Raw genomic sequence first — 230686 nt, forward strand, 5'->3', positions numbered from 1 at the left:
GCGCGACAAGGTGAGCTGGAAGGAGGCCAAGGCGTTTGCGCAAGGCGTTTGCCAGTGGATGGCCAATGACGATCCCGAACGCTATCTGCTCAACATGTCCAAGAAATTGCGCAAGGGAAAGATCTTCCTGGACTATTTGCGCAACGACCGTATGTCGACGGCGATTGCCCCGCTGTCGCCGCGCGCGCGCGCCGGTGCCACGGTGTCGATGCCGCTGACTTGGGCGCAGGTGAAGAGCGATCTCGATCCGAAGCGCTATACGATGCGCACCGTGCCGGGCCTGCTGGCGCGATCGAAAGCGTGGGAAGGTTATGATGATGCCGCCGCGTCGATCAAGACGGCCATGAAGAAGCTGGCGTCGAAAAAGTAGGGTGGGTTAGCCGAAGGCGTAACCCACCAATTTCGTTCAATATTCGCAGAAGCGTGGTGGGTTACGCTTCGCTAACCCACCCTAGGTGCCTATATCCGTCCCATCAGGAGCAGGATCAGCAGGATGACGATGACGAGTCCGAGGCCGCCGCCGCCGTAATAGCCGGTGCCGTAAAACGGCCCGCCGCCAATGCCGCTGAAGCCGCCGAGCAGGGCGATGACCAAGATGATCAGAATGATCGTGCCGATAGACATGCGAGTCTCCTCCAGCCCTTTGTTGAAAGGGTCGTTGCACCTGTCCCGTCGTGCGGGGCAACTTGCCGCAGGTTTTAAAGTTCCGGCTTCGCAAATGGGCCCCAACTCCGGCATGCATGGAACTTTTGCCGTTTCATGCGGCATGATCAGGTGAGGGGCAGTCAGCAGGGCCACGGCCATGTCAGAACCGCTCGTCGTTTCAATTCCGCATCGTCTCGGCCGCGATGAGGCGGTGCGCCGGCTCAAGACGGGGCTTGGCCGCGCCGCAGCAAGCATTCCCGTGTTGCAAGTCGAAGAGGAGCGCTGGAGCGGCGACAGCATGAATTTCCGCATCCGCGCGCTCGGGCAGATCGCGACCGGCCAGGTCGACGTCACCGAAGATCACGTCCGGGTCGAGGTGGTGCTGCCCTGGCTGTTGCAGCGCTTTGCCGAGATGGCCCAGGCCGCGATCAGGAAGCGCGGACAGTTGCTGCTGACCAAGGACGGCGGCAAGTAGCCTCAGGCGCGCACGCGCTGCCGCATCGGCTTCGCTGCACTGGCGGTGCGCGCCGCGATGATTGTCGCGGGAAGATCGCGCAGAGCCTGCGCAAGCGGCAGTTCGTTGCTCGCAAGATCCGTCGCGGCATAGCCGGTGATGTCGACGGTGGCACCTAAGCCCTCCAGCGCGGGCCATTCCCGGCCCGCTTGCGTGAACGGCGCGAAGTGACGCCCGACCACGACGATCGCGGCCGCGCGGCCATGGCGGCGGGCGAAGGCGATGACGTGGTCAGCATGCCCGCCGCTTACCTCGAGCGGCTGATAGTCGCCCCGGACGAAGATGTCGGGAAGCCGGTTGCGCAGTTTGAGGAGATGACGCGTCCAGGCCAGCTTGAGCTGGCCGTCCGGCCAGGCCTTGATCAGGCCACGCCAATCCGGCTTGTCCAATGAGCTCAGCGCTGCACGGCAGGCGACAAAGTCCACCGGACGGCGGTTGTCGGGATCGACCAGCGACAGGTCCCAGAATTCTGTGCCTTGGTAGAAGTCTGGCACGCCCGGCAGTGTTGCCTTGAGTGTGAGCTGGCTCAGCGAGTTCAACATGCCGAGCAGTGCGACGCGGCGGGCCAGGGTCTGCAGCGCCTCCAGGAATTCTGCGGACTGAGCGGGGTCGAGGATCCTGCTGATGAAGCTCTTGACGCCGTTTTCATACGCTTCATGCGGATTGAGCCAGCTCGTCTCCTCCTTGCCTTCACGCGCGGCCTTGAGGGCATAGGCCTGGATGCGCTCGATGAAGCCGGCATCCGGTCCCTGGAGCGGCCAGGCCCCCAGCAGGGTCTGGTAGAGCATGTACTCGAAGGTCGCCGACGGCGCGCGGAAACTGCCGTGGTGTGTGAGATGCGGCGCGTTCAACACCTTCCAGCGCGCCACCGCGCTGGTCCATTCGCCGGGAATCTCGCTGAGCGCAGCAATACGCGCGCGGGCATCCTCGCCGCGCTTGGTGTCGTGGGTGGCCGTCGCGGTCATGCCGTGCGGCCATTCCTTGGCGCGCGCCTGCATCGCCTGATGGAAAGCGGGAAGGGTAAGGCCGATGCTCGCGGGGTCGCCGCCGACCTCGTTCAGCGCAAGCAGCCGGTGGAATTGATAGAACGCGGTGTCCTCCAGCGACTTCGCCATCATCGGTCCGGTGAATTGCTGCACCTTCAGCGCGAAGCGGCGCACGCGCGGGGCGCTGTGCGGGGACGGCCGGGCTTGAGCAGGTCCATGGTCAGGGCGTCGCGCAGGAAGTCGAAGATGCCGTCATCTGCGGCGAACCATTCTGCGCGCGCCCGCGCGATGGTCTCCTCGATCAGCTTGCGATCGTGCGCGGTCGGCGCGCTCGTCGTGAGGTAGGTGCGGTAGACCGGGAAATGCAGCACATAGAGTTCGAGCGCCTGGCGCAGGCTGTCGGCGGAGAAGTCGCGCGTCGAGTAATGCCCGTTGGCGATGCGCGCCAAAAGCCGCGTCAGCACGGTGAACTCGCTCGTGAGCAGCGTCTCCAGCACCCGCCGCTTGGCGTCCTTGACGTAAGGCGCAAGCCGTGGCGGCCGGTTGCTGATCTGCCGCCAGGTCTCGTCCAGCGCCGCCAGCCCCTTGCCGTCGACCAGGACCTGGGTGATGACGTTCATCCATTCATAGCCGGTGGTGCCCTGGACGCCGGCGAAGTGCGGCAGGCGTTCGTGCTCGCACAGGATCTTCTCGATCAGGGTATAAAAGGGCTTCGTCGTACCCTGCGCATCGCGGACCAGCCGGCGCAGTCGCTGGCAATATTGCGCGGGATCGCGCAGGCCGTCGATGTGATCGAGGCGGATGCCTTGCAATCTGCCGTCGGCGATGAGTTGCTTGACCAGCCGGTGCGTGGCGGCAAACGTGCCGGGATCCTCGACGCGCAAGCCCGCAAGCCCGTTGACGTCGAAGAAGCGGCGATAGTTGATGTCACTGGAGGCGAGCCGCCAATGCCCGAGCTTGTAGTGCTGGCGCTCGAGCAGATGATGCAGCGCCAGCGTGTGCGCGGGACGGTCCTTGGCGGCGCGATAGGCGGCAAGACCTCGCGCGATGATGTCGGCAGCACCCGCAATGTTCTTGAGTTCTGCCTTGAAGGCGGGAGCTTCCTTGCGATTGGGACGGCGCAGTCCGGTGTAGCGCGCCGCGAGCGCGAGCAGGCGCTTGCCGGGCTCCGTTTCCGCCGCGTCCGCTTCCTTGACGATCATCCGCAGCACTTCGCCATAGCGCTCCGGCGCAACAGGTAAGCGATGCTCGAAATACCAGGCGGAAAGACTTCCCTCATCCGGATCGTAGCGCAGCTCGATCTCGCCCCGCTCCAGCGCCTCGCCATAGGACACGCCGAGAATCGGCAGCAGCACGCCGCCGCGGGCGCGGAAGGCCAGTTGATCCCAGTCGATGTCGAAGGAGACCGCATGCGGTGAAGCCTGGCCCCACTCCAGCACGTCGAGCCACCAGGGATTGTCGGCGAAATGCACGCCGACATGATTGGGCACGAAGTCAATGATCAGGCCGAGATCGTGCTGCTGAAGCGTCTCGCTCAGCCGTGCGAAGCCGGCCTCGCCGCCGAGTTCGGGACTGAGCTGGCTATGATCGACGGTGTCGTAGCCGTGGGTCGAGCCCTTGCGCGCCTTCATCACCGGCGAGGCGTAGAGATGCGTGATCCCCAGCGCCTTGAGATAGGGCACGACCGCGGCGGCCTTGTCGAAGTCGAAATCCGCGGTGAGCTGGAGCCGGTAGGTCGCGAGCGGAATGGCGGGAGGCATGCTAACCTCCGAGATGCCAAACCACCGACCAGGGCGGAAGCCGCTCGCCGGCCTCGCCGCCCCAGATCGGCGTGCCCGCATTGCTGTTGGAATACGCGACATCCTTGTCCGAGAGATTCGCGGTCAGGTGGAGCGCCGCGCCGTCCCCCATGCGCCAATGTGCCGTGAGCAAGCCGGTATCTGCTGCCTCGGCATCGCCGAACCTCGCTCCTTTCAGCCGCGGCATGATCTCCTTGCGCCGGAGCGCGAGCAGCTCGCGCACCAGCGCAAGCCGCGCGTCCTGCTCGGGCGTGCGGCCGTTCCAGTCGAGCACGGCCAATTGCAGCGTTGCCGGATCGAGCGGATCAGGCACCTCGTCGCCGTATTTCTCATAGGCCCAGGCATATTCCTGCTTGCGCCCCTTGCGCACGGCATCGGCCAATCCGTCGTGGAAGTCGCAGAAGAACGGGAAGGGCACCGTGGAGCCCCATTCCTCGCCCTGAAACAGCATCGGCACCATCGGCGCGAGCAGGGTGACCGCGAGCGCGGCCTCGATCTGCTTGGGTGAAGCCAGGCTCTCGAGCCGGTCGCCGAGTGGGCGGTTGCCGATCTGGTCGTGGTTTTGCAGGAAGTTGACGAAGGTCGACGGCGGCAGCTCGCCGCTCGGCTCGCCGCGCGGCTTCTTGCCCAGAATTCCGATATCTCGCCCTGGTAGACGAAGCCGGAGGCGAGCGCGCGCGCAAGATCCATGCGCGGCGTCTGGTAGTCCGCGTAGTAGCCGGCGAGCTCGCCGGTCAGCATCACGTGCCAGACGTGGTGATAGTCGTCGTTCCACTGTCCGCGATATTTGCCGTTCGGCGGCTCCTGCGCGGCATCGAGCAGGCTCGCGCGGTTGTCACCGTTCTCGAGCACCAGATGGATGTGCCGTCCCGTGGCTTTGGCGAGCTCGCCGGCAGCGACGCTGAGGTCTTGCAGCATGGACTGCTCGCCGGGCACCGCCATGATGTGGTTGGCGGCATCCAGCCGCAGGCCATCGAAACGGTAGTCGCTGAGCCAGGACAGCGCGTTCTCGACCGCGAACGCGCGCACCTGCGGCACGCGATAGTCGATTGTGCTGCCCCAGGGCGTGTGCGCGTCGGTAAAGAAGGTCGGCGCATAGCGGCCGAGGTAATTCCCCTCGGGGCCGAAGTGATTGTAGACGACGTCGAGGAACACCATGAGCCCGCGCAAATGCGCCTCGTCGATCAGCGTCTTCAGGTCTTCAGGGCGGCCATAGGCGCTGTCGGGCGCATACCACAGTACGCCGTCATAGCCCCAGCCGCGGCGGCCGGCGAAATCGGCCAGCGGCATCAATTCCAGTGCGGTGATGCCGCTCGCTGTGAGATGATCGAGCTTGTCGATCATGGCGCGGTAGGTGCCCTCTGGCGTGAAGGTGCCGACATGGGTCTCGATCAGCACCGTCTCTTCCCAGGGACGGCCGCGCCAATCGCGCGCGCCCCACACAAAGGCGTCGTGATCGATCACCTCGCTCGGGCCGAACACATCTTCGGGCTGGAATGCCGAGGCCGGATCGGGCACGTCGATCTCGTCGTCGATCCGGAATTTGTAATTGCTACCGGCGCGCAGGCCGGCAATGTCGGCCACGTACCAGCCATCCTGCCGGCGCTGCATCGCGTGCCTTCTGTCGAGCAGGAGATCGACGCGGCGCGCGCCGGGCGCCCACAGCCGGAACGACGCGCCGTCCTTGGTCGGCCTCGCCCCGAAGGATGGCCTCATAGCGCCCCCGCGAAGGCGAGCACGGATCGCGGCGGCGCCTTGCTGTCGCTTCCGGGCAGGAAGTCGATCGAGTTCAGCCTGGCCTCGGTCGTGTTGAGGATCTGCTGCCAGCTCTTGTATTCGGTCATTTTGGGCAATTTGAATGCGATCTCTTCGGGAGCGGCGTTCAGAACGATAAAGATCGCGGCGCTGCCCGGTTCCATCGGCCCCATCACATAGGAGAGAAAGCGCCCTTCCGGGAATTTCCAGTCGTTCTCCGTCATCTCGTCCCCGGCGGGCGTCAGCCACAGCGCGCCGTAGGAGATGCCGTCCTTGGTGCGGCCGTCGAGCCAGCGATGGCTGCGGAGTTGCGAGAATCGGCGGCGGATGTCGGCGAGATGGGCGACGAAATCGACCATGTCGTCGCCCTCCCTGCCGAGATTGTCCCAGCCGACCCAGCCGACCTCGTTGTCCTGGCAATAGGCGTTGTTGTTGCCGGATTGAGAATTGCCGACCTCGTCGCCGGCGAGGATCAGCGGAACGCCTTGCGCCAGTATCAGGCAGGCCAGCACGTTCTTGCGAAGCTGCCGGCGCAGGCTGAGGATTTGGGGATCGTCGGTCGGGCCCTCGACGCCGCAATTGTTGCTGTGGTTGTCGTTGGAGCCGTCGCGATTGTCCTCGCCGTTGGCCTCGTTGTGCTTCTCGTTGTAGCTGAAGAGGTCGGCGAGCGTGAAGCCGTCATGCACGGTGATGTGGTTGATGCCGGCGCGCGGCCGCCTTCCGTCATGGTTGAACAGGTCTGATGACGCCGTCATGCGGCTGGAGATGTCGCCGATCAGGCTGCCTTCGCCGCTCCAGTAGCGGCGCATGGCGCTGCGATAGCGATCGTTCCACTCCGACCATTGCGAGGGGAAGGCGCCGACCTGATAGCCGCCGAGCCCGAGATCCCACGGTTCGGCGACGAGCTTGACGGTCGCCAGCACCGGATCCTGCCGGACCGCGGTCAGGAACGAGATGCCGCGATCAAAGCCGTTCGGGCCGCGCGCCAGGGTGGTGGCGAGGTCGAAACGGAAGCCGTCGACATGGCAGACCTCGACCCAGTAGCGAAGCGAATCCATCACCATCTGGAGCACGCGCGGATGGGTGAGATTCACCGACGAGCCGCAGCCGGTGAAGTCGTCGTAATAGCGCGGGTTCTCGCGGTTCAGCCAGTAATAGGAGGCGTTGTCGATGCCGCGATAGCACAGCGTCGGGCCGAGGTGATTGCCCTCGGCGGTGTGGTTGTAGACAACGTCCAGCATCACCTCGATGCCGGCATCGTGCAGCCGCGCGACCGTGGTACGGAAGGAATTGAGCGCGTTGTCCTGGGCGTAGCGCGGCTCGGGCGCGAAGAAGGACAACGTGTTGTAACCCCAGTAATTGGCGAGCTTCTTTTCCACCAGGATGCGGTCGTCGACGAAGCTGTGGATCGGGAGAAGCTCGATCGTGGTGACGCCGAGCCTCTTCAGATGCTCGATCATCGCCGGCGATGACAGGCCACCATAGGTGCCGCGCAGATTCGGCGGCACGTCGTCGCGCTTCTGCGTCAGGCCCTTGACGTGGGCCTCGTAGATGATGGTGTCTTCCCAGGGGATGTCGGGACGGATCTCGCGCCGGCCCCAGTTGAAGGTTTCGTCGACGACGACGGCCTTGGGCATGCCGCGCGCATTGTCGCGCCGATCGAACGACAGGTCCTCGCGCGGCGAGCCGGTGCGGTAGGCGAAATGCGCATCGCTCCAGACCAGCCGTCCGGCCAGCCGCTTGGCATAGGGATCGAGTAGCAGCTTGTTGGCGTTGAAGCGGTGGCCGTGCTCGGGCTCGTAGGGGCCGTGCACACGATAGCCGTAGAGCTGGCCGGGCGAGACGTCGTTGAGATAGCCATGCCAGACGTCTTCGGTCCGTTCCGGCAACTCGATGCGTTCGAGCTCGCGGCGGCCTTGCGTGTCGAACAGGCAGAGCTCGACCTTCTGTGCGTTGGCGGAGAACAGCGCGAAATTGGTGCCGCGTCCGTCCCAGCTTGCGCCGAGGCGTGCGGGCGATCCAGCAGTCAAGCGCATGTGTCAGCTTTCTGGAACGAGGAAGATCGCGGCAAGTGGCGGAATTGTGAGGCGGAGCTCGCCGCCCTCGGCATGGACTTCGCCGATGTTGCCGACGTTGCTGCCGCCATAGTGGGCGGAATCCGAGTTGAGCACTTCCTTCCACTTGCCGCCAAAGGGCACGCGAACGCGATAGTTCTGGTAGACGTTCGGCGAGAAGTTGATGATCACCAGGCACCGCGCTTGCTCGTCGAAGCCTCTGCGCAGCCAGGCGAACACGTTGCGGTTGGCGTCGTCGGTGACCAGCCATTCGAAGCCGGCCTGGTCGCAATCCATCTGGTGCAGCGCCGGCACGGCGCGATAGAGCCGGTTGAGGTCGCGGATCAGCGCCTGGATGCCGGAATGGTACTTGTATTCGAGCAGGCGCCAGTCGAGCGACTGGTCATGGTTCCATTCGCGGCTCTGCGCGATCTCCGCGCCCATGAACAACAGCTTCTTGCCGGGATGGCCGAACATGAAGCTGTAATAGGCGCGCAAGTTCGCGAATCGTTGCCATTCGTCGCCGGGCATCCGGCCGAGGATCGAGCGCTTGCCATGCACGACCTCGTCATGCGACAGCGGCAGGATGAAGTTTTCCGAGAATGCATAGTGCAGGCCGAACAGGATCTCGCCGTGGTGGTGCTTGCGGTAGATTGGATCCTTGCTGATGTAGCTCAGCGTGTCGTGCATCCAGCCCATGTTCCACTTGTAGCCGAAGCCGAGCCCGCCGAATTCGACCGGGCGTGAGACCTGAGGCCAGGCGGTGGACTCCTCAGCCGCCGTGGTCGCCTGCGGGAAGCGGGCGAAGACTTCCGTGTTGAAGCGGCGCAGGAAGTTGATCGCCTCGATGTTCTCCCGCCCGCCATACTGGTTCGGAATCCACGCGCCGGGCGGCCGGCTGTAATCGAGATAGAGCATCGATGCCACGGCATCGACGCGCAGGCCGTCGATCGCATAGCGCTCCAGCCAGAACAGCGCGTTCGACACCAGGAAGTTCGTCACTTCGGTGCGGCCGTAATTGTAGATCAGCGTGCCCCAGTCGAGGTGGCGGCCCTGGAGCGGGTTGGCGTGCTCGTAGAGCGAGGTGCCGTCGAAATGACCTAGCCCGTGCGGATCGTCCGGGAAGTGGCCGGGCACCCAGTCGAGCAGCACGCCGACGCCTTCGCGGTGGCAGGCATCGACGAGAACGGCAAAATCCTCCGGCGTGCCGAAGCGGCTGGTCGGGCCATAGAGGCCGGTCGGCTGGTAACCCCAGGAGCCGTCGAACGGATGCTCGCTCACCGGGAGAAATTCGAGATGGGTGAAGCCCATGTCGCGGGCATAGGCCGGCAGCTGCTCGGCCAGTTCGCGATAGGTTAGCCATTCATTGCCGTTCTTGCGCCGCCACGAGCCGAGATGGACCTCGTAGATCGACATCGGCGCCGACAGCGCGTTGATGCCGTCGGGCGCCGGCCGCGGCCGCGGCAGGCGCGCCTCGTCGAACACGATCGACGCTGTCTTGGGCCGCACCTCGCTCGCAAAGGCCAGCGGATCGGATTTCAACGGAAGCATATGGCCATGCGGGCCGATGACTTCGAACTTGTAGTGATCGCCAATCTTCGCATGCGGGATGAACAGCTCCCAATAGCCGCTGCCGCGTACCCTCATGGGATGGCGCCGCCCGTCCCAGAAATTGAAATCGCCGACCACGGACACGCGCCGCGCATTCGGCGCCAGCACCACGAAGCCGATGCCGTCGACACCTTCGTGCCGCATCGGATGGGCGCCGAGCTTGTCGTAGAGGCGCTGGTGGGTGCCTTCGCCGAGCAGATAAAGGTCGAAATCGGTCAGGATCGGCGGAAAGCGGTAGGCGTCCTCGAACTCGACGACGTTGCCGCCGAATTTCGCGCGCAGCTGGTAATGCTTCGAGCCGTTGGGCAGGGCCCCGATGAACAGGCCGGAATCGTGCACGCGGTCGAGCGGGGCGACTTCGCCATGCTCGCCGACCGCCTCGACATTCGAGGCTTCGGGGAGAAAGGCGCGCACCACGCTTCTACCGCCCTCGGGATGCAGCCCGAGATAGTGGAAGGGATCGGAGTGGCGGCCTTCGATGATCGCGTAGGCCTCAGCAGGCAGTTTAGGCATGGGCTTCGCTCTCGGCACTGGACAGAATGCGAAGCAGTCCGGTCAGCGGCGCATTGAGCCCCTCAGGCCGGTGGGACAGCTCGTACTCTACTTCGTTGAACGCTTGATCAAGCAGGAAGAAGTTTATCAGGCCTTCCGCGGATTGCGGATCTTGCGGCCAAATCCGCCGATCGGTCATGGTTTCGCGATAGGCGGACAAGAAGGTTGCGGTAGCGCGCTCGCGCCATTCGTCGAGCGCGGCTGCGAGCCGGCCCTGCTCGTCGGAAGCGCCCGTCAGCGCGCGACTGAGGGCCGCGTTGACCGAAACATCAATCGAGTGGATCATGCCCGCGACGTCGCGCGCGGCCGGCGCCTTGCGCCGCTTGTCGGCCAATGGCACACGCGGATCGCCGTCGAAGTCGATGATGAAGATATCGTCCTTCACGATCAGAGTTTGTCCGAGACGGAAGTCGCCATGATGACGGATGTTCAACCCGCCGATCCCGGAAGGCAATAGCGCATTCAGGCGGTCGGGCAGGGTCGCGCGGGCCTCCGTGAGCTGATCGATCAGCGGCCGATCCGCCTCCCGCAGGCCGTCGCGGCTGTTGGCCAGCCGTTCGAAGACCCGCTCGGCGCGCGCCTTGAGGTCGGAGACGAGGCGCGTGATGTACGAGGAGCCGATCGGCTCCGGAGCGAGCTCGTCCGGCTTTGCCGCGGCCAGCGCGACATGCAGCTCGCCGAGCCGCCGGCCGATCTGCGCGATGAAGTGCAGATAAGGCGCCTGCTCCTGGGTTTCGCGGAGCGTTTCGCCCGCCGGCAACACGCGCTGCTCGTCGATATAGCGATCGAGGTAGCCCGTTGTCACAGTCCAGCCGTCGCCCTGGTTCTCGACATAGGCATGCAGCACGCCGAGCGCGCTGCGCTGCTCGCCCTCGACCAGCTCGACGCTACCCAGCAGCGCCGGCGTGTTGGCAAAGCGGGCGATCTCGGTGAGATAGTGGCCGATCTCGATCTCGGGACTGATGCCGGTTTCGAGCCGACGGTAGATCTTGGCGACGTATTGATTGTCGATCAGCGCGGTGCTGTTCGACTGCTCGATCGCGCGGATGCGTTCGGGCTCCTTGATGATGTAATCGGCAAACCGGCTGGTCGCCTTGAATTCCAGCCGCAAATTGTTCTCTTCCACTGCCAGGTTCTGCGACAAATTGCGCAGGAACAGGCCGATGAAGATCTGCTCGGTCGCGACATCGAGCAGCGTGCCTTCGCGCGCGCCCTGACGCACTGCGGCGAGCGCCTTCGGGTTGAAGCGTTCGCGATCGAAGCGCACCCACTCGATCTGCAACGGCAGCACGTAGCGTGTCGTCTCGTTCCCCTGCTTGGTCTCGAAGAACGCGATCCAGGGCCGGTTGTCGCCAATGTCGCAGAACGGCGCCGCCGAGGTCAGCGTGGTCTTGATGTGCTTGGCATTGTGCTCGGGATACCATCGCGTCCGCGACAGGAATCCCGGCAGCACGTCGCGCTCGAACACGCCGCGCTCGCGGGCGAGCGACACCCAATTCGAGTTCACCGGCACCACCAGCGTCTCGAACTCCGGCACCGCGCGCGGCGTCACCGGCTCGGACTTGTCGCGCTCCTGAAGCTGGAACCAGTAGAAACCGTAGGGCCCCAGCGTGATCATGTAGGGCAGCTCGCCGATCGCGGGGAAGCGCGTGCGGCCGAGCATTTCCTGCGGGATGCGGTCCTTCCAAGGCGACAGGTCAAGCTCGGTCGCCTGCGCGGCGCGCGACAAATTGGCCACGCAGAGGATCACCTCGTCGCGGTATTGCCGGACATAAGCCAGCACGGCGCGGTTGGCCGGGCGGATGAAGGTCATGGTGCCGCGGCCGAAGGCAAGCGTCGACTTGCGCACCGAGATCAGCCGCTTGGTGGCGCTGAGCAGCGAGGACAGGCTGCGCGACTGCGCCTCCACGTTCACCGACTCGTAGCCGTAGACCGGATCCATGATCAGCGGCGCGTAAAGGCGGGCCGGGTCGCAGCGTGAGAAGCCGCCGTTGCGGTCCGGGCTCCACTGCATCGGCGTGCGCACGCCGTTGCGGTCGCCGAGATAGATGTTGTCGCCCATGCCAATCTCGTCGCCGTAGTAGACGATCGGCGTGCCGGGGAAGGACAGCAGCAGCGAGTTCATCAGCTCGATCTTGCGGCGGTCATTGTCCATCAGCGGCGCAAGGCGCCGGCGGATGCCGACATTGATGCGCGCGCGCGGGTCGTTGGCGTAGGTGGTCCAGAGATAGTCGCGCTCGACGTCGGTGACCATCTCCAGCGTCAATTCGTCATGATTGCGCAGGAACAGCGCCCATTGGCAGCTCGCCGGGATGTCCGGGGTCTGGCGCAGGATGTCGGTGATCGGGAAACGGTCCTCCTGCGCGATCGCCATGTAGATCCGCGGCATCAGCGGGAAATGATAGGCCATGTGGCACTCGTCGCCACGGCCGAGAATCTCTTGCACGTCCTCCGGCCATTGATTGGCCTCGGCCAGCAGCAGCTTGCCCTTGGAGTAGGCGTCGAGCTCCTGGCGCAGGCGCTTGATGATCGCATGCGTCTCGGGCAGGTTCTCGTTCGAGGTGCCTTCGCGCTCGCACAGATAGGGAATGGCATCCAGCCGGAAGCCGTCGACACCGGCATCGAGCCAGCGCTTCATCACCTGGATGAGTGCGCTGACGACGCGTGGATTGTCGAAATTCAGGTCCGGCTGGTGCGAGAAGAAGCGGTGCCAGTAGAAGGCGCCGGCCTCGGGGTCCCAGGTCCAGTTCGACTTCTCCGTGTCGGTGAAGATGATGCGCGTGCCCTGGTATTTCTGATCGGTGTCGCTCCAGACATACCAGTTGCGGGCGCTCGAGCCCGGATGGCTGCGGCGCGCCCGCTTGAACCACTTGTGTTGGTCCGAGGTGTGATTGACGACCAGCTCGGTGATGACGCGCAGGCCCCGCTTCTGCGCCTCCTGGATGAAGCGCTTGAAATCCTTCATCGTCCCGAAATCGGGATTGACCGCGCCGTAATCGGCGATGTCGTAACCGTCGTCGCGGCCGGGCGAGGGGTAGAACGGCGAGCAGCCACAGCGCGGTGACGCCGAGTTCCTGGAGATAGGGCAGCTTCTCGGTCAGCCCGGCGAAGTCGCCGATCCCGTCATTGTTGCTGTCGGCAAACGCCTTGACGTGGAGCTGGTAGATGATGGCGTCCTTGTACCAGAGCTCGTCCACGATCTCGGCAGCCTCGGCTTTCTTGGTGTCGACGGAAGACAGAACATTCATGGCGTGAACCCTTACGCCAGGCCGCGGAACAAGAGCGCCGGATCGCGCTCGGGATCGATACGCAGCCTGACCCCGCCCCATTCGATGCGGGACTTTTCGCCGGTGAGGAGGTTTTCGAGTGCCGTCACATGGTGTCGCTGCCCGCCGGCGTCAACGGTGACGTCACCGAGCGGCAGCCAGAATTCGCGCACATGGCGCGACAGCGCGATCACGACGATGACGGTGTTGGCTGTCTCGGCTGCCTCCTTGGCGAAGGCGATGGTTTCGCCGTCCTCGACGCCGAGGAAGCGCAAATTGGCCGTCTGCCGGAGCGCCGCATTCTCGTTGCGGACGCGATTGAGCGCGGTGATGTAGGGCTTGATGTTGCCGGGCTTGTCCCAGTCGCGCTGCTTGATCTGGTATTTCTCGGAATCCAGATATTCTTCACGGCCGGGAATCGCCTCGTGCTCCAAGAGCTCGAATCCGCCAAAGATGCCGTAATTGCCCGACAGCGTCGCGGCCAGCGCGAGGCGCGACTTGAACGCCCAGGCTTCGCCGCTCTGGAGGTGATAGGGCAGCAGGTCGGCCGTGTTGACGAACAGGTTCGGTCGATAGAAGTCGCGTTCGGGATAGCGCGTCAGCTCGCCGAGATATTGCTCCAGCTCCCACCGCGAGGTGCGCCAGGGGAAATAGGTGAAGGACTGCGCAAAGCCGAGCTTGGCGAGGCCCTTCATCAGCTTCGGCCGCGCGAATGTCTTGGAGAACAGGATCACCTCGGGGTGGCGGCGGCGGATGTCGCGGATCAGCCATTCCCAGAACGGAAGCGGCGCGGTGTCGTGATTGTCGATGGCGAAGATGGTCACGCCATGGTCGATCCAGAACAGCAGAGCATCCCGAAACGCGTTCCACAGTCCAGGCCTGTCGACGGAGTTGAAATCTGGGATGACGATGTCCGAATAGGGGCCATCCGCCGTCCGCACCGAGCGATCCGGCCGCCACTTGAACCATTCCGGATGCTGCGTCAGCCAGGGATGGTCCGGCGAGCATTGCACGGCGAAATCGAGCGCGAGCTCGAGGCCGTATTCCAGGCAGGTCGCAACCAATGCGCGGAAATCCTCGATCGTGCCGAGCTCGGGATGCAGCGCATCGTGTCCGCCTTCCGTCGTGCCGATCGCATAGGGCGAGCCTGGATCGCCTGCACTCGCAACCTGCGCATTGTTGTTGCGGCCCTTGCGGCGGGTGTGGCCGATCGGGTGGATCGGCGTGAAGTAGAGCACGTCAAAACCCATCGCGGCGATGTCGGGCACGCGGGCGATGCAATCGCGAAGCGTGCCATGCTGGCCGGGGATCCGGCTCTGGCTGCGCGGCATCATCTGGTACCAGGCGCCGAAGCGTGCCTTGTCGCGGTCGACGATCAGCGGAAAAAGGGCCGAGCGGGTGAGGTCGGGCCGCGACTGGCTCTCGGCCATGGCTTCGCCGAGCTCGGTTGCGAGCAGCGGGCCGACGTCGCCGCTCTGCAGATAGTCCTCGCACTGCCTGATGATGACCACTGCTGCGTCTTGCCGTGCGCCATGCGCCTTGGTCAAGAGGCCGGCGCCCTCGATCGCGTCGAGAGTGACGTCCGCACCGGAGCGTTGCTTGCGTGCGACGCCGTGGGACCAGGTGGCGAACTCGTCGGTCCAGGCTTCGATGGCGTAGATGTATTGACCGGCCGCGGTCGGGACGAAGGCGCCCGACCAGCGGTCATTGCCATGATGGCTCATCGGCTCACGCTGCCATTCGCGGTCCTGCTCGCGGCGCCACAGCAGCGCGGCGCCGATCACGGCATCGCCGTCGCGATAGATGTCGGCCCAGACCTCGACCCGGTCGCCCGCGATCCGCTTCACGGCGAAGCGGCCGCCATCGATCAAGGGATAGACGTCTTCGATGAGGAAAGCGCTGCCGGCTGCGGCACTTTCGACAGTTTGAATTGTCTTGTTCACGGTGATGCCATTGACAAGAAAGCAGGGGCCCGTTTCCCTTGTCGGGAACCTACGCTTGATACCTATATAAAAAGCCGCTTGTGTGTCATTAGTTCCGGCGGGGAACGGCAGGCGCGGTTTGTGAGTTAAGCCCGACTAACGTCTTTCGCTGCCTCGTTAAATCGATGCCCCCCGGCAAAAGGGTGGCTTGCAAGCTGCGTGCCGAATGGATCTCATAACTCAAGCCCGGATCAAGGGCGTCCAGTCCGAATTCATCGATGCCCTGGGTAAGCTGCGGGTCACCGATCCCGTGGCCCTCAAATCCATCCTCGACGCCCTGCCCGAGAAGCGGGTCTACCGCTTCGTCGGCGGGCCGGTCGTGGTGCGCGCCTTGGGGCATCCGCGGACGGAATTGGCGGCCGTCGGTGCGCCGCCGCTGCAATGGAAATTGGCCGCAAACGGCAAGTCGATCGCGCAAGGCGAGACGCGCGAGCCCGTGATCGCCTGGCCGGCCGGCCTGCCGCTCGGCTATCACCGTTTGACGCTGACCGATGCCGAAGGTGTGACGGAAGAGGTGCCGATGATCGTGGCGCCCGAGCGCGCCTTCGGCGGCGAGTTCGACCGCGGCTGGCTGCTCGCCGTGCAGCTGTACAGCGTCCGCTCCAACCGCAATTGGGGTATCGGTGACTTCACGGACTTGGCCGACCTCGTCCGGCTTGCCAAGCAATTGGGGGCCGACGGTGTCGGGCTCAATCCGCTGCATGTGCTGTTCGACGACCACCCCGCCGATTGCAGCCCCTATTCGCCGAACAGCCGGCTGTTTCTCAATCCGCTCTATATCGATGTCGCGGCGATCCCGGAATTTGCGCCCGACCTCGTGCCGGATGCCGCCGCGACCGCAGCACGGCTGCGCGAGGGTGACCGTGTGCCGTACGCGGACATGGCGGCGTTGAAATGGCTGGGGCTGCGCGCTGCCTTCAACAGTTTCGTGACGAGCGCGAGCGAAGCGCGCCGCCGGGAGTTTGACGCCTTCCGCGCTGCCCGCGGCCCGCTGTTGTCCCGCTTTGCCTGCTTCGAAGTGCTGCGTCATCGCTTCACCGCGCCATGGTGGGAATGGCCGGTGGAATGGCAAAAGCCCGACGATGCGAAATGCGCTGCGCTGCGCAATGGGTCCGACAAGCGCGACGTCGAGTTCGTCGAATTCGTGCAATGGACGGCTGACAGCCAGTTGCATGCGGCGAAGGAGCTGGCCAGCCAGCTCGGCATGCCGGTCGGGCTCTATCTCGACGTTGCCGTCGGCGTGCAGTCCAATGGTTTCGATGCCTGGAACGAGCAGATGGCGATTTCGCGCCATCTCGCCGTCGGCGCGCCGCCCGATGTGCTCAATACCGTCGGCCAGGACTGGGGCCTCGCCGGCTTCAACGCCGGCGGCCTGGAGGCCCAATCCTTCGTGCCGTTCGCCGACATGCTCGCGGCCTCGATGCGCCATGCAGGTGCCATCAGGCTCGATCACGTGCTCGGCTTGAAACGGCTTTATCTGGTGCCGCGCGGTTTCAAGCCCGACAACGGTGCCTATGTGCAGATGCCGTTCGAAGCGCTGCTGGCGGCGGTGGCGTGCGAGAGCGCGGCTCATAAATGCATCGTGATCGGCGAGGACCTCGGCACCGTGCCGGAAGGCTTCCGCGAGACGATGCAGGATTTCGGCATCTGGTCCTACCTCGTCATGATGTTCGAGCGCGACGATGCCGGCCACTTCCGCAATGTTGACCACTACCGGCCCAACGCACTCGTCACGCTGAATACGCACGACCTGTCGACCTATGCTGGCTGGCGCTCCTTCAGCGACCTCAAGATGAAGCTTTCGCTCGGGATCGATCCCGGCGAAAGCGAGCAGGCGCGCTGGGACGCGCTCGGCAGGCTCGACGAGATTTTGCGCCAGAACGGCATCAACACCAACGATCTTTATTCCGTGCTCGCCTTTCTGTCGCGCACGCCATCGCGGCTGCTCGCGGTGTCGCTGGAGGATCTGCTCGGCGTGATCGACCAGCCCAACATCCCCGGCACGATCGACGAGCATCCGAACTGGCGCCAGCGGCTTCCTGTTATACTCGACAAGATCGCCACCAAGGTCGATCTCGCGGCTTTGAAGGCCGCGACGCGGGAACGTTCATTGACCGTCGGGAGTTGAACAGCCGGGGCTTCTCAGGCTCGAACGACATTGTCTCAGAGGATCGAGGACTATGCGCTGATAGGCGACTGCGAGACCGCGGCGCTGGTCGGGCGCAACGGCTCGATCGATTGGTTGTGCTGGCCGGCCTTCGATTCCGACGCCTGCTTTGCCGCGATCCTCGGCACGCACAAGAATGGTCGCTGGCTGATCGCACCGAGCGTGGATGTCACCGCTACGTCCCGCCGTTATCTCGGCAATACCCTCATCCTCGAAACCCGCATCGAGACGAAGAGCGGCACCGTCGCGCTGATCGACTTCATGCCGCCACGCGGCAAGGCATCCGACATCGTGCGGCTGGTCCGCGGTATCAGCGGCGCGGTGAAGATGCGGATGCAGCTCGTCATCCGTTTTGGCTTCGGTGCGGCTATCCCATGGGTGCGGCGGATCGACCATTCTCTGATGGCAATCGCCGGCCCGGACATGATTGTGCTGCGCACGCCTGTCGAGACCCGCGGCGAAGATCTGACCACGGTTTCTGACTTCGAGGTGACGTCCGGCCAGACCATACCCTTCGTGCTGACCTACGGGCCCTCGCACATCGAGCCGCCGGCGCCGATCGACCCGGAGATCGCGCTCCAGGAGACCGAAAGATTCTGGCACGACTGGTGCAGCCATTGCACCCGCGACGGCGGCTATCACGATCTCATCGTACGCTCGCTGATCACGCTGAAAGCGCTGACCTTCGCCCCGACCGGCGGCATCGTGGCGGCACCCACCACCTCATTGCCGGAAAAGCTCGGGGGCAGCAGGAACTGGGACTATCGCTTCTGCTGGCTGCGCGACGCGACCTTCACGCTGCTTGCGCTGATGAACTCGGGCTATACCGAGGAAGCCTTGGCCTGGCATAATTGGCTCTTGCGCGCCGCCGCCGGCTCGCCCTCGAACATGCAGATCATGTACGGCATCTGGGGCCATCGGCGGCTCTTGGAATGGGAGGCGGGCTGGCTCGACGGCTATGGGGGCGCCCGGCCGGTGCGCGTCGGCAATGCCGCGCATGCGCAGCTCCAGCTCGACGTCTATGGCGAGCTGATCGATGTATTTCATCAATCGCGCATGGCCAAGCTCAAGCTCGACGACGAGACCTGGGCGCTGGAATGCGCGGTGCTCGATCATCTCGCCGAGGTCTGGGACCGGCCCGATCACGGCATCTGGGAGCGCCGCGGCCAGCCCAAACACTACGTCTTCTCCAAAGTCATGACCTGGGTCGCCTTCGACCGCGGCATCAAGAGTGCGGAGACTTTCGGCTTCAAGGCGCCGCTGCTGCACTGGCGGGCCTTGCGCGAGGCCATTCATCGCGACGTCTGCAACAACGGTTTCGACGCGGACGAAAACACGTTCGTCGAGTCCTACGGCACGAAGCTGCTCGATGCCAGCGTGCTGCTGCTGCCGGCGGTCGGTTTCCTGCCGGCGGCCGATCCGCGCATCTGCGGCACCATCGCTGCTGTCGAGAAATGCCTGATGCGCGACGGCTTCGTGCTGCGACACGATTCGCGCGAGCTGCTTGCCGGTCAGCCGCCGCTCGAAGGCGCGTTCCTGGCATGCACGCTGTGGCTGGCCGATGCCCATGTGCTGTCGGGTAATATCGACAAGGCGCAAGTCTTGTTCGATCGCGTGGTGGGCATCGCGAACGATGTCGGGCTGCTGGCGGAGGAATACGATTCCGTGGCGCGGCGCCAGACCGGCAATTTCCCGCAGGCGCTGACCCACATCGCGCTGATCAACACCGCGCATAATCTGTCGGCGGCCAGGCGGGAGAGCGAGAAGCCGGCCGTGCAGCGGTCGCAGTAGCGGGCACATCAAAATGGCGGCGCGAGTCCTTCACCTCTCCCGTAGGGAGAGGTCGGATCGCATCGAAAGATGCGATCCGGGTGAGGAGTTACAGTCTCACCGAACGCCGCGGCCCCTCACCCGGATTGCACTGGACGATGCTTCGCATCGCCAGGCGCAATCCGACCTCTCCCCGTTGGGGAGAGGTGCACACCGAGCGGCAGGCGATGGCGGTGGCCCATCAAGCTCTAACCAACCCCATTCAGCTTCAAGATCATCTCCATCGCCTCGGCAAAACCATCCTGCTCGTTGGTCGCGGTGACGTGGGTGGCGTGGTCCTTGACGTTGTCGGTGGCATTGCCCATGGCAATCGAGACGCCGCTGACACGGAACATCGCGAGGTCGTTCTGCATGTCGCCGATGGTGGCGACGGCCTCGGTCGCAATGCCCACGCGCTTGGCCATGGCCTGCACGAAGGTGCCTTTGTTGAAGCCGGGCGGGGTGATGTCGAGATAGTAGGTTTGCGAGCGCACCGCGGTGACCTCGTTGCCGAGCGCCTCCTGCATCGCCTTCTCGCAACGCTCGAGGCCGACGGCATCGGCACTGGCGCCGACGATCTTGCAGGCGCTCGCAAGGTACGGCGAAAAATCCGTCACGATGGTCGGATCGGCGCGGATCGTGCGCTGCTCATGCGCGACATAGCTGCCCTCGGGATTGTCGATCAGCCATTTGTCGGTGGTGAAGAGCCACGCGTCGGCGCCGAATTCGCGCAGGATCCGCAACGACCGCTCGGCCGCGCCCGCTGGGATGAGGTGCTGCTCGACCGGCCTCATCTCGGGATCGACGATCGAGGAGCCGTTGAACGGCCCGACCGGCAGCCAGAGCGCCAGCGGCTCGATCAGGAAGCGCATGCCGATCGCGGGGCGGCTGGAGGTGATGGTGAAGCCGATGCCCGCCTGGTGCAGCCGCTGCACGGCAGACCTCGCACGCTCCGTCAGCGTCTTGTCCTTGGTCAGCAGCGTGCCGTCGACGTCGGAGACGACCAGTGAGATCTTCGTCATGGCAGGACCTTAAGGTTCAGGTTTCTTGAAGGTTCAGCTTCTTGGCCTCAGCGCTTCGCCCCGCCCAACCTCAATTGCCGCACCACGCCGTCCACGATCGCCTCGACGGATTCGTCGATCGAGACGGTGATGGCGTGCTCGCCGGCCTCCGGCGGCTCCAGCGTGTTGAACTGGCTGGTCAGCAGCTCGGGCGGCATGAAATGACCCTTGCGGTGCGCGAGCCGCTCGGCGATCAGCTCCTTGGTGCCCTTCAGGAAGACGAAGCGGACGTCGTCGCGACCACGCAGCAGCACGTCACGATAGGCGTGTTTCAGCGCCGAGCAGGCGATGATGACGTGCTCGCCGCGCCCGCAGACCCGTGCGATCTCGTCGGCGATGGCGTTGAGCCAGGGCCAGCGGTCTTCGTCGGTGAGCGGATGGCCCGCCTTCATCTTCTCGACATTGCTGGCGGGATGAAAGCTGTCGCCGTCCTCGAAGCGCCAGCCAAGGCGCTGGCCGAGCGCTTCCGCGATCGTGCTCTTGCCCGAGCCAGACACGCCCATCACGATCAATGCACAAGGTGCTTCAACGCCCGCCACGAATTCCCTCCGGAAGCGCGGCCTGGTCGACCAGCCAGACGGTCTCACCATTCGAGCGCGCGCGTAACGCCGGCAGAGTCTCGCCATTGAGGAGGCGCGTCAAGATCGCCTGCTTGTCGTGCCCGGCAATCTCGAACAGCATTTCGCGGCAGGAGGCCAGAACGGGCAAGGTGAGCGAGACCCGCGGTACGAAAGGCGCGACATTGGCCTTGGGCACCCCGATGACCCAGCGTTCGGTCTCCTCGATTTCGGGATAGCCGGGAAACAGCGAGGCGGTGTGGCCGTCCGGCCCCGCGCCCATCAGGATCATGTCGAACAGCGGCCGCGCCGAATTGAGCCGGTCAGCGCCGTAGAAGGCTTGCAGCTCGTGCGCATAGGCCTCGGCGGCGCGATCGGGATTTTCGGTCGTGGTCGGGATCGGGTGGATATGGCCTGAGGGGGCACTGCGGTCAAGAAATGTCGCGCGGGCCACCGCCATGTTGTTGAGGGAATCGCTTTCCGGCACGAAACGCTCGTCGCCGATGAACCAGTGCACGCGCTCCCACGGAATTTTTTCGCGCCAGGCATCGCTGCCAAGCAGTTGATGGAGCTTCTTCGGGCTGGAGCCGCCGGTGAGGCAGATTGCGATGCGCGAGGGGTTGGCGGCGATCCGCGCCATCACCCGTTCGACCGCGGTCTGCGCCAGCGCCTCGGCGTCGGCCGCGACGATCAGCTTCGGCTGCTCGGCCGCCATCACGAGTACTTCCGCCAGCTTCGTCCGTCGCGCCGGAGCAGCTCGTCCGCGCAGGCCGGGCCATCGCTGCCGGCTTGATAGGTCTCGATGCCGTTGGTGCCCGCACTTTTCCAGGCGTCCAGGAACGGCTGCACCGCCTGCCATCCGGCCTCGATACCGTCGGCGCGCTGGAACAGGATGTTGTCGCCGATCATGCAGTCGTAGAGCAGCGTCTCGTAGCCGGTCGAGGGATCGGCGCGGAAATAGTCACCATAGCGGAACTTCATTTCGACGCCGTCGATGGTGACGCTCGGTCCCGGGATCTTGGCGTTGAACTGGAGCTCGATGGTCTCGGTTGGCGCGATGCCGATGGTGAGGAAGTTCTGCGACAGGCGGTCGACTGTCGTGCCTGAGAACATCGACAGCGGCGCCTGCTTGAACTTGATCGCGACCTCCGTGCGCTTGTGGCCCAGCGCCTTGCCGGTGCGCAAATAGAACGGCACGCCGGCCCAGCGCCAATTGTCGATCATCAGCTTCAGCGCGACAAAGGTCTCGGTGGTGCTGCCGGGCTTGACGTCCGCCGTGGTGCGATAGTCCGGAATCTCCTCGTCGCCGACGCGGCCCGCGAGATACTGCGCGCGCACCGAGCTCTTCAGCGCTTCTTCTTCGCTCGGCCGCTGGATCGCGGTGAGCACTTCGGCCTTCTCGGAGCGGACCGAATGCGCGTCGAAGCGGCTCGGTGGCTCCATCGCCACCAACGACATCAGCTGGAACAGATGGTTCGGCACCATGTCGCGCAGCGCACCGGTGGCATCGTAGAAGCCGCCGCGGTGGCCGACGCCGAGCTTCTCCTCCACCGTGATCTGGACGTGGTCGATATGGTTGCGATTCCAGATCGGCTCGAACATGCCGTTGGCGAAGCGCAGCACCAGGATGTTCTGCACCGTCTCCTTGCCGAGATAATGATCGATCCGGTAGATCTGGTGCTCGTCCATGATCTTCAGCAGTTCGGCATTCAGCGCGCGCGCCGAGGCGAGATCGGTGCCGAACGGCTTCTCGATCACCAGCCGCCGCCAAGCGCCGTTCTGCTTCGTCAAGCCGGTGCGTCCGAGCTCGCGCGCGGTCGGCGCGAAAGCCGCGGGCGGGGTCGCGAGGTAGAACAGCCGGTTGCCGCCGGTGCCTCGCGCGCATTCCAGCGAATCCAGATGCTCGCGCAAGCGATCGAAGGAGGGCGGATCCTTCGCATCGGCCTCGACGAAAGTCACGCATTGCAGCAGCTGTTTTGCGACGTCGTCGTCGACCGGGCGGGTTGCAAACTCGCGCAGGCCCTTCATCAGGCTGTCGCGTAGCTCGCCATCCGATTGAGCCTTGCGGCCAACGCCGACGACGCAGAATTTCTCCGGCAAAAGGTCCTCGGCGGCGAGATTGTAGAGCGATGGCATCACCAGCCGATGGGTCAGGTCGCCGGTCACGCCAAAGATGACGAAGGCGCAATTTTCCGGCTTGCGCTTTGGCTGCGGGTCTTTTGTCACGAATTATCGGCCTTCGCTTGAGTAGGTTTTACTTCGGCTTCGGCGCTCCGGGCTGCTTCGGCTCCTTGTGACCGCCGAACCCTGCGCGCATCGCGGAGAGAATTTTCTCGGCAAAGGTGTGTTCCTTGCGGGAACGGAAACGTGTGTAGAGTGCCGCGGTCAGGACCTCGGCGGGCACCGCCTCGTCGATCGCCGCATTCACGGTCCAGCGTCCTTCGCCGGAATCCTCGACGAAGCCGGAATATTCCGACAATGCCGGGCTGTCGGCGAGCGCCGTCGAGGTGAGGTCGAGCAGCCAGGACGGGATCACGCTGCCGCGCCGCCACACCTCGGCAATGTCGGCGAGATCGAAATCGTAGCGATGGTCCGCCGGCAGCGCCTCGATATTGGCGTTCTTGAGGATGTCAAAACCTTCGGCATAGGCCTGCATCAGGCCGTATTCGATGCCGTTATGGATCATCTTGACGAAATGGCCGGCCCCGACGGGGCCTGCATGGATGTAGCCCTGCTCGATGCGGGGATCGCGGCCCTCGCGCCCCGGCGTGCGCGGAATGTCGCCGCCACCGGGCGCGAGCGCGGCGAAGATCGGATCGAGCCGGTCGACCACCGGTTTCTCGCCGCCGATCATCATGCAATAGCCGCGGTCGAGCCCCCAGACGCCGCCTGACGTGCCGACGTCGACATAGTGGATGCCGCGCTCCTTCAGCGCCTTGCCGCGGCGGACGTCGTCCTGCCAGAAGGTGTTGCCGCCGTCGATGATGACATCGCCAGCCTGCATCACGCCCGCGATCGTGTCGATCGTGGTCTCGGTGATGCGCCCAGCCGGTAGCATCACCCAGGCCGTGCGCGGCCGCTCCAGTTTCGAGATGAAATCCTCAAGCGTCGCGGAACCGACTGCGCCGTCTGCGGCCAGGCCGGCGACGGCCTTGGCGTCCTTGTCGTAGACCACGGTCGAATGGCCGTGACGCATCAGGCGGCGAACGATGTTGCCGCCCATCCGGCCGAGGCCGATCATGCCGAGTTGCATGTGAAAGCTTCCTTTAGTTCAGTGCATCGTTAAGCGCCGCATTGAGCGCCACGAGACCTTTCTTGAGCCCGCCCTTGAGGTGGACGCGCAGCGCGCGCCGGCCGCGTTCGGTAAGCACGTCGAAATCGCCGCGCGCCTGTGCTGCCTTGATCACGCCAAAGCTCGCCTTCTGGCCCGGCACCGGAAGGTCCTTGCCGTCGTCTGCCGTGATCTGGAGGAACACGCCGCTGTCCGGTCCGCCCTTGTAGGCCTGCCCCGTGGAGTGCAAGAAGCGCGGCCCGAACTCGGCGCAGGTCGCGACATGCCGCTTCTCGCGCACTTCGAGCCGCATGGCCTGGAGCGCGTCGATGGTCGCCTTGTCCCGCGCGATGTAGCCGAGCAGGGCGACATAGTCGCCATGACCCGAGCGCGACAGATGCGCCTTCAGCCACGAGGTGAGGTCGCCATTGGCGCCGGCGGCACGCAGCGCCGTGGCGTTGGCCTCATCGGTGTAGAGGTCGGCTTCATCGGTGCTGACCACCGGCTCCTCGGCCGGCAGCGCGCCGGTCTTCTCGAACTCTGAAGTGAGCTCGCGGGTCTTGATCTTGGCCGCTTCCACGTCCGGCTGGTCGAACGGGTTGATGCCGAGAATGCTGCCGGCCACGGCCGTCGCCATCTCGAAGCGGAAGAACTCCTGGCCGAGATGGTCGATCGACTTCATGACGATGCGCGCCACGGGATGGCCGGCCGCCTCGATCGCGGCAAGCTTGGAATCATGGGCGGCGTCCGCCTCACCGTCGATGCGGATGTCGATGAAGAACCGGTCGTTGCCGTAGATTGCGGGTTCGCCCAGCGGCTCGCCTTCGATCGGGATCAGGCCCTTGCCCTCCTTGCCGGTCGATTCCGCGATCAGCTGCTCGGCCCAGGCGCCGAAATCGGCGATCTTCTTCGATGACAAGATCGTCACCTTGTCGCGGCCTTCGAGGCCGGCGAGGCCCATGGCAAGGCCGAGCTGTACGCCCGGGTTCTCGGATGGCGGCACGTCCGGCCCGCAGGAGCGGGCCATCGCGAGCGCATGCTTGACGAAGGTCTTGACGTCGATGCCCGCGGTCGCCGCCGGCACCAGGCCGAACGGCGAGAGCACCGAATAGCGGCCGCCGATCGTGGGCTCGCCATGGAAGATGCGGGCGTAGTTCAGCTTCTTCGCCGCCTTCTCCAGCGACGAGCCGGGATCGGTGACCGCGATGAAGCGATGGCCGGTCTTCACCTTCGGCCCGACCGCCTTGGCAACCTGCTCATGGAAATAGTCCTTCATCGCGTTCGGCTCGGTGGTGCCGCCGGACTTGCTGGAGACGATGAAGACGGTGTTTGCGATGTCGATCTTCGCCTCCATCGCCCGCACCTGCGCCGGATCGGTGGAATCCAGCACATGCAGTTTCGGGAAGCCGGGCTTTTTCCCAAAGGTCTCGGCCAGCACCTCCGGCCCGAGGCTCGATCCGCCCATGCCGAGCACGACGGCGTCCGAGAATTTTTGGCCCTTCACGCGGCCCGCATAGTCCTCATAGTCGGCGATATCGGCCTTGGCGGCGCTGTCGAGCCAGCCGAGCCATTTGTCCTCATCGGTGCCGGTCCAGACCGACTTGTCGCGCTGCCACAGCCTGCGGATTTTGGCGGATGCGCGCCATTCCTCGGTGCTCTTGGCCACGGCCTTGCCGAGCCCGTCACCGAGCGAGAGAAGCTGGCGGTCGAGCGCGGGCCCGAGCACGACGGCGCGCTTATGGGCGACGGCGCCATAGAGCTTGTCGGCGGCGTCGGCGAACAGCTTGACGCCGTCCTTGACGAGTTCCTCGGTGATCGCATCGAGCGAGATGCCGGAGCGCTCCAGTTCCTCCAGCACGCGCCTTGCGTCGTCGACATTCTCCTCCAGGGAGTCGCGCAGCTTGCCATGGTCGCGGAACGCCTCCAGCGTCGCCGGCGGCATCGTATTGATGGTGTCGGGGCCGATCAGCTCCTCGACATAGAGGACGTCGCTATAGTCCTTGTTCTTGGTGCCGGTGGAGGCCCACAGCATGCGCTGCGGCTTGGCGCCCTTGGCGGCGAGCTTCTCCCAGCGCGGGCCGGAGAACAGGCGCTTGTAGTCCTGGTAGGCGAGCTTGGCATTGGCGATCGCGACCCTGCCCTTCAGCGCTGCGAGGCGCTCCTTTTCGCTGGGGTCGTTGGCGCGGGCGATCTTCTCGTCGAGCTGCTTGTCGACCAAGGTGTCGATCCGGCTGACGAAGAAGCTCGCGACGCTCGCCACATGCGACGGATCGCCGCCGCCTGCGACGTATTTTTCCAGACCGGCGAGGTAGGCCTCGGCGACATCAAGATAGACCTCCTTTGAGAACAGCAGCGTGATGTTGATGCTGATGCCCTCGCCAATGAGCTGCTCGATCGCCGGCAGGCCCTCCGGCGTCGCCGGCACCTTCACCATCAGGTTCTTGCGATCGACGTCCTTCCAGAGCCGTCGCGCCTCGGCGACCGTGCCGGCCGTATCCATCGCCAGATAGGGCGAGACCTCCAGGCTGACATAGCCGTCGCGTCCCTCGAGCCGGTTGTAGACCGGGCGCAGCACGTCGGCGGCGTTCTGGATGTCCTCGACCGCGACGGCCTCGAACAGGTCGGCCACGGTCCGGTCGCCGCGTTTCAGCGCCTTGCCGATCGAGGCGTCATATTCGTCCGAGCTGCCGATCGCCTTCTCGAAAATCGAGGGATTGGAGGTGACGCCCTTGACGCCGTCGGTGTCGATCAGTCGCTTCAGGTCGCCCTTGGCGATGAAGCCACGGGCCAGGAAGTCCAGCCAGACGGCTTGTCCGTGCTTTTCCAGTTCTTTGACGGGATTCATGATGTTTATTTATCTCCAAGCCTGCGGGCGAGGGGTTTCCCGCGCCGGTCCTGACGCGCTATCCTCTAGCCTACATGCTCCCGGGAGGGAACCAATCAAGAGGATAAGCGTCATACCCTCGGGTGTAACTCCGTCGCGATCATGGCGATCCAGGCGGCCGTAGGTGTGTTGGGTAAAGGGTGTCGGCTGGGCCTCGCCAGTCAGCGGTTGTGTGGCGTGCGATCGACAGATTCCGGGGCGTCGGTGGATTTGTCGCGAACGGCCATGCGGGGGAAGCATGCACGCACATCATGGTGGTGCCCGCTGTCACTGACAGCCTCCGCATCGGCAATGAATTTCTGCCGTCGGATTTGATTGCAGAGATCTCTGCTGAAGAATGTCGCGACCACAAGATGATCGTGCTGACGCCCACGCTGGCCTTGCGGCCGATTTTGTTACACTGATGCGGTCTTGCCGCGACGGTCACGCAGCCGACGGTCCATGCACTGCGTTGCAGCAGGAAGATGAACGCGGCGCTCAAGGCTTCGCCGTACAAGGGTCATAAGATCGCCGCTGGCAGATCGCTATGCTGCAGCGCCGGATGGTCCAATCCCCGGTAATGCCCGGATGTTGCGACCAAGTGACATTTCCTGGAAATGAGCCAATATGGATGTAGATTCGCTCAAATTACAGGCATGTGCCTGTTCGTAACTCAACGAGTGCCTACGTTGTGCATTGCGTCGAGTCGTTACCCGGGTGTCCAATGATCGTCATGTGCTCACGCTGATTCGAAACGGCCTGAGGAACGGTCCGGTAACTGCTTTCGTTTCAGCTTGTAGCGGAACTCACGCGGAGAGGGATCATGTACAACAATTCTCTATTCAACGCTTTCGCTCGGTCGTTCGAGGCGAGAAGCCAGCACGACATGTCGATGGCGGAATATCTGGAATCGTGTCGAAGCGATCCCATGAAATACGCGAATGCGGCCGAACGACTACTAGCGGCGATTGGTGAGCCCCAGACGATTGACACGGCCAAGGACCCACGCCTTGGCCGCATTTTTTTGAACCGCACGATCCGCACCTATCCGGCCTTCGCCGGCTTCTACGGCATGGAAGAAACCATCGAGCGCATCGTCGGCTTCTTCCGTCACGCCGCGCAAGGCCTCGAAGAGCGCAAGCAGATCCTCTATTTGCTCGGCCCTGTCGGCGGCGGCAAATCATCGCTCGCCGAGCGGTTGAAGTCGCTGATGGAAGTGCAGCCCATCTACGTGCTGAAGGCCGGCGACGAGCTCTCGCCCGTGTTCGAGAGCCCGCTCAGCCTGTTCGATCCCGATCAGCTCGGGCCGATGCTGGAGGAGAAGTACGGCATTCCGCGCCGCCGCCTCACCGGCCTGATGAGCCCGTGGTGCTACAAGCGGCTGGAATCCTTCGGCGGCGACATCTCGCAATTCCGCGTTGCCAAGATCCAGCCGTCGCGGCTGCGCCAGATCGCGGTCGCCAAGACCGAGCCCGGTGACGAGAACAACCAGGACATCTCCTCGCTGGTCGGCAAGGTCGACATCCGTAAGCTCGAGACCTACGCGCAGAACGATCCCGACGCCTACAGCTATTCCGGCGGCCTCAACCGCGCCAACCAGGGCATCCTCGAATTCGTCGAGATGTTCAAGGCGCCGATCAAGATGCTGCATCCGCTGCTGACCGCGACGCAGGAAGGCAACTACATCGGCACCGAGAATATCGGCGCGATCCCCTTCACCGGCATCATCCTCGCGCACTCCAATGAAGCCGAGTGGTCGAGCTTCAAGGCCAACAAGAACAACGAGGCGTTCATCGACCGCATCTGCGTCATCAAGGTGCCGTACTGCCTCAGGGTCACCGAAGAGCAGAAGATCTACGAGAAGCTGATCCAGGGTTCCGAGCTCGCCTCGGCTCCTTGTGCGCCTTCGACGCTGGAGACGCTGGCGCGGTTCTCGGTGATGTCGCGCCTGCGCAAGCACGAGAACTCCACCCTGTTCGGCAAGATGCGGGTCTATGACGGCGAGAGCCTGAAAGAGTCCGATCCGAAGGCGCGCAGCGTCCAGGAATATCGCGATGCCGCCGGCGTCGACGAGGGCATGGACGGGGCCTCCACCCGCTTCGCCTTCAAGGTGCTGGCTGCGACCTTCAACCACGACCCGCAGGAGGTCGCCGCCGACGCCGTGCACCTGATGTACGCGCTGGAGCAGGCGATCCGCCGCGAGCAGCTTCCGGAGGAAACCGAGAAACGTTATCTCGAATTCATCAAGGCGGAGCTCGCACCGCGCTATGCCGAGTTCATCGGCAACGAGATCCAGAAGGCCTACCTCGAATCCTACTCCGATTACGGCCAGAATCTGTTCGACCGCTATGTCGACTATGCCGACGCCTGGATCGAGGATCAGGACTTCAAGGATCCCGACACCGGCCAGCTGCTGGATCGCGAGTTGTTGAACCAGGAACTGACGAAAATCGAGAAACCGGCGGGCATTGCCAACCCGAAGGACTTCCGCAACGAGGTCGTCAAATTCTCGTTACGCTCGCGGGCCCAGAACGCTGGCAAGAATCCGACCTGGACCTCCTACGAGAAGATTCGCGACGTGATCGAAAAGCGGATATTCTCCCAGGTCGAGGACCTGCTTCCGGTCATCTCCTTCGGGTCGAAGAAGGACGGCGAGACGGAGAAGAAGCACGGCGAGTTCGTCGCACGCATGGTGGAGCGCGGCTACACCGAGCGTCAGGTTCGCCGGCTCGTCGAATGGTACATGCGCGTGAAGCAGGCCGGTTAAGGCGGATGGGACAGTGGCCATTCACATTATTGACAGGCGCCTGAATCCAGGCGGCAAGAGTCTTGAGAACCGGCAGCGGTTCTTGCGTCGGGCCAAATCCCTGGTGCAGGGCGCCGTCAAGAAGACCTCGCAGGAACGCGACATCAAGGATGTCCTGGAGGGTGGCGAGGTCACGATCCCGCTCGACGGCATGCACGAGCCGCGTTTCCGCCGCGAGGGCGGCACGCGCGACATGGTGCTGCCCGGAAACAAGAAGTTCGTCGAGGGCGACTATCTCCAGCGCTCCGGCCAGGGCAGCGCCAAGGATTCCGGTCCCGGCGAAGGCGACAGCGAGGACGCGTTCCGCTTCGTGCTGAGCCGCGACGAGTTCGTCGACCTCTTCCTCGACGACCTCGAGCTGCCGGATCTTGCCAAGCGCAAGATCGCGCAGACCGAGAGCGAGGGCATCCAGCGCGCCGGCTACACCACCTCGGGCTCGCCCGCCAACATCTCGGTGAGCCGGACGGTGCAGCTCGCGCTCGCCCGCCGCATCGCGCTCCGGCGTCCCCGCAAGAGCGAGATCGATGAGCTGGAAGCCGAGATCGCCGCCTGCACCGACGAGGACGTGCGCGCCGAGCTGCTGGCCAAGCTCGAAAAGCTCAAGGCGAAGTCCAAGCGCATCCCCTTCATCGATCCGCTCGACATCCGCTATCGCCGCTTCGAGACGGTGCCGCGGCCGGTAGCGCAGGCCGTGATGTTCTGCCTGATGGACGTGTCGGGCTCGATGTCCGAGCACATGAAGGATCTGGCCAAGCGCTTCTATATGCTGCTCTACGTGTTCCTGAAGCGCCGCTACAAGCACGTCGAGATCGTCTTCATCCGCCACACCGACCGCGCCGAGGAGGTCGACGAGCAGACCTTCTTCTACGGCCCGGCCTCGGGCGGCACGCTGGTCTCCAGCGCGCTCCAGGCGATGCACGAGATCGTGCGCGAGCGCTTCAATCCGGCGGACTGGAACATCTACGCCGCGCAAGCCTCCGACGGCGACAATTCCTATTCCGACGGCGAGCTCACGGGCCTGCTGCTGACCGACAAGATCCTGCCGGTCTGCCAGTTCTTTGCCTATCTCGAGGTCGGCGAGTCCGGGGGGAGCGCCTTCGATCTCTCTGACTCCTCACTCTGGACCCTCTATGAGCGCCTGCGCGGCAGCGGCGCACCGCTCTCGATGCGCAAGGTGTCGGAACGCAGCGAGATCTTTCCGGTGTTCCACGACCTGTTCCAGCGCCGCGAAACCAGCCAGGAGAAGGCCGCTCCATGACGGAACGCTTGTTCGAAGGCGCGGATTGGGATTTTCGCACCTTGCAGCGCATCACCGATGCCTGCGAGGAGGTCGCGTTGAAGGATCTCGGCCTCGACGTCTATCCGAACCAGATCGAGGTCATCACCGCCGAGCAGATGCTGGATGCGTACTCGTCGGTCGGCATGCCCTTGTTCTACAAGCACTGGTCGTTCGGCAAGCATTTTGCGTTTCACGAGGCCTCCTATCGCAAGGGCCTGATGGGCCTTGCCTATGAGATCGTGATCAACTCCTCGCCCTGCATCTCCTACCTGATGGAGGAGAACACGGCGACGATGCAGACGCTGGTGATCGCGCATGCCGCCTTCGGCCACAACCACTTCTTCAAGAACAACTATCTGTTCAAGCAGTGGACCGATGCCGACGGCATCCTGGATTATCTCGACTTCGCCAAGAATTATGTCGCAAGCTGCGAAGAGCGCTACGGCCGCATCGAGGTCGAGCGCACGCTCGACGCTGCACACGCGCTGATGTCGCACGGCATCGACCGCTATCCCGGCAAGAAGAAGCTCGATTTGCGCGCCGAAGAGAAGCGGGCAGGGCGGCGCCGTCAGCATGAGGAGGAGGTCTTCAACGACCTCTGGCGCACAGTCCCGAAGGGCGCCGCCAAGAGCCGGTCCGCGCTCAGCATCGAACGCCGCCGCAAGCTGCTCGGCCTGCCGCAGGAGAATTTGCTCTATTTCCTGGAGAAGAGCGCACCGCGGCTGGCGCCGTGGCAGCGCGAGCTGCTGCGCATCGTGCGCCACATCGCGCAATATTTCTATCCGCAGAGCCAGACCAAGGTCATGAACGAGGGGACGGCGACCTACGTCCACTACCGCATCATGACCATGCTGCACGAGCGAGGCCGCATCACCGACGGCAACTTCCTCGAATTCCTGGGATCGCACACCAACGTGGTGTTCCAGCCCGAGTTCGACGATCCACGCTTCTCCGGCTTCAATCCCTATGCGCTCGGTTTTGCCGTGATGCAGGACATCGAGCGCATCGTCACCAAACCGGAAGACGAGGACCGTGAATGGTTCCCGGACATCGCCGGCAGGGGCGACGTGATGGGCGTGCTGCGCGACGTCTGGGCCAATTACCGCGATGAAAGTTTTATCGGCCAGTTCCTAAGCCCCAGGCTGATGCGGCACTTCCGCATGTTCCACCTGCATGACGATCCCGAGGAGCGCGCGGGAATCCGGGTCGATGCCATCCACGACGAGCGCGGCTTTCGCCGCGTCCGCCGCGAGCTGGCGCGGCAGCACGACGTCGGCTTCATCGACGCCAATATCGAGGTGGTCGACGTCGATCTCTCCGGCGACCGCCGGCTGATCCTGCATCACCATGTCATCAAGGGCTCGCAGCTCAACGAGACCGACGCCAAGCGCGTGCTTCAGCACCTGGCCGATCTCTGGACCTACGACGTCTCGCTGATCGAGGTCGACGCCAACGACAAGGTCCTGCGCGAATACGTCGTAAGCCCGCGCCCGATCCCGGCGGCGGTAGCCTGAGGCGGCCGTCCACGTGGAGCATAACGCGAGATGCGCGTTAAATGTGCCCTCTCCCCATGTGGGAGAGGGCGGCGAAGCCGGTAGATACAAGCTCAATGGGGTGAGGGGTATCTCTCCACACCTTCCCTGCCGATCGAGCCCCCTCATCCGGCGCCATAGCCGAAGCTTCGCTTCGGCGTTCTCGAGAACGGCGGCCGGCGGCCGCCTATGCCACCTTCTCCCACAAGGGGAGAAGGAAAGACGTTCGTTGCTGCATCGCTATGCGGAGCGTTTCGCCGGCTTCTTCTTCGACGCATTCAACTCCACCGCCGCGCGAATGAGCGCCTTCAACGCCTTCTCGTTGATCTTCTCGCCCTCGCGAATATCGATCGAGCGCCGCACGTTGCCGTCGAGGCTGGAATTGAACAGCCGCGCGGGATCCTCCAGCGCCGCGCCCTTGGCAAAGGTCATCTTCACCACTTCCTTGTAGGTCTCGCCGGTGCAGATGATGCCGTCGTGCTCCCACACGGGAACGCCGCGCCATTTCCATTCCTCGACGATATCAGGGTCGGCTTCCTTGATCAGGCCACGGATCCGCCCCAGCATCTCGCCGCGCCAGTCGCCGAGCTCCTTGATCCTGCCGTCGATCAGCTTGGAGGGGGAAGCCCCATTCGCTTCCTTCGCGCCAGCCTTCTTCGCCGTCACAGTCTTCTTCATCATCTCGCCTCGTTACGCGTTGCTGCGGCTGACATAGGGCCGCGCGAACAGATATAACCCGGTCGCGAGCAACGGAATGAGTGGGACGAGCGCCAGGAAGCCGATCCAGACGGCCTGGATCTGAATGATCATCGCCACGATGTTGGCGATGACGGCGAGCGTGAAAGCCATCGACAGCCAGCGATGAATCTGCCGAATCCACATCTGCGTGCTCATTGGGACCTCCTTCTACATTGATCGGAATGGACGGCCGGCGGAGCTAGCCTGTCCGCGCCAGCAGGTCATCAAGCTTGGCAAAGAACTGCTTCCAGCCGGCATGCGCGCCGCCATAGGCCTGCTTCTGCGTCGGGCTGAAGCCCGCTTGCTCGACGCGCAGATGCGTGCCGGCGCCGGTCGGCGTCAGCGTGAAGGTCACGATGCTTTTCAGGTCGAACGCCGCATCCTCATGCGAGAAATTCCAGGTGTAGGCGAGCGTCTTTTGCGGCTCGATGGTGAGCACCTCGCAGTCGAGCACGCCGCCCCATTCGCCGCGCAGATTGAAGCGATGGCCGACGACCGGCTTGAAGTCGTTCTTCATCAGCCATTCCTCGATCAGATGCGGCTGCGTCAGCGCGCGCCAGAGCCGCTCCGCCGGAAAGGCAAATTCGCGTTCGACGACTACGGAGCGTGTTTCGTTCATTGGTCCATCCTCTTCAGGAGATCGTCGAGCGCGTCGAGCCGGTTCTGCCAGAAGCCGGCCATCTGGCTGGTCCAGTCGATCAGCGGATTGAGCGCACCGGGCTGCGCGCTGTAATGAGTCTGGCGTCCTTCATGGCGGTCGCGCACGAGGCCGGCCTGCTTCAAGGCGCCGAGATGCTTCGAGACCGCCGGCTGGGACACGCCCGACCGCGCCGTCAGTGCCCCGACCGTCTGCTCGCCGTCCCGGCACAGCCGCTCGAAGATCGCCCGCCGGGTCGGATCGGCGAGTGTCCTGAACAGGAGGTCGTGAGTGGCGGACATACGAGATCCATAACCGGTAAGTTATGGATTAACTCATAACTGTGGAGTTATGGATAAGTCAAGTGCGAGGATGTGGCTCTCGCTCGCGCAACGCCGTCATTGCGAGCGTAGCGAAGCAATCCAGAATTCCTCCTCAGAGACAGCCTGGATTGCTTCGTCGCAAGGGCTCCTCGCAATGACGGAAAACGTGGCGGCGCCGCGCAGCCTTACGGCCGCAAATACAAATACCCCTGCGCCTGCAGCTCAGCCAAACGGACCACGCCGCCTTTCTCCGCGCTGACGAAGCCCGGCAACAACTCCTTCAGTGAGACGTTTTGCGCTTTCATCGTGTTGCCGCAGGCGGCGAGCTCGACGCCGTCCTTGGAGAAGTCACCGACACGCTTGCTGACGTCGGGGTTGGCCTGCGCCGCGTGAAACGCCTTCAGCGCCGGTCCGTGGATCACCAGCGCGATCGTGACATGGTCGGGACCACCGACGCCGTCGATGTGGTTCTGGATGTTGCCGAGCACGAAATTGACCTTCTCGGCGTCGCTGAGGTGATAGGCCACCTTGAGCTTGTTGCCCGCGCTTGCCTCAGTGGCGGCTTGTGCACGCGAGGCGCCAAACGCCGCGCCCAAAGCGGAGACGGCGCTCCACAACATGTTCCGGCGATTCATGGCGATCTCCCTCGACCAAGACTTTGCCGGACACATATCATTTGTGACGCAGCGCGGCGAGCTCCTTGCGGTCGGTCACGAGCGAAGCGCACTCGCTGGTGTCGGTGCGGTCGAGGCGGAAGATCTTGTCGTCGGCGCCGGCGACCAGCGATTGCTCCGCCTCGTCATCCGGCTTGTTGTTCTGCCAGACCCTGACCTGTTCGAGCCGGATGATCGCGGACTTGTTGTCCTTGGAGAGCGCCACCTCGATCCCGCCGCCCTCGCAGTCGACGCCGCAGCCCATGCGGACCTCGTCCCCCTGACTGAGAAGCACCGCATGACTGCCGCACGAGCCGCTGGAGTCGAAATCGCCCGAGCGATGGCGATAGCGAAAACCGAGGCGGAAGGAATTGTGCAGCTGCTTGTCCTCCTTGTCGGTTTCCGCCGAGATCAGCAGTTTCATGGAAGCGACTTTCTGCTTGGGATGCCGCGCCAGATGCTCGGCATCGTAGCGGCGGACGAAGCAGGCATAGGCCTTGTCAGCAGGCGCTCCCGCATAGAGCCGCGCATTGAAGGCGTCGGCGGCGACGCTGGTTAGCACAGCCAAAATGAGGGCAGCAAAGATGGAGAGCTTCATGATGACCTCGAGCGCGTGACAACCTTGCCGCAGCAGGACAGAACTCCTGTCTGTTAGACGCAGGCGAGGTGCATCGCGTTCAAGCTTCAGAAGTCGCTTCGTGCGAGCATCGCGGCGCCGACTTGGGCCAGTGGTTTCGCGCCGGGCCTTAGTCATTGATGGGATCAAGAAGGTTCAAGCGGTGCCGCGCCCTGATGCTGCGGAACCCGATGCCGGCGATTGCTGCGACATTGTCTTGGTTCGTCAATGTGATAGCTTTCACAGACGACCGCCTTTGGCAGTCGTAAGCTGGGACTGCCTTGTAAGCTGTGGAGTTCCCCGCATGGGCGAAATTCGCAACTTCAGATCCGGCAACCAGGATGAGCCGCCTCCACACGGCCCCATGCCTCGCCGTCTTGCGGCGATCATCGTCGGTGACATCGCTTCCTACAGCCGCATCATGCAGGCCGACGAGGAGGGGACGCATGTCCGCGTCAAGCGCATCGAGCGCGATATCATCCAGCCCACCATCATCGAGCACCATGGAAGTCTGGTGAAGACGACGGGCGATGGCTTCATCGCCATTTTCGATAGCCCTGTTGAGGCCGTTCGCTGCAGTATCGTCATCCAGCAGAACCTCATCGGCCGCAACGCCTCGCTTCCGAAGCATTCGCGCCTCGAATACCGGATTGGCGTCAATCTCGGCGATGTGATCGTAGAGCCGGACGACGTCTATGGCGACGGCGTCAACATCGCCACGCGCATTGAGGGCATTGCCGAGCCCGGCCAGGTCTATATCTCGGGCGCGATTTACGAGCAGATCAAGCACAAGGTGGTGTGCGGCTATGAATCGCTCGGGGATCGCAAGGTCAAGAACATCACGGATCCGGTGCGGATCTATCGCGTGCTGCCGGATGCCGATGCGGTCGGCAGGACGCGAAGCCGGCGCGAGAGCGTCCTGCTATTTCTTCTGATCACGGCATTGCTGGTGATTGCCGGCTACGTGCTTTGGTACGTGCTGACGCAGCCCGGCAGGATGGGCGAGCAGGCCGCCACGCCAACCGCTTCCCCAGCCGCGACACCGATCCCGCAGCCGTCGCCGCGCGAGGCGGCGACGCAGGCGACACCGCAACCGTCTCCGTCATTGGCTTCTGCCCCTCCGTCGTCGTCACCGGTGCCCAGCCCATCGGCGACGCCACCTCGCGAACCCGAGATGATCGGCATTCGCGGCGGCAGCTTCGCGATGGGAAGCAATGACGATCCGACCGAGCGGCCTGTCCACCAGGTCACGATCAAGCCGTTCTCGATCGGAAAATATCCGGTGACGGTGCAGGAATGGAACGAGTGCGCCGCCGCCAAGGCGTGCGGATTCACCGCCACCGGCAAGGACGATTCCCCGTCAGCAATGTGAGCTGGACCGACGCGCAGCAATATGCAGCCTGGCTCGCGCAGGCGACGAAGAAGCCCTACCGGCTTCCGAGCGAAGCCGAATGGGAATATGCGGCGCGCAGTGGAACGCAGACCAAATATTGGTGGGGCGACAAGCTTCAGCCGGGCATGGCCGGATGCAAGGATTGCGGTGATCTTGCGGCCGAGCAGCCGGCCAAGGTCGGCAGCTTCAAGCCCAATCCATTCGGACTCTACGACATGGGCGGCGGCATCGATCAGTGGGTCGAGGACTGCTGGCACAGGACCTATCAGGGCGCGCCGAGCGACGGCTCGGCGTGGAGCAGCGCGGACTGCAGCTCTCATGTTCTGCGGTCGGGCTCCTGGAAGAACGATTCAAGATATGTCCGGCCGTCAAACCGCGATGGTTACGACACCAATGTTCGTTACCCCACGCATGGATTCCGTGTCGCGCTCAGTCCATAAGTGCTGGAGTAGATTTGATGAAGATCATTTCCTGTGTCGCGCTCGCGGCCGCGATCGCATTGCTCCCGGGCGCGGCCTACTCGCAGGGCAAGAGCGCGCACAAGGACGCCAAACTCTATTTCATCACGCCGCATGACGGGCAGAAAGTTCGCGGTGGATTCTGGGTCCGGTTCGGCTTACGCAACATGGGCGTGACGCATGCCGGCGATGACTACCAGAACGCCGGTCATCACCATCTACTGGTCGACGTCAACGATCCCATCGATCCCAAGGAGCCGATCCCGCAAGACAAGTCGCACCTGCACTTCGGTGCAGGGCAGACCGAAACCATGCTGGACCTTCCGCCGGGCACCCACACGCTGCAGCTGGTGCTCGGCGACGCCAAGCACTATCCGTTCGTGCCGCCGGTCGTGTCGGAGAAGATTACGATACGCGTCAGGCCGCTTGCTTCAGCGCGGAGTAAATGATCACCGCAGGCTCGCGTTGATCTTGTCCAGCACCGCCGAGCCCGGGCACAGCGCATCCGCCTCCAGCGTGTTGAGCGGCGTCTCGACCGTGTTGAGATGCTCGTGCAGGTCTTCCGCGTCGGGGTCGACATAGAGCAGGCCGGTGACGATCTGCCCCTTGGCGGCGTGCTTTTGCAGGAAGGTCATCGCGCCCAAGCGGTCATGCGGATCGTAGTCGGCGTCGATCTTGCGCAGCGCGACCTTGCTGCCGTCGTGCTGTTCCACCACTTGCACCGTGCCCGGCGCATAGTCCACCGCGATCGGATCGCGGTCGACCAGGACGTCGAGCCGGTTCACCGCGTCATTGTGCTCGCGGACATAGTCGAAGCTCTTGGTCGAGCCGGCATGGTTGTTGAAGGCGATGCAGGGGCTGATGACGTCGATGAACGACGCGCCCTTGTGGCGGATTGCGGCCGCGATCAGCGGCACGAGCTGGGTCTTGTCGCCGGAGAAGCTGCGCGCGACGAAGGTGGCACCGAGTTGCAGCGCGATCGCGACGAGGTCGATGGCGTTGTCGGTGTTGGTGACGCCCTTCTTGCTCTTCGAGCCGCGGTCAGCGGTGGCCGAGAACTGGCCTTTGGTCAGGCCGTAGACGCCGTTGTTCTCGACGATATAGGTCATGTTGACGGCACGCCGGATCGAATGCGCGAACTGGCCGAAGCCGATCGAGGCGGAATCGCCGTCGCCGGAGACGCCGAGATAGATCAAATCGCGGTTGGCGAGGTTGGCGCCTGTCAGCACGCTGGGCATGCGGCCATGCACGGAGTTGAAGCCGTGTGAGTTGCCGAGGAAATAGTCCGGCGTCTTTGACGAGCAGCCGATGCCGGAGATCTTTGCGACCCGATGCGGCTCGATCGAGAGCTCATAGCAGGCCTCGATGATCGACGCCGTGATCGAAATCGTGGCCGCAGCCGGCGCACAGCGTCGAGATCTTGCCCTCGTAGTCGCGCCTTGTATAGCCGAGCTCGTTCTTCTTCAGCCCGGGATGATGGAATTTAGGCTTTGCGATGTAGGTCATGACAGTCTCTCTCTGCTCCCTCTCCCCGCTCTTCGCGGGGAGAGGGTTGGGGTGAGGGGCTCTTTCGACGAGTTCGACTCGTGGAGAGTCCCCCTCACCCGGATTGCTGCGCAATCCGACCTCTCCCCGCACGCGGGGAGAGGTGATTGCATCCAATTCCTGCGCTCTATCATCATGACACGGCCTTGCGGAGCGGGGTCACCTTGAGGTGATCCTGATGGTCGCCAATGGCTTTTGCGATGAAGCGGGCGGTGATCGGGGTGCCGTCGTAATGCACGATCGGCACGAGGCGGACGGGATCGATGCCGTTCTCGTTGACGATGAGCTGGCGGAGTTGGCTGTCGCGGTTCTGCTCGACCACGTAGACGAAGTCGTGCTCGGCGAGGAAGCTCGCCACGCTGGAGTGGAACGGGAAGGCGCGAATGCGCAGACGGTCGAGCTGGTGCCCGCGCGCCTCGAGCAGCCCGACCGCCTCGTCCATCGCCGGCGAGGTCGAGCCGAAATAGATCACGCCATATTTGGTCGGCCGTTCCGCATTGGCCTGCAGCGGCCGCGGTACGAGGTCCTGCGCGGTCTCGAACTTGCGCACCAGGCGCTGCATGTTGTCGGCGTAGACCGTGCCTTCCTCGGAGTAGCGCGCATAGCGGTCGCGCGAGGTGCCGCGGGTGAAGTAGGAGCCCTTGGTCGGATGTGTCCCGGGATAGGTCCGGTAGGGGATGCCGTCGCCATCGACGTCGAGATAGCGGCCGAAGTCGCGGCCTTCCTCCAGCATCTCCGCCGTCATGATCTTGCCGCGGTCATATTGCCGGGCATCGTCCCATTTCAGTGGGCGGCAGAGCCGATGGTTCATGCCGATGTCGAGGTCGAGCATCAGGAAGATGGTGGTCTGCAGCCGTTCGGCGAGGTCGAACGCGGCGGCGGCGAACTCGAACGCTTCGGCGGGATCTTCCGGGAACAGCAGCACATGCTTGGTGTCGCCGTGCGAGGCATAGGCGCAGGCGATGATGTCGCACTGCTGGGTGCGCGTCGGCATGCCCGTCGAGGGGCCGGCGCGCTGGATGTTCATGATCACGGCCGGAATCTCGGCAAAGTATGAGAGGCCGATGAACTCGGTCATCAAGGAGATGCCGGGGCCCGAGGTCGCGGTGAAGGCGCGGGCGCCGTTCCAGGAGGCACCAATGACGATACCGATCGAAGCCAGCTCGTCCTCGCCCTGCACGATCGCGTATTTCGCCTTGCCGGTTTCGGGATCGTGGCGGTACTTCTTGCAGTGGGCGGTGAAGGCCTCCGCCACCGACGAGGACGGCGTGATCGGATACCAGGCGCACACGGTGGCGCCGCCATAGACCGCGCCGAGCGCGGCGGCGCTATTGCCCTCGATGAAGATGCGATCGCCGACCTTGTCGGACTTCTTCACCCTGAGCCCGATCGGGCATTTCAGGTTTTGCAGCGCCCAGTCGCGGCCGAGATGCAGCGCGTGGACGTTGGAGGAGAGCAGCTTCTCTTTGCCCTTGTACTGCTCGCCGATTAGCTGCTCGATCAGCTTCGGATCCATATCGAGCAGCGCACTGAGGCTACCTAGATAAATGATGTTCTTGAACAGCTGGCGCTGGCGCGGATCGGTATAGGTCGAATTGGTGATCGCGGTGAGCGGCACGCCGATCACGGTGATGTCGTCGCGGAACTTGGTCGACGGCATCGGCTTGGTGGAATCGTAGAACAGGTAGCCGCCGGGCTCGATGCCGGCGACGTCCTTGTCCCAGGTCTGCGGATTCATCGCCACCATCATGTCGACGCCGCCGCGGGCGCCGAGATGGCCGTCCTCCGTCACCCGCACCTCGTACCAGGTCGGCAAGCCCTGGATGTTGGAGGGGAAGATGTTGCGTGGGGAGACCGGAACGCCATGGCGCAGGATCGCGCGCGCGAACATCTCGTTGGCGCTGGCCGAGCCCGAGCCGTTGACGTTGGCGAAGCGGACGACGAAGTCGTTTACGCTGCTGAGCGGCTTTTTGTCGGGCATGTCGAACCTGCGTGGGTCATCTCGATGAAATATTTCTGCATGTCCCAGGCGCCGGTGGGACAACGCTCCGCGCACAGCCCGCAATGCAGGCAGACGTCCTCGTCCTTCACCATCACGCGCCCGGTCTTGAGATCCGAAGAGACGTAGAGATCCTGGTCCGGATGCGGTGCGGGCGCCTTCAGGCGATGGCGCAGGTCGTTTTCCTCGCCGTTATCGGTGAAGGTGATGCAATCCATCGGGCAGATGTCGGCGCAAGCATCGCACTCGATGCAGAGCGAGGTCGAGAACACGGTCTGCACGTCGCAGTTCAGGCAGCGATGCGCCTCGCCGAGCGCGAGCTTGACGTCGTAGCCGAGCTCGACCTCGGCGCGGATGTCCTTCAGCGCGACGACCTTGTCGCGATGCGGCACCTTGAAGCGCTTGTCGATCGAGATGTCGTTGTCATAGCTCCATTCGTGGATGCCCATCTTCTGCGAGGAGATTTGCACCTCCGGCAGCGGGCGTTCGCTGACATCCTCGCCCGAGAGCAGTTTGTGGATCGACAGCGCGGCGTCATGGCCGTGCGCGACCGCCCAGATGATGTTCTTGGGGCCGAACGCAGCGTCACCGCCGAAGAACACCTTTGGATTGGTCGAGACGAAGGTCTCCGGATCGACCTTGGGCATATGCCATTTGTCGAACTCGATGCCGCAATCCTGCTCGATCCACGGAAAGGCGTTCTCCTGGCCGACCGCGACCAGCACGTCGTCGCATTCGAAGGTCTGGTCGGGCTCGCCTGATGGAACGAGATTGCGGCGGCCCTTGGCGTCGTATTCGGCCTTCACCTTCTGGAAAGTGATGCCGGTGAGCTTGCCATTGTCGTGGATGAAGGCGACGGGGACGAGGAAGTTGAGGATCGGGATGTCCTCGTGGATCGCGTCTTCCTTTTCCCAGGGCGAGGCCTTCATCTCCTCGAAGCCGGAGCGCACGACGACCTTGACGTCTTCGCCGCCGAGCCGGCGCGCGGTGCGGCAGCAATCCATCGCGGTGTTGCCGCCGCCGAGCACGATCACGCGCTTGCCTATTCTGTCGGTATGGCCGAACGACACCGAGGCCAGCCATTCGATGCCGATATGGATGTTGGCGGCGGCTTCCTTGCGGCCGGGAATGTCGAGCTCGCGGCCGCGCGGCGCGCCGGAGCCGACGAAGATCGCGTCGTATTTCTCCGCGAGCAGCGCCTTCATGCTGTCGATGCGGTGGCCGCCCTTGAAGTCGACGCCGAGACCCAGGATGTAGCCGGTCTCCTCGTCGATCACCGAGTTGGGCAGGCGGAATTTCGGGATCTGCGTCCGCATCATGCCGCCGGCTTCGGGATCGGCGTCGAACACGGTGCAGTGATAGCCGAGCGGCGCGAGATCGCGCGCCACCGTCAGCGAGGCCGGGCCGCCGCCGACCAGCGCAACGCGCTTGCCGTTCTTCGCGGCTGGGCGCGGCAGGCGCTGCCTGATGTCGTCCTTGAAGTCGGCGGCGACGCGCTTGAGGCGGCAGATCGCGACCGGATTGTCCTCGACGCGCCCGCGCCGGCACGCCGGCTCGCACGGACGATCGCAGGTGCGTCCCAAAATTCCAGGGAACACGTTCGATTTCCAATTGATCATGTAGGCGTCGCTGTAGCGGCCTTGGGCGATCAGTCGGATATATTCGGGAACCGGGGTGTGCGCAGGACAGGCCCACTGGCAATCGACCACTTTGTGAAAGTAGTCGGGGGCCGCAATATCGGTCGGTTTCATTCCTACCCTGTCCGCGCAGGCCCCAAAGACCCCGCGGCCTTTTCTTGAGCTTGGCGAGCGCTTAATGCGCTTCGATCTGGTTTCTGAATGACGTCATTGGGTTAGCTTATTAGAACGGCTCCGAAGTACAACGGCAAATTTGCGCGATCACCGCCTTTCATGGGAGCTACGCGCGCACAGCATTAACGGCCGCGCGTGATGTGCGTGCGGTGCAGCATATTGCGATGCCTGTGAGTGTGCTAAAATTGGATGAGAGCCGATGGTTCACCTCTCCCGCAGGGAGAGGTGAAGCCCCGCCAACCGATCGAGTCTCACTTCATCATGCTCTAACCGCGCGGGATGTCGCTCTTGGCCAAATCCCACATCAGGCAATAGGTGCCGACGGAAACGGGAGGCGGCAGGGGCGAGGCGGCGGGGCCGGTGAAGCGCTCGGCGATGACGGCCGAGACGGCGCCGACATGCGTGCCGTCGATCAGCACGAACCAGTCGTGCGCGCCTTCATTGCGCACCGCCGGAATGTCCGCCGTTGCACCCGACAATGCGGGCTCGCTCTCCAGAAGATGCATGGAGATGATGCCGTCGCGCTGGTCCGGCGCCAGCTTGACGTGCAGAGCATCACGCCATCGCGTTGCGTTGTCGGGTGTCGGCCGCAGCCGCACCACGCCGAGCGCGGCGCCACGTCCGGTGCCGTTGCTGATGGTGACGCGCGCGACGACGCGGAGCATATCCTTGAAACGTGCCATGCATTGCCGCGACCAGTCGGTCGGGCTCGCGAGCCGCGCGCGGTAGGCGGGGCTATCGAGCACGTCGAGTGTGGCGGTCGAATACAGGCAGAGATATTTCGGATTGGCGGCATGCGCGACATAGCGCCGCGCCTCCAGGAATCCGTCGATCGCGACGCGTTCTTCCAGATGCTCGCGATCGTACCAGCGGTTGAAATCGGCCTCATCGGCCGCGTCGATGTTCATCGACGTCAGCAGCATGCCTTTCCCGGCGAGCGGCATTCTTCTTATCCTGTTATCGCGCGGTCTTCGACGCGAGGTCCGCGATCGACTTCATGACCGCGTCCCGCACGCCGGCATCATAGAGCGAATGTCCGGCTTCTTCCACGATGCGAAGCTCGGAATTCGGCCAAACCTTCGCGAGTGCCTGCGACGTCTCGGGCGGGCACAACAGATCGTAGCGGCCCTGGACGATGATGCCGGGGATGCCGGCGAGCCGCCCCGCATTGCGCAACAGCTGGCTCTCGGTCATGAAGCTGTCGTTGACGAAATAGTGCGCCTCCATGAACGGCGTCGCGGGCAGCGTGCGCCACACGTTCAACGAGGCCAGGTCCAGCCGCGTCTTGGCGGGCTTGTGCTCGGACAAGGTGCGCTCGGTGTCGTGCCAGGCCCGCGCGGCGGGACCGTGCACGGTGGGATCGGCATCGAGGATGCGGCGCCAATAGGCCTCCACCGGCCGCGCGCGCTCTTCGAGCGGTAGCACGCTGAGAAAATCCTCGTACAGCGCGGGATAGAATTGCGACAGGCGCGAGGTGAACGCCGTCTCGACCTCCGCCCGCGTGCCAAGGAACGTCGCCCGCAGCGCGATGCCACAGACGCGCTCGGGATGCGCCTCTGCATAAGCGAGCGCCAGCGTCGCGCCCCAGGAGCCGCCGACCACCATCCAGCGTTGGAAGCCAAACTTCTCGCGGATCTTCTCCATGTCCGCGATCAGATGCACTGTGGTGTTGTACTCGCGCGATCCCTTCGGACGGCTGCGGCCGCAGCCGCGCTGGTCGAACAACACGGCGCAGAAGCGATCAGGATCGAACAGGCGGCGATGGTCGGGCTGGCAGCCGCTGCCAGGCCCGCCATGCAGATAGATCGCGGGGATGCCGTCGGCGCGGCCGATGCTCTCGACATAGAGCTCAAAGCCGTCGCCGACATCGAGCATGTCGGAGGTCAGCGGCGCAAACGGATCGGCCCGCCTGATCGAGCTGGCCGCGTCGGCGTCAGGTCCCATTCTCGGATTCCAGAGTGCCGCCGGCGAAGTTGCGATAGAGGAAGCGGTTGGTCTCGCCCTCGGCCTCGCGCTCGGCCTGCTTGAAGATGGTCTCGTGCAGCGGCGACAGCGCGCAGGCCGGATCGGTGTTGGCGGCATCGCCCGTCAGCGCGAAGGCCTGGCAGCGGCAGCCGCCGAAATCGATCTCGCGGAATTCGCAAGACTTGCACGGCTCCTTCATCCAGCCGGTGCCGCGATAGCGGTTGAAGGCGTCGGAATTCTGCCAGATCCAGGCGATCGAGTGATTGGAGCGCACGGATTCGAACTCGAGCCCGGTGATGCTCTCGGCGGCGTGACAGGGCAGCACCTTGCCGGCGGGCGAGATGTTGAAGAACTGCCGGCCCCACCCGCCCATGCATTTCTTCGGCCGCAGCGCGTAATAGTCGGGAACGACGTAGTCGATCGCAAGCGTCCCCTTGAGCCGCTCGCGCGCCTCCTCGACGAGGCGGGTGCATTCGTCGAGCTGCGCCACCGTCGGCATCAGCGCGGCCCGGTTCTTCAGCGCCCAGCCGTAATATTGCACGTTGGCGACCTCGAGCCGATCGGCATCGAGATCGACCGCCATCTGGATGATGTCGGGGAGCTGGTGCAGGTTCTGCCGATGCATCACCGCATTCACGGTGAGCGGCAGATCGAGCTCGCGCGTCCATCTGGCGACTTCGAGCTTCTTGCGGTGACCGTTTTTGTAACCGGCGACGCGATCGGCAAGGCCCTCTTCAACGCCCTGGAAACTGATCTGGACGTGGCAGAGCCCGGCATCCGCAAGATCGCTCAGCCGCTCGCGCGTCAGCAGCACGGCCGAGGTGATCAGGTTGGTATAGAGCCCGGCGTCGCTGGCATGCTTGACCAGCTCGACCAGGTCCTTCCGCGCCGTCGGCTCGCCGCCGGAGAAATGCACCTGAAGCACGCCGATTTCGGCGAGCTCGCTCAATACCTTCTTCCATTCCTCTGTCGTCAGCTCCTTGCTCGAGCGGTCGAGCTCGACCGGGTTGGAGCAATAGGGGCATTGCAGCGGGCAGCGATGGGTGATTTCGAGCAGCACGGCGAGCGGAATGCCGAACGTCTCCGCCGTCGAGCGCTGCTTCTCCAGCACCGCGAGGCTGTCGCTAACATCTGGCGGGATGGTGGGATTGCCGAGCACATCGCTCATGACGTCTTCTCCCGGGCCTCCGTGAGAAAGCCCTTGTCGGCGAGATCCTGCAGCATGACGATGACGTCAGTGAGGATCGCCTCGCGCGGCGCGGCGTATTTCGCGGCCAGCTGATCGGCGACGTCGCCGACATTGCGCTGGCCGTCGCAGAGCTGCAAGACCTCGACTGCGATCTCGTCCGGGGCCAACACCCGTTCCGGCGCCAGGATCACCCAGACCTTTCGCGTCTCGTCATACTTCAGCTTGGCATGCCGCGGCAGCACGGGGCGGCTTGCCTCGCTGACGCTGATGTTCCGCGGCCCGGCCATTGCTGCTCCTTTTTAGCCCGCTTTGGGCACGAACGCGCCCGGCGGAATGTGGCCCTCGACATAGGCGTGATAGAGCGCATCCAGTTGCACCCACAGCACGTTGGTCTTGAAGATCAGCGCGTTGCACACCTGCGCGCGTTGCTCCGGGGTCGTGGCATGCGCCTTGACATAGTCGAGCGCAAAGCCGGCATCGCGTGGCGCCTGGGTCAGGCGTCGCTTGAAGTAGCTCATGATGTCGGGGTTGACGAAGTCGTAATGCGCCAGCATGCCGGAGATGCGCTCTTCGTGCAGGTTCGGCGCGAACAATTCGGTGAGCGAGGAGGCGATCGCCTCCAGCGGGCTCTTCTCGCGGCAATAGTGGACATAGGCCTCGACCGCGAAGCGCGTCGCCGGCAGGATGCCCTCGGTCGATTCCACGTAAGCCGTGTCGAGGCCCAGGCCCTCGGTCAGCTTCAGCCAGCGCTCGATGCCGCCCTCGCTGCCGACGTCGCCGTCATGGTCCTCGATGCGGTGGCGCCATTCCAGACGCGTGGCGCGGTCGCGGAAGCGCGAGATGACGACCGCGTCCTTGATCGGGATCGTGCTCTGGTAATAGTAGCGGTTCAGCGCCCAGGCCTGCACCTGACCCTTGTTCAGCTTGCCGCCATGCAGCAGCTTATGGAACGGATGCAGGCTGTGATAGCGCGTCGCCCCGATATGGCGCAGCGTCGCCTCGAGCTCCTCGGCCGAGTTGAGCTTGATGTCCTTGCCGATCGAGAGCGCGGTCATTCCTGTCAGTGACGCGGCATTCACAGCACAATCTCCGTTCCATCCGCGGGTATCTGCCAGCCCGCCTCTTCAGTGGCTTTCCGCTCGGGTGAAGCGGGCAGCAGCGCCGGATTCGAGTTATTGATATGCAGAAAAATCTTCCTGTCGATAGCGAGGTCGGCCAGCCGCGCGATCGCGCCGTCGCCGCCGGACATCGCGACATGGCCCATGCTCTTGCCGGTCTTGTGGCCGAGCCCGGCCCTGATCATCTCGTCGTCGCGCCAGACCGTGCCGTCGAAGAACACCAGCGCGGCGCCGTCGATCTCGGCCTTGAGCGCGTCGGTGACCTCGGCGCACGCGGCGATGAAATAGAAGCACTTGCCGCTGGTCTTGTCGGTAATTTTCAGGCCCAGCGTATCGCCATCGCCGGTCTCCCCGCCCGGATGCGCCTTGCCTTCCAGATACCAGGCGGATTTGCCCGGCACCGCGAACGGCAGCACCTCGATCCCTGAACGCGCGCCATCCGGCAGTCGCGGCTCGAACGGCTCGCCGATGTCGATCGGCTGACGCCGTACGTTCTTCTCGTTCAGCACGTTGAAGATGCTGTTGCTCTCCAGGATCGCCAGCACCTTCTCATGCGCGTAAATCGTGAAGGGCGAGCCCTCGCGCATCGACAGCAGGCCTGCGACCGCGTCCACTTCGCCGTTGGTCAGGATCACGCCGGCAATCGGCGTATGGCGCAACGCGCCCGTCTTCGGGTGCAACTGCGGCGTGGCGTTCAATTGCTGGCGAAGGTCGGGGGAGGCGTTGATCAGGAACCAGTGCTCGCCGTCGCCGCTGAAGGCCACCGACGCCTGGGTTCTCAAGAGGTCATGGCCGCTGGCACGGGCCGCTCGGCAGCCCTCGCAGCCGCAATTCCATTGCGGCACTCCGCCGCCGGCTGCGGCGCCCAGGACGACGACGCGAAGCATGATCCGTCTCCTGGAGGGAACGCTGCGAGGTGGATCTCGGGTCGACACGGAGTGCCGACAAAGATCATGTCTTCCGGCAACCTATTGTGATCGAAAGATCCACCTGCGCTGAACGCAGACCGCCCGCCGCTTACTTGCGGGTGGCGCTCACATACATGTTGATTTCCATGCCGCAGGGCACTTCGACGATCTTCGGGGCTTTCCAGGCCATTTGGCTCTCCATTTTATTTTCGCGAAACCGGACGTATCCGCCCGCGCTTAAGTTAATGCGGGCGGAAAAGTTCGCCAGTGAAATTTTCCCGACCAAGGTAGTAGGCCGGCGGAATTGTTGCACCGCAAAGAGAGCGCATTACGGCCGTAAAGATGAGCGAATGGCATGCGCAAAAACGCCGATAGGTCGTGATCCCTGTCGGGATAAACGAGTTGTGAGTATAGAACGGCTTCCAATCGGCTACAGCGACCCCATTGGATCAGGCATGCCCAGATATTTCTTCAACACCCGTATCGGCGACGAACTGATCGTGGATCCTGACGGCGAGGATCTGCGCAACCCCGATCGCGCCTGGGAGGTCGCGCGCCAGATGATCCTGGAAGTGGTGAAGTCGGAGGGCGCCCAGCCGGCCCTGCTCGAGGCCGTCATCGAGGTGACCGATGACGACGGGGAGATCGTGCTGGAGTTTCCCTTCACCGAGGCGCTCCTGGACATGCCGGACCAGTCCGCAACCAGGCATTAGGGGCCCACGGGTCGGGTAAGGGGCGCGCAACTCCCTCCACCGTCATTGCGAGCGTAGCGAAGCAATCCAGAATCCCTCTGCGGAGGCAGTCTGGATTGCTTCGTCGCATCAGCGCAAAATTGCTGCGCAATTTTGTCGCGAGCTCTTCGCAATGACGGAGAATGAGGCACCACCCGCCGCCAAACCCGCCCTTCGCCCCTGCGAAATCCGCATGGCTTTGCCGCCTTCCCGGCGCTAAAAGACGCCGGTCATACGGAGCAAGCCATGCAAGATCTCTGGCGCCTGTCGGCCGCCGACCTCGCCGCCCTCGTCAAGTCCAAAAAGGTGTCCGCCAGGGAGGCCGCCAAGGCCGGTCTCGCCCGCCTGGACGCCGTCAATCCCGCGCTCAACGCGGTGATCGACCACCGGCCGGACGACGTGTTCAAGCAGGCTGACGCCGTTGATGCCGCCATCGCGCGGGGCGAGGACCCCGGCGTGCTCGCGGGCGTGCCCGTCACCATCAAGGCCAATGTCGACCAGGAAGGCTTTGCCACCACCAACGGGCTGAAACTCCAGCGCGACTTGATCGCGCGCGAGGACAATCCGGTGGTCGCCAATTTCCGCAAAGCCGGCGCCATCCTGCTCGGCCGCACCAATTGTCCGGCCTTTTCCTACCGCTGGTTCACCACCAATCTGATCCATGGCGACACCAAGAACCCCCGCGATGCTTCGCTGACCCCGGGCGGCTCCTCCGGCGGCGCCGGCTCGGCGGTCGCGGCCGGCATCGGCCACATCGCCCACGGCACCGACATTGCCGGCTCGATCCGCTATCCCGCCTATGCCTGCGGCGTGCACGGCCTGCGCCCGACGCTCGGCCGCATTCCTGCTTTCAATCCCGCACTGCCGGAGCGCCCGATCGGGCCGCAGATCATGGCGGTCTCCGGCCCGCTGGCGCGCACCGTCAACGACTTGCGGATTTCACTCGCCGCGATGTCGGCCCGCGACATCCGCGATCCCTGGTTCGTGCCGGTGCCGCTGGAAGGCCCCGCACGGCCGAAGCGTGCCGCGCTCTGTCTCAATCCGGGCGGCCTTGCCACCACGCCGGAGGTGAAGGCGGCGGTGAGCGATGCCGGCAAGCGGCTGGAGCGCGCGGGCTGGACCGTTGACGTCATCGCGGACACGCCGCCCATGCGCGACGCGGTCGAGTGGCAGATCAAGCTGTGGCTCGGCGATGGCTACGAGGCGCAGCTAGAGGCGGCCGAGCGCGAGGGCGATCCCGGTGCGCTGGCCTGCCTGCGCGGTAACCGCAGCAGGGTTACGCCGATGGACCAGGCGAATTACGCGAAGGCGCTGACCCGCCGCGCGACGCTAACCCGCGAATGGATGCTGTTCTTCGAAAAATATGCCGTGCTGCTGACGCCGGTCTCCGGCGAACTGCCGTTCCCCGATCATCTCGACCTCAAGGATGACGAGTCTTTCAAGCGCGTCTGGGAAGCGCAGCTGCCGCAGATCGCGATTCCCTTCATGGGCTTGCCGGGCCTCGTCGTCTCCACCGGTCTCGTCGGCAAGGCGCCCGTCGGCGTGCACATCGTCTCCGGCCGCTACCGCGAGGATCTGTGCCTGCTCGCGGGCGAAGCGATCGAGGCCGGCGGCGTGCCGCCGTCGCCGATCGATCCCGTGGGCTAGCGATGACTGCTATCTACGACTTCAGGGCCAACTCGCTCGCCGGCGAGGAGGTGCCGATGCGCCGTTTCGAGGGACAGGTGCTGCTGATCGTCAACACCGCGAGCAAATGCGGCTTCACGCCGCAATATCGCGGATTGGAGGATCTCTATCGCGATCTGTCGCCGCGCGGCTTCTCGGTGCTCGGCTTTCCCTGCAACCAGTTCGGCGCGCAGGAGCCGGGGCAGGCGGACGAGATCCAGGCGTTCTGTTCGACCAATTACGACGTCACCTTCCCGCTGTTCGAGAAGATCGATGTCAACGGCGCCAACGCACATCCGTTGTACGAGTACCTGAAACGGCAGCAATCCGGGCTTCTCGGCGCCTCCATCAAATGGAATTTCACCAAATTCCTGGTGGACCGTGCCGGCAAGGTGGTCGCGCGCTACGCGCCGACCGCGCGGCCCGAAGGATTGCGCAATCAAATCGAAACACTGCTGTGAGCGAGACAATCATGAGCGACGAATTTCCGGACCGCCTGTCGGTCGATCCGAACAGTCCCTATTACAACGCGGACATCCTGGCGCGCGACGTCGGCATCCGCTTCAAGGGCATCGAGAAGACCAATGTCGAGGAATACTGCATCAGCGAAGGCTGGGTCCGCGTCACCGCCGGCAACGCCAAGGACCGCTACGGCAACCCGCTGACCATCAAGGTGCACGGTTCCGTCGAGCCGTATTTCAGGGATAAGAAGTAGTTCGAGCTGAGCGCGCACCGCTCTCTCCTCGTCATTGCGAGCGAAGCGAAGCAATCCAGAATCTTTCCGCAGTGACGATCTGGATTGCTTCGTCGCATCAGCGCAAAATTGCTACGCAATTTTGTCGCGAGCTCCTCACAATGACGACAACAAGCACCAAAGGCCAAACCCTATGTCCGTCCGCATCGTCGACGTCCGCGAAATTACAAAACCGATCTCCTCGCCGATCCGCAATGCCTATATCGACTTCACCAAGATGACGACGAGCCTGGTTGCCGTCGTCACCGACGTGGTGCGCGACGGCAAGCGCGTCGTCGGCTACGGCTTCAACTCCAACGGGCGCTACGGGCAGGGCGGCCTGATCCGCGAGCGCTTTGCCGCGCGCATTCTCGAATCTGATCCGAACTCGCTGCTCAATGCCGCCGGCGACAATCTCGACCCCGACAAGGTCTGGGCCGCGATGATGACCAACGAGAAGCCGGGCGGCCATGGCGAGCGCTCGGTCGCGGTCGGCACCATCGATATGGCGGTGTGGGACGCGGTGGCGAAGATCGCGGGCAAGCCGCTGTTCCGCCTGCTTGCCGAGCGTCACGGCGTGACCGCCAATCCGCGCGTCTTCGTCTATGCCGCCGGCGGCTATTACTATCCCGGCAAGGACCTCTCGATGCTGCGCGGCGAGATGCGCGGCTATCTCGACCGCGGCTACAACGTCGTGAAGATGAAGATCGGCGGCGCCCCGATCGACGAGGACCGCACCCGCATCGAGGCGGTGCTGAAGGAGATCGGCAAGGACGCCCAGCTCGCCGTCGACGCCAATGGCCGCTTCAACCTCGAGACCGGCATCGCCTACGCAAAAATGCTGCGCGACTATCCCTTGTTCTGGTACGAGGAGGTCGGCGATCCCCTCGATTACGCACTGCAAGCCGCGCTCGCCGAGTTCTATCCCGGCCCGATGGCAACCGGCGAAAACCTGTTCAGCCATCAGGACGCCCGCAACCTGATCCGCTACGGCGGCATGCGCCCCGATCGCGACTGGTTGCAATTCGACTGCGCGCTGTCCTACGGCCTGTGCGAATACCAGCGCACGCTGGAGGTGCTGAAGACCTGCGGCTGGTCGCCCAGCCGCTGCATCCCGCATGGCGGCCACCAGATGTCGCTCAACATTGCAGCCGGCCTCGGCCTCGGCGGCAACGAAAGCTACCCCGACCTGTTCCAGCCCTATGGCGGCTTCCCCGACGGTATCAGCGTCGAGAATGGCCACATCACCATGCCGGAGCTGGCAGGCATCGGGTTCGAAGGCAAGTCGGATCTCTACAAGGAAATGAAGGCGCTGGCGGAGTAGCCGGCCTGCCGCCACACACTCCGTCATTGCGAGCGCAGCGAAGCAATCCAGAGTCGTTCCGCGGAGGCAGTCTGGATTGCTTCGTCGCAAGAGCTCCTCGCAATGACGATGGAAAGATCGAGCGCGAATGCGGACGCCTTGGTCCGCGGCGAACGGCAGGTTGAGATACACGAGCTGCCGCAACACACTTCGTCATTGCGAGCGCAGCGAAGCAATCCAGAGGCTTTCTGCGGAGGCAGTCTGGGTCGCTTCGTCGCATCAGCGCAAAATTGCTGCGCAATTTTGTCGCGAGCTCCTCGCAATGACGGTGGCGCGAGCGAGCGTCCCTTACGACAACCGCATATCCAAGAGCCGCCGTCCTTCGCCCTTCAGCAGCTTCTTCACCGCGCTGGACGCCACGACCTCGCCGTCGTTGGCGTAGGCTTCGTGGTTCTTCTCGATGTCGTCGAGGCGGTAGAGGTAGTTGACCATGACGCCGGCGGACTCGCGCATGCCCTTTGGTGAGAGATCCCCTAGCCAGTTGATGCGCTCGAGCCGGGCGCCGTTGCCGAGATGGAAGCGGGCGACGGAGTCGATCAGCTTGCCCTTCGGCGTACGTGCCTTCAGGAAGAAGTGCGCCGCGAGCGGCTCCAGAATGCTGCGCAGCAGCGCTGTCGTCTCGGGATGCTCGAACCATGTGGGATCGTCGAGACGCTTCAGCGTCTCGCGGTCCTCGTCCGACAGCGGCAGGTCCTTGTCCTGCTTCACCCATTGCATGAAGCCCGGAACCGGCGAGAGCGTCACGAAGGTGTCGAGCTTCGGCAGCTCGCGGCGCAGCTCCTCGACCACCTGCTTGATCAGGAAGCTGCCGAACGAGATGCCGCCAAGGCCACGCTGGGTGTTGGAGATCGAATAGAACACCGCGGTGCGGGCACGTTCGATCGGCAGATGCTGGCGGTCGACCGCGAGCAGCGGCGCGATCGCGCCGGGAATGGTCTCGGTCAGCGCCACCTCGACGAAGATCAGGGGCTCGTCGACCATCGCCGGGTGGAAGAAGGCGTAGCAGCGGCGGTCGACCGGATCGATGCGGCGGCGCAGATCGTCCCAGTCAGAGATCTCATGCACGGCTTCGTAACGGATGATCTTTTCGAGGATGTTGGCCGGGGTCGACCAGTCGATCCTGCGCAGCACGAGAAACCCCCTGTTGAACCACGAAGAGAGAAGATGTGAGACGTCGCGATCGAGCGCGGCGAGATCGGTGTGCCCGTTCATCATGCCGAGCAGATCGGCCCGCATGCTGACGAGGTCGCCGGTGCCGCCCGGCGCGCGGTTGAGGCGGCGGATCAGCTCCTGCCGTCGCGGCTCGGAAGCGAAATGCAGCGAGCTCGCGTCCTCGTCGGTGGGCTTGGCGCGCCATTTCTCGATCGCCTTGGACAGCCGCTCGCGATCGGGGCCGAAATCGCGCACCAGCGCCTCGAAGAAAGCGCGGCGTCCGGCCGCATCCAGCTCCTGGTAGAGATCGAGCACCTCGCGCGCCATGGCGGTGCCCGAGGCTTCGCCCCGGCCCGAGAGCAGCGCGTCGCAAAGCGCCATCAGCCCGGCGGCGTCTGGTTTGGTGTCCGAGCCGTCGCCGCGGCGAAGCAGCGTGCGGCCGCGCTCGGAGATGGTGGCGAGCAGGTCGGAGAAGAAGGCGTTGGCCATCTGGACTTTTCGATTCCGGTTTGTGCGATGCGGAAGCTTACATGGGATTTAGGCGGAAGCCGATCACAATCAAGCAGGGGAATGCGGCATCTTTAGTTGGGCTGTGCCCCTGGGTGGGCTGTCATGCCTCGCGAGGGTTGTGTGACGCCACGCAACGCGCTGTCATGCTCCGGCTTGACCGGGGCATCCAGTACGCCGCGGCTCCTCGGCTCTAGCCGCGCCGCCTCTGGAATACTGGATCGCCCGCCTTCGCGGGCGATGACACTGAGTGTGTGGCAAACTCCGTCGGCGTCCGCCCCGTCACCTGCCGGAACGCCGCCGAGAACGCCGGCACACTGGCATAGCCCAGCTGCGTCGCAAGCTGCTTCACCGACACGTTCGCATCCGTCGATAGCCGCTGGATCGCCGCCGCAATCCTTGCGCGCTGGCACCAGCTCTTGAAGCTCAGCTGCGTTTCCGTCGAGAACAGCCGCGACAGCGTGCGCGCGGAGGTTCCGACCGCGCGCGCCAGCGTGTCGATGTCGTGCAAGCCGGTGGGATCGTCGAGCACGATCATCGCGGCGCGGCGGCAGCGCACTTCGCGCGGCAGCGGCACGAAGGTCGTGGAATCCTCGGCCTGGTGCAATTCCAGCATCACGAGACGAACCAGTAGCTCGGTCCGCGCCTCGGTATTGCCCGCATCGAACAGCGCCAGGATCGCCTGGTGCAGCAGCGGCGACACCCGGACCACGAACTCCTTGGTCAGTCCCTCATATTGCTGCTCGCGCTTCAGCCAGGGCAGGTCGAAATACAGCGTGCGCATCTCGATGTCGGCGAGCAGGTCGATGGCGTGCTCGAGCCCGGCGGGCACCCAGACCGCGCGGTCCGGCGGCACCAGCCAGCGCCCTCCGGGCGTCGTCACCTGCATGGTGCCCTTGGCGGCATAGATCAGCTGCGCCTCGCGGTGCAAGTGCGGGTCGATCCGCAAGCCCTTGGGATAGTCGCGCGCGACCAGGTGCACGCCCGCGGTCGAGCGGTGGTTGCCCCGGACCTCCCGGACGATTGGCGTTTCGACGACAGTCATTGGCAGCATCCCGTCATGCCCAGAACATATAACTCATTTCGGAGCAGGAGAGGATTCGTATGAACAGCCCCAGCCGGGTCATCAGTTTCGTCAATGCCGGCCATTTCATCGACCATTATTCGATGCTGATCTTTGCCGCCGCCGTCATCATCATGGGGCCGGCGCTCGGCATGGCCTATTCGGAACTCTTGCCTTACGCGACGCCGGGCTTCGTCGCCTTCGGCGCGGGCTCGCTGCTCACCGGCTGGCTCGGGGACCGCTGGAGCCGCCGGCATATGATGCTGATCTTCTTCGTCGGCATCGGCGCCTCCATGATTGCGGTCGGCTTCGTGCAGACCCCGGCGCAGCTCGGCGCGGCGCTGCTCGCGATCGGCATGTTTGCCTCGATCTATCATCCCGTCGGCACCGCGATGATCGTGTCCTATGCCGACAAGCTCGGCCGCGAGATGGGGCTCAACGGCGTCTGGGGCAATCTTGGCGTTGCCTCCTCGGCGCTGGTCACCGGCGTGATCGGCCAATATCTCGGCTGGCGGTTTGCTTTCATCGTTCCCGGCATCGTCACCATCCTGATCGGCATCGCGTTTGCGCTGACGGTCGTGCACGAGGACCGCAAAGGCGCCAAGCAGGCGGCGGCGCAGGCGCGCGTCGCCAAGCAGGACATGTGGCGCGTGGTGTTGTCGCTGCTGATCGTCGTGATCGCGATCTCCACCACCTTCAACGCCGTCACCGTGGCGCTGCCAAAGCTGTTCGCAGAGCGGCTCGCGGACCTGACCAAGAGCCCGGCGCTGCTCGGCGTCATCGCGGCCGGTGTCTACGTGTTCGGCGCGATGACGCAGTACACGATCGGGCGGCTACTCGACCGCTATTCGCTGAAGACGGTGGCGCTGCCGCTGTCCTTCATGCTGGCGCCGTTCCTGTATCTGGCCGCAAGCCTGTCCAATCTGCCGCTGATCGTGGTTTCGATCGGCATCGTCATGGGCGCGTTCGGGCAGGTCACGGTGAACGACGCCATGGTCGGCAAATACACCACGGAAGAGTGGCGCTCGCGCGCCTATGCCGTGCGCTATTTCGTCGGCTTCACCGCGGCCGGCGCCTCGGTCGGCCTGGTCGCCTGGCTCTACGAGCAGGGCGGCTTCGTCACCATGCTGCACGCCTTCGCCGCCCTCTGCCTGCTCGCGATCGCCGCCGCGCTGATCCTGCCGCGCGAGATCCGGACGCCGCAGGCGGCGTGAAGCGCCATCGTGAGGCGCGCTGCTCACGCCACACCGTCATTGCGAGCGCAGCGAAGCAATCCAGAATCTTCCGTGGAGGGACTCTGGATTGCTTCGTCGCAAGAGCTCCTCGCAATGACGGGGAACAGTCGCAATGACGGGGGATGTGGCGGCACGTCGCGTGGTGCCGATGATGCCATTCTGCCGGTGTTTTGCCCGACGTGTCAAACGCCGGTTGCCGCCGGAAAACCTCAACGCCAACAACGCCGTTCTACTGTGCATGGGGTTGTTTTCGCACTTATTGTTGAAGCCCCCCAAGGCCCGGCAGCGGAAAGCCGGAACTCCCTCCGCCTCCCGCGGGTTCTACCCCCGTCGCCCCGGCGCTTCGTCGGGCAGATGAAGGGGGAATGACACCCGCATGCAGTGGAGCCTGCTCCGACCGGTCGGCCTTGTCCCCGCGGCGCTTGTCCTCACCACCATTGCGGCGAGTGCTGAGGGCGGCAAATCGGCCGGCCCGTCCGAATTCCTCCTGGTGGCGCAGATCGTCTTGCTGATCGGGGTCGGCCGCGGTCTCGGCGAGATCATGCAGCGCATCGGCCAACCCTCGGTGATGGGCGAACTGCTCGCCGGCATCATCCTGGGGCCGTCGCTGTTCGGCTGGATCTGGCCCGAGGCGCAGCACGCGATCTTCCCGAAGACGCCCGAGCAGAAGGCGATGATCGACGGCATCGCCCAGTTCGGCATTCTGCTGCTGCTGCTGCTGACCGGCATGGAGACCGACCTCAAACTGGTGCGGAAGGTCGGCAAGGCGGCGATCGCGATCTCGATTGCCGGCATCCTCGTGCCCTTCGCCTTCGGCTTTGCGCTCGGCGAGTTCCTGCCGGATGCGCTGCTGCCCGATCCGCACGCGCGCCTCGTGGCCTCGCTGTTCATGGGCACGGCGCTGTCGATCTCCTCGGTGAAGATCGTCGCCGTGGTCGTGCGCGAGATGAACTTCATGCGCCGCAATGTCGGGCAGATCATCGTCGCGACCGCCGTCATCGACGACACCATCGGCTGGATCATCATCGCCGTCATCTTCAGCCTGGCCTCGCACGGCACGCTCGATGTCGCCTCCGTGGCGAAGGCCATGCTGGGAACGTTCGCCTTCCTGGCCGTCAGCTTCACCATTGGCCGTCGCCTGGTGTTCCAGCTGATCCGCTGGGCGAACGACAATCTCGTCAGCGCGGCGGCCGTCATCACGGTGATCCTGCTGCTAATGAGCGTCATGGCTATGATCACGCATCTGATCGGCGTCCACACCGTGCTAGGTGCCTTCGTCGCTGGCATCCTGGTCGGGGAGTCTCCGATCCTGACCCGGCAGATCGACGAGCGCCTGCGCGGCCTGATCTCGAGCTTCTTCATGCCGGTGTTCTTCGGCCTCGCCGGGCTCAGCGCCGACCTTTCGGTGCTCCGCGATCCCAATCTCCTGATGCTCACCGGCCTGCTGGTCGTGATCGCCAGTGTCGGCAAATTCGGCGGCGCGTTCGTCGGCGGCACCCTGGGCGGGCTGAATGCGAGGGAGTCGCTGGCGCTCGCCAGCGGCATGAATGCGCGCGGCTCGACCGAGGTGATCATCGCCACCATCGGCCTCTCCATCGGCGTGCTCAGCCAGAACCTGTTCACGATGATCGTGACCATGGCGATCCTGACCACGATGGCGATGCCGCCGATGCTGCGCGCGGCGCTGGCAAAGCTGCCGGTGAACGAGGAGGAGAAGGAGCGGCTGGAGCGGGAAGAATTCGAGAAGCGCGGCTTCATCGCCAATCTCGAACGTCCCTTGCTCGCAGTGGACGAGAGCGTCAACGCCACCTTCGCCGCGCACGTCGCGGGCGTGATTGCCGGCATGCGCGGCCTGCCGATCACCGTGCTGCACATCGGCGAGCGCGCCAGGGAGCAGGACAAGGGCGAGGGCGACAGCCACGAAGCCGTGGTGAGGAAGGCGGCCGCAACCGTGTCCGCCAATGGTGACGAGGGTACCGGCAGCGTCGATGTTGTCACCCGGACCAGGCGCGCGGAGCTCGGCGAGACCATTGCCGACGAAGCGCGCAAGGGCTTTGACCTTCTCGTCGTCGGCATCGACAAGGTCGCTGCCGCCGAGGATCGCTTCGACCGGAAGATCGAGGACATCGCCGCCGAGTTCGAGGGGCCGCTCGCGATCGTGGTGGCCAAGGGCAGGCACCTGAAGCAGCCGGTGCCCGACGCGCTCAACATCCTCGTTCCGGTCTCCGGCAGCGGCGTCTCCAAGCGCGGCGCCGAGGTCGCGGTGGCGCTGGCGCAGGCCGGCTCAGGCTCGCTCCGGGTGATCTATGTGACGACGACGCGCGACAAGGGCGCGCAGCGCGGCACCTCGCGCGGACTGAGCCAGGAGACGGGCATCCTCAAGGACACCAGCGATCTCGCCGCCCGCTACGACGTCGACATCACCACGACGCTGCGCGTGAACCGGGCGCCGGAGGCGGCGATCCTGCGCGAGATCGATACCACCGACGTCGACCTCGTGGTCATGGGCGTCGACCGGATCCAGGCCGACCATCTTTCCTTCGGCGGCGTCGCCGCCGCTGTGCTGAGGCAGTCGAAGGTCTCGGTGCTGCTGGTCTCGAGCGGCGAGGCTCGTCAGGCGCCGGCGGAGAAGGCTTAGACGACGGTGCGCACTCCGTCATTGGGACGTGGATGCTCGGCTCTCAGGTCTTCACTTCCGCCACCTTCGCCTTCGGCCCCTTCTTCGACGCGCGCCAGTTCTCGAAGCGCTGCACCACCACGAAGAAGGCCGGCACGAACAGCACTGCGAGGCAGGTCGAGGCCAGCATGCCCGAGAACACGGTGATGCCGATCGACTTGCGCGCGCTGGCGCCGGCGCCGGTGGCGAGCACCAGGGGCACCACGCCGAGGATGAAGGCGAACGACGTCATCAGGATCGGACGGAAGCGGGCGCGCGCCGCCTCGATCGCGGAATCCAGGAGCGGCTTGCCGTCGCGGCCGTGCAGCTCGAGCCCGACCTCGACGATCAGGATCGCGTTCTTGGCCGACAGCGCAATGAGCAGGATCAAGCCGATCTGGCAATAGAGGTTGTTGTCGATCTTGAGGCCGCTGAGGATCAGCATCGGCCCGAGCAGCGACAGCGGCACCGCGAGGATCACCGAGATCGGCGCGTACCAGCTCTCATACTGGCCGGCGAGCACGAGATAGACCAGCAGCATGGCGAGGCCGAACACCCAATAGATCTGGTTCGAGACCGCCTTCTCCTGATAGGACATCGCGGTCCATTCATAGCCGGTGCCCGGCGGCAGCGTCTTGTCCGCGATCTCTTCCATCAGCTTCAGCGACTGGCCGGAGGAATAGCCCTGCGCCGGCAGGCCGATGACGGTCGAGGATGGATAGAGGTTGTAGAGGCTGATCAGCGACGGGCCGTTGGCCGGCGTGATCTTGGCGACGGTGCCGATCGGGATCATGTCGCCGTTCGAGTTGCGCACCTGCATGTTGGCGATGTCGTGCTCGGTGACGCGGAACGCCGGATCGGCCTGGGTGTAGACCTGGAACACGCGGCCGAACTTGTTGAACTGGTTGACGTAGGATGAGCCCAGATAAGTCGATAGCGCCGAGAACACCTGATCGGTGGTGACGTGCAGCGTCTGGGTCTTGACGCGATCGATCTCGACGTTGAATTGCGGCACTGACGAGCGGAACGAGGATTGCACGCGCTGCAGCGCGCTCTGGCTCTGGCCGTTACTGACCATCGCCCCGGTGATGGCCTGCAGCTTGGCGAAATCGCTGTTGCCGTCGCGCAGCTCGACCTGCATCGAGAAGCCGGCGGCGTTGCCGATGCCCTGGATCGGCGGCGGCGGCAGCACGATGGTGCGCGCCTCCATGATGGTCGCGAGCTTGTCGTTGAGCCCGTACACCAGCGAGCGCAGATCCTCGCCGGGCCCTTTGCGCGCCTCCCAGTCCTTCAGGATGATGTAGGCGACGCCGGCATTGGCAAGGCTGGCGCTGTTGTCGAGCGCGGAGATGCCGGCGATGGTGATGACCTGCTGGACGCCTGGGGTGTCCTTGATCAGCTCACTCGCTCTGTCGAGCACCGTCTGGGTTCGCTCCAGCGCGGCGCCGTCGGGCAGCTGCACGGCGGCGATCAGATAGCCCTGGTCCTCGATCGGCAGGAAGCCGGTCGGCACCCGCGACAGGCCGTAGCCGCCGATCCCGATCAGGACCAGCGCCACCGCGACCGAGACGGTGGCGTGCCTGACCAGGAAGCCGATCAGGCGGGTGTAACCGCGCTCGAGCCGGTTATAGACGGCGTTGAAGCCGCGGTAGAAGAAATTGCGCTGCTCCGGCGGCACCGCCGGCCGCAGCCAGAGCGCACACTGCGTCGGCTTCAAGGTCGCCGCGTTGATGGCGGAGAGAAGCGCGGTCGCGGCGATCACCAGCGCGAATTGCGAATAGATGCGTCCCGTCAGCCCCGCGAGGAACGAGGCCGGCAGAAACACCGAGATCAGCACCAGGGTGATGCCGACGATCGGCGCGAACAGCTGATCCATCGCCCTGATCGCGGCGTCGTGGCCGTTCATGCCCTGCTCGATGTTGTGAGCGGCGCCCTCGACCACGACGATGGCGTCGTCGACCACGATGCCGATCGCGAGCACGATCGCGAACAGCGTCGACATGTTGATGGTGAAGCCAAGCGCCGCCATGGCGGCGAACGCGCCGATGATGGTCACCGGCACGGTCGTCGCCGGCACCAGCATGGCGCGCCAGTCCTGCAGGAACACAAGGATCACGACCAGCACCAGGAGGCCGGCCTCGATCAGGGTCATGTAGACCTCGTGCACCGAGGCCTGCACGAACTTGGTGGTGTCGAACGGCGTGTCGTATTTGATGCCTTCGGGGAAGCGCTTGGCGAGCTCCGCCATCTTCTTCTCGACCGCCTGCTCGACCTGGAGCGCGTTGGCGCCGGGCGACTGGAATACGCCGATGCCGACGGCCGGCTGCTTGTTGAGCGAGAAGATCTGGCTGTAGGTCTGCGCGCCCAGTTCCACCCAGCCGACGTCGCGCACCCGCGTGACGTCGCCGCTGGTGCCCGATTTGACGATGATGTTCTCGAATTGGCTGGTGTCGTCGAGCCGTCCGTTGACGTTGAGCGTGTACTGGAACGCCTGGCCCGGTGGCGTCGGTGGCGCGCCGACCTGGCCGGCGGAGACCTGCTGGCTCTGCTGCTGGATCGCGTTGATGACGTCCTGCGGCACCAGACCACGGACTTGCAGCTTGTTGGGATCGAGCCAGACCCGCATCGAATATTGGCCGGCGCCGAACACCGTGACGTTGCCGACGCCGGGCAGGCGGGAAAGCTCGTCGCGGATGTTGATGGTGGCGTAGTTGCTCAAATAGAGGCTGTCGTACTTCGCGTCGGGCGAGGTCAGCGTCACGAACAAGAGGATCGAGGTCGACCGCTTCTGCACGGTGACGCCCTGGTTCTGCACCGCCTGCGGTAATTGCGCCAGCGCGCTGGAGACGCGGTTCTGCACCAGCACCTGCGCGAAGTTGAGGTCGGTGCCAATCTTGAAGGTCACGGTCAGCGTATAGGTGCCGTCGGAGCCGCTGTAGGACTGCATGTAGAGCATGTCCTCGACGCCGTTGACCTGCTGCTCGATCGGCAGTGCCACGGTGTCGATCACGGTCTTGGCGCTGGCGCCGGGGTAGCGCGTGGTGACCTGCACGGTCGGCGGCACCACATCGGGATATTGCGCGATCGCGAGATTGAACAGCGCGACGCCGCCGATCAGGATCATCAGCAGCGCGATGACGTTCGAGAGGACCGGCCGCTCGATGAAGAATTTTGAGATCATGGCCGGCGCTCCTACTTGGCAGAGGCCTGCGGCTGCTCGATCTTCGTCACTTGCGGGTCGATCTTCTGGCCCGGGATCACCCGCAGCAATCCTGCGATCACCACGCGGTCGTCCGGCTTCAGGCCGCTCTCGATCACGCGCAGGCCATTGTCGACGGGGCCGATCTGCACCTTGCGCTGCTCGACGAAATTGTCGCTGTTGACCACCAGCAGATAGCGGCCGCCCTGGTCGCTGCCGAGCGCGGTGTCGGGGACGAGCAGGGCGCTCTTCTCCTGGTCGAAGGGCACGCGGACGCGGACGAAGTAGCCGGGCAGCAGCACCCGTTTGTCGTTGGGCACGACGCCGCGCACCGCGAGCGTGCCCGTCGATGTATTGAGGGTCGGCGAGACGTAGTCGAGGTGGCCTTCATGCGGATAGCCGGTCTCGGTCTGGAGGCCCACCTGGATCGGCAACTGTTTGAGGTCGGCGACGGTCAGCCCGCGACGGGCCGCTTCGGCGCGGATGCGCAGCACGTCCTGCTCGTTGACCGTGAAGTTCACCCAGATCGGGTCCAGCGCGACGATCTGCGCGAGCTGGGTCGGAGAGGAGACGCCGACGAGCTCGCCGATCGAGACCAAGTGCGCGCTGACGATGCCGTCGAACGGCGCCGTCACCCTGGTATAGCTGTAATTGACCTCGGCGAGCCTGGTATTGACCTGGGCCTGCTGCAGACTGGCCTGCGCGTTGTCGCGGGTGGATGTCGAGGTGTCGAGCGTGGACTGCGAGACTGCCTGGCGCTGCACGAGCTCGACCTGGCGCTTGTAATCGGCTTCGGCCTGCTTGACCGTGGCCTGCGCGCCGACCTCGGCAGCCTTCGCCTGCTCGACCTTGAGCTTGTAGGTCTCCGGCTCGATGGTGAAGAGCTGAGTGCCCTGCTTGACGAAGGTGCCGTCCTGATAGTCGATCGATTGCAGAAAACCTTGCACGCGCGCGACGAGATCGACGCTCTTGATCGGCGCGGTGTTGCCGGTCGCCTCGACATAGCGCGTCACGGCGCGCTGCATCGGCATCGCCACGTCCACCTTGGGCGGCGGCGGCGCCACGAAGGTGTTCTTGTCCTCGCAGCCGGCGAGCGTGATCACGGCGGTTGCCGTTGCCAAAGCCCGCCCGACATGTCTCCACGCTTCCTTACGTGATGCAGGATTCGCGCGTGTCATTCGGTGGCCCCCGGGGTTGCTGTCAGTCGGTGCGGCAGGCTACCAACAAATGCCCGTCCGTGGAACACCATAGCCATGGCAGTCAGCGGCCTTGCACTGCAAACGGCGGCGTGGCCTTTAATAGGTTTGTCATGACAAATGGCTTTTCACTGAGCGCACGATCGACCAGAATTGTGTCAAAGGCCATGTGACCGACGTGATGCATCGGAAGAAGAAAAGGTGAGGAGACCATGACGTGCCCACGTCGCTCCAGTCGGCCCTTGCCGGCCTCGTTCTCGCAGCGGCGGTCGCCATGCCCGCGCTAGCTGATGGCCTGAAGAACGAGATCGCGCCGGTCGGCAAGCTGCGCGTTGCGATCGCGATCAGCCCGGCGGGCGGTGCGTTCTGGTCGACCAAGGCCGAGGCCGGCTATGCCGGCGTTCCCGTCGATCTCGGCAAGGAGTTGGCGGCACAACTCGGCGTGCCCGTCGAATATGTCGTGCACCAGAATTCCGGCCAGATCACCGACGCCGCGTCGAAAGGCACATGGGACGTCACCCGGCTTCCCAAGGATCCCGATCGCGAGACCAAGATGATGTTCGGCCCGGTCTACGAGGTCGCCGACGCCACCTACATCGTCAAGCCCGGTTCGAACATCACCAACTTCGCCACGCTCGACCAGGTGGGCGTCAAGGTCGCGGCCGTCAACGCCACCACCACCATGCGCGGCGCCATCGCACATCTGAAGAGCGCGAAAGTCACGGGCTATCAGACCTATGACGAGATCTTCGGCCTGCTCAAGAGCGGCGAGATCGATGCCTTCGCGCTGTCGCGCGACCAGCTCAACAAGATGGCGCAGAAGATTCCGGGGACAAAGGTGCTGGACGAGACCTTCAAGAAGACCGTGACCGCTGTCGCCGTCCCGCGCGGCCACAGCCAGGCATTGGCGTTCGTCACCAAATTCATGACGGAGGCCACCACGAACGGCACGCTACGCAAGGCCTACGACAACAACGGGCTGAAGGATTCGCCGATCCGGACGGAGTAGTGTGACCCACGTTGCGGCGCGCCGATCTGTCAGCGCCCCTTGATCTCCGCGTACTTCGCCATCGCGCGCTCGAATTTTCGGTTGAATAGCCACATCGCGGCAAGGATCTCGCGGAAGCTTGCCGAGGTACGGGCCCGGTCGGCCTGCCCGAACGCGAAGATGCTGTTGTTGCGCAAGTGCTTCATGACCGTGGGGCTGGACACCCTGTAGTTCAGGAGATCGCCCGACTTCAGCGCGGACCGCGTCGGGGTGGGCACGATCTGGATCAGCTCGAATAGCTTCATCTGGTCGATGGGATCGGGCAGCGTCTTCACGATTGCGGGGATCTCACGAAACACGTCCGCATGCGCGTTCATCAGGCCGTCGCGCACATTGGTCCAGTGGTTGAAGCGGTGATCGGTGCCGCGGGCGCGCGCCTCCTCCTTGTCGTCGCGCGCGCTCAGTTCGGGATCGATCGCTGCGATCTCGCCCTTGATGGCCTCCCATTTTCTGCGGCCGTTGCGGTCCTCGGACGGGCCGGTCTGGAAGCTGCCCATATAGGTGTTCGAGCGTCCGTTGCGAACATTCTGCTTGCCGTTGGTCTCGGCGAAGAACAGCCCGACGCTGATGCGCCCCGCAGCTTGCGCGTGAGGTGGCGCAAGTCCCTTGGCGCGGGCGATCGCGACGGCGAGATCGACGACGTCCTTGAACGGCGTCGCCGAGTTCTGCGCATTGGCGGGCGGCGCCTCCATGATCTCGAACAGCGCGGCGTATTCGTCGATCAGCGGCTCGATGGCGGCATCGAAATAGGCCGGGGGAATTTCGAACTTGTTGGGCTTTCCGATTCTAGCGGGAAGGGCGTCGGTGAGATCCTTGTAGGTGCTGATGACGGCGACACGCGCCAGATACAGCGCCTGTCCCGGCAGGTTCGGCAGCGGCTGCTTCGCCTCGATCTGGCGCCGCCGCTCGGCCAGGACCGACTTGAAGTCGGCGAGCGCCCGCTCGTAGGCGGCGAGCGCCTCGGATTGTTTTGCCGTGAGCGTGCCCTGCTGTCCGACGGCGGGTGCCGTCACGAGGAGGGCGAGCGCCGTCAAGGCAGCGGCAACAAGGTATCTCGGTCCCATGCGGTTCCCCGGCGGCTGTCGAATCGTCGCCACGGAACGTAAGCATCAGACGCGGAGGCTGGCGAGATGCAATCTCTCCTGAGCCGACGGCTGCCCTCTCCACCTATAGCGCGCGCTTCGAACTTTCCGGGGCGAGCAGGATGCCGATGAAGGCGCAGGCCGCGATCGCCTCGAAATAGAGGATCACAGGGGTGAAGCTGCCGCTCGATCCCATCAGGGCGGTGCCGACCAGGGGCGCGATGCCGCCGCCGAGGATGATGCCGAGCTGCTTGCCGAGCGAGGAGCCGCTGACGCGAACCTCCGTCGGAAACTGCTCCGCCGTGAAGGCTGCTTCCGGTGCAAACATCAGGGCGTGAATGATTCCGATCGAGACGACCAGGCCCATGACGAGCAGTGTCGGGTCCTTTGTCGCGACGAGCTGGAAGTAGATCGGGTACCACGCCGCCGCCAGGAGGATGCCGAGCGCGATGAACGGGCGGCGGCCGAAGCGGTCCGAGTAGGCCGCGATCAGCGGTACCATGCACATTTCCAGCACGTTGGCGACCATGGTCCCGAAGGTGACGCTGGATTGTGCCATGCCGAGCGTCTTGACGGCATAGCCGAGCACGAAGACCGTGCTCATGTACTGGAACGTGCTGTGCGCCATGTTGGCGAGGCAGCCGAACAGCACCGACTTCTTCCACGACCGCGCCACGTCGAGCAGTGGTGCCTTCGGCCGCGCGGCTGAGGCCTGGACCGCCTTGAAAAGGGTCGACTCGTCGACCTGGAGGCGGATGTAGGTGCCGAGCACCACCAGGACGAGGCTGAGCACGAAGGGCACGCGCCAGACCCATTGCGCAAAGTCTTGCGGGGTCGAGACGAAGCCGAGCAAGGCGATGAAACCGGAGGCCAGGATCACGCCGATCGGACCGGACGCGTTGACAAAGGAGGCGAAGAAGCCGCGTCTTGCCGATGGCGCATTCTCCAGCGTCAGCGACACCGCGTTCATGTATTCGCCGCCGAAGGCAAAGCCCTGTACGAAGCGCAAGGCGACCAGCGCGATCGGCGCCAGGAGCCCGATCGAATCGTAGCTCGGCAGGCAGCCGATCAGGAAGCTCGCCACACCCATCAGCACGAAGGTGATCGTCAGCATCGCCTTGCGGCCGAGTTGATCGCCGTAATGGCCGAACACCATGCCGCCGAGCGGGCGGGCGACGAAGCCGACTGCAAACGTCGCGTAAACCGCCAGCATGCTCGCCGTCGAATCCATCTTCGGAAAGAAGAAGCGGTCGAACACGATGGGAGCGGTGAAGGCGTAGATGAAGAAGTCGTAGTGTTCGATCACCGATCCGAGCGAGGATGCGATCACGAGCTTACGGAACGCCGGCGTGATTGGCGCCGCCTCGGCGCGACTGGTCGCCCCGGTTATGACCTCGGCAGTGTTGCTCATACGTTTCCCCTCTCTGCTTTTGCTTATGTCGTCTCTAGGCGCGCCGGCCCTGGCGGCGGAACGAAGCAGGCCTCGCCGCCGCCAGGGAATGGATCGCTCACTGCGCCTCGTCGACGACCGGATTGCGCAGGATTGCGAGCTTCTCGACCTCGACCTCGACGACGTCGCCGGGCTTCATCCAGAGCGGCGGGGTGCGCTTGGCGCCGACACCGCCGGGCGTGCCGCTGACGATGACGTCGCCGGGCTCGAGCCGGGTGAAGGTCGAGCAATATTCGATCTGGCGCGGGATATCGAAGATCATGTGCTTGATCTGCGCTTCCTGCACGACCTGCCCGTTGAGGCGTGTGGTGAGCTTGAGCTCGCCAAGCTCGCCCAGCTCGTCCGGCGTCATCATCCACGGGCCGAACGCGCCGGTATCGGGAAAATTCTTGCCCGGCGTGAACTGGTGGGTGTGGCGCTGGAAATCGCGGATGCTGCCGTCGTTGTAGCAGGCGTAGCCGGCAACGTGACCCATCGCTTCGCTGCGGGAGATGTATCGCCCGCCCTTGCCGATGATGACCGCGAGCTCGCCCTCGAAGTCGAGATGGGTCGAGACGCGTGGCCGGATGATGGGCTTCAGATGCCCGGTCTGACTGTTGGAATAGCGCGAGAAGATGGTGGGGTGCTCGACCTCGGGGCGGCCGGTTTCCTTCCGGTGCGTCTCGTAGTTCAGGCCGACGCACAGGATCTTGTCCGGGTTCGGAACGACCGGCAGCCAGCTGAGCCCCGCGAGCGGCGTGGCGGCCGCCTTGGGCTTCGCGTCCGCGACGCCTGCGAGCGCACCGGCGATGGCGGCCCTCAGATCGGCATAGCGGGTGGCGAGCACGGCGCCGACATCGAGGAAATTGCTGCCCTCGACAAGGCCCCAGGTCGTCCGTCCGTCGATCGCAACGGTCGCGAGTTTCATGCTGTCTTCTCCATTTTGAAATCCGGATCGGGATGGCCGTGCAGGCGCGAAGTGACCTCGTGCAGGAGACTGCCGAGCTCGGCCGCGTTGCGCGCCGCCCCGAACACGTAATGATCGGGCCGTACGATCGCGGCGAGGACGCCGTGGCGGTCGAACCAGCCGGCCAGCACGCCGTCGCTCTCTTGGAGCACGCCGGATGCATCGGCGCCGGCAGGCGCGATTGTCGTTGCGATCAACTGCGGATGCGCGACGCAGAGCGCCATGAGGGAGGGGGCCTCGCTGCGGCGGCCGTCGATGAGCACGCGCAAGCGGGGCCCGGTGATCTTGTCGAGTAGGCAAGGCGCGCCATCGATCAGAACCCGCGGCTGCGGAAACAGGCTGCCGCGCGCGGCTCCATCCTGATCGGCCAGGAAGCCCGTGCGGAGCGGCGGGATGATCTCCTGCCGCGTGATTTCGAGCGGCTTGCCGCCGCCTTCGATCAGGATCTGCGCATCGCGGCGTCGCGCGGCGGCCGGATCGCGCTCGCAGATCGACTGGCCGATCGCCTTGATCTTGCCGGTCAGCTCGATCACGTGCTGCTTGCGCTCGGCCGTGTAGCTGTCGAGCAGGGCGTCGGGCGAGACGCCACTCAGCACGGAATCGAGCTTCCAGACGAGGTTGGTCGCATCGCGCAGTCCCTGGCACATGCCTTGGCCGATGAAGGGCGGCTGTTGATGTGCGGCATCGCCGGCGATGATGATGCGGTCGTTGCGCCAATCGGCGGCCACCAGGGCGTGGAAACGATAGGATGCCGCGCGCCACAATTCGCCATCCTCCGGCGCGAGCCACGGTGCGAGCAGCTTCCACACATTTTCCGGCCGCGCCATCTGCCTGGGTTCTTCGCCCGGCAGCAGCATGATCTCCCAGCGACGATGGTTGTTGGGGCCGATCAGGAAGCTGACGGGCCGCGTCGGATTGCAGAACTGCGCGGAGTTCTGCGGCAGCCTTGCGAGTGCGTCTTGATTGACGCGCACGTCGACCACGAGCCAGGGCTCATCGAAGATCAGGTCTTCGAGCGCGATGCCGGCGATCTGTCGCACCGTGCTCGAGGCACCATCGCAGCCGAGCACGTAACGCGCCGTCACCGTCCGCGATTGTCCTGCCGCATCCTTCAACGTCGCCCCGACGCGGTCTGTCCGCTGCACGAGATCGACCAGCTCGACGCCGAGCTCGGCGCGGACACAGGAAAAGCTCAAGGTGTGACGGCGCAGCTCGGCCTCGACCGGCGGCTGGCTGAACACCATGCTGGGCGTGTAGCCGAGCGGGTAGGGCTTTTCGACCATGGACGCGCCGGATCAATTGACCGTCGACGCCAAAATGCTCGGAGGCGGTGAAGGGCTCGACATGGGGCGCGATCGCATCGGCCAATCCCATATTGTCGAAGTGACGAAAGATCTCGTGATCGAGCGCGATCGCCCGTGGCTTGTCGTAGATGTCGGCCAGGCGATCGATGACGAGCGTGTGATGGCCGAGATGGCCGAGCAGCCCGGCCGCGACGGCGCCGGTCGGTCCGAAGCCGACGATAAGCACATCGTAATCCGTGGTGGCGGCGGACATCGTCATGCGCGGCAATCCGTGTCGAAGAGCACGGAGAGTTGCGCGGTCTTGCAGGCTTCACTCTTGGGCGGCGCAATGCCCCATTGGTCGGTGCGTCCCGGCGGCCAGACCCATTCGGCGGGTCCCTTCGCGCGATAGCTGTCGTCGACCTGGAGGACTTCGGCGGTGTATTCGACGACGACCCCGTCCGGATCGACGAAATAGGCGAACACGTTGTCGCCGGGCCCGTGCCGGCCGACGCCCCAGCCGATCGGAAAGCCGTGATCAATCATGCGGCCGGAGCCGCGCATCACCGACTCCAGATCCGGCATCAAAAAGGCGACGTGGTTGAGACCGTTGCTTGGTGCTTCCGCGAGGACGACGGCGTGGTGATCGCTGTTGCAGCACAGGAATGCCATCAGCTTCGAGCGGTCGGTCAGGCGAAAGCCAAGCACCTGCTGGTAGAACGTCGAGAGCTTTTCGATGTCGGCGCTGTTGATGTTGACGTGGGCGAGCCGCTCGGGGCGGTCAGCCACGATGCGCGCCGTCTTGGTGCGATCGCCGTGGACGAACTCCATGCAGCAGCCCTGCGGCTCGCGGATCACGAAGTGCGTGCCGCCCGATGGCGCGTGCGATGGCCCGGCCGGCGTGATGATCTCGCAGTCCGCCTCGCGTGCGCGCGCGAACAAGCGGTCGAGATCGTCGCGCGAGCGGACGCGAAAGGTGATCTTGCACAGCGCAGCTCGTTCGCCTTGCGAGAGTTCGAGAACGTGGAAATCCGCGCCCGTCGCGGCGAGATAGACCGTGCCCTCGGCTTCGGCCGCGACATCGAGGCCCCAGACCTTCGTATAGAAGTCGGCGGAGACGCCAAGGCGCGGCGTCGCAATCTCGACGCTGCGCAACGCGACCACCGGAAAATCGGACATCGGGCTTCCTCGTCAAGGCAGAGGGCCGCACCCGAATAGCCGCGGATCGCCCACCAAGCCGGTTGTTGTTGGCGAACGAGTAATCTATATAAATCTATCCGTAAAGACAAAATTTATAAATTATTGCCGCTTGCGGTCTGATGTACAAAAAATCTCGATGAATCAGTGGGACGCCATGAGCTCAGACCTGTCGAGCCCGAAGACCGATGCGCCGGCGACGCTGGCGACGAGCATCTATGCCCGCCTCAAGGCCGACATCCTGACCACGCGCCTTGCGCCCGGACGCAAGCTCCAGTCGCGCTTTCTGATGGAGCACTACAATGTCGGGCAGACCCCGCTCCGCGAGGCGCTGAACCGTCTCACCACCGAGGAGTTCGTCGTCGGCATGGAGCAGCGCGGCTTCTACGTGAAGCCGGTCAGCAAGGACGAGCTCCGGGAATTGACCAAGACGCGCTGCTGGGTCGAAGGGCTGGCCTTGCGCGAATCCATGCAGAACGCGACGCAAGAATGGGAGGAGGCGCTTCTGGTGACGCATCACCGCCTCGGCCGCACGCCGCGTTCGCTCGATCCGGAAAAGTTCGCGGACAATCCGGACTGGGAGAAGGCGCACCGCGCGTTTCACGCGACGCTGATTGGTCTGTGCGGCTCGCGCCCGCTGCTCGGCTTCTGCGAGCAGCTTGCCGACCGGCTCTATCGTTACCGCATGATGTCGATTGCGAAGGCCTACCCGGTCCGGAAGATCGGGACCGAGCATGCACAGATCCTCCAGGCCGTGCTCGACCGGAAGACCGACGATGCCGTCGCGCTGTTGCAGCAGCACTATCAGCGCACGGCGGATGTGATCGATTCGGATCTCGAGACGGTGCTGCCGAAGTCCGACACGCCTTACGCCGCGCGATAGTCCGGCGCCGTGGCCAGGAACTTGGCATAGGCATCCGCGTCCGGCGGCGAGAAGCGCCCGGCGAGCCCGCCGCGCTTCTGGTTCTTCGCGCCAATGTCGGCCATCAGCTCGTCGAAATGGCGATAGTGATAAGGCGCGACGCACAGGCCGCCATAGACGCCCGCGGCCGGCCGTTCGACGCGCTTGAAGTGCAGCATCATCTCGATGTTGTCGCGCATGGCTTGCGCGGTCGGCTGGTTGGCGAGCTGGCCGTCGGCATAGCGCACCAGCCAGTTGGCGGCGAGATCGGCGCAGAGCACGGTGCAGAACGACGAGTTGAAGCCGACGAAGCCGAGCTCGGGCAGATCAGGATTGGCGATCAGGCGATAGAGCCGGTACTGCCCGTCGGCATCGACCAGCTTTTGCTGGCAGGCCGAGGGCAGGAACGGCACGCCGAGCTTGTAGCCGATCGCGAGCACGGCGATATCGGCACCAATGCGCTCGCCGCCGCTCATCACGATGCTGTCGCCGTCATAATGATCGAACGTGCCGAACACCGCCTTGATGCGGCCGTCGGCGACCATGGGATAGAAGCCCGGCGTTGCGATCGGCACCGAGCAGTTGACGCCGTCCTCGATCCGTTCTTTCGGGACCATGTTGCACCGGTTGAGCTTGAGCTGCGCCTTCAACAGGCTCTCCAGCCCGCGCCAGTTCGCCCAAACCAGCGGCGCGGCGAGGCGGTGCGCGAGCCGGGCCATCGTGCTGATGCCCCAGCCGGGAAACATCTCCTCCTGCGCGCGGATGTAGAGGATGCGCTTGAAGTTCACGAGCCCGCCGATGAAATAGGGGATGCGCCAGACCGGCTCGCGCATCACGATGGTGACCTCGCGCGCGCCCGCCTTGACCGCGTTCACGGCGATGTCGGTCGCGGATTTCGAGCCGCCGAGCACGACGACGCGGCGCCCCTTTGCCTGGGCGGCATCATTGTATTTCGATGAATGCAGGATCTGGCCGCCCTGTGCCAGAAAGCCGTCCTCGCCCGGGCAATGCAGCTCGCGCGGTTCGTTGAACTGACCGGTGCAGACCGCGACGAAATCGAAGTCCTCCTGCGAGGTCGCGCCGTCCTTGCCGCTCAGCGCGAGCGCCCAGCCCGGTTTGCCGTCGGCGCGCCGCGCCATCCCGGCGATCTCGGTGTTGAGGCGCAGCATGCGGTCGAGGCCAAAACTCTTCGCGTAGTCGGCGAGATAGGCGTGGACCTGCGGCCCGGTCGGCCATTCCGGATAGGCGTCCGGCATGGCGCGGTCGGTGTAGCGGTAGAGCTCCTTCGGGCTCTGGGTCTGCACTTCGGGATAGGAGCGCGCCGGCTCCCAGACGCCGCCGAGATCGCCGCTGCGCTCGATGATGGTGACGCGGTGACCGCGGATGGAGAACGCCTTGGCGGCGGCAAGGCCGGAGACGCCGGCGCCGATCACGCAGACATGCTTCGGAGTGATCATGGGTTTGCTCGCAATCAGTGTGTTTCGCGCGTAAGCGGCTACGTTCGGCCGCAAGGGGCGGCCGGCGGAGCTGCAAGCAGATGAAAGTGGACGAGGAGGCTGCCTACTCGTTGGCCTCGGGCGGCAAGAAATCGACCTCGTGCAGCGCCGAGATGCGCACCACTTCGGCCGGGTCGGTCAGGTTGTGGAGCTGATTGAACAGCGCCTCCAGCTTCTGCATCGGCGAGACCCAGAACAGCGCGCGGCACGGCTTGTCGGACTTGTTGAAATAGCCGTGCGGGATGCCGCGCGGCATGCGCACGAGATCGCCGGCATGGGCCTTGACCCATTTGCCGTCGAGCTTGAGGTCGAGCGTGCCCTCCTGCACCAGGATGAACTCGTCCTGGGTCGGATGGATGTGCACCGGCACGAACTGGCCGGGATCGCTGTTGGTCTCGAACGCGAAGGTGGAGTCGGTCACGGCCTTGGGGAAATACACCTGGCCAAGGATGTTCCAGCTCTTGCCCCCATAACCCGTGCCGTTTGCGGTAATGCCCTTTTCGAGTGCAGTCATGCTCGCCTCCTCATGGATTCCGGCGGGGATGGAGCATCGGCCAGTCGTGGCCCGCCTGTCTATCCGCTAAACGAATCCGCAACGGCTGTTGCCATGCAGCACGACGATTTTGTGGATGCGGCCCTTTTCGCTGTCACGGAACTATTATAGGCTTAAAGTAATTCCGTGACGCGAAGCGTGGTCGACGATGTCCGCAGCCGTGCTGGAAATGAGCGCGAGACCAACCGCAGCCGAACGGCTTGCGGATTTCGCCCGCGTCACCACTGACGACGTCGACGAAGCAGCCGAGCAGATCGGACGCATCTTCTGTCCGCACGATCTCAAGCCGACGCGTGCGCGCGCCGCCGGCTTCTCCGCCCGGCACAATTGCGCGGCATTCGCAGGCTTTTCCATCGACTATGTCGCCTATGGCGGATCGGTCAGCATCGATCCCGGCTGCCTCGAACGCTTCTTCCTGGTCCAAGTCCCGCTCACGGGCACCGCCCGCATTCGTGCCGGCGCCTGCGAGCTCGATGCCGTGCCGGACCGGACGGCGTCACTGCTGTCGCCGACGATCCCGACGCGCATGACCTGGGCCGACTGCGCGCAAGCGATCCTGCTGCTCGATCGCAGCATGGTCGAGCAGCGCGCCGCGGCGCTGTCGGGCAGGGCGGCCGGCACGGTCGAGTTCGATCCTGTGATCGACCTGGACGCGCCGTCCGGGCGGGCGTTGCGGGCCAGCCTTGCCGAGTTGATGACGCTCGCCGAACGTCTCGGTCCCGCCGGCAGGCTGTCACCGGTCGCGATGGCCGATTGGCGCGAGGTTCTGCTCGATCACCTGCTCAATGGCCAGGGGCATGACCTGTCGGATGCGATCAGGATGTTTTCGGGCCGGGCTGAGCGTCTGCCGCGCGCGCTCCGCGCCGCGCGGGATCATCTTTCGGACAATGCCGGCGAGCCGCTCGACCTCGCGCAGCTCGCCTGCGCCTCCGGCATCGGCATCCGCGCGCTCCAGCTCGGCTTCCGCCGTCACTTCGGCCTCTCGATCTCCCAGATGCTGCTCGACATGCGCCTTGCCGGCCTGAACGCCCGCCTCGCGCAGGCTTCGCCCGATGCCTCCATCACCGAGATCGCTTTCGATCTCGGCTTCACCCATCTCGGCCGCATGGCGGGTGCCTACCGCGAGAAATTCGGCGAGACGCCCTCGGCGACGTTGCGGCGAAGGATGAGTTAGCCGCGGCGAAGTTAGGCCGGGGCGGCGGTCCGTGTTCACCTCTCCCCAGCGGGGAAAGGTCGGATTGCCTGGCGATGCGAAGCATCGTCCAGTGCAATCCGGGTGAGTGGCCGCGGCACCCAGTGAGACTTGAACCCCTCACCCGGATCGCCTCTTACGATGCGATCCGACCTCTCCCTTCGGGAGAGGTGACGAGTTCTCGGCTCGCACCGGTTCAACAAGAAATCATCCCACTCTAGGCGCGAGGCCTACTTCCGCGGTCGCGTTGGGCCGTTGTCTTCGGCCGCCTGCCTGCGCAGAAAAGCCTCGACGTCAGCCTGCACCGAGTAGGGCGTCGGGATCGCATCGCCGGCGGAATCGACTGCGGTGTCGAGACAGCGGCGCAGCACGCGTGCGAGCTCGGCCTTGCGATAGGGCTTTCTCAGCAGCGGCGCGCCCATCGTGGCGCGTCCCTGCGTGTGCAGCGAATCGTAGGCGTATCCGGAGGTGAACAGCACCCGCAGGGACGGCCGCGCGGCCACCATTTGCTCGGCGAGCTCCCGTCCGTTCATGCCGCCGGCCATCACGATGTCGGTGAAGAGCAGGTCGAACGCGGTGCCTTCGGCCGAAACGGCGAGCGCTTCGGCCGCATTGGCGGCGGGGATGACCTTATAGCCGAGGCTCTCGAGCTGGACCGTGACGTAGCGGCGGACGTCGCGGTCGTCTTCGACGCAAAGGATGGTTTCCTTACCCCCGACGATCTTGCGATCGTCATAGCCAGTCGGGCGAAGCGCGCTCGTCTCCGCCTTCGGCAGGTAGATCGTGAAAACCGTGCCGCTTCCTTCTTCGGACGCGACCCTGATGCCGCCGCCGGACTGCTTGACGAAGCCGAACACCATGCTGAGCCCGAGCCCCGTACCCTTGCCGACCTCCTTGGTCGAGAAGAACGGATCGAAGATGCGCTCGAGGATGGCCTGCGGAATGCCGGTGCCGGTGTCGGCGATCTCGATCTCGACATAGTCGCCGGCATAGCCGGCGCCGACCGCCACCGCCTCGCGGACGCCGAACACCACGTTGCGTGTCGTCAGCGTCAGCTTGCCGTCGTCCAGCATCGCATCGCGAGCGTTGATCGCGAGGTTGAGCAACGCCGAGCTCAGTTGGCCGCGGTCGGCATAGGCGAGCCAGACGTTGCCGCCAAGCCTGGTCACGATCTCGATCTTCTTGTCGAAGGTCGCCAGCAGCAGCTTTGCCAGTTCCTCGATGAGCTCGTTGACATCGATCTCGGCCGGCCGGAGCGCCTGCTTGCGGGCAAAGGAGAGCAGGCTCGATGTCAGCGCGGCGCCGCGGTCGGCGGCTTCGCTGATCAGCTTGGTGATGGTCGCAAGCGGCGGGTTGTCCTTGACGGCGTCGTCGAGGATCTCGATCGTGCCGGTGATCACGGTGAGCATGTTGTTGAATTCGTGCGCGATGCCGCCGGTGAGCTGGCCGACCGCCTCCATCTTCTGAGCCTGGATCAGTTGCTCCTCGGCAGCGCGCTTCTGGGTGATGTCCCTGACGAAGGTATTGATGATGGAGCGCTCTCCTATCCGCAACACCGTGCTGGACGCCTCGGTCAGGATGCGGTCGCCGTTCCTGTGGATCAGGCTGACCTCGAAGCGCATGCCGCTTGGTGCGGCCGACAATTCCGGAACGAGTTCGCGCCATGCGCTGCCTGAAGGCGGCGCGGAGCGGCTCGGCGACGATGAGGTCGACGACATCGGCGCCAAGAGCCTCCTCGCGCGTCCATCCGGTCAGGGCCTCGGCCTGAAGGCTCCACTCCAGCACGACACCGCTGTCGTCGATCTGAATGAAGGCGTCGAGCGCGGTCCTGATAACGGCTTGCGTCATCTGCGCACTGTCGCTGCGCGCTTGCGACAGTGCGGCCGATTGCGCGGAGACACGTTCTGCCTCTGACGTCTCCATGGCGCGTGTGCAGAGCCGCGCGAGCAGCGCTGCAACGGCGGCGCTCGCCAGCAGGGCAATGAGTTGGGCCGTGCCGAACCCTGCGCTGCCGGTCACGGCATAGGAGGCGAGAAGGGCCGCAGCGGTCACGATGACCTGGGCGGCCATCGCAAGTGTCAGAAGCCCCCTGAGTTTCATGGTCTCACACCAAAGACGCCAACTGCGGACCGCCCGGCCGCTCCGTCGGCTTGATGTGAGCTACAGACTCCGCGTGGCTCCGTCGAGGGGCAATTTACGGTGGTAGCGGGCGGCGGGATCCCTCAGGAGAGGGAGTACCGCGTCATCCCGCCGGCGGATCGGTCTGGCGCAGCGTCGTCACCCAGATCACGCGCGCCACCTGTTGGGTCGGGTTGTCGAACATGTGCGGCACGATGCTTGGAAAGCGAAAGCTGTCGCCGGCCTCCAGCACATGAGCCTGGTTGTCGAGCCACAGCCGCAGGCTGCCCGAGAGGATGTAGCCGGCCTTCTCGCCGGTGTGTTGCAGGAAGTCGGTGCCGGACGAGGCGCCGGGATTGAGCGTGAGCTCGTAGAGCTCGAGCTGGCCCTTGCCGTCAGGCGTGAGCGCTTCCTTGACCACGCCGCTGGCGGTGAGCCGCAGCAACCGCCGGTTATTCTTGCGCACGATGTAGCGCTGCACGTCGGCGGGATCGCTGCTCTCGAAGAAATAGGAGATGGGAACGTCGAGCGCGATGCTGAGCAGGCGCAGCGTGCGGATCGACGGCATGGCGCGCGCGCGTTCGAGCTGGCTGATCATGCCGGTGGAGAGGCCGGTCTTGTTGGCGACGTCCTGGATCGAGAGGCCCGCGCGCTGGCGCAGCAGCCGCACGGTCTCGCCGAGGCGCTGGTCGACCGCATCGTCGGCTTCGATCGCCGGGGCGTCCTTCGGATCCTTCGTATCGCCGCGACCATCCATGTCGCTCTCCCATGCATCATCTCAAGCCCGCACCGCATTGATCCGAGGCTTTAGTCAGAGTGAAAAAGTCGCGCATTCTAGCAATGCGATTGACAGCTGTATTTAGTCGTGATGAAATTTTGTCTGAAAAATTTAGAAGCACTAAAGCCCACTCCTGTCCCTTCGCCGGGGTCTCGGGGGCGCGGGGACGGTGCCGCGTGCGACAACGGAGAGTGGCCATGGCAGACGGCACCGGCAAGTTCGGCGTTGGAGCAGTGCATCTCGGCATTCCGAATCGCCGCCAGTTCTTCCAGCTTGGGGCCGGCGCCGCGGCAGGATGGACCCTTGCAGGCAACGCCTTCGCGCAGGTCGAGCGCCCGACCAATCCGCCAGACAAGCCACGCGGGCAGGTGATCGCAGCGCTGTCGCAGGAGCCGACCGTCTTTCATCCCTTGATGCCTGGCATCGAGGTCGATCAGGGCGTCTGGTGGCAGGTGTTCTCTCTGCTCTGGTTCATCGATCCTGCCGGCAATTTCGTTCCTGACCTCGCGCGCGAGGTTCCGACCATCGAGAATGGCGGCCTGTCGGCCGACGGTCTGACCTGGAAGATCAAGCTGCGCAGCGACGTGAAGTGGCATGATGGCACGCCGTTCACGGCCGATGACGTCAAGTTCTCGCTCGAGCTGATCAACAATCCCGATTTTCGCGCGCGGAGCCGCGTCGGCCATAGCCTGGTCAAGGACATCAAGGTCGTCGCGCCCGACGAGATCCACTGGCGAATGGAAGCGCCCTATTCGCCCTACATGTCGATTCTGGGATCGCTGACCTTCATCGTGCCCAAGCACATTCTTGAGAAGGTATCCGATCCGAACGCCTCGCCGTTTCACAATGCGCCTGTCGGCACCGGGCCGTTCCGCTGGGGCGAGCGCGTGCCCGGCGACCACATCCTGCTCAATGCCCATACCGGCTATCACGGCAAGGGGCCGTACGTCGAACGCGTGGTCTTCAAATACATTCCCGATCTCACCGTTCTCTACACCCAGTTCCGCACCGGCCAGGTCGACTACACCGGCTTGCAGGGCATCCTGCCGAACTTCGTGCAGGAGGCGAAGACGCTGAAGGGGCGCAAGATCGTCGTCTCCTCGACCTCTTCGGTGGAGCATATCGCGCCCAATCTGGAGTTCGGTCCCTTTGCCGACCGCGCGGTGCGCGAGGCGCTCTATCTCGCCATCAACAAGCAGGCGATCATCGACGCGCTCTATTACGGCCTGCCGACACAGACCGAGAGTTTCGTGCCGCAGCAGGCGTGGTCGTTCCAACAGGGGCTGCCGCAACACAAATACGATCCCGCAAAGGCCAACGCGCTGCTCGATGCCGCTGGATGGGTTCGCGGCTCCGGTGGCGTGCGCGAGAAGGGCGGCGTCAAGCTCGAGTTCACCAACTCGACGACGTCAGGCAATGCGGTGCGCGAGCAGACCCAGCAGCTCCTGATCCAGGACTGGCGTGCGATCGGCGCTGCGATGCGCGTCAACAACATGCCGGCCGCCGTGATCTGGGGCGACTTCTGGCGGCAGTCGAAGTTCAACTCGGTGCTGGTGTCCGTGAACTTCATGCTCGGCAGCGATCCCGATGTGACGCCGCGCTTCGGCTCCGGCGCCATTCCGGCCAAGGGCGGCCGTGGCTACAACACCTATCAGTACAGGAGCCCCGAGGCCGATCGTCTGCTCGGCGACGGCGCCAAGCAGTTTGAGATCGCCCAGCGCAAGACGACCTATGGCGACTTGCAAAAGCTGATCCGCAACGATCTCGCCATCCTGCCGCTGTTTCAGGGCTTCATCGCCGAGGGCGTGAAGGAGGGGCTGCAAGGCTTCCGTCCCAACATCAACACCTCCATCAACTGCTGGAACATCCGCGAATGGTACTGGGCCTGATCTATCAGGTGCGCAGGGCAGCCTGAGATGGCCCGTTACGTCGTCAACCGCCTGGCCCAGGCGATCATGCTGCTGGTGATCGTCTCGGCGATCGGCTTTGCCATCCTGCACCTGGCGCCCGGCGGTCCGCTCTCGCAATTCGCGGCCTCCGCGCAGATGACGCAGGAAGACCTCGACCGCGTCACCAAGCAGCTCGGGCTCGATCGCCCGCTGCCGATCCAGTATCTCGACTGGTTCGGTCGCATGGTGCGGGGTGACTGGGGCCGCTCCTATCGCGACGGCGAGGCGGTGCTGTCGGTGATCTCCTCGCATCTCGGCGCCACGCTGGAACTGATGGCGACGGCGACCATCATCGCGGTGCTGCTCGGCTGCTGGATCGGGGTGCTGGGTGCGCTGCGCCGTTATTCGCTGTTCGACACGCTCGCAACCGTCGGCGCCATGATCGCGCTGTCGATCCCGACCTTCTGGTTCGGCCTCGTCACCATCTATGTGTTCTCGGTGAAGCTCGGCTGGCTGCCGGCCGGCAACCGCGAGACCGTCGGCGACGGCTCCTTCTTCGACCTACTGCATCACCTGATTGCGCCGGCGATGGTGCTGGCGCTGGTCGAGACCGCGATGTGGGGCCGCTTCATGCGTTCCTCCATGCTCGAAGTCATCAACCAGGACTACATCCGCACCGCCCGCGCCAAGGGCATGCCGGAATGGCGCATCCTCACCGTGCACGCGCTGCGGAACGCGCTGCTGCCGATGATCACGGTGGCCGGTCTGCAGTTTCCGACGCTGCTCGGCGGCGCGCTGGTGGCCGAGACCGTGTTCACCTGGCCCGGCATGGGCCGCCTGTTCCTCGATTCCATCGGCTATCGTGACTATCCCGTGGTGATGGGCATCTTGATGTTCTCGGCGACCATGGTGCTGATCGGCTCGTTGCTCGCCGACATCTTCTATGCCGTCGTCGATCCGCGCATCCGGGTGGGCTAGGCGATGGCGACCGCGACCCTTTCCACAGTCCAGCCCGCCCCCGGCCAGGCCGCGTGGCGGCGCTTCCGCCGGCATCGCCTCGCGCTCGCGGGCGCCGTGATCATCCTGGTGCTCGTGCTCGGCTCGGCGTTCGGTCCTTATCTGCTGCCGTTCGACGACACCTATATCGACGTCATGAAGCGGTTCGCGCCGCCGCTGTCGGGTGCACACATCCTCGGCACCGACGAGCTCGGCCGCGACGTGCTCGCGCGCTTGATGATGGGCGGCCGCGTCTCGCTCTCGATCGGCATCGTCGCGATGGTGATCGCGATGGCGGTCGGCATCGTCGTCGGCGCCTTCGCCGGCTTCCATGGCGGCGTGGTCGGCGCGGTGCTGATGCGGCTCGTCGACGCCGTGCTGTGCTTCCCGACCATCTTCCTGCTGCTTGCGCTGGCGGCGCTCACCGAGCCCGGCCTCGTCACCACCACCGTGCTGATCGCAGCGACGGCGTGGATGAGCGTCGCCCGCGTCGTCGAGGCGCAGGTGCGCTCGCTGCGGGAGCGTGAGTTTGCGGTCGCCGCGCTCGCCTTCGGCTCGTCGAACCTGCGGATCATGTTCCGCGAGCTCGTGCCCAACGCGATCGCGCCGATCGTGGTCGCGGCGACGCTGAACGTCGCCAAGGCGATCCTGCTCGAATCCTGATGTCAGCTATCTCGGCTACGGCATCCAGCCGCCGGCTGCGAGCTGGGGTAACATGCTCAACAACGCCCAGATCTATCTCACTAGCGCGCCATGGCTTGCGATCGCGCCGGGCGTCGCCATCACGCTGGCGGTGACGAGCTTCAACTTCCTCGGTGACGGCCTGCGCGATGCGCTCGATCCGCGAATGAACATCCCATGACGAGCCCAGGTCCGTTCGAACTGAAGTCCAGGAGTGCCCCATGTCCCCGCCGCTCAACCGTATAAACAGCGATGAACGCCTGCCGGCACAGGCGGATGTCGTCGTCATCGGCGGCGGCGTGATCGGCGTGTCCGCGGCCTATCATCTGGCGAAGAAGGGCCTTTCCGTCGCGCTGGTCGAGAAGGGGCATGTCGGCGGCGAACAGTCGAGCCGCAATTGGGGCTGGTGCCGCCAGCAGGGCCGCGCGCGCGAGGAGATTCCGCTGGCACGTGAGGCGCTGCGGCTGTGGGAGGACATGCAGAACGACGCCGGCGTCGATGCCGGCTTCCGCCGCACCGGCGTGCTGTTCCTGACCAAGAGCAAGGACGAGCTTGCGAGCTGGGAACGTTGGGCCGCGGTCGCGCGCGAGCAGCAGGTCCACTCCACCATCCTGACGCCGGCCGAGATCGCCGAACGCATGCGGGGCAATGCCGACAAATGGGTCGGCGGCCTGCACACGCCGAGCGACGGCCGCGCCGAGCCGTCGATGGCCGTGCCGGCGCTCGCCACTGCCGCGCGAAAGCACGGCGTCACCATCCATCAGGGCTGCGCCGCGCGCGGACTGGAGACTCTGGGAGGACGGGTCAGCGCCGTCGTCACCGAGAAGGGCACCATTCGCACGCAGTCCGTGCTGCTGTCGGGCGGCGCATGGTCGTCGCTGTTCTGCCGTCGTCACGGCATCGAGCTGCCGATCGGTCTCGTCAACGCCACGGCATGCCGGACCACCCCAGGGCCGGAGATCACCTCCGGCGCGCTCGGCACCGATTTCTACTGCATCCGCCGCCGTCTCGACGGCGGCTTTACGCTGGCGCTGCGCAACCGCGGCACGGTCGAGCTGTCGCCCGACCTGTTCCGCTACGCCCGCACCTTCTGGCCGACCTATCAGCATCGCAAGAACGGGCTGAAATTGTCGTTCGGCAAGTCGTTCTTCGACCAGCTCATGCGCGGAACCAGCTGGAGCTTTGACAAGCCGTCGCCGTTCGAGGCCGAACGCGTGCGCGATCCATCCCCCGACATGTCGCTGGTCAATGCGGCGCTGGCGTCGCTGATCCGTTCGAATCCGGAATTGAAGGACATCGAGATCGCGGAAGCCTGGGCGGCACCATCGACTGCACGCCTGATACGATCCCCGTGATCTCGCCGGTCGATGCCTTGCCCGGCTTCTTCCTCGCCACCGGCTTCTCCGGTCACGGCTTCGGCATTGGTCCCGCGGCCGGCAAGCTCGCCGCCGATATCGTGACCGGCTCGACACCACTGGTCGACCCGGTGGCTTACAGCCACAAGCGCATGATCGACGGCCGGCGGCTCGCGCCGGTCAGCCCGTTCTGAGGCGGCATGACGGTTCTCTACAAGGCCAATATGGTTCGCGGCGCCGAGTGGGCGCGCTTCTTTGCGGAGCGCGCGCCCGATCTGCCGTTTCGGCTCTGGCCCGACATCGGCAATCCCGCTGATATCAGGTATCTGGTGGTGTGGGTGCCGCCGGACGATATCGCCACGACGTTCCCGAATCTCGAACTGGTCTTCTCGGTCGGCGCGGGTGTCGATCAATTCGACGCCACAAAGCTTCCCGCGCATATTCCGCTCGTCCGCATGCTGGAGCCCGGCATCGCCGAGACCATGGTCGAATACGTCACGATGGCCGTGCTCGGCCTGCATCGTGATCTCCTCCATTTTATCAATCAGCAGAAGGAGCAGGTCTGGCGCGAGATCCGGATCATGCCGGCAAAGCGGCGGCGCGTCGGCGTGATGGGGCTCGGCCAACTCGGCCAGGCCGTGCTCGATCGGCTCATGGCGTTCGGCTTCCCGCTGCTCGGCTGGAATCGCTCGCGGCGCGAGATCGAGGGCGTGACCTGCTATTCGGGCGCGGGCTCGCTGCCGGACTTTCTGTCGCAGACTGACATCCTCGTCTGCCTGCTGCCGCTGACTGACGAGACCCGCTGTATCTTGAACGCGGACCTGTTCGCGCACCTGCCGCGCGGTGCCTCTCTCGTCAATGTCGGCCGTGGCGCGCATCTCGTCGAAGCCGATTTCCTCGCCGCGCTCGACAGCGGCGCGCTCGCAGGCGCGGTGCTCGACGTCGCCGAGCCCGAGCCGCTGCCCGCGGGCCATCCGTTCTGGAGCCATCCGCGCATCCTGCTGACGCCGCACAATGCCAGCATGACCACGCCGGATACGGCCGTCGATTTCGTGCTCGACGTCATCGCACGCCACCGCCGCGGCGAAAAATTGCCGGGACTCGTTGACCGTAGCCGCGGTTATTGAGGTTGAGATGGTGATGGGAACATCAGCGCAGCCACGAGCTCAGTTCACCTCTCCCGCTCTTGTCCGCCGAAGCCTTGGCGAAGGCGGATGCGGGACAGGTCGGCGCGAAGCGCCGGGTGAGGGGTCTCTCCTCTTGGGGATCCTTCATTGTGGAAGCACCCTCTCCCCAGCCCTCCCCCGCAAGCGGGGAGGGAGCGCACCTTCCTTGCGGCACGATCCAGTCTCATTTCGCAAAGCTCCTGGTGCTTCGCATGAGCACCGGCGCAAACGCACCTGATCAACTCATTGCCGAAGCGCAGGCGCCTGTGCTGTCGGTTGCCGGCCTCACCACCTCCTTCATGCTCGACCGGCGATGGATTCCCGTCGTCCGCAACCTGTCATTCGAGATCGCCCCCAAAGAAACCGTCGCGATCGTCGGCGAGTCCGGTTCGGGCAAGAGCGTCACCGCGCTCTCGATCATGCGGCTCATTCCAGAGGAGATTGGTCGCGTCGAGGGCCGCATCATGCTGGCCAGCCGCGATCTCCTCTCACTGCCCGAAGCGGGCATGAAGGACATTCGCGGCAACGACGTCGCGATGATCTTCCAGGAGCCGATGACGAGCCTCAATCCGGTGCTCACCATCGGCTTCCAGATTGCGGAAGCGCTGATCCAGCATCGCGGCCTGTCGCGCGCGGCGGCGGAGGCCGAGACCATCCGCCTGCTCGATCGCGTCCGCATTCCCGCGGCGACATCGCGCTTCCACGAGCATCCGCATCGCTTCTCCGGCGGCATGCGCCAGCGCGTGATGATCGCGATGGCGCTGGCCTGCAAGCCGAAGCTTTTGATCGCGGATGAGCCGACCACCGCGCTCGACGTCACCATCCAGGCGCAGATCCTGGAACTGCTGAAGGAGCTTCAGCAGGAGGAGGGGATGTCGATCCTCTTCATCACCCACGACATGGGCGTGGTCGCCGAGATCGCTGATCGTACCGTGGTGATGTATGGCGGGCAGGCGGTCGAAACCGACGCAACGTCGCGCATCTTCGCCGCTCCGTCGCATCCCTACACCCGCGCACTGCTCGCCGCCGTGCCGCGCCTCGGCTCGATGGACGGACGTGAGCGGCCGATGCGTTTTCCCATCGTCGACAAGGTCTCGGGCACTTCGGACGAGCCGGTGGAGACGCCCGACACGGTCTCGACCGCCGAGCGTCCGTTGCTCGAAGTCGCCAATCTCACCACGCGCTTTCCGATCCGCTCGGGCCTGTTCGGAAAGGTCTCGGGCCGTGTCCACGCGGTCGAGAACATCTCCTTCACCTTGCGCGTCGGCGAGACGCTGGCGCTGGTCGGCGAATCCGGTTGCGGCAAGTCGACGACAGGCCGCTCGATTCTCAGGCTGCTCGAGCCGGACAGTGGCACCGTCCTGATCGGCGGCCAGGACGTGCTCGCCATGAACGGCCGAGCTTTACGCGATTTCCGCAAGCACATGCAGATCGTATTCCAGGATCCGTTCGCGAGCCTCAATCCGCGCATGTCGGTGGGAACGGCGATCGCGGCTCCATTGCTCGCCAACGGGCTCGCGTCGGCGTCGCAGGCGCGCGATAAGGTCGCCGATCTGCTCGTGCGCGTTGGCTTGACTGCCGACATGGCCGCGCGCTTCCCGCATGAATTCTCCGGCGGCCAGCGCCAGCGCATCTGCATCGCGCGTGCGCTTGCACTGGGGCCGAAGCTGATCGTCGCGGACGAGGCAGTCTCGGCGCTCGACGTCTCGGTCAAGGCGCAGGTCGTGAACCTGATGCTCGACCTTCAGGCCAGCATGGGCCTTGCCTATCTCTTCATTTCCCACGACATCGCGGTGGTCGAGCGCATGAGCCACCGCGTCGCGGTGATGTATCTCGGCGAGATCGTCGAGATCGGTCCGCGCGCGGCAGTGTTCGGCAATCCGCAGCATCCCTACACGAAGAAGCTGATGGCTGCCGTGCCGGTGCCCGATCCATCGCGCCGCGGCACCAGGCGCGAGGCTTCCAACGACGAGATCAGAAGCCCGGTGCGCGCGCCGGATTACCAGCCGCCTCGCCGGCAATATCGCGAATTGTCGCCCGGCCACGTCGTCCAGGTCTGGGGCGAGGAATGGTTGGCCTGATCGGCCAACTGAGGGCACCTTTCAGCTCCTGCTCCTGCACTGCCGTGCGCGACGATACGGGCTCCTGAAATCGTGACTGGGATGGAGCGACAGGGAACTGCGGCATGTGAACCGTCTCATATTCCATCAGTTTCTTTTCGAGCTATTACTCCCGCAAGAAATTGCCACACCCGGAGCTAACTGACAGACACGGGTGAGATGCAATGCCTGCGAAGCCGGGTGCTCGCAGCTTTGGATTGGCTCTCGTCTTGGTCACGAGCAAGCCAGTCCCAACACTCAGCAGCAGATCTTTCAGAAAATTGGAATCAGGGCATCGCGAAACGTGTTTACGCAGCTTCTGTTCGGGGTCGGCCGGTAGGCTGCTACTTACCAAGGAGCCCCCAATGAAGATCAGCAACGGAGTTTCCAGTGCATTTTCGCCGACAAGACACGCCGGCAATTATCGGATCGCCCGTTCGAGTCTTATCAAGGCGGCCCATCTTCTTGAAAGAATTGGGCTCGCAGCCGTTGGGGCCACTTGCGGCCTCTATGTGGGTGCAACCTTGTTACGTCAGAAAGGCGGACTGTTTGAAAGCGGCTGGATCGTGCTGCTCATGATGATCTACGGAGCTGTCAGCTTCTATATTGGAATTGATTTGTCTCGTACGTTCGCTCGGAAGTCGATTTCGAGCACCTCGGAGGAATACAATGGGTCCGAGGCGGTTGAGATCATGAGTGCGGCCGGAACGTTCAGCGCGGCGATCGCAGCAGCTCTGTCCGTCAGCATCCTTGTCCTTGATCAAAGCCTTCCCAATGGCCTGATCGTCTTTGTTGCCGGCTGTTGGATCGTCGGCTCTTCGCTTCAAGTTGCGGCGGGAGCGATGGCGCGCAGCTACGAAGTGACCATGGACAGGGAGTGAAGACGACTGTCCTCGCGGAAAAAGCGCATGCCGGGCATCTCGGCGTGGGCAAAAGCCCGGGTGCCGGATTCGCCTTCAGATCCGAAGGAGTCATTGACGATCGCAACCTCTGTCGTTCGACGCTACGTGCAGACGATTTTTAGTAGCGCAGACGTTCGCATCGAACGACTTTCCTGATTGGACGCGTATCGGTCCTGCGCAACCTAGATTGTCGCGCAACAAACAAGACGTGCCATCATGGTGGCGTTGGGATATTGTCCCTGCGTGCCGTGGTCCAAAATTCTGCTAACCGCCAACCGCACGATCGGTGGAGCCAATGCAGATTGCGGAGTGGCTCGAGAAGCTGGGGCTTGGGCAATACGCAGAGCGTTTTGTCCAAAATGGGATCGACATGGGTGTCCTTCCCGAACTGATGGATGACGACTTCGACAAGCTCGGAGTCTTGCTTGGCCATCGCCGCAAAATGCTGCGTGCTATTGCCGACCTCGATCCAGCCGCGCTGATCGCATCGCCCGCTCCTCCTCAAGACGCCGAGCGGCGTCGCCTCACCGTTATGTTTTGCGATCTGGTCGGCTCGACTGCGCTCTCGGCGCGGCTCGATCCCGAGGATATGTGGGAAGTGATCCGCGCCTACCGCGCCGCCTGCGCGAGCGTCATCGCTGCTTACGACGGCAGGATAGCCAGGTTCGTCGGTGACGGAATACTCGTCTATTTCGGCTATCCTCGCGCCCACGAGGATGATGCGGAGCGGGCCGTGCGAGCGGGCCTCGACATCATCTCTGCGGTCGGGCAACTCAAGACAAGCGCCGACGAACGGGTCGAACTGCGGATCGCGATCGCGACCGGGCTTGTGGTGGTCGGCGATCTCGTCAGCGGAGGTGCGTCAGAGGAGCACGGAACGATCGGCGACACACCAAATCTCGCTGCCCGGCTCCAGAGCCTGGCGGAGCCGGGCGCGGTCGTCGTTGCCTCGTCGACGCGCCGGCTGCTGGGCGATCTCTTCGCGCTTCGCAATCTCGGCCGCCGCGAGGTCAAGGGGATAGCCGAACCCATTGCGGTCTGGGCGGTCGAGGGAACGACCGCATCGGAGAGTCGCTTCGAGGCGGTTCGTGCTGCGCGCTCGATCGGCTTTGTCGGCCGCAAGCAGGAGATCGAATTCGCGCTCTCACGCCAGCAACTGGCATGGCAAGGCCGAGGCCAGATGCTGTTGATTTCCGGCGAAGCGGGCATCGGCAAGTCGCGCATGGTCGCAACGCTGTCCGAAAGTCCCGCGTTGGGGGTGCACCGCCGGGTGCGATATCAGTGTTCGCCCTACCACACCAACAGTGCGCTTCATCCCTTTGTCGCGCAGCTCGAGCGCGCCGCCGGCATCCGCTCGGACGACACGCCCGGGCAAAAGCTCGACAAGCTCGAGGCCATGCTGGCGCTTGGAACGCAGCACGTCGCCCAAGCGACACCGCTCATTGCGGCTCTCCTTTCGATTCCAACCGGCGACCATTGTCCGCCGCTTGGTTTGAGCCCGGCGCAGCAGCGGCGACAGACATTTGCCGCCCTGCTCGATCAGCTCGAGGGGCTGGCGCGAGAGCAGCCGCTGCTGATCATCTGCGAGGATATGCATTGGGCCGATGCCACGACACTTGAACTGCTCGATCTTGCGGTTGATCGGATCAGGGGACTGCCGATACTCGTGCTCACGACATCCCGGCCAGAGTTCGAGCCCTCCTGGTCGGGCCTTGCCAACGTCAGTCTGTTGCGGCTCGACCGACTGGACCCGCAGGACACGCGCGCGCTGGTCGAACAGGTGACCGTCGGCCGCCAGCTGCCACGGGAAATGATGAAGCAGATCATCGACAAGACGGATGGTGTCCCGCTATTTGTCGAGGAACTCACCAAGATGGTGCTGGAATCCGGATTGCTCGTCGAAGACGCCGGGCGTTATCGCCTCGATAGTCCGCTCCCGCCGCTCGCTATTCCCGCGACGCTGCAGGATTCGCTGATGGCGCGGCTCGACCGGCTGGCTCCGGTCAAGGAGGTGGCGCAAATCGGCGCCGCGATCGGCCGCGACTTTTCATACGCGCTGCTGAGATATGTGGCGGGACGCGATGATCTGACGCTGAGCGCCGCGCTAGCGCAGCTCGAAGAGGCGGAACTGCTGGTGCGTCACGGGGCTCCGCCCGAAGCAAACTATAGCTTCAGGCACGCTCTCGTTCAGGAAGCAGCCTACGAGGGCCTGCTCAGGAGCAAACGGCAGGTGCTTCACAAGCGCATCGGTGATGTCCTGCGCGAGAAGTTTCCGATCGTGGCCGAGACTGAGCCGGAAGTTCTGGCACATCACTTCACCGAGGCGGGGCTGAGCGAGGTCGCGCTCGAATGGTGGCGCAAGGCGGGCCAGCAGGCCCTAAAGCGCTCGGCCTATGCCGAGGCGATCGCGCATCTCGGCAAGGCGGTTGCGACGGCGGATCAACTGCCCGATGAGCCCCGCCGGATGATGAGCAGGCTGCATCTTCAAATCGCATATGGCCGTGCATTGCGGGGCAGTCTCGGGCACAGCGCCCCCGAAACGGTCGCCGCATGGACGCGCGCCCGACAGTTCGCCGCCGACATCAATGATCCCGTTGAACTTGCGCCGGTCCATTCGGGCCTCTTCAATGCCTGCCTGACACACGGCGAGCTCGCTCCGATGCGGGAGCTGGCGGATGCCATCAAGAGCGCCGCTGACCGACGGCCGGAACTCACCGGTGGTCGCCATCGTTGCCCATTGGACAGGCGGGGTTACCTGCTGGTTCGGTGGTGACTACTTGAAGGCGCGGAGGCATCTCGAGCAAGCACTGGATATCTATGGTGCCGAGCCGGATCCGGCGATGTTCAGGGCTTCGGCGCTGGATCTTCCGTTCGTGATCATGAGGTTTCTCGCCTTGGTACTCTGGCCGCTGGGCAGGATCGGCCGCGCACGCCAGCTCGCCGCCGAAGCGGTGCGTGCTTCCGGAGAACAACGGGCGCTTTCCCAGGCCAATGCGCTTGTTCATCGCGCTGTGTTCGACGGACTGTGCGGGGGCTTGTTGCAGCAAACCGAGACGATCCTGGCGCTCGGTCTCGCGCGCGACCACACGATGCCGCTCTATGTGGCCGCCGGCACCTACCTGAACGGACTGGCCAGATGGCGTGCCGGCGAGCGAATGGCCGGACTGGCAGAAATGCGCCGCGGCTGGACCTTGCTGCACGAGAATGACTGCTACCTCTGTGAACCGTTTTGGGGAATGCATGTCGCCATGGCGGACGCAGAGGTGGGCCAAGTCGAAACCGGGCTCGAAATCTTGAGTGAGCTGATTGCATGGGCGGAGCAATCCGGTCAGCGTTGGCTTGATGCCGAGCTGCACCGCGTCCGCGGCGAGCTTTTGTTGCGCCATGACCCTCCGGACGATTCCGGTGCCGAGAATGCCCTCACGCGAGCGCTGGACATCGCACGAGGCCAGCAGGCGAAGACTTTCGAGCTGCGCAGCGCCCTTGGACTTGCGCGCCTGCACAAGAGGAATGGTCGAGCGGGCGCGGCAATCGAAGTGCTCGTTCCCGTGCTCGCCGAATTCGATGCGGAGCGAAATCTTCCCGAAGTCGAAGAGGCGAAGGAGCTGCTCAATCACGTCCCGTGACCTAGCCGGCGCCTGGGGTCAGGCGATGATGGTCACGAATTGACGTGCACGAAATCCCGCAAGAGCGGATAGATCTCGTTATTCCAGCGCTTGCCCGAGAACACGCCGTAATGGCCGACGCCGGCCTGCATGTGGTGGACGCGGCGATAGGCGCGCACGCCGGTGCAGAGGTCCTGCGCGGCGAGGGTCTGGCCGATCGAGCAGATGTCGTCCTTCTCGCCCTCGACCGTCATCAGCCCCATGCGGCTGACGGCCTTGGTGTTCACCGGGCGTCCCCGATGCATCAGCCTACCCTGCGGCAACAGGTGCTCCTGGAACACGTCGCGCACGGTCTCGATGTAGAACTCCGCCGGCAGGTCCATCACCGCGAAATATTCATCGTAGAAGGTTTTGATGCTGGCGGCCTTGTCCTTCTCGCCCTTGGCGATGTGGTTGGCGAGGTCGAGATGCTGCTTGATGTGGCGCTCGAGATTCATCGAGACGAAGGCGGTGAGCTGCACGAAGCCGGGATAGACTTTGCGCAAGGCGCCGCGGCACTGCATCGGCACGTAATTGATCAGGTTGCGCTCGAACCATTCGATCGGTTTGCTCTTGGCGAAGTCGTTGACCTTGGTCGGCTGGATGCGGGTGTCGATCGGCCCGGCCATCAGCGTCAGCGTCGCCGGCCGCGAGGGGTGGTTGTCCTCGCACATGATCGCGGCGGCCGCGAGCGCGGAGACCGATGGCTGGCAGATCGCCACCATGTGCGGGCGCGGGCCGAGCTGGCCGAGGAAATCGATGAGATGCTCGGTGTAGTCGTCGAGCCCGAAGCGGCCCTCGCTGCGGGGAATGTCCCGCGGATTGTGCCAGTCGGTGATGTAGACGTCGTGGTCCTGGAGCAGCGTTTTCACGGTGCCGCGCAGCAGTGTTGCGAAGTGGCCCGACATCGGCGCCACCAGCAGCATGCGCGGCTGCTCGCCCACGCCGTCCTTGCGAAAGTGCAGCAGCGAGCCAAACGGCGTCGCGTAGGCGATCTCCTCGGTGACGCCGATTTCGCGATTGCCCACCATCACGCTGTCGATGCCGTAGGCCGGGCGATCATAGGTGAGGGTGGAGCGCGAGATCAGCTCCAGCGCCGCCGAGAGCCGGCCAACCACCTGATGCGACACGCCCTGCGGTACCAGGTTGAGGAATTTGAGCGCGGACGAAGCCCCCGCCCGCCATGGCGCGGTCAGGTCCATATGGTTCTGGAAGGCCTGATAATACATCGACATCATACTGAAACGCCCACCTGTCCCCGGGCCATTATGCAATATCGAAGCCAGACGGGAGCGGGACAGCCTCGAAACTGGCACATCGCTTGCTCCTCATCTTGCGGGAAGCACAGCTCATGGGCACGCCCGTGGCGCGAGCGGGTGTCGAGATCAGGCGCAGGGAAGGGCCAAATGGCGAAGGCGACACTGACCATCAGCAGCAAGAACTACTCGTCCTGGTCGCTGCGTGGCTGGCTGCTGACGAAATTTTCCGGGCTCGATTTCGAGGAGATCGTCACCGCGCCAGACGATCCGTCCGCGCGCGCCGAAATCCTCTTGCTGTCGTCCTCGATCCTGGTGCCGTGCCTGCGGCACGAGGGCGCCGTGGTCTGGGATACGCTGGCGATCGCCGAATATCTCAACGAGGTGATGCCGGACGCCGGGCTGCTGCCTGATGACCGCATTCAGCGCGCGCATTGCCGCTCGATCTCGGGCGAAATCCATTCCGGCTTCACCACGCTGCGCGCCTCGCTGCCGGTCAACCTGAAGGGACACTTTCCCGGCTTCAAGATCTGGTCGCGCGCGCAGGCCGACATCGACCGTGTCTGGTTGATCTGGCGCGACTGCCTGGAGAAATCGGGCGGCCCCTTCCTGTTCGGCGAGCGGCGCACCATGGCGGATGCGATGTACGCCCCCGTGGTGACGCGCTTCGTCACCTATGACGTCAAGCTTGCGCCGCCGCTGAAGGCCTATGCCGACACCATTATGGCCATGCCCGAGATGCAGGAATGGATCGCGGCGGCGCGGGAAGAGCCGGCCGAGATCGAGGAGCTCGAGGTCGAATATTAGGCAGGTCTCGCGCAGTCCTGCCCGTTTCGGGGGCTGGGGACCGTCGCCCGGCAGGCACGTGGCATGCCCCGTCATGCCCTTGATGCGGTTAACTTTTGCCGCCAATACGCGGCCCAAATCCAATCCTGCGCTGCGCAGATATTGTGCGCGCGGGCGGCCGGCTGGCGACATCTAGCCGTGAACAGATGCGTACGAAGCCCTACGGCCAATTCGGACGTGATTCGTTCAGGCCGCGTTCCGAAGGTTAAAGCGGGAGCGCGGCCCCGTCGCATTTTGAAACACAGATCGCCGTCAGGCGGCACCGCGCTGCTTCACGCGCGGCAGACGCCAGCCGATGACGGTCGCTTCGACCGCGATGCCGGCTTCGTGGTTGCGCCAGCGTCCCTCCACATAACGGCAGGCGAACGGCAGCTGATACGTTCCGCTGTGGTCCTCACACAACACTTCGACCGCGAGGCCCGGTGGTGGTTCTCCGGTGCCATCGAATTCCGCCAGACGTCTATCGCGCGTTGCCATTCCAAAAATCTCCCCTAAACAAAGCCGCGGAAAGAACGCCCACTTCTTTCCGCGTGCCGATCATCGCTCCCCGTCCCAGGGAACAGGCGCAAGCTCACGCGAGAATGCGGTACGAGTGTGGTAGCCTCACGCGCTTGCGCGCAAAAAGCGCACATTGATGTGATCGATTGACGAGGAACCTTTCATGCTGCTCCGAAGCGCCGGCGTCTGTTTCGCAATGTTGCTGCTCGCAGCGCTGGCGCCGTTACCGCTCCGCGCGCAGGACGTGCCCGGCATCGAGATCTGCACCGTCGAGAAGACCATGGAGCGGCGCACGAGCTGCCTCCAGAGCAATGTCGACTTCCTGCAGAAGACTATCACCAAGCTCACGCTCGATCATCAGCAGAAGCTGGACGCGGCCAATCGTCAGATCGACGCATTGAAGACGAGTCTCGCCGGCTTGCAGAAGACGCTCGCCGATCTCCAGGCCGCCCAAGTGAAGACGGGCGACGATGCGAAGAAGAAGCAGGACGCGCCGGCGGCGGCGAAGGACGCTGCGAAATAGGCGCGGCGATCACGCGACGCGATATCGCTCCATCACGCCGCGATCGGGCTCGTAGCCAAGTCCAGGGCCATTCGGCACTGCGACATGGCCGGTCGCATCGACATCGGCGCGGCCGCCCCAGAGGCAGGCCTCGCGTTTCAAGTAGAACATCTCGACGAGCCCGTCCTCGCGCAGTGACAAGAGATGCAACGTCGCCAGCAGGCCCGGACCGAAATAGGGAGAGTGCGGCACGATCTTGACGCCGAACTGATCGGCCAGCGCCGCGACCTTCAGGAACTCCGTGATGCCGCCGACCTTGATCACCGAGGGCTGGGCATGGCTCACCGCGCCCGCATTCATCATCTGGCGGAATTGATATTCCGTGCAGGCATTCTCCCCGGCGGCGATGTCGAGCCCGCCCTTGCTGCGGACCTCGGCGAGCGCAGCAAAATCTTCCGGCGGCCAGACCGGCTCCTCCAGAAACATCGGACGCGCGTCGTGGCACGTCGCCGCGAACGCAATCGCCTGCTCGGCGGTGAGAGGACAGTTCATGTCGACCATCAGCGGAATGGTTGGCCCGATCGCCTCGCGTGCGGCGAACACCGCCGGTGTCGTGGTCTCGTGCAGCTTGATGGCGCCATAGCCGAGCGCGAGCGTCTTCCTGCATTCGGTGGCGATGCTGTCGGGCGAGCCGATCCGCAGCAGGCTCGCGTAAGCGGGAATGGCCGTGCGCCTGGTCTCGCCGAGCAAGCGGTGGACCGGCACGCCCTCGATCTTCGCGGCAAGGTCCCATAGCGCGATGTCCAGTCCGGAGATCGCGAACATTGTGACGCCGTAGCGGCCGAACAGATGCAGATTGCGCTGGATCTGCTCCATGATCCCTGGGATGCCGGCCGCATCAGGCACCTTCAGCCCACGCGCCTGCGGCGCAATCATCTCCTCGACGGCGCTGCGCGTGGTGTGGGGGCAGACATAGGCGAAGGCATCGCCCCAGCCGGTCAGCCCGGCATCGGTCGTGACCTCGACCAGCACCATGTCGAGCGCGGTAATTGCGGAAGCGCCCTGGCGAAAGCTGGCGACACCGGCGTCATAGGGGATGCGGATATGGTGCGCCCGCACATCTGTAATTTCCATGACGCGGTTCCTCCGTGCTTTCTGGTGAGCGGTTTCAGAGACGCCGGGAGTGTAGCCACGAACGCCCGGATGTTGCCAGTAGCCGTTGCCCGGCTATCCTCATGTCAGGACCGCAATGCCGATCAAGCGGGCCGGCGGCATTGCTGCGCATCATGACCGCGCTTCGAACGAGGACGAACCACCGTGAACCCAGCCCAGCGCGCGCTCTGGTATATCGAGAGCCATCTGGCCGAGCCGATGACGCTCGACGAGATCGCTGCGATCTCAGGCGTGTCGCGGTTCCACATCGTGCGCGCGTTTGCCGCAGCCACCGGTCTTCCGGTGATGCGTTACGTGCGCGCGCGGCGGCTGACGGAAGCCGCGCGCAGTCTTGCGAACGGTGCGCCTGACATCCTGTCACTGGCGCTGGAGGCAGACTACGGCTCGCACGAAGCATTCACCCGCGCGTTCCGCGACCAATTCGGAGTAACGCCCGAAGCCGTGCGGGCCGCGACATGCGTCAGCCACCTCAAGCTTCAGGAGCCGATCCTCATGGACTCCACCATGCTCGACCATCTTGCCCCGCCGCGTTTCGAAATCGCAAAGGCCTTCCTGGTCGCCGGTCCCGCCGAGCGCATCTCCTGCGACAATGGCGCCATGATCCCCGGTCTATGGCACCGCTTTCACCAGGAGGTCGCCGACATTCCCGCGCGCGTCGGCAACGTCGCCTACGGCGTTTGCTGCAACGGCGATGATGCCGGCAATTTCGACTACATCGCCGGCGTCGAGGTCGCCGATTTCTCGGACCTGCCGCGTCGCTTCGGCCGCATCCGCATGCCCGAGCAGCGCTACGCCGTCTTTACCCACACCGATCACGTCGCCGCGATCCGCCGCACCGTCAACACGATCTGGAATCAGTGGCTGCCGGCCTCCGGCCTCAAAGCAGCGGACGCACCGAACTTCGAGCGCTATGACGAGAAGTTCGATCCAGCAACCGGAAATGGCGGCTTCGAGATCTGGATGCCGGTGAGGGAGTAGGGGGCTTCCGCAACGCTGGCATACCGTCCCGCTTGCTTGGCAAGCCCCGGCGACTTTGTCATAACCGCAGGCAAATCTTGCGTGTGGGCCCGTGCCGGACATCCCGTGCAAGTCATAACAAGCAGCCGGGAAGGTCCCAACATGTCCAACGTCCGCGTTCTCGCCACCGACCTCGAATTTCCAGAAGGGCCGGTCGTGATGCCGGACGGCTCGGTCGTGCTGGTGGAGATCCGCGGCCAGCGCCTGACCCGCGTTTATCCCGATGGCCGCAAGGAGATCGTCGCGAAGGTGCCGGGTGGCCCCAATGGCGCCGCGCTCGGGCCCGACGGCAAGATCTACATCTGCAACAATGGCGGCTTCTCCTGGCTTCCGGCCGGCAAGATGATCATGCCGGGCCCGCAACCGGACGATTACCGCGGCGGCTCGATCCAGCGCGTCGATCTGCAATCCGGCAAGGTCGAGACCGTCGTGACCAGATGCGGCGAGCACGATCTGCGCGGCCCGAACGATCTCGTCTTCGACAAGCAGGGCGGCCTCTGGTTCTCCGACCTTGGCAAACGCCGCGCGCGCGAAATGGATGTCGGCGGCATGTACTATCTCAAGCCCGGCATGAAGGAGATCGTCGAAATCGTGCACGGCGTGTTGCCGGCGAACGGCATCGGGCTCTCGCCGGACGAGAACACGGTCTATATCGCAGAGACGCCGACGGGCCGGCTCTGGGCCTATGAGCTCTCCGCGCCGGGCACGCTGAAGCCGCGCGAGGTGATCTATCGCGGCGAGCGGGGCAAGCCGATCTGCGGCCTCGGCGGCTACCAGATGTTCAACTCGCTCGCGGTGGAGGCGAACGGCAATGTCTGCGTCGCCACCCTCGTCTCCGGCTGCATCTCGGTGATCGCGCCCGACGGCACCCTGGTGGAACAGGTGCCGACCGGCGACCGCGTCACCACCAACATCGCCTTCGGCGGTCCCGAGCTGAAGACCGCCTACATCACCCTGTCAGGTAAGGGCGAGCTGATCGCCATGGACTGGCCGCGCGGCGGTTTGCCGTTGAATTTCTTGAATAAGTGAGCCAAGCCGTCATTGCGAGGAGCCGCGACAAAATTGCGAAGCAATTTTGCGCTGGCGACGAAGCAATCCAGGCTGCCTCCGCCGTAAGACTCTGGGTTGCTTCGCTTCGCTCGCAATGACGCAAGGAGAGACTTTCAATGCCCTGGCCCGACCCCATCACCCTGCGCGGACAGCACGCCCGTCTCGAGCCGCTGTCGCATCAGCATCGCGAGGGGCTGGTCGAGGCCGTGAAGGACGGCGAGCTGTCAAAACTCTGGTACACGGCGATCCCGCTGCCGGAGAACATGGGCAAGGAGATCGACCGCCGTCTCGGCCTTCAGGCCGCAGGCTCGATGCTGCCGTTCACCGTGTTCGATGCCGGCGGCAGGATCGTCGGCATGACCACCTACATGAACATCGATGCCGCCAACCGCCGGGTCGAGATCGGCTCGACCTGGTACGGCAAGAGCGCGCAGCGCGGCCCGCTCAACACGCAGTGCAAGCTCCTGCTGCTGCGGCACGCCTTCGAAACCCTGAACTGCATCGCGGTCGAGTTCCGCACGCATTTCTTCAACCACCAGAGCCGCCGCGCCATCGAGCGCCTCGGCGCCAAGCAGGACGGCATTTTGCGCAGCCACCAGGTCGGGCCGAACGGCACGTTGCGCGACACCGTGGTCTACAGCATCACCGCCGCCGAATGGCCGACGGTCCAGGCGCATCTCGAATTTCAACTCAACGACAAGCCGCGCTAGCTATAATGTGCTCCAGATTTGCTGCTCGCTCGGTCACCGCTCCCTCCGGGAGAGGTGAAGAGCGCCCGCTTCTGGCACCAATTCAACTGAGACTCATTGCGCGAAGGACGCTGCCACCATGGACAGATTTGATTATGTGATCGTCGGCGCGGGCTCGGCCGGTTGCGTGCTCGCCAGCCGGCTGAGCGAAGACCCCGCGACCAGCGTCTGCGTGCTGGAGGCGGGCCCTTCCGACTGGCACCCCTACATCCACCTGCCGGCGGGCTTCATCAAGACCTTCCACATGAAGAGCATCAACTGGGCCTACCAGCAAGAGCCCGGACCCTGGACTGGCGGGCGCAGCATCTACGCGCCGCGCGGCAAGACGCTCGGCGGCTCGTCCTCGATCAACGGCCACATCTACAATCGCGGCCAGCGCATGGATTTCGACACCTGGGCGCAGATGGGCAATCGCGGATGGGGCTATGCCGATGTGCTGCCCTATTTCCGTCGGCTGGAGAAACGCGTCGGCGAGGGCGAGGCGCTCTATCGCGGCCGCGAGGGCAGCCTCACCGTCACCACGATGGAGTGGCGCGATCCGCTCTGCGAAGCCTTCATGGAAGGCGCGGTCTCGCTCGGCATCCCCCGCAACCCCGACTACAACGGCAAGACCCAGGAAGGTGTGTCCTACTGCCAGCGCACCATCAACAACGGCCTGCGCGTCTCCGGCGCCACCGCTTTCCTCAGGCCCGCGATGAAGCGTCCCAACGTCCATGTGCACACCCACGCGCATGCGACCGAGATCATTTTTGAAGGCAAGCGCGCCGGCGGCGTGCGCTACATGAAGGGCGGCCGTGGTGGTCATCCTGTCGAGGTGCGCGCCAACAAGGAAGTGATCCTCTCCGGCGGCACCTATAATTCGCCGCAGCTCTTGCAGCTCTCCGGCATCGGCTCGCCCGATCTGTTGCAGGCCCATGGCATCCAGGTGCGCCACGCGCTGCCGGTCGGCGAAGGCCTGCAGGACCATTACGCGCCGCGCACGGTGGCGCGGGTGAAGGACATCAAGACCATCAACGAGCTTCGCCGCGGCTTCTCGCTGTGGATCGAGGCGCTGAAATGGGCGACCGCGCGCCGCGGCCTGCTCTCGCTGTCGCCGACCATGGTCTATTGCTTCTGGCACTCCGGAGAGAGCGCGGAGAGTTCCGACCTGCAGCTCACCTTCACGCCGGCGAGCTACAAGGAAGGCGTGCAGGGCCAGCTCGAGGACGAACCCGGCATGACCGTGGCGTCCTGGCAGCAGCGCCCCGAGAGCCGCGGCTATGTCCGCATCCGCTCCAATGATCCGTTCGCGCCGCCGATCATCCAGACCAATTATCTCGACGCCGAGCTCGACCGCCGCGTCATCGTCGGCGGCATGAAGCTCGCACGGCGCCTGCTGAAATCTGCGCCGCTCTCGCCCTATTACGCCTACGAGGATTTCCCCGGTCCGAACGTCAACACCGACGACGAATTCCTGCACGCCGCGACCCAGCGTGGCACCACCACCTTCCACCCCGGCTGCACCTGCCGCATGGGTCCGGCGGACAGTACCTGGGCGGTGGTCGACGACCAGCTCCGCGTCCACGGGTTGGAGGGCCTCCGCGTCATCGATGCCTCCGTCATGCCGCGCATGATCTCGGCGAACCTGAATGCGTCAACCATGATGATCGCCGACCGCGCCTCCGACCTCATCCGCGGCAAGCAGCCGATGGAATCCGCGCGCATTCCGGACGCGGCGGTGGCGTGAGGGTCGTCGGGTGGGTTAGCCCCGCGACTGCGCGAAGCGCAGTTCGCGCGGCGTAACCCACCACTTCTCTCGATGCGGAGACATAAGCGGTGGGTTACGCTGACGCTAACCCACCCTACGAATTTTGCCCGTTCGATCAACAACCAAAAGTTGCCTCGTGCTCTCCGCGTCTATAGTGTCAACAAGCGGATCGCCCTGTCGGGAACGGATGTGAGCAGGAAAACAGAACTCGAAGCGGGCGTCGAGCCGTTGGACAACATCATTGTTGGTGAATTGCCCAGCGATGTATTTGTTCGTCGTTTCAGCAGTTATTTCTTCTATGATATAGATCTGAATTCTTCGGAGGCGATCATTTCCGCGCTGCGGCAGGTCGCAGTCGTGTGCTCGGGTTTGGATTTCGAGATCGATGTTTATGCGAGTTCGACCCGAAGATTTCTTGCAAGCCTGGACGAGGCTTCGAACTTGCCTTGCGAGATCAAGAAGCTCGGCCGGGCGATGTGCGACGACGGCGATATGGGAGGCATGTCTATCGTCGATCGACGGAAGAGGTGGGCTATATATCAAGAGCGTCCCATTGACCTGGCCGTTCTGGCGGTTGAATGCGACGTAGACCTGAGAGGAATAGCTGCCGTTCGAGACTGCTTCTTCACGATCGGCGATGTCAGGAACTGGCTCTCGATGCGGACCGCTCGCGACAGGGAGCTGGTTGACGTCCTAGGAAGTGGGTTTCTCTCCGCATTGGTCGAGAGCTATTCATCACCACAGGTGGAGGATGATCGTTAGCGATGAGCGAAAGTCCGAGTGATTTTAATGAGGTAGTTCTAGCCATGCGAGTCGTGGACGCAATTCGCGCCCGGCCTGATATGTATGTCGGCGATTTTCCGACCGGCGCCCTGCTAGTGGCACGCCTCGTAGAGAGCTTGATCCTGCTGAATGTCGGGCCTCTGAAGATCGAGCGCACGGGCGCATGGTACTCCATATATGCGGATAGGGATTGGCTAGTGACGGAATCTGGAGCCCTTTCTCTCGACGCATTCCAGCGCTCGATACCGCTGCCGAGCGGTGGCCGGTTCTATGACAGGGCGGAGGTCATACTGACCGCACTCGCCGATGCTGTCGTAACATCTGACGCGACCGGAGTTAGCTGGATCACCGGTGAACCCGGAAAATGGCCTCTGCCCGCGGATTTCGACTTGTCATTGCCTCAAGCGAGGGGGCGGATCGTCGCCTTTCACTACTCGGAGCCCGATCTTTCCTGGGCGCACGGCGTTCAGGCGTGAACCGACCAAATGGTGACTCGTGTCGGATTGTGAGGATCTCGGTGAGCCAACTCGTTCGGTAGTTCGAGAGAAGATACTCGCCCTCATCGGCGATGACGAAGCGCGTCAGGATGTCTCGGATTGGGCCGCACAATGGGTCCGACGACTCGATCCCAACATTGAAGATGCGCAAGTCTGGCTGGCTATCACCAGGCTAGGCGGCGCAGATTTGCGTACCTCTCGAACCGCATATCTTCACGGAGACGAGGATTTTGCTGCATGGCTAGCTGATTTGGGCGACAGCTAGATCGTGCCTTGATTGAGCAGAGCGATGAACTTGGACCATGTGACTTCAGCGATTGTTAACACGGGCGTGCAAGCCGACGTGTTGAGCGAGTAACCCACCACTTCTGTTGACGCGGAAACGAAAAGAGGTGGGTTACGCTGACGCTAACCCACCCTACGAGCTTTGCTGTGTCGCTCGTTCGTCAATCCCTCTTCGCAAAAATATTCCACTTTACCGAAATTCGGAATTGCGGCATAAGTCGAAACAGCCCGGCCTGAGGAAGAGGGGCGGTTCGCGAGGTCGTTCGAAACGCGGGCCGGGTTGCGGTGGACGCGGCAGCGTCGGGCGCGAGGCTAAGGGCAGGGCGGATTGCTCTCCGTGAGCCCCAAGGCTTCGTGTAGACGAACGGCGCTGTCAGGTTCGTCTCGCCAGCAAGTTTCCGGCTCCGTCGACAGGGTTGGAAAAACTGCGGCGTGTAAGCGAACCGTGCGTACGGCAAAACCGTGTGGTCCTGGCCGTCGTTGCTACGGTCAAGCCTTGGCGGATGCGGCATTGGCGTCAACCGGCGCGGTGCCGGCGACTTTCGCTGGGGTGAGGGAGGCCAGAACGAACTCGGCTCCCGGGAGAGCGCGGCATAAGCCGTCCAACCACTGCGCAGGGAAGGCCGTGTGTTGGGCTTCACCTGTATGCTGCTGTGCGGTTTTCTGCGTGTGCTTTTCGCGCAGCGGACCGTGGGTGCCAGCCGGCACCCGGCCTTCCCTGCGCCCTCTTTCTTTGGGGGCGATGGAGAGAGCAAAGCTCGGGCGAAATGCGCCGCGAGGATGCGAACGTGTGTCTGCAGTTCAGAACGTGAGCCGGAGAGCGACCCAATGCCCCTTGCTCCGTCATTGCGAGCGTAGCGAAGCAATCCAGACTGCCGCCGCGGGGGGATTCTGGATTGCTTCGCTACGCTCGCAATGACGATGCTGAAGAAGTGTGCCTCAATCTCCGTTGTCATCGCCCGGCTTGACCGGGCGATCCAGTATCCAGAGGCGATTGTGATTGAGCCGAGACGCCTCGGCGTACTGGATTCCCCGCTTTCGCGGGGAATGACGGTGTCATTTGGAAACGATGCCGATGTCCAACACGTCGTCCTGGCGAAAGCCAGGACCCATTACCCCAGGAAGTGGTTTTGCGAATATTGGTAGTTTGGTACGCCGACCATTCGCAATCGATAGATCACGCGGTATGGGTCCCGGCCTTCGCCGGGACGACACCGAGAATGTGTCGGCCGCGTGCCCTACACCTCCCGGCGGCTCAAAAACGCCAGCCGCTCGAACAGGTGCACGTCCTGCTCGTTCTTGAGCAGCGCGCCGTGCAGCGGCGGGATCAGTTTGCGCGGGTCGCGTTCGCGCAGTTGCTCGACGCTCATGTCCTCGTTGAGCAGCAGCTTGAGCCAGTCCAAAAGCTCCGACGTTGATGGCTTCTTCTTCAGGCCGGGCACCTCGCGCACTTCGAAGAAGATGCGCAGCGCCTCCTCGACCAGGCGCTTCTTGATGCCGGGGAAGTGGACGTCGACGATGCGGCCCATGGTGTCGGCATCGGGGAACTTGATGTAGTGGAAGAAGCAGCGGCGCAGGAAAGCGTCCGGCAGCTCCTTCTCGTTGTTGGAGGTGATCATCATGATCGGGCGCTGCTTCGCCTTGATCGTCTCACCGGTTTCGTAGACATGGAATTCCATGCGGTCGAGCTCGAGCAGCAAATCGTTCGGAAACTCGATGTCGGCCTTGTCGATCTCGTCGATCAGCAGCACCGGGCGCTGCTCGCTGGTGAAGGCTTCCCAGAGCTTGCCGCGCTTGATGTAGTTCCTGATGTCGGACACGCGCGCGTCGCCGAGCTGGCTGTCGCGCAGGCGCGACACCGCGTCGTATTCGTACAGGCCCTGCTGCGCCTTGGTGGTGGACTTGATGTGCCAGGTCAAAAGCGGCGCCTTCAGCGCCTTTGCCACTTCCTCCGCCAGCACCGTCTTGCCGGTGCCCGGCTCGCCCTTCACCAGGAGCGGGCGCTCCAGCACGATCGAGGCGTTGACGGCGACCTTGAGATCGTCGGTCGCAACATAGTCCTTGGTGCCCGTAAATTTCATTGCGTGTCCTTGGGTATCGTCGGCGTGAGGCGCAGGCCCCGGTCGCGACAAGGGAACGGCCGCGCGTGGCGGCCGTTCCCGGTTCGGTCAGGCTTTCAGACCCGTCTTATCAGCGAAAGGATGACCAGCACAATCACCGCGCCGATGGTGGCGTCCACGATGGCGCCGACCGTGCCGGTGGCGAGCGCGATATGCAGCTGCGGCAGCACCCAGCTCGCCACCAGCGCGCCGATGATGCCGACGACCATGTTGCCGATCAGCCCAAATCCCGCCCCGTGGACAATCTTGCCCGCCAGCCAGCCGGCGATCGCGCCGATGATCAGCGCTGCGACAATTCCCATTGCAAACGTCCCCCAAAACAGCCCCGTATGGCCACCAATTCTAGAGCAAAAAGCCTCCCGGTCCAGCGCGGAGCAGTGGCCTCCGCCCCTTGACGTTCGCCCCCCGACGGGCAATCTGTCACCCATGTTCCTGCAATTCTTCACCTCTCTGCGCGACGCGCAGGTCCCTGTGACGCTGCGCGAATACCTCACGCTGATGGAGGCGCTCGACGCTGACCTCGCGGACTACACGGTCGAGAATTTCTACTATCTGTCGCGCGCCTCGCTGGTGAAGGACGAGCGCAACCTCGACAAGTTCGATCGCGTCTTCGGCACGGTGTTCAAGGGGCTGGAAAGCCTGCTCGACGCCATGGAGAAGGCGGAGATCCCCGAGGAGTGGCTGAAGAAGCTGGCCGAAAAGTACCTCACCGAGGAAGAGAAGAAACAGATCGAGGCCATGGGCTGGGACAAGCTCATGGAGACCCTGAAGAAGCGGCTCGAGGAGCAGAAGGGGCGGCACCAGGGCGGCTCGAAGTGGATCGGCACCGCCGGCACTTCGCCGTTCGGCGCGCACGGCTACAACCCTGAAGGCGTGCGCATCGGCCAGGAGAAGAACCGCAACAACCGCGCCGTGAAGGTGTGGGACAAGCGCGAGTTCAAGGACTTGGACGGCAATGTCGAGCTCGGCATCCGCAACATCAAGGTGGCGCTGCGCCGCCTGCGCAAGTTCGCGCGCACCGGTGCGCCTGACGAGCTCGATCTCGACACCACGATCCGCGAGACCGCCAATCACGGCTATCTCGACGTGCACATGCGCCCCGAGCGGCGCAATGCGGTGAAGCTGCTGGTGTTCTTCGACATCGGCGGCTCGATGGACGCGCATATCGAGCAGGTCGAGGAACTGTTCTCGGCGGCGAAGAGCGAGTTCAAGCACATGGAGTATTTCTACTTCCACAACTGCCTCTATGAAGGCGTGTGGAAGCAGAACAAGCGCCGCTTCACCGACCGCACGCCGACCTGGGACGTGCTGCACAAATACCCGCACGACTACAAGGTCGTGTTCGTCGGCGACGCCTCGATGAGCCCTTACGAGATCATGGTGCCTGGCGGCTCGGTCGAGCACGTCAACGAGGAGCCCGGCTCGGTCTGGCTCGATCGCATCATCCGCACCTATCCGCATGCAGTGTGGCTGAACCCGGTGCAGCAGAAGCATTGGGACTATTCGGAATCGACCACCATCATCAAACGCATTTTTGCCAACCGCATGTATCCGATCACGATCGAGGGTCTGGAAGGTGCGATGAAGGAGTTGACGCACTGATGCTCGGCGTCGTCATTCCGGGGCGCGCGTAGCGCGAGCTTTGATGCGCAATTGCGCATCAGAGAATCCATCGGGCCGCAGCGTTGGTGACAAATGGATTCCGGGCTCGATGCTGCGCATCGCCCCCGGAATGACGAAGGAGAAGGGAAAAGATATGCCCCAGACCATCACCCGCGGCATCAAGGCGCTGATCGACGAGGCCAATGCCGAGATCGAGACGCTCAGCGCCAAGGACGCCATCGAGATCTCCAAGAACGGCGACGTCGTCATCGTCGACATCCGCGACCCCCGCGAGATCGAGCGCGAGGGCCGCATCCCGGGCGCGTTCGCCTGCACCCGCGGCATGCTCGAATTCTGGATCGATCCGCAGAGCCCGTACGCCAAGCCGATCTTCCAGGAGGACAAGAAGTTCGTCTTCCACTGCGCCGGCGGCCTGCGCTCCGCGCTCGCCGCCAAGACCGCGCAGGACATGGGCCTCAAGCCCGTCGCCCACATCGCCGGCGGCTACGCCGCCTGGCGCGATGCCGGTGGGCCGACGGAGCAATGGGAGCCGAAGAAGAAGGGGTGAGGTGAACACCGTCCTCGCCACACACTCCGTCATGCCCGGGCTTGACCCGGGCATCCACGTCTTGCCGCGACGAAGAACGTGGATGGCCGGGACAAGCCCGGCCATGACGACTAAGGACAACAGCCGGAGCACGTAATGACCACCGACCCCCTCGTCTCCACCGAATGGCTCGCCGCCCATATCAACGACGCCAACGTGAAGGTGCTCGACGCCAGCTTCAAGCTCCCCGGCGTGCTGCCGCTGCCGAAGGACGACTATCTCGCCGCGCATCTGCCCGGCGCCGTGTTCTTCGACGTCGATGCGGTGTCGGATCATTCCAACCCGCTGCCGCACATGTTTCCGAGCGCCGAGCAGTTTGGCCGCGACATCGGCAATCTCGGCATCTCCAATGCCGACACCGTCGTGATCTACGATGCCGGCGGCTGGGTCGCGGCGCCCCGCGCATGGTGGATGTTCCTGTCCTACGGCCACGGCAATGTGCGCATCCTCGATGGCGGGCTGAAGAAGTGGCGCGCTGAGGGCCGCCCCGTCGAGAGCGGCGAGGTGAAGCCGAAGCCCGCGACGTTCAAGGCGAGCTACGATGCAAAGCGCGTGCGCAGCATGCAGCAGCTGATCGCCAACGTCGCAAGCCACGCCGAGCAGGTAATCGACGCACGCGCCGCCGATCGTTTCGAGGGCCGCGCGCCGGAGCCGCGGCCGGGCATCCGCTCCGGCCACATCCCCGGCGCCCGCAACGTGCCCTACAATCTCCTGTTCGATGCCGCGACCGGCACGATGAAGCCGCTCGACGATTTGCGCGCCGCCTTCACCGGCGCCGGCGTCAAGCTAGATGCGCCTATCGTGACGAGCTGCGGCTCGGGCGTCTCGGCCGGCGTGCTGACGCTCGCGCTCTATCGCCTCGGCATCACCGACACCGCGCTCTATGACGGCTCGTGGTCGGAATGGGGCCAGGCCGGCGGCCCGCCGATCGCGACCGGGCCGGCGTAACCTCGTCGCCATGGCGGCGGTGCGCTCCCTCGCCCCGCGCGGAGAGGCGAAGAAGGAGCGTCAGCGCGTGCGCGCGGTCGTTGTTGTCGCGAAGGCCGGCTGCTGCTGTCCGAACGGATTGAGCTGTTGCTGCAATTGCTGAGGCGGCGGACGCCGCACGATGTGGTGCCGCTTCTTCGCCTTCGCCTTGCGCTTGGTCGCCTTGCCGTCCGACGCGCTGCTGTCCGCCTTGATGCCCGCCTTGGCTTTCGCCGGTGTGTCCTTCACGGACGTCGCCGCCGGATCGTTCAGCGCGGCCAGCTTGGCCGCGGCGGCATCGAGCGCCGGGGATGCGAGGGCGGCACCGGGGTCGGCCGGCACCGGCTCGCTGACGGTCGCGGCAGCAGTAGGCTGCGTCTCGGGAATCGATGCCGCGGTGTCGGCCGGGGTGAGCGTGTCGGTGGCCGCTGGCGCTGTGGCGTCCGCCGTCGGCTCGGGTGTGGCCGGTTCGGTGGTCGGAGTTCTGGGCTTCAGGCGCGGCTTCAGTGATCTGGGGCTGAACGTCGGTCTCGGTCGTCGGCGTGGCGACTTGCTCTGGCCCATTCGCCGGCAAGCCGATGGTTGGAATCTGGTCACGCAGCGACGGGGTGGGCTCGACGGTCACCTCCGGCTCCGGCTGTAATACCGCGAGCACCGGCTGAGCCGGCTCGGGAGCCTGCGCAAACACCTGCTCCTGCGGGCCGTTCCGCCAGGCGGGGTTGCTGACATACTGCTCATGGCTCGCCCGCAGCAGCGCGGCGGCCCCTAGGCCGAACACCAGGATGGAGGTTGACAGCAGGATCGCGGCAAACAGGAAGCGAAAGCCGGGAAGCATCGGTCGGATTACGAATTTCCGCCCCGGGTTGGGGCCAGGGCCCATGAGCCATCTGAACGCGGTGACGGTACTGATTGCCGCCTTCGCCACGCCGGGATCGGAGCTCAAAGCGATGACGAATCAGGCTGATTCGACCATATCGCAACGCCTCTCCGCCGTTCCCTAAAATTCGGGCCCGAAGACTCCGGCAATTGATGGCGTGATGCGATTTCTCCCCCGTGATGCAATGGGGCAACGGTAGTCTTGCGGATCACAAATCGGCAAATCCGGCGCAAATACGCCTGATATGTCTTGAATGTGCCGCTATCTTCGGTCATCTGGCCGTTAACGGTCCGGTCGGGCTTGGGGACTATACAAGAGCGATGATGATCAAACATTTTCTGACGATATGCGCTGCCGCGACAGTCGCTGCGGCGGGAACCTCGCTCGCGCAGGCTCAGAGCTATCCGGTCCAGCAGGCGCCGAGCTATGGCGCCCCGGCTGAATATCGCCCAGGCGATCGCACGCCGAATTTCGACGCGCTGGACGAAGACGACGACGCGATGCCCCAGACCTCGCTGCCGGCGCCCGGCCCCGCCGACGATCCGCGCTACGGCCGCCCGGCCGGCGCGCCTCCGGTCTATTCGGCGGCCCCGCCGCAGGGGCCGGTGATGTCGCCGGATGATCCGCGTTATGGCCGTCCGGCTGGCGCTCCGGCCTATTCGGCCGCGGCGCCGCAAGGCCCCGTGATGTCGCCCGACGATCCCCGCTACGGCCGTCCCGCCGGTCCGCCCCCGGTGATCTATGCCGATCGTCCGGGGCAGGGCCAGGCACCGGCCAATGACGGCCTGCGTCCGCCTGAGGCCGTCGGTGGTCCCGCCGCGACCGGTACGGTCCAGGCCGGGCAGCCGCCCGTCGGCGCCGACGGCCGGCCGATGACGGTCGCGTCGTTGCCGCCCGAGGAGCAGCCTGATGCTGCGCCGGCGCAGTTGCCGCAGAACCTGCGCCGCCAGGAAGTCGCGTTCCAGACCAAGGAGCCGGCTGGCACGCTCGTGGTCGATACGCCGAACACCTACCTCTATTACGTGCTCGGCAACGGCCGTGCGATCCGCTACGGCGTCCGCGTCGGCCGCGACGGCTTCACCTGGACCGGCGTACAGAAGATCACCCGCAAGGCCGAGTGGCCGGATTGGCATCCGCCGACCGAGATGATCGAGCGCCAGCCCTATCTGCCGCGCTTCATGGCCGGCGGCCCCGGCAACCCGCTCGGCGCCCGCGCGATGTATCTCGGCTCGACCGTCTACCGCATCCACGGCACCAATCAGCCCTCGACGATCGGCAAGTTCGTTTCCTCCGGCTGTATCGGTATGCTGAACGAGGACGTCTCCGACCTGTTCGACCGCGTCAAGGTCGGCACCCGTGTGGTGGTGCTGCCGGGCGGCCCGCAGCCGGGAACGGCGACCGCCTCCGCCGCGCCAACGCCGAGCGCTGCTGGTCCGGCTCCAATGGCCGCCCAGGCTGGCCCGGTCCCGGGCACCCAACCGACCGTCGTGCCGCCGCTGCCCGCGCCGGTCACCGTGCGCTAGGCGCTTCGCGCGCATTCGAATTGCAATGGGCGTGCCTTGGCACGCCCATTGTCGTTTCAGGCCAGTGTCGTTTCAGGCCAGTGTCGTTTCAGGCCAGTGCCGTTTCAGGCCAGCTTCCGCGGCAGCTCGCTGCCTTTGGTAAAGGCGTCAATTGCCTCGACCATCTGGCTGTAATGGATGCGCAAGCCGTCCGCGGTGGCGTAGCCCAGATGCGGCGTCAGCACGAGATTGTCGAGCTTGCGGAAGGGATGGTCGACCGGCAGCGGCTCGACCGAGAACACATCCAAGCCTGCACCTGCGATCCTCCTCCGCTGCAGGGCCTCGAGCAGCGCCTGCTCGTCCACGATCGGCCCGCGCGCGGTGTTGACGAGGAAGGCGGTCGGCTTCATCCGCACGAGATCGGCGCGGCCGACCAGCCCGCGCGAGCGCTCGCTCAGCACCACATGGATGGTGATGATATCGGCCTTGGCGAACAGCTCCTCCTTGCTGGCGTAGCCGACGCCGGCCTCCTTGCACTTCTCCTGCGTGAGGTTTGGGCTCCAGGCGATCACGTTCATGCCGAATGCCTTGGCAATCCCCGCCATCTTGCTGCCGAGCTTGCCGAGCCCGACGATGCCGAGCGTCAGTCCTTCGATCTCGACGCCGGCAAAGGTCTGCCAGGGCTCGCCGGCATGCATGCGCGCATTCTCGCGGCCGATGCCGCGGGTCAGCTCCAGGATCAGGCCCATGGTGAGCGGGGCGGTGGGATCGCGCGAATATTGCGTGCCGCCGATGGCGACGCCACGCGCCTTCGCAGCTTCCATGTCGATGGAGGCGTTGCGCATGCCGGAGGTCAAGAGCAGCTTCAGCTTCGGCAGCTTGTCGAACAGGCCCTTGGGGAATGCGGTGCGCTCGCGCATCGCGCAGATGATTTCGAAATCGGCCAGCGCGCTCGCCGCGGCCTGCTCGGAAGCAAATGGGTGGCTGAACACGGTGACGTCGACGCGGTCGGAGAGTTTTGGCCAGTCGGCGACGTCGAGGGCGAGGTTGAAATAGTCGTCGAGAATTGCACAGCGCAGGCGCGTCATCAGCGTTCATCCATGGCGAGAGGTGACGGCGCGAGCGGGGGCGCCCTCGTCGGAACCGGGCCATGGTTGCGCGCAATCAGTCTCGCGCGCAAGCAGCCTGCGTCTTCAAAAATCCGATAGCGGCGGGCTCAGAGGTCGCGGGGCTTCAGACGGAACGGTGCATCCATGCCGTGCTTGGCGCGCCAGGCCGGACCGGGGCCGCGCATGTAGTGCAATTCGGGCCGGTACGGGTTGAAGGCGGTGGCGAAGAAGCGTTTCCAGAAGCTCTGGATCTCGGAGACGAATCCGGAGACGCGGCCGGCTTCTGCCGGAACATGAAAAGAGTTGGTCTCGATCAGAGCCATGATGCGGCCTCGCTGTGCTCCCGTTCGTTCTGAGCGGGTGGCGCTGTTTCCGCGCGAAACCGAGCTTTGGCCTGATTTATTAAAAGATGGTTTCAATTGTCCGGATCTGAGTCCGGATGGTGTCCGAACCGTATTCATCCGTGGTGAACGGACGGAAAACATTGCCCTTTGGGGGCGGGATCGCTACATCGGCGGCAAGCAAATTTCCTCAAATCGAAGGTTTCACGGGACCGATGGCGCGCCAGTTCATCTATTTCATGCAGGGCCTGACCAAGAGCTACCCGACCCGGAAGGTGCTCGATAACATCCATTTGAGCTTCTATCCGGACGCCAAGATCGGCGTGCTCGGCGTCAACGGCTCGGGCAAGTCGACCCTGCTCAAGATCATGGCCGGCCTCGACAAGGAATACACCGGTGAAGCCTGGGTCGCCGAAGGCGCCCGCGTCGGTTATCTCGAGCAGGAGCCGCATCTCGATCCCAAGCTTTCTGTGCGCGAGAACGTCATGCAGGGCGTCGCCAAGCAGAAGGCGATCCTCGACCGCTACAACGAGCTCGCCGTCAACTACTCGGACGAGACTGCCGACGAGATGACCAAGCTGCAGGACGAGATCGAGGCGCAGGGCCTCTGGGATCTCGACAGCAAGGTCGACCAGGCCATGGACGCGCTGCGCTGCCCGCCCGACGATGCCGACGTGACGAAACTCTCGGGCGGTGAGCGCCGCCGCGTCGCACTGTGCCGCCTGCTGCTCGACCAGCCCGAGCTCTTGCTGCTGGACGAGCCGACCAACCATCTCGATGCCGAGTCGGTGTCGTGGCTGGAAGGCCATTTGCGCAACTATCCTGGTGCGATCCTGATCGTCACCCACGACCGCTACTTCCTCGACAATGTCACGGGCTGGATCCTCGAGCTCGATCGCGGCCGCGGCATTCCCTACGAGGGCAACTATTCGTCCTGGCTGGTGCAGAAGCAGAAGCGCCTGGAGCAGGAAGGCCGCGAAGAAGCCGCGCACCAGAAAACGCTGGCCCGCGAGCAGGAATGGGTGGCGTCCTCGCCAAAGGCACGCCAGGCCAAGTCGAAGGCGCGCTACCAGCGCTATGAGGAACTGCTCAAGCAGGCGAGCGAGAAGCAGACCCAGACCGCGCAGATCATCATCCCGGTCGCCGAGCGCCTCGGCGCCAACGTGGTCGATTTCGAAGGCCTCAGCAAAGGCTATGGCGATCGCCTCTTGATCGACGATCTCACCTTCAAGCTGCCGCCCGGCGGCATCGTCGGCGTGATCGGTGCCAACGGCGCCGGCAAGACCACGCTGTTCAAGATGATCACCGAGCAGGAAACGCCGGACAAGGGCACGATCACGGTCGGCGAGACCGTGCATCTCGGCTATGTCGACCAGTCGCGCGATGCGCTCGACGGCAAGAAGACCGTGTGGGAGGAAATCTCCGGCGGCAACGAGCTGATCCTGCTCGGCAAGAAGGAAGTCAATTCGCGCGGCTATTGCTCCTCGTTCAACTTCAAGGGTGCGGACCAGCAGAAGAAGGTCGGTGCGCTCTCCGGCGGTGAACGCAACCGCGTCCATCTCGCCAAGATGCTGAAGTCCGGCGCCAACGTGCTGCTGCTCGACGAACCGACCAACGACCTCGACGTCGACACGCTGCGCGCGCTCGAAGAGGCGCTGGAGGATTTTGCCGGCTGCGCCGTCATCATCAGCCACGATCGCTGGTTCCTTGACCGCATCGCGACCCACATCCTGGCGTTCGAAGGCGACAGCCATGTCGAATGGTTCGAGGGCAACTTCCAGGATTACGAGAAGGACAAGATGCGTCGGCTCGGCCAGGACAGCATCATTCCGCACCGGGTGAAGTACAAGAAGCTGACGCGGTGATCTCGGCATGATGTGGCGGGCGCTCATCGCTGCGGTGATTGCGATCACCTGTGCTCAGTCGCCCGCCCGCGCCGCCGACGCCGCCTTCACGCAATTCATCGTCTCGCTCTGGCCGGAGGCGCAGGCCGAAGGCGTGTCGCGCGCGACGTTCGAGGAGCAGATACGCGGACTCGAGCCTGACTACAAGCTGCCCGATCTGATCCTGCCGGGGCGGCCCGCGACCGGCGCACCGTCGCAGGCCGAGTTCGTGCAGGTGCCCGCCGACTACGTCAAAGAAGCCTCGATCGCGCGGCTTGCAGGTGAGGGGCAGCGACTGCTGCAAAAATATCGCACCGCGCTGACCGAGATCGAGAAGAGCTCAGGCGTTCCTGCGACCGTCATGCTCGCGATCTGGGGCCGCAGACAGATTATGGCCGCTACACGCTGCCTTACGATCTCGTCCGCGTGTTGGCGACGCAGGCCTATGTCGGACGCCGCAAGGATCAGTACCGCAACGAGTTCATTCTTGCGCTCAAGATCCTCGGCGAGGGTGTGGTCACGCGCAAGGACATGCGCTCGTCCTGGGCCGGCGCGACTGGTCTCACGCAATTCCTGCCTTCCGAATATTACAAGCACGGCGTCGACTTCGACGGCGACGGTCGTATCGACATCTGGCATTCGGTGCCGGATGCGCTGGCGTCCGCTGCGCAGCAGCTCGTCAACAAGGGCTGGCAAAGCGGTGTGCGCTGGGCCTACGAGGTGCAGGCACCGGCCAAGGTCGATTGCACCACCGGCGTGCCCGAGGTGACGAAGCCAATCGGCCAATGGCTGCGCGAAGGTTTTGTGCCGGTGCGTGGGCAGAAGCTCAGCGCGGCCGAACAGGCGCAGCCGGCCTCGCTGGCCGCAGCCGGAGGGCATCTACGGTCCGTCGTTCCTGAGCACGAAGAATTACTTCGTCATCAAGGAATACAATTTCTCCGATCTCTACGTGCTGTTCGTCGGCCATCTCAGCGACCGCATGATGAGCCCGCTGCCATTCGCAACGCCCTGGTCGGCTTCGAAGCAGTTGCGCACGAAAGACGTCGAGACCATGCAGCGCGGGCTCACGCGCGCCGGATTCTACAAGGACAAGATCGACGGCAAGGCGGGCATGCAGACCCGCGCCGCGCTCGGTGCCTATCAGAAGTCGGCGGGCCTCAAGGTCGATTGCTGGCCGAGTGAAGAGGTGCTGCGCTCGATCCAGGCTTCGCGATAATTGTTCTCGACTTCGGCCAAAAGAAAAAGCCCGGCCGAGATGCTCGGCCGGGCTTCGATCGCGGCGCGGATGCGCGCGTAGCGATCAGATCAGTAGCAGACGCGAACCGGCCGGCTGACCCAGCCGTAGCCGTCCCAATACCGCTCACGACGCCAGTAGCAGGGCGCCGGCGGCGGGGGCTCGGCCACGTAAACGGGGCCGCCATAGGCGGGGCGGCTCGACGCGATGGCGCCGCCAACGATCGCGCCGCCGATCAGGCCGGCTGCGATGCCGGCGCCGACGCCGTCACCGGCTTTGGCGGGCGGAGTGGCGGTCACCAGCGAACCGGCGACCGTCGCAACCGTGAGGGCGGCAACTAAAGTCTTCTTCATGCTCAGGGCTCTCCTGGGAGATGGGCTCCCCTTGTTAGAGGTGCCCGGGTTTCAAAGGTTCACGCACACTCTGATGGAATTGGCCGTTGGGCTAGGAAGCGCGCAAATGGTCAATCCACGGTAAACGCACACGGAGCTGTGACGAGAAAAAGCGGTCTTTTTCAGGCCCAGAGATGAACGCCGCATCCGTAGTGAACCGGTTCAGGGGCGGCTCAGCCGCAGACTCTGACGCGGCGGACGCGCCAGGCGTAGCCGTCCCAGAAGCGCTGCTTCTGCCAGACGCAGCCGCCGCCGTAATAGTCGTCGGCAACATAGCCCGGGCCGGGGGCGTAGTAGCGGGGCGGATAGTAGCCGGGTTCGTAATAGCCAGGGCCCGGTCCGTAATAATACGGAGAAGCTAACGCGCCACCGACAATGGCGCCGCCGATGATCCCGGCCGCCACGCCTGCGGCGACGCCGCGCTGCGCATGGGCCGGTGTTCCGGCCGTCAGGGCCAGAGTGACGATGGCAGCAATTGCCAGGAGCGACTTCTTCATTGTTGACCTTTCACACAATCACGCGGGAACTCTTTGGAAGCAGAGTTCCATACTTCGCTTGAATGATCAATGAACGGCACCCTTGCCGGGTACGACAGATTGGTATGGACCGCAGCTCCACACAGGACACGATGATGGGCAACGCGATGATCAATGCATTGATTGCTGCCGGGATCGTTTTCGCGATCGGCTACGGCTGGATCACACACCTCCAGAACCGCGGTCGGCGCTCCCGCGCCGCGGCCGGCAGCGATGGAGGGAGTAGCGGCGGTGACAGCTATTCGGGGACGAGCGATGGCTTCTCGCTGGGAAGCTGGTTTTCCAGTGACGATTCGGGGAGCTCGACTGATGGCGGCAGCTGTTCCAGCAGCGATAGCGGCAGCAGCGGCGGGGATTGCGGTGGCGGCGGTGATGGCGGGGGAGGCGGTGGTGGCGACTAGGTCCGCTGCAATCTTGATCCAAAGCAACACCCTATTTTAGAGCCGTTCTAGGATGTTTGCGGGCCAGTTTGGAATAGCTTCAAATACCAGTTTTTCCTTTTGCATCCGGCCGGCCCCTTAAATATCGATGATGGTGCATCACCGAAGGGCCTGCCGCTTCCATGATCGTTTGTTCCTGTAACGTGCTAAGCGATGACGACATCCGCGCCGCCGTCGCCGAGTCCGACGACGCCGTGCGCCATGCCAAGCAAGTTTATGGATGCCTCGGTTGTAGCGCCGAATGCGGCCGCTGTGCCCGGACCATCAAGACCATCATCGAAGAAGCGCTTGGCCCCTGTGCCCAATCCTGCTGTGCCGGCTGTCCGCACAGCCACGCCGTGGCCGCCAACGACGAGACGGCCGAACCGGCCCAGTTCGCGCTCGCGGCCTGCTGAAAACTTCCTCAACGCTGGCTGAGCTTTCCCCGGCTGCGTCCCCCAGCCGGTTGCCGTCGTCCGCAAATTCATTTAGAAGCATTCTAAATTCGGTTTGGGGCCGATTTTGATTGCAAGAGCTGGAGTGAACCATGCAGGCCGACCCAAAAGTCATCGACTATCTCAACAAGGCGCTGCGTCACGAGCTGACTGCGATCAACCAGTACTGGCTGCACTACCGTTTCCTCGATAACTGGGGCCTCCTGGACATGGCCAAGGTCTGGCGCAAGGAGTCCATTGAGGAGATGGAGCACGCCGACAAGCTCACCGCGCGCATCCTGTTCCTCGATGGCTTCCCGAACATGCAGGTGCTCGATCCCCTGCGCATCGGCCAGAACGTCAAAGAGATCATCGAATGCGACCTCGCCGCCGAGATGAGCGCGCGGGCGCTCTACCAGGAAGCGGCGACCTACTGCCACGGCGCCAAGGACTACGTCACGCGTGACTTGTTCGAGAAGCTGATGAGCGACGAGGAGCATCACATCGACTTCCTCGAAACCCAGCTCGACCTGATCGGCCGTATCGGCCTCGAGCTCTACACCCAGAAGCACGTCGGCGGTCTCGAAGGCGAGGGGCACTAAGCTCCGGCCCTCCCTCCATTCGTCATGGCCGGGCTTGACCCGGCCATCCACGTGCTACCGCACGACGAAGAGGTGGATGCCCGGGACAAGCCCGGGCATGACGGTCGTTTGCGGAACCACGATCCAACTACAACTGCGTCTTGTAAAGTTCTTCCACGCTCTCCTGACTCTGCGGTTCACCCAAGCCCGTCTGGTCGTGAATGACCTCGATGATGCTCGGCATCACCGAGCGCTGCACCTTCTCGGACGACCATAGCTTCGAGCGCATCAGCGCCTTGCCGCAGTGGAAATAGACCTCGCTGACGGTGACGTTCAGTACCGCGCGAGGCGGCTTGCCGAATTCCACCATCGCGGCGAGCAGATCCGGATCGGCCGACAGCGTGCCGCGTCCGCCGACGCGCAGCGTCTCGTCGATCCCTGGCACGAAGAACAGCAGATGCACGAAGCCAGAGCCTTCGACGACGTTGCGAAAACTGTCGATCCGGTTGTTGCCGGAGCGGTCGGGCATCAACAGCTGGTTGGGACCGGCGACGTGGACGAAGCCGATGCCGCCGCCGCGCGGCGATGCGTCGACGCTGCCGTCCGCTCCCGATGTCGCGAGCACGCAGAACGGCGACATCTCGATGAATTTCTTCGCATGGGCATCGATCGCCGGACGCGCTTTCGCAATGACGCGCGGCGACGGTTTGGCATAGATGGTGGCGAGGTCTTCGGCGCTAAGATCGGTCAACGGCCTGCCTCCGCTTTCGGCTTGGCCTCAAGCTAACCGATCGGGCGCCTGCAGCCAACGAAATCCAGCGCGCTACACCGCATCGGCCGGCACGAAGCAGCTGATGATGATAGCGCCGCGGTGGTGGACGTACCACACCACGGCCTGACCGACCGGATTGCCGCGGTCGCGGATGATGGCGCGCTCGGGCACCTCCATCCATTGTCCTTCGATCGGCACCCAATAGGCGCCGCCGCGTACGTCGTATTCGGTGCGATGGCCATCGGAAATGTCGCAGCAGGGCACGCCGTTCGGCGCGATCACGCTCTTGAACCAGTCGCGGATGTCGGGCGGGACGTGGTCATATTGCCCGTTGTCGAACGCGAGCGCGGCGCTCGTCAGCGCGGCCAGCCAAACGCACAGTGCGAGCCTGTGCATGCGATCCTCCTCATCGCGTGTCGTACCGAAGGCGCGCGATTGTCCCGCGCATCGATTCGTTTCGTTGGCGCGATTAAGCCCGAGCCGTCAGCGCAATGCATGCTCAAATAATATGCGGCGGCGAGCGCTGCATATGATGCGTTGCGAGATGGCGCGCGTGGTGCTCCTACATGGTCCGCTGCGGCGCGGTCTTCAGCAATTGCCGAATCTGCTCGCTGTAGAATTTCGCATTGCCGGTGGTGCCGTGGCCGCGCGTCTCGGCGCTTGCGGGGATCAGGAAGAGGCGGCCGTTCTTGACCCGCTTCATTGCAGCGTCCGTGATGCCGGTCTCGGGCGGATTGCGCTCGTCATCGGCGGAATTGATCAGCAACAGCGACGCTTCGATTTGCTCCAGCTTCTCGCCGGCATTGTAGTCGTGCGAGGATTCCCACTGATAGACGAAGTCATTGGCATCGGCCGTGATCGGCGTCGCGAGCCGACCGTCGACGATCTTGTCGGCCTTCGCTGCCGTCGGCGCCTGCGATTGATAGGCCAGCGTGCCGCCGATGCTGGCGATGCCATAGGCCGTGATGGCGTATTTCATCATGCGCGGCTGGCTGGTGTAATTGCCGCCATTGTAGTCGGGATCGTTGCGGATGGTGTCGAGCATAATCCGCCGCAGCATCCAGTTGCGCGAGGCCATCTCGGTCGGCTGCGAGGCCATCGGGATCAGCGCGTCCATCGCGCTCGGATATTTCTCGCCCCACAGCCAAGTGTGCATGCCGCCCATCGAATTGCCGATGACGAGCCGCAGATGCTCGACGCCGAGGCCTTCGGTCACCAGGCGATATTGCGCTTCGACCATGTCGTCGTAGTCGTATTTCGGGAAGCTCGTCTTCATCCCGTCGGACGGTTTTGACGATTTTCCATGGCCAATGCTGTCGGGAATGATGATGTAATATTTGGAGGCGTCGAGTGGTTGCCCGGCGCCGAACAACTCGCCGGCAAAAGCAGGCGATAGCATGCTCGCGCCCGAGCCGCCTGTTCCGTGCAGCACCAGCACAGCTTGGCCGCTCGGCTCGCCGACGGTGGTGTAGTGCAGCCGCAGTTCCGGCATGGTCTCGCCGGTGTGGAACTTGAAATCCTTGGCGATCCAGTCGCCCTGCTTCGGCGTCGGATAGTCGGCTGCCCATATCGACGTCGAGATGGATAGCAGAACGGCCGACAAGGCTGCGCAAGAAGCTCTCATGATCCTCTCCCCGAGCGGCTCGTATTCGGCGGCCGCGTTGCCGCGGAACCTAACAGAAGTGCGGGGAAGGATGTAGGATTTCGTCGCCGCCGATCGTCCTTGGACATATCCGGAGAGACTGCATGTGCCGTAACATCAAGACGCTGTTCAACTTCGAACCACCGGCGACGGAGGACGAGATCCACGCCAGCGCGCTCCAGTTCGTGCGGAAGCTGTCCGGCTTCAACAAGCCGTCGCAGGCCAATGAGGAGGTGTTCGAGCGTGCAGTGGCGGAAGTGTCGGAGGCCGCGCGGCGGCTGTTGAGCTCGCTGCACACCCATGCGCCGGCGCGCGACCGCGAGGTCGAGGCGGAAAAGGCCAAGGAGCGCTCGCGGCTGAGGTTTGGTTAGCGATCCCAGAGAGCCCATTCCGTGATTTGGCTCACGGAAGAGCGCTACTTACTGCGCGATGATGTCCGCCGGGGTTTCGACAACCCGGAGCATGATCATGAGCCGCCCCCTTCTTCCCTTGAAAGCAGGTGCCGTCACCCTCACGGTGCTGTGGACCGCCTGGATGATGTGGTGGAGCGGCTCCTTCTCGAGCGTGAACACGATCATCCTCGCCCTGTGCGGCGCCGCGGTCGGCTATCTCTGGTATCGGGCCATGCGTTGGCAGTTCGAGCGCATGGGCATGCTCCCGCGACGCGAAAACGGGGAATAGGCTCGTCTGCTAGCCCTTGTTGCCGCGCTTCTTCTTTCTTCTTCTTCCCGCGAGTGTCGCCTTCGCCTTCGTCGCTCCCATCATCGGCGATCGGCTCGTCAGTCTCCTGCACGGCGGCCTCCAGCGCCTCGCGCTCGGCGGCTTCACGCTCGCGCTGGCGGCGCCGTTCGTCCCACGCGTCGAACAGCTGCTCGAGCCACGGCAGCACCTGTTCGATCGACGGCAATTGACCGGGTGGCCCGGCCTCGCCGCGCGGGCCTTGCGGCCCTGCGGGCCCCTGCGGTCCGACAGGCCCCTGCGCGCCCGCCGGTCCGCGCGGACCGGCTTCGCCCTGCTTGCCTTGCGGACCGGGCTTGCCTGGCGGTCCGGCCTTTCCGATCGGCCCCGGCTTGCCTTGCGGACCCGGCTTGCCGCGCGCGCCGTCGGGGCCGCGCCGGCCCGGATGACCCTGCGGTCCCGGCCGTCCCGGCTCGCCCTGCCGCCCGCGCGGTCCCTGAAGTCCCTGCCGTCGTCCCTGATCGTCTGCCACGCCACTGCTCCCCTTTCACGGAAGCAAGCTACTTAGCGGCGTTTGACGACAGCAGCAATTCCGCCCGCGTATCGCACGGGATCGGGCAACATCGATCGGCACCGCGCGCTAATCCTGATAGGCGGGCACTTCGATTCCGGAGGCGGCATAGAGCCGGATCTTGTTGCGCAGCGTGCGCACCGACAGGCCGAGCACGCGCGAGGCGCGCGTGCGGTTGCCGTCGCAGCGCGCCAGCGTCTGAAGCACGAGCTCGCGCTCGACCTCGTCGACGGTGGCGCCGATCAGCATCGGAACGATCTGGTTCGGTGCAAGGAATTGCGCGCCCGGTTCGGACGCAGCGACATGAACAGTGGTCATCAATACACTCCCCGATCAACGCCCGCTTCCACCGTTGGAAGCGGATCGAGAACAAACGACCCCCAAGCCGTGAATCTACGGTGGTCCGGTTTGGTTAATGAAAAGTTAACCGCGGGCGATCGCACCAATTGACCTCAGGAATGCCGCGAAGCCGCCGCGATTGGTGCGGGATGCATGGTGATGCGGGCCTATCTTGCGCGACGCAGCTGTCATGCCCCGCGCTGCCACATCCTCCGCTGTCATGCCCCGCGGAGGCGGGGCATCCAGTACGCCGCGGCCCTTCCGTATCCCACAACGGCCTCTGGGATACTGGATCGTCCGCCTGCGCGGACGATGACACTGAGCCAGTGGTAAGAGCTTCCGCGCCCGCTCACACCGTCCGGTATCCGCCGTCCACCATCACGATCGTCCCGGTGACATAGGCCGACAGATCCGAGGCCAGGAAGATCGCGGGTCCGACGATGTCCTCGGGCTTGCCGGTGCGCGCCAGCGGAGTGTGATCGACGAAGGCCTGCACCAGCGCCGGATTGGTCGCGCGCACATGGGCGTTGATGTTGGTCTCGATGAAGCCGGGCCCGATCGCGTTGACGCGCACGCCTTCCTTGCCGAGCTCGACCGCGAGCGCCTTGGTGAAGCCGAGCACGCCGTGCTTCGAGGTCGTATAGGCCGCCGAGCTCGGCGTGCGCAGATGCACGAAGGACTGGATCGAGCCGATATTGACGATGCGGCCCTTGCTCGCGCGGAGGGGCGCGAGGAACGCCTGCGTCATGTTGAAGACGCCGTTGAGATTGAGCGAGATGATGTCGTTCCAGTCCTTCGCCACCGTCTCGGTCTCGGCGGTGAAAGCGTTGCGGCGGGTGATGCCGGCATTGTTGACGAGGATCGAGACCTGCCCGACCTTGTCGGCAACTTGCTTTGCCAGCGCGAAGCAATCGTCACGCCTGGTCACGTCCAGCGCAAAGCTCTCGGCCTTGCCGCCGGCTTTGCGGATCTCCTGGGCGGCCTCCGCCACCGTGTCGGCATTGACGTCGAGCAGCACCACTTGCGCGCCTTCCCGCGCATAGCCGGCCGCGATCGCCCGGCCGATGCCGGAACCGGCGCCGGTGACGACGGCGATGTGGTTTGCAAGCAATGCCATGACAGTTTCCTCCCGATTTCGTTTCGAAGTTTCACGAAAAGCTAACTCGAAATTAAGGGGTCGGAAACGGCGGCCTTGGCATACTGATCTTCATTGCTAAACGTTGCGCGCATGATGGAACGGCTTGAATCCTGGAAACTCGCACTCGAACGCCTGCGGTCGGCGCAGTCGGCCGATTGGGCCGAGGCCGGCCGGCTCGTGGCCGAGATCGCGCGGATGAGCAGCGACGTCACGCTGCGCCAGGCGGCGGAGCAGGCGCTTCCGGTCTTGCGCCAGGCCGTCGACAATGATGATCACAGCGTCACGCTGGCAGCCCAGCGCCGCATCAGTGTGGTGCTCGAGGTCATTCATGATCTGACCGCGCCGCGCTTCGGTCGCCGCAATGCCATGCCGAAGAAGTTGTCGAGCGAGGATCGCGCCCGCAAGGTGCTCGGCCTGCCGCTCGCCGTGCAGCTCACGTGCGAGGATATCAATCAGGCCTATCGCCGCGCCGCCAAGGGCATGCATCCCGACCATGGCGGCAGCGCGCAAGCCTTCATCGACCTCGCCGCCGCGCGCGACATCCTGATCCATCCCGGCGCGCACAAGGACGCGTGAGAGCGCCTGGCGATATCTCGTAGGGTAGGCAAAGGCGCAAAGCGCCGTGCCCACCATTTTCTTCACGGATGGAATTGGTGGGCACGCTTCCGCTTTGCCCACCCTACGATTTCTGCTCACGCAGCTCGAAAAAAAGCGCGGGCAAAGACGCGAGGTCCTTGCCCGGCTTTTTGTCCGCCGATCGAATTGTCACCAGGTGCAGTGGCCGTTCATGAGCGCCTGATCCTTCAACATCAGCGCATCGCCGAAGGTTGGCACGGTCGCGCTGACGCGGGAGTAGTCGGACGGCCACGGCGTGGTCGGGATGCTCTCGTCCCAGATCTGGCAGAAGCCGGTGTCCTGCCAACGGATCAGGTGATAGCTGGCTTCGGCTGGGCTCGCAGCGACGAACGCGGTGACGGCAAGACCGACGGCAGCGCAGAGCACGGAAATACGACGCATGATCAGCTCCTCAAAATGAAAGATGGGATGCGCCTCCCGACAATGATGGGAGGGCCGGTGCGGGACGCTTTTGGGCCTGCGCCCCGGACAAGATGTGAGTAGTTCCGCCGGCCGGTCAGGTTCAAAGCGGGCGCGCGGGAAAATGCGCGATTTTTGGCCGGAAAACGCCAAGGCCGCTGCAAAAGGAAAAGGGCGGATCGCTCGCGCGACCCGCCCTTCAAATTCGATCCGTTGCGTCAGTTCAGAGCGTGCAACGGCGGTCCGACCGCATCTTGATCTGGAGGTCCGACGCTTCCTGGAAAGTCGGGAGCGGCTTGCTGACGACCTTGTAGGTCGACACCCCCCACTGGAACGGCTTGTATTGCAGGTCCTCGTTCCAGACCTGACAGATGCCGGTGTTGTCCCAGCGGATCACGTAATAGCCGACCTTCGCCGAGGCGGGCACGGCGAACACGGACGAAGCGATGCCGGCAACGGCACAGAGCGCAAGTGCGCGACGCATGAAGTATCTCCTTGTGGGGGAAGTGGGATCCGAAAATTCGTGCGGGAAAAGCAGGGCCTTTGCAAGCCGGGGAGCGGCCGTTCACGGACATGTCAGTTGCTGCCGCGCATTTGGTTTGGCCGCGTGCCCGACAAGTCACACGTGCTTAAGCGTTGCTCACTTCGAAAGCGACGCCACCGCCTCGATCTCGATCAGCATCTTCGGATCGGGCAGCGCGTGCACCACGCAAGTTGTGCGCGCGGGGTAGGGCGGCGGGCCGAAGGCGCCGGCATAGAGCGCGTTCATGGCGGCCACGTCCGAGGCGCGGGTCAGGAGCACGTTGACCTTGACGAGGTCGTGCATGCTCGCGCCGGCATCGACCAGCACCCGCTTGATGTTGACGACGACGTTGGCGAACTGCGCCTCGAACCCGTCGGGCAGCGCGCCATTGGCGTCGAAGCCGGGAATGCCGGAGACGAACAGGAGATCGCCAACGCGGGTGGCAAACGACAGCGGCGGCGCCTTGACATGCGGCGGGGGCGCGAAATGCTGGATCGGCATGGCATCACCTCGGGGATGGTCGATAGACGCATGAGCGTAGCGGCAGGCCGGGGCCGCTCAAAACAAAAAATGCAAAAACAACCCCATGCACAGTAGAAAAGACCAAGCTTATCAGCGCCTTCGGTAAATGCGAAATAAAGATTGACCCGTCGGGCAAAACACCGGCAGAATTGCATGATGGCGAGATTGCCTTTCTGGACCAGACCGCGCCGTCATGCCCCGGCTCGACCGGGGCATCCAGTACGCCGCGGCTTCTCCGTAGATAACAGCTGTCTCTGGAATACTGGATCGCCCGGTCGAAGTGTTCAGCCCGGGGACATGACCGACGGGTGTTCGGGGACATAGCCGGGCGATGACAGTTGAATGCGTTGCCGCATTTCACGCCTCACGCCTCGTGCCTCACTCCTCACTTCTCACACACCGCGCCATCATGTTGCCGCCGCGATCGATCGGATAGATTTGTCGCATCTGATTCGAATCCTGCCTTGAAAAATAGCCCCCGGAGATCCCCATGAAGCTCGCATCCACCTTCCGCGCCGCGCTGGTTGCCATCGTCGCCCTGGCCGGCCTCTCGACGGCGGCCCGGGCCGACAGCGGCTTCGTGACGCTGACGATCTACAAGGCGGGCTGGATCATCGGCGGCTCCGGCGGGAGCGGCGTGCTCAATTTCCGCGGCCGCACCTATGGGCTCTCCACCGGCGGCCTCGACTACGGCCTCGTGTTCGGCGGCTCGAAAACCGTGCTGCGCGGCCGCGTCTCCAACATCAACCGCCCCTCGGATGTTGCCGGCGTCTATGGCGCCGCCGGTGCCGGCCTTGCCGTCGGCGCCGGCGCCCGCGCCATCGTGCTGACCAACCAGAAGGGCGCGGTGCTGGAATTGACCGGCCGGCAGGTCGGGTTGATGGCCAATGCGGACCTCAGCGGGCTTGCGATCACGATGCGGTAGGGGGCGCGTCAATCTGTAGCCCGCATGAGCGACAGCGACATGCGGGTCGGCTCTCGGCCCCGGATGTCGCTTCGCTCATCCGGGCTACGCTGCCGTCACCGCCGCATGAATCCGCTCGCAATGCGCGACGAGGTTTGCGTGCGCATCGACGAAGGCCTTCAGCGGTGTCGGGATCGGAAAATAGTGGATGTTGGCGATGAAGCCGTAGATGCCGGCATCGATGCTGGTGGGCGCCGCGCCATGCACGTAGCCGGCAGCCGGCACGATCTCGGCCAGCACCTTGAGATCGGCAAGCCCTCGCGCATAAGCCTGCTCGGGCGTGTAGCGGCCGATGCCCTGGTAATGATAGCGCTGCGCGTTGTAGGCCTTGGCCTTGTCGAAGCCGGCCGCGTCGATCTGCGGATGCTGCGCGATGAAGGCATCGCGGAATGCCGGATAGAAGCGCTCGTCCTTCCAGCGCGAATACGACATCACCCAGTAGAGATCGTCCAGCATGCGCGTGACGAGATGATTGGTGCGCCGCTGTTCCGGTGCGAGCAAGGCATCGATGGTGAGGAGATATTTTGCGATCGCATGCGCGATGATCGTCTCGCTGTCGCCGACGGTCTCGCCGTCGTCGACGATGTAAGGCAGCTGCCCGCGCGGCGCGGCGGAGGCATCGAAGACGTGCTCGTGCACGAACGGCACGCCCGCGAGCTTGAAGAAGGCATAGACCTTGAGGCCGTAGCCGTTGTTGTCGGCGACGCCGAACAGCTCTGGGTAGGAATAGAGGTTCAGCATGGGCGGCGGCTCCTCTGGGTTGGCGGAGCCTAGAATGCAAGTGCGCCGAGATGGACGCAATGGCCCGCGGAAGTCGTCACATCCACGGTGTCGTCCCGGCGCAGGCCGGGACCCATACCGCGTGATCTATGTGTTGTGGGCGGGCGTAGTACCGAACGACGAGTCTTCGCCAAACCTCTCTCTGGGAGTATGGGTCCCGGCCTGCGCCGGGACGACGACTGAGTGTGCGGCACCATTCCGAACCTTGCCCCTACGAACGCGATGCGGCGTTGAACACCGCCAGCTGCGCCTCGAACGCCCGCCTGAAAGCCGGCCGCGCCTCGCCGCGAGCGACATAGGCGGCGATCTCAGGATATTCACCCAGCAGGCCCGATGTGTTCAACCTGCGCAGCACCGTCACCATCAGGAGATCGCCGGCGCTGAAGGCGCCGTCGAGCCAGTCGGCATCGCCGAGGTGGCGGGACAGTTCGCCGAGCCTGATACGGACGCGATCTTGAAGCATGGGCAGGCGCTCCGCGTACCAGCTCCTGTCGCGCTCGAACAGCATCGCCATGGCGAGCTCGATGATCGGCGGCTCCAGCGTGCTGAGTGCGGCAAACATCCACGCGATCGCGCGGCTTCTCGCATTCGCCTCGACTGGCAGAAGCCCGTCATGACGCTCGGCGATATGGAGCACGATCGCGCCGGACTCGAACAGGGCGAGATCGCCGTCTTCATAGGTCGGAATCTGCCCGAACGGATGCAGTGCACGATGCGCCGGCTGCTTCATCGCCTCGAACGAGAGGAGGCGGACGTCGTAGGGCTGGCCGACTTCCTCCAGCGCCCAACGGACCCGCATGTCGCGCGCCTGTCCTCGGCCACGGTCGGGGGAGTTTTCGAAGGCGGTGATGGTGGGCATCGGGGGCTCCGGGCGTGATGTATCCAGAGGACGAACGGGTGGGGCGGATTCCGACAGGGTACTTCATAGAACCTGTAGCCCGCATGAGCGAAGCGACATGCGGGTCAACCGCCGACCCCGGATATCGCTTCGCTCATCCGGGCTACGAGTTGCCAGCCAATCAACCGGCGTCGTCCTGGCGAAGGCCAGGACCCATACCGCGGAATCTATCGGGTGCGCACGATCGCAGTACCGGACCGCGAGTCTTCGCCAAACTTTTCCCTGGGGTAATGGGTCCTGGCTTTCGCCAGGACGACGAGTGGGCGTGTGGGGTGAGCTGCCCGCCTCGCAAGCGGTCTCGTAGGGTGGGCAAAGGCGCGTTCCTCGCGCGCCGTGCCCACCGCTCTACCGGATTGCGTGGAGAGATGGTGGGCACGGCGCAAGAGCGCCTTTGCGCACCCTACGACTTGATCCACGCCGCCAACTCCCGCCACGGCTCCAGCGTCCAATGACCCGACGCCGCGCCCGACGGCGACGGCAGCACGAACACTTCCACCGGACATTCGTCCCGCTTCTGCCGCCCCAGCGCAATCACGCGCGACGGCCTGCCGTAAAACAAGCTCGCCGCCTTCTTGCTCGTGAACGCAATCGTCCTCGGCCGATATTTTTCGATCTTCGCCCTGAAGCCGGGCAGGTCGATCGTCTCCGTCGCGATCTGGTGATCCATCCCCGCGCCCGTCTTGGACAGATCGGTGAAGCCGATCCCGAGCTCGATCAGCGAAGCAAACTCACCCGGGTGATAGCGCCGCGGCGTGATGCCGGCCTCATGGATCGCGCGCCAGAAGCGATTGCCGGGATGGGCGTAATAGTGCCCGAGTTCGGCCGAACGCGTCGAGGCAGCCGTGCCGACGAAGACGAGGCGGAGGTCGGGGCGGAGTTGGTCGGGAAGGCGGTGGGATGAGAGACCGGGTAGATCAGGTATCCATCTGTTCGTCTCTCGCGCAGCCATCCCATTGACCTTCTTCGCCCAGCGGAGCACGTTGATGTAGTTTCGACAGCGTGCTATCTGAAGTAGTATTAATCCTTGATTTTCAGCGGGTATTGCGATGACAGCTGCTAGTGAAAGAATGCGCAACGAGACTTTATGGAAACTTACTGACGCTCGCTGCGCACAGCTAACAGATTCGATTTCCAACGCCCGAGCCCCATTCTTCCTGGGATTGGCATGGGCGTTTCTGTGGGCATGGGCGCTCTACAATGTGGATGTCGGCTACCTTAATGTTTTTCAAGCGCGATACGAGCGCTTGTCGGCACTCGCGGCATCTCCGGCGCAACCTGACCATGACGAACTCACAAAGAATTGGTGTCCTAAGGTCGCGCCGGGTCTGTACCAGCGTGTAGCCAACATCCCGATGGACGCTGCGACCCCTCAAGACAAACTTGAGCTTTGTAAGTCAATAATCAAGCTTCGACTTGAATGGGTCTCGAAAGGATATCTCGAATCCACCTTGATTACCTTTCCGGGTGGATTTGCAAGGCTGCACATTTCAGACTTGGGTATCGTCGGCCAAACGGGTCTTCTACCGATTCTTGCCTGGGCCTTTTTTGCTATACGGCGAGAAAATCATGCGTTCAGAGCCATAGTTGATATGACGCCTGATTCAAGAAAAGTGGCAGGTTTGTTTCCAAAACGCTTTGATCTCACGCCGAACGATCCATATTTATCGGCAGAGCATTTGGCATATGCCTATCATGCTGTGGCGCAGCGTTTCGTATTCATATTTGCGCGGTACTCGTCTCCTCTTTTAAGTCTCACGCTTCTGCTGTGTGCATTTCCCGCCTTGGTCGCAGGCTGGAATGCCTACACTGACGTAAGGGATATATTCAAGATTGAGTTCTTTGATCCCTCACTCATCGTGAGGACCCTGATCGAAATTGTGCTCTACCTGATCGTCTGCCTCCTGACCTGTCTTTGCGTGAGATACGTTCTCGATTCCACTGTTCTTCTTAACGGGTGGTACTTGGCAGTCCGCGATGTTTGGATGGAGGAGTGGGACGAAACGAACAATGCGAAAGCAGAGCCGGTTACGATAGACGTATCCGAGCAGAAGGCCTTTCCAGGAAAGTAGAGTTCGCGGCGGCAAGAAACCAAGCCAGGATACGTTGCCGGGATCGCCGTAGCCTCCCTAGTTCGGCAGAGCGCGTCGAGGCGGCGGTGCCGACGAATACGAGGCGCAGGTAGGGACGGAGCTGGTCGGGCAGGCGGTGGGGGACGGAGCGGGCAAATCATTTATTCGCAGAGTTGTAGCCGCATAAGCGTCAGCGACATGCGTGGCCGCTGTCAATCCCGGATGTCGCTTCGCTCATCCGGGCTACGTTGGACGAGCTTCCAAGGCTGCACCCGAACTAGGTGCGGCCGGAATCCTAGTTCGGGATTTCTGGTCTTAACTGATTTCTCAGCTAAAGATTGTATATTTGATCCGCAACGGTTTAAGGCGAATCTGACATACTGGGCGCAATCGGAACGCGGGCTAAAAACCAGAGAGATAACTTCTCCGCAGCGGTCGTGCGAGACGTTCGGGATAGGACTGGGAACTTATGTTCACAGCCCGACTGCCGGAAGCCGACCGTCGGAGCGGATAAGTCCACATCTACGGGAGTGAAGATCATCGGTGTCGCCGCTCACATAAGAGCTGCGTCGCGAGGCGGGCCCCGATTCGATGAATCGCAAACTCCAACGGAACGTAGCAGCATCGAAAACGCGATCTGGTTGTGCGCGAGCTGCTCCGTATTGATCGATAAGAACGCTGGGCAGGACTTTTCGGTTGGTAAGCTGGAAGAATGGAAGAGGGGAGCCGAAGCTCGTGCAGCAAAAGCACTGCTATTCGGAGGGTCTTTTCAACGTCCTGATTGGCTAGATCGAATCCATTATGCTCAATTTGTCAATGTGCCGAGACTTGGAGCCATGCTGGGAAAGCCCGATTTGCAGGCATTGCTTGGACTCGATCGAGGATTTCGAGACCAGGGGCTCGAAGTAGGTCGTAAGATGAATTGGGTAGTGTCGGCACTCGTTCGCAGTTCAGTCGAGGCGATTCCGCTCGATGATATCTTACCCCCTGGCGAGGAAATGGTCGGGCAACTCATCTCTTTTGATCATCGTTGCTACACCCGAAACGGTGTTGACGCAGGGACGAAAGTCGAGCCGCGGCTATTGGCTGAATTTGATCCTAATCGTTCGCCGCATTTCTACATCAAGACCGATACTGCAAAGGTTGTCTTTCCGTATGATCCGATATGGGTCACGACCTCGACTGCTTATAGTGATTTCAGAGGAGGACATAGAAGATTCGCGGGAATTGGAGTTGTCAAAGCCATTAGCGATGATGCGGCCGAAGTAACCGTCTCACCGTTGATTGTGGCTTTTCCCAGAAATGAATTCATGCAGGCATTCTACGGGGCAACCTCGTCGTTTGGTGGCTCTGTGTAGGTTGATTGGAGACGTAGGTGTAGGAAGTTGGTGATTGATAGCAATCAGGTGCTCTCGCCTTGACGCAGCTAGCGCCGGGCTTTTGCCCGGCACCTCGTCTGAATTCACACGTCGGAAGCCTGTTGCTCACAACACCCGGTTACTCTCCTTCACCTTCTCCGCATCGAGATACACATTGCTCCCCATCTCCTTGAACTTCTCGCTCATCCTGGCCATGCCGTCTTCGACCGTTCCGGCCATCGACATACCCACGCTGTTCGGATCATTCAGCGTCGCGGCATAGTCCCGCACATCCTGCGTGATCTTCATCGAGCAGAACTTTGGCCCGCACATCGAGCAGAAATGGGCGACCTTGTGGGCTTCCTTCGGCAGGGTCTCGTCGTGGAAGTTCTTGGCGGTATCCGGATCGAGGCCGAGGTTGAACTGGTCGCTCCAGCGGAAGTCGAAGCGGGCGCGCGAGAGCGCGTCGTCGCGCAGTTGCGCCGCCGGGTGGCCCTTGGCGAGATCGGAGGCGTGTGCCGCGATCTTGTAGGTGATGACGCCCACCTTGACGTCGTTGCGGTCGGGCAGGCCGAGATGCTCCTTCGGCGTGACGTAGCAGAGCATGGCGCAGCCGAACCAGCCGATCATGGCGGCACCGATGCCTGACGTGATGTGGTCATAGCCCGGCGCGATGTCGGTGGTCAGCGGCCCAAGCGTGTAGAACGGCGCTTCGCCACACTCCTTGAGCTGCTTGTCCATGTTGATCTTGATCTTGTGCATCGGCACGTGGCCGGGGCCTTCGATCATGACCTGGCAGCCCTTGTCCCAAGCAATCTTGGTGAGCTCGCCGAGCGTTTCCAGTTCCGCGAACTGCGCGCGGTCGTTGGCGTCGGCAATCGAGCCCGGACGCAGGCCGTCGCCGAGCGAGAACGAGACGTCATACTTGCGCATGAGGTCGCAGATCTCGTCGAAATGGGTGTAGAGGAAGCTTTCCTTGTGGTGCGCCAGGCACCACTTCGCCATGATCGAGCCGCCGCGCGAGACGATGCCGGTGACGCGGTTGGCGGTGAGGTGGATGTATTGCAGGCGCACGCCGGCGTGGATGGTGAAATAGTCGACGCCCTGCTCGCACTGCTCGATCAAAGTGTCCTTGTAGAGCTCCCAGGTCAGCGCCACCGGATCGCCGTTGCACTTCTCCAGCGCCTGGTAGATCGGCACGGTGCCGATCGGCACCGGCGAGTTGCGCAAGATCCATTCGCGGGTGGTGTGGATGTTGCGGCCCGTGGAAAGGTCCATGACAGTGTCGGCGCCCCAGCGGATCGCCCACACCATCTTCTCGACCTCTTCCTCGACCGACGACGTCACTGCCGAGTTGCCGATATTGGCGTTGATCTTGGTCAGGAAGTTGCGGCCGATGATCATCGGCTCGAGCTCGGAGTGGTTGATGTTGGAGGGGATGATGGCGCGGCCGCGCGCGATCTCGTCGCGCACGAACTCCGGCGTGATGAAGGCGGGCACCGCGGCGCCAAAGCTTTCGCCATCGGCGAGGGCGGCTTCAGCACGCTCGAGCTGTGCCTTTCGGCCGAGATTTTCGCGGGCGGCGACGTAGATCATCTCCTTGGTGATGATGCCGGCGCGGGCGAATTCGAGCTGGGTCACCTTGTGGCCGTCGAGGCCGCGTAAGGGTTTGTGATAGGCCGAGAAGGCGCGCGCAGCCTTGTCGGTCGAGACGCTGCCGTTGTCTTCCGGCTTGATCTGCCGGCCCTCATATTCCTCGACGCCGCCGCGCTCCAGCACCCATTGCTTGCGATTGCGGGCAAGGCCGGCGTTGACGTCGATGGTGACGCTCGGGTCGGTGTAGGGGCCCGAGGTGTCATAGACCGGCAGGTTCGGTTCGCCGGCACCTTCGGAGAGAATGATCTCGCGCAAGGGCACGCGCAGGTCGGGCGCGGCATCGGGCGATGCGAAGATCTTTCGCGAGGAGGGAAGCGGGCCGGTGGTGACGGCGGGGATGGTCTTGTCGGGGTTGGAGCGGATGTTCATGGGGGCCTCCGTTTAATTCGTATGCGTGTGCGTCTGAGCGACGCTGGCGACGACGTTCTCCGTCATTGCGAGCGCAGCGAAGCAATCCAGAAATGTTTCCGTGGAAGCAGTCTGGATTGCTTCGTCGCAAGGGCTCCTCGCAATGACGGGTGGAGAGAGCGGGACATGCATCACGCAGCCTCCACCGTTAGGCCGAGCCATTGCCGCACGCGGGCATCGGGATCGGCGTTCTGGGTGACGTCGCTGACGACGGCGATGGAATCCGCGCCTGCGGCAAAGATCTCGGCGGCGTGCTCGAACTTGATGCCGCCGATCGCGACCAGCGGAATGTTGCCGATGCTTTGCTTCCACTCCGTGATTTTTGGAATGCCCTGCGGCTCGAAGCGCATCGATTTGAGCGTGGTGAAGAAGATCGGGCCCAGCGCGACGTAATCGGGCTTGGCTTTGAGCGCGGTCGCAAGCTCGTCGTCGTCATGGGTGGAGATGCCGAGCGACAGCCCGGCCTCGCGGATGGCCTTGAGGTCGGCGTCGGCGAGATCCTCCTGGCCGAGATGCAGATATTTTGCGCCGGCAACGACCGCCGCGCGCCAATAGTCGTTCACGACGAGCTTGGTCTGCGTGTCCTTGGTGATCGCCAGTGCGTCGGTGACGATCTGCAGCGCGTCGGCGTCGTTCAGCTCTTTGGCGCGCAGCTGGATGGTGCCGACGCCGAGCTTGGTCAGGCGTTCGACCCATTTAAGGCTGTCGACGACGGGATAGAAACGATCAGGATACGGCATGCCAGAACGGGGTCCCAACGACAGGAGTGGAGGGGGAGGCGAAGTCGCGGGCGTTCATCAGCCCGGCCTCGTAAGCGGTGCGGCCGGCCTCGATGCCGAGGCGGAAGGCGTTGGCCATCGCGACCGGATCGGCGGCCTTGGCGATCGCGGTGTTGAGCAGCACGGCGTCGTAGCCGAGTTCGAGCGCGTGCGCGGCGTGCGAGGGCGCCCCTAAGCCGGCGTCGACCACCAGCGTGATGTCGGGCAGTCGCTCGCGCAGCAGTTTGAGGGCATCGCGATTGATGATCCCCTTGGCGCTGCCGATTGGGGCTGCCCACGGCATCACAACCTTGCAGCCGGCATCAACCAGGCGGTTGGCGACCGAGAGATCCTCGGTGCAATAGGGGAAGACCTCAAAGCCGTCCTTGATCAGGATGCTGGCGGCCTCGACCAGGCCGACGACGTCGGGCTGCAGCGTGTCGTTGTCGGCGATCACTTCGAGCTTGATCCAGCTGGTCCCGAACAATTCGCGGGCGAGCTTGGACGTGGTGACCGCCTCGCGCACGCTGCGGCAGCCGGCGGTGTTCGGCAGCACGGTGACGTCGAGCTCGCGGATCAGCTTCCAGAAGGCATCCCCGGTCTTGCCGCCGGCGGCCTCGCGGCGGAGCGACACCGTGACGATGTTGGAGCCGGAGGCGCGGATCGCGGCCTGCATGATCGCGGGCGAGGGATAGAGCGCGCTGCCGATCAGGAGGCGGGAGGCGAAGGTCTTGCCGTAGAAGGTCACCATGTCGGTGTTTCCTCAAATGCAATTGTCGTCCCGGCGAAGGCCGGGACCCATACCGCGTGATTACGCTTGGGGCAGGCGGGGAGAGATCGGTCGCCACAACGCAAGCCTGTGGTTATGGGTCCCGGCCTTCGCCGGGACGACTCGTGGAGAGAGCGTGCCTTCATCTCCCTCACCCTCCCTGCCGCGGCGTGATGATCTCGATCTCGTCGCCGGCCTTCAGCGGCGTCTCCGCCCAGCGGCTTTTCGGCACGACGTCGTAGTTGAGCGCGATGGCGAAATGGGTGCCCTCGTAGTCGAGCTCGGTGAGCAGCGCATCGACGCTGACTGAAGCCACTTCGCGCTGCTCGCCGTTGACGATCACCCGCACTGCATCACCTCGTTGTCGATCTGGCCGCGCTGAACGTAGGCAAGCGTCAGCTCGGCGAGCGCCGGCGCGAGCAGGAAGCCGTGACGGTAGAGCCCGTTGACACTGATCTTGCCGTCGCGAATGCCGATGCGTGGCAAATTGTCGGGAAAAGCGGGGCGCAGGCCGGAGCCGAATTCGACGATGCGGGCTTCGCCGAAGGCAGGGTGCACGGCATAGGCGGCCCCTAACAGCTCCAGCGCCGAGCGGACGCTGACGCCGGTGTCCTCGGCCTCGATCGAGGTCGCGCCCAACATGAACAGATGGTCCTCGCGCGGGATCACGTAGAGCGGCCAGCGCGGATGGATCAGCCGCACCGGACGCGCAAGCTGCACCTCGCCTGTCTCGATCAGGATCATCTCGCCCTTGACGCCGCGTAAGTCAGGCTGCTCGTCGCGCGCGGAAAGGCCGCGGCAGTCGATCACGATGCCGTCGAGATCTTTGGCTGAAACGTCGCTGGAGAATTTGATGGTGCCGCCGGCGGCGCGGATGCGCTCGTGCAGCTTGGGCAGCACGCGGCGCGGCTCGACATGGCCCTCGCTCGGGAAGAACAGGGCCTCGCGGAAGCGGCCCTCCAGCGACGGCTCCAGCGCGGCGAGGCCGGCGGCATCGAGCCGCTCGTGGCCCTCGGTCATCCGGGCAAAGCGCTCGAAATCGTTGCGCTCGCGGGGATGGGCGACGACGAGCGAGCCGTTGAACGGCGTTTCCGGCAATTCGCGGCGCCAGATGTCGAGGGAGCGCAGGCCGAGGCGGCTGATGATGGGTTCGGCGACCTCCGCCTCGCAATAGGGCGCGAGCATGCCGCCGGCCCAATGGCTGGTGGCGTCGGTCATGGCGGCGTCACCACGCTCGTGTAACGTCACGGCATGGCCGGCCTGCGCGAACAGCAAGGCCTGCCAAGCCCCCGCGATGCCTGCGCCGATGATGGATACCGGTGAATCCGGTCGCTTGGTGGTCTGGTACATCCCTGTCCCTTCGCCGGCATGACCCGGATCAGGTTCAAAGGGTCACCGCGGTCCTGGGCGGTATTGCCCATTTAGCGGTATCTCAGCTCCTCCTCGGAGCACCCCTCGGAACGGCTCTAATGTATGCCAGTGGGAGCTGGTGTCAACGCGCTAGGCGGGAACCGGGCCGTTCGTGGCGCATCGAAGACGCGCGTGATCGCGCTCTTGGCACGCTGCAGCGCGTCCGGGACACGCGGAGTTACTTCAAAGCCTGCGCCCGGGCGTTGCGGACGCGCTGGGCCAGCTTCCTGTGCGGGGCGGTGCCGAACATCGGCTGCGGGTTGCCGTTCGGCTCGAGCCAGGTCTCGCCCATATTGGTCTCGCCCATCGTGGCGACCTGCACGGTCTCCTGCCGCTGCCGCTTTGCAACGTAGTAATAGCCGCCCGCGAAATAACGCACGGCTCGGGCGTGGTCGCCATTGGCGGCGCGATAGGCGCCGGCGAGATATCTGACCGCATAAGTGAGATTGGTGTTGGGATCGCGCAGGCCCGCGGCATCGCCGGTGTAGCCGACCCCGCGGGCGGTCGCGAGCTTGATCTGCATCAGCCCGATGGTGCCGCCGCGACCGACCAGGCCGGGCTGATAGCGGCTCTCGCGCATGATTACGCGGTGCACCAGCGCCTCCGGCACGCCGTTGGCGCGGGCATGGGCCGCGACCATCTCGGCATATTCGGCTTCGCCGGCGAATGCGGCCTGCGGCAATGTCAATCCGGCCGCGAGCAGCGCGGCAATGCGTAAAATCTTCATCGAAATATTCCTTGGCAGAACGGACCTGCACCGGTGCGGGTTAGGCCGTGGGAACACGGCGATGATGTGGCGAAACGCCGCCTCCGGCGATTTTCGTTGGGCCGTCGCTTTTACGACTCAAACCTAGGTTAAGTTTGGAGCTGGTGGGGCGCCTTACGCGACAGCTGGTCTGTCCATTCGTGTCTCCGCCCAAAAATCGCTCGTCAAAACAGCATGCGGGAGGACGTCCATGACCCCGGCAGACATCGACGACATTCCCACACAGAACCCCTGTGCACAGTGCGGCACGCCAATTCCGTTCCCGGACTGGATCGAGCCGGGCGAAGGCCGCGTTTCCTATCTCTGGAGTTGCCACGCCTGCGGCTACCGCTTCGAGGCGGTGGCGATCTTCGAGCGTGAGGCTGTCGAGCACCCGCCGCTCGCGGCTTGATCCGCGCTACGCCGCCAGCCGCGGCTCCTGCCAGATTGGCAATTGCATCCGCACGATCAAGCCATGCGGCTCGCGGTCGTGCAGCGACAGCTCGCCACCATGGGCGAGCGCGATCGCGCGCGCGATCGACAGGCCGAGCCCGAAGCCGGTGGACTCGTCCATGGTGCGCGCATCGTCGCCGCGCACGAACGGCTCAAGCATCTCCTGCTTGCGGGCATCCGAGATGCCGGGGCCATCGTCCTCGACGTCGATGATCAGTGTCGTGCCCGAGACGTCGAGGCGGATCGTCACTTCGGCGCCGAAGCGCACCGCGTTCTCGACGAGGTTGGTGACGCCGCGATGCAGATCGTCGGGCCGCGCGGCGGCGGTCGCGGACGCCGGCCCGTCATAATGCACGGCGTGGCCCATGTCGCCGAACTGGTCGGCGACGAGCTGCAGCGTGCTGGCGATGTCGACCAGCGTCACCGCCTCGATCTTGCGGTCGTTGCGCAGCAGCGACAGCACGGATTCCAGCATCGAGCGCATCTGGTCGAGGTCGATCAGCATGCGCTTGCGGTTGCCTTCGTCCTCGATGAACTCGGCGCGCAGCCTCAGGCGCGTGATCGGCGTGCGCAGATCGTGGCTGATCGCGGCCAGCATCCGCGTGCGATCCGACATCAGCCGCGCGATCCGCTCGTGCATGCGGTTGAGCGCGCGCGCGACCGAACGGATCTCCTCCGGGCCGCGCTCGGGCAGCGGCTCGGCGGTGCCGTCCAGGCTGAAATTCTCCGCGGCCTTGGCGAAGGACGACAGCGGCGCGGCCAGCGCACGCGCCGCCCACAGGCCGAGCACGGTGATACAGATGAAGGCGGTCATCAGCGTCACCAGCCATGGTGCGCCCCAGAACCACGGCCGCGGGCCGCCGTCGACGCGGCCGGCGATCACTGCGCCGTCGGGCAATTCGACGCCGACGCGGTGCGCGCGACCCTCGGCGGCGAGCTGCATCACCTTGTAGCCGCGCCCGAGATGACGGCGCATCCCGAACAGGTGGGCGCCGTCGCCTGACTCGATCACCGACCCGGGGGCGAGCATCTCGATGCCGAGCCTGGGGAAGGCGCGCGCGAGGTCGGCGACGAGGCGCGGTCGCTCGCTGGCATCGGCCGCGCCGAGCAGCAGCGCAGCATCGGTCAATTGATGGGCGCCGTCCGGCGGCGTGTCGGGGCGGTCCGGCCGGCTGATCAGGAAGGCGGTGGTGACGACGAGATGCAGCGCGACGGTCGAAGCCAGCACCAGCGCGGCGATCTGCCCGCCGATCCCATTGAGGTGGAAGAACCCGAACGGCTTCATCGTCGGCGCGCCCTTCAGCTGCTCAGGGGCGCGGTCACCGCTTCCGTCCTCGGCGTGAACAGATAGCCGCCGGAGCGCACCGTCTTGATGATGGTGGGATCGGCCGGATTGGGCTCGATCTTGCGGCGGATGCGGCTGACCAGCACGTCGATGGAGCGCTCGAACGAGCCGGTGTTGCGGCCCTGCGTGAGGTCGAGCAGGCTGTCGCGCGACAGCACGCGGCCGGGCCGCTCGCAGAATGTCCTGAGCAGATCGAATTCGGCACTGGTCACCGCGACGCGCGCGCCTTCCGGATTGCGCAATTCGCGCAGGCGCAGATCGATGCGCCAGCCCTCGAAGGCCAGCGTGGAGGCGCCTTCGATCGTGCTCGCCGCCTGCGCGGCGGCCTGGCGGCGCAGCACCGCGTTGATGCGGGCGAGCAGCTCGCGCGGGTTGAACGGTTTCGGCAGATAATCGTCCGCGCCCATCTCGAGGCCGACGATGCGGTCGACATCCTCGCCGCGCGCGGTCAGCATGATGATCGGCGTCTGCGCCTCCGCGCGCACCTTGCGGCACAGGCTGAGGCCGTCCTCGCCCGGCAGCATGACGTCGAGGATGATCAGGTCGACGCGATGGTCGGCCATGGCGCGCGACATCTCGCGGCCGTCGCTCACGGCGGTGACGTTGCAGGCGTTGTTGCGCAGGTACTTCGCAATCAACGTCCGGGTTTCGCGGTCGTCCTCGACGACCAGGATGTTGGGATTGGGAATGGCCATGCGCTTTGTTTGTCCAAGATTTGGGCCAAATGGCGAAGATTTTTGTTTCAGAGTGTTTCCAGCGGCCCCGTCGCAATGCCGGGACATGACCGGGCAGTGGAGCGGCAAGATCTCGTTAAGGCCGTTAACCATACCGTGGCGCCGTTCGCCACGAAACCCCGCAAGATCCACGGAGCCATCATGACCTCGATTTCGGCGGCCTCCGCCGGCAGCTATCAGTCGCCGCTGCAGCGGCTGCAGCAGGAATTGCAATCGCAAGTCTCCGCCGGCACGATCTCGTCGTCGGACCAGTCCGCGCTGTCAACGGCGCTGACCGACATCGACACCGCACTCCAGCAGAGCCGGTCGAGCGACCAATCGAGCGGCACGCGTCCCTCTAAGGACGAGATGCAGTCGAAGATCGACGACCTCATCTCGAACGAGGTGTCGAACGGGACGCTGACCTCGGATCAGGCCGAGGAGCTGAAGAGCGTGTTTCAGTCCGCGTTCGCCAATGGCCCCGGCGGGGCGGGTGGCCCCGGTGGGGCAGGCGGACCGCCGCCCGGCCCGCCGCCGGATGATGCTAATTCGGATTCGTCGACGACCACGGATGCGGCCAGCAGCACGTCGGCTGACGCGACGACCGCGGAAATCCTCCAGCAATTCCTCCAGGCGCTGCAGCAATCGCAATCATCGGCGTCGTCCTACGGTGCCAATGGCAGCGCGTCGAGCGGCTCGAGCTTCTCCGCGCTCCTGATCGACTACAAGAGCTGACCTGGGCGACGCTGGGTCGGCGCGTTCCCCGCCGCGATCATGCTTCACCCAGGGCGCATGATCGTCGGCGGGGAACCGTGCGCCGCAATATGTTCCTGGATGACGCAGGAGCGTGCCTTGCCGTGATTTTCGGCTTCGCGCATTGCGCAACGAAATTGCCGCCCGCACGGAACCGCGCGTGATCAGCGCTGTTTTCTCCGCACGAGGTTTGTGAAGGAGAGGACAACATGATGAAGTCGATCGTTGCCGGCCTCGCCGGCACAGTACTGCTTGCGACCGCGGCGTTCGCGCAAGCACCGACCGCCACCACCGACAAGGCGCCGACCGCGGCTACCGCCACGACGACGAGCGCGTCCGACCAGTGGCGCGTGTCGAAAATGTCGGGCGTGAAGGTCTATAACGAGGCCAACGAGAACATCGGCTCGATCAACGACCTCTTGATGGACAAGAACGGTAACATCAAGATCGCCGTGATCGGCGTCGGCGGCTTCCTCGGCATGGGCGAGCATCTGGTCGCGGTGCCCTACGAGAAGCTGAAGTTCACCAACGAGGCCATCGCCTACAGCGCCCCGGCCACCAGCCCGCCCGGCCGGCCGGCCTCGACCACGACGACTGGCGCAGCGACCGGAACCGACAAGACCGCGACAACCTCGTCCGCGTCGAAATGGTATCCGGATCATGCCGTGTTCAACGCCAGCAAGGACGAGCTGAAGGGCATGCCCGAGTTCAAGTACTCGGAGTAATGCGGCTCGCGTAACTGCCTAGACGAAGCGCGCCCGGTTTTCACTGGGCGCGCTGTCGTGTCTTTTCGTCCCCGTCATTGCGAGGAGCTCGCGACAAAATTGCGGAGCTCGCAATGACGACGAGCGCAGATCAATGCCCCGTCACCATCGGGCAGCCGCCCTTGTCGAGCGGACGGAACGCCTCGTCGCCGGGCACGGTGGCGATCAGCTTGTAGAGGTCCCAATCGCCCTTGGATTCCTCGGGCTTCTTGACCTCGAACAGATACATGTCGTGGACCATGCGGCCGTCGATGCGGATCTTGCCGTTCCTGGCGAAGAAGTCGTTGATCGGTGTCTTGCGCATCTGTTCCATCGCCTTCGGCGCCTCGTCGGTCTTGATGGCGTCGATCGCCTTCAGGTAGTGCATGGTCGCCGAATAGAGGCCGGCCTGGATCATGGTCGGCATGTGCCCGACCTTCTCGTTGAAGCGCTTCGAAAACGCCCGCGTCTCCTCGTTCATGTCCCAGTAGAAGGCGTCGGTGACGATCAGGCCTTGCGTCGCCTTGATGCCGAGCGAATGCGTATCGGTGATCTCCTGCAACAGCGCGATCATTTTCTGGCCGCCCTGGGTCAGGCCGAACTCGGAAGCCTGCTTCAACGCATTGGTGGTGTCGCCGCCGGCATTCGCCAGCGCGACCACCTTGGCCTTGGAGGCCTGGGCCTGGAGCAGGAAGGAGGAGAAGTCCGACGAGTTGAGCGGATGGCGGACCTCGCCGAGCACCTTGCCGCCGCTCTCCTTGACCACGTTGGCGGCGTCGCGCTGGAGCGCCATGCCGAAAGCGTAGTCGGCGGTGACGAAGAACCAGCTGTCCTCGCCGCGCTTGACCATCGCCTTGCCGGCGACGTTCGACAGCGCATAGGTGTCGTAGGTCCAGTGCACCGTGTTGGGCGAGCAGGCGGTGCCGGTGATGTCGGACGAGCCGCCGCCGGAATTGATGTTGATCCTGTTCTTCTCGCGCGTCAGCGCCGAGACCGGCAGCGCCACCGAGGAGGTCGGAACGTCGAAGATCGCGTCGACTTTGTCGTTGTCGTACCAGTTGCGGGCGATGTTGACGCCGACATCGGGCTTGTTCTGGTGATCGGCGGCGACGACCGCGACCGGCTTGCCCGCGACCTTGCCGCCGTAGTCGGCGACCGCCATCTCGACGGCGGCGAGCGACCCCTTGCCGGTCGCGTCCGCATAGAGGCTCGACATGTCCGTGAGCACGCCGATTTTGACGATGTCGTCGGAAATCTGCGCCTGCGCGGCGCCGGATGTTGCGGCCAGAGCTAGGCCAGCTGCGATCGCGACACTGAGTTTTTGCATGTTGTTTCTCCCTGTGTGTTGTTGTTTGGGTTTTGTTGCGGGAGGAGTTTTAACGGCTATCTGCAGGCGCAGCTAAGCGATCCGCGCCATAGCAGAATGCAAAAAAGAAAGGGCGGGTGGTGTTCCCGGGAGGAGGAATATCGCAACGTCACGATAGCGCATTGCTGTGCCCTCTCCCCTTGCGGGAGAGGGCAGCGACGCTCGCGGGAAAAGGAAGACGAACGTCGCCTAGCCGCTGCTGCCCTTGAGCCGTTCGTTCCGTCGGCGCAAGCCTTCCATGGTCGCGAGCAGGATGATCGATACCGTCGTCAGCATCACCGCCGCGGCCGTGATCGTCGGGCTGATGTTCTCGCGGATGCCGGCGAACATCTCGCGCGGCAGGGTACGCTGCTCGGGACCTGCCATGAACAGCACGATCACCACCTCATCGAAGCTGGTCGCGAAGGCGAACAGCGCACCCGACGCGAGGCCGGGCAGGATCAGCGGCAGAATCACGCGGCGGAACGCGTAGAGCGGCGAGGCGCCGAGTGAGGCGGCGGCGCGCGCCAGATTGGTGTCGAAGCTCTGCAGCGTCGCGCCGACCGTGATCACCACAAAGGGCGTCGCCAGCGCGGTGTGGGCCAGGATCAAGCCGAGATAGCTGCCGGTCAGTCCGATCGGCGCGAAGAAGAAATACAGACCGACCGCGGTGATGACGCCGGGCACGACGACCGGCGACAGCACGAAGGCCAGCACGAGCGGCTTGAACCGGCTCTTCCACTGCGCCAGTCCCAGCGCGGCCAATGTGCCGAGCACCATGGACAGCAGGGTCGAGGCGACGCCTATGATCATGCTGTTCTTCAGCGAATTCATCCAGCGCGGCGAATTGATGAAATCATCGTACCAGCGCAAGGAGAGGCCGGGCAGCGGATAGGTCAGGTAGGAGCCCGAGCTGAAGGACAGCGGCATGATCGCCAGGATTGGCGCGATCAGGAAGATGAACACCAGCGTGGAGACGACGATGGTTGCGGTCCATGCGATACGTTGGCTGGGCGTGCGGAGGGAGGGATCATCGCTCAATTCTTCATCCCTCCCGTGACCTGCTGTCCCTGCACCAGCTTTCCGTAGAGGAGAGCGAGCAGAACAGTGGCGAGCAGCAGCACCGCACCCAAGGCCGAGGCGAGGCCCCAGTTGGCCGTCTCGGTCGTGTAGAGCGCGATGAAGTAGCTGATCATTTGATCGGCGGCGCCGCCGACGAGTGCCGGCGTGATGTAGTAGCCGAGCGCCAGGATGAAGACGAGCAGGCTTCCGGCACCGATACCGGGCAGCGTTTGCGGCAGGTAGATGCGCAGGAAGGCTGTGACCGGCGGCGCACCGAGCGAGGCGGCGGCACGCATGTAAGCAGGCGAGATCGCCTTCATGCTGCTGTAGAGCGGCAGGATCATGAACGGCAGGAGAACGTGGGTCATCGCCACGCAGACACCGAAGCGGTTGTAGATCAGGCGCAACGGCTCGTCGATGATGCCAAGCCAGTGCAGGCTGTCATTCACGACGCCCTTGCTCTGCAACAGCACGATCCAGGCGCAGGTGCGGACCAGAAGCGACGTCCAGAACGGTAGCAGGACGAAGATCATCAGCAGGTTCGACCGGCCGGGCGGCAGCGTCGCCAGCAGGTAGGCGACCGGGAAGCCGAGGATCAGGCAGAGTGCCGTGACGCTGAGGCTGATCATGAAGGTGCGGGTGAATACGTTGCGGTAAATGGCCTGATCCGGCGGGGCCGCGACGATCGCGCCGTCCATGTTCCGGGTGAGGTCGAGCGCCGCGAGCAGGTAGAAGCTGGTCAATGGGCCACTGGCGTCCTTGATCGTGGTCCAGGTAGCGCGTTCGCGCCAGGCGGGATTGATCTTGCCCAGCGTCTCCTTGGCCGCCCCTCGCTCCGGCACCGCCTTCAGATTGCGTGCCGTGCTGGTCAGGATGGTGCGGAAGCCGTTCAGTGCGTAGTTCAGCCGCTTGGCCGCAATGGCCATGGTGCCGGAGGCGCGCGCCGCAAGGATGTCGCTTGCCAGCGCAGCAAAGGCCTTTTCGTCCGGCAGGTCCTTGCCGTCCCAGCTCGCGAGAGCAGCGACTGTTTGCGGCAGAACCTGACGCACCTCCCTGTCATCGACCGAGCGCCACAGCATCCCGGCGATCGGGCCTGCGAAGGTGAAAAGCAGGAAGACGAGAAGCGGCAGCACCAGCGCCAATGCCTTGACCTGGCGCGCGCGCTCTGCACGCCTCAATCGGCGCTTGAGGGGCACCTCGGTCTGGGCATCTGCGCCGATCGCGGGTGTTGCTGTCATGCTGCGAGCCTCTTTGACTGCACATCCTTCGCCGCTTCAGGCCGGGCAATCGCATGTGGCTTTGTCGATCGGCCTGAGCAAGCGCCTCGTCCTTCGAGACGACCGCTTCGCGGTCTCCTCAGGATGAGGCTCATCGACATCGGCGCCTGCTGTGACACTGCTGCCGCACACTCCGTCCTCATCCTGAGGGCCCGCCGTAGGCGGGCGTCTCGAAGGATGCGTCACGGGGGCGTTGTCCGCGACGCACCCTCTACCTGCGCCGCACGCCGGTTCGACAGCACGCTATTTTGCTGCCCATTTGTTGAAGCGCTCGGTCAAGCGGTCGATGTTCTCGAGCCAGAAGCCAACGTTGATCTCGACCGCATTCTTGATGTTATCAGGCGCTGTCGGCAGGTCCTTCAGAACAGCGGGCTGCAGCCGGGCGGCTGCGTCCTTGTTCGAGGTGCCATATGCGATGTTCTCCGACAACTTGGACTGGTTCTCCGCCTTGCCGACGAAGTCCAGGAACTTGTAGGCCGCGTCCTTGTTCGGGCTCCCCTTCAGGATGACCCAACTGTCGAGGGTGAATAGCGCTCCATCCCACACCATGCCAAAGTTCTTCTTCTCGTTCTTGTTCGCGGTGTCGATGCGGCCGTTGTAGACCGAGGTCATCGCCACCTCGCCGGAAGCGAGCAATTGCGGCGGCTGGGCGCCGGCCTTCCACCAGACGATGTCGCCCTTGATGGTGTCCAGCTTCTTGAAGGCGCGATCGATGCCCTCGTCGGTCGCCAGCACCTTGTAGACGTCCTTCGGGGCGACGCCGTCGGCCATGAGAGCGATCTCCAGCGTGGTCTTCGGGCCCTGACGCAGGCCGCGCTTGCCCGGAGTCTTCTTGGTGTCGAAGAAGTCGGGCCAGCCGCCCGGGGCCTGCTTCAGCTTGTCCTTGTCGTAGCCGAGAACGAAATCGTAGAGGATGGCGCCGACGCCGCAGGGATTGACTGACGGCGGGATATAGGCGGCCTCGCCGCCGATTTTGGAATAGTCCATCTTCTCGAACAGGCCTTCCTCGCAGCCGACCGCCAGTTCGTCGCTCTCGACCTGGACGACGTCCCAGGTTGCGGCGCCACCCTGCACCTTGGCGCGCAGCACCCCGACGCCGCCGTCCCAGGACTCGTCGTTCATCGGCATTCCGGCCGCCTTCTTGAACGGCTCGAAATAGACCTTCTTCTGGGCATCCTGATACGCCCCGCCCCACGACACGACGGTGAGGTCACGCGCCTGCGCGACCGTGACCAGCGCAGCGCTGGCGGTGAACGCCGCGGCGAAACCTAGTGCAATCTTGCCAATGTTGCGCTTTAGCATGGTCCTTGTTCCTTCTTCATCTGCGTTGCGTTGAGGTTGATCGATGCCGGTCCACTTGCGCCAAAGACATGCTGCAGGATTGAATCAGACGGGATCAAGGGCCAGGCAGTCCTCGGGGCGGAAGGTGATGAACACGCTGTCGCCATGCCTCAGGCTGTCATGCGCCCCCGGCTGAAGCTTGACCATGAACTCCCCGTTGCCGACGACATCGAGCACGGCAAGCGCGTGGTCGCCGAGATAGATGGTGTTCTGCACCTTGGCCGGCAGGCGGTTCGGTCCCTCGCTGGAGGTGCCATCCAGGACAATGGCGATCCGCTCCGGCCGCACCGACAGGGAAGTCGGCGCGCCGGCGCCTGATACGTTGACCGCCCGTGCGGTCACGGCAGCGCCACCAGCCAGCGCGACACGGCAATAGTCCTTGTCGACCGTTTCGACGGTGCCGGCCAGCACATTGTTCTCGCCGATGAAGTGGGCGACGAAGCTGTTCACCGGATGCTCATACAGCGCGTCGGGTTTGTCGATCTGCTGCACGATGCCGTCGTTGAACACGGCGATGCGGTCCGACATGGTGAGCGCTTCGCTCTGATCGTGGGTGACGTAGACGACGGTGATGCCCATCGTCTCGTGCAGTTGCTTGATCTCCAGTTGCATCTGCTCCCGCAGGCGCTTGTCCAGGGCGCCCAAGGGCTCGTCCATCAGAACGAGTTGCGGGTTGAAAACCAGCGCGCGGGCCAGCGCGACGCGCTGCTGCTGACCGCCGGACAGCTGCCCGGGCCGCCGGTGCGCCAGGGTTTCCATCTTGATCATGCGCAACGCCGCCCTCACGCGCTCCTGCGCTTCCGCCTTGTTGATTTTGCGAACGGATAGCGGGAAGGCGATATTCTCCGCGATCGTCAGGTGCGGAAACAAGGCATAGTTCTGGAACACCATGCCGATGTCGCGCCTGTGTGGCGGCACGTTCTTGATCGGCCGGCCAGCGAGGTAGATCTCGCCATGAGTGGGAACCTCGAAGCCAGCCAGCATCATCAGCGTGGTCGTCTTGCCCGAGCCCGACGGGCCGAGCAGCGTGATGAACTCGCCCTTCCTGATTTCGAGGTCGAGGTTCTTCACCACGAGGTGCTCGCCATCGTAGGTCTTCTGAATGCCGGAAAAGTGCACCAGTGCCGGCGCAGGCGTGACCATGCCGGCTTCCATGTCGTCCTCGCGTTGTCCCCTACAGTGCCGAGATTAGCATCCTCCGACGAGAATGCCAGCGGTGCAAGCGACGAAGGCACGCACGGACCCGGTGAGTGAAGGCGCGCTACATCCCCGACAGCTTCGTCACATACACGTTCAGCGAGCCGCCGGCTTCGGCGACCACGCGCAGGGTCTTGGAATCGAAGGCGATGTCGGCAAGCGTCAGGCTGTCGATCTTGGCTTCGACCTTGAGGCCGTCCTCGCTCTTCTGGTAGTCGGCGATCGCGGCGGCGATCTTCTCGCGGGCGTTGGCGGCGATCGGCTTCAGGTCGAGCGTTGCCCTCTGCAGCAGGGCCTGCTGCATCTGCGGCACCACGGCGCGCGCCGCGGCGCCTAACAGGCCGAACGCGGCCTCGGACTCAACCGCGAGCTGGATGTCGGCGAGCCGCAGCGTCTGCTCCGCCTGGTCGAGCATCGGCCGGCCCCAGATGTGCACGGTCGCCTCGGCGCCGAGGCCGAACCAGCTTTTCTTCTCCTTGGCGCGCACCAGCAGCGAGATCAGCAGGCGGTCACCCGAGGGGATCACGTTGACGGTCTTGACGGTGACGTCGACCGGGCCGGAGCCGTCCTCGGGATAGGTATGGCCGACCATCTGCGCCGCGATCAGCTTGTTGATCTCTGTGAAGGGCACGTCGATCGGCACGCCGATGTTCACGCCGGTGCCGGTCGGCGGCACGATCGAGATCTTGTCGGGAAACGGACACTCCGGCTTGGTCGGGGCCGAGGTCACGCGTGTCTCGGCCTCGAGGCCGAGCAGCAGCGTCACCGCTTGCGCATCGACCCGCGGTTGCGCCGCGATCGCGCGCACCGGCTTCATCTCGAGCCAGAGCGGCGGCAGTGCGGCCGATGAACTCGAGCCTTGCAGCGGGATCGAGCGGCACGCCTTGGCCCATTGCGCTTTCGCGTTCTCCCGCAGCGAAGGATCGTTGCGGATGCGCTCGGAGACGGCGTTGATCTGCTCGCCGACATTCTTGTCGATCAGCGGCTTCACCTGCGCCGGCACGTTGACCTTGGCGCCGGCGACCGAGAGGTTGGTGTCGCCGAGATTGACCTGGGCGCCGAGATTGGGTTCGAGATGCCAGGCGGCCGCGAGCTTCGGGCGAGAGGTGACGACGACGTTGCCCTTGATCTCGGCGCTGGCATTCAGGTTCTTGATGTTGACGGCGCCGATCCGTTTCGCCGCATCACCGCCGAGCACGCTGCCGAGCGCGTCGCCAAGGGCGCCTGTGGCTTTCGAGGACAGCGATCCCGTCACGTTGAGCTTGCCGGTGAGCGGCGTCGACAGCGTCAGCACGTCCTTGTCGCCGTTTGCCGCCATCGGACCGCGGGCTGCGGACCAGCCGATGTCGGCGTTCTCCAGGATCTGCGAGATCGGATTGTCGGCCTTCCCTGCGAAATTGCGCGGCGAGGCCTTCTCGGCCTGCTCGCGGATCGCCGACAGCGCGATCGCGACCGGCGCGATCACGATCGAGCTCTTCGAGACCGGCGGCAGCGGCGGCAGTTGCGCGACCGGCGGCGCCGAATTGGTCGGCTGCGGCGACAGCAAGTCCATCGCCTTCAGGCTGATGAAGAACGACGCCGCGAGCACCACGACGGCGATCAGGATAGTCTTCAGGTTCAGCGTCAGTCCCATCAATCCCCCAGGCAGCCCCGGGCAGAAGTCTATAGGGCAGGCGAGAAGGGCGCTAGAGCGCAAGGATGGGGTGGAATTGGGGCGAACAGGTTAACGGATGCGAACCCCTCGTTGCCGCGCATTCAAACTGTGATCGCGAGGCTAGCTGCGCCGGGGACGACGGACCGCCCTCACATTGCCGCGACCACCGCCGCCGCAGAAGAAGCGATCGCCGCCATCGGACTCCAAACCCGAGACCATCGTCCCGGCGGGCAGGTCGAGCTGCTCGAGCACCTTGCCCGTATCTGGGTCGATCCGCCGCACGTCGCTCTCCTCGTTCTCCCAGGTGCCATGCCAGAGCTCGCCATCGACCCAGGTCACGCCGGTGACGAAGCGCTTGCTCTCGATGGTGCGGAGGACCTTTCCCGTTTCGGGATCGACCTGATGGATCTTGCGCTCGCGATATTGCCCGACCCAGAGCGAGCCTTCGGCCCAGGCCAATCCGGAATCGCCGCCAGCGCCGGGTGAAGGGATCGTGCTGAGCACCTTGCCGGTGGCGGCGTCGATCTTCTGGATGCGATCCTCGGCGATCTGGAACAGGTGCCGGCCGTCGAACGCCGTTCCCGCATGCGCGGCGACATCGATGGAGCGCGCGATCGTGCCGTCGGCCGGATCGACCGCGTTCAGCTTGTCGCCGGATGCGAACCAGACATGCGTGCCGTCATAGGTGACGCCATGCACGGCTTCGACGCCCGCGAAAGGCCCATACTCCCTAATGATCTCGGCGGTTGAACGCTTCATGTGCTCGATCCCTGTGATGTGACCTCACCTTACGTCTTCAGGAGCGGCGTGGGGAGTAACAAGCCTGTCGGGAAACCCGGGACGGGCGGGGTCATCCAGCGCCGCGCCCTTCCGTGTCCGAAGGATTGCACCTTGTGCGATCGCGCGAGCTCTTCGAGCGCGCGCTGCACGGTGCGCGCGCTCATTCCAAGCGCCAGCGCGAGCGCCGAGCTCGACCAGGGCTCGCCGTCGGAGAGGAAGGCGAGCACCGCGGCGTGCTTCTCCTCGACCGGCCGCGCCAGCACAAGAACCTGCCGCGTCTTGCGCGGTGTCAGCGCAAAGCCCTGCTTGGTCGCGCTCACATCGGCAAGAGGCTTGAGCTTGGCGCGGAGCCGGCCGATCTCGACCCGCAGCCGGGCGCGATGCGATTCATCGACGTGCTTCGCCTGAAATGCCGCGGTCATCAGTGCCTCTCGGGACACGTCCGCGGGCCACGCCTGTGCCAGGGGGCGGGCGAGCGCGAACAGCACCGGCCGGGTCCCGAGTGACACGACGATCCCTCCCTTGCGAACGGTGTGATGAAAGGTGTCCACGACGAGCGCTCGGGACGCCGCCAGCGCTTCGACCTGGCCGAGCAACAGCGGATGCTCCTTGCCGCGCGCGATCAGGCGCGCCGCGGGCGTGTCGAGGACGAGGTTCGCACTTTCGACTTCGGCCGTGAGCGCTGGAATCCCGGCTAACCGCGCCGCGTCGGCGGCGCGGTCGAGCGCCGCGCGCGCATGTTTGGTTTTGAGCCGCCGGATTGCGATGCCGGCGACCACGAGTTCGCGGACGACCTGAGATGCAGGCGGGAGTGGCGACGCACCGAGCTCCGCCAGCGTGCGCTCGGCCTCGTCGAGGCGCCCGACCAGAAGAAGGCGACGGGCCTCGATGTGACCGGCATGGGCGGCATTGCCGAGATCGCCATGCTTTGCGAGTGTCGCCCGCGCGGCCGCGAGCGTCTTCACCGGCCAATTCAAGTCGCGCGAGACGAGCGCGATCTCGGCCTCGGCCACGATGCACCTGGCGCGCGCCACCGCCTCTCTCGGACCGAAGGCACGTGCGGCGCTCCGCAGCAGCGTCTTGGCCTTGGCGAGATCGCCGAGCTGCGCCATCGCGATGCCGCGCAGCGCCAGCGACGGCGCGTCGTTGCGCAAGGCGACGCGGTTCAGTGCACCGAGCGGATCGCCCGCTTCGAGCGCGCGCGCCGCGGCCGTGATCAGCGACTCCATGCAAATCCCGCCACACTTGTTACTCCCACCGCGCAACCGTCCGGTGCCAGAAACAGTTTACGACCGACGATGTGCGGTGAGGGGCGAGCTGTTCCGCGTCTGTCATGACGCGACGCGGAATGACCGCCCAGGCAAGAGGTTTGGAGAGCCATGATGACATCAGTTGAAAACGCAGGGAATACTGGACATTCCGCCATGCAAACACCGCCGGTGGTGTCGCCGCAGGACTGGGAGGCAGCTCGTCTGCAACTGCTCGTGAAGGAAAAGGCGCATACCCGTGCCCGCGATGCCCTGGCCGCCGAGCGGCGGCGTATGCCGTGGATGGCAGTGGACAAAACCTATGCGTTCGAGAGCCCCGGCGGCAAGGTCATTCTGGTCGACCTATTCCAGGGCCGGCGGCAATTGATCGTCTACCGGGCCTTCTTCGAGCCGGGGGTGTTCGGCTGGCCCGATCATGCCTGCCGGGGTTGCTCCATGGTCGCCGACCAGGTCGCCCATGTCGCGCATCTCAACGCCCGCGACACCACCCTCGTCTTCGCTTCGCGCGCGCCTCAGGCCGATATCGCACGGCTGAAGAAGCGGATGGGCTGGACCATGCCCTGGGTCACCATCACCGACAGCTTCGACGCCGATTTCGGCGTCGACGAATGGCACGGGACCAACGTGTTCTACCGTGACGGCGACCGTGTCTTCCGCACCTATTTCGTCAAGAGCCGGGGCGACGAGCAGATGGGCGGTACCTGGAACTATCTCGACATCACGCCGCTCGGCCGGCAGGAGGTCTGGGAGGATTCGCCGAAGGGCTATCCGCAGACGCCGACCTACAAATGGTGGAATTGGCACGACAGCTACACGGAAGGTGCGGCGCCCGACAAGAAGTGGGTCGAGATCTCGGACGCCGGCGAGAAAGCATTTCGCGAGGAGGCCGCGGGAGAAAGGAAATGACCTCTCCCGTCAGCGCGGCCGCCAGCGTCAACCGCGACAGCGTCGCGGCCGCGCGTCACCTCGCCAGATGGCTGGGGCTGGCGGCCACGCCGACCTTCGCGATCATGGCCCTGCTGACCGCCGTGCTCGGCGGCGGTCACGCGGACATGATCTGCTCCGCCGGACAGGGATCGGTGCTCGCCGGCATGGTGCCGATGTATCTGTTGATGAGCGCGTTTCATTCCGCGGCGTGGTTTAGGTTGATTGCGGAGCGAAGGCGCGGGGGCGAGCCATCCTGAAGGAGCCGGCCAACGGCGAGCGTCTCGAAGGATGCGCCACACCAAAATGGCGCGGTGTGTCCGGCCTCTTATTGCGAGCCGCCCGCCGCCTGCAGATAGGCAACCACCTTGGCCGCTTCCTCCGCCGAGATGCCGCCATAGGGCTGCATCTTGTGGCCGGACACGACCTCGTCCGGCTTGACCATGAAGCGGGTGAGCTTGTCCTGGTCCCAGACGAAGCCGGCTTCCTTCATTGACGACGAGTAATTGTAGTTCGGCAGCGAGCCGGCCTTGCGTCCGACGATCTTGTTGAGATTGGGTCCGAGGCGATTGTCGCCCTCTTTCACGGAGTGGCAGGTGCGGCAGGAATTGTTGAAGGCCTGGTGGGCCGCGTCGTCGCTCGCCGGCTGCTGCGCGAACGAGAGGAGGGGTGGTGACAGGAGCAGCGTCAGTGCCCCGGTGCCGATCGCGCGCAGCCAGGCGCTTGACGAACGTTGCAGGCGTGCTTGCATCTGCGCCTCCATCGGGGATCGCGCCACAGCAAGCGCGCTTCGGGATGTCGAGGGCAAACGAAAACGGCCCCGGTGGGTTCCGTGGCCGTTTGCGTCACAATGTCCTGTCGCTCAGCGCGTCGCAGCTCCGAGTTCCGCTCGCCGCTCCGTCATCGGCAGCACGATCACCTTGGTGCCGACGTTGACGCGGGCGTAGAGGTCGGTGACGTCGTCGTTGGTCATGCGGATGCAGCCGGAGGAGACGTGCTTGCCGATGGTCTCGGGCGCGTTGGTGCCGTGGATGCGATAGATGGTGCTGCCGAGATACATGGCGCGGGCTCCCAACGGATTGCCGGGGCCGCCGGCCATGTGGCGCGGCAGATAGGGCTGGCGGGCGATCATTTCCGCCGGCGGAGTCCAGGCCGGCCATTCGGCCTTCCGGCTCACCGACTGGATGCCGGACCAAGTGAAGCCGTCGCGGCCAACGCCGATGCCGTAGCGCAGCGCCTGGCCGTTGCCGAGCACGTAATAAAGATAGGTGTTGGGCGTATCGATGATGATGGTGCCCGGCGCCTCGCGCGTTGCATAGGAAACGGTTTGGCGGCGGAAGCGGGCCGGCATCTCGACCGCGTCCTGATCCTCGGACGGCGCGGCCTGATAAGGCGTCGTCTGGTAGGGCTGATAGGGCTGAAGCGGCTGCGGCGCGGTCATCGGCGGCAGCGGCTGGAAGAAGGGGAAGAGCTGCACCGGCGCGGCGTTGGCTGCACCTGCGAACGCGAATGCGGAGATCGCCACTGCGCCAAAAGCAACGGCGCGCGAATAATTCTTGAACGTGTCCAGATTGAACATTGATCGCCCCTGTTTGCTCGGTGTTTTTGCTCACCGCGGCACCGCTACCGGTGCTCCGTTGGGTAGATCACTTAACGGCAAAACGTTTCGGGACATTTGCGCGGAAAACCGAAAACGGTTTCACGGCGGCAAGGATTGTTTCATGACAGTTTCGTGGCTGCGTGGACCCGTTAACGAACAAAACAGTGGGCCGACACTTCTGTGACGTCATACGCCTGAAATATCCTTCGTTGATGGTCGGAAACCGAGAATCATCAAACTCTCGGGATTTTCCCATGCGGGTATTAATCGCGACCGACGCCTGGCATCCGCAGGTCAACGGTGTGGTGCGGACGCTGACCTCGCTGGCGAACGCGGCCAAGGCTCTCGATGTCGAGATCAACTTTCTGACCCCGGACGGCTTTCCGTCATGGCCGCTGCCGACCTATCCAGGCCTGCGCATCGCGCTGCCTACGGGTAAGGAGATCGCGCGGCGGATCGAGAAGGCCGCGCCGGAAGCGCTGCACATCGCGACCGAGGGCCCGATCGGCTGGGCCGCGCGGGCCTATTGCCGGCGTAACCGGCTCGCCTTCACCACCTCCTATACGACGCGCTTTCCCGAATATGTCTCGGTGCGGACCGGCATCCCCGCGAGTGTCGGTTATGCCGTGCTGCGCCACTTCCACGATGCCGCCGCCATGACCATGGTGGCGACGCCCTCGCTGCGGCAGGAACTGTCCGAACGCGGCTTCAAGCGCCTGGGCTTCTGGACGCGCGGCGTCAACACCGAGCTGTTCCATCCCGACAGCCCGGCAGCTCTCGACCTGCCGCGTCCGATCTTCATGACGATGGGCCGCGTGGCGGTGGAGAAGAATCTCGAAGCCTTCCTTTCGCTCGATCTGCCCGGCACCAAGGTCGTCGTCGGCGACGGCCCGCAGAAGGCCGCGCTGGAAAAGAAATACCCCGGCGCCGTCTTCCTCGGCGAGAAGAAGGGGGCGGATCTCACTGCGCATCTCGCCGCGGCCGACGTCTTCGTGTTTCCGAGCCTGACCGACACTTTCGGCGTGGTGCAACTGGAAGCGCTCGCCTGCGGCACGCCGGTTGCGGCGTTTCCGGTGACGGGACCAAAGGACGTCATCGCCGATCACCCGATCGGCGCGATCGACCATGATCTGCGCAACGCGTGCCTGCGCGCGCTCACGATGTCGCGCGAGACCTGCCGCAACTTCGCGCTGGAGCGCTCCTGGGAGAACAGCGCGCGCCAGTTCGTCGGCAATCTCACCTCACTTCAGCCCAGTCGCGTCTTGCGCGCCTCGCCTCGCATGGCGCGGCGGCCGGTGCGCGGCTGATCTTTTATTTGAACCACAGCGAGAACCTCATCGATGGCTAAGATCATGAACCTTGACGGCACCCAGCAACTCGACCTCACCCGCGGCACGGTCGAGCAGGCCTATGACCGTTGGGCGCCGGTCTACGACCTCGTGTTCGGCGGCGTGTTCGCCAAGGGCCGGCAGGCCGCGATTGCGGCCACCAACAAGATCGGCGGCCGGGTGCTCGAGGTCGGCGTCGGTACCGGCATCTCGCTGCCGCTCTATGCGCCGAACCTGCGCATCTTCGGCACCGACATCTCGGAAGCGATGCTCGACAAGGCGCGCCGCCGCGTGACGGAGCAGAAGCTGAAGAACGTCGAGGGTCTCGCGGTGATGGACGCCGAGAAGCTCGAATTCCCCGACAATTCCTTCGACGTGGTGATGGCGCAATATGTCGTCACCGCCGTGCCGAATCCGGAAAAGGCGCTCGACGAATTCGCCCGCGTGCTGCGCCCGGGCGGCGAGCTGATCATCCTCACTCGCGTCAGCGCCGATACCGGCATGCGCCGCTTCATCGAGCAGAAGCTCCAGCCGGTGGTGCGTCCGCTCGGCTTCCGCACCGCCGAGTTCGCCTGGTCGCGCTACGCGAAATGGCTGGCCGGCGCCCACGGCATCGAGCTCGCCGAGCGCCGTCTGATCCCGCCGCTCGGGCACTTCTCGCTGGTGCGCTTCCGCAAGGTCGACGTCGCCAAGGCGGCGTGAGCTTACGCGTCCGCGTGCGTCATCGCGCCGCTGCACATCGTCACATGACAAAATGATGATGTCACACGGCGTACATCGAATCCCTTTAAATCCTGTACCCGAAAGCATTTTGGGGAAGAGCATGATCAAGAATTATCTCGAGCAGCTGCGCATCCAGCGCTGGGACGACCATCGCTACTATCATCACAGCCGCATCAATCAGAGCCTGCACTTCGTCAGCGCGCTGAGCTTCCTCTTTGCCTATGTCTGGCTGTTCATCGATCCCGTGGTCTCCGGGCTGGTCGGCTGGCTGGTCTCGATGACCTCGCGCCAGGCCGGTCACTTCTTCTTCGAGCCGCACGATTACGACCACATCAACCAGGCGACGCACGAGTACAAGGAAGAGATCAAGGTCGGCTACAACCTTCAGCGCAAGGTGGTGCTGATGGCGATCTGGGCGCTCTCGCCGCTGGTGCTGGTCGCCGATCCCACGCTGTTCGGCCTGTTCACGCCCTGGGCGAGCGCGACCGATTTCATGCGTCAGGTGGCGAAGATCTGGCTCGTGGTCGGCGGCGGCGGCCTCTTGTTCCGCACCGTGCACCTGTTCTTCATCCGTGACATCGAGACCGGCCTCGTCTGGATGACCAAGATCCTGACCGACCCCTTCCACGATTTGATGCTCTATCACAAGGCCCCGCTGGCGCTGATGCGCGGCGAGCTGATGGACCCTGGCCTGCACCTCAACCCCGAGCACACGCTGGGCCTCATCGGCGAGCCCACGCTCGAAGAGCAGCACGCCTGAGCGCGCTGCGCACATCCAATACTCAGATGTCGATTGGTTGCGTCATGCCCGGGCTCGTCCCGGGCATCCACGTCTTGGGGGCTTCTTCGCCTCTCCCCGCGTGCGGGGAGAGGCCGGAGCGCATCGCAGATGCGGTCCGGGTGAGGGGGGCTCTCCACGGGGGCGCTGCGAGCGGGGTGTTCGTCAACTCTCACCGAGCTCGCGGAGACTCCCCCTCGCCCCGACGCTCTCCGCGCGAGCGGGTAGAGGGAGCGAGGCAGCGGTGCTTGGCCTCAGCGCCCAAAACGCTTGGCCAGCATCTCTTTCAGGATCTGCCGCTTGATGTTCTTGTTGGTGAGCGCGCCGTCGTGCCACCAGAAGCCGTCGGCCTTCATCTTCTGCGCCGCGCGGACGAAGCGCTCGGCGACCTCGGTGAAGTCGGCGTCGGTGTAGTTGAGGCTGAAGATCAGCCGTCCGGTGCCGACCCAGCTCAGCGCCAGGCCCTCGGCACGCAGGTAGTATTGCAGCATCCAGTTGTAGCGGGACGGCGTGGTGTATTTCACCGTCCAGATCGAGGAGAAGTTGGCGAACCGCACCGGCAGGCCGGCATCGGTCATCATCCGGTTGAGCTTCTGGACGCGGCCGTTCCAGGTCTCCTCCAGCCCATCGTAGATGGCGCGGAAGTTGGGGCTGGCGAGACGGCTCAAGAACTCGTCCATCGCCGTCATGACGTAGGGATGCGAGTTGAAGGTGCCGCGGGCAAAGCAGATGTCGGCGGGGCGATCGTCACGGAAGCGGCGCATCAATTCGCGTTTGCCGCAGACCACGCCGACCGGCAGACCGCCGGCGAGACTCTTGCCATAGGTCACCAGGTCGGCGCGCACGCCGAAATATTCCTGGGCGCCGCCGGCGGCGAGACGGAAGCCGACGAACACCTCGTCGAAGATCAGCGCGATGCCGCGCTCGGTGCAGACCTCGCGCAGCTTCTTCAACCATTCGGTGTAGGCCGCACGATCGAAATTGCCGCCGCGGGAGGAATCGACCAGGGAGGAATCGCCGGGCGCATTCGCGTTCGGATGCAGGCCCTGGAGCGGGTTGACCAGCACGCAGGCGATGTCCTTGCGGGTGCGCAGCACGTGCAGCGTCTTCTCCGACATCTCGGCGAGGGTGTAGGTCTCGTGCGCAGGAATCGGATTGCCGACGCCGGGCTGCACGTCGCCCCACCAGCCATGATAGGCGCCGGCGAAGCGAACGAGATGCGTGCGCTTGGTGTGGTAGCGCGCGAGCCGCACCGCCTGCATCACCGCTTCGGTGCCGGACATGTGGAACGAGACCTCGTCGAGGCCGGAGATCTGGCAGAGCCGCTGCACGTTCTCGAGGATGACGGGATGGTAGGGGCCGAGCACCGGTCCGAGCGCGTGTGCGCGCTTCTCGGCGCCCTCGATGCACTCCTTGTAGAAGTCGTTGCCGAAGATGTTGACGCCGTAGGATCCCGTGAGATCGTAGGACGCGTTGCCGTCGACATCGGTGACGGTGACGCCGCGCGAGGATTCCATGAAGGTCGAGGTGCCCAGATGCTCGCGGACGAGGCGCGAGAACTGGAACGGCACGCGATAGCTCTCGGTGAAGTTCAGGTCGGAGATCGTCTCTGCCGCTTCCTTCGTCATCGCGCGGCCCTTGGGGTAGCGCTCGGCGTAAAGCCTGGCGAGGCGGAAGAAGGCGTCCTTGCGCTGCTTCACCACGTTCGCAGGCGCGCCGTCGCAGCCGAAATAACGGTCACCGCTAAACTCGTAGAACGGGAGCAGCCGCGCCACCCGGCGCGACATCTTGGAGTGCCCGGCGAGCGAGCGGTGCTTGGCGCGGGAGAGCTCGATGCGCGCCTTGAGCTTCGGGAAGGCGGCGGCAGCGGACGCTGCGGCGGCCACGGACATCGAGAGAATCGGGAGTGTCGTTTCCATGACAACAAGCGCTAATACTGCGAGCTGACAAATTCATGACAGTCAAAGCCCTCATCGCCTCTTTCACCCAGCAGGAAGACCTCAACTTCCTGTTGACCAACCGTATCCCGCGTGCGGCCTTGACCCGCTTCATGGGCTGGTTCTCCAAGATCGAGAACCCGCTGGTGCGGGACTTCTCGATCGCGCTGTGGAAGCTGTTCTCCGACCTCGATCTGTCGGAGGCGCGCAAAACCCACTTTCGGAGTCTGCACGACTGCTTCACCCGGGAGCTCAAGCCAGGCCTGCGTCCCTTTGATCCGGACGCTTCCATTGTCGCCAGCCCCTCGGACGGCATTGTCGGCGCCCATGGCCGGATCGCCGACACCGAGCTGTTTCAGGTCAAGGGCGCGCCTTATTCGCTGCTTGACCTCGTCGGCAATTCGGCGCTCGTCGACCAGCACCGCAACGGAAGTTTCGTCACGCTGCGGCTGACCTCGAGCATGTATCACCGTTTCCACGCGCCCTATGACGCGCATATCGAGCGTGTCACGCTGATCCATGGCGACGTCTGGAACGTCAACCCGATCGCCTTGAAGCGGGTCGAGCGGCTGTTCTGCAAGAACGAGCGCGCGGTGATCCGCACGCATTTGTCGACTGGCGAAGCCGTGACGCTGGTGCCGGTGGCGGCGATCCTGGTCGCGAGCATCCGCCTGCACTTTCTCAACATGGTGCTGAACGCGCAGACCCGCGGGCCGGTCAATTTCCCCTGCGACGTCAACGTGACCAAAGGCGAGGAACTCGGCTGGTTCGAGCACGGCTCGACCATCATCATCCTGGCGCCCGGCGATTTCACGTTCTGCGATGGCATCGCGGAGGGCACACGCATTCGCGCAGGCCAAGCGCTGCTGAAAAGAAAGTAGCCTTCAATCCGCCGCGCCCGCCGCCTATATCGTCAGCGGGGCGGTTCGACCGATACGGATTTGGTGATGGCGCGGGCGCCGGTGATGGCGGCGGGTGGTATCGTGCTGCGGTGTGGTTCGACGCCGCTGATTGCAGTCGTGCGCCAGCGCAAGCGCAATGAATGGGTCTTGCCCAAGGGCAAGCTCGACGACGGCGAGACGCCCAAGGAAGCCGCGCACCGCGAGGTGCTGGAGGAGACCGGCCACGATGTCGCCGTACACGAATTTCTGGGCACGCTCGTTTATCAGTCCGGCGGGCGCTCCAAGGTCGTGCATTTCTGGCGGATGGAGGCTGACGGTGGGCCGGTCCGCAAACTGATGAATGACATCAAGGCGGTCGAACTGGCTGACGCTGGACGATGCGATCGCCCGCCTCTCGCGCGAGTATGAGCGCGCGTTCCTGACACACGTTGGTCCGATCGCGCTCGCGACTGCGGCGCTGGCGGCCGCTCCCGAGCCGACGCCGCCTGTGCCCGACGGTATCGATGCGGCCCTGCAGACGCTGACGCCAGCCGAAGCCGCCTCGGTCGATGAATTGCGGCATGGTTTGTTGCAGAAGGTGAAGGCATGGCTCCGCGGCGACGCATGAACGCGTGCCGCGTGCTGAGCAAAATGGCACCTGCGAGTTAGTGTGGTTGCGGTAACGCCAGCTCGTTCCAACTCGTCATTGCGAGCGCAGCGAAGCAATCCAGAAACTTTCCGCGGAGGGACTCTGGATTGCTTCGTCGCAAGGGCTCCTCGCAATGACGGGGAGGCGGCGGAGCGGGCTTCTTTCGCACGATTTCCTCAGAACCGCCGCCGCGCTGACGATGCAGCTTCGCGCACACGAAGGGGAGAAGGAAGAGTCACCGCCGCTCCTTCTCCTTCGGCGCCGGTTTGCGCGGCGCTGCGGGGCGTTGCGCGCCAGGGAGGCGCTGCTGGAAGCCGCCTTGGCGCTGAATGCCGCCGGGCTGTTGGGCCGCAGGTGGCTGTGCTGGCTGACCGGGCCGCAGTCCCGTGCGCGGAGCTTGCGGCTGCGTCTGCTGTACGCCACCGGGCTGCATGCCTTGCCCGGTGCGTGGCGCTCCTGGCGGCCGACCCGCGCCTTGCTGCTGGCCTTGATGTTGCGGTCCCTGTTGCTGCTCGCCTTGTCGCTGTTGCCCCTGACCCGCGCGCTGGCCGCCCGGCTGTACCGCGCCGCCCTGGCCCTGCCGCTGCGGTGGCTGCGCGCCTTGCCGGCCCGGTGTGCCCGGTTGCTGCTGACCCGGACGGTTGTTCTGGCCGGGCTGGCCGTTCGGCCTCTGCGGCTGCTGGCTTGGCGGCGTGGTCGGCCGCAATTGCTGCTGTTGCGGCTGGAGCGGTCGCGGAATGCGGCTGAGCGCACCGGGATTGGCGCGGCGGAAGTCGCGCTGCTCGGTGACGATCTGCCGGCCCGTGGTCTGCGCCAGATGCACCTGGCTGACGAAGCCGCGGTCGCGCGCGATCTGCTGCGGCGGAATCGTGATCGGCACCGCGGCAAAGCGCATGACGCCGCCCGCGCCGCCTGCACCCGGCCGGATCGCAAAGCCGCTCGCTGCTTGCGTCAGCGCGCCGAGCCGCGTGCCGCTTGTGCGGTCGTCGACGTCGATGTGCCCGACCCGGCCGTCTGCGTCGGGATAGAGCTTGATGTTGACATTGCTCGACCTGTTCGCCGCCGCGCCTTCCGGCACATCGACGACGCCGGTGGTGCCGCGGATGCCGAGCGTCGCGGTCGGCGTCGTGATCTTCATGTCGCCGGTCTTCGCCACCGCTGCGGCAACGAAAGCCACCGTGCCCTTGCCGACGTCGAAGATCGCGGCGTTCTGCTTGCCGCCGTCCTCATAGACGTAATTGTCGATGGTGATCCTGGCGCTGGCCGAGAGGTTGAACGTGGTGGCGTCGTTGAAGGTGATGCCGAGCGAGGAGTTCGACGAGGTCTGCACGACGTCGTTGAGATAGATGTCGTCGCGCACGCGCAGCGGATACGAGTTCTTGTCGCGGATCACGGTCGCGATCCCCGTCACGGTCGCGACGTTGCCGATCGGCTCGACGGCGGCGGGCTGCGCGTCTGTCGCGGGGCTAGGTGAGGCCGACGGCGTCGGGGAGGGTGCGGGTATCGGCTGTGCTTGCGGCTGCGCCTGCGCAAGCTCCATTGCATCGGATGCGAACGCCACGCCCGCGCCGGCCAGCGGCAAGGCCAGCAGGGCGAGCGCAAACACGAAGCGGCGCCAGGCTGCCAATGAAGTCACGAGGAGATCCCGGTGAGAACGCGAGGTGAGAGCTGCGGATTTCGTCCGGGGACAGCTGAATGGCGGATGAACATGTGTGGCAGGGGGGAGCGAATGCTCGAACGTCGTGTCCACAAGACCAGGTCGCGAGCAATGCCAGTGTTATGGGCTCCGGCATCTCCTCACCGTCATGGCCGGGCTTGTCCCGGCCATCCACGTGCTGGCGCGCGGTTCGAAGAACGTGGATGCCCGGGACAAGCCAGGGCATGACGATGACTTGTGCTTGCCTGTCGATGTGACGCCTTCAGCGTCAGCTCACGCGCTTCCAGGTCTGACCGCCACAGAACATGCCGCCGAAGGCGCAGCCCTGCACGCGCATCGCATTCGGGCCCTTCATCGCGATGGTCGAGTTCGTAATTGCGGCCGGAGTCGGGATCGTGGATGCGGCCGCTCCATTTCGAGCCTTCGGGCTTCATGTTGATCAGGATACGCGCGTTGGTCTTCTCGGCGTAACCACAGAGATTGGGACCGCACTGCTCGACACGCACATTGCCCTTGTTCTCTTCGGTCGCCCACACGCCGATCGGCGAGTTCGGTGCCGCCACAGGCGCTGCGGCAGCCGGAGCCGGGGCCGGCGCGGGAGCAGCAGCGACGGGAGCGGGCGCGGCAACGGGAGCAGGCGCGGTAACAGGCGTATTGTCGACGCCGACGGACGGAGCGGCGGCAACGCTCGCGGCGGGGGCTGTGGGGGCGGCAATGGCGGGCGCAGCCGCCTGGACCGGCGCCTGCGGCACGGGCTGCTGCTGCACCGGAGTCGGCGCGGGCTGTGCAGTCGTGTTCGCCGGAGCCGGCGTGGTGTCGACGTCATCGTCGTTGGAGCCGCCAAGGCCCTTGAGGTTGATGTTGTTCAGCTTGATCGGCTTGTCCGACAGGCCCGGCGCGACGATGGTCACGCAATTGAGCGAGGCGCAGTTGCGCGGCGTCTCGATGCGGATGTGCTGGCCTTCGATCTGGAACGAGATCGAATTGCCGGCATGCGCGGCGGCGGTCGAAGCGAGGAAGAGCGCCGTGGTGGCGATGGCCAGCTTGTTCATGACAACCTCCGAAAATGGCCTGGTCCCGGTATGGACTGATGTCGCTGGTGACTGAGCGTGGTTCGACCCTACGCCGGGACCGTCCTATCTTCCGTGATGAACGTCACGCCGGCTTGCGGCGGCTTGCGTGAGCCGGCGCACATTCGGCCAACCTTCATCCGGGTAACCTCGCCGCGACACGGAGGGAGGCGTCGATGCAGCGGCTTGCGACTTCGCTTGGCACATTGATCGCCTTGATGGCGGTTGCGCCCGCCGCCCAGGCCGGTTCCTATTCGTTTTCGATCGGCGGCCACCGGTTTCATGTCGAGGCACCGCGCAATTGCCGATCTGCTTCCTGTGTTTCGATGTCCAGTCGCAGCCTCCGGCCGACAGAAGCCGTCAGCACAGCACCGGTCTCGCAGCCGGCGCCCGCGCCGATGGTCCAGGCACCGCAGCCGGTTTGTCCGGCGGCGTCGGTCCGGCCTGCACAAGCGACTGCGGTCGTGCCGCCACCAGCGCCTCCCGTCCTTGCCGCGACGACGTCGCAGCCCGTTGTGTTGCCGCCGGCGCCAAAACTCGAGGCGTCGGGCCTCAATCCGCCGCGGGTTGATTTGCAGCGCGTAGACCCGCCGAAGACTGTTGCGCTCGATCCGCCGCGCATCGAGCCGCCGGTCATCGTCCCGAGGCCCGACATCAAGCAGACCGCAACACTCGCACAGCGCAGCGACGACGAGGGCTATACGCCGCTCGGCGAATGGGAGAGCGCCGGCGCCAACGGCACCGTCCGCATCGAACGCTGCGGACCGGCACTGTGCGGCTACGCGCTGACCGAAGCCTCAAACCGAGGCGAGAGCGTTCTCGTCAACATGAAGCCGAAATCGCACGACGTCTGGACCGGCAGCATCTATAGCCGCTCCAGCGGCAACACCTATTACGCGACGATGACGCTGAAGAGCTCCGGCAAGCTGCACGTCGAAGCCTGTGCGCTCGGCCGCTTCTTCTGCTCCGGCAACGACTGGACGCGTGTTGAGGAGCGGCAGGAGAAGGTGGTCACGACGTCGCAGCAGTGGGGTACGCGGTCGTAGCTCGTCGAGAGATGCGCATTGTTGTGCCCTCGGCCCTTGTGGGAGAGGGCAGCTCCGCTGGTCGACGCGGGCTCACTGGGGTGAGGGGTCTGTCTCCACCAGAAGCGCGCGAGGATCAGACCCCTCATCCGGCGCTTCGCGCCACCTTCTCCCACAAGGGGAGAAGGGAAGAGAGACACCGTCTTACGTTTGAGCCGCTAAATCATGCCGAGCACGATGGCGCCGACGAAGGCCATGGCGAGGTACGCGGTGATAATGCTCAATCTGTCGGCGAACGTCATGAGATCGGTCCCGCTGTCGCGCCGCCTTGGGCGCGAGCTTTATGGTTAACAGAAAGTCTCTTGCCGAAAAAGGCAGTCTTGCTGTCGCTCAGCCCTGGCGGCATTTCGGCGCGCGCGGGCCGGCATGGTTAAAGAAGGCTGAAATCGACACGTTGAAGAGTCTTTAAGTAAATTCGCCGAACGTGCGTTCATGACGCGCGGAGTTCGTTTGTATCTCGTCGGCTCCATCGTCCTTGTTTCGCTAGCGGGTTGCGGACGCGGCTTCTTTCAGGCCGAACGCGAACCGTGGCGGGCCGAGGCGGAAGCGGCGTGCCTGAAATCGGGGGCGGTCAAGGAGAGTGCGGACATCGTCCGCATCGACCCGATCTCCGGCCCCGGCCAGTGCGGCGCCGAATTTCCGCTCAAGGTCGCCGCCATCGGCGAAGCCTCCAGCAGCTACGGCTTTGCCGACGAGGAACTGCGTCCGCCGGCGAACATCGGCAACCAGCCGCGCTGGCCGGTGACGCAGCCGCGATCGAACTATCCGCAGAGCCAGAATTATCCGGCCTCCTCCTATCCGCAGCGATCGAATTACCCCGAGAGCGCCGTGCAACAGCCTTCCGGCTATGGCAGCTCAACCGGTCCGATGTCGCTGAACGCGCCCGGCGTGGCGCCGCAGGAAGACGAGATCGACCTGCCTCCCGAGGGCACTGATGCGGCGGGTGCCGCGCGCTACATGAATGCGCCGAGCTATCCGGCGCGGCCGGCCGGTCCGGCACCTTACTCGCAGGCGCCCGCGCAGCAGCCGCTGCCGCGTCTTGGCCCGGCGCAGGGTAATCCCGTCACCGCCGTCGGTCCCGTTGCGATCAAGCCGACTGCGACGCTGGCCTGTCCGATCGTGTCCGAGCTCGACCGCTGGCTCGCCGACACCGTGCAGCCCTCGGCCATGCGCTGGTTCGGCGTCCGCGTCGCCGAGATCAAGCAGATCTCAGCCTATTCCTGCCGCGGCATGAACGGCAACTCGCGCGCCCACATCTCCGAGCACGCCTTCGGCAATGCGCTCGACATATCCGCCTTCGTGCTCGCCGACGGCCGCCGCGTCACGGTGAAGGACGGCTGGCGCGGCATGCCGGAAGAGCAGGGGTTTTTGCGCGACGTGCAGTCCGGTGCCTGCGCGCATTTCACCACGGTGCTCGCACCGGGCTCCAACGTCTATCACTACGATCACATCCACGTCGACCTGATGCGCCGCGCCAGCCGTCGCCTGATCTGCCAGCCCGCCGCCGTCTCCGGCGAAGAGGTCGCCGCGCGTGCGCAGTCACGCAGTCCGTATGCGAACGCGCGTGATCCTTCCGTGACTGGTTCGCTCGGCCGCAAGAGCACCGCGCACAAGCGCGAAGAGGACGACTACGCCGACGATTGAGGCCTGCAGAACCCTGTAGCCCGGATGGAGCGAAGCGCAATCCGGGACAGGTCTCCCCGCATTCTGCTTCGCTCCATGCGGGCTACGATGGGGCCGGACCGACTTAGCAAATCATTTCGACGCCGGCTTCGACGGCACGGGGACCAGCCCCATGCACTGCTGCACCTCGCCGGGGACGTTGTAGGTCCGCATGATATGGCGGCTGTCGCGCAAGCCGGACGCCTCCCGTTGCACCACGAACATCCAGAGCGCCTGGCCGGCTTCCGCGACCAGCCTGCGCCTCGCCGGTTGCAGCGAGGCCGGCGTCTCCGAGAGCGCGTGGGCGGCGTCGAACTCGCGCAGACGCGTCAGCGTCTGTTCGAGCGCGCGACCCATCCGTCCAAGCGCCGAGGCCTGTTCCTGGACGATCTCATAATGGAGGATATCGACCGGCGGGCGAAGATCACGAGACATGCGCCGCGATCTAGGGCCGCGGCGCCGGCCTGCGCAACGCGCGGCCTGCTTGCCGTTACTTCCGGTACGCCGCCAGGAACATCCGCGTCGCGCTGTCGACCACCTCGGTCATCCGTTGTTCCGATGGCGCAGGCGCGGCCTGGAAGACGAAGGGCAGGAACAGTGAAGCCTTGCAGAGTTCCATGAATTGCGAGGCAGCAAGATCGCAATCGTCGATATCGAGGTCACCGGAGCCGACATGGGCTCTGAGATACTCGGAGAGGCGGTTGATGGTCTTGTCCAGCACCCGCCCATAGTAGCGGCGGCCGACATCGGGCATGCGCTCGGCGATCGCCATCACGGTGCGGATCGCCGATCCGCCGCCGGGGCGGCAGAGCAGATGGATGTAGGCCCGGCCGAACTCCTTCAGCGTGGTTTCGGCATCGCGCGCGGGATCGAAATTGAACACGACCTGGCCGTGCTGGAGCGCCTCCTCTTCGAGGATGGCTTCGAACAGCGCGCATTTGTCGGCGAAGTAGACATAGAGCGTGCCCTTTGAGACCTGCGCGGCGCGCGCGATCTCGCCCATGCTGGCCCCGTCGAAACCGAGCGCCATGAACACCTTGCGGGCACCGTCCAGGATCTGGCGGCGCTTGGAGCTGTCCTCCTCGTGGAGGACGTGCAGATGTTCGCTGGCAGCTACAACCATTGGTTTAGGATCTCGGAAGGTTTTGGATCGGGTCTGACACCATGAAACGCAAATATAGGATTCGGGCCCGTAGGGTCCCGGACGGGAATATTATGCATATTGACCGAACGGTTCGGTCAATGGTATTTGAGGTGAGCGGGAGGGAACAGGCCGCACGACGGCCTGCCCTTGGTCGCGCTTTTTTGGGGAGGCCTTTATGGCCGTATCGAGAGACCAGGCTGCGCGCGTTCTTCGCCAGGAAGCGGTGGACGAGCAGACGGGCGGTGACGCTGCGACCGAGAAACCCGCCGTCCTGGCCGAGCAATTGCGCGCTCATGTGGCCGAGGAAACCAAGCGCCGCACCGCCGAGGTGGCCGAGAAGCCCGCACCCGACAGGGCGGCCCCGGCTGTACCTGCCGATAGCGCCGCTGCCGGCGCGCCCAGATCCGGCAAGCGCAAATTCGTCCTGATGGGCGTCGGCTTGCTGCTGGCGCTCGCGGTCGCGAGCTATGCCGGCTACTACACGCTGGTCGGTCGCTTCTACATCTCCACCGACGATGCCTATGTCCGCGCCAACAACACCATGCTCGGCGCGCGCGTCGCCGGTCACATCTCCTCGATACTCGCCGGCGATAACACGCCGGTTCGCGCCGGCGACGTCGTCTTCCGCATCGACGACGGCGACTACAAGATCGCGGTCGATGCCGCCGCGACCAAGATCGCGACCCAGCAGGCCACGATCGATCGCATCGGCCGCCAGGTTGCCGCGCTCGACAGCCAGGTCGCGCAGGCCAAGGCGCAGCTCGTCTCGGCTGAGGCGGGCCTCAAGCGCGCCGATCTCGATTATGAGCGTCAGCAGGCGCTGAGCAACAAGGGGTTTGCCTCGCGCGCCGTGTTCGAGAGCTCGGAAGCCGGACGCGATCAGGGCGCCGCCGCGGTCAAGGCTGCGCAGGCCGCCTACGACGTCGCCGTCAGCAATGTCGACGTCGCCAAGGCGCAGCAGGCCGAAGCGCAGGCGCAGCTCGCCGAGCTCAAGACCACGCTCGCCAAGGCCGAGCGCGACCTCAGCTTCACCGCCGTGCGCGCGCCGGTCGACGGCACGTTCTCCAATCGCCTGGTCAGCGCCGGCGACTTCGTTGCGGTCGGCCAGCGCCTCGGCAACATCGTGCCGCTCAACGATGTCTATATCGACGCCAATTTCAAGGAAACGCAGCTCAAGCGCATCCGTCCCGGCCAGCCGGTGACGATCAAGGTCGATGCCTACGGCATGCGCAAGTTCTCGGGCGTGGTCGACAGCATCGCGGCGGGCGCAGGCTCGGTGTTCACGCTGCTGCCGCCTGACAATGCCACCGGCAATTTCACCAAGATCGTGCAGCGCGTGCCGGTGCGCATCCGCGTGCCGAAGTCGGTGGCGAAGCAGAACCTGCTCCGCGCCGGCATGTCGGTCTACGCCACCGTCGACACCAACAAAGGCGCGGCCGACGCCGACAGCGAGGTCGATCTCGACGATCCCACCGCGATCCACCCGCAGTAGGATTGATCACTGATGACTCGCGACACTCTAGCTCCGAGTGCAGCTGCGCTCCCTCTCCCGCTTGCGGGAGAGGGAGGGGGAGAGGGTGCCTCCGCTAGGGAGACTCCCCAAGAGGATAGAGCCCTCACCCGCCGCGCTCTGCGAGCGCGTCGACCTCTCCCGCAAGCGGGAGAGGTGAAGAGAGCTCGCAGCTTGCATCTGAGCTGACACCATGGCCAACGCCACCACCGCTTCACCTGCCATGATCGCGGATCCCGCTTCGGAGCGCATCGCGCCGAAGCGGCTGTTTGCCTTCATCATCATGGTGTTCGGGATGTTCATGTCGATCCTGGACATCCAGATCGTCTCGGCCTCCCTGAGCGAGATCCAGGCCGGCCTGTCGGCGAGCTCCAGCGAAGTGTCCTGGGTGCAGACCGCCTATCTGATCGCCGAAGTCATCGCGATCCCGCTGTCGGGATTTCTGTCGCGCGCTTTCGGTACGCGGCTGTTGTTCGCGATCTCGGCCGCCGGCTTCACCTTCTCGAGCCTGCTCTGCGGCTTCGCCACCACGATCGAGGAGATGATCCTCTGGCGCGCGCTCCAGGGCTTTTTGGGCGCCGGCATGATTCCGACGGTGTTCGCCTCGGCCTATACCGTCTTCCCGCGCACGAAATTCCACATCGTCGGTCCCATCATCGGTCTCGTCGCTACGCTGGCCCCGACCATTGGGCCGACCGTCGGCGGCTACATCACCGACCTGATGTCGTGGAACTGGCTGTTCTTCATCAACGTCGTGCCCGGCATCAGCATCACCTTGGGCGTGCTGGCGCTGGTCGATTTCGACGAGCCGCATTTCGAGCTGCTCGACCGCTTCGACTGGTGGGGCCTGCTGTTCATGGCCGGCTTCCTCGGCACGCTGGAATATGTGCTGGAGGAAGGTCCGCAATATGAATGGCTGCAGGACACCTCGGTGGCGATCTGCGCCTGGATCTGCGCGATCTCGGCGATCGCCTTCTTCTGGCGCGTCTTCACGGCGGCCGAGCCGATCGTCAATTTGCGCACCTTCTCCAACCGCAACTTCGCGATCGGTTGCCTGCTGCAGTTCTGCATCGGTATCGGCCTCTACGGCCTGACCTATATGCTATCCGCGCTATCTCGCCGAAGTGCGCGGCTACAGCGCGCTGATGATCGGCGAGACCATGTTCGTCTCCGGCATCACCATGTTCCTGGTCGCGCCGCTGGTCGGCCGTCTCATGGTGAAGTTCGACATGCGCTACATGATCGCGTTCGGCCTCGTCGTGTTCGCGATCGGCTCCTACCAGATGACCTGGATCACCCGCGACTACGATTTCTACGAGCTGCTGGTGCCGCAGATCCTGCGCGGCATCGGCATGATGTTCGCGATGGTGCCGACCAACAACATCGCGCTCGGCACGCTGGCGCCTGACAGGGTGAAGAACGCGAGCGGCCTGTTCAATTTGATGCGCAATCTCGGCGGCGCGGTCGGGCTCGCCATCATCAACACCGTGCTCAACGATCGCACCGATCTGCACATCACGCGCCTGCAGGAGCGCGTGACCTGGGGCAACGCGACCGCGACCGAAACCCTGACCATGTTCATGCAGAAATTCCAGGGGCTCGGCGATTCCACGCTGATGGCGATGAAGCAGCTCTCCCAACTCGTGCACCGCCAGGCCGTGGTGATGAGCTTCGGCGACGCCTTCTTCATGCTGACGCTGTTCTATCTCGGCCTCAGCCTGCTGGTCGGGTTGCTGAACAAGCCGGCCGCGATGACCGGCGGCGGCGACGCGCATTGACGCTATACATACTCGGCGTCATCGTCCGCCTTGTGCGCACTTGCGCATGGGGCGGACGATCCAGTATCCCAGAGGCCGGCGTTGGAGAGTCCGCTCTCACCACATCCGCCGCGGCGTACTGGATGCCCCGGTCAAGCCGGGGCATGACAGTGGAGATTGAGGCGAGGGACGGTGCGCACCAAAGCGTCGCGGGCCAACGCTCCCGCACCAAATTGCAACACTCATCTGTGATCTCGCGCGAGCCCCGTTGCAAATCGCAAACGACACATCTATAAAGCGCACCTCATTCAATCGAACCGGGAGAGATTTGCATGATTTCGTCGCATTCGCAGATCGCACGCCCGCGCTCGATGTTCTGGCTCGGTATGTGCTCGGCCTCGTAGGGGCCCTTTCCGCCAGCTTCGATTGGGCCAAGGTTTCGGCCAAGCGCCCCGATCGCTCCGCTTCCCAAGTCAAAGTCAGTTTTGAGTGACGCCGTTTCGGCCCTCGCGGCCGGCCTGCGTCCATCGATGGAGCCGGCAGCCTGCGCGAGCGGCCGGATGATGTCATGACCGCTCTGTCCAAAAAGCCCGCCGCGATCCGCGTGGTGCTGCCCTTCGTGTTCCGGCACTGGCTGAAGCAGCCCGGGCGCGGCCTCATCGTGGCCGGCGGCCTCTTGGGCGCGACCATCGCCGACCTGTTCATGCCGGTGTTCTCCGGGCATCTGGTCGATGCGCTGACGCGCGGCCCGTCGGATCCGGACGCGCGCCACGCGGCGCTCACGGCGTTCGGCGCCATCGTGGCGCTGGGCGCGGCCTCGATGGTGCTGCGGCTCGTCGGCCTCCAGGCGATCGTGCCGTTCACGCTGAAGATCATGTCCGACGTCGCGCACGATGCGTTCACGCGCGTGCAGCGCTTCTCGACCGATTGGCACGCCAACTCCTTTGCAGGCTCCACGGTGCGCAAGATCACGCGCGGCATGTGGGCGCTCGACCTGCTCAACGACACCATTCTGCTGGCGCTGGCGCCCTCGCTGCTGGTGCTGATCGGCTCGATGGTCCTGATCGGCTTGCATTGGGCCTCGCTCGGCCTGGTGATCGCGCTCGGGGCGATCTTCTACGTCACGACCACGGTGGTGTTCTCGACCCGCTATATCGCGCCGGCGGCGCGCGTCTCCAATGCCTGGGACACCAAGGTCGGAGGCACGCTGGCGGACGCGCTGACCTGCAACGCCGTGGTGAAGTCGTTCGGCGCAGAGCTGCGCGAAGATGCACGGCTCGCCCGCGTCATCAGTCGCTGGCGCGTGCGCGTGCGGCGGACCTGGCTGCGCTACAACTACACGGCCATGTCGCAGCTCTCCTTGCTGCTGTGCCTGCGCGCGTCCGTGATCGGCGGATCGGTGCTGCTGTGGATGTCAGGTCACGCCTCGCCCGGCGACGTCACCTATGTGCTGACGAGCTACTATGTCATCCACGCCTACTTGCGCGACGTCGGCATGCATATCAACAACCTCCAGCGCTCGGTCAATGACATGGACGAACTGGTGGCGATCCACGACGAGCCGATCGGCATTGCGGACGCTTCCGATGCGCGGCCGATCGCGATCGAGGGCGGCGAGATCGTGTTCGCCGACGTTACGTTCCATTATGGCGGCCATCGCGCGCCGCTGTATGACGGGCTGTCGCTGACGATCCGCGCCGGCGAACGGGTCGGCCTCGTCGGCCGCTCTGGCTCCGGCAAGACGACCTTCGTCAAGCTGGTGCAGCGGCTTTACGACGTCTCCGGCGGCCGCGTGCTGATCGACGGGCAGGACATCGCGCTCGCGACGCAGCAATCGCTGCGCAGCCAGATCGCGATCGTGCAGCAGGAGCCGATCCTGTTCCACCGCTCGCTCGCCGAGAACATCGCCTATGGCCGGCCGGGCGCCAGCCTGCAGGCGATCGAGCATGCGGCGCGGCTTGCGAATGCGCACGACTTCATCCTGCGCCTGCCCAAGGGCTACGGCACGCTGGTCGGCGAGCGCGGCGTGAAGCTGTCGGGCGGCGAACGGCAGCGCGTCGCGCTGGCGCGCGCCTTCCTCGCGGATGCGCCGGTGCTGATCCTGGACGAGGCGACCTCGAGTTCTCGATTCGGAATCGGAGGCGCTGATCCAGCAGGCGATGGAGCGGCTGATGAAGGGCCGCACCTCGATCGTGATCGCGCACCGCCTGTCAACGGTGAAGAGCCTCGATCGCATCCTGGTGTTCGACCGCGGCGAGATCGTCGAGCAGGGCACGCATGCGGTGCTCGCGGCCAAGCCCGGCGGCATCTATCGCGGCCTGTTCGAGCGCCAGGTGGTGGAGCTCGGATACATTGCAGCAGCGGAGTGAGGCGCGCGGCAACGGGCGAACGTCCCGATGTTACGGTGCCAAGGATGGAATGACATGAAGGACCTGACGAACGGCTCCATCGTGAGACACATCCTGGCCATGGCCCCGCCGATCATGGTCGGCATGGTCACGATCATGGTCTGCCAGCTGGTCGATCTCTACTTCGTCTCGGGATTGGGCGATGCGGCGGTCGCGGGCGTCGCCGCGGCCGGCAACGCCGGATTTCTCGTCAACGCGCTGATGCAGGTGCTCGGCGTCGGCACTGTTGCGCTGATCGCACATGCCGTGGGACGCAAGGATCGGCAGGATGCCAATTTGATCTTCAACCAGGCGATCGCACTGTCGGTGCTGTTCGGCTTGCTGACTCTGGTCATGGGAGCAGCATTGTCGCGCCTCTACATGCGTTCGATTGCCGCGGACCAGGCGACGATCGAGGCGGGGACCATCTATCTGTTGTGGTTCATGCCGGCGCTCGCGCTGCAATTCGCCACACAGGTGATGGCGTCTGCGCTGCGCGCGACCGGCATTGTGCGTCCCGCCATGCTGGTGCAGGCGCTCGCGGTCGTCATCAACATTGCGTTGGCGCCGGTGCTGATCGCGGGCTGGGGCACGGGCTACGCACTCGGCGTTGCCGGCGCGGGGCTCGCAAGCTCGATCGCGGTGGTGATCGGCGTTCTGATGCTGCTGGCGTACTTCCGCAAGGTCGAGCGCTACGTCGCGTTCGACGCGGCGCAGTGGCGCCCGCAGCCGCGCCATTTGAAGCGCATCCTCAATGTCGGGCTGCCCGCCGGCGGCGAATTCGCGATGATGTTCATCCTCATGGCGGTGGTCTACTACGTGCTGCGCGATTTCGGCGCGGGGGCGCAGGCGGGATTCGGCATCGGACAGCGCGTGCTCGGCCTGATCCAGATGCCGGCGCTTGCGGTCGCGCTGGCGGCCGGGCCGATCGCCGGCCAGAATGTCGGCGCCGCAAACGGTGCGCGCGTGCGCGAAACCTTCGTCAAGGCGGCGCTGATCACCACCGTCGTGATGATCGGCTTCATGATTCTTGCGCAGCTGAAGCCGGAATTGCTGCTCGCCGGATTCTCGAACGACCGGGAGACCATGGCGATCGCCTTCCTGTTCCTGCGGATCATCTCGCTCAACATGGTGGCGCAGGGCCTGATCTTCACCTGCTCGAGCATGTTCCAGGGGCTCGGCAATACCAAGCCGGTGCTCTTGAGCTCGGCGACACGCGTGTTCACCTATTCCTTGCCGGCGATCTGGCTGTCGACGCGGCCGGGCTTCCGCATGGAGCACGTGTGGTACTTGTCGATCGCTGCGACGACGCTTCAGGCTGCGTTGAGCTTGTGGTTGTTGCGTCGCGAATTCAGGAAGCGACTGGTATTGCCCCGTCCGGAGCACCCCCTGGAGCAGGCGGGGACCGAGCCAGTCGCGCCTCCCGCACGCGTGCCCGCCTAAAGCGCGATGAGATTGGGATGAATCGTCATCGCGCTTTAGGTTGTTGTTTTGAGCATGATCTTTTCGGAAAACCGCTACGCACTTTTCCGGATCATGCTTTAGTGCGTGCCAACACTATTCCAGACGAGGCCGAGGCCCGACAGGAATAGGAGGCCGAGCACGACATCGCCAAAATGCTTGTCGCTCAGGGCGTGATAGACCCGCGCGCCGGCCCATGCGCCGATCAGTGTGCCCGGAAACGCGACCAGCGCGAGCCAGACCACTTTGAGTTCGACAAGGCCCGACGCGGTCTGCAACGCGAGCGCGGTCGCGAGCACCGTGAAATTGAAGAGCTGGAAGATGCCCCGCCGCTCGTGCTTGTTCCAGCCGCGGATGTTGGCCCACAGGATCGGCAGCGGGCCCGACAGTCCGGCGAGGCCGCCAAGAATGCCGCCGGCGAAGCCGATCGCGCCGTCGGCGATCCGGCCGCCGAACTTGATCGCGAGCGGCCTCTTGTTCAGATACAGCGCGCTCGAGAAGATCAGGAGCAGCACGCCGACGCTCAGCTTGAACACTTTTGGATCGGCCGAGGCGACCATCATCGTTCCCAGTGGCACGCCGATCAGTCCGCCGATCAGGAACGGCCAGACCAGCGAGAGGTCAAAACTCTTCCACATCGACGGTAGCGTTGAGGTTTGCGCGATCACCGAGCAGATCAGCACCAGCGGCACCGCAAGCGATGGCGGCAGCACATAGAGCCAGATGCCGAGCGCCATCAGTGCCGTGCCGAAGCCGGCCAGTCCCGAGACGAAGCCGCCGGCCAGCGCGCCGAACAGCAGCAGCGCGTAAGTGGACGTTTCCACCAATCATTTCCTGTCGTTAGCGGCGATGCCGAACGCGATCCCGCTTTTGATCGTCATCTGGCGCATAGCACAGATGCGGCCGCGAAGGTCAATTTCAAAACCGCACGCAAGCGTGATCCCCAGGGGCGGGCGTTCGCGGAAGACGTGCCTACATGACGCTCGTACTTTAATCTTGGGGCCTGCCGGGCGTCACGCCGCACCGTCCCTGATGAGATGATGGAGCATGATCATGACCCGCATGAACATTGCCGTTGCGGCCGCGCTGTTATCGGCCGCCGCCCTGACGCCGACATTGGCGCAGGCGCAGTTTTCCGAGCCTGCAGCCTATCAGGCCGCGCATCCCGACCGCGATGTGCTCAATGGCGGCCAGCTCACGCCCGCGGGGCGCGCAGCCCGCGGCGAGGCGGTGGCCCCGAGCGAGGCCTATGCGGCTTATCCTGCAGCCGTTGCGCCGGTGGTTCGCCCACGCCACCGTCGTCATCATCAATAAAGAGTCTAGACGATCTGCCTGGTGTCGGCGGGCTTTTGCAGTGCGCGGACCAGGATGCGCAGCGCCTCGGTCAATTCCGCCCGGTTGCGCGCTGCGCCCAGCGAGAGGCGCGCCGCATGTGGCGGTGTTCCGTCCACGGTGAAGGCTTCGCCGTCGACTACCGCGAGTCCATTCCGCAAGAGATGCCCCGCGACATCGGACCGGCCCTCCGGCAGCCGCAGCCAGAGATGATGAGCGGCGGGCTTGGCCAAGAACTGAAACCCCTTCAGCGCCCGCTGCGCGAGCTGTTGGCGGCCGACTGCCTCGTTGCGGATGGCGGTGATGATGCGGTCGGCAATGCCGGTCTCGATCCAATGCGTGACCAGCGCGACCATCAGCGGCGCCGGCATCTGCACGGTGGCCTGCAAATGGCTGCGCATCGCCTGCTGCGCGTCGTTGTCGGGTGCCAGCAAATAGGCGACGCGCAGCGCCGGCGCGATGCATTTTGACAGCGTGGTCGCGAGATAAGTCCGCTCCGGGATGAGGTTCGCGATCGGCGATGCCGAGCGATCGAGCAGCCCGTAGGCGTCGTCCTCGATCAGCGTCGTACCGGCATCGCTGATGATCTTTGCGATGGCGTTGCGCCGCTCGGCGGACAATGTCGCCGTGGTCGGATTGTGCAGCGTCGGAATGAGATAGACGGCTTTCGGGCTGTGCGCGCGGCAGGCCTTCGCCAGCGCGTTCGGGCAGGATGCCGCTGTCGTCCATGGCGACACCGATGAGCTTGACGCCGAGCCGCGCGGCGGCGGCCTTGATGCCGGGAAAGGTGAGCGCTTCCGTCAGCACGATTTCGCCAGGCCGCGCAAGATGGGCGAGCAGGTTGAACAGGATCGTTTGCGCGCCTGGAAAGATCACGAGCTTGTCGGCATGCGCGTGCGGAACGCGCGCGCGCATCCAGCGCGCTGCCACCTCGCGCTCATGCGCGCTGCCGCCGGGCGGTTGATAGTTGAGATGCGCCGTCAGGCCCGATTGCGTGCGGATGGACTCCATTCCGGCGATGATGCGCTCGTCGAGCTGCGCCTCCAGCGGATGCGGCGGCACATTCATCGAGAGATCAATCGCGACGGGATGCGGCAAGTCGACCGCACGGCGCGCGCTGGTCTCCGAGACGAACGAGCCCTGTCCGACCCGGGCCTCCATGATGCCGCGGCGCCGCGCCTCGGTGTAGGCGCGCGTCACCGTGGTGAGATCGATGCCGAGTGCTTTTGCCAGCGCCCGCTGCGTTGGCAATTGCTGGCCGCGCACCAGCCTCCCTGCGGCGATGTCGGCCTCCATGGCCTCGACGATGCGCTGGTAGCGCGGGCCTGAGAGCTCCGAGATTGTAGGGGTCCAATCCATGCAATTTAGGCCCATATCCTTTGAATGTATGGATGCAAGATAATATTGTATGGACCATCAAAACGGAAGAGGTGTGGTCATGGCGACGGTCTCTCTGGCAAAGGCGATGTGGCGCGGTTTCAGCGGCAAATGCCCGAATTGCGGGGAAGGGCACCTGTTCGGCCGCTTCCTGAAAGTGGCTGACGCTTGCGATCATTGCGGCGAGGAGCTGTTCCACCAGCGCGCAGACGACTTTCCGGCCTATCTCGTGATGGTCGTGGTCGGCCATCTCGTGGTGCCGGCGATCCTCGCGGTCGAGACTGCCTACGCGCCGGCAGTCTGGCTGCAACTCGCGGTGTGGCTGCCGTTGACCCTGTTCGCGTCGCTCGCATTGCTGCAACCGACCAAGGGTGCCATCGTCGGGCTGCAATGGCAGCTTGGCATGCACGGTTTCGAGGCGAGCAAGCTGCGGCGCGAGGCCGGCGAGCTTGCACCCGTCATCGTAAAGGCGAATACGCGCGCGGCCTGACGCGGCCGCAGCGTTTACGTCGCGCGGCCTGCCGCTACATCGTCATTCCAGCGCGTGCGCAGCACGAACCCGGAATCCATTCCTCCACCAACTGTGCCGTCCGATGGATTCCGGGCTCGTGCTGCGCACGCGCTGGAATGACACCGTTTGAATGGCGCGCGCTTGCCCCTAAAATGGTGAGGGGCCCGGCGCATTCACGCCGAACCCCTCGTTGCTTCCTTAGCAAGACGTTTTCTTCACGCGAACCGGAAACCCACTTCGCTCGAAAACGCTTTAGAATATCAGCCGGCCTGTAAGCCGGGTTCTGTAGGGCACCGTCCGCTTGCGCGAACGGTACGTGACGGCCATTCCTCTGGGGTCATGTTTGCACATGGCCTCGAGCAACCTACCCGGACGGCGGGCCTGACATCGCCCCGCGGCGTTATCGCTTGCGCGAACAGCCCGCTGCGCCGTCCCTATTCGGTTTTGCTCCCGGTGGGGTTTACCATGCCGGCTCCGTTGCCGCAGCCGCGGTGCGCTCTTACCGCACCTTTTCACCCTTACCCGCCTATGCAGCTTGCGCTGCTTCGGCGTGGCGAGCCTCGCGGGCTTGTCACGCCATAGCCCCGAAGGGCGAAGGCGGGCGGTTCGTTTTCTGTGGCACTTTCCCTGGGGTTACCCCCGCCGGACGTTATCCGGCACCGCATGTCAAGGGAGCCCGGACTTTCCTCCCCGGCGGCCTTTCGGCCCCTGCCGGAGCGGCCGTCCGGCCGACTGACGGTCTACGCATGGAGCATTTGTGACGGTTCCGTCAAGCCGATATCGCCGTGCACGCTTGGCCCGAAATAATTTATCCTGGAGACGTCGTTTGGAGCGTGCCCCGTTCGACTGGATGTCGGCAACACAGCCGAACAACAGGAGTGAAGCAATGCAGTATCTGCTGATGATCTATCAGAACGAGGTCGAATACGCGAAGAACGATGCGGCGACCAGCCAGAAGATGCTGGCCGAATATCAGGCCTTCACGCAAGGCATCATCCAGAGCGGCAACTTCAAGGCCGGCGACCGCTTGCAGCCGACCACGACGGCGACGACCGTGCGCGTGCGCGACGGCAAGACGCTGACGACCGATGGTCCGTTCGCGGAAACGCGCGAGCAGCTCGGCGGCTACTATCTGATCGAGGCCAAGGATCTCGACGCCGCGATCGAGATTGCGGCGCGGATTCCCAGCGCGCGCATCGGGTCGATCGAGGTGCGGCCGATCTGGGTGTATGAGAAGTGACAACTCTCACCTTCGTCATTCCGGGCTCGCGGCCTTGCCGCGCCCGGGAATGACGGGAGGAGAGTGATCGTGTGACATGACCCCTTCCGAGATCGAAGCCATCTTCCGTGACGAGGCGGGGCGGGCGCTGGCCACGCTGATCCGCCTCGTCGGTGATTTCGATCTCGCCGAGGACGCACTCCAGGACGCCTTCGCCGTCGCGCTGGAGCGCTGGCCGGCCTGCGAGGTCCCCGACAATCCGCGCGCCTGGCTGGTCAATGTCGCGCGCAACAAGGCGATCGACCGCATTCGCCGCCAGGCTATCTTTCGCGGCAAGCAGCAAGCGCTGGTGCACGAGCTCGAGCTGAACGCGCAAGCGCCTGATGAGCCGCCGACCATGCTCGACGACGACATGCTCAGGTTGATCTTCACCTGCTGCCATCCCGCGTTCGCAGCCGAAGTCCAGATCGCGCTGACGCTGCGCACCGTGTGCGGGCTCTCCACCGCGCAGGTGGCGCGCGCCTTTCTCGTCAGCGAGGAGGCGATGGCCCAGCGCCTCGTTCGCGCCAAGCAGAAGATCCGCCTCGCCGGTATTCCTTACGAAGTGCCCGAGCGCGACGCGCTGGCGCCGCGGCTCGACGGCGTGCTCACCGTGATCTATCTCGTCTTCACCGAAGGCTACGTGGCGACCTCGGGTACGGGCCTGATGCGGCCCGATTTCGCCGTCGAGGCCATCCGGCTCGGCCGCCTGCTCGACCGGTTGATGCCCGATCGCGCCGGCATCAAGGGCCTGCTGGCGTTGATGCTGCTGCACGATGCGCGCCGCGGCGGGCGCGAGACACCGGCCGGCGATATCGTGCTGCTAGAGGAACAGGATCGCTCGCTGTGGGATCGCGCGCAGATCGAGGAGGGCCTGCTCCTGGTGGAGAACGCGCTGCGCCTGCCGGGCCGGCCGCAACCCTATGCCGTGCAAGCCGCGATCGCGGCGCTGCATGCACGCGCGACCAGCTTTGACGAGACCGATTGGCCGCAGATTGCGGGGCTCTATGAAGTCCTGCTGCGCATCAGTCCCTCGCCGGTGATCGAGCTGAATCATGCCGCGGCGGTGTCGATGGTCGATGGACCTTCACGTGCGCTCGCTCTTGTCGACGCGATCACCGCGCGCGGCGGGCTTGATGGCTACGAGCTGTTGCCCGCGGTGCGCGCGGATCTGTTGCGGCGGCTCGGCCGCAAGGACGAGGCGCGCGAGGCGTATCGGGCGGCGACGGAGGCGACGCAGCTGGAGCCGTTGCGGCGGCTGTATGCGCGACGGGTGAGGGAGATGGGATAGTCGCCACGAGCTCCGTCATTGCGAGGAGTGAACGAAGCTATCCAGAGTGTTTCCGCGGAGACAGTCTGTATTGCTTCGCTTCGCTCGCAATGACAGAGTATGTGGCCGTCGTCGTCACTTCGACGCGACAGGCGTCCCCTCTTGCGGCAAGCTCGCCAGCAACGCCTGCAATGTCGATAGCGTCGAATGATCGGCGACACCATCCAGACGGGCCGGGCGGAAGTGGCGCTGGAAGGCGGTGATGACTTCCATGGTCGCGGCATCGTATTTGCCGGTCAGCGGCACGCCGTAGCCGTATCTGGCGAGCGCCTGCTGCATGCTCAGCACGGCGTCGCTGATGGTGCCGAGCATCAGGGTCTCGCCGCGCACGACCGGGGCGGGCGTCACCCAGTGGCCGACGCCGGAATTGGCCAGCGAATGCCACGGAAATTTTTCGCCGGGATCCTTCTTGCGCGCGGGCGCGACGTCGGAATGGCCGAGCACCCGGTGCGGCGGCACCTTGCGGCGGAGCATGATGCCGCGGCACAGCGCGATCACGGCGGCGATCTGGCGCAGCGGATACTCCGGATAGCCCCAGTCATGCCCGCGATTGATGATCTCGATGCCGATCGAGCAGGAGTTGATGTCGTCCTCGCCGGCCCAGGACGCGACGCCGGCGTGCCAGGCGCGCCGGGCCTCGGGCACGCATTGCACGATGCGGCCGTCCTCCAGCACGACGTAGTGCGCCGACACGTCGGTCCCCGCCGTGCACAGCCGCGCCAGCGCGCCCTCGACATCGGGCATGCCGGTGTAGTGCAGCACGATCATGTCCGGCTGGCGTCCCTTGGCGCGCTCGCCATGGTTCGGCGAAGGGATGATGTCGGAGACGATCGAGGAATCCGGATCGAACGTCCGCATGCCCGCCGCGGCTTTGGGAACCGGCAGAACGCGTTGACGCTTCGAATCAGATCCAGACGGCGTGGACGAACCGGACGGCATGGACAGCTCGAGTTGGACGAAGAGTGTGGGCCAAGCCCTTCTCTTTACTATTCCTTTACCCTCGGCCGCGCGCAATCGCGCGGCGCGGTTAACGAATGCATTTTGGCGCATGTGTGTGGATGAAGCATCACCACAGCGTCACCATTTCGACTTGTCGCGAGCCGATCAACGCTTTCTTAACGCTAAGGGCCGTTACTGAGAGATGAAGTGCCGACCCGCGTCCGGAGGCGGCCAAAGCGTATTTTGGCTCGAAATCCCATGGCTGCCCGACAAAATTCGCTGGGAACACTGGGCTTGCGGCCCGGGACGACCGGACTCGGTAATCATGTAGGACGAGGGCTTTGTCGTGGAACCGCCGCGACGCAGAATCATTCGAGGCGTCATGGGCTGTTTCGTTCCCGATCTGGCATCGACGTCAGGCTGGGCGTTCGGCAGGCGTGGCGCATGAGCTCGGCTCCGCACATTCCCGTTCTCGGCCGCGAGGCCGTCGACCATCTCGCCCCGCGGGAGGGCGGTATTTACGTCGATGCCACCTTCGGCGCCGGCGGCTACAGCCGCGCCATTCTCGATGTGCCGGGAACTCGGCTCATTGCCATTGACCGCGATCGTACTGCGATCGCTGGCGGTGCCGAGCTCGTCGAACGCTCTGCGGGCCGGCTCATGCTGGTCGAAGACCGCTTCTCCAACCTCGCCGAGGTCTGCGCGGCGCAGGGCGTCGAGGCGATCGATGGCGTCGTGATGGATGTCGGCGTGTCCTCGATGCAGCTCGACCAGGCCGGCCGCGGCTTCTCCTTCCGTCTCGACGGTCCGCTCGACATGCGGATGGGGCAGGCGGGCCCGACCGCGGCGGACGTCGTCGCGCGCGCCTCCGAAGGCGATCTCGCCGACATCATCTATCTCTTCGGCGAGGAGCGGCATTCGCGCCGCATCGCCCGTGCCATCGTTGCAGATCGGCAGGAGACGCCGTTCACGACGACGCGCGCGCTCGCCGATCTCGTCGGCAGGGTCGTGCGCTCGAAGCCCGGGGACATTCACCCGGCGACGCGGACGTTCCAGGCGCTGCGCATCTTCATCAACGAAGAGCTCGAGGAACTCCAGACGGCGCTCGCTGCGGCCGAGCGCGTGCTCAAGCCCGGCGGCCGCCTCGTCGTGGTCTCGTTCCATTCGCTGGAAGACCGCATCGTCAAGAATTTTCTCGCCTCACGTTCCAAGAGCGGCGGCGGCTCGCGGCATCTGCCGGAAGTCGCGCAGGCCGCGCCGAGCTTCCAGCTGCTGACGCGGCGGCCGGTCGTCGCCGGTGAAGACGAAGTGGCGCATAACCCGCGTGCGCGCTCCGCAAAGCTGCGCGCCGCCGAGCGCACCTCGGCGCCCGCGCATGACGATGGCGAGCCATCGTCCTGGCCGAGACTCTCCGACGTCATGAGGGGCGGCTAGCGCATGCGCTTCATCCACCTCCTCGTCATCGGCGCGCTGATCTTCGCGGCGGCCCATGTCTACCGGATCAAGATGGACTCCACCGCGCGCACCGAGAAGGTGCTGCGGCTGCATGCGGAGATCCGGGAGCAGCGCGATGCGATCGCCTCGCTGCGCGCCGAATGGGCCAAGCTCGATGCGCCGCTGCGCCTGCAAGGATTGTCAGACCGGCATCTGTCGCTCAAGCCGGTCAACGGCACGCAATATGACTCGCTGAAGAACCTGCCGGAGCGCCCGCCGCGGATGTTCAGACCGGGTGAGCCCGACCCGATCGGAGCGATGCTCAACACCATCGAAGCCGCCAGCGATCCCGAGACCGTGACGGGCTCCGTGCCTCAGCCGGAGGACAATCAATGAGCGCTCCGATCCCGGCAAAACCCATGGAAAAGCCGACCGAGCCTTGGCGGCAGCGGCTGATCCGCAGCCTGCTCTACGGGCGCAATGTCGATCGCGCGGCGAAGGCGCGCGCGCGTGTTGGCCTCGCAATGCTCGCCTTCGCCTCGGTCTATGCCCTGATCGGCGGCCGCCTCGTGATGTTCGCGATCGGCGCCGACGCCCACGGTGCACGCCGCGCCGCGGCGCAGGAAGTGGTCGCGACCGCGCGGCCCGACATCGTCGACCGCAACGGTGCGATCCTGGCAACCGACGTCAAGGCGGCGAGCCTGTTCGGCGAGCCACGCCGCATCATCGACAAGGACGAGGCGATCGAGCTTCTGACCGCCACCGTGCCCGACCTCGACGAGGCCGAGGTGCGCGAGCGCCTGAAGACGCGCAAGGGCTTCGTTTGGCTCAAGCGCGAGGTCACGTCGAAGCAGCAGCAGGACATCCACAAGCTCGGCATTCCCGGCATCGGCTTCCTGCGCGAGAACAAGCGCGTCTATCCGACCGGCAACGAAGTCGCCCACCTCATCGGTCTCGTCAATATCGACAACCAGGGCATCGCCGGGCTGGAGAAGTGGCTCGACAATCAAGGGCTCGCCGATCTCCATCGCGCCGGCTTTGCCACCGACCGGTTGCAGAAGCCGATCGAGCTCTCGGTCGATCTGCGCGTCGAGCATGCGCTCCGTGACGAGCTGTTGAAGGCCAAGGACAAGTTCCACGCCAAGGCCGCCTCCGGCATCGTCTCCAACGTCAAGACCGGCGAGATCGTGGCGATGGTCTCCCTGCCGGACTTCGATCCCAACAATCCGAAGGAAGCGCACGACCCCGACCGCATCAACCGCCTGACCACCGGCGTCTACGAGATGGGCTCGACCTTCAAGGCGTTCACGCTGGCGATGGCGCTCGATTCCGGCAAGATCAACCTGAACTCGTCGTGGGATGCGCGCGGAAATCTGCACTACGGCAAGTTCACCATCCACGACAGCCACCCGCTCGGGCGTTTCATCAACACCAAGGAAGTGTTCACCTTCTCGTCCAACATCGGCGCGGCGCGGATCGCGCTCAGCCAGGGCGTTCGAGGCGCACAAGGCGTTCCTCGCCAAGATGGGCCAGTTGACGCGGCTGCGCACCGAGCTGCCGGAGAGCGCGGCGCCGCTGATCCCGCGCCGCTGGAGCGAGCTGAACACGGTCACGGCAGCCTTCGGCCAGGGCCTCTCGGTGGCGCCGCTCCAGGCGGTGATGGGCATCAACGCATTGGTGAATGGCGGCTATCTGATTCCGCCGACCTTCATGAAGCGCAGCGAAGCGGAAGCGGCGGCGCTGGCCAAGCGCGTGATCAAGCAGGATACCAGCGACAAGATGCGGTATCTGATGCGGCTCAATGCCGAGATCGGTACCGCCAAGACCGCGGACATCAAGGGCTACTACGTCGGCGGCAAGACCGGCACGTCCGAGAAGGTCATCAACGGGCGCTATGCCAAGAAGCGGGTGCTCAACTCCTTCACCGCGGTCATGCCCTGCGACGATCCGAAATATCACATCCTGATCATGCTGGACGAGCCGCAGGCGATTCCTGAAACCAAGGGTTTCATCACGTCGGGCTGGAACGCGGTGCCGACGGGCGGCAAGGTGATCGAGCGAATCGCGCCGCTTCTGGGCGTCGAGCCGCGGTTCGACCTGCCGCCGTCCGACCGCCTTATTCTTGCAGCATCCAGGACAACCCAGTAATCAACCGGGTAGGCCGTTGCCGCTGCTGAGTCGGGGCTTTTCCGAAGATTCGGCTTTCCGGCACGGCGTGTCGACTGGAACACCATGAAGCTGCGCGAACTGCTAGGCAATGATGCCGCAATCGAGCCCGCTGCCACGGCGCTCGATGTGAGCGGCCTTGCGCTCGACAGCCGCCAGGTCAGGCCGGGCGATCTCTTCTTCGCACTTGCGGGCAGCAAGACCGACGGCGCGCGCTTCATCGATGCTGCGGTCGCCGCAGGCGCGGTGGCCGTCGTCGGCGACCATGCACCTGATGGTCGCAAGGTGCCGTTCGTCACGGTCGCCAATCCACGCCGCGCTCTGGCACTGGCGGCGGCAAAATTCTTTCCCGCACAGCCCGCGACGATTGCCGCGGTGACCGGCACCAGCGGCAAGACCTCGGTCGCAGCCTTCACGCGCCAGATATGGGAGCGGCTGGGGCACGCCTCCGCCAGCATCGGCACCATCGGCCTCGTCTCGCCCAAGCGCACCGTCTACGGCTCGCTGACGACGCCGGATCCGATCGCGCTGCACCGGCAGATCGACGAGATCGCGCGCGACGGCGTGACGCATCTCGCCTTCGAGGCGTCCTCGCACGGGCTCGACCAGTACCGCCTCGACGGCGTGCGCGTCTGCGCCGGCGGCTTCACCAATCTCTCGCGCGACCACATGGACTATCATCCGACCGTCGCACATTATCTCGCGGCCAAGCTCCGCCTGTTCCGCGAGCTGGTCGCCCCTGACGGAGCAGCGGTGATCTCGGCCGATCATGATTGTTCAGTGGACGTCATTGACGCGGCGAAGGCGCGCGGCCTGCGCGTGATGGCAGTCGGCCGCAACGGCGGCGGGGCAGGCGAGGGCATTCGTCTCGCCGGAGCCGAGGTTGAGGGCTTTTCGCAAGCGCTCGCGCTCGAGCATCGCGGCAAGCGGTATGAGGTCCGTCTCCCGCTGGTCGGCGAGTTTCAGATCGAGAACGCGCTGGTGTCGGCCGGCCTTGCCATCGGCACCGGCAGCGATGCGGCAAACGTGTTCGCGAGCCTCGAACATCTCGAAGGCGCCAAGGGCCGTCTCGAACGCGTCGGCGAGCGCAACGGCGCGCCGATCTTCGTCGACTACGCGCATAAACCCGATGCGCTGGCGAAGGCTTTGCAGGCGCTGCGTCCCTACGCCAGGCGCAGGCTGGTCGTCGTGTTCGGCGCCGGTGGCGATCGCGATGCCGGCAAGCGGCCGATCATGGGCGAGATCGCGGCCGAGAATGCCGACGGCGTCATCATCACCGACGACAATCCGCGCAGCGAGAAGCCGGAAGCGATCCGCGCGGCGATCCTCGCGACCGCAAAGGGGGCTCGCGAAATCGGCGACCGCACTGCTGCGATCCGCGCGGCGATCGAGGACTTGCAGGAGGGCGATGCGCTCCTCATCGCCGGCAAGGGCCACGAGACCGGGCAGATCGTCGGCGGCGAGATCTTGCCCTTCAGTGATCACGAGGCGGTCGCCGCCGCACTAGCATCGAGGATTGCATGAGCGCGCCGATATGGACGGTTGCCGAGGTGGCGCGCGCGCTGGGCGTCGGTGGATCATTCCCGGATACGCCGATCGATTTCGTCACCCAGGACAGCCGCCTGGTGAAACCGGGCAGCCTGTTCGTCGCGCTGAGCGGCACGCCGAGTGGCGGCTTCGTCTCCGCCTTCGCCAGCGCGCGTGACGGCTGGGAGTTCGCGGACAAGGCGGAAGCCTCCGGGGCGGTCGCGATGATCGTGCCGCATGAGATCGCAGGCATCCGCATTCCTCAGATCGTCGTGAAGGACACACTGATCGACGGCCTGTGGGGCCTTGCGCGCGCCGCACGCGCTCGCTTTGGCGGTCCGGTGATCGGGCTCACCGGCAGCGCCGGCAAGACCAGCACCAAGGAGTTTCTGGCCGCTTACCCCAACGCCTATGCCAGCCCGTCGAGCTTCAACAATTTCTGGGGCGTGCCGCTGACGCTGTGCAACGCCAGGCCGGACGCCAGCCTCTGGGTCGTCGAGATGGGCATGAACCAGCCCGGCGAAATCGCGCGGCTCAGCGAGTTGACGCGGCCGACGGTCGCGCTCGTCGTCAACGTCCAGCCGGTGCATTTGGAAAAGCTCGGCTCGCTCGAAGCGATCAGGCGCGAGAAGGTCTCGATCGCGCTCGGCCTGCCCGAGGACGGCGTGCTGGTGCTGCCCGCCGGGATCAAGGCGCCGGATTGGAAAGGCACGGTGGTGCGCTTCGGCGAGCATGCCGAGGTGCACGAGATCGCGCACGCCCCGCATGGCGAGAGCTGGCAGGTCGTGGCCAAGCTCGGCAAGAAGGAGATCGCCTTCAGCCTCACGCCGGGCGCGCCGCACCGCGTACAGAATGCGCTGGCCGCGCTCGCCGCGATCCGCGCGGCGAACCTCGATGCGGCGACGCTCGCGATCAAACTCGACCGGGTCGGCATCATGACCGGCCGCGGCGTCGAGCAGGCGGTCGGCGGCATCACCGTGATCGACGACAGTTTCAACGGCAACCCGGCCAGCGTCGCTGCTGCGCTGCAAAGCCTGCAGGCGCGCAACATGACTGGCGGGCGCCGCATTGCGGTGCTCGGCGACATGCTGGAGCTGGGTGCTGACGCACCAAGCTACCACACCGGCCTCGCCAAGCATCTCGAAGGCATCGACGGCGTCTATTGTGTCGGGTCCCTGATGCGCCACCTCTTCGACGTGCTGCCGTCAGGCAAGGGCCTCGGCTGGCACGACGATCCCGCCACGCTGAAGCCGGACGAGGTTGCGAGCCTGCTGAAGGCAGGCGACGTCGTGGTTGTCAAGGGCAGCAAGAAGATGTTCTGGGTCAACAAGTTTGTGCCGGGCCTGGTGGCCGCCTTGCAGGCAAAGGCGTAAACTGCTTGGAAGGCGCTGTTCCCGAATCCCCCTTTGCGGTGCGAAGCCGTGCGTTGTCCCTGAGGTCGCGCCCGCCCCGATGATGAAGGCCAGCGAATGCGCGTGAGGCACGTTGAGGCCAAGAACAATGCCAAGGCCGCGCATGCAAAGGCGCCATAGGACCGTCTGAATGTTTTACTGGCTGATCGAGCTCTCCAACACATTTCCGGGCTTCGGTGCATTTCGCACCTTCCTGAACGTCTTCCGCTACATCACCTTCCGCACCGGCGGCGCCGTCGTCACCGGCGCGCTGTTCGTGTTCCTGTTCGGACCATGGATCATCGATCACTTGCGCATCCGCCAGGGCAAGGGCCAGCCGATCCGCACCGACGGTCCGCAATCGCACCTCGCCAAGAAGGGCACGCCCACCATGGGCGGGCTGATGATCCTGTCCGGCCTGACCGTTGGCACGGTGCTGTGGGCCAATCCGCTCAACCCCTATGTCTGGATCGTGCTGGCGGTGACGCTCGGCTTCGGCTTCGTCGGCTTCTATGACGATTACCTCAAGGTCACCAAGCAGACCACGACCGGGTTCGGCAGCAAGCTTCGCCTGCTGATCGAGGCGGCGATCGCGCTGGTCGCCTGCTACGCGCTGGTGCGGCTGAACCGCGATCCCGCGTCGACCGCGCTGACGATTCCGTTCCTGAAGGACACGGTGCTGCATTTCGGCTGGTTCTTCGTCATCTTCGGCGCCTTCGTTATCGTCGGCTCCGGCAACGCGGTGAACCTCACCGACGGTCTCGACGGCCTCGCCATCGTGCCGGTGATGATTGCGACCGCGAGCTTTGCGATGATCGCTTATCTCGCCGGCAACGCCGTGTTCGCCGAATATCTCCAGATCAAATATGTCGCGGGCACCGGCGAACTCGCCGTGCTCTGCGGCGCGCTGCTAGGGGCGGGCCTCGGCTTCCTCTGGTTCAACGCGCCGCCGGCCTCGATCTTCATGGGGGACACCGGCTCGCTCGCGCTTGGCGGAATGCTCGGCGCCATCGCGGTCGCGGTGAAGCACGAGATCGTGCTCGCGGTGATCGGCGGCCTGTTCGTGCTGGAGGCGGTCTCCGTCATCGTGCAGGTGGTGTCGTTCAAGCTCACCGGAAAACGCATCTTCCGGATGGCGCCGATCCATCATCATTTCGAGCAGCTCGGCTGGACCGAGCCGCAGATCGTGATCCGCTTCTGGATCATCTCGGTGATGCTGGCGCTCGCCGGGCTCTCCACCCTGAAGCTGCGCTGACGGTCGCGCGATGATCCCGGTCACATCCTTTGCCGGCAAGACTGTCGCTGTGTTCGGCCTCGGCGGTTCGGGGCTCGCCTCCTGCCATGCGTTGAAAGCCGGTGGTGCCGAGGTGATCGCCGCCGACGACAATGCCGAGAACGTCGCCAAGGCGGCGCAGGCCGGTTTCGTCACCGCGGATTTGCGCAACATCTCCTGGGCGAGTTTCGCCGCGCTCGTGCTGGCGCCCGGCGTGCCGCTGACCCATCCGGTGCCACACTGGAGCGTGCTGAAGGCGCGCGAGGCGGGCGTCGAGGTGATCGGCGACATCGAGCTGTTCTGCCGCGAGCGGCGCCGCCACGCGCCGGAGGCGCCGTTTGTCGCCATCACCGGCACCAACGGCAAGTCGACCACGACGGCGCTGATTGCGCACCTGACGAAAGTCGCCGGCTACGACACCCAGATGGGCGGCAATATCGGCACCGCGATCCTGTCGCTGGAGCCGCCGCGCATGGGCCGCGTCCACGTCATCGAGATGTCGTCCTATCAGATCGATCTCACGCCCTCGCTTGATCCCTCCGTCGGCATCCTACTCAATGTCAGCGAAGACCACATCGACCGCCACGGCACGGTTGCCCATTACGCCGCGGTGAAGGAGCGTCTCGTTGCCGGTGTGCAGGGGGGCGGCACCTCGATCGTTGGCGTCGACGACGGTTTTTGCCGTGACATCGCCGACCGGCTCGACCGCGCGGGTAAGAACGTGGTGCGCATTTCCGTCAAGAATCCGCTGGCGAGCGGCATCCATGTCGAGCATGGGAATATCGTGCGCACCTCGGGCGGCGCCCGCAGCGAGATCGCCGCGCTCGGCGGCATCGGCTCGCTGCGCGGCCAGCACAACGCGCAGAATGCCGCCTGCGCCGCCGCCGCCGCGCTCGCGATGGGCATCAATCTCGATGTGCTCCAGAGCGGCCTGCGCAGCTTTCCGGGCCTTGCCCATCGCATGGAGCAGGTCGGCCGCCGCGGCAACGTGCTGTTCGTCAACGATTCCAAGGGCACCAATGCCGACGCCACCGCGCACGCGCTGTCGTCCTTCGCCGACATCTTCTGGATCGCCGGCGGCAAGCCGAAGGCCGGCGGCATCACCAGCCTGACCGGCTTCTTCCCGCGCATTCGCAAGGCCTATCTGATCGGCGAGGCCGCGCAGGAATTTTCCGGCACGCTGGGCAGCGAGGTTGCGCACGAGATCAGCCAGACGCTGGACGTTGCCGTCGAGCACGCCGCGCGCGACGCAGAAGCCTCAGGGCTCACCGACGCAGTCGTGCTGCTGTCGCCCGCTTGCGCCTCCTTCGACCAGTACCGCAATTTCGAGATCCGCGGCACCAAGTTCCGCGAGCTGGTGCAAGCGCTGCCGGGCGTGAAGCCGGTGGTGTAGGGAACACGTGCGTCACACTCCGCTGTCGTCGGCCGGCTTGACCGGGCGATCCAGTATCCCAGAGACGGTGCTCGAGCCGAGGTGCCGCGGCGTACTGGATGCCCCGCCTTCGCGGGGCATGACAGTGTGTTTTGTGGCGGCAGCGGGGATCATCTCCAAACATCCGCGATTCATTAACCCCCCGGTAACCAACCTCGGCGACCAATGGACGGACCTCTGTCCGAAAGCGGCCGCCCATGCTCTCCCGTGAAGAACGCACCCCCTTTTCCGAGTGGTGGTGGACCGTCGACAAGCCGCTGATGGGCGCCATTTTGGCGCTGATGCTGACCGGCGTGATCCTGTCGCTGGCGGCGAGCCCGCCGGTTGCGACCCGTATCGGGCTCGATCCCTTCCATTTCTTCAGCCGCCACGTGATGTTCCTGGCGCCGTCCTGCCTGGTGCTGCTTGGCGTCTCGTTCCTCTCACCGCGCGCGATCCGCAGGAGCGCGCTGATCATCTTCACGGTCAGCATCATCCTGATCGTGGTGACGCTCGCGATCGGTCCTGAGGTGAAGGGCTCTCGGCGCTGGATCACGCTGCTCGGCATCAACATCCAGGCCTCCGAGATCGCAAAGCCGTCATTCGTCGTCATCGCGGCCTGGCTGTTCGCGGAATCGACCAAGCGGCCGGAGATGCCGGCGACCTCGATGGCGCTGGCGCTGCTCTTGACGCTGGTCGCGCTGCTGGTGATGGAGCCGGACTTCGGCCAGACCATGCTGATCCTGATGGTGTGGGGCTCGCTGTTCTTCATCGCAGGGATGCGCATGATCTGGGTGTTCGGCCTTGCGGGCGCCGCCGCGGCCGGCCTGTTCAGTGCCTACCTTTTGTTCCCCACGTAGCGGGTCGCATCAGGCGCTTCATGAACCCGGCCTCTGGCGACACCTTCCAGGTCGATACCGCCATGGAAGCCTTCTACAATGGCGGCTGGTTCGGCCTCGGACCGGGCGAGGGCATCGCCAAGCGCAGCCTGCCGGACAGCCACACCGATTTCGTGTTCGCTGTTGCTGCCGAAGAGTTCGGCATCATCCTGTGCCTGGCGATGCTGGCTCTGTTCGCCTTCGTCGTCATCCGCACGCTGTCGCGCGCCTATGCCAATGAGGACATGTTCTCGCGCTTTGCGGCCTCAGGCCTTGCGATCCTGTTCGGCGTGCAGGCGGCGATCAACATGTCGGTGAACCTGCAGCTCATCCCCGCAAAGGGCATGACGCTGCCGTTCATCTCCTATGGCGGCTCCTCGATCGTGTCGCTCGCCTATGGCGTCGGCATGATGCTGGCGCTGACACGGCTACGCCCGCGCACCGAGGTCGAGGCGAGCGGCCGCGCCGAGGCGATGCGGAGTTACGCTTAATTCGTCGTCATTGCGAGGAGCCCGCGACAAAATTGCGTAGCAATTTTGCGCTGGTGCGACGAAGCAATCCAGACTGTCTCCGCGGAGGTAGTCTGGATTGCTTCGCTTCGCTCGCAATAACGAGAAAGACCTTGTAAAACCCTCCGTCATGGACACGTCCCCCCTGATTCTTCTCGCCGCGGGCGGCACCGGCGGTCATCTGTTTCCGGCCGAGGCGCTCGGCGTCGAATTGATCCGGCGCGGCTTTCGCGTCCGCCTCGTCACCGACGAGCGCGCGCTGCGCTATAGCGGGCTGTTCAGCAAGGACATGATCGACGTCGTCTCGAGCGAGACTGCGCGCGGCCGCAATCCGTTCCAGCTTGCCTATGCCGGCCTCACGCTCGCCGTCGGCACGCTCTCTGCCTACGCTCTGATCAAGCGATTGAAGCCTGTCGCTGTCGTCGGCTTCGGCGGCTATCCGACGCTGCCGCCGCTGGTCGCGGCGAAATTCGCCGGCGTGCCCGGGATCATCCACGACGCCAACGCCGTACTCGGCCGCGCCAACCGGTTCCTGTCGAGCCGTGTCCGCGCCATCGCGACGTCCTTGCCCGGCGTGCTCGACCGCGATCCGGCGCTATCGGCTAAGACCACGACCGTCGGCACGCCGATGCGGCCGGCGATCCTCGCGGCCGCTGCGGTAAAGTATATCACGCCTGAAGTGAACGGTCCGCTCCGCTTGCTCGTCGTCGGCGGCAGTCAGGGCGCGCGCATCATGGCCGATATCGTGCCGGGCGCGATCGAGCGGCTCGAGCCGGCGCTGTGGAGCCGCCTCGTCCTGACCCAGCAGGTGCGCGAAGAGGACAAGAGCCGCGTGCGCGCGGTCTACGACAAGCTCAAGATCAGAGTCGAGCTCGCACCCTTCTTCACGGATTTGCCGGCACGGCTTGCCTCCAACCATCTGGTGGTGTCGCGCTCCGGCGCGGGCACGGTCGCCGAGCTTGCCGCGATCGGGCGGCCCTCGATCCTGGTGCCGCTGCCGGGCTCGATCGACCAGGATCAGTTCGCCAATGCCGGCGTGCTGGTCAAGGTCGATGGCGCCATCCGCATCCCGCAGACCGAGTTCAGCTCGGACCGCCTTGCCGCCGAAATCTCCACCTTCGCCGCCGAGCCGGCGCGTCTTGCCGCCATGGCCGAAGCCGCCCGCGGCGCCGGCCGGCTCGACGCGGCCGAGCGGCTGGCGGATCTCGTGGTCAAAGTCGCGGGAATCTGACGCGAAAAAGCCCTTGTCATCGCCTTCTAAAGCGGGGCATCCAGTAGGAAAGGCGCGCGGCTGATTTGGCCGTGACCTTCGCCAGATGCCGCCTTCGGGGGCGGCGAGGTCAGGGAACAGAGTATGAGACTGCCGCGCGAGATCGGACCCATCCACTTCGTCGGGATCGGCGGAATCGGCATGAGCGGCATCGCCGAGGTGCTGGTCAATCTCGGCTATGCCGTGCAGGGCTCCGACGCCGCCGACAATTACAATCTCGACCGGCTGCGCAAGAAGGGCGCGAAGGTCTCGGTCGGCCACAAGGCGGAGAACGTCGACGGCGCCGAGGTCGTTGTGGTCTCTACCGCGATCAAGCGCGACAATCCGGAATTAATGGCGGCGCGCGAACGGCGCATTCCCGTGGTGCGTCGCGCCGAGATGCTGGCCGAGCTGATGCGGCTGAAGAGCTGCGTCGCGATCGCCGGCACCCACGGCAAGACCACGACGACCACGATGGTCGCAACGCTGCTCGACGCCGGCGGTCTCGATCCCACCGTGATCAACGGCGGCATCATCAATGCCTACGGCTCCAACGCGCGGCTCGGCGCCGGCGACTGGATGGTGGTGGAAGCCGACGAGAGTGACGGTACGTTCCTGAAGCTGCCGACCGATGTCGCGATCGTCACCAATGTCGACCCCGAGCATCTCGATCATTTCAAGACCTTCGATGCCGTGCAGGATGCGTTCCGCCATTTCGTCGAGAATCTGCCGTTCTACGGCTTCGCCGTGATGTGCATCGATCATCCCGTGGTGCAGAGCCTCGTCGGCAAGATCGAGGATCGTCGCATCATCACTTACGGCGAGAATCCGCAGGCGGACGCGCGGCTGGTCGACCTCACGGCGGGCGGCGGCGGCTCGAAATTCAAGGTCGTCATCCGCGATCGCAAGAGCGGGGCCGTGCACGAGATCGCCGACCTCGCGCTGCCGATGCCGGGCCGGCACAACGCCTCGAACGCGACGGCGGCGATCGCGGTCGCGCACACGCTCGGTGTTTCCGACGACAAGATCCGCGGCGCCATCGCAGGCTTCGGCGGCGTCAAGCGGCGCTTCACCAAGACCGGCGAGTGGAACGGCGTCACCGTGATCGACGATTACGGCCATCATCCCGTGGAGATCGCGGCCGTGCTGAAAGCGGCGCGCGATTCCTACACCGGCAAGGTGATCGCCGTGGTGCAGCCGCATCGCTACACCCGCCTGCAATCGCTGTTCGAGGAATTCTGCACCTGCTTCAACGATGCGGACGCGGTTGTAGTCGCCGAAGTCTATGCCGCCGGCGAAGTGCCGATCGCGGGCGTCGACCGCGATCATTTCGTCGCGGGCCTGCGCGCCCACGGCCATCGCGAGGTGATCCCGCTGCCGGCGGCCTCGGCGCTCGCGGGCATCGTCAAGGGATTGGCGAAGCCAGGCGACCTCGTCGTGTGCCTGGGGGCCGGCAACATCACGCAATGGGCGTATGCGTTGCCGGACGAATTGAAGGCGCTGGGGTAGGGCGGTGAGCTTCCCCGACATCACCCCTTCGCTCAAAGCCGCGATGCCCGATCTTCGCGGTCGGCTGCTCGCCAACCAGTCGCTCGCCGAGCTCACCTGGTTTCGCGTCGGCGGTCCGGCACAGGTGCTGTTCACCCCGGCTGACGAAGACGACCTCGCCTACTTCCTCGCGCATCTCGCGTCCGACATTCCCGTCTATGTCGTCGGCGTCGGCTCCAACCTCATCGTGCGCGACGGCGGCATTGCGGGCGTGGTGATTCGTCTCGCACCGCGCGCCTTCGGCGAGACGAGCGCGAGCGGCGATGTCGTCACCGCGGGCGCGGCGGCGCTCGACAAGCGCGTGGCGGAAGTTGCGGTGTCCGCCAATATCGGCGGGCTCGAGTTCTATTTCGGCATTCCCGGCACGATCGGCGGGGCGCTGCGCATGAATGCGGGCGCCAATGGCGGGGAGACCAAGGACGTCCTGATCGAGGCGAGGGGCGTCGCGCGCGACGGCAGCAAGCACGTGTTCTCCAACGCTGACATGAAGTTCGTCTACCGCAACAGTGGCGTCGATCCCTCCATCATCTTCACCTCCGCGCGCTTTCGCGGCGAGATCAGGGATAGCGATGCGATCCGCGCGCGCATGGCGGAGGTGCAGACCCATCGCGAGACCGCGCAGCCGATCCGCGAGAAGACCGGCGGCTCGACCTTCAAGAACCCGCCCGGCCATTCCGCCTGGAAGCTGATTGATGCTGCCGGCTGCCGCGGCCTGCGCGTCGGCGGTGCGCAGGTCTCGGAGATGCACTGCAATTTCCTGATCAACACGGGCGACGCCACCGCGCACGATATCGAGACGCTGGGCGAGACGGTGCGCGAACGCGTGAAAGCGAATTCCGGAATTGAGCTACACTGGGAAATCAAGCGGATCGGGGTTTCATGATCACCGTCATTCCGGGGCTCGCGAAGCGAGAGCTACGATGCGCAATTGCGCATCGGAGAATCCATCGGGCGGCAGTGTTCGTGGATGAATGGATTCCGGGCTCTCGCTTCGCGAGCCCCAGAATGACGAACTGGAGAGATTGCGGACTATGAACATGCGCATCACCATCCTTTTCGGCGGCTCCAACCGCGAGCGTCTGGTTTCGGTCGCCTCAGCCCAGGCGCTGCATCAGGCGTTGCCCGAGGCCGATCTGTGGTGGTGGGACGTCGAGGACAAGGTGCATGTCGTGCAGTCGAAACAACTGCTCGAACATGCCCGTCCGTTCGAGGACGAGTTCAAGCCCGGCACGCGTGGCATTCCGCTGGCGCAGGCGCTCGACCAGGCCAAGGCGGAAGGCCGCGTGCTGGTGCTCGGCCTGCATGGCGGGCGCGCCGAGAACGGCGAATTGCAGGTGATGTGCGAGGCGCGCGGCGTGGCCTTCACCGGATCGGGCTCGGCCTCCTCGCATCTCGCCTTCGACAAGATCGCGGCCAAGCACTTCGCCGCGCTCGGCGGCGTGACGCCGCCGGCAAACGTCGCGCTCGACAACATTGACGAGGCTTTCGCCGAATATGGTCGGCTGATCGCAAAGCCAGCGCGGGACGGATCAAGCTACGGCCTGATCTTCGTCAACGCCAAGCAGGATCTCGTCGCCGTCCGCAACGCGGCGAAGCACGAGGAGTACGTCATCGAGCCCTACGTCGCCGGCGTCGAGGCGACCTGCGGCGTGCTGGAGCGCACCGATGGCTCGATCATCGCGCTGCCGCCGATCGAGATCATTCCGGGCGAGGGCAATTTCGACTACGCCGCAAAATATCTTTTGAAGTCGACCAGGAGATCTGCCCCGGCCGTTTCGCACCCGAGATCACCGCCGCGCTGAAGGGGCAGGCGATGGCGGCGCATCGGGCGATGTCCTGTGCCGGCTATTCCCGCTCGGACTTCATCGTCTCGGACAGGGGCCTCGTTTATCTCGAAACCAACACGCTCCCCGGGCTGACGAACTCTTCGCTCTACCCCAAGGCGCTGAAGGCCGAGGGCATAGCGTTCGTCGACTTCCTGCGTGGCCTGATCGAACTCGCCGAGCAGCGGGCCCGGAAATAATTAGGACTGGTTAACGGCCGAAAGGCCGAAACGGTCCGATTTGGGGTCCAAAACCGGTAAAATGCCGGATATCGCGGCATAAATGCCAGATATCGCGGGGCAAAAAGCATCCCGCGTTAACGAATTTTACCTTTTGTTTACCAGGACGTCCGAAGGTTAACGCTGGCGGCGCATATGGCGCTTTGGCTGCCGGCGCGTGAGCTGTTTGCGGTGATGTCACCTCCAGCGAACGCTTTGAAGGGGAGAGGTTTTCTTCTGCTGAAGACCAGCACCCGGCCCGGCAAGTCCGAGACGTCATGTTCGCCAGGACCCGCGCGATGTCGCGGCCGAACTTGTTGACGAGCTCGTGCAATGGATGGTGCAGGAAGCCTCACCCGGTCGTTTCTGAGATCGCTGAGGCCCCAAGCTGACCTGAAGGCGGCCGCTATCGGAGCGGTCGTGCTTCTGCGCGAGTGGGTGCAGGACAAGCGCGCCGAGGCGCGCGCCGCCGCCAAGGACAAGGCCAAGACCAAGGCCAGGGCCATCGTCGAGCGCGAACCGCCGCCGCGCATGGTCGCGCTGGTCGAGCGCTATCTGCCGCACCGGGTCGGGATCAGCATGACCGTGCTGCTCCTGATCGGAAGCTGCGGCTTCGGCATCGTCAAGGGCGGCCATCTCCAGGATTTCATCACCGCGGTCAACGACGCCCGCAACGCGCTGGCCAATTCCGCCGGCTTCCGCATCACCTCCGTCGTGATCAACGGCCGCAAGCAGCTCACCCAGGACGAGATCCTCGCGATCGGCGGCGTCAGCGGCCGCTCTTCGCTGCTGTTCCTCGACGCCGACGCGGTGCGCGACAAGCTCAAGGCCAATCCCTGGATCGCGGACGCAACCGTGCTGAAGCTCTATCCGGGCCAGCTGATGATCGAGCTCACCGAGCGCAAGGCGTTCGCGCTGTGGCAAGAGGCCGGCCGGCTCTCCGTGATCGCCGATGACGGCGCCGTGCTCGAACCCTATGTCTCCCGCCGCTTCCTGTCGTTGCCGCTCGTGGTCGGCAAGGGCGCCGACACCCAGGCTCGCGATTTCCTCGCCCTGCTGGCGCGTTATCCGCAGGTCAATTCGGTGACGAAAGCCGCGATCTTCGTCGGCGAGCGGCGCTGGAACCTGAGGCTCAAGGACGGCCTCGACATCCGCCTGCCCGAGCAGGATGTCGGCAACGCCCTTGCGATGCTGTCCAAGCTCGACAAGGACGATAGGCTGTTCTCCCGCGACATCGTCGCCGTCGACATGCGCCTGCCCGATCGTCTGGTGGTGCAGCTGTCCGACGACGCCGCCAAAGCGCGCGAGGAGCAGTTCAAGGACAAGAAGAAAAAGAAGGCCGGGGATTCCGCATGACCGGTCTCGATCGCACCCAGACGCCGAAGACACGCCCGATGCCGCACAAGCGCGGCGGCATCGTCGCCTGCCTCGATATCGGCACCAGCAAGATCGCCTGCATGATCGCGCGGCTGAAGCCGTCGCCGCCGAGCGACGCGTTGCGCGGCCGCACCCACGCGGTGGAATTGATCGGCTACAGCCAGATCCAGTCGCGCGGCATGAAAGCCGGCGCGGTGATCGATCTTACCGAATGTGAGCAGGCGGTGCGCCAGGCCGTCGGGCTCGCGGAGAAGATGGCCAAGGTGCGGGTCGAGTCCGTGCTGCTGTCCGTGTCCGGTGGCCGGCTCTCCGGCCAGCTGGTCGAAGCCGCCGCCGACATCCGCGGCGGCGCCGTGACTCAGGCCGACGTCAGCCGCGTCACCTCCACCGGCATGCGCCATGCCACCGGCGAAGGCCGCACCGTGCTGCACGCCCTGCCGGTCGGCTACACGCTCGATGGCGTCGAAGGCATCCGCGATCCCCGCGGCATGGTTGCGCACCAGTTCGGCGTCGACATGAACGTCGTCACCTGCGACGCCACCGTGGCACGGAACCTGATGCTGGCGGTGGAACGCTGCCACATCAACGTCGAAGCCATGGCCGCGAGCCCCTATGTGGCCGGCCTGTCGGTGCTGACCGACGACGAGGCCGATCTCGGCGCCGCCGTCGTCGAGATGGGTGCCGGCACCACCACGATCGCGGTCTATTCCGGCGGCCGTTTCGTGCATGCGGCGGGTTTTGCGGTCGGCGGGCAACACATCACGATGGATCTCGCACGCGGACTCTCCGCGACCATTGCCGATGCCGAGCGAATCAAGACTTTATACGGGACCGTCATCACCGGCGGATCGGACTCGCGTGAGCTGATGTCTGTGCCGACAGCCGGTGACGAGCAGGATCTGCCGCAGATCGTCTCCCGCGCCACTATCGCCAACATCGTCAAGCACCGTGCCGAGGAAGTCTTCGAAATGGTTCGGGACAAGCTGAAGGATTCGCCCTTCGCCTCAGAGCCCAACGGCCGCGTCGTGCTCTCGGGCGGCGCTTCGCAGCTGACCGGCCTCGTCGAACTCGGCACCCAAATTCTCGGCCGGCCCGTGCGGGTCGGACGTCCGCTCGGTTTCGGCCGGCTGCCCAACGAGGCGAAGAACGCCGCGTTCGCGGTGCCGGCCGGACTTCTCGTCTACCCGCAATATGTTCACCTCGAACATGTCGAACCGCGGCATACGCGGCAGCAGGTCAAGACAGGGACCGGCGGATATTTTGGAAAGGTCGGACGATGGCTACGCGAGGGCTTCTGATGACCGCTTTCCGCAATTGTCCATTTTCACCAACTCCCGCGGCCGCCGGCCGGGGCGAACCCACGCGCGCGTGATCGAGAGGCAGCAACCATGACCATCAGCATCAATGTTCCTGATATTCACGAACTGAAGCCCCGGATCACCGTGTTCGGCGTCGGCGGCGCCGGCGGCAACGCCGTCAACAACATGATCACCGCGGGCCTCCAGGGCGTCGACTTCGTGGTCGCCAACACCGACGCGCAGGCGCTGACGATGTCGAAGGCGCAGCGCATCGTGCAGATGGGCACCGCGGTCACGCAAGGCCTCGGCGCCGGCTCGCAGCCGAATGTCGGCGCCGCGGCGGCGGAAGAGGTGATCGACGAGCTGCGCGACCATCTCTCCGGCGCCAACATGGTGTTCGTCACCGCCGGCATGGGCGGCGGCACCGGCACCGGCGCTGCCCCCGTCATCGCCAAGACGGCGCGCGACATGGGCATCCTCACCGTCGGCGTCGTCACCAAGCCGTTCCACTTCGAGGGCGGCCGCCGCATGCGCACCGCTGAAGCCGGTATCAACGAGCTTCACAAGGTGGTCGACACCCTCCTGATCATCCCGAACCAGAACCTGTTCCGGGTCGCCAACGAGAAGACCACCTTCGCCGACGCGTTCGCGATGGCCGACCAGGTGCTCTATTCGGGCGTTGCCTGCATCACCGACCTGATGGTCAAGGAAGGCCTGATCAATCTCGACTTCGCCGATGTCCGCGCCGTCATGCGTGAGATGGGCAAGGCGATGATGGGCACCGGCGAAGCCTCCGGCGACAAGCGCGCGCTGACCGCCGCGGAAGCTGCGATCGCCAATCCGCTGATCGACGATAGCTCGATGAAGGGCGCCAAGGGCCTCCTCATTTCCATCACCGGCGGCAAGGACCTCACTTTGTTCGAGGTCGACGAAGCCGCGACCCGCATCCGCGAGGAAGTCGACCAGGACGCCAACATCATCGTCGGCGCGACCTTCGACGAAGCCCTCGAACGGCCTGATCCGCGTCTCGGTCGTTGCCACGGGCATCGAGCAGGCCGCGATCGCCCGCAACAGCCAGGCGACCTCCGCTCCCGTCGCGAACCCGGCACCGCAGGCGCAGCAGGCTGCCGCTCCGGCCGCTGCTGCCGAGAGCCGTCTCGCCGACCTGACCGCGCGGCTCCGTGCCGACAATCAGCGTCTGGCCGAACGCGCCCAGAAGCTGGAGGGGCAGGTCCCGGCGGCCGCGCCGGCTCCGGCCGCTGCGGCGCCCCGTCCGAACGTCGAGCGTGCTGCGCTCGCCGCCATCGCCGCCGCCGTCGCGGACGTCCCGCAGGCGCCCGCGCCGATGCAGACCTACGGCGATGTCACCGTGCGCCCGATCGCGCAGAAGCCGACCCTGTTCCCGGAGCCCGAGCAGGCCCCGCTCGCCATGCAGGAGCCGATGACGCCGGAAACCTTCATCCCGCCGCAGGCCGAGCGTGCACCGGTCCGTGCGCCGCGGATGCCACGCATCGAGGAACTGCCGATGCCGGCCCAGGCCGAGCTTCGCCAGGCCCGTGGCGAGGTCGAGGAAGAGACCCCGCAGAAGACCCGCCTGTCGCTGCTCCAGCGTCTCGCCAATGTCGGCCTCGGCCGTCGCGACGAGGAGAGCGAAGCGCCGATCGCCGCTCGCACCGCCGGTCCCGCGATGCCGCCGCTGCCCGATCGCCGGCCGCAGAAGACCGTGGCGCAGCAGATCGCGGCTACGGAGCCGGTATCGGAGTATGCCCGCCGTCCCGCGCCGCAGGGCCTGGACATGCATGGCCGCCCCGCGCCTGTTGCGCCGGCGCCACAGGGAGACGACCATCTTGATATCCCGGCCTTCCTGCGGCGGCAGGCGACCTGAGGATTGTTACAATAAGGCAGGCGAAAAAGGGTCCCGGCAATAAGCTTGCCGGACCTTTCCTTTGGTCCCGTGCATATCCGGATTGCACAGCCAAGCAACTGATTTTAAATCATTAATTACGCATTCGGTGGTTCAGTAAAACTGCCGATGACGGCCCCAAACCTCGGCGCAATTTGGTTAAGCCTTGGCGCGAATACGGCAGGTTTGGGGTAACAATCGGTAAAAAAGCGTGAGTTGGCGCTGTTTGGGGCAGTGACTATGGTTTGCCGTGACTTGGGGATACGGATTCGCGGGACGTCGGCACTGACCGGCCAGGCGGGTCTCGTATAAGTCGCAGTGGTCGTAGTGGGGCGGTTCCTGATGAAATTTAGCCGGCAAACAACGCTTCATGCGCAAGCCTCCGTGGCAGGCGTAGGCGTTCATTCCGGTCTTCCCGTCACTCTCACGCTTGGGCCTGCGCCTGTCGACGCAGGTTTTATTTTTGTCCGCACTGGACTTGAGGGAAGTGACCGCGAAGTTCAGGCTACCGCCGAGCAGGTGATTGCGACCGACTTCGCCACCGTCCTCGGCGATCGCGACGGCCCGCTGGTCTCCACCGCCGAGCACGTGCTCGCTGCACTGCGGGGCATGGGTGTCGACAACGCCACGATCGAGATCGACGGGCCCGAAGTGCCGATCATGGACGGCAGCGCCGCCGCCTTCATTGCGGCGATCGACCAGGCCGGCATCGTCACCCAATCGGCCCAGCGCCGCTTCATTCAGATTTTGAAGCCGATCTCGGTCAAGATCGGCAATTCCTTCGGCGAGATCAGGCCCTACGCCAACGGGTTCCGCGCTGAGGTCGAAATCGACTTCACCAACCCCGTCATCGGCCAGCAGAGCTACGCTTTCGACCTCAGCGCCGAGCGTTTCCGCCGCGAAGTCGGCCGCGCCCGGACTTTCGGCCTGATGGGCGATGTCGCGCGGCTCTGGAGCGCCGGCTATGCCCTCGGCGCCTCCTTCGACAACACCGTCGTGTTCGACGATGAGCGGCTGCTCAACACTGAGGGCCTGCGCTACGCCGACGAATGTGCCCGCCACAAGGTGCTGGACGTGATCGGCGACCTCGCGCTGGCCGGCCTGCCGCTGCTTGGCGCTTACCGCTCGGTGCGTGGCGGCCACAAGCTCAACCACGCCGTCCTGACCGCGCTGCTGGCCGACCGTACCGCTTGGCGGGTGGTCGAGGGCGAAGCGGCACGCCGCACCACGCGTCCCCAGGGCGAAGTTGGTCGCGGCATCGTCGGCGGCCGGATCGCCGCGGCCTACGGGCCGGACGTGTCCTGACGGACCTGTTGTCGCAGGGTGCGGGTCGCGACTGCCCTCGGGAAATTCCTGGTAACCATGATCGACTAGCATTGCGGCAGTTTCGCCTTAATCCGGGCGAAATGCCTGCCTATCCGGTTCGTTAAAGATCGTTTTTCGGATAGATCGGCGTGGTCGCATGGCAGGCACCACGGTCACATTTCGCGCCCATGACGGGGTTCATGGGCTGGCGGGCACCGCATCACAGGGCGTCAAGGCAAAACTCATGTCGGCACAGCGTATGACGCGCGGATATCTCCCGGTCTCGTCTCGAGCCCGCGGCCTGCTTCACGCCGTCACCTTCATCCTGCTCGCGCTGCCGCTGGCCGGCTGTGGCACCGGCTCGCTCTGGGACAAGTTCACCGCCAAGGACGACACCTTCGTCGAGGAGCCCGCCGACAAGATCTACAATGAGGGCCTGTACCTCATGAACGAGAAGAAGGACATGAAGGCGGCGAACAAGAAATTCGAAGAGGTCGACCGCCAGCATCCTTATTCCGAGTGGGCTCGCAAATCGCTGCTGATGTCCGCTTATGCGTCCTACCAGGGCGGCGACTATGACGGCTGCATCGGCGCTGCCACCCGCTATGTCACGCTGCATCCCGGCAGCCCGGATGCGGCCTATGCGCAATACCTGATCGCCGCCTCGCATTACGACCAGATCCCGGACATCAGCCGCGACCAGGCCCGCACCGAGAAGGCGATCGCCGCGCTGGAAGAGGTGGTGCGCAAATATCCGAACTCGGAATATGCCACCTCGGCCAAGGCCAAGATCGAGGGTGCGCGCGACCAGCTCGCCGGCAAGGAAATGAATGTCGGCCGCTACTACGCGCAGAAGCGCGACTACACGGCGGCGATCAACCGCTACAAGACCGTCGTCACGCAGTACCAGACCACCCGCCATGTCGAGGAGGCGCTGTTCCGGCTCACCGAGGCCTATATGGCGATCGGCATCGTCGGCGAGGCGCAGACCGCGGCGGCCGTGCTCGGGCACAATTTTCCTGACAGCCGCTGGTACAAGGACGCCTATAATCTTGTAAAATCCGGCGGTCTCGAACCGAGCGAGAATCAGGGGTCTTGGATCAGCCGGACCTTCAAGAAAATGGGTCTCGGCTAGGAAATTTGGTTCCATGCTGGCGCGTCTGTCGATCCGTGACATCGTCCTGATCGAACGGCTCGATATCGAATTCGCCACCGGCCTTGCGGTTTTGACCGGCGAGACCGGTGCGGGCAAATCCATCCTGCTCGATGCCTTTGCACTGGCGCTCGGCGGCCGCGGCGACGCCGGCCTCGTGCGCCACGGTGCGGAGCAGGGGCAGGTCACCGCCATGTTCGATGTCCCCGAGAATCACCCCGCGACGAAGATCCTGGCCGAGAACGGCCTGGACGACACCGGTGAGATGATTCTCCGCCGCGTGCAGCTCGCCGACGGCCGCACCCGCGCCTTCATCAACGACCAGTCGATCAGCGTGCAGACGCTGAAGGCGGTCGGTGCCGCCCTGGTCGAGATCCATGGCCAGCACGATGAGCGCGCGCTGGTCGATGCCGCCACCCATCGTCGCCTGCTCGACGCCTTTTCCGGCCTCGAAAAGGACGTCGCCGCCGTGGAAGCGCTCTGGGACGCCCGCCGCACCGCCAATACCGAGCTTGAGGAGCATCGCGCCGGCATGGAGCGCGCCGCGCGTGAGGCCGATTATCTGCGCCACGCCTCCGACGAGCTGAAGCAGCTCGCGCCCAAGGACGGCGAAGAGACCTCGCTGGCTTCGCGCCGCACCACCATGATGCAGGGCGAGAAGATCGCTTCCGATTTGCGCGAGGCGCAGGAGGCGGTTGGCGGCAATCATTCGCCGGTCGCGGCGCTGTCGGCCGCAGTGCGCCGGCTGGAACGGCGCGGCGTCAACTCGCCGGCGCTGGTCGAGCCGGCGGTGAAGGCGATCGACGCCGCGATCAACGCGCTGGAGGAGGCCGACCAGCATCTCCAGGCGGCCTTGGCCGCAACCGATTTCGATCCCGCCGAGCTCGAACGCATCGAGGAGCGGCTTTTTGCTTTGCGTGCGGCGTCACGTAAATATTCGACGCCGGTGGATGGCCTCGCCGCGCTTGCCGCCAAATATGCCGCCGACGTCGTGCTGATCGATGCCGGCGCCTCGCGGCTGAAGAAGCTGGAGCAGGCCGCGATCGAGGCAGATAGCCGCTATGCGGCCGCCGCCAAGAAATTGTCGCTGGCGCGGCAGAAATCGGCGGAGAAGCTCAACAAGGCCGTCAACGCCGAGCTCGCCCCGCTCAAGCTCGAACGCGCAAAATTCATGACCCAGGTCGAGACCGACGAGGCCGCGCCGGGGCCGCAGGGTTTCGATCGCGTCGAGTTCTGGGTGCAGACCAACCCGGGCACCAAGCCGGGGCCCATGATGAAGGTCGCCTCGGGCGGCGAGCTCTCGCGTTTCCTGCTGGCGCTCAAGGTCGTGCTGTCCGACCGCGGCTCGGCGCCGACCCTGGTGTTCGACGAGATCGACACCGGCGTCGGCGGTGCGGTCGCCGATGCCATCGGCGGGCGACTGGCGCGGCTTGCCGGCAAGGTGCAGGTGATGGCCGTGACCCACGCCCCGCAGGTCGCCGCCCGCGCCGACCAGCATCTCTTGATCTCCAAGGACGCCCTCGACAAGGGCAAGCGCGTCGCCACCCGCGTCAATGCACTGGCCGCCGACCACCGCCGCGAGGAGATCGCGCGCATGCTGGCCGGTGCCGAAATCACGGCGGAAGCCAGGGCAGCCGCAGAACGGCTGCTCAAGGCGGCGACGGCTTGACGCTCTCTTGTCCCGGCCGAAGAGCCGGGACCCGGAATGCCGCGCATGGGCCCCGGCTCTGCAGCGCACCGCCGAAGAAGCGCTGCGCTGCGCCCGGGGCACGCAAACGTAACCACCTTTACCCTCCCGCCCGCTCCGTCGTATCCAAGCACCATGGCCAGAGCAGCAAAATCCAAAGCAACACCGCCTCGCGACGTCGCCGATCTCGCTCAGGCGCAGGCTAAGGTCGAGCACAAGCGGCTGGCGCTCGAGATCGAGGGGCACAACGAGCGCTACTATCAAGAGGACGCGCCCACCGTTACCGACGCCGAATACGATGCGTTGCGGCAGCGCCTCAACGCCATCGAAAAGCGCTTTCCGGAGTTCGTCAGCGCGGAGTCGCCGTCGCAGAAGGTCGGCGCGGCGCCGTCGGGCCGCTTCAGGAAGGTCCGGCACGCCCTCCCGATGCTGTCGCTCGACAACGCCTTTGCCGAAGAGGACGTGCGCGACTTCGTGGGCCGCATCGCACGCTTCCTGAAGCTCGGCGACGATCAGGTCAATTTCTCCGCCGAACCCAAGATCGACGGCCTGTCGATGTCGCTGCGCTATGAGGGCGGTGAACTCATCACGGCCGCGACGCGCGGCGACGGCGCGGTAGGCGAGGATGTCACCGCCAACATCCGCACGCTCGAAGATGTGCCGCAGAAGCTGAAGGGCCGCAACGTCCCCGATATCTGCGAGGTGCGCGGCGAGGTCTACATGACCAAGAGGGCGTTTCTGGCGCTGAACGAGCGACAGAAAGCCGAAGGCGGCACCATCTTCGCCAATCCGCGCAACTCGGCCGCAGGCTCTTTGCGGCAGAAGGATCCGACCATCACCGCCTCGCGCCCCCTCGGTTTCTTTGCCTATGCCTGGGGCGAGATGAGCGCGATGCCCGAGGGCACGCAGAGCGGCATGATCGGCTGGTTCGAGCGTTGCGGCTTCAAGACCAATCCGCTGACCAAGCTGTGTCACTCGATCGAGGAGCTGCTCGCGTTCCATCACTCGATCGAAGAGCAGCGCGCAAGGCTCGACTACGACATCGATGGCGTCGTCTACAAGGTCGACCGGATCGACTGGCAGGAGCGGCTCGGCTTCGTCTCGCGCACGCCGCGCTGGGGCATCGCGCACAAATTCCCGGCCGAGCGTGCCATGACGGTGCTGCGCGACATCGAAATCCAGGTCGGCCGCACCGGCTCGTTCACGCCGGTCGGCAAGCTCGAACCGGTCGGCGTCGGGGGCGTGATCGTGCAGAACGTCACGCTGCACAATGAGGACTACATCAAGGGCATCGGCAACAAGGGCGAGGTGCTGCGCGAGGGCCGCGACATCCGCATCGGCGACACGGTGGTGATTCAGCGCGCGGGCGACGTCATCCCGCAGGTGGTCGACGTCGTCCTCGACAAGCGGCCGAAGACCGCCAAGGAATTTCACTTTCCGAAGAAGTGCCCGTGTCCACTGCACACCGACGTCACGCGTGAGGAGACGGCGACCGGCGAGGAGGGCTCGCGCGCCCGCTGTACCGGCGAGTTCGCCTGTCCCTATCAGAAGATCGAGCACCTCAAGCTGTTCGTCTCGCGCCGCGCCTTCGACATCGACGGCTTGGGGGAGAAGCAGCTCCAGTATTTCTTCGATGAGGGGTGGGTGAAGGAGCCTGCTGACATCTTCACGCTGGAGGAGCGCAACTCAAAACTCAAGCTCGAACAGATCGAGGGCTACGGCGTAACGTCGGTGCGAAATCTGTTCGGCGCCATCGAGAGCCGGCGCAAAATCGCGCTGGAGCGCTTCGTCTATGCGCTCGGCATGCGCCATGTCGGCGAGACCACGGCGCTGGCGCTGGCGCGCGGCTACGGCTCCTGGGACGCCTTTCACGACGCCTGCCTCAAGGTTGCCAAGGGCGACGAGGAGGCGATGACGGACATGGACGCGCTCGACCAGATCGGCGACACCGTCATCAAGAGCATCGCCGACTATTTCGGCGAGAGCCACAATCGCGGCATCGTCGAGCGGCTGACCAGGGAAGTCGAGATCGTCGACGCCGAGAAGCCGAAGAGCAACTCCGCCGTCGCCGGCAAGACCGTGGTGTTCACCGGCTCGCTGGAGAAGATGACGCGGGACGAGGCCAAGGCAACCGCGGAGCGGCTGGGTGCAAAGGTGTCGGGATCGGTGTCGAAGAAGACCGATCTCGTCGTGGCCGGCCCCGGCGCCGGCTCGAAACTCGCCGAAGCCAACAAGCACGGTGTCAAGGTACTGACCGAGGACGAGTGGCTGAAGCTGATCGGGGAGTGAGGGTTTTTCTTCCTTCTCCCCTTGTGGGAGTAAGCTGGCGCGAAGCGCCGGATGAGGGGTTGCATCCACAAACTCGGCTGAGAGTGATCTGTGTGGAGAGAACCCCTCACCCGTCTCGCCGCTATCGCGGCGAGCCACCCTCTCCCGCAAGGGGAGAGGGGAAGGCCCACCGCGCGCCCCGTCACATCATCCCCGTCTCTTCCTCCTCCGCCTGCTCGATCAGCTTCTCGCTGACCATGACCTCGCGGCGGGGGACGACGAACATCATCGTGCAGGCGCAGAGCAGCGAGATCGCGAGGACCGCCGAGGTCAGCGGCAGCGTGGTCGTGGAGTGGCCGCCGAGATAGGCGCCGAATTGCGACATCAGTGCGCCGATGCCCTGTTGGAGGAAGCCCATTGCGCCGGACGCGGTGCCGGCGGCTTCGGGACGGATGCTGATGGCGCCGGCGGCTGAATTCGCCATCACGAAGGCGTTGCCAGCCATCACGATCATCTGCGTGCCGAACAGCCAGCCGGGCGCTTCGTTCCAGCCGGCGAAGCTCCATATCAGGTTCAGCAGGCTGCCGCAGAGCTGGAGGGCAAGCCCGAACCAGATCAGCTTCTCCAGCGAGTGCCGCGGCGCAAAGCGCACGCAGAGCAGATTGCCGACGAGGAACGCAAAGCCCGAGGTCGCGAACCATGCGCCATATTCGGCGCTGCTGCGGCCCATCTGCGTCACCACGATGTAGGGACCGCCGCCGGCGAAGGTCAAGATGATCTGCGAGGCCAGCACCTGGCACATCACGTAACCGACGAAGGCGCGGTTGCGGATCAGGATGCCGACGTCGCCGCGGAAGCCGCTGCCGGCGGCGCGGCTGCGGCGCGTCTCCGGCAGCTTGACCGCGATGCCGACAGCGACAATGATCGCGGCGATCGTGATGGCGTAGAAGATCGCGCGCCAGCCGAACGCGGTCTCGATCAGGCCGCCGGTGAGCGGGGAGACCATCTGTCCGATCATCAGGGCGGCGACCACGAGGCTGATCATCGAGGCGACGCGATCGCGTTCATAGATGTCGCGGATGATGGCGCGGCTTACCACCATGCCGGCGGCTCCGCCCAGCGCCTGGAAGAAACGCGCGGCGATCAGCTGCGGCAGGTTTTGCGCGAAGATGCAGGCGACGCTGGCCGCGATCATCAGCGCCAGCCCTCCAAGCAGCACCGGGCGCCGGCCGAACCGGTCCGATAGCGGCCCCATGATGAGCTGCGACAGCGCGATGCCGACCATGTAGAGCGACACTGTCATCTGCGCGATCGAGATGTCGCTGCCGAAATTCGTCGCCAGCACCGGCAGTGCCGGAACCAGCATGTAGAGCGAGATCGGCGCGATCCCGGTCATGACCACCAAGAGCAGGAGCACCAAGCGCGACGTCGCGAGGTTTGTCGCCGCTCCCGGCGGCTTGCTGATCATGCCGTGCATGCGTATCCGTCTTTCGAATTCGAATCGACTGTAGCGCGCTCGTGCAAGACCGATATCGGCGTTTCGGAATGCGGCTATACGGATTCCGGGATGGTTACGATGATGGCGCGATGACCGCCCCGGCCTCCGCTGCCATTCCCCGCGAAAGCGGGGAATCCAGTATTCCAGAGGCAGATGTCGTATGCGGAGAGGCTACGGCGTACTGGATGCCCGCCTTCGCGGGGGAACGGCTGTAGTGGAGCAGGCAGCGTTGCGCAAATCGCCTAGCGCCATGCGCACCGAACTTACGGCTTCAGCTCCGCCGTTGCCTGATCGAGCCAGGCCTTCGTCGCTTCATCAAGCGCCGGCCGCACCTCGGCCCTGACCCGCACATGATACGCATTGAGCCAGTCGAGCTCATCGCGGCTCAGCATCGTCACATCGATCAGCCGGCGGTCGATCGGTGCCAGCGTCAGCGTCTCGAACGCATTCATCGGCTTCTCGGCACCGTTGATGTCGAGGGCGACCACCAGCTCGAGGTTCTCGATGCGGATGCCGAAGCCATCGGTCTTGTAGTAGCCGGGCTCGTTGGACAGGATCATGCCGCGCTTGAGCGGCGTGGTGCCGAGCTTCGAGATCCGCGCCGGCCCCTCATGCACCGAGAGATAGCTGCCGACGCCGTGGCCGGTGCCGTGCTCGAAATCGACGCCGGCGGCCCAGAGATATTGCCGCGCCAGCGTGTCGAGCTGCGCGCCGGTGGTGCCGTCGGGGAAGACCGCGCGTGCAATCGCGATGTGGCCGCGCAGCACGCGGGTGAAGCGGTCGCGCATCTCCGCCGTCGGCTCGCCCACGGCCATGGTGCGGGTGACGTCGGTGGTGCCGTCTTCATATTGCGCGCCGGAATCGATCAGCAGCAGGTCGCCGGGTGCGATCCGCCGGTTGCTCTTGCGGGTGACGCGGTAGTGCACGATGGCGCCGTTCGGACCGGTGCCCGAGATGGTCGGGAACGAAACGTCCTTCAACGCGCCGGTGTCGCGGCGGAACGTCTCCAGCGCCTCGACCGCGTCGATCTCGGTGAGCTTGCCGCTTCCCGCCTCGCGATCGATCCACGCGAGGAAGCGCGCCAGCGCCACGGCGTCGCGCACATGTGCGGTCTTCGTGCCCTTGATCTCGGTCGCGTTCTTCACCGCCTTGAGCAGCGCAATCGGGTCGCTGCCGCGCACCGGCTTGCCGCCAGCGCCTGCAATCAGCCGGCTGAGCGCGTCGGCCGCCGTGGCATTGTCGAGCGCGATTGCGGCGCCGCTCTTGGCCAGCGCCATCAGCGTCGGCGCCATCGCATCGGGTTCGCGCACGTCGGCGGACTGTTCGAGATGGTCGCGCGTGAGGTTGGAGAGCTTGCGGTGGTCGATGAAGATCGTCGGCCGTCCGTCCTTCGGCACCAGCGCGTAGGACAGCGGCAGCGGCGTATGCGCGACGTCGGCGCCACGGATGTTGAAGGTCCAGGCCGCGGCATGGCTGTCCGACACCACCAGCGCATCGACGCCGAGCTTGGCGATTTCGCCTCTGATCTGTGTCAGCTTGTCGGCTTCAGTGAGGCCGGCATGTTGCATTCCGTGCACGGTCACCGGCGCGAGAGGAGGCTGCGGTCGATCGTGCCAAATCGCGTCGACCGGATTGCTGTCGACCGCAACGAGTTCAGCGCCGGCCTTGGCGCAGGCGGCGGACAAGCGCTCGGCTGCTGAAGAAGTGTGCAGCCACGGATCAAATCCGAGGCGGTCGCCGGGCTTCAAGTGTGCCGACACCCAGTTCTCCGGCGGCGGATCGATCAGCAATTCCACCGCCCAGGCCTTCGCATCCACCTGCTTGGCGGCCTGGAGCGTATAGCGGCCGTCGACGAAGATCGCAGCCTCCTGGGTCAGGACCACCGCCAATCCAGCTGATCCAGTGAAGCCGGTCAGCCAGGCGAGCCGCTCTTCCGACGGCGGCACATACTCATTCTGCTGCTGGTCGGCGCGGGGGATCACGAATCCGGTCAGCTTGCGGCGGGCGAGTTCTTCGCGGAGTGCAGCAAGGCGCGCCGCCAATGCGACGCCGGCCTCGGGCTCCTCGAATGTCTGGAAGTGCGCTTCGAACATGGTGGATCACTTTAGGATCATGAGGATCAGTCCGCAATCTAGACGCATTTGCGTCGCATCTGGCATGGACTGTGCTTGAAATAGTTCCATTCGAATTGAGTGGAGTAAAGGGTGCGGCAGTTGCGCTTCGTCCGGACAACAGGGAAATTCGAGCAAGTGGTTCATCTCAACGGCGAGGGGACACACGATGCCATCGTTCACATTTGAGAAGATTTCGCCGCCGGTGCGCCGCGCCCCGACTGTGGCGACACCGAAGAAGCCGCGCGGCCTCATCAGCCAGATGATCGATCGTTTCGCCGAGCGCCGCGCGAGGCGGACGTTGCGGGATGAGCGCACGAGGCGCAAGGTCGAGAAGCCAGCGGAGTAGCGCGGCGAACGCTGGCCTTCACCTCGCCCCGCTTGCGGGGAGAGGTCGGATCGCATCGGAGATGCGATCCGGGTGAGGGGGACTCTCCGCGAGTCCAACTCTCACCGTCCCCGCGGAGACTCCCCCTCACCCCAACCCTCTCCCCGCAAGCGGGGCGAGGGAGCGCAGCGCCATCGCGGCTGCACTCACCCCATCTTCCGCAGCAACAAACTGCTCCATCCCTCGATCCGCAGATGCCGCAGCGGCACGAGGCCGCGCGCGCGGTAGGCGGCGATCACGGCGGGGGCCTGATGCGTCAACAGGCCGGAGAGGATGAGGCGCCCGCCGGGCGCGAGATGTCGCGCCATCGGGCTCGCCAATTGCCGCAAGGGATTGGCAAGGATGTTGGCCAACACCAGGTCGAACGGACCGCATTTGCCAAAATCCGGTGCGGCGAAGCCGGTGGCACGGATCACCCGCACATGGTTACCAACGTCATTCAGCGCCGCATTCTCGGTCGCCACCCGCACCGAGGGTGGGTCGATGTCGGAGGCAAGCACTGCGCGATGCAACGCCTTGGCCGCGGCGATCGCCAGCACGCCGGTCCCGGTGCCGAGGTCGAGCACGCGCCTCGGCCGCGCGCTTTTCAGGACATGGTCAAGCAGCAGTAAACAGCCGCGGGTGGTGCCGTGGTGGCCGGTGCCGAAGGCAAGCGCCGCCTCGATCTCGATCTTGAGCTTGTTCGCCGCCACCCGGTCGCGGTCATGGCTGCCGTGCACGACGAAACGGCCGGCCGGGACCGGCACGAGGTCTTCCAGGCTCGCTTTGACCCAGTCCTTGGCCTCGACGATATCGAAGGCGAGCGTCTCCGCGATCTCGTTTCCTGCCGAAGTTGCAACGAGTTCGCGCAGCCATGCCTGGTCCGGCGCGGCGGCAAAATGCAGCGTGACGTCCCATTGACCGTCCGGCCGCTCGAAGGCGGCGACCGCCGCATCCCCCTCGAAAAACACCTCGGTGAGCACGTCGACGACACGCCTGGCGGCGGTCTCGCTGCCGATCGAGAAGCTGGCGCGATGGGTAGGGGAGGGCTGCATCCTAGGGTTCCGTCGGGTTCATTTTTGGAACTTTTGTTCCCAATTTTCTTTCAGCATAAGTCGCGGCTGGCAAATTCTGGTCGGACGAGTCCGGTGCAACTGCGATCGAATACGGTCTGATCGCAGCCGGTATCGCGCTCGCGATCATCACCGTGGTGAACAGCCTGGGCAGCCCGATGAACGAGAAGTTCGGTTCGATTAGCACCTCTTTGAAGTAATTTCCGCCTCCCATCTCCCAGCCGGGGCCACTTTTCTTCATAAGCTGTTTTTGACCCAACGCCCGCGAGGGGGTGCCCCCTGGCGGGCGAGGTCATTTTTGCTACGCGTGGTTCTCAAGCGGTCTCCACAGGTTATCCGCAGCTTGTACGGCGGCTATCCACGGACTCTTCCCGCAATTGCCCCTTGGTTCTCCACTGCCTTTCCCCAGGCCTGTCCAGCTCGCCCGTCCGAGAGCATCCTCTTCCTGACCACACAACTCTCGACAGCCTGTCCACAGCTCATCCACAGACCTACCCACGGCTTCCGAACAGCGATCGGTGATCCCTCAGAATCGCCTGTGCGGCGTTGTGGCCCGGAGCACCGGTGACGCCGCCGCCGGGATGGGCGCCGGAGCCGCAATGGTAGAGACCCTTCAGCGGGCCGCGATAGTCGGCATGGCCCAGCATCGGCCGCGCCGAGAACAGCTGGTTCAGCGTCAGCGCGCCGTGGAAGATATCTCCACCCAAAAGGCCGAACTGCCGCTCGAGATCGAGCGGCGAGAGGATCTGGCGGCCGAGCACGCTTGCCACAAATCCCGGGGCATGTTCGTCCACCGTCGCGATCATGAGATCGGCGACCTCCTCGCGATGGTCGTCCCACGATTTTCCATCGGGAAGCTCCGGCGCGAACGTGCTGGCAGAACAAACTCGCGACGTGTTTGCCTTGGGGCGCCAGCGTGTCGTCGAGCGTCGAGGGGATTAGCATTTCGACGACGGGCTCTCGGCTCCAGCCCTGCGCGCGCGCATCGAGATACGCGCGGTCCATGTAGCCGAGGCTCGGTGCCAGGATGATGCCTGAGGTGAGATGATCGCCTTCATCCGGCAGCGCCGTGAAGGAGGGCAGGCGGTCCAGCGCCACGTTCATGCGGAAGGTGCCGGAGCCGTTCTTCCAGTGCCGGATGCGCGCGAGGAACTCGTGGGGCAGGGCGTCGGCCGCGATCAGCCGCGTATAGAGCAGCTTCGGATTGACGTTGGCTGCGACATATTTGGCGCGGATGGCCGTGCCGTTCTCCAGTACGACGCCGACCGCGCGGTCGCGCTCGACGATGATCTCGCGCACGCCCGCGTCGGTGTCGATCACGACGCCGCGGTGCTGCGCGGTGCGCGCCATGGCCTGCGTGATCGCACCCATGCCGCCGATGGCGTGACCCCAGACGCCCTTCTTGCCGTTCACCTCGCCGAAGGCGTGATGCAGCATCACATAGGCCGAACCCGCCGCGTAGGGGCTGGCATAGTTGCCGACGATGGCATCGAAGCCGAACAGCGCCTTGACCAGATCATGCTCGAAACGCTCGTCCAGCATCTCGCCGGCGGAGCGGGTGAAGAGGTCGAGCAGGCTGCGGCTCTGCTCCAGCGTGAGACCGCGCAGGATGTTGGCCGTCTTTAACGCATTCATGGCCTCACGGATCGCGCGCGTGCCAAAGCCGTCAACCAGGTTCGGCGGCGCGCGCAGCACGAATTGCCTGAGCACGTCGGCGATCTCTTCCAGCTCGCGCGTGAAACCGTCGAGCGCATCGGCGTCATGCGCGCTCAGCCGCGCGACGGAATCTTTCGTCCGCCCCTCGCCGGTGAGGAGATAGCTGCCGTCCGGCGCGGGCAGAAAATTCTGCGCGCGCCGTTCGACGATGCGCAGGCCTTGTTCCGCAAGATTCAAGTCGCGGATCACCTGCGGATTGAGCAGGCTCACGGTGTAGGCTGCGACCGAATTCCGGAATCCGGGGTGAAACTCCTCTGTGACCGCCGCCCCGCCGACCACCTTGCGGCGCTCGACCACGCGCACGCGCAGGCCCGCCATCGCGAGATAGGCTGCGCAGGTGAGGCCGTTATGGCCAGCGCCGATGATGACGACGTCGGTTTCGCTCATGAAGGGTTCAAATTTGTTCCATTGTCATTCCGGGATGGTCCGAAGGACCAGACCCGAAATCTCGAGATTCTCAGGTGCGCCGTGGCGCACCCCAGTTCGCCTCGTCGAGGCGCCCCGGAATGACATCTCTATATCAAGCATTCCTCGCATCACGCGACGCTTTATTGCCCGTTCAGGCGCCTTGTGCTCCATTGCGCCCGTCCGGCGCCCGCCGGGGGCATTGTCCGACGCGTTTTCTCGCGCGAACCGAACCGGTGCCCACTTCGCTGGAAAACGCTTTTGCCGGAGCTCCCATGGATTCGATCGTGCAACCCGCCGCCACGGAGCAATCGTCTGCCTCGCGCAACCGGCTGCTGCTGACGGTCTACACCGCCGCGATCTTCGTCAGTGCGCTCTTGCTGTTCTCGGTGCAGCCGCTGTTCACCAAGATGGTGCTGCCGCGACTCGGCGGCTCGCCGGCGGTGTGGTCGGTGGCGATGGTATTCTTCCAGTCGCTGCTGCTCGCGGGTTACGCCTATGCGCATCTGTTGATGCAGGTCAAAAACCGCATCGTTCCGGTTGCAGTGCATCTGGTGCTGCTGATTGCGGCCTTCGCGACGCTGCCGCTCGGAATCGCCTCCGCCTACGGCGAGCCGCCCGCTTCGGGCTATGCGGTCTGGCTGCTCGGCCTGTTCGTGGTCTCGATCGGATTGCCGTTCTTCGCGCTCGCCGCCAATAATCCGCTGGCTGCAGGCCTGGTTCGTCCGCACCGGCCATCCCGCCGGGCACGATCCCTATTTCCTTTATGCCTCCTCCAACATCGGCAGCTTCCTTGCGCTGCTGTCCTATCCGTTCCTGCTGGAGCCGATGTTCACGCTGCACGCGCAGAACCGGTTCTGGACCGCCGGCTATGGCCTCTTGATCCTGCTGATCGCTGCCTGCGGCACGCTGCTGTTGCGCTCGCCGCAGCTGACGGTGGCGGATGCGCGAACGGAGGAGGTGAATGCGCCGGCGCCTGGTCTGGTGACGCGGCTGCGCTGGATCTTCCTGGCCGCGGTGCCGTCGGGCCTGCTCATCGCGGTGACCGCGCACATCTCCACCGACGTCGCGGCGGCGCCGCTTTTGTGGGTGCTGCCGCTGTCGCTGTATCTGCTCACTTGGGTCGTCGTGTTCCAGTCGCGTCCGCTGCTGCCGCACAAATGGATGCTGATGCTCCAGCCGGTTGCGATCGCAGGCGTGGTTGTCCTGCTGGCTTTCGGCGGGGAGCAGAATCTGCTGCTCACACTCGGCGGTCATCAATTGTGCTTCTTCGTCATCGCCATGGCCTGCCACGGCGAACTGGCGCGGACGCGGCCGGCGGCCAAATATCTCACCGGCTTTTATGTCGCGCTGTCGTTCGGCGGCATGGTTGGCGGCCTGTTCGCAGGGCTCGTCGCGCCGTTCACCTTCTCGTGGATCGCCGAATATCCGATCCTGATTGCGCTTGCCGCGCTGTGCCGACCGCCTGCTAACGAGCGCCTCGCCGGCCTCGTTCGATGGTATTGGCTGGCGCTCGCCGCGCTCGCGGCGGCGCTCGTTGTGCCGTCCTATGCGACAGGCGGGCTCTCGATCTGGTTGGAGGACCACCGCGTCTGGATTGCCGGCGCCGTCGGCGTGCTCGCCGCGCTGCTGGCGTTGACGTTCAACGCCGACCGCTGGAAGATTTTTGCGACCGTTGCACTCGCGCTGGCGTTGATCCGGGTTTATCCCGCGGACGAGGGGCGCGTCACCACGGTGCGCAGCTTCTTCGGGGTGCACAAGATCGTGGAGACGCCCGGCGGCTATTTCCACGTACTGATGCACGGCACCACGATCCACGGCGCGGAGCGCTTCCGCAACAATGACGGCACGCCGGTCACCGGCTGGCCCGAGCCGATCACCTACTATCACAAGGACGGCGGCATCGGTCAGGCCGTCAGCGCGATCCGCGAGCGCAAGGGCGCGCCGCTGAAGGTCGCCGCGATCGGTGTCGGCTCGGGCACGCTTGCCTGTGCTGCCGAGCGAGGGGAGAGCTGGAAATTCTTCGAAATCGACCAGTCCATGGTCGACGCGGCGCGTGACCCCAAAAATTTCCGCTACATCTCGAGCTGCCTGCCGGATCTGAATCCGGTGATCGGCGATGCGCGGCTCACCTTTGCCAAGGAGCCCGACGGCGCCTACGACCTCATCATCGTCGATGCCTATTCGTCCGATGCGATCCCGATTCATCTTGCGACCAAGGAGGCGATGAAGATCTACAAGGACAAGCTCGCCCCGCACGGCGCCGTGGTGATGCACGTCTCCAACCGGCATCTCGATCTGGAGACCGTCGTGGTCGGCATTGCGGATGCCAACGATCTCACGAGCTGGGTCTTCAACGAGGATTCCGGGCGCGATTCCGATTACATCTTCTCGACCGACGTCGTCATCTCTGCGCGGGAGGAGGCCGACATCGGCAAGCTTGCCTCCTCGAAGTCATGGGAGCAGACCGAAGCTGACGACAGGGTGCGGGTCTGGAGCGACGACTATTCCAATATTCTGGGCGCGCTGTATCGGCGCCTAAGGGACGGGGAATAGGGACCTTTTCGTAGCCCGGATGGAGCGAAGCGCAATCCGGGGCCGCTTCGGCGTGACGGGCACTGCTCCCGGATTGCGCTCGCTCCATCCGGGCTACAAGGCGGGTCGGTTCTAAGGCTCCACCGGCGTGCCGGCCGGCAACGCAATTCCTTTCTCGCCGGCGATCTGCCGCAACAGGTCCGGCCTATCCGAGATGATGCCGTCGACGCCAAGCTCGATCATGTGCGCCATGTCGTCGGGCTTGTTGACCGTCCACACCACGACGCGCAGTCCAAGTCCGCGGGCCTCCGAGATGAGCGCCGCGGTCACATCGCCAAAATAAGGCGACCAGACCGCGCCGCCCGCGGCCTTGATCGTCCGCGGCAGCGAGCCGCCATGATCGGCCGGATTGAAGCCCGCCGTCCAGTTGGTGGCTTTGTCGAGCGCCACCGTCTGGCCTGAGCCGCGCTGGAGCGTGAGGTACACCGTCGGTATCTTCGGTGCTTGCTGTTGCACGAGCTGCAACGTTCTCCAGTCGAACGACTGGATCATGACACGGTCGGAAAACTTTTCGGCCTCGATCAGGAGGAGGAGCCTGGTGACGAAAGCTTGCGGGTCGAGAGATTGGTCCGGATGGTTCGGATCGATCTTGGTCTCGATGTTGAAGCGCACGCGGGTGTTGCCTGACTTGCGCGCCAGTGCGAACAGCTCACTCAAGGTGGGAATGCGGGTCCCCGGCAGCGCGCGCTGATCGGGAAATTGTCTCGCATAGGCGCTGTCCGGTCGGATCCGGCCGACGTCATAAGTCCTGATCTCGTCGAGCCGCAGTTTCACGAACGGGGTGCCGGGCGCAGTGATGTAGGCCCCGTCGGGGCCGCGCGCCAGATCCGGATTGAGCCCGCGTTCATGCGAGACGACGACTTCGCCGTCCGCGGTCACACCGACGTCGAGCTCCAGCGTGTCCACGCCCATCGACAGCGCATTGGCAAAGGCCGGCAGGGTGTTTTCCGGCAGCAGCGCCCGCCCGCCGCGATGCGCCTCGAGATCGAAGGCCAAATCCGATGCCATGGCCTCTCCCGCCATCAAAACCCAGAGCACAGCTAGTGCGGTCGTGGCACGTGTTGGCATGGTGCCTCGAATAGCAATCTATTGTTCGTGCCGACCGCCGAAGGCGGTGACGAAGACGGCTAGCCTCAGTTCTGGTAGTAATAGCCGCGCGGCTGATAAACCTGCCGGGGCTGTGGCTGATAGTAGGAGCCCTGCTGGCCATAGCCCTGGTCGTAATAGGGGCGCGGCTGGCTGCTGCTGATAGACCTGCGCGTCATAGAGCGGGCGGCCGGCTGAGCGCGGCGCCGGATAGCGCGCGCCGGTGTCGCTGCCGTCGGCCGGATAGATGTAATTGTCGTCCTGCGGCATGTAGCGGCGGGCGGGCTGCGCCGGCGGAGTCAGGTTCACGGGATCGCCGGCAGTGCTGTACTGTTCTTCGGCCGGCTGCGGCGCGCGGGCAACCGCATTGGCGTTGCGGCCGCGCGGATTGCGCGCCAGCGCCACCTGCGCCGAGCCGGTCAGCGTCACCGTGGTGTTGAGCACGCCCTGCTGCTGCACCAGCGCATAGAGCGTCGAGGCATTCTGGCGCGACAGCCGCACGCAGCCATGCGATGCCGGCGAGCCGAGCCGGCCGACTGAGTCGGTGCCGTGGATGGCATGCCCGATCTTGGTGAAGAAGATCGCGTGCGGCATCGGCGCGTCGTCGAACTCCTTGGAGTAGTGATCCTCTTCCATGCGGAAGGCGCGGAACGCGCCGTTCGGCGTCTCGCGCGAGGGGATGCCGGTCGACACCGGCCAGTGATAGCGCGCGACCCCATCGACCGCGACGGTCATCTGCTGATTGTCCTTGTCGATGGTGATCTCGACCTTGGCCTGGGCGGCGCCCGCGCTCAAAAACATCAGGGAGGTGAAAGCAATCAAAAACGAACGCATCGGACTTCTGGCCTCCGGCCTGTTCATGCTAGGCGCCGCGGCTCTCCGTCCCCGTCGTGCACTATGCCTGCAATCCGGCTTTCGTTCCAGCGGCCTAGCCGTCCATCGTTAACGCGATGCAGGGCGTAAGCAAGGCCGCTTTGTGCCGCGTGGCTCGCGGCGGCGCTGACATTTTCGCGAGCCGGATTTGCGTTCACAACACCGACAATTCGTCACAAAGGCGCAACCATTTGGCCGCTCGGTGCGTTGGTCATGGCCATCCTTCACAGGTCAGCGCTCGCTGCCATTCATCCTTTGGGACCGAAGATGAAGAAAGCCCGTATCGCCGCCGCGCAATTGCCGGCCGCTCGACCCGTCCGCCTGCTGTTCGCAGCCGCCGCCATCCTGCTCGCCTTGTTGTCCCTGCCGCAGGCCGGCCACGCCCAGGGCATCGTGCGCGGCGCGCAGGAAGGCTCTTATGAAGGTAACCGGATTGCCGGCCCCGTGGGCGGCGCGGTCGGCGGTGTCGTTGGTGCCGGTGTCGGCGGCGCCGTCGGTGCAGTCGAGGGCGTGCTCGGCATTCCCCACCGTCACTACCGCCACCGCTGCCACGGCTATTATGACGGTTACCACCGCTTCCATTGCTATCGGTGATGTCGTCGTAGCCCGGATGGAGCGCAGCGCAATCCGGGGCTGCTGTCGCATGAAGCTACGACGGTCCCGGATTACGCTGACGCTCCATCCGGGCTACGTATCTCCGTCAATTCTTCAGCCGATACCCCGTGCGGAAAATCCACCAGATCACGACCAGGCAGGCCACCAGGAACGCCAGCGTCATGCCGATGCTGACGGACACGCTGACATCCGCGATCTCATAGAAGCTCCAGCGGAAGCCCGAGATCAGATAGACGACCGGGTTGAGCAGCGCCACCGTGCGCCAGCCGGCCGGCAGCATGTCGATGGAGTAGAAGCTGCCGCCGAGGAAGGTCAGCGGCGTCACCACCAGCATCGGGATCATCTGCAGCTTCTCGAAGCCGTCGGCCCAGATACCGATGATGAAGCCGAACAGGCTAAAGGTCACCGCCGTCAGCACCAGGAAGGCCAGCATCCAGACCGGATGATGGATGTGCAGCGGCACGAACAGCCCGGCGGTGGCGAGGATGATCAGGCCGAGGATGATCGACTTGGTCGCGGCCGCGCCGACATAGCCGAGCACGATCTCGAAATAGGAGATCGGCGCCGACAGGATCTCGTAGATCGTGCCGGTGAATTTCGGGAAATAGATGCCGAACGAGGCATTCGCGATGCTCTGCGTCAGCACCGAGAGCATGATCAGGCCCGGCACGATGAAGGTGCCGTAGCTGACGCCTTCGACCTGGCTGATGCGCGAGCCGATCGCGGCGCCGAACACCACGAAATAGAGCGAGGTCGAAACCACAGGCGAGACGATGCTTTGCAGCAGCGTGCGCCAGGTGCGCGCCATTTCGAACAGATAGATGGCGCGGATGGCGCGGTGATTCATGACGTCCTCACGAGATCGACGAAGATGTCCTCGAGCGACGATTGCGTCGTGTCGAGATCGTTGAAGCGGATGCCGGCGGTGCGGAGATCGCCGAGCAGGCTGGTGATGCCGGTTCGCTCGCCCTTGGTGTCGTAATCGTAGACCAGCGTCGCGCCGCTGTCGCAGAGGTCGAGCTTGTAGTGCTTGAGGTTGTCCGGCAGCGCATCGAGCTTGCCTTGCAGATGCAGCGTCAGGCGCTTCTTGCCGAGCTTCTGCATCAAGGTCGTCTTGTCCTCGACCAGCACGATCTCGCCCTTGTTGATGACGCCGATGCGATCGGCCATCTCCTCGGCTTCCTCGATGTAATGCGTGGTGAGGATGATGGTGACGCCGGACTGCTGGAGGGTGCGCACCACCTCCCACATGCCCTTGCGCAGTTCGACATCGACGCCGGCGGTGGGCTCGTCCAGGAACAGGATCTGCGGTTCGTGCGATAGTGCTTTTGCGATCATCACGCGGCGCTTCATGCCGCCGGACAGCGTGATGATCTTGTTGTCCTTCTTGTCCCAGAGCGAGAGGTCCTTCAGGACCTTCTCGATGTGCGCAGGATTCTTCGGCTTGCCGAACAGGCCGCGGGAGAAGCTCACCGTCGCCCACACGCTCTCGAAGGCGTCGGTGTGCAGCTCCTGCGGCACGAGGCCGATCAGCGAGCGCGCCTTGCGGTAGGAGGTCTGGATGTCTTCGCCGCCGACGAGGACGCGGCCCTCGCTCGGATTGGCGATGCCGCAGATGATGGAGATCAGTGTGGTCTTGCCCGCGCCGTTCGGCCCGAGCAGTGCAAAAATCTCGCCGCGCTTGATGTCGAGATTGACGTTCTTGAGCGCCTTGAAGCCGGACCCATAGGTCTTCGACAGATTGGCGACGGAAATGATGGAGGACATGATGGCCGCAAGGCTAAGAGCAAAGGCTGGGGGAGGGAGGCTGGAACCCGCCGGGAAGGGCGGGTCAGCGGAGCCCTGAGATAGGAACGCCCTTGCCGAGCCGCAATTCCCCGGAGAAAAATGATCTCAAAACCGGCCATTCGGTGGCGGGTTTCAGGCAAGTGTTGCGCGATGGTCACGGAGCGCGGCTAAGATTGTCGCTCACGCGGCTCTTTGTTGCGTCTGCGAGCAGGCCGTGGCTACGATTCCGGCCAATCGCGAAGCGCATTGTCCCCAGGGAAAACACCGATGAGACCGAACGGCCGTCACACCGCTGGCGCGAGCCAGTTGTCCGCCCTCCGTGTGTGGGCGATGGCCCTGCTCCTGCTGTCAGTTGTTGCCATCAGCCCGACCGGCGCCAAGGCCGCGCCGAGCCAGGCCGCGACAGCAACCACGCATGTCTACCTGCTCCGGGGCGTGCTCAACATCTTCTCGCTTGGGCTCGACACGATCGGCGCCCGGCTCCAGGCGCAGGGCATCCCGGTGACCGTCGCCAATTTCGTCTCCTGGTCCTCGCTCGCCGATGAAGCCGCGACCGCCTACAAGGCCGGCCGCCTCAAGACCATCATCCTGGTCGGTCATTCCTCCGGCGCGACCGCGCTGCCGGACATGATCGCCAAGCTCAACCAGCTCGGCGTTCCCGTAAAGCTCGCGATCGGCCTCGACTCCGTGTTCAAGACCAAGCTGTCAACCGGCGCCGAGCGTTACATCAACATCTATATCGGCGACGGTCCCGGCGAGCCGGTGCGGGCTGCCGCTGGCCTGCGCGGCAAGCTCGACAATGTCGACGTGCGCGGCACCGGTGTCGGCCATATCTCGATCGACAAGAACGAGGCGATCCAGCGCCGCGTCATTGCCGAGATCGACGCCGCGATCATGCGCTCGCGCGCCCCGGCAGCTCCAGTCGCCCAACCCGGCACACCCGGGCGGGCGCGCTCGGCGGCCGCAGCGGCTCCGGCGCGGAATTAGCGATTTCTGCCACGGTGCTGGCTCACTGGGACTTGTCCGGCGTGCCGTCCTCGGCACCCGGCGCCTCCGGTCTCAAATAGACGATCAGGCAGCAGCAACACATCGCAAGCCCGGCGACGGGGAAGCGCAGGGCGACCGCGGCCGCGAGCGCGAAGACGCCGAGGGTCACGATCGAGCGGACGCGCATGATCTTGCGCTCCCGCGGCGCGACCTCGCTATCCGGCGCTCCTCCGACGAGATCCCAGATTAGTGCGACATAGGTCGCGTTCACCAGGAAGAACACCGCGGCATAGAACGCGACCGGCTGCGGTGCGAGCTCGCTCACCGCCATCCAGGCGGTGGAGAGCGGCAGCAGCGACACCGAGAACAGATGCGCGAAGTTGAACCACATCAGTCGCGGCGTCGCTTCGCTCGCATAGCGCATCAGATGGTGATGGTTGGCCCAGACGATCGCGATGAAGACGTAACTGACGGCATAAGAGAGCCACGTCGGCCACAGCGCCAGCAACGCCGCAAAGGTCGGGATTTCCGGCGGACGAAGCTCCAGCACGAGCACCGTAATCAGGACCGCGAACACGCCGTCCGAAAATGCGCTGAGCCGTTCCGGAGATCGTCTCGCATGGGCCATGGCGACAGCTTCCGTTATTTCAAGAACGCGCGAATGCTTTCCGCGATCTCCTTCGCATGCGTTTCCAGCGCAAAATGGCCGGTGTCGAAGAATTGCACCACCGCATTGGGGTTGTCGCGCTTGAATGCCTCGGCGCCGGGCGGGATGAAGAACGGATCGTTCTTGCCCAGGCCGCCAGGAACGGCGGCTTGTGAGTGCGGAAATAGCTTTGGAATGACGGATAGAGCGCGACGTTGCTCTTGTAGTCGCCGAACAGATCGAGCTGCACGTCGTCGGCGCCGGGGCGCGCGAGATAGAAATTGTCGAGGTTCTGGCCGTCCGGCGACACCACGGCCGGATCGGGAACGCCATGCGTGTACTGCCAGCGCGTGGCCTCCGGCGTGAGCAAGGTGCGCAGCGCCTCGCGATTGGCCGGTGAAGGGTCTTGCCAATAGGCCTTGATCGGAGTTCAGCCTTCGCTGAGGCCCTCCTCATAGGCATTGCCGTTCTGCGAGATGATGGCCGTGATCCGCTCGGGATGGCTGAGCGCCAGCCGAAAGCCCGTCGGCGCGCCATAGTCGAACACATAGATTGCGAAACGATCGAAACCGATCACTTCGGTGAAGCGCTCGATCACGCGCGCGACGTTGTCGAAGGTGTAGCGGAAGGTGTCGCGTGCGGGCATGTCGGACTGGCCGAAACCGGGAAGATCCGGCGCCGCGATGTGAAACCGGTCTGCAAGCTGCGGGATGAGGTCGCGGAACATGTGTCCCGCGCTCGGGAAGCCGTGCAGCAGGAGGAGCTTCGGTGCGCCGGGCGCGCCGGCCTCGCGATAGAACACCTTGAAGCCGTCGACGTCTGCGGTGCGGTAGGTGGTCGGGGTCATGGCCGATCTCCATTGCTGTTCGTAACCAGTCAAAGCGATGTTTTTGGGTTATTCACCCTTATCACGTAACTTGTCAACCGACATTTTAGAGGTTACTTAGAGCCCAGCTTTCGGACCGGACAGCGACCGCTCATGGACAGACCGCCCGCCATGTTCATCGCCGACTCGCTCGGCCTTGATTTCCTCAACTCGGTGGCGACACCGGTCGATACGCCGGTCGATTGGCTCGACGATGGCGAGGGTCTGGTCGACTGGCTGGCACAGGCGAAACTGGTGCCGGCGGATGAGCTGGGTGCGCTGAAGGCGCGCGCGATGCCGGGCGAGCTCGACAAGGTCGCGGCTCAGGCCCGTGCCTTGCGCGAGTGGTTTCGCGGTTTCGTTCAGGCGCATGCCGGCCGGCCGCTCACTGCGAAGGCGTTGCATGAGCTTGGCCCACTGAACAGCGTCCTGAAGCGCGATGAGGCGTTCAGGCAGATCGTGCCGCGCAACGGTGAGCAGGGTGACGGTCTTGCGCTGCTCAGGATGCGACGCTGGCGATCACCTGAATCCCTGCTGCTGCCGATCGGGGAAGCCTTGGCGAAATTCGTCTGCGAGGAGGATTTTTCCGACGTGAAGGCATGCGAGGGTCATAACTGCACGATGCTGTTCGCCGACCATACCCGAAGGCGCGCGCGGCGATGGTGCACAATGGCGATCTGCGGCAACCGGGCCAAGCAGGCCGCACACCGCAGCCGGCTCAAGAGCCGGCAGTGATCGACCGCGGCGCTACATGCGACGCAGTCAGGCCGCCGCGATGCGAACCGGCATGCTGGCAAGGCCGCGCAGGGAATTGTTGAGCCTGCGCTTCGGCTCCGCCGTGAGCTCGATGGTCTTCACGCGCCTTGCGAGCTCGCTGAAGATCAATTCGCCTTCCAGACGCGCAATCATCTGGCCGACGCAGGCGTGAATGCCGGCGCCGAAGCCGACGTGGCCGGTCGCGACCCGTTCGACGTCGAACCTATCGGGTCTATCCCAGCGCGCGGGATCGCGGTTGGCGGAGGCCATGAACAGCAGCACCTTGCGATGCGCCGGGATCACGCCGCCGCCGATCTCGACGTCGCGCGAGGTGGTGCGAAAGAACGTCTGCACCGGCGAATCGTAGCGCAGGCCTTCCTCGAAGGCATTGCGCGCCAGCTCCGGTCTGTGGTGAAGCTTGCGATATTCATCCGGATGGGTGGCGAGCGCGAGCAGGGTGTTGCCGATGCCATTGACGGTGGTGTCGATCCCGGCGGTGAGGAACGGCCGCACCAGATGCGTTGCTTCGTGCTCGGTGATCTCACCCTCGTCGGCCGCCTGGTAGATCATCATGCCGAGCCCGTCGGGCCGTAGCGCATCTCGCGCGCAACATTCCATGATCCAGCTCTGGGCCGCGAGACCTGCCTTGCGCGATGCGGCCAGCATCTCGTTGTCAGGGCCAAAGCTGTCGAAGACGAACGTGCTCCAGGCCAGCAGCTTCTCACGGCCGTCCGGCCGGATGCCGATCGCATCCGGAAATACCTTCATGGGATAGGCTTCGGCGAGATCGGTAACGGCATCGAATGAGCCTCTGTCGATCAGCTCCGACACCTTCTTCTCCGCTTCCCGCTGAAACGTCTCGCGCAGCTTCCTTGCGACGCCGGGAGACAGCGTGCGGCCGAGAACCCGCCGGCCCTTGTCGTGATCGGGCGGATCGATCTGGAGCGTGAGCGGCTTTGGCAGCGCCGGGTTCATGCCGTGCAGCCCGACACCCTCGCCACTGATGAACGTCTTCCAGTCCTTCAGGGCCGGCTCGACCTCGGCATAGCCTGCCATGGCCCACACGCCGTAGCGCTCCAGCGCGAACGCAGGCCCGAGCGCGCGCAACGCCTCATAGACGGGATAGGGGTCGATCAGGAAGTCAGGTGCAAACGGGTCAACCGGACTCGATGCAATGCCGCTCATGGTCAGCTCCCAACGGCTATTGTTTCGTCAGCGGGCACTGGCCTTCGCTCTCGGACCGAAACGCGTCCTCGCCCTTGACCGTGGCGACCACCTTCAGCAGATCCCAGGCGGAGGTCGACTCGTCGGGAGCCTTGACCTGCAAAAGGTAGAGCGGATGGATCTTGCGTCCGTCCTTGCGGATGTAGCCCTTGCCGAACAGCGGATCGTCGGTCGGCATCTGCTTCATCGCCGCCACCACCGCCTTGCCGTCCTTGGCGCCGCCAGCCTTGTCGACCGCCTTGAGATAGTGAATGACCGAGGCATAGACGCCGGCCTGCATGTCGTTCGGATAAGCCTTCGAGGGAATGCGTTCGGCGAAGCGTTTCGCGAAAGCACGCGTGCCGTCGTTCAGATCCCAGTAGAACGGGTTCATGATCTGCGCGCCCTGCGCAAATTTCAGTCCGAGCGCGGGCAGGCCGTTCATGCCGAGGATCAATCCGGCCAGCTTGTGGTCCTTGGTCAGCCCGAATTCGGCGGCCTGCTTCATCGACGTGATGGTGTCGTCCCCGGCATTGGCAAAGCCGATGACGTTCGCGCCCGACGCCTGGGCCTGGAGCAGGAAGGAGGCGTAGTCGGCCGTTCCCAGTGGATGCCGCACGCTGCCGAGCACCTCGCCGCCGGATGCTTTCACGGCCTCCGCCGCCTGCTTCTCCAGGTCATGGCCGAAGGCGTAGTCGGCGGTGATGAAGAACCACTTCTTGCCGCCCTGCTGCACGATCGCTTTGCCGAGACCGCGCCCATAGGCATAGGTGTCGTAGGTCCAGTGCACGGTGTTCGGCGTGCATTTCTCGCCGGTCAGGAGCACCGTTCCGGCGCCCGATCCGACGAAGACCTTGTTCTTCTCGGCGCTCATGCCGGCGACAGCGAGCGCGATCGACGAGTTCGGAATGTCGAAGATCGCGTCGACGCCGTCGTTCTCGTACCAGCGCCTGGCGATACCAATGCCGATGTCGGTCTTGTTCTGATGGTCGGCCGCGACGACCTCGACCGGCTTGCCGCCGGCCTTTCCGCCATAGTCCTCGACCGCCATCTTGGCGGCGATGACCGAGCCGATGCCTTGATAGCTCGCGAACGGACCCGATTGGTCGTTCAGGATGCCGATCTTCACAACATCCTGGGCGAATGCCGGTGCGGCCGTCAGCATCGCGGCCAACATGCATAATTTATGCAGGAATTTGCTGTTCATTGTCTCCCTCCCATGTGCGGTCTTGGTGCCGCTGAATAATAGTTATATTTTATAGCTATTTTTGAGAGTGTCAATTCGGCTGGCTTATGGCCGGCCGCGGCGGATTGAGGATCATGAGCTCGAAAGCGTTACGACCCGGAGCGAAGTCCGCTCAGCAATCGGAGACATCGCTGGATCTGCGCGCGCTCCAGCGGACACCGGGCTTCATGCTGCGCCTTGCGCAGCTGAAGTTCTTCGAAGGCTTCTACGAGGAGTTTGCCGCATTGGGCTTGACGCCCGCGACCTATGCGATCTTCGCCGTCATTCGCGACAATCCGGGGGTTCCCCCAGCAGCCTTGCCAGCGTGCTCCGCCTGCGCCTGCCGAACCTGATCAAGATCCTGAACGAGCTCGAATCGTCCGGCTTCATCAAGCGCAACCGCTCGAAGTCCGATCGCCGTGCCGTCGAGCTGATGCTCACGCCAAAGGGCGCAAAGCTCATTGCCGAGGGGGCAAGGCTGACGCAGCCCTACAATGAAAGGATGCTGGCGCCGCTCAGCGAGGCCGAGCAGCGTACGCTGCTCGACCTGCTGAATCGGATTCTGCCGCTCTAGCCCCTCGCTGGGACGACCCGGGCCGATCGTCGCAAAGCTGTCATCTCCCGCCAAGGCGCGGCAGCTCGACGGGTTTCGGAGGGGCTGCAGCCGGTTCCGTGCCCCAAAATCCACCCAATCGGTGGTCACTAAGCCCCGCGGGGAGGCCACTGCCTCCCCGTGGCGGGACTGCTGGACGGATGATTCATGTGAGGCGACTAGTCGTGCTGGCAGCGGTTGCGCTGCTCGCCTTGAGCAGCGGCATGGCCGCGGCCTCACCGGCCAAGTCCAAGACCACTGCGGCCGTCCCCGCCGCGCCGCCGCCACCGCCGTTTGAGCCATTGCCGCCGCCGAAGGTTTATCTGTTCCGCGGCGCCATGGGGCCGATCTTCTCGACCGGCATGGACCGGCTCGGCGAGAAGCTGACGCAGGCCGGCTTCTCCGCCGACGTCTACGAATTCACCCTGTGCCGGCTGATCGGCAATCGCGTCATCGCCAGCTACAAGGAGAAGGCGGCGCCGATCGTGCTGATCGGGCATTCCATGGGCGGTCTGTGCTCGATCGTCATCTCCGAGATGGCGGCCAAGGAGAACATCCCGATCAGCCTCGTCATCGCCATCGATCCCGCGCATGCGACCGGCGACGTGCCGCTCAATGTCGAGCGCTTCATCAACATCTTCCTGTCCGACAGCGTGCTCGGCGGCGGCGACGTCGTGGCCGTGCCCGGTTTTCGCGGTCATTATGCCAGCTATGATCTGAAGGAAAATGCGCGCGTCTCGCACATCAACATCGAGAAGTCCGACGACATCCATCGCCAGATCGTCGAGATGGTCACGAAGTTGCCGCGCATCCCACCGCAGACCCAGGCCGATGCCGTGCCGCTGCGCTATCTCGTGCCCGCCGATACGCTGGTCGAATTATGGGACAGCGGCGTTCGGCTGCCGGTTCGTCGCGGCGACACCATGGAGAGCATCGCCGCCGCCAACCGCGTGCCGCTGTGGTCGCTCGCGCAGAGCAATTCGCTTGCAGAGGACGCGCAGCTCACCCCCGGCCAGACCATCATCGTCCCGCGCCATCTGACACCGCCGGAGCCGGCCGCAGCGATGGCGATGCCGCCGCCTGCTCCGGCCACGTCGCGGAAGTAGGGGCTCTTCGCCTCTCCCCGCGTGCGGGGAGAGGCCGGAATTTGCGAGAGCAAATTCCGGGTGAGGGGGGCCTCCGCGAATCCAACTATCACCGTCCCCGGGAGAGCTCCCCTCACCCCAACCCTCTCCCCGCAAGCGGGCGAGGGGGCGCACCGGCCTCGCGGCACGAACTCGGCTAGATCAGCTACACATTCGACCCGTGGATCGCGTCGATCACGGCGTCGGTTACTTCCTTCGTCGTCGCCTTGCCGCCGACATCGGGCGTCAGCACGCCGGCTGCGCAGACGCGCTCGACGGCTGCCATCAGCCGCGAGGCCGCGTCCTTCTCGCCGAGATGCTCGAGCATCTGCGCGCCGGTCCAGAACGTCGCGACCGGGTTGGCGATGCCCTTTCCGGTGATGTCGAAGGCCGAACCGTGGATCGGCTCGAACATCGATGGGAAGCGGCGCTGCGGATCGATGTTGCCGGTCGGCGCGACGCCGAGGCTCCCGGCGAGCGCGCCGGCGAGATCGGAGAGGATGTCGGCATGGAGATTGGTCGCCACGATCGTGTCGAGGCTCTTCGGATGCAGCGTCATGCGCACCGTCATGGCGTCGACCAGCATCTTGTCCCAGCTGACGTCGGGAAAATCAGCGGCGACCTCGGCGGCGATCTCGTCCCACATCACCATGCCGTGGCGCTGCGCGTTCGACTTGGTCACGACCGTGAGCAGCTTGCGCGGACGCGACTGCGCGAGCTGGAACGCATAGCGCATGATCCGCGTGACGCCGACGCGGGTGAAGATCGCGACCTCGGTGCCGACTTCTTCCGGCAGGCCCTTGTGGGCGCGGCCGCCCATGCCGGCATATTCGCCTTCCGAATTCTCGCGCACGATCACCCAGTCGAGATCGCCGACGCCGACATTGCGCAGCGGCGAGGCGACGCCCGGCAAAATTTTGGTCGGCCGCACGTTGGCGTATTGGTCAAAGCCCTGGCAGATCGGCAGGCGCAGGCCCCACAGCGTGATGTGGTCGGGCACGTCGGGCGCGCCGACCGCGCCGAAATAGATCGCGTCGAATTTCTTCAGCTCGGTGAGCCCATCGGCTGGCATCATCACGCCGTGCTTCTTGTAATAGTCCGAGCCCCAGTCGAACGTTTTGACGTTGAAGGCGAGGTCGCCGCTGCGTTTTGCCAGCGCGTCCAGCACGCGGATTCCGGCCGAGATGACCTCGGGACCGATCCCGTCGGCGGGAATGGCTGCGATCGAATGGGTGCGCATGAGAATGCTCCGTTGAGAGATCAGTGGGATTGCGGGACAGGTTCGACGGGCGCAGGTTGCGCGCGCGACAATAGCAGGGTGAGGGCGGCGGAGAGAACGAGCAGGCCGGCGACGAAGTAAAGCCCGCCGACAAAACTGCCGGTCTGGTTCTTGATCCAGCCGATCATGGCGGGACCGACGAAGCCGCCGAGATTGCCGATCGAGTTGATGGTGGCAATGCCGGCCGCGGCCGCGGGTCCGGACAGGAACAGCGTCGGCATGCTCCAGAGCGGCGGTTTTGCCGAGGAGATGCCGATATTGACCAGCGTCAGCGCGACCAGCACGGCGACGACGCCGGTCGCGAGCCCGGCATAGGCGAGACCCGCGGCGGCGATCAGGCAGGCCCACACGACGTGCCAGGTGCGCTCGCCGGTGCGGTCCGAATGCCGCGCCCACAGGATCATGGCGATGACCGCGGCCGTTGCCGGCAGCGCATTGAGGAAGCCGACCTGAAGCGAGGACAGGCCAAACTGCTTGATGATCTGCGGCGCCCAGACGCCGAGCGTATAGAGGCCGGCCGAAGTGCCGAAATAGATCAGCGACAACGCCAGCACGCGGGGATCGGCGAGCCCGCGCCAGATGCTGTGGCTTGCGGTCGCGGCCTTGCTGGTGGTCTCGACGTTCATGGTCTCGACCAGCCAGCGCCGTTCGTCCTCCGCAAGCCATTTCGCCTTCTCGGGACGGTCCGTCAAAAAGCCCAGCACGACGAAGCCGAGCAGCACGGCCGGCAGCGCCTCGAGCACGAACAGCCATTGCCAGCCCTTGAAGCCGAGCATTCCGTCCATCTCCAGCAGCGCACCTGAGATCGGCGAGCCCAGCACGGTCGAGAGCGGCGCGGCCGCCATGAACAGTGCCGTCACCGCGGCACGCTGGCGCGCCGGAAACCAGTAGGAGAGGTAGAGGATGATGCCGGGAAAGAAGCCGGCTTCGGCGACGCCAAGCAGGAAGCGCAGCACGTAGAAGCTGGTCGGCCCTTGCACGAACGCCATCGCGGCCGAGACCAGGCCCCAGGTGATCATCACCCGCGCGATCCAGATCCGCGCGCCGATCTTGTGCAGGATGATGTTGGAGGGCACCTCGAACAGGAAATAGCCCCAGAAGAAGATGCCGGCACCGAAGCCATAGACCGCGGGCGACAGGCCGATGTCCTTGTTCATCGTCAGCGACGCGAAGCCGATATTGACGCGGTCGATGAAGGCCACGAAGTACAGCAACATGATGAAGGGAACGATGCGCAAGGTGATCTTGCGCAGCACGCGCGTCTGAATCTCGCTCGCCACCCTGGCCTCCTCAGGTTCCGGTTTGTTGTTGTGTGGCGGACCCCAAGGTCCACGCCGGCAGCGAGCCTAGGCGTGGGAAGGAGACGGACTCAATTGGCGCTGGTTTATACAAAAAAATGATATAATCCTCGGGAGGTAACCTATGCGAGGTGAGCGTTAGGCGCGCTGACGCTTCCTCGCCGTCATGGCCGGGCTTGTCCCGGCCATCCACGTCTTGCGGCGCGGTGCAAAGAACGTGGATGCCCGGGACAAGCCCGGGCATGACGATCTCGCGACACGAGAGGATTTGGGATGGAATTGCATCAGCTGCGATGCTTCGTGGCGGCGGCCGAGCAACTGCATTTCGGCCGCGCGGCGCAGCAGCTCCAGATGCTGCCCTCCGCGCTCGGCCGCCAGATCAGGCTGCTGGAGGAGGATCTGGGCACGCGGCTGTTCGCGCGGACGACGCGCGCGGTGTCGCTCACCGAGGACGGCGCGACGCTGCTGCGCGATGCTCGCGCCATCCTCGCCCGCGTCGAGGCGGTCGAGAGCAATTTGCGTAACCGCTCACGCGCAGGCGCGCGGCGGCTCCGCGTCGGCGCCATCGACAGCGCGGCCGCGGGATTGCTGCCGCCGCTGCTGCGCGATTTCCGCGACAAGCATCCTGACATCGCGGTGCAGCTCCTCGAAGACAAGACGATCCGGCTGCCGCCGAAGATCCTGACCGGCGCGCTCGATCTCGCCTTCGTGCGTCCGCCCGACCGCGCCGACAAACGGCTCGAATTTCGCGATCTGCTCCAGGAGACGGCGATCGTGGCGTTCCCGCAGCGGCATTCGCTGGCCAAGAGGACGTCGATCACGCTGGCTGACATCGCCGACGAGGCGATGCTGGTGCCGGACCGCCGCTCGCGGCCGCACAGCCACGACCTCACGATGAAGCTGTTCGAGCAGGCCGGCCTGACACCGCGCATCGTGCAGGTCGCCGATGAGAAGCAGACCATCATCAACCTGGTCGCGACCCGGCTCGGCGTTGCGATCGTGCCGCGCTGGACCGCACGGATGGCGGTGACGGGCGTACGCTTCGTGCCGCTCCGGCCGAAGCAGGTCGGCCCGGTCGGCCGGCTGCCGCTCGCCGCCGCATGGCTGCGCGGCTCGCGCGATCCGGCCCGGGACGCCATGCTGGCGGTGCTGGAGGCGCGCCTGCGCAGCTATGCGCGGGAGGCCTGAGGCGCTATGACGAAAGCTCGGATCAAAGGTGGGTGCGATGGCTGAACGGAGAGCGTCGGGCGAGTTGCGGGTTGCCATTGCGGGATTGGGCTCGATCGGCACCAAGATCGCGACCGCGCTCGACCAGGGCATCGAAGGACTGACACTGTCGGCGGTGGCCATGCGCGATCCCGCCAAGCATCAGGCGTTTCTCGGTGGCCTGCGCCGTTCGCCACGGGTCTTGCCCATCGACCAGCTTGGCGAAGTCGCCGACATAGTGGTGGAGTGTGCGCCGAGCCGGCATCTGCGCGAGATCGTCGAGCCTGCGGTCAGGCGTGGCAAGGCCGCGGTCGTGGTCAGCGTCGGCGGGCTGCTCGACAATTTCGATCTCGTCGATCTCGCCCGTGCCAATGGTGGCCGCATCATCGTGCCGACCGGCGCGCTGATCGGGCTCGATGCCGTCAATGCTGCCGCGATCGGCACCATTCATTCCGTGAAGATGGTGACGCGCAAGCCGATCGACGGCTTGAAGGGCGCGCCGTTCATCGTCGAGAACAACATCGACATCGACAAGCTGCGCGAGCCGCTCAAGCTGTTCGAAGGCACCGCGCGCGAGGCCGCAAAGGGTTTTCCGGCCAATCTCAACGTCGCGGTGGCGTTGTCGCTTGCGGGCGTCGGGCCCGACCGCACGGAGGTGCAGATCTGGGCCGACCCGACCGTAACACGCAACGTTCACCGCATCGAGGTCGAGGCGGATTCCGCGCGGTTCTCGATGTCGATCGAGAACATCCCGTCCGAGAATCCCAAGACCGGATTGATTACGGCCTTTTCCGTGATCGCGCTGCTGCGCAAGCAGCGCGCCACACTCTGCGTCGGAACCTAACGCTTAGGCCCCCGTCACGCGCCAGATCACGTTGCCTACGTCGTCGGCCATCAGCAGCGACTTCTTGTCGGGGCCAATCACGACGCCAACCGGACGGCCGTAGGATTCCTTCTCGTCGGGGACAGGAAGCCCGACAGGATGTCGCGACCGGGGCCGGACGGCTTGCCGTTTTCGAACGGGATGAACACCAGCTTGTAGCCCGACAGCTTGCTGCGATTCCACGAGCCGTGCTGGCCGATCACCATGCCGTCGGGGAAGCCGGGCAGGGTGCCGGCGGGCATCCAGCACAGGCCGAGCGAAGCGGTGTGGCCGCCGAGTGCGTAGTCCGGTTGAAGCGCCTTGGCGACCATCGCCGGATCCTGCGGCACGCGATCGTCCACCGTCTTGCCCCAGTAGCAATAGGGCCAGCCGTAGAAGCCGCCGTCGCGCACCGAGGTGAGATAGTCCGGCGGCGTCTCGTCGCCGAGGCCGTCGCGCTCATTGACGACAGTCCAGAGCACGTCCGTCGTTGGCTCCCAGCGAGTCCCACCGGATTGCGCAGGCCGGCGCCAAAAATGCGATGCGTGCCGGCGACGAGGTCGAGCTCGTAGACCGCGGCGCGGCCTTCTTCGACCTCCATGCCCATCTCGGCGATGTTGCTGAGGGAGCCGACACCGGCATAGAGCTTCTTGCCGTCGGGGCTCGCGAGCAGGCTGCGGGTCCAGTG

Annotated in this window: 183 protein-coding genes, 1 other RNA gene, 29 pseudogenes and 1 riboswitch (2 of these 214 running past the window's edge); of the genes and pseudogenes, 104 read left to right on the top strand and 109 right to left on the bottom strand. The window is 64.6% G+C overall.

The genetic code is table 11. The features are described 5' to 3' along the window. Positions 1-370, top strand: the 3' end of a protein-coding gene (ligD, locus tag ACSKB8_RS19625; protein WP_438105792.1) for a DNA ligase D. It extends 2318 nt beyond the left edge of the window; 370 of the gene's 2688 nt are visible here — the last part of the coding sequence; its start codon lies beyond the left edge, outside the window; the stop codon is at positions 368-370. A gap of 89 nt (positions 371-459) precedes the next feature. Here ligD and ACSKB8_RS19630 read toward each other — a convergent pair whose 3' ends face one another. Further along, a complete protein-coding gene (locus ACSKB8_RS19630; protein WP_018318514.1) occupies positions 460-624 on the bottom strand; it encodes a DUF3309 family protein in 165 nt (54 codons plus the stop codon). Between the two features lie 178 nt (positions 625-802). Here ACSKB8_RS19630 and ACSKB8_RS19635 point away from each other — a divergent pair, with 178 nt between their 5' ends. Next, complete coding sequence (locus ACSKB8_RS19635) at positions 803-1120, top strand: polyhydroxyalkanoic acid system family protein (RefSeq protein WP_091879667.1); 318 nt, start codon at positions 803-805, stop codon at positions 1118-1120. A 2-nt stretch (positions 1121-1122) separates the two neighbouring features. On the opposite strand, the pseudogene treY reads toward ACSKB8_RS19635, so the two are convergent. From treY to ACSKB8_RS19665, 6 genes and pseudogenes are all read right to left on the bottom strand, one after another. After that, positions 1123-3905, bottom strand: a pseudogene (treY, locus tag ACSKB8_RS19640) (malto-oligosyltrehalose synthase). A 1-nt stretch (position 3906) separates the two neighbouring features. Continuing rightward, a pseudogene (treZ, locus tag ACSKB8_RS19645) lies at positions 3907-5660 on the bottom strand (malto-oligosyltrehalose trehalohydrolase). Beyond that, the gene (glgX, locus tag ACSKB8_RS19650) at positions 5657-7735 is read right to left on the bottom strand and encodes a glycogen debranching protein GlgX (RefSeq protein WP_438105794.1); all 2079 of its coding nucleotides are present in this window, start codon (positions 7733-7735) and stop codon (positions 5657-5659) included. Before glgX ends, treZ begins: the two are co-directional and overlap by 4 nt. 3 nt (positions 7736-7738) lie before the next feature. Next, a complete protein-coding gene (glgB, locus tag ACSKB8_RS19655; protein ID WP_438105796.1) occupies positions 7739-9877 on the bottom strand; it encodes a 1,4-alpha-glucan branching protein GlgB in 2139 nt (712 codons plus the stop codon). Continuing rightward, positions 9870-13164, bottom strand: a pseudogene (treS, locus tag ACSKB8_RS19660) (maltose alpha-D-glucosyltransferase). The gene glgB and the pseudogene treS overlap by 8 nt, the downstream one beginning before the upstream one ends. 11 nt (positions 13165-13175) lie before the next feature. Then, the gene (locus ACSKB8_RS19665; protein ID WP_438105798.1) at positions 13176-15125 is read right to left on the bottom strand and encodes a maltotransferase domain-containing protein; all 1950 of its coding nucleotides are present in this window, start codon (positions 15123-15125) and stop codon (positions 13176-13178) included. Positions 15126-15330: 205 nt separating this feature from the next. Between ACSKB8_RS19665 and malQ the strand changes: the two genes are divergently transcribed. Beyond that, complete coding sequence (malQ, locus tag ACSKB8_RS19670; RefSeq protein WP_438105800.1) at positions 15331-17292, top strand: 4-alpha-glucanotransferase; 1962 nt, start codon at positions 15331-15333, stop codon at positions 17290-17292. Positions 17293-17322: 30 nt separating this feature from the next. Next, on the top strand, positions 17323-19122 hold the full coding sequence (locus tag ACSKB8_RS19675; protein ID WP_438105802.1) for a glycoside hydrolase family 15 protein: 1800 nt from the start codon (positions 17323-17325) through the stop codon (positions 19120-19122). A 227-nt stretch (positions 19123-19349) separates the two neighbouring features. Here ACSKB8_RS19675 and ACSKB8_RS19680 read toward each other — a convergent pair whose 3' ends face one another. From ACSKB8_RS19680 to ACSKB8_RS19705, 6 genes are read right to left on the bottom strand one after another with little or no spacing between them, the layout of a single operon-like run. Next, positions 19350-20162 carry an HAD family hydrolase gene (locus tag ACSKB8_RS19680; protein WP_438105804.1) on the bottom strand — a complete coding sequence of 271 codons (813 nt, stop codon included), beginning with the start codon at positions 20160-20162 and terminating at the stop codon, positions 19350-19352. Positions 20163-20209: 47 nt separating this feature from the next. Beyond that, entirely contained in the window at positions 20210-20740 is a 531-nt protein-coding gene (locus ACSKB8_RS19685; RefSeq protein WP_438105806.1) for a gluconokinase, read from the bottom strand. Then, positions 20727-21476 (bottom strand): 6-phosphogluconolactonase, encoded by a 750-nt coding sequence (gene pgl / locus ACSKB8_RS19690; RefSeq protein WP_438105808.1) that lies wholly within the window; start codon positions 21474-21476, stop codon positions 20727-20729. The genes ACSKB8_RS19685 and pgl overlap by 14 nt, the downstream gene beginning before the upstream one ends. Continuing rightward, positions 21473-22984: a glucose-6-phosphate dehydrogenase gene (gene zwf, locus ACSKB8_RS19695; protein WP_091879631.1), complete on the bottom strand. Its 1512-nt coding sequence runs from the start codon at positions 22982-22984 to the stop codon at positions 21473-21475. The genes pgl and zwf overlap by 4 nt, the downstream gene beginning before the upstream one ends. A gap of 28 nt (positions 22985-23012) precedes the next feature. Continuing rightward, positions 23013-24011 carry a phosphogluconate dehydrogenase (NAD(+)-dependent, decarboxylating) gene (gnd, locus tag ACSKB8_RS19700; protein ID WP_438105810.1) on the bottom strand — a complete coding sequence of 333 codons (999 nt, stop codon included), beginning with the start codon at positions 24009-24011 and terminating at the stop codon, positions 23013-23015. Between the two features lie 13 nt (positions 24012-24024). Then, positions 24025-26874, bottom strand: a complete 2850-nt coding sequence (locus tag ACSKB8_RS19705; RefSeq protein WP_438105812.1) for a bifunctional transaldolase/phosoglucose isomerase — start codon at positions 26872-26874, stop codon at positions 24025-24027. 209 nt (positions 26875-27083) lie between these two features. Here ACSKB8_RS19705 and ACSKB8_RS19710 point away from each other — a divergent pair, with 209 nt between their 5' ends. From ACSKB8_RS19710 to ACSKB8_RS19725, 4 genes are all read left to right on the top strand, one after another. Continuing rightward, positions 27084-27317, top strand: a complete 234-nt coding sequence (locus ACSKB8_RS19710) for a hypothetical protein (RefSeq protein WP_438105814.1) — start codon at positions 27084-27086, stop codon at positions 27315-27317. 398 nt (positions 27318-27715) lie between these two features. Beyond that, the gene (locus ACSKB8_RS19715; protein WP_438105815.1) at positions 27716-29659 is read left to right on the top strand and encodes a PrkA family serine protein kinase; all 1944 of its coding nucleotides are present in this window, start codon (positions 27716-27718) and stop codon (positions 29657-29659) included. A gap of 19 nt (positions 29660-29678) precedes the next feature. Continuing rightward, positions 29679-30956: a YeaH/YhbH family protein gene (locus tag ACSKB8_RS19720; RefSeq protein WP_370989490.1), complete on the top strand. Its 1278-nt coding sequence runs from the start codon at positions 29679-29681 to the stop codon at positions 30954-30956. Then, on the top strand, positions 30953-32491 hold the full coding sequence (locus ACSKB8_RS19725; protein WP_370989431.1) for a SpoVR family protein: 1539 nt from the start codon (positions 30953-30955) through the stop codon (positions 32489-32491). The genes ACSKB8_RS19720 and ACSKB8_RS19725 overlap by 4 nt, the downstream gene beginning before the upstream one ends. Positions 32492-32749: 258 nt before the next feature. Here ACSKB8_RS19725 and ACSKB8_RS19730 read toward each other — a convergent pair whose 3' ends face one another. The 6 genes from ACSKB8_RS19730 to ACSKB8_RS19755 all read right to left on the bottom strand — a co-directional run bounded on the left by ACSKB8_RS19730 (position 32750) and on the right by ACSKB8_RS19755 (position 35458). Beyond that, a complete protein-coding gene (locus tag ACSKB8_RS19730; protein ID WP_438110592.1) occupies positions 32750-33187 on the bottom strand; it encodes a DUF1801 domain-containing protein in 438 nt (145 codons plus the stop codon). A 12-nt stretch (positions 33188-33199) separates the two neighbouring features. Continuing rightward, a complete protein-coding gene (locus ACSKB8_RS19735; protein WP_370989432.1) occupies positions 33200-33403 on the bottom strand; it encodes a hypothetical protein in 204 nt (67 codons plus the stop codon). 43 nt (positions 33404-33446) lie between these two features. Next, positions 33447-33866: an SRPBCC family protein gene (locus tag ACSKB8_RS19740; RefSeq protein WP_370989433.1), complete on the bottom strand. Its 420-nt coding sequence runs from the start codon at positions 33864-33866 to the stop codon at positions 33447-33449. Further along, complete coding sequence (locus ACSKB8_RS19745) at positions 33863-34186, bottom strand: ArsR/SmtB family transcription factor (RefSeq protein ID WP_438105818.1); 324 nt, start codon at positions 34184-34186, stop codon at positions 33863-33865. Before ACSKB8_RS19745 ends, ACSKB8_RS19740 begins: the two co-directional genes overlap by 4 nt. Before the next feature lie 206 nt (positions 34187-34392). Then, positions 34393-34842, bottom strand: coding sequence for a DsrE family protein (locus tag ACSKB8_RS19750; RefSeq protein ID WP_438105820.1), 450 nt, complete (start codon positions 34840-34842; stop codon positions 34393-34395). Between the two features lie 37 nt (positions 34843-34879). Next, positions 34880-35458, bottom strand: coding sequence for a hypothetical protein (locus ACSKB8_RS19755; protein WP_438105821.1), 579 nt, complete (start codon positions 35456-35458; stop codon positions 34880-34882). A 439-nt stretch (positions 35459-35897) separates the two neighbouring features. On the opposite strand from ACSKB8_RS19755, the pseudogene ACSKB8_RS19760 reads away from it, so the two are divergent. After that, a pseudogene (locus ACSKB8_RS19760) lies at positions 35898-37309 on the top strand (SUMF1/EgtB/PvdO family nonheme iron enzyme). 17 nt (positions 37310-37326) lie between these two features. Continuing rightward, positions 37327-37776 carry a DUF4399 domain-containing protein gene (locus ACSKB8_RS19765; RefSeq protein ID WP_438105823.1) on the top strand — a complete coding sequence of 150 codons (450 nt, stop codon included), beginning with the start codon at positions 37327-37329 and terminating at the stop codon, positions 37774-37776. On the opposite strand, the pseudogene ACSKB8_RS19770 reads toward ACSKB8_RS19765, so the two are convergent. The 10 genes and pseudogenes from ACSKB8_RS19770 to pqqA form a co-directional block, all read right to left on the bottom strand. Then, a pseudogene (locus tag ACSKB8_RS19770) lies at positions 37777-38833 on the bottom strand (2-oxoacid:ferredoxin oxidoreductase subunit beta). Between the two features lie 172 nt (positions 38834-39005). After that, positions 39006-40853 carry a 2-oxoacid:acceptor oxidoreductase subunit alpha gene (locus tag ACSKB8_RS19775; RefSeq protein ID WP_370989438.1) on the bottom strand — a complete coding sequence of 616 codons (1848 nt, stop codon included), beginning with the start codon at positions 40851-40853 and terminating at the stop codon, positions 39006-39008. Beyond that, positions 40823-42622: an FAD-dependent oxidoreductase gene (locus tag ACSKB8_RS19780; protein ID WP_438105825.1), complete on the bottom strand. Its 1800-nt coding sequence runs from the start codon at positions 42620-42622 to the stop codon at positions 40823-40825. Before ACSKB8_RS19780 ends, ACSKB8_RS19775 begins: the two co-directional genes overlap by 31 nt. 326 nt (positions 42623-42948) lie before the next feature. Next, positions 42949-43626: a hypothetical protein gene (locus ACSKB8_RS19785; protein WP_438105827.1), complete on the bottom strand. Its 678-nt coding sequence runs from the start codon at positions 43624-43626 to the stop codon at positions 42949-42951. Positions 43627-43639: 13 nt separating this feature from the next. Next, complete coding sequence (gene pip / locus ACSKB8_RS19790) at positions 43640-44626, bottom strand: prolyl aminopeptidase (protein ID WP_438105829.1); 987 nt, start codon at positions 44624-44626, stop codon at positions 43640-43642. Further along, positions 44616-45815 carry a pyrroloquinoline quinone biosynthesis protein PqqE gene (gene pqqE, locus ACSKB8_RS19795; RefSeq protein ID WP_438105830.1) on the bottom strand — a complete coding sequence of 400 codons (1200 nt, stop codon included), beginning with the start codon at positions 45813-45815 and terminating at the stop codon, positions 44616-44618. Before pqqE ends, pip begins: the two co-directional genes overlap by 11 nt. Continuing rightward, positions 45812-46123, bottom strand: coding sequence for a pyrroloquinoline quinone biosynthesis peptide chaperone PqqD (gene pqqD / locus ACSKB8_RS19800; protein WP_438105832.1), 312 nt, complete (start codon positions 46121-46123; stop codon positions 45812-45814). The genes pqqE and pqqD overlap by 4 nt, the downstream gene beginning before the upstream one ends. 12 nt (positions 46124-46135) lie before the next feature. Then, positions 46136-46891: a pyrroloquinoline-quinone synthase PqqC gene (pqqC, locus tag ACSKB8_RS19805; RefSeq protein WP_438110594.1), complete on the bottom strand. Its 756-nt coding sequence runs from the start codon at positions 46889-46891 to the stop codon at positions 46136-46138. A gap of 20 nt (positions 46892-46911) precedes the next feature. Next, positions 46912-47841, bottom strand: coding sequence for a pyrroloquinoline quinone biosynthesis protein PqqB (pqqB, locus tag ACSKB8_RS19810; RefSeq protein WP_438105834.1), 930 nt, complete (start codon positions 47839-47841; stop codon positions 46912-46914). 130 nt (positions 47842-47971) lie between these two features. Further along, a complete protein-coding gene (gene pqqA / locus ACSKB8_RS19815; protein WP_007595659.1) occupies positions 47972-48052 on the bottom strand; it encodes a pyrroloquinoline quinone precursor peptide PqqA in 81 nt (26 codons plus the stop codon). Positions 48053-48317: 265 nt separating this feature from the next. Between pqqA and ACSKB8_RS19820 the strand changes: the two genes are divergently transcribed. The 5 genes from ACSKB8_RS19820 (at position 48318) to tarD (ending at position 52315) form a co-directional block, all read left to right on the top strand. Next, positions 48318-48575, top strand: a complete 258-nt coding sequence (locus ACSKB8_RS19820; RefSeq protein ID WP_124162551.1) for a DUF6894 family protein — start codon at positions 48318-48320, stop codon at positions 48573-48575. 264 nt (positions 48576-48839) lie between these two features. Further along, positions 48840-50240, top strand: coding sequence for an amidase family protein (locus ACSKB8_RS19825; protein WP_438105836.1), 1401 nt, complete (start codon positions 48840-48842; stop codon positions 50238-50240). A gap of 2 nt (positions 50241-50242) precedes the next feature. Next, on the top strand, positions 50243-50719 hold the full coding sequence (locus ACSKB8_RS19830; protein WP_370989447.1) for a glutathione peroxidase: 477 nt from the start codon (positions 50243-50245) through the stop codon (positions 50717-50719). Positions 50720-50730: 11 nt separating this feature from the next. Beyond that, a complete protein-coding gene (locus ACSKB8_RS19835; RefSeq protein WP_157327629.1) occupies positions 50731-50973 on the top strand; it encodes a DUF3297 family protein in 243 nt (80 codons plus the stop codon). Between the two features lie 172 nt (positions 50974-51145). Then, positions 51146-52315, top strand: coding sequence for a D(-)-tartrate dehydratase (gene tarD / locus ACSKB8_RS19840; RefSeq protein ID WP_438105838.1), 1170 nt, complete (start codon positions 51146-51148; stop codon positions 52313-52315). 327 nt (positions 52316-52642) lie between these two features. Here the strand turns inward: tarD and ACSKB8_RS19845 are convergent, their stop codons facing one another. Both ACSKB8_RS19845 and ACSKB8_RS19850 read right to left on the bottom strand, forming a co-directional pair. Next, on the bottom strand, positions 52643-53995 hold the full coding sequence (locus tag ACSKB8_RS19845) for a malonyl-CoA decarboxylase (RefSeq protein WP_438105840.1): 1353 nt from the start codon (positions 53993-53995) through the stop codon (positions 52643-52645). A 211-nt stretch (positions 53996-54206) separates the two neighbouring features. Continuing rightward, entirely contained in the window at positions 54207-55058 is an 852-nt protein-coding gene (locus tag ACSKB8_RS19850) for an AraC family transcriptional regulator (protein WP_438105842.1), read from the bottom strand. Positions 55059-55117: 59 nt separating this feature from the next. On the opposite strand from ACSKB8_RS19850, the gene ACSKB8_RS19855 reads away from it, so the two are divergent. After that, a complete protein-coding gene (locus tag ACSKB8_RS19855) occupies positions 55118-56290 on the top strand; it encodes an MFS transporter (RefSeq protein WP_438105844.1) in 1173 nt (390 codons plus the stop codon). Positions 56291-56687: 397 nt separating this feature from the next. Further along, positions 56688-58949 carry a cation:proton antiporter domain-containing protein gene (locus tag ACSKB8_RS19860; RefSeq protein WP_438105846.1) on the top strand — a complete coding sequence of 754 codons (2262 nt, stop codon included), beginning with the start codon at positions 56688-56690 and terminating at the stop codon, positions 58947-58949. A gap of 43 nt (positions 58950-58992) precedes the next feature. On the opposite strand, the gene ACSKB8_RS19865 is transcribed toward ACSKB8_RS19860, so the two are convergent. Then, a complete protein-coding gene (locus ACSKB8_RS19865) occupies positions 58993-62148 on the bottom strand; it encodes an efflux RND transporter permease subunit (protein WP_438105848.1) in 3156 nt (1051 codons plus the stop codon). An 11-nt stretch (positions 62149-62159) separates the two neighbouring features. Further along, complete coding sequence (locus ACSKB8_RS19870) at positions 62160-63344, bottom strand: efflux RND transporter periplasmic adaptor subunit (RefSeq protein WP_438105849.1); 1185 nt, start codon at positions 63342-63344, stop codon at positions 62160-62162. Between the two features lie 235 nt (positions 63345-63579). Here ACSKB8_RS19870 and ACSKB8_RS19875 point away from each other — a divergent pair, with 235 nt between their 5' ends. Beyond that, positions 63580-64371, top strand: coding sequence for an ABC transporter substrate-binding protein (locus ACSKB8_RS19875; RefSeq protein ID WP_438105851.1), 792 nt, complete (start codon positions 63580-63582; stop codon positions 64369-64371). Positions 64372-64400: 29 nt separating this feature from the next. On the opposite strand, the gene ACSKB8_RS19880 is transcribed toward ACSKB8_RS19875, so the two are convergent. The 6 genes and pseudogenes from ACSKB8_RS19880 to ACSKB8_RS19905 form a co-directional block, all read right to left on the bottom strand. Next, positions 64401-65474 carry a hypothetical protein gene (locus tag ACSKB8_RS19880; protein ID WP_438105853.1) on the bottom strand — a complete coding sequence of 358 codons (1074 nt, stop codon included), beginning with the start codon at positions 65472-65474 and terminating at the stop codon, positions 64401-64403. 103 nt (positions 65475-65577) lie between these two features. Further along, the gene (locus tag ACSKB8_RS19885; protein ID WP_438105854.1) at positions 65578-66903 is read right to left on the bottom strand and encodes an MFS transporter; all 1326 of its coding nucleotides are present in this window, start codon (positions 66901-66903) and stop codon (positions 65578-65580) included. 97 nt (positions 66904-67000) lie between these two features. Continuing rightward, a complete protein-coding gene (locus ACSKB8_RS19890; protein ID WP_438105856.1) occupies positions 67001-67849 on the bottom strand; it encodes a fumarylacetoacetate hydrolase family protein in 849 nt (282 codons plus the stop codon). Then, entirely contained in the window at positions 67846-69171 is a 1326-nt protein-coding gene (locus tag ACSKB8_RS19895; protein ID WP_438105858.1) for a bifunctional 3-(3-hydroxy-phenyl)propionate/3-hydroxycinnamic acid hydroxylase, read from the bottom strand. Before ACSKB8_RS19895 ends, ACSKB8_RS19890 begins: the two co-directional genes overlap by 4 nt. Positions 69172-69259: 88 nt before the next feature. Next, a pseudogene (locus ACSKB8_RS19900) lies at positions 69260-69451 on the bottom strand (FAD-dependent monooxygenase); the annotation flags it as partial. Then, the gene (locus ACSKB8_RS19905; protein ID WP_438105860.1) at positions 69448-70350 is read right to left on the bottom strand and encodes a VOC family protein; all 903 of its coding nucleotides are present in this window, start codon (positions 70348-70350) and stop codon (positions 69448-69450) included. The pseudogene ACSKB8_RS19900 and the gene ACSKB8_RS19905, both read right to left, overlap by 4 nt. Before the next feature lie 175 nt (positions 70351-70525). On the opposite strand from ACSKB8_RS19905, the gene ACSKB8_RS19910 reads away from it, so the two are divergent. Beyond that, complete coding sequence (locus ACSKB8_RS19910) at positions 70526-71251, top strand: GntR family transcriptional regulator (RefSeq protein ID WP_438105861.1); 726 nt, start codon at positions 70526-70528, stop codon at positions 71249-71251. Here the strand turns inward: ACSKB8_RS19910 and ACSKB8_RS19915 are convergent. Next, the gene (locus ACSKB8_RS19915) at positions 71236-72726 is read right to left on the bottom strand and encodes a flavin-containing monooxygenase (RefSeq protein WP_438105862.1); all 1491 of its coding nucleotides are present in this window, start codon (positions 72724-72726) and stop codon (positions 71236-71238) included. The genes ACSKB8_RS19910 and ACSKB8_RS19915 overlap by 16 nt on opposite strands. A 103-nt stretch (positions 72727-72829) precedes the next feature. After that, complete coding sequence (locus ACSKB8_RS19920) at positions 72830-73279, bottom strand: cupin domain-containing protein (protein WP_166814125.1); 450 nt, start codon at positions 73277-73279, stop codon at positions 72830-72832. A gap of 187 nt (positions 73280-73466) precedes the next feature. Here ACSKB8_RS19920 and ACSKB8_RS19925 point away from each other — a divergent pair, with 187 nt between their 5' ends. After that, positions 73467-74492: an AraC family transcriptional regulator gene (locus ACSKB8_RS19925; RefSeq protein ID WP_438105865.1), complete on the top strand. Its 1026-nt coding sequence runs from the start codon at positions 73467-73469 to the stop codon at positions 74490-74492. Positions 74493-74740: 248 nt separating this feature from the next. Here ACSKB8_RS19925 and ACSKB8_RS19930 read toward each other — a convergent pair. Both ACSKB8_RS19930 and ACSKB8_RS19935 read right to left on the bottom strand, forming a co-directional pair. Then, positions 74741-76610: pseudogene (locus ACSKB8_RS19930) on the bottom strand (ATP-binding protein). 142 nt (positions 76611-76752) lie between these two features. Further along, the gene (locus ACSKB8_RS19935; RefSeq protein ID WP_128937846.1) at positions 76753-77385 is read right to left on the bottom strand and encodes a cupin domain-containing protein; all 633 of its coding nucleotides are present in this window, start codon (positions 77383-77385) and stop codon (positions 76753-76755) included. A gap of 218 nt (positions 77386-77603) precedes the next feature. On the opposite strand from ACSKB8_RS19935, the gene ACSKB8_RS19940 reads away from it, so the two are divergent. The 8 genes and pseudogenes from ACSKB8_RS19940 (at position 77604) to ACSKB8_RS19975 (ending at position 90120) form a co-directional block, all read left to right on the top strand. Next, complete coding sequence (locus tag ACSKB8_RS19940; protein WP_438105867.1) at positions 77604-79295, top strand: peptide ABC transporter substrate-binding protein; 1692 nt, start codon at positions 77604-77606, stop codon at positions 79293-79295. Between the two features lie 27 nt (positions 79296-79322). After that, complete coding sequence (locus ACSKB8_RS19945; protein ID WP_438105869.1) at positions 79323-80273, top strand: ABC transporter permease; 951 nt, start codon at positions 79323-79325, stop codon at positions 80271-80273. Positions 80274-80276: 3 nt separating this feature from the next. Next, positions 80277-81153, top strand: a pseudogene (locus ACSKB8_RS19950) (ABC transporter permease). Between the two features lie 40 nt (positions 81154-81193). Then, positions 81194-82521: pseudogene (locus tag ACSKB8_RS19955) on the top strand (NAD(P)/FAD-dependent oxidoreductase). A 6-nt stretch (positions 82522-82527) separates the two neighbouring features. Beyond that, on the top strand, positions 82528-83454 hold the full coding sequence (locus ACSKB8_RS19960) for a 2-hydroxyacid dehydrogenase (RefSeq protein WP_438105871.1): 927 nt from the start codon (positions 82528-82530) through the stop codon (positions 83452-83454). A 251-nt stretch (positions 83455-83705) separates the two neighbouring features. Further along, complete coding sequence (locus ACSKB8_RS19965; protein ID WP_438105873.1) at positions 83706-85574, top strand: ABC transporter ATP-binding protein; 1869 nt, start codon at positions 83706-83708, stop codon at positions 85572-85574. Positions 85575-85957: 383 nt separating this feature from the next. Further along, positions 85958-86473, top strand: a complete 516-nt coding sequence (locus ACSKB8_RS19970; protein ID WP_438105875.1) for a hypothetical protein — start codon at positions 85958-85960, stop codon at positions 86471-86473. Between the two features lie 316 nt (positions 86474-86789). Then, positions 86790-90120 (top strand): annotated as a pseudogene (locus tag ACSKB8_RS19975) (adenylate/guanylate cyclase domain-containing protein). 32 nt (positions 90121-90152) lie between these two features. On the opposite strand, the gene ACSKB8_RS19980 reads toward ACSKB8_RS19975, so the two are convergent. After that, positions 90153-91376: a polyhydroxyalkanoate depolymerase gene (locus ACSKB8_RS19980; RefSeq protein ID WP_128945781.1), complete on the bottom strand. Its 1224-nt coding sequence runs from the start codon at positions 91374-91376 to the stop codon at positions 90153-90155. A 168-nt stretch (positions 91377-91544) separates the two neighbouring features. On the opposite strand from ACSKB8_RS19980, the gene ACSKB8_RS19985 reads away from it, so the two are divergent. Next, positions 91545-92201, top strand: a complete 657-nt coding sequence (locus ACSKB8_RS19985; RefSeq protein ID WP_130212631.1) for a glutathione S-transferase family protein — start codon at positions 91545-91547, stop codon at positions 92199-92201. 291 nt (positions 92202-92492) lie between these two features. Here the strand turns inward: ACSKB8_RS19985 and ACSKB8_RS19990 are convergent, their stop codons facing one another. After that, positions 92493-92717 carry a hypothetical protein gene (locus ACSKB8_RS19990; RefSeq protein WP_091879473.1) on the bottom strand — a complete coding sequence of 75 codons (225 nt, stop codon included), beginning with the start codon at positions 92715-92717 and terminating at the stop codon, positions 92493-92495. 184 nt (positions 92718-92901) lie between these two features. Between ACSKB8_RS19990 and ACSKB8_RS19995 the strand changes: the two genes are divergently transcribed. Continuing rightward, a complete protein-coding gene (locus ACSKB8_RS19995) occupies positions 92902-93261 on the top strand; it encodes a hypothetical protein (protein ID WP_438105877.1) in 360 nt (119 codons plus the stop codon). A 9-nt stretch (positions 93262-93270) separates the two neighbouring features. Here the strand turns inward: ACSKB8_RS19995 and ACSKB8_RS20000 are convergent, their stop codons facing one another. Then, the gene (locus ACSKB8_RS20000; RefSeq protein WP_438105879.1) at positions 93271-94374 is read right to left on the bottom strand and encodes a mandelate racemase/muconate lactonizing enzyme family protein; all 1104 of its coding nucleotides are present in this window, start codon (positions 94372-94374) and stop codon (positions 93271-93273) included. 183 nt (positions 94375-94557) lie between these two features. Here ACSKB8_RS20000 and ACSKB8_RS20005 point away from each other — a divergent pair, with 183 nt between their 5' ends. From ACSKB8_RS20005 to ACSKB8_RS20030, 6 genes are all read left to right on the top strand, one after another. Then, positions 94558-95391 carry a GyrI-like domain-containing protein gene (locus ACSKB8_RS20005; RefSeq protein ID WP_438105881.1) on the top strand — a complete coding sequence of 278 codons (834 nt, stop codon included), beginning with the start codon at positions 94558-94560 and terminating at the stop codon, positions 95389-95391. A gap of 141 nt (positions 95392-95532) precedes the next feature. Continuing rightward, entirely contained in the window at positions 95533-96459 is a 927-nt protein-coding gene (locus ACSKB8_RS20010) for an SMP-30/gluconolactonase/LRE family protein (RefSeq protein WP_438105883.1), read from the top strand. Between the two features lie 137 nt (positions 96460-96596). Next, positions 96597-97190, top strand: coding sequence for a GNAT family N-acetyltransferase (locus ACSKB8_RS20015; RefSeq protein ID WP_128936107.1), 594 nt, complete (start codon positions 96597-96599; stop codon positions 97188-97190). Between the two features lie 118 nt (positions 97191-97308). Further along, on the top strand, positions 97309-98955 hold the full coding sequence (locus ACSKB8_RS20020) for a GMC family oxidoreductase (RefSeq protein WP_438105885.1): 1647 nt from the start codon (positions 97309-97311) through the stop codon (positions 98953-98955). 210 nt (positions 98956-99165) lie between these two features. Continuing rightward, positions 99166-99738, top strand: a complete 573-nt coding sequence (locus tag ACSKB8_RS20025; RefSeq protein ID WP_438105887.1) for a hypothetical protein — start codon at positions 99166-99168, stop codon at positions 99736-99738. Positions 99739-99782: 44 nt separating this feature from the next. After that, positions 99783-100235 carry a hypothetical protein gene (locus ACSKB8_RS20030; protein WP_438105889.1) on the top strand — a complete coding sequence of 151 codons (453 nt, stop codon included), beginning with the start codon at positions 99783-99785 and terminating at the stop codon, positions 100233-100235. A 1544-nt stretch (positions 100236-101779) separates the two neighbouring features. Here ACSKB8_RS20030 and ACSKB8_RS20035 read toward each other — a convergent pair. Both ACSKB8_RS20035 and ACSKB8_RS20040 read right to left on the bottom strand, forming a co-directional pair. Continuing rightward, the gene (locus tag ACSKB8_RS20035) at positions 101780-102622 is read right to left on the bottom strand and encodes an AAA family ATPase (RefSeq protein ID WP_438105891.1); all 843 of its coding nucleotides are present in this window, start codon (positions 102620-102622) and stop codon (positions 101780-101782) included. A gap of 95 nt (positions 102623-102717) precedes the next feature. After that, positions 102718-102963, bottom strand: a complete 246-nt coding sequence (locus ACSKB8_RS20040; RefSeq protein WP_091879455.1) for a GlsB/YeaQ/YmgE family stress response membrane protein — start codon at positions 102961-102963, stop codon at positions 102718-102720. A 124-nt stretch (positions 102964-103087) separates the two neighbouring features. Between ACSKB8_RS20040 and ACSKB8_RS20045 the strand changes: the two genes are divergently transcribed. The 3 genes from ACSKB8_RS20045 to sseA all read left to right on the top strand — a co-directional run bounded on the left by ACSKB8_RS20045 (position 103088) and on the right by sseA (position 105818). Then, positions 103088-104263 (top strand): vWA domain-containing protein, encoded by a 1176-nt coding sequence (locus tag ACSKB8_RS20045; RefSeq protein WP_080134207.1) that lies wholly within the window; start codon positions 103088-103090, stop codon positions 104261-104263. A gap of 154 nt (positions 104264-104417) precedes the next feature. Next, a complete protein-coding gene (locus ACSKB8_RS20050; RefSeq protein ID WP_091879449.1) occupies positions 104418-104831 on the top strand; it encodes a rhodanese-like domain-containing protein in 414 nt (137 codons plus the stop codon). A gap of 135 nt (positions 104832-104966) precedes the next feature. Further along, a complete protein-coding gene (gene sseA, locus ACSKB8_RS20055) occupies positions 104967-105818 on the top strand; it encodes a 3-mercaptopyruvate sulfurtransferase (protein WP_438105893.1) in 852 nt (283 codons plus the stop codon). Between the two features lie 60 nt (positions 105819-105878). Here the strand turns inward: sseA and ACSKB8_RS20060 are convergent, their stop codons facing one another. Further along, complete coding sequence (locus tag ACSKB8_RS20060) at positions 105879-106400, bottom strand: hypothetical protein (protein ID WP_438105895.1); 522 nt, start codon at positions 106398-106400, stop codon at positions 105879-105881. Between the two features lie 314 nt (positions 106401-106714). Here ACSKB8_RS20060 and ACSKB8_RS20065 point away from each other — a divergent pair, with 314 nt between their 5' ends. Together ACSKB8_RS20065 and ACSKB8_RS20070 are read left to right on the top strand one after the other, a co-directional pair. Further along, positions 106715-106837, top strand: coding sequence for a hypothetical protein (locus tag ACSKB8_RS20065; protein WP_438105897.1), 123 nt, complete (start codon positions 106715-106717; stop codon positions 106835-106837). A 199-nt stretch (positions 106838-107036) separates the two neighbouring features. Beyond that, positions 107037-108236: a L,D-transpeptidase family protein gene (locus tag ACSKB8_RS20070; RefSeq protein WP_176945308.1), complete on the top strand. Its 1200-nt coding sequence runs from the start codon at positions 107037-107039 to the stop codon at positions 108234-108236. A gap of 104 nt (positions 108237-108340) precedes the next feature. On the opposite strand, the gene ACSKB8_RS20075 is transcribed toward ACSKB8_RS20070, so the two are convergent. Beyond that, positions 108341-109303, bottom strand: a complete 963-nt coding sequence (locus ACSKB8_RS20075; protein WP_438105899.1) for a D-2-hydroxyacid dehydrogenase family protein — start codon at positions 109301-109303, stop codon at positions 108341-108343. A 128-nt stretch (positions 109304-109431) separates the two neighbouring features. Next, entirely contained in the window at positions 109432-109647 is a 216-nt protein-coding gene (locus ACSKB8_RS20080) for a hypothetical protein (RefSeq protein ID WP_128936099.1), read from the bottom strand. A 233-nt stretch (positions 109648-109880) separates the two neighbouring features. Between ACSKB8_RS20080 and ettA the strand changes: the two genes are divergently transcribed. The 4 genes and pseudogenes from ettA to ACSKB8_RS20100 all read left to right on the top strand — a co-directional run bounded on the left by ettA (position 109881) and on the right by ACSKB8_RS20100 (position 112764). Continuing rightward, positions 109881-111530, top strand: coding sequence for an energy-dependent translational throttle protein EttA (gene ettA / locus ACSKB8_RS20085; protein WP_091879432.1), 1650 nt, complete (start codon positions 109881-109883; stop codon positions 111528-111530). A gap of 10 nt (positions 111531-111540) precedes the next feature. Then, a pseudogene (locus tag ACSKB8_RS20090) lies at positions 111541-111867 on the top strand (lytic murein transglycosylase); the annotation flags it as partial. Positions 111868-111974: 107 nt separating this feature from the next. Then, positions 111975-112328 (top strand): annotated as a pseudogene (locus ACSKB8_RS20095) (lytic murein transglycosylase); the annotation flags it as partial. 34 nt (positions 112329-112362) lie between these two features. After that, complete coding sequence (locus ACSKB8_RS20100; protein ID WP_438105901.1) at positions 112363-112764, top strand: peptidoglycan-binding protein; 402 nt, start codon at positions 112363-112365, stop codon at positions 112762-112764. Between the two features lie 89 nt (positions 112765-112853). On the opposite strand, the gene ACSKB8_RS20105 is transcribed toward ACSKB8_RS20100, so the two are convergent. Next, positions 112854-113135, bottom strand: a complete 282-nt coding sequence (locus ACSKB8_RS20105; protein WP_091879425.1) for a hypothetical protein — start codon at positions 113133-113135, stop codon at positions 112854-112856. 212 nt (positions 113136-113347) lie between these two features. After that, entirely contained in the window at positions 113348-113671 is a 324-nt protein-coding gene (locus ACSKB8_RS20110) for a hypothetical protein (RefSeq protein WP_091879422.1), read from the bottom strand. 131 nt (positions 113672-113802) lie between these two features. Here ACSKB8_RS20110 and ACSKB8_RS20115 point away from each other — a divergent pair, with 131 nt between their 5' ends. The 3 genes from ACSKB8_RS20115 (at position 113803) to bfr (ending at position 115165) form a co-directional block, all read left to right on the top strand. After that, positions 113803-114111 carry a hypothetical protein gene (locus ACSKB8_RS20115; RefSeq protein WP_438110598.1) on the top strand — a complete coding sequence of 103 codons (309 nt, stop codon included), beginning with the start codon at positions 113803-113805 and terminating at the stop codon, positions 114109-114111. 161 nt (positions 114112-114272) lie between these two features. After that, the gene (locus ACSKB8_RS20120) at positions 114273-114545 is read left to right on the top strand and encodes a (2Fe-2S)-binding protein (protein WP_370989253.1); all 273 of its coding nucleotides are present in this window, start codon (positions 114273-114275) and stop codon (positions 114543-114545) included. Between the two features lie 131 nt (positions 114546-114676). Beyond that, positions 114677-115165: a bacterioferritin gene (bfr, locus tag ACSKB8_RS20125; RefSeq protein WP_091879416.1), complete on the top strand. Its 489-nt coding sequence runs from the start codon at positions 114677-114679 to the stop codon at positions 115163-115165. A 127-nt stretch (positions 115166-115292) separates the two neighbouring features. Here the strand turns inward: bfr and ACSKB8_RS20130 are convergent, their stop codons facing one another. From ACSKB8_RS20130 to ACSKB8_RS20140, 3 genes are all read right to left on the bottom strand, one after another. Continuing rightward, complete coding sequence (locus ACSKB8_RS20130; RefSeq protein WP_370989254.1) at positions 115293-115895, bottom strand: MSMEG_1061 family FMN-dependent PPOX-type flavoprotein; 603 nt, start codon at positions 115893-115895, stop codon at positions 115293-115295. A gap of 72 nt (positions 115896-115967) precedes the next feature. Further along, positions 115968-116312 carry a hypothetical protein gene (locus tag ACSKB8_RS20135; protein ID WP_370989255.1) on the bottom strand — a complete coding sequence of 115 codons (345 nt, stop codon included), beginning with the start codon at positions 116310-116312 and terminating at the stop codon, positions 115968-115970. Positions 116313-116478: 166 nt separating this feature from the next. Further along, positions 116479-117540, bottom strand: coding sequence for an alpha/beta fold hydrolase (locus tag ACSKB8_RS20140; RefSeq protein ID WP_438105904.1), 1062 nt, complete (start codon positions 117538-117540; stop codon positions 116479-116481). 122 nt (positions 117541-117662) lie between these two features. Between ACSKB8_RS20140 and ACSKB8_RS20145 the strand changes: the two genes are divergently transcribed. Next, complete coding sequence (locus tag ACSKB8_RS20145) at positions 117663-117929, top strand: DUF2277 domain-containing protein (protein WP_091879404.1); 267 nt, start codon at positions 117663-117665, stop codon at positions 117927-117929. 48 nt (positions 117930-117977) lie between these two features. On the opposite strand, the gene ACSKB8_RS20150 is transcribed toward ACSKB8_RS20145, so the two are convergent. The 4 genes and pseudogenes from ACSKB8_RS20150 to ACSKB8_RS20165 all read right to left on the bottom strand — a co-directional run bounded on the left by ACSKB8_RS20150 (position 117978) and on the right by ACSKB8_RS20165 (position 120263). Further along, positions 117978-118130 carry a hypothetical protein gene (locus ACSKB8_RS20150; protein ID WP_438105906.1) on the bottom strand — a complete coding sequence of 51 codons (153 nt, stop codon included), beginning with the start codon at positions 118128-118130 and terminating at the stop codon, positions 117978-117980. A 128-nt stretch (positions 118131-118258) separates the two neighbouring features. Next, positions 118259-118768: pseudogene (locus ACSKB8_RS20155) on the bottom strand (collagen-like protein); the annotation flags it as partial. Positions 118769-118876: 108 nt separating this feature from the next. Further along, the gene (locus ACSKB8_RS20160) at positions 118877-119125 is read right to left on the bottom strand and encodes a helix-turn-helix domain-containing protein (protein ID WP_438105908.1); all 249 of its coding nucleotides are present in this window, start codon (positions 119123-119125) and stop codon (positions 118877-118879) included. Positions 119126-119495: 370 nt separating this feature from the next. Further along, the gene (locus tag ACSKB8_RS20165; protein ID WP_370989261.1) at positions 119496-120263 is read right to left on the bottom strand and encodes an SDR family NAD(P)-dependent oxidoreductase; all 768 of its coding nucleotides are present in this window, start codon (positions 120261-120263) and stop codon (positions 119496-119498) included. Between the two features lie 111 nt (positions 120264-120374). Here ACSKB8_RS20165 and ACSKB8_RS20170 point away from each other — a divergent pair, with 111 nt between their 5' ends. Then, the gene (locus ACSKB8_RS20170) at positions 120375-120860 is read left to right on the top strand and encodes a molecular chaperone DnaJ (RefSeq protein WP_091879393.1); all 486 of its coding nucleotides are present in this window, start codon (positions 120375-120377) and stop codon (positions 120858-120860) included. 189 nt (positions 120861-121049) lie between these two features. On the opposite strand, the gene ACSKB8_RS20175 is transcribed toward ACSKB8_RS20170, so the two are convergent. The 3 genes from ACSKB8_RS20175 to ACSKB8_RS20185 form a co-directional block, all read right to left on the bottom strand. After that, positions 121050-121301: a hypothetical protein gene (locus tag ACSKB8_RS20175; protein ID WP_091879390.1), complete on the bottom strand. Its 252-nt coding sequence runs from the start codon at positions 121299-121301 to the stop codon at positions 121050-121052. Between the two features lie 241 nt (positions 121302-121542). Beyond that, positions 121543-121803 (bottom strand): hypothetical protein, encoded by a 261-nt coding sequence (locus ACSKB8_RS20180; RefSeq protein WP_091879387.1) that lies wholly within the window; start codon positions 121801-121803, stop codon positions 121543-121545. A gap of 156 nt (positions 121804-121959) precedes the next feature. After that, entirely contained in the window at positions 121960-122343 is a 384-nt protein-coding gene (locus ACSKB8_RS20185; RefSeq protein ID WP_128945795.1) for a RidA family protein, read from the bottom strand. 511 nt (positions 122344-122854) lie between these two features. Here ACSKB8_RS20185 and ACSKB8_RS20190 point away from each other — a divergent pair. Next, positions 122855-123289, top strand: a complete 435-nt coding sequence (locus tag ACSKB8_RS20190) for a hypothetical protein (RefSeq protein WP_370989265.1) — start codon at positions 122855-122857, stop codon at positions 123287-123289. An 84-nt stretch (positions 123290-123373) separates the two neighbouring features. Here ACSKB8_RS20190 and ACSKB8_RS20195 read toward each other — a convergent pair whose 3' ends face one another. The 3 genes from ACSKB8_RS20195 to ACSKB8_RS20205 all read right to left on the bottom strand — a co-directional run bounded on the left by ACSKB8_RS20195 (position 123374) and on the right by ACSKB8_RS20205 (position 125955). Next, positions 123374-124069, bottom strand: coding sequence for a glutathione S-transferase family protein (locus ACSKB8_RS20195; RefSeq protein WP_438105911.1), 696 nt, complete (start codon positions 124067-124069; stop codon positions 123374-123376). A gap of 250 nt (positions 124070-124319) precedes the next feature. After that, complete coding sequence (locus ACSKB8_RS20200) at positions 124320-124967, bottom strand: glutathione S-transferase family protein (RefSeq protein ID WP_438105913.1); 648 nt, start codon at positions 124965-124967, stop codon at positions 124320-124322. A gap of 439 nt (positions 124968-125406) precedes the next feature. Next, positions 125407-125955, bottom strand: coding sequence for a mismatch-specific DNA-glycosylase (locus ACSKB8_RS20205; protein WP_438105915.1), 549 nt, complete (start codon positions 125953-125955; stop codon positions 125407-125409). 97 nt (positions 125956-126052) lie between these two features. Between ACSKB8_RS20205 and ACSKB8_RS20210 the strand changes: the two genes are divergently transcribed. After that, positions 126053-127075, top strand: coding sequence for a hypothetical protein (locus ACSKB8_RS20210; protein ID WP_438110900.1), 1023 nt, complete (start codon positions 126053-126055; stop codon positions 127073-127075). Between the two features lie 24 nt (positions 127076-127099). Here the strand turns inward: ACSKB8_RS20210 and ACSKB8_RS20215 are convergent. Then, a pseudogene (locus ACSKB8_RS20215) lies at positions 127100-127275 on the bottom strand (mismatch-specific DNA-glycosylase); the annotation flags it as partial. A 462-nt stretch (positions 127276-127737) separates the two neighbouring features. Between ACSKB8_RS20215 and ACSKB8_RS20220 the strand changes: the two are divergent. Further along, complete coding sequence (locus tag ACSKB8_RS20220; RefSeq protein ID WP_438105917.1) at positions 127738-128433, top strand: hypothetical protein; 696 nt, start codon at positions 127738-127740, stop codon at positions 128431-128433. 126 nt (positions 128434-128559) lie between these two features. Here the strand turns inward: ACSKB8_RS20220 and thiC are convergent, their stop codons facing one another. The 6 genes from thiC to ACSKB8_RS20250 form a co-directional block, all read right to left on the bottom strand. After that, the gene (thiC, locus tag ACSKB8_RS20225; RefSeq protein WP_438105919.1) at positions 128560-130458 is read right to left on the bottom strand and encodes a phosphomethylpyrimidine synthase ThiC; all 1899 of its coding nucleotides are present in this window, start codon (positions 130456-130458) and stop codon (positions 128560-128562) included. Between the two features lie 170 nt (positions 130459-130628). Further along, positions 130629-131237, bottom strand: a complete 609-nt coding sequence (locus ACSKB8_RS20230) for a thiamine phosphate synthase (protein WP_438105921.1) — start codon at positions 131235-131237, stop codon at positions 130629-130631. Then, positions 131224-132006, bottom strand: a complete 783-nt coding sequence (locus ACSKB8_RS20235; protein ID WP_438105923.1) for a thiazole synthase — start codon at positions 132004-132006, stop codon at positions 131224-131226. Before ACSKB8_RS20235 ends, ACSKB8_RS20230 begins: the two co-directional genes overlap by 14 nt. 169 nt (positions 132007-132175) lie before the next feature. Continuing rightward, positions 132176-132373 carry a sulfur carrier protein ThiS gene (thiS, locus tag ACSKB8_RS20240; protein ID WP_438105925.1) on the bottom strand — a complete coding sequence of 66 codons (198 nt, stop codon included), beginning with the start codon at positions 132371-132373 and terminating at the stop codon, positions 132176-132178. Beyond that, positions 132364-133374 carry an FAD-dependent oxidoreductase gene (locus tag ACSKB8_RS20245; protein WP_438105926.1) on the bottom strand — a complete coding sequence of 337 codons (1011 nt, stop codon included), beginning with the start codon at positions 133372-133374 and terminating at the stop codon, positions 132364-132366. The genes thiS and ACSKB8_RS20245 overlap by 10 nt, the downstream gene beginning before the upstream one ends. Then, positions 133362-133490: riboswitch (TPP riboswitch) on the bottom strand. It overlaps the preceding gene by 13 nt. A gap of 122 nt (positions 133491-133612) precedes the next feature. After that, the gene (locus tag ACSKB8_RS20250; protein WP_438105927.1) at positions 133613-134161 is read right to left on the bottom strand and encodes a transglycosylase SLT domain-containing protein; all 549 of its coding nucleotides are present in this window, start codon (positions 134159-134161) and stop codon (positions 133613-133615) included. A 229-nt stretch (positions 134162-134390) separates the two neighbouring features. On the opposite strand from ACSKB8_RS20250, the gene ACSKB8_RS20255 reads away from it, so the two are divergent. Then, on the top strand, positions 134391-134591 hold the full coding sequence (locus ACSKB8_RS20255; protein ID WP_370989277.1) for a hypothetical protein: 201 nt from the start codon (positions 134391-134393) through the stop codon (positions 134589-134591). A 6-nt stretch (positions 134592-134597) separates the two neighbouring features. On the opposite strand, the gene ACSKB8_RS20260 is transcribed toward ACSKB8_RS20255, so the two are convergent. Together ACSKB8_RS20260 and ACSKB8_RS20265 are read right to left on the bottom strand one after the other, a co-directional pair. Then, positions 134598-135917 carry an ATP-binding protein gene (locus ACSKB8_RS20260; protein WP_438105929.1) on the bottom strand — a complete coding sequence of 440 codons (1320 nt, stop codon included), beginning with the start codon at positions 135915-135917 and terminating at the stop codon, positions 134598-134600. A 14-nt stretch (positions 135918-135931) separates the two neighbouring features. Beyond that, complete coding sequence (locus ACSKB8_RS20265) at positions 135932-136672, bottom strand: response regulator (RefSeq protein ID WP_091879339.1); 741 nt, start codon at positions 136670-136672, stop codon at positions 135932-135934. A gap of 180 nt (positions 136673-136852) precedes the next feature. Here ACSKB8_RS20265 and ACSKB8_RS20270 point away from each other — a divergent pair, with 180 nt between their 5' ends. Both ACSKB8_RS20270 and ACSKB8_RS20275 read left to right on the top strand, forming a co-directional pair. Further along, positions 136853-137425 carry a hypothetical protein gene (locus ACSKB8_RS20270; protein WP_438105932.1) on the top strand — a complete coding sequence of 191 codons (573 nt, stop codon included), beginning with the start codon at positions 136853-136855 and terminating at the stop codon, positions 137423-137425. Between the two features lie 227 nt (positions 137426-137652). Beyond that, positions 137653-138168, top strand: a complete 516-nt coding sequence (locus tag ACSKB8_RS20275) for a PRC-barrel domain-containing protein (RefSeq protein ID WP_370989280.1) — start codon at positions 137653-137655, stop codon at positions 138166-138168. Positions 138169-138298: 130 nt separating this feature from the next. On the opposite strand, the gene ACSKB8_RS20280 is transcribed toward ACSKB8_RS20275, so the two are convergent. The 8 genes from ACSKB8_RS20280 to ACSKB8_RS20315 form a co-directional block, all read right to left on the bottom strand. After that, positions 138299-139513 (bottom strand): ABC transporter substrate-binding protein, encoded by a 1215-nt coding sequence (locus ACSKB8_RS20280; RefSeq protein WP_438105934.1) that lies wholly within the window; start codon positions 139511-139513, stop codon positions 138299-138301. Positions 139514-139741: 228 nt separating this feature from the next. Continuing rightward, positions 139742-140572, bottom strand: coding sequence for an ABC transporter permease (locus ACSKB8_RS20285; RefSeq protein WP_438105936.1), 831 nt, complete (start codon positions 140570-140572; stop codon positions 139742-139744). Then, complete coding sequence (locus ACSKB8_RS20290; protein ID WP_438105938.1) at positions 140569-141831, bottom strand: ABC transporter permease; 1263 nt, start codon at positions 141829-141831, stop codon at positions 140569-140571. Before ACSKB8_RS20290 ends, ACSKB8_RS20285 begins: the two co-directional genes overlap by 4 nt. Positions 141832-142113: 282 nt before the next feature. Next, positions 142114-143172 carry an ABC transporter substrate-binding protein gene (locus ACSKB8_RS20295; RefSeq protein ID WP_438105940.1) on the bottom strand — a complete coding sequence of 353 codons (1059 nt, stop codon included), beginning with the start codon at positions 143170-143172 and terminating at the stop codon, positions 142114-142116. A gap of 84 nt (positions 143173-143256) precedes the next feature. Further along, a complete protein-coding gene (locus ACSKB8_RS20300) occupies positions 143257-144366 on the bottom strand; it encodes an ABC transporter ATP-binding protein (RefSeq protein ID WP_438105942.1) in 1110 nt (369 codons plus the stop codon). Positions 144367-144472: 106 nt separating this feature from the next. Next, positions 144473-146041, bottom strand: coding sequence for a DUF4403 family protein (locus ACSKB8_RS20305; protein ID WP_438105943.1), 1569 nt, complete (start codon positions 146039-146041; stop codon positions 144473-144475). Between the two features lie 141 nt (positions 146042-146182). Beyond that, positions 146183-146821, bottom strand: coding sequence for a Vgb family protein (locus ACSKB8_RS20310; protein WP_438105945.1), 639 nt, complete (start codon positions 146819-146821; stop codon positions 146183-146185). 29 nt (positions 146822-146850) lie between these two features. After that, positions 146851-148071, bottom strand: coding sequence for a helix-turn-helix domain-containing protein (locus ACSKB8_RS20315; protein WP_438105947.1), 1221 nt, complete (start codon positions 148069-148071; stop codon positions 146851-146853). 150 nt (positions 148072-148221) lie between these two features. On the opposite strand from ACSKB8_RS20315, the gene ACSKB8_RS20320 reads away from it, so the two are divergent. Both ACSKB8_RS20320 and ACSKB8_RS20325 read left to right on the top strand, forming a co-directional pair. Further along, entirely contained in the window at positions 148222-149016 is a 795-nt protein-coding gene (locus ACSKB8_RS20320; protein WP_438105949.1) for a DUF899 domain-containing protein, read from the top strand. After that, complete coding sequence (locus ACSKB8_RS20325) at positions 149013-149294, top strand: hypothetical protein (protein ID WP_438105951.1); 282 nt, start codon at positions 149013-149015, stop codon at positions 149292-149294. Before ACSKB8_RS20320 ends, ACSKB8_RS20325 begins: the two co-directional genes overlap by 4 nt. A gap of 68 nt (positions 149295-149362) precedes the next feature. Here the strand turns inward: ACSKB8_RS20325 and ACSKB8_RS20330 are convergent, their stop codons facing one another. Both ACSKB8_RS20330 and ACSKB8_RS20335 read right to left on the bottom strand, forming a co-directional pair. Continuing rightward, a complete protein-coding gene (locus ACSKB8_RS20330; protein WP_370989292.1) occupies positions 149363-149785 on the bottom strand; it encodes a c-type cytochrome in 423 nt (140 codons plus the stop codon). Positions 149786-149896: 111 nt separating this feature from the next. Next, the gene (locus ACSKB8_RS20335; protein WP_438105953.1) at positions 149897-150613 is read right to left on the bottom strand and encodes a L,D-transpeptidase; all 717 of its coding nucleotides are present in this window, start codon (positions 150611-150613) and stop codon (positions 149897-149899) included. A gap of 275 nt (positions 150614-150888) precedes the next feature. Here ACSKB8_RS20335 and ACSKB8_RS20340 point away from each other — a divergent pair, with 275 nt between their 5' ends. The 3 genes from ACSKB8_RS20340 to ACSKB8_RS20350 all read left to right on the top strand — a co-directional run bounded on the left by ACSKB8_RS20340 (position 150889) and on the right by ACSKB8_RS20350 (position 153445). Next, entirely contained in the window at positions 150889-151941 is a 1053-nt protein-coding gene (locus ACSKB8_RS20340; protein ID WP_438105955.1) for a glycosyltransferase family 4 protein, read from the top strand. A gap of 33 nt (positions 151942-151974) precedes the next feature. Next, positions 151975-152664 (top strand): class I SAM-dependent methyltransferase, encoded by a 690-nt coding sequence (locus ACSKB8_RS20345; RefSeq protein ID WP_036003432.1) that lies wholly within the window; start codon positions 151975-151977, stop codon positions 152662-152664. A 121-nt stretch (positions 152665-152785) separates the two neighbouring features. Continuing rightward, on the top strand, positions 152786-153445 hold the full coding sequence (locus ACSKB8_RS20350; RefSeq protein WP_370989295.1) for a hypothetical protein: 660 nt from the start codon (positions 152786-152788) through the stop codon (positions 153443-153445). A 272-nt stretch (positions 153446-153717) separates the two neighbouring features. Here the strand turns inward: ACSKB8_RS20350 and ACSKB8_RS20355 are convergent, their stop codons facing one another. Further along, positions 153718-155382 (bottom strand): aminotransferase class III-fold pyridoxal phosphate-dependent enzyme, encoded by a 1665-nt coding sequence (locus ACSKB8_RS20355; protein WP_438105957.1) that lies wholly within the window; start codon positions 155380-155382, stop codon positions 153718-153720. A gap of 35 nt (positions 155383-155417) precedes the next feature. Between ACSKB8_RS20355 and asd the strand changes: the two genes are divergently transcribed. Next, positions 155418-156281: an archaetidylserine decarboxylase gene (gene asd / locus ACSKB8_RS20360; protein ID WP_438105959.1), complete on the top strand. Its 864-nt coding sequence runs from the start codon at positions 155418-155420 to the stop codon at positions 156279-156281. A gap of 66 nt (positions 156282-156347) precedes the next feature. Continuing rightward, positions 156348-156909: pseudogene (locus ACSKB8_RS20365) on the top strand (NUDIX hydrolase). A 256-nt stretch (positions 156910-157165) separates the two neighbouring features. On the opposite strand, the gene ACSKB8_RS20370 reads toward ACSKB8_RS20365, so the two are convergent. Beyond that, positions 157166-158566, bottom strand: a complete 1401-nt coding sequence (locus ACSKB8_RS20370; protein ID WP_438105961.1) for a FecR family protein — start codon at positions 158564-158566, stop codon at positions 157166-157168. Positions 158567-158855: 289 nt separating this feature from the next. Next, positions 158856-159639: pseudogene (locus tag ACSKB8_RS20375) on the bottom strand (DUF2147 domain-containing protein). Positions 159640-159833: 194 nt separating this feature from the next. Here ACSKB8_RS20375 and ACSKB8_RS20380 point away from each other — a divergent pair. Then, positions 159834-160703 carry a DUF2147 domain-containing protein gene (locus ACSKB8_RS20380; protein ID WP_438105963.1) on the top strand — a complete coding sequence of 290 codons (870 nt, stop codon included), beginning with the start codon at positions 159834-159836 and terminating at the stop codon, positions 160701-160703. Between the two features lie 471 nt (positions 160704-161174). Next, the gene (locus ACSKB8_RS20385; protein ID WP_438105964.1) at positions 161175-162386 is read left to right on the top strand and encodes an extensin family protein; all 1212 of its coding nucleotides are present in this window, start codon (positions 161175-161177) and stop codon (positions 162384-162386) included. A 111-nt stretch (positions 162387-162497) separates the two neighbouring features. Here the strand turns inward: ACSKB8_RS20385 and ACSKB8_RS20390 are convergent, their stop codons facing one another. Next, positions 162498-162839, bottom strand: a complete 342-nt coding sequence (locus ACSKB8_RS20390; protein WP_438105965.1) for a DUF6665 family protein — start codon at positions 162837-162839, stop codon at positions 162498-162500. A gap of 55 nt (positions 162840-162894) precedes the next feature. Beyond that, entirely contained in the window at positions 162895-163527 is a 633-nt protein-coding gene (locus ACSKB8_RS20395) for a TetR/AcrR family transcriptional regulator (protein WP_091879267.1), read from the bottom strand. A gap of 196 nt (positions 163528-163723) precedes the next feature. Between ACSKB8_RS20395 and ACSKB8_RS20400 the strand changes: the two genes are divergently transcribed. The 5 genes and pseudogenes from ACSKB8_RS20400 (at position 163724) to ACSKB8_RS20420 (ending at position 170645) form a co-directional block, all read left to right on the top strand. After that, the gene (locus ACSKB8_RS20400) at positions 163724-165040 is read left to right on the top strand and encodes an HlyD family efflux transporter periplasmic adaptor subunit (RefSeq protein WP_438105967.1); all 1317 of its coding nucleotides are present in this window, start codon (positions 163724-163726) and stop codon (positions 165038-165040) included. Positions 165041-165251: 211 nt separating this feature from the next. Further along, positions 165252-166836: pseudogene (locus tag ACSKB8_RS20405) on the top strand (DHA2 family efflux MFS transporter permease subunit). A 307-nt stretch (positions 166837-167143) separates the two neighbouring features. Continuing rightward, on the top strand, positions 167144-167308 hold the full coding sequence (locus tag ACSKB8_RS20410; protein WP_164940314.1) for a hypothetical protein: 165 nt from the start codon (positions 167144-167146) through the stop codon (positions 167306-167308). 75 nt (positions 167309-167383) lie between these two features. Continuing rightward, positions 167384-169184, top strand: a pseudogene (locus ACSKB8_RS20415) (ABC transporter ATP-binding protein). A gap of 54 nt (positions 169185-169238) precedes the next feature. Beyond that, on the top strand, positions 169239-170645 hold the full coding sequence (locus ACSKB8_RS20420) for an MATE family efflux transporter (RefSeq protein ID WP_438105969.1): 1407 nt from the start codon (positions 169239-169241) through the stop codon (positions 170643-170645). 98 nt (positions 170646-170743) lie between these two features. On the opposite strand, the gene ACSKB8_RS20425 is transcribed toward ACSKB8_RS20420, so the two are convergent. Continuing rightward, positions 170744-171487 (bottom strand): sulfite exporter TauE/SafE family protein, encoded by a 744-nt coding sequence (locus ACSKB8_RS20425; protein ID WP_128936043.1) that lies wholly within the window; start codon positions 171485-171487, stop codon positions 170744-170746. Between the two features lie 229 nt (positions 171488-171716). On the opposite strand from ACSKB8_RS20425, the gene ACSKB8_RS20430 reads away from it, so the two are divergent. Continuing rightward, entirely contained in the window at positions 171717-171977 is a 261-nt protein-coding gene (locus tag ACSKB8_RS20430) for a hypothetical protein (protein WP_164934369.1), read from the top strand. 5 nt (positions 171978-171982) lie between these two features. Here the strand turns inward: ACSKB8_RS20430 and ACSKB8_RS20435 are convergent. Continuing rightward, positions 171983-173354 (bottom strand): annotated as a pseudogene (locus ACSKB8_RS20435) (PLP-dependent aminotransferase family protein). Between the two features lie 79 nt (positions 173355-173433). On the opposite strand from ACSKB8_RS20435, the gene ACSKB8_RS20440 reads away from it, so the two are divergent. Beyond that, positions 173434-173862, top strand: a complete 429-nt coding sequence (locus ACSKB8_RS20440) for a DUF983 domain-containing protein (protein ID WP_438105972.1) — start codon at positions 173434-173436, stop codon at positions 173860-173862. 277 nt (positions 173863-174139) lie between these two features. Here the strand turns inward: ACSKB8_RS20440 and rnpB are convergent. Beyond that, an RNA gene (rnpB, locus tag ACSKB8_RS20445) (RNase P RNA component class A) lies at positions 174140-174619 on the bottom strand. A 150-nt stretch (positions 174620-174769) separates the two neighbouring features. On the opposite strand from rnpB, the gene ACSKB8_RS20450 reads away from it, so the two are divergent. Together ACSKB8_RS20450 and ACSKB8_RS20455 are read left to right on the top strand one after the other, a co-directional pair. Then, positions 174770-175123 carry a YciI family protein gene (locus ACSKB8_RS20450; protein ID WP_438105974.1) on the top strand — a complete coding sequence of 118 codons (354 nt, stop codon included), beginning with the start codon at positions 174770-174772 and terminating at the stop codon, positions 175121-175123. Between the two features lie 76 nt (positions 175124-175199). Continuing rightward, the gene (locus ACSKB8_RS20455) at positions 175200-176432 is read left to right on the top strand and encodes an RNA polymerase sigma factor (RefSeq protein WP_438105976.1); all 1233 of its coding nucleotides are present in this window, start codon (positions 175200-175202) and stop codon (positions 176430-176432) included. Between the two features lie 114 nt (positions 176433-176546). Here the strand turns inward: ACSKB8_RS20455 and ACSKB8_RS20460 are convergent, their stop codons facing one another. Then, positions 176547-177329 carry an N-acetylmuramoyl-L-alanine amidase gene (locus ACSKB8_RS20460; protein ID WP_438105978.1) on the bottom strand — a complete coding sequence of 261 codons (783 nt, stop codon included), beginning with the start codon at positions 177327-177329 and terminating at the stop codon, positions 176547-176549. A gap of 525 nt (positions 177330-177854) precedes the next feature. On the opposite strand from ACSKB8_RS20460, the gene rsmH reads away from it, so the two are divergent. The 19 genes and pseudogenes from rsmH (at position 177855) to ligA (ending at position 203849) form a co-directional block, all read left to right on the top strand. Then, positions 177855-178844, top strand: coding sequence for a 16S rRNA (cytosine(1402)-N(4))-methyltransferase RsmH (rsmH, locus tag ACSKB8_RS20465; RefSeq protein WP_438105980.1), 990 nt, complete (start codon positions 177855-177857; stop codon positions 178842-178844). A gap of 3 nt (positions 178845-178847) precedes the next feature. Then, a complete protein-coding gene (gene ftsL, locus ACSKB8_RS20470; RefSeq protein WP_091879235.1) occupies positions 178848-179240 on the top strand; it encodes a cell division protein FtsL in 393 nt (130 codons plus the stop codon). Then, positions 179237-180992 (top strand): annotated as a pseudogene (locus ACSKB8_RS20475) (peptidoglycan D,D-transpeptidase FtsI family protein). The gene ftsL and the pseudogene ACSKB8_RS20475 overlap by 4 nt, the downstream one beginning before the upstream one ends. A gap of 84 nt (positions 180993-181076) precedes the next feature. Beyond that, positions 181077-182534 carry a UDP-N-acetylmuramoyl-L-alanyl-D-glutamate--2,6-diaminopimelate ligase gene (locus tag ACSKB8_RS20480; protein ID WP_438105982.1) on the top strand — a complete coding sequence of 486 codons (1458 nt, stop codon included), beginning with the start codon at positions 181077-181079 and terminating at the stop codon, positions 182532-182534. Further along, a complete protein-coding gene (locus tag ACSKB8_RS20485) occupies positions 182531-183910 on the top strand; it encodes a UDP-N-acetylmuramoyl-tripeptide--D-alanyl-D-alanine ligase (RefSeq protein ID WP_370989317.1) in 1380 nt (459 codons plus the stop codon). Before ACSKB8_RS20480 ends, ACSKB8_RS20485 begins: the two co-directional genes overlap by 4 nt. 169 nt (positions 183911-184079) lie before the next feature. After that, positions 184080-185183: a phospho-N-acetylmuramoyl-pentapeptide-transferase gene (gene mraY, locus ACSKB8_RS20490; RefSeq protein WP_091879224.1), complete on the top strand. Its 1104-nt coding sequence runs from the start codon at positions 184080-184082 to the stop codon at positions 185181-185183. A gap of 10 nt (positions 185184-185193) precedes the next feature. Further along, positions 185194-186594 carry a UDP-N-acetylmuramoyl-L-alanine--D-glutamate ligase gene (gene murD / locus ACSKB8_RS20495; RefSeq protein ID WP_438105985.1) on the top strand — a complete coding sequence of 467 codons (1401 nt, stop codon included), beginning with the start codon at positions 185194-185196 and terminating at the stop codon, positions 186592-186594. 236 nt (positions 186595-186830) lie between these two features. Then, positions 186831-187981: pseudogene (ftsW, locus tag ACSKB8_RS20500) on the top strand (putative lipid II flippase FtsW). 148 nt (positions 187982-188129) lie between these two features. Next, the gene (gene murG, locus ACSKB8_RS20505) at positions 188130-189230 is read left to right on the top strand and encodes an undecaprenyldiphospho-muramoylpentapeptide beta-N-acetylglucosaminyltransferase (protein WP_438105986.1); all 1101 of its coding nucleotides are present in this window, start codon (positions 188130-188132) and stop codon (positions 189228-189230) included. A gap of 123 nt (positions 189231-189353) precedes the next feature. Further along, entirely contained in the window at positions 189354-190757 is a 1404-nt protein-coding gene (murC, locus tag ACSKB8_RS20510) for a UDP-N-acetylmuramate--L-alanine ligase (protein WP_438105988.1), read from the top strand. Between the two features lie 4 nt (positions 190758-190761). Beyond that, on the top strand, positions 190762-191679 hold the full coding sequence (murB, locus tag ACSKB8_RS20515; RefSeq protein WP_438105990.1) for a UDP-N-acetylmuramate dehydrogenase: 918 nt from the start codon (positions 190762-190764) through the stop codon (positions 191677-191679). A gap of 154 nt (positions 191680-191833) precedes the next feature. Beyond that, positions 191834-192819 (top strand): annotated as a pseudogene (locus ACSKB8_RS20520) (D-alanine--D-alanine ligase family protein). Between the two features lie 351 nt (positions 192820-193170). Then, positions 193171-194193 carry a cell division protein FtsQ/DivIB gene (locus tag ACSKB8_RS20525; protein WP_438105991.1) on the top strand — a complete coding sequence of 341 codons (1023 nt, stop codon included), beginning with the start codon at positions 193171-193173 and terminating at the stop codon, positions 194191-194193. Beyond that, positions 194190-195512, top strand: coding sequence for a cell division protein FtsA (ftsA, locus tag ACSKB8_RS20530; protein ID WP_438105993.1), 1323 nt, complete (start codon positions 194190-194192; stop codon positions 195510-195512). The genes ACSKB8_RS20525 and ftsA overlap by 4 nt, the downstream gene beginning before the upstream one ends. Positions 195513-195602: 90 nt before the next feature. Next, positions 195603-197397, top strand: a pseudogene (ftsZ, locus tag ACSKB8_RS20535) (cell division protein FtsZ). Between the two features lie 360 nt (positions 197398-197757). Next, positions 197758-198720: a UDP-3-O-acyl-N-acetylglucosamine deacetylase gene (gene lpxC / locus ACSKB8_RS20540; protein ID WP_438105995.1), complete on the top strand. Its 963-nt coding sequence runs from the start codon at positions 197758-197760 to the stop codon at positions 198718-198720. 244 nt (positions 198721-198964) lie between these two features. After that, positions 198965-199855, top strand: coding sequence for an outer membrane protein assembly factor BamD (locus tag ACSKB8_RS20545; protein WP_091880315.1), 891 nt, complete (start codon positions 198965-198967; stop codon positions 199853-199855). Between the two features lie 13 nt (positions 199856-199868). Beyond that, positions 199869-201542, top strand: a complete 1674-nt coding sequence (gene recN, locus ACSKB8_RS20550; RefSeq protein ID WP_438105997.1) for a DNA repair protein RecN — start codon at positions 199869-199871, stop codon at positions 201540-201542. A 153-nt stretch (positions 201543-201695) separates the two neighbouring features. After that, entirely contained in the window at positions 201696-203849 is a 2154-nt protein-coding gene (gene ligA, locus ACSKB8_RS20555) for an NAD-dependent DNA ligase LigA (RefSeq protein ID WP_438105999.1), read from the top strand. A 181-nt stretch (positions 203850-204030) separates the two neighbouring features. On the opposite strand, the gene ACSKB8_RS20560 is transcribed toward ligA, so the two are convergent. Both ACSKB8_RS20560 and ACSKB8_RS20565 read right to left on the bottom strand, forming a co-directional pair. Then, complete coding sequence (locus ACSKB8_RS20560) at positions 204031-205305, bottom strand: multidrug effflux MFS transporter (RefSeq protein WP_438106001.1); 1275 nt, start codon at positions 205303-205305, stop codon at positions 204031-204033. A gap of 284 nt (positions 205306-205589) precedes the next feature. Beyond that, positions 205590-207419 carry an aminopeptidase P family protein gene (locus ACSKB8_RS20565; protein ID WP_438106003.1) on the bottom strand — a complete coding sequence of 610 codons (1830 nt, stop codon included), beginning with the start codon at positions 207417-207419 and terminating at the stop codon, positions 205590-205592. 187 nt (positions 207420-207606) lie between these two features. On the opposite strand from ACSKB8_RS20565, the gene ACSKB8_RS20570 reads away from it, so the two are divergent. Next, complete coding sequence (locus tag ACSKB8_RS20570) at positions 207607-207786, top strand: hypothetical protein (RefSeq protein WP_438106005.1); 180 nt, start codon at positions 207607-207609, stop codon at positions 207784-207786. Positions 207787-207971: 185 nt separating this feature from the next. Here the strand turns inward: ACSKB8_RS20570 and ACSKB8_RS20575 are convergent, their stop codons facing one another. Continuing rightward, the gene (locus tag ACSKB8_RS20575) at positions 207972-208859 is read right to left on the bottom strand and encodes a 50S ribosomal protein L11 methyltransferase (protein ID WP_438106007.1); all 888 of its coding nucleotides are present in this window, start codon (positions 208857-208859) and stop codon (positions 207972-207974) included. Between the two features lie 71 nt (positions 208860-208930). Between ACSKB8_RS20575 and ACSKB8_RS20580 the strand changes: the two are divergent. Continuing rightward, a pseudogene (locus ACSKB8_RS20580) lies at positions 208931-209077 on the top strand (Flp family type IVb pilin); the annotation flags it as partial. Between the two features lie 291 nt (positions 209078-209368). On the opposite strand, the pseudogene ACSKB8_RS20585 reads toward ACSKB8_RS20580, so the two are convergent. Continuing rightward, positions 209369-210980, bottom strand: a pseudogene (locus ACSKB8_RS20585) (phytoene desaturase family protein). A gap of 293 nt (positions 210981-211273) precedes the next feature. On the opposite strand from ACSKB8_RS20585, the pseudogene ACSKB8_RS20590 reads away from it, so the two are divergent. Beyond that, positions 211274-213554, top strand: a pseudogene (locus ACSKB8_RS20590) (fused MFS/spermidine synthase). Positions 213555-213665: 111 nt separating this feature from the next. Here the strand turns inward: ACSKB8_RS20590 and ACSKB8_RS20595 are convergent. After that, positions 213666-214601, bottom strand: a complete 936-nt coding sequence (locus ACSKB8_RS20595; protein ID WP_438106009.1) for a glycerophosphodiester phosphodiesterase — start codon at positions 214599-214601, stop codon at positions 213666-213668. A gap of 125 nt (positions 214602-214726) precedes the next feature. Continuing rightward, a pseudogene (locus ACSKB8_RS20600) lies at positions 214727-215513 on the bottom strand (L,D-transpeptidase family protein). A gap of 306 nt (positions 215514-215819) precedes the next feature. Here ACSKB8_RS20600 and ACSKB8_RS20605 point away from each other — a divergent pair. Next, positions 215820-216146, top strand: coding sequence for a hypothetical protein (locus ACSKB8_RS20605; RefSeq protein WP_438106011.1), 327 nt, complete (start codon positions 215820-215822; stop codon positions 216144-216146). A gap of 106 nt (positions 216147-216252) precedes the next feature. On the opposite strand, the gene ACSKB8_RS20610 is transcribed toward ACSKB8_RS20605, so the two are convergent. Together ACSKB8_RS20610 and ACSKB8_RS20615 are read right to left on the bottom strand one after the other, a co-directional pair. Continuing rightward, entirely contained in the window at positions 216253-217014 is a 762-nt protein-coding gene (locus tag ACSKB8_RS20610; protein WP_091879164.1) for an ABC transporter permease, read from the bottom strand. Continuing rightward, positions 217011-217934, bottom strand: a complete 924-nt coding sequence (locus ACSKB8_RS20615) for an ABC transporter ATP-binding protein (RefSeq protein WP_438106013.1) — start codon at positions 217932-217934, stop codon at positions 217011-217013. The genes ACSKB8_RS20610 and ACSKB8_RS20615 overlap by 4 nt, the downstream gene beginning before the upstream one ends. A gap of 288 nt (positions 217935-218222) precedes the next feature. Here ACSKB8_RS20615 and ACSKB8_RS20620 point away from each other — a divergent pair, with 288 nt between their 5' ends. Further along, positions 218223-218942 carry a hypothetical protein gene (locus tag ACSKB8_RS20620; RefSeq protein ID WP_091879158.1) on the top strand — a complete coding sequence of 240 codons (720 nt, stop codon included), beginning with the start codon at positions 218223-218225 and terminating at the stop codon, positions 218940-218942. Between the two features lie 22 nt (positions 218943-218964). Here ACSKB8_RS20620 and ACSKB8_RS20625 read toward each other — a convergent pair whose 3' ends face one another. Then, positions 218965-219570 (bottom strand): TMEM175 family protein, encoded by a 606-nt coding sequence (locus tag ACSKB8_RS20625; RefSeq protein WP_370989338.1) that lies wholly within the window; start codon positions 219568-219570, stop codon positions 218965-218967. Between the two features lie 14 nt (positions 219571-219584). Continuing rightward, a pseudogene (locus tag ACSKB8_RS20630) lies at positions 219585-220435 on the bottom strand (alpha/beta fold hydrolase). A gap of 132 nt (positions 220436-220567) precedes the next feature. Here ACSKB8_RS20630 and ACSKB8_RS20635 point away from each other — a divergent pair. Then, positions 220568-221188, top strand: a complete 621-nt coding sequence (locus ACSKB8_RS20635) for a CGNR zinc finger domain-containing protein (RefSeq protein ID WP_438106016.1) — start codon at positions 220568-220570, stop codon at positions 221186-221188. Between the two features lie 27 nt (positions 221189-221215). Here the strand turns inward: ACSKB8_RS20635 and ACSKB8_RS20640 are convergent, their stop codons facing one another. Together ACSKB8_RS20640 and ACSKB8_RS20645 are read right to left on the bottom strand one after the other, a co-directional pair. Beyond that, positions 221216-222394: a cytochrome P450 gene (locus ACSKB8_RS20640; protein ID WP_438106018.1), complete on the bottom strand. Its 1179-nt coding sequence runs from the start codon at positions 222392-222394 to the stop codon at positions 221216-221218. Between the two features lie 16 nt (positions 222395-222410). Continuing rightward, positions 222411-223619 (bottom strand): ABC transporter substrate-binding protein, encoded by a 1209-nt coding sequence (locus ACSKB8_RS20645; RefSeq protein ID WP_438106020.1) that lies wholly within the window; start codon positions 223617-223619, stop codon positions 222411-222413. Positions 223620-223732: 113 nt separating this feature from the next. Between ACSKB8_RS20645 and ACSKB8_RS20650 the strand changes: the two genes are divergently transcribed. The 3 genes from ACSKB8_RS20650 (at position 223733) to ACSKB8_RS20660 (ending at position 225335) form a co-directional block, all read left to right on the top strand. Then, on the top strand, positions 223733-223990 hold the full coding sequence (locus ACSKB8_RS20650) for a hypothetical protein (RefSeq protein WP_438106021.1): 258 nt from the start codon (positions 223733-223735) through the stop codon (positions 223988-223990). Next, positions 223963-224211: a MarR family winged helix-turn-helix transcriptional regulator gene (locus tag ACSKB8_RS20655; protein WP_438106023.1), complete on the top strand. Its 249-nt coding sequence runs from the start codon at positions 223963-223965 to the stop codon at positions 224209-224211. Before ACSKB8_RS20650 ends, ACSKB8_RS20655 begins: the two co-directional genes overlap by 28 nt. A gap of 179 nt (positions 224212-224390) precedes the next feature. After that, positions 224391-225335: a LysM peptidoglycan-binding domain-containing protein gene (locus ACSKB8_RS20660; protein WP_438106025.1), complete on the top strand. Its 945-nt coding sequence runs from the start codon at positions 224391-224393 to the stop codon at positions 225333-225335. Positions 225336-225519: 184 nt separating this feature from the next. Here the strand turns inward: ACSKB8_RS20660 and ACSKB8_RS20665 are convergent, their stop codons facing one another. Together ACSKB8_RS20665 and ACSKB8_RS20670 are read right to left on the bottom strand one after the other, a co-directional pair. Then, entirely contained in the window at positions 225520-226593 is a 1074-nt protein-coding gene (locus ACSKB8_RS20665) for a tartrate dehydrogenase (RefSeq protein WP_438106027.1), read from the bottom strand. A 20-nt stretch (positions 226594-226613) separates the two neighbouring features. After that, positions 226614-227912: an MFS transporter gene (locus ACSKB8_RS20670; RefSeq protein ID WP_438106029.1), complete on the bottom strand. Its 1299-nt coding sequence runs from the start codon at positions 227910-227912 to the stop codon at positions 226614-226616. 291 nt (positions 227913-228203) lie between these two features. Here ACSKB8_RS20670 and ACSKB8_RS20675 point away from each other — a divergent pair, with 291 nt between their 5' ends. After that, on the top strand, positions 228204-229118 hold the full coding sequence (locus ACSKB8_RS20675; protein WP_438106030.1) for a LysR substrate-binding domain-containing protein: 915 nt from the start codon (positions 228204-228206) through the stop codon (positions 229116-229118). A 37-nt stretch (positions 229119-229155) separates the two neighbouring features. After that, positions 229156-229980, top strand: coding sequence for an aspartate dehydrogenase (locus ACSKB8_RS20680; protein ID WP_438106032.1), 825 nt, complete (start codon positions 229156-229158; stop codon positions 229978-229980). 3 nt (positions 229981-229983) lie between these two features. Here ACSKB8_RS20680 and ACSKB8_RS20685 read toward each other — a convergent pair. Continuing rightward, positions 229984-230686: pseudogene (locus ACSKB8_RS20685) on the bottom strand (PQQ-dependent sugar dehydrogenase); it runs 600 nt beyond the window's last position.

It is taken from the genome of Bradyrhizobium sp. BR 1432 (assembly GCF_051547705.1).
GTDB lineage: Bacteria > Pseudomonadota > Alphaproteobacteria > Rhizobiales > Xanthobacteraceae > Bradyrhizobium > Bradyrhizobium zhanjiangense.

Bases quoted from the DNA above. Each gene is read 5' to 3' on its own strand.
- ACSKB8_RS20170 (WP_091879393.1), top strand. From the start codon at position 120,375: ATGATGGAACGGCTTGAATCCTGGAAACTCGCACTCGAACGCCTGCGG.
- ACSKB8_RS20660 (WP_438106025.1), top strand. From the start codon at position 224,391: ATGATTCATGTGAGGCGACTAGTCGTGCTGGCAGCGGTTGCGCTGCTC.
- ACSKB8_RS19990 (WP_091879473.1), bottom strand. From the start codon at position 92,717: ATGGCAACGCGCGATAGACGTCTGGCGGAATTCGATGGCACCGGAGAA.
- ACSKB8_RS19705 (WP_438105812.1), bottom strand. From the start codon at position 26,874: ATGAATCCCGTCAAAGAACTGGAAAAGCACGGACAAGCCGTCTGGCTG.
- ACSKB8_RS20195 (WP_438105911.1), bottom strand. From the start codon at position 124,069: ATGCTGAACCTCTATTCCTACCCAGAGCTGTTCGGCGTCGCCGACAAC.
- ACSKB8_RS20305 (WP_438105943.1), bottom strand. From the start codon at position 146,041: ATGGGACTGACGCTGAACCTGAAGACTATCCTGATCGCCGTCGTGGTG.
- ACSKB8_RS20675 (WP_438106030.1), top strand. From the start codon at position 228,204: ATGGAATTGCATCAGCTGCGATGCTTCGTGGCGGCGGCCGAGCAACTG.
- ACSKB8_RS19850 (WP_438105842.1), bottom strand. From the start codon at position 55,058: ATGACTGTCGTCGAAACGCCAATCGTCCGGGAGGTCCGGGGCAACCAC.
- ACSKB8_RS20290 (WP_438105938.1), bottom strand. From the start codon at position 141,831: ATGACAGCAACACCCGCGATCGGCGCAGATGCCCAGACCGAGGTGCCC.
- ACSKB8_RS20210 (WP_438110900.1), top strand. From the start codon at position 126,053: ATGACAGCTGCTAGTGAAAGAATGCGCAACGAGACTTTATGGAAACTT.
- rsmH (WP_438105980.1), top strand. From the start codon at position 177,855: ATGAGCTCGGCTCCGCACATTCCCGTTCTCGGCCGCGAGGCCGTCGAC.
- lpxC (WP_438105995.1), top strand. From the start codon at position 197,758: ATGAAATTTAGCCGGCAAACAACGCTTCATGCGCAAGCCTCCGTGGCA.
- ftsL (WP_091879235.1), top strand. From the start codon at position 178,848: ATGCGCTTCATCCACCTCCTCGTCATCGGCGCGCTGATCTTCGCGGCG.
- ACSKB8_RS20180 (WP_091879387.1), bottom strand. From the start codon at position 121,803: ATGCGTCGCGCACTTGCGCTCTGTGCCGTTGCCGGCATCGCTTCGTCC.
- ACSKB8_RS20075 (WP_438105899.1), bottom strand. From the start codon at position 109,303: ATGACGCGCCTGCGCTGTGCAATTCTCGACGACTATTTCAACCTCGCC.
- ACSKB8_RS19725 (WP_370989431.1), top strand. From the start codon at position 30,953: ATGACGGAACGCTTGTTCGAAGGCGCGGATTGGGATTTTCGCACCTTG.
- ACSKB8_RS20395 (WP_091879267.1), bottom strand. From the start codon at position 163,527: ATGGTTGTAGCTGCCAGCGAACATCTGCACGTCCTCCACGAGGAGGAC.
- pqqD (WP_438105832.1), bottom strand. From the start codon at position 46,123: ATGGCCGGGCCGCGGAACATCAGCGTCAGCGAGGCAAGCCGCCCCGTG.
- ACSKB8_RS20615 (WP_438106013.1), bottom strand. From the start codon at position 217,934: ATGTCCTCCATCATTTCCGTCGCCAATCTGTCGAAGACCTATGGGTCC.
- ACSKB8_RS20620 (WP_091879158.1), top strand. From the start codon at position 218,223: ATGAGACCGAACGGCCGTCACACCGCTGGCGCGAGCCAGTTGTCCGCC.
- ACSKB8_RS19905 (WP_438105860.1), bottom strand. From the start codon at position 70,350: ATGTCCGATTTTCCGGTGGTCGCGTTGCGCAGCGTCGAGATTGCGACG.
- ACSKB8_RS20650 (WP_438106021.1), top strand. From the start codon at position 223,733: ATGAGCTCGAAAGCGTTACGACCCGGAGCGAAGTCCGCTCAGCAATCG.
- ACSKB8_RS19740 (WP_370989433.1), bottom strand. From the start codon at position 33,866: ATGAACGAAACACGCTCCGTAGTCGTCGAACGCGAATTTGCCTTTCCG.
- ACSKB8_RS19910 (WP_438105861.1), top strand. From the start codon at position 70,526: ATGAGCTCAGACCTGTCGAGCCCGAAGACCGATGCGCCGGCGACGCTG.
- ACSKB8_RS20080 (WP_128936099.1), bottom strand. From the start codon at position 109,647: ATGGCTCTGATCGAGACCAACTCTTTTCATGTTCCGGCAGAAGCCGGC.
- ACSKB8_RS20000 (WP_438105879.1), bottom strand. From the start codon at position 94,374: ATGGAAATTACAGATGTGCGGGCGCACCATATCCGCATCCCCTATGAC.
- ACSKB8_RS20010 (WP_438105883.1), top strand. From the start codon at position 95,533: ATGTCCAACGTCCGCGTTCTCGCCACCGACCTCGAATTTCCAGAAGGG.
- ACSKB8_RS20545 (WP_091880315.1), top strand. From the start codon at position 198,965: ATGTCGGCACAGCGTATGACGCGCGGATATCTCCCGGTCTCGTCTCGA.
- ACSKB8_RS20625 (WP_370989338.1), bottom strand. From the start codon at position 219,570: ATGGCCCATGCGAGACGATCTCCGGAACGGCTCAGCGCATTTTCGGAC.
- ACSKB8_RS19825 (WP_438105836.1), top strand. From the start codon at position 48,840: ATGCAAGATCTCTGGCGCCTGTCGGCCGCCGACCTCGCCGCCCTCGTC.
- ACSKB8_RS20190 (WP_370989265.1), top strand. From the start codon at position 122,855: ATGAAGCTCGCATCCACCTTCCGCGCCGCGCTGGTTGCCATCGTCGCC.
- ACSKB8_RS20250 (WP_438105927.1), bottom strand. From the start codon at position 134,161: ATGAAGATTTTACGCATTGCCGCGCTGCTCGCGGCCGGATTGACATTG.
- ACSKB8_RS19960 (WP_438105871.1), top strand. From the start codon at position 82,528: ATGACGGTTCTCTACAAGGCCAATATGGTTCGCGGCGCCGAGTGGGCG.
- ACSKB8_RS20310 (WP_438105945.1), bottom strand. From the start codon at position 146,821: ATGAAGCGTTCAACCGCCGAGATCATTAGGGAGTATGGGCCTTTCGCG.
- ACSKB8_RS20165 (WP_370989261.1), bottom strand. From the start codon at position 120,263: ATGGCATTGCTTGCAAACCACATCGCCGTCGTCACCGGCGCCGGTTCC.
- ACSKB8_RS20485 (WP_370989317.1), top strand. From the start codon at position 182,531: ATGAGCGCGCCGATATGGACGGTTGCCGAGGTGGCGCGCGCGCTGGGC.
- ACSKB8_RS19745 (WP_438105818.1), bottom strand. From the start codon at position 34,186: ATGTCCGCCACTCACGACCTCCTGTTCAGGACACTCGCCGATCCGACC.
- pqqB (WP_438105834.1), bottom strand. From the start codon at position 47,841: ATGCTTCGCGTCGTCGTCCTGGGCGCCGCAGCCGGCGGCGGAGTGCCG.
- ACSKB8_RS20115 (WP_438110598.1), top strand. From the start codon at position 113,803: ATGATGGGCAACGCGATGATCAATGCATTGATTGCTGCCGGGATCGTT.
- ACSKB8_RS20565 (WP_438106003.1), bottom strand. From the start codon at position 207,419: ATGTTCGAAGCGCACTTCCAGACATTCGAGGAGCCCGAGGCCGGCGTC.
- ACSKB8_RS19870 (WP_438105849.1), bottom strand. From the start codon at position 63,344: ATGACACGCGCGAATCCTGCATCACGTAAGGAAGCGTGGAGACATGTC.
- ACSKB8_RS20635 (WP_438106016.1), top strand. From the start codon at position 220,568: ATGGACAGACCGCCCGCCATGTTCATCGCCGACTCGCTCGGCCTTGAT.
- ACSKB8_RS20200 (WP_438105913.1), bottom strand. From the start codon at position 124,967: ATGCCCACCATCACCGCCTTCGAAAACTCCCCCGACCGTGGCCGAGGA.
- ACSKB8_RS20330 (WP_370989292.1), bottom strand. From the start codon at position 149,785: ATGCAAGCACGCCTGCAACGTTCGTCAAGCGCCTGGCTGCGCGCGATC.
- ACSKB8_RS20045 (WP_080134207.1), top strand. From the start codon at position 103,088: ATGTTCCTGCAATTCTTCACCTCTCTGCGCGACGCGCAGGTCCCTGTG.
- ACSKB8_RS20070 (WP_176945308.1), top strand. From the start codon at position 107,037: ATGATCAAACATTTTCTGACGATATGCGCTGCCGCGACAGTCGCTGCG.
- ACSKB8_RS19735 (WP_370989432.1), bottom strand. From the start codon at position 33,403: ATGAGCACGCAGATGTGGATTCGGCAGATTCATCGCTGGCTGTCGATG.
- ACSKB8_RS19630 (WP_018318514.1), bottom strand. From the start codon at position 624: ATGTCTATCGGCACGATCATTCTGATCATCTTGGTCATCGCCCTGCTC.
- murD (WP_438105985.1), top strand. From the start codon at position 185,194: ATGATCCCGGTCACATCCTTTGCCGGCAAGACTGTCGCTGTGTTCGGC.
- ACSKB8_RS19940 (WP_438105867.1), top strand. From the start codon at position 77,604: ATGGCAGACGGCACCGGCAAGTTCGGCGTTGGAGCAGTGCATCTCGGC.
- ACSKB8_RS20455 (WP_438105976.1), top strand. From the start codon at position 175,200: ATGACCCCTTCCGAGATCGAAGCCATCTTCCGTGACGAGGCGGGGCGG.
- murG (WP_438105986.1), top strand. From the start codon at position 188,130: ATGGACACGTCCCCCCTGATTCTTCTCGCCGCGGGCGGCACCGGCGGT.
- gnd (WP_438105810.1), bottom strand. From the start codon at position 24,011: ATGCAACTCGGCATGATCGGCCTCGGCCGGATGGGCGGCAACATCGTT.
- ACSKB8_RS20380 (WP_438105963.1), top strand. From the start codon at position 159,834: ATGCAGCGGCTTGCGACTTCGCTTGGCACATTGATCGCCTTGATGGCG.
- ACSKB8_RS20320 (WP_438105949.1), top strand. From the start codon at position 148,222: ATGATGACATCAGTTGAAAACGCAGGGAATACTGGACATTCCGCCATG.
- ACSKB8_RS20020 (WP_438105885.1), top strand. From the start codon at position 97,309: ATGGACAGATTTGATTATGTGATCGTCGGCGCGGGCTCGGCCGGTTGC.
- ACSKB8_RS20105 (WP_091879425.1), bottom strand. From the start codon at position 113,135: ATGAAGAAGACTTTAGTTGCCGCCCTCACGGTTGCGACGGTCGCCGGT.
- ACSKB8_RS20275 (WP_370989280.1), top strand. From the start codon at position 137,653: ATGATGAAGTCGATCGTTGCCGGCCTCGCCGGCACAGTACTGCTTGCG.
- ACSKB8_RS20255 (WP_370989277.1), top strand. From the start codon at position 134,391: ATGACCCCGGCAGACATCGACGACATTCCCACACAGAACCCCTGTGCA.
- ACSKB8_RS19855 (WP_438105844.1), top strand. From the start codon at position 55,118: ATGAACAGCCCCAGCCGGGTCATCAGTTTCGTCAATGCCGGCCATTTC.
- asd (WP_438105959.1), top strand. From the start codon at position 155,418: ATGACAGTCAAAGCCCTCATCGCCTCTTTCACCCAGCAGGAAGACCTC.
- ACSKB8_RS19880 (WP_438105853.1), bottom strand. From the start codon at position 65,474: ATGGGACCGAGATACCTTGTTGCCGCTGCCTTGACGGCGCTCGCCCTC.
- ACSKB8_RS19715 (WP_438105815.1), top strand. From the start codon at position 27,716: ATGTACAACAATTCTCTATTCAACGCTTTCGCTCGGTCGTTCGAGGCG.
- ACSKB8_RS19780 (WP_438105825.1), bottom strand. From the start codon at position 42,622: ATGAAACCGACCGATATTGCGGCCCCCGACTACTTTCACAAAGTGGTC.
- ACSKB8_RS20385 (WP_438105964.1), top strand. From the start codon at position 161,175: ATGACGCGCGGAGTTCGTTTGTATCTCGTCGGCTCCATCGTCCTTGTT.
- ACSKB8_RS20235 (WP_438105923.1), bottom strand. From the start codon at position 132,006: ATGGTGACCTTCTACGGCAAGACCTTCGCCTCCCGCCTCCTGATCGGC.
- ACSKB8_RS19885 (WP_438105854.1), bottom strand. From the start codon at position 66,903: ATGAGCAACACTGCCGAGGTCATAACCGGGGCGACCAGTCGCGCCGAG.
- thiC (WP_438105919.1), bottom strand. From the start codon at position 130,458: ATGAACATCCGCTCCAACCCCGACAAGACCATCCCCGCCGTCACCACC.
- ACSKB8_RS20355 (WP_438105957.1), bottom strand. From the start codon at position 155,382: ATGGAAACGACACTCCCGATTCTCTCGATGTCCGTGGCCGCCGCAGCG.
- mraY (WP_091879224.1), top strand. From the start codon at position 184,080: ATGTTTTACTGGCTGATCGAGCTCTCCAACACATTTCCGGGCTTCGGT.
- ACSKB8_RS20295 (WP_438105940.1), bottom strand. From the start codon at position 143,172: ATGCTAAAGCGCAACATTGGCAAGATTGCACTAGGTTTCGCCGCGGCG.
- ACSKB8_RS19980 (WP_128945781.1), bottom strand. From the start codon at position 91,376: ATGATGTCGATGTATTATCAGGCCTTCCAGAACCATATGGACCTGACC.
- ACSKB8_RS20145 (WP_091879404.1), top strand. From the start codon at position 117,663: ATGTGCCGTAACATCAAGACGCTGTTCAACTTCGAACCACCGGCGACG.
- ACSKB8_RS20605 (WP_438106011.1), top strand. From the start codon at position 215,820: ATGAAGAAAGCCCGTATCGCCGCCGCGCAATTGCCGGCCGCTCGACCC.
- ACSKB8_RS20480 (WP_438105982.1), top strand. From the start codon at position 181,077: ATGAAGCTGCGCGAACTGCTAGGCAATGATGCCGCAATCGAGCCCGCT.
- ACSKB8_RS20270 (WP_438105932.1), top strand. From the start codon at position 136,853: ATGACCTCGATTTCGGCGGCCTCCGCCGGCAGCTATCAGTCGCCGCTG.
- ACSKB8_RS19820 (WP_124162551.1), top strand. From the start codon at position 48,318: ATGCCCAGATATTTCTTCAACACCCGTATCGGCGACGAACTGATCGTG.
- ACSKB8_RS20050 (WP_091879449.1), top strand. From the start codon at position 104,418: ATGCCCCAGACCATCACCCGCGGCATCAAGGCGCTGATCGACGAGGCC.
- ACSKB8_RS20345 (WP_036003432.1), top strand. From the start codon at position 151,975: ATGGCTAAGATCATGAACCTTGACGGCACCCAGCAACTCGACCTCACC.
- ACSKB8_RS19995 (WP_438105877.1), top strand. From the start codon at position 92,902: ATGCTGCTCCGAAGCGCCGGCGTCTGTTTCGCAATGTTGCTGCTCGCA.
- ACSKB8_RS20460 (WP_438105978.1), bottom strand. From the start codon at position 177,329: ATGCGGACGTTCGATCCGGATTCCTCGATCGTCTCCGACATCATCCCT.
- ACSKB8_RS19895 (WP_438105858.1), bottom strand. From the start codon at position 69,171: ATGGTCGAAAAGCCCTACCCGCTCGGCTACACGCCCAGCATGGTGTTC.
- ACSKB8_RS20245 (WP_438105926.1), bottom strand. From the start codon at position 133,374: ATGTACCAGACCACCAAGCGACCGGATTCACCGGTATCCATCATCGGC.
- ettA (WP_091879432.1), top strand. From the start codon at position 109,881: ATGGCGCGCCAGTTCATCTATTTCATGCAGGGCCTGACCAAGAGCTAC.
- ACSKB8_RS20175 (WP_091879390.1), bottom strand. From the start codon at position 121,301: ATGCGTCGTATTTCCGTGCTCTGCGCTGCCGTCGGTCTTGCCGTCACC.
- ACSKB8_RS20645 (WP_438106020.1), bottom strand. From the start codon at position 223,619: ATGAACAGCAAATTCCTGCATAAATTATGCATGTTGGCCGCGATGCTG.
- ACSKB8_RS20230 (WP_438105921.1), bottom strand. From the start codon at position 131,237: ATGCCGTATCCTGATCGTTTCTATCCCGTCGTCGACAGCCTTAAATGG.
- ACSKB8_RS20015 (WP_128936107.1), top strand. From the start codon at position 96,597: ATGCCCTGGCCCGACCCCATCACCCTGCGCGGACAGCACGCCCGTCTC.
- ACSKB8_RS19785 (WP_438105827.1), bottom strand. From the start codon at position 43,626: ATGCCGCTCGCCGGGAAAGGCATGCTGCTGACGTCGATGAACATCGAC.
- ACSKB8_RS19830 (WP_370989447.1), top strand. From the start codon at position 50,243: ATGACTGCTATCTACGACTTCAGGGCCAACTCGCTCGCCGGCGAGGAG.
- ACSKB8_RS20350 (WP_370989295.1), top strand. From the start codon at position 152,786: ATGATCAAGAATTATCTCGAGCAGCTGCGCATCCAGCGCTGGGACGAC.
- ACSKB8_RS20390 (WP_438105965.1), bottom strand. From the start codon at position 162,839: ATGTCTCGTGATCTTCGCCCGCCGGTCGATATCCTCCATTATGAGATC.
- ACSKB8_RS19915 (WP_438105862.1), bottom strand. From the start codon at position 72,726: ATGATCACTCCGAAGCATGTCTGCGTGATCGGCGCCGGCGTCTCCGGC.
- malQ (WP_438105800.1), top strand. From the start codon at position 15,331: ATGGATCTCATAACTCAAGCCCGGATCAAGGGCGTCCAGTCCGAATTC.
- ACSKB8_RS20030 (WP_438105889.1), top strand. From the start codon at position 99,783: ATGCGAGTCGTGGACGCAATTCGCGCCCGGCCTGATATGTATGTCGGC.
- pqqC (WP_438110594.1), bottom strand. From the start codon at position 46,891: ATGACCGCGCTCTCGATCGGCAAGGACATCAAGCTCAACTCGGCCGAG.
- ACSKB8_RS20140 (WP_438105904.1), bottom strand. From the start codon at position 117,540: ATGAGAGCTTCTTGCGCAGCCTTGTCGGCCGTTCTGCTATCCATCTCG.
- ACSKB8_RS20205 (WP_438105915.1), bottom strand. From the start codon at position 125,955: ATGGCTGCGCGAGAGACGAACAGATGGATACCTGATCTACCCGGTCTC.
- ACSKB8_RS20135 (WP_370989255.1), bottom strand. From the start codon at position 116,312: ATGCACAGGCTCGCACTGTGCGTTTGGCTGGCCGCGCTGACGAGCGCC.
- ACSKB8_RS20325 (WP_438105951.1), top strand. From the start codon at position 149,013: ATGACCTCTCCCGTCAGCGCGGCCGCCAGCGTCAACCGCGACAGCGTC.
- sseA (WP_438105893.1), top strand. From the start codon at position 104,967: ATGACCACCGACCCCCTCGTCTCCACCGAATGGCTCGCCGCCCATATC.
- ACSKB8_RS19765 (WP_438105823.1), top strand. From the start codon at position 37,327: ATGAAGATCATTTCCTGTGTCGCGCTCGCGGCCGCGATCGCATTGCTC.
- ACSKB8_RS20430 (WP_164934369.1), top strand. From the start codon at position 171,717: ATGACCCGCATGAACATTGCCGTTGCGGCCGCGCTGTTATCGGCCGCC.
- ACSKB8_RS20525 (WP_438105991.1), top strand. From the start codon at position 193,171: ATGGATGGTGCAGGAAGCCTCACCCGGTCGTTTCTGAGATCGCTGAGG.
- ACSKB8_RS20040 (WP_091879455.1), bottom strand. From the start codon at position 102,963: ATGGGAATTGTCGCAGCGCTGATCATCGGCGCGATCGCCGGCTGGCTG.
- ACSKB8_RS19970 (WP_438105875.1), top strand. From the start codon at position 85,958: ATGAAGATCAGCAACGGAGTTTCCAGTGCATTTTCGCCGACAAGACAC.
- ACSKB8_RS19635 (WP_091879667.1), top strand. From the start codon at position 803: ATGTCAGAACCGCTCGTCGTTTCAATTCCGCATCGTCTCGGCCGCGAT.
- ACSKB8_RS20440 (WP_438105972.1), top strand. From the start codon at position 173,434: ATGGCGACGGTCTCTCTGGCAAAGGCGATGTGGCGCGGTTTCAGCGGC.
- glgB (WP_438105796.1), bottom strand. From the start codon at position 9,877: ATGCCTAAACTGCCTGCTGAGGCCTACGCGATCATCGAAGGCCGCCAC.
- ACSKB8_RS20120 (WP_370989253.1), top strand. From the start codon at position 114,273: ATGATCGTTTGTTCCTGTAACGTGCTAAGCGATGACGACATCCGCGCC.
- ACSKB8_RS20335 (WP_438105953.1), bottom strand. From the start codon at position 150,613: ATGTTCAATCTGGACACGTTCAAGAATTATTCGCGCGCCGTTGCTTTT.
- ACSKB8_RS19775 (WP_370989438.1), bottom strand. From the start codon at position 40,853: ATGCCCGACAAAAAGCCGCTCAGCAGCGTAAACGACTTCGTCGTCCGC.
- ACSKB8_RS20560 (WP_438106001.1), bottom strand. From the start codon at position 205,305: ATGCACGGCATGATCAGCAAGCCGCCGGGAGCGGCGACAAACCTCGCG.
- ACSKB8_RS19845 (WP_438105840.1), bottom strand. From the start codon at position 53,995: ATGGCCAACGCCTTCTTCTCCGACCTGCTCGCCACCATCTCCGAGCGC.
- ACSKB8_RS19865 (WP_438105848.1), bottom strand. From the start codon at position 62,148: ATGATCTCAAAATTCTTCATCGAGCGGCCGGTCCTCTCGAACGTCATC.
- ACSKB8_RS20640 (WP_438106018.1), bottom strand. From the start codon at position 222,394: ATGAGCGGCATTGCATCGAGTCCGGTTGACCCGTTTGCACCTGACTTC.
- ACSKB8_RS20420 (WP_438105969.1), top strand. From the start codon at position 169,239: ATGAAGGACCTGACGAACGGCTCCATCGTGAGACACATCCTGGCCATG.
- ACSKB8_RS19920 (WP_166814125.1), bottom strand. From the start codon at position 73,279: ATGACTGCACTCGAAAAGGGCATTACCGCAAACGGCACGGGTTATGGG.
- murC (WP_438105988.1), top strand. From the start codon at position 189,354: ATGAGACTGCCGCGCGAGATCGGACCCATCCACTTCGTCGGGATCGGC.
- ACSKB8_RS20315 (WP_438105947.1), bottom strand. From the start codon at position 148,071: ATGGAGTCGCTGATCACGGCCGCGGCGCGCGCGCTCGAAGCGGGCGAT.
- ftsA (WP_438105993.1), top strand. From the start codon at position 194,190: ATGACCGGTCTCGATCGCACCCAGACGCCGAAGACACGCCCGATGCCG.
- ACSKB8_RS19985 (WP_130212631.1), top strand. From the start codon at position 91,545: ATGGCGAAGGCGACACTGACCATCAGCAGCAAGAACTACTCGTCCTGG.
- ACSKB8_RS20260 (WP_438105929.1), bottom strand. From the start codon at position 135,917: ATGAAGCCGTTCGGGTTCTTCCACCTCAATGGGATCGGCGGGCAGATC.
- ACSKB8_RS19965 (WP_438105873.1), top strand. From the start codon at position 83,706: ATGAGCACCGGCGCAAACGCACCTGATCAACTCATTGCCGAAGCGCAG.
- pip (WP_438105829.1), bottom strand. From the start codon at position 44,626: ATGGGACCTGACGCCGACGCGGCCAGCTCGATCAGGCGGGCCGATCCG.
- ACSKB8_RS20265 (WP_091879339.1), bottom strand. From the start codon at position 136,672: ATGGCCATTCCCAATCCCAACATCCTGGTCGTCGAGGACGACCGCGAA.
- ACSKB8_RS19750 (WP_438105820.1), bottom strand. From the start codon at position 34,842: ATGAATCGCCGGAACATGTTGTGGAGCGCCGTCTCCGCTTTGGGCGCG.
- recN (WP_438105997.1), top strand. From the start codon at position 199,869: ATGCTGGCGCGTCTGTCGATCCGTGACATCGTCCTGATCGAACGGCTC.
- ACSKB8_RS20280 (WP_438105934.1), bottom strand. From the start codon at position 139,513: ATGCAAAAACTCAGTGTCGCGATCGCAGCTGGCCTAGCTCTGGCCGCA.
- ACSKB8_RS19835 (WP_157327629.1), top strand. From the start codon at position 50,731: ATGAGCGACGAATTTCCGGACCGCCTGTCGGTCGATCCGAACAGTCCC.
- pqqA (WP_007595659.1), bottom strand. From the start codon at position 48,052: ATGGCCTGGAAAGCCCCGAAGATCGTCGAAGTGCCCTGCGGCATGGAA.
- ACSKB8_RS19890 (WP_438105856.1), bottom strand. From the start codon at position 67,849: ATGAAACTCGCGACCGTTGCGATCGACGGACGGACGACCTGGGGCCTT.
- ACSKB8_RS20110 (WP_091879422.1), bottom strand. From the start codon at position 113,671: ATGAAGAAGTCGCTCCTGGCAATTGCTGCCATCGTCACTCTGGCCCTG.
- ACSKB8_RS20570 (WP_438106005.1), top strand. From the start codon at position 207,607: ATGCCATCGTTCACATTTGAGAAGATTTCGCCGCCGGTGCGCCGCGCC.
- ACSKB8_RS20340 (WP_438105955.1), top strand. From the start codon at position 150,889: ATGCGGGTATTAATCGCGACCGACGCCTGGCATCCGCAGGTCAACGGT.
- ACSKB8_RS20185 (WP_128945795.1), bottom strand. From the start codon at position 122,343: ATGCCGATCCAGCATTTCGCGCCCCCGCCGCATGTCAAGGCGCCGCCG.
- ACSKB8_RS20595 (WP_438106009.1), bottom strand. From the start codon at position 214,601: ATGGCATCGGATTTGGCCTTCGATCTCGAGGCGCATCGCGGCGGGCGG.
- ACSKB8_RS20035 (WP_438105891.1), bottom strand. From the start codon at position 102,622: ATGAAATTTACGGGCACCAAGGACTATGTTGCGACCGACGATCTCAAG.
- ACSKB8_RS19680 (WP_438105804.1), bottom strand. From the start codon at position 20,162: ATGACGAAGATCTCACTGGTCGTCTCCGACGTCGACGGCACGCTGCTG.
- ligA (WP_438105999.1), top strand. From the start codon at position 201,696: ATGGCCAGAGCAGCAAAATCCAAAGCAACACCGCCTCGCGACGTCGCC.
- ACSKB8_RS20450 (WP_438105974.1), top strand. From the start codon at position 174,770: ATGCAGTATCTGCTGATGATCTATCAGAACGAGGTCGAATACGCGAAG.
- ACSKB8_RS19925 (WP_438105865.1), top strand. From the start codon at position 73,467: ATGTCCGCAGCCGTGCTGGAAATGAGCGCGAGACCAACCGCAGCCGAA.
- ACSKB8_RS20065 (WP_438105897.1), top strand. From the start codon at position 106,715: ATGAGCCATCTGAACGCGGTGACGGTACTGATTGCCGCCTTCGCCACG.
- ACSKB8_RS19935 (WP_128937846.1), bottom strand. From the start codon at position 77,385: ATGGATGGTCGCGGCGATACGAAGGATCCGAAGGACGCCCCGGCGATC.
- glgX (WP_438105794.1), bottom strand. From the start codon at position 7,735: ATGCGCTTGACTGCTGGATCGCCCGCACGCCTCGGCGCAAGCTGGGAC.
- ACSKB8_RS20610 (WP_091879164.1), bottom strand. From the start codon at position 217,014: ATGAATCACCGCGCCATCCGCGCCATCTATCTGTTCGAAATGGCGCGC.
- ACSKB8_RS20060 (WP_438105895.1), bottom strand. From the start codon at position 106,400: ATGGGCCAGAGCAAGTCGCCACGCCGACGACCGAGACCGACGTTCAGC.
- bfr (WP_091879416.1), top strand. From the start codon at position 114,677: ATGCAGGCCGACCCAAAAGTCATCGACTATCTCAACAAGGCGCTGCGT.
- ACSKB8_RS19945 (WP_438105869.1), top strand. From the start codon at position 79,323: ATGGCCCGTTACGTCGTCAACCGCCTGGCCCAGGCGATCATGCTGCTG.
- tarD (WP_438105838.1), top strand. From the start codon at position 51,146: ATGTCCGTCCGCATCGTCGACGTCCGCGAAATTACAAAACCGATCTCC.
- ACSKB8_RS20400 (WP_438105967.1), top strand. From the start codon at position 163,724: ATGGCCGTATCGAGAGACCAGGCTGCGCGCGTTCTTCGCCAGGAAGCG.
- ACSKB8_RS20680 (WP_438106032.1), top strand. From the start codon at position 229,156: ATGGCTGAACGGAGAGCGTCGGGCGAGTTGCGGGTTGCCATTGCGGGA.
- ACSKB8_RS20300 (WP_438105942.1), bottom strand. From the start codon at position 144,366: ATGGAAGCCGGCATGGTCACGCCTGCGCCGGCACTGGTGCACTTTTCC.
- ACSKB8_RS20575 (WP_438106007.1), bottom strand. From the start codon at position 208,859: ATGCAGCCCTCCCCTACCCATCGCGCCAGCTTCTCGATCGGCAGCGAG.
- ACSKB8_RS19730 (WP_438110592.1), bottom strand. From the start codon at position 33,187: ATGAAGAAGACTGTGACGGCGAAGAAGGCTGGCGCGAAGGAAGCGAAT.
- ACSKB8_RS19860 (WP_438105846.1), top strand. From the start codon at position 56,688: ATGCAGTGGAGCCTGCTCCGACCGGTCGGCCTTGTCCCCGCGGCGCTT.
- ACSKB8_RS19755 (WP_438105821.1), bottom strand. From the start codon at position 35,458: ATGAAGCTCTCCATCTTTGCTGCCCTCATTTTGGCTGTGCTAACCAGC.
- ACSKB8_RS20160 (WP_438105908.1), bottom strand. From the start codon at position 119,125: ATGACCACTGTTCATGTCGCTGCGTCCGAACCGGGCGCGCAATTCCTT.
- ACSKB8_RS20665 (WP_438106027.1), bottom strand. From the start codon at position 226,593: ATGCGCACCCATTCGATCGCAGCCATTCCCGCCGACGGGATCGGTCCC.
- pqqE (WP_438105830.1), bottom strand. From the start codon at position 45,815: ATGAGCGATGTGCTCGGCAATCCCACCATCCCGCCAGATGTTAGCGAC.